Annotated in this window: 206 protein-coding genes, 1 tRNA gene and 5 pseudogenes (1 of these 212 cut by a window edge); 130 read left to right on the forward strand and 82 right to left on the reverse strand. The window is 59.9% G+C overall.

Annotated features, from left to right (window positions below; genetic code table 11):
* From repA to serA, 8 genes are all read left to right on the forward strand, one after another.
* Positions 1–1197 carry a plasmid partitioning protein RepA gene (gene repA, locus PR017_RS23605; RefSeq protein WP_111221401.1) on the forward strand — a complete coding sequence of 399 codons (1197 nt, stop codon included), beginning with the start codon at positions 1–3 and terminating at the stop codon, positions 1195–1197.
* A gap of 75 nt (positions 1198–1272) precedes the next feature.
* On the forward strand, positions 1273–2250 hold the full coding sequence (repB, locus tag PR017_RS23610; protein WP_111221400.1) for a plasmid partitioning protein RepB: 978 nt from the start codon (positions 1273–1275) through the stop codon (positions 2248–2250).
* A 155-nt stretch (positions 2251–2405) separates the two neighbouring features.
* Positions 2406–3728, forward strand: coding sequence for a plasmid replication protein RepC (gene repC, locus PR017_RS23615; protein WP_111221399.1), 1323 nt, complete (start codon positions 2406–2408; stop codon positions 3726–3728).
* Positions 3729–4401: 673 nt separating this feature from the next.
* Positions 4402–7029: an MGH1-like glycoside hydrolase domain-containing protein gene (locus PR017_RS23620; RefSeq protein WP_111221398.1), complete on the forward strand. Its 2628-nt coding sequence runs from the start codon at positions 4402–4404 to the stop codon at positions 7027–7029.
* A gap of 224 nt (positions 7030–7253) precedes the next feature.
* The gene (locus tag PR017_RS23625; protein ID WP_111221397.1) at positions 7254–8102 is read left to right on the forward strand and encodes an outer membrane protein; all 849 of its coding nucleotides are present in this window, start codon (positions 7254–7256) and stop codon (positions 8100–8102) included.
* Positions 8103–8352: 250 nt separating this feature from the next.
* Entirely contained in the window at positions 8353–9138 is a 786-nt protein-coding gene (locus PR017_RS23630) for an outer membrane protein (protein ID WP_111221396.1), read from the forward strand.
* A 137-nt stretch (positions 9139–9275) separates the two neighbouring features.
* Complete coding sequence (locus tag PR017_RS23635) at positions 9276–10454, forward strand: phosphoserine transaminase (RefSeq protein WP_111221395.1); 1179 nt, start codon at positions 9276–9278, stop codon at positions 10452–10454.
* 83 nt (positions 10455–10537) lie between these two features.
* Entirely contained in the window at positions 10538–12133 is a 1596-nt protein-coding gene (gene serA / locus PR017_RS23640; protein ID WP_111221394.1) for a phosphoglycerate dehydrogenase, read from the forward strand.
* A 70-nt stretch (positions 12134–12203) separates the two neighbouring features.
* Here the strand turns inward: serA and PR017_RS23645 are convergent, their stop codons facing one another.
* On the reverse strand, positions 12204–13166 hold the full coding sequence (locus PR017_RS23645) for a glycosyltransferase (RefSeq protein WP_111221393.1): 963 nt from the start codon (positions 13164–13166) through the stop codon (positions 12204–12206).
* 261 nt (positions 13167–13427) lie between these two features.
* Between PR017_RS23645 and PR017_RS23650 the strand changes: the two genes are divergently transcribed.
* From PR017_RS23650 to PR017_RS23665, 4 genes are all read left to right on the forward strand, one after another.
* On the forward strand, positions 13428–14534 hold the full coding sequence (locus tag PR017_RS23650) for a mechanosensitive ion channel family protein (RefSeq protein ID WP_111221392.1): 1107 nt from the start codon (positions 13428–13430) through the stop codon (positions 14532–14534).
* Between the two features lie 355 nt (positions 14535–14889).
* Positions 14890–15198, forward strand: coding sequence for a hypothetical protein (locus PR017_RS23655; RefSeq protein WP_425070056.1), 309 nt, complete (start codon positions 14890–14892; stop codon positions 15196–15198).
* Positions 15199–15395: 197 nt separating this feature from the next.
* On the forward strand, positions 15396–16595 hold the full coding sequence (mnmA, locus tag PR017_RS23660; protein WP_111221574.1) for a tRNA 2-thiouridine(34) synthase MnmA: 1200 nt from the start codon (positions 15396–15398) through the stop codon (positions 16593–16595).
* Positions 16596–16744: 149 nt separating this feature from the next.
* Positions 16745–16821 (forward strand) — tRNA-Met (locus tag PR017_RS23665).
* On the opposite strand, the gene PR017_RS28625 is transcribed toward PR017_RS23665, so the two are convergent.
* A complete protein-coding gene (locus PR017_RS28625) occupies positions 16778–18115 on the reverse strand; it encodes a recombinase family protein (RefSeq protein WP_425070058.1) in 1338 nt (445 codons plus the stop codon). The genes PR017_RS23665 and PR017_RS28625 overlap by 44 nt on opposite strands.
* A 103-nt stretch (positions 18116–18218) precedes the next feature.
* Here PR017_RS28625 and PR017_RS23675 point away from each other — a divergent pair.
* Positions 18219–18997 (forward strand): IS5 family transposase gene (locus PR017_RS23675; protein WP_425070025.1). Its coding sequence is split into 2 segments (ribosomal slippage): positions 18219–18561 and positions 18561–18997, totalling 780 coding nucleotides; the frame shifts between segments, so codons are not numbered across the junction.
* A 209-nt stretch (positions 18998–19206) separates the two neighbouring features.
* Here PR017_RS23675 and PR017_RS23680 read toward each other — a convergent pair.
* Both PR017_RS23680 and PR017_RS23685 read right to left on the reverse strand, forming a co-directional pair.
* Positions 19207–19560: a hypothetical protein gene (locus PR017_RS23680; RefSeq protein ID WP_111221634.1), complete on the reverse strand. Its 354-nt coding sequence runs from the start codon at positions 19558–19560 to the stop codon at positions 19207–19209.
* A gap of 44 nt (positions 19561–19604) precedes the next feature.
* Positions 19605–20138: a hypothetical protein gene (locus tag PR017_RS23685; RefSeq protein ID WP_133255638.1), complete on the reverse strand. Its 534-nt coding sequence runs from the start codon at positions 20136–20138 to the stop codon at positions 19605–19607.
* A gap of 353 nt (positions 20139–20491) precedes the next feature.
* On the opposite strand from PR017_RS23685, the gene PR017_RS23690 reads away from it, so the two are divergent.
* On the forward strand, positions 20492–20962 hold the full coding sequence (locus PR017_RS23690; protein WP_111221632.1) for a terminase small subunit-like protein: 471 nt from the start codon (positions 20492–20494) through the stop codon (positions 20960–20962).
* 1 nt (position 20963) lies between these two features.
* On the opposite strand, the gene PR017_RS23695 is transcribed toward PR017_RS23690, so the two are convergent.
* Positions 20964–21299, reverse strand: a complete 336-nt coding sequence (locus PR017_RS23695) for a hypothetical protein (protein ID WP_240539090.1) — start codon at positions 21297–21299, stop codon at positions 20964–20966.
* 183 nt (positions 21300–21482) lie between these two features.
* On the opposite strand from PR017_RS23695, the gene PR017_RS23700 reads away from it, so the two are divergent.
* The 13 genes from PR017_RS23700 (at position 21483) to PR017_RS23760 (ending at position 34325) form a co-directional block, all read left to right on the forward strand.
* Positions 21483–22427 carry a hypothetical protein gene (locus PR017_RS23700; RefSeq protein ID WP_240539089.1) on the forward strand — a complete coding sequence of 315 codons (945 nt, stop codon included), beginning with the start codon at positions 21483–21485 and terminating at the stop codon, positions 22425–22427.
* Positions 22427–23764: a portal protein gene (locus tag PR017_RS23705; protein WP_111221630.1), complete on the forward strand. Its 1338-nt coding sequence runs from the start codon at positions 22427–22429 to the stop codon at positions 23762–23764. The genes PR017_RS23700 and PR017_RS23705 overlap by 1 nt, the downstream gene beginning before the upstream one ends.
* The gene (locus tag PR017_RS23710) at positions 23695–24453 is read left to right on the forward strand and encodes a portal protein (RefSeq protein ID WP_481900267.1); all 759 of its coding nucleotides are present in this window, start codon (positions 23695–23697) and stop codon (positions 24451–24453) included. The genes PR017_RS23705 and PR017_RS23710 overlap by 70 nt, the downstream gene beginning before the upstream one ends.
* Positions 24454–24554: 101 nt before the next feature.
* Positions 24555–25376 (forward strand): hypothetical protein, encoded by an 822-nt coding sequence (locus PR017_RS23715; RefSeq protein WP_111221628.1) that lies wholly within the window; start codon positions 24555–24557, stop codon positions 25374–25376.
* A gap of 6 nt (positions 25377–25382) precedes the next feature.
* Positions 25383–26504: a phage capsid family protein gene (locus PR017_RS23720; RefSeq protein ID WP_111221627.1), complete on the forward strand. Its 1122-nt coding sequence runs from the start codon at positions 25383–25385 to the stop codon at positions 26502–26504.
* Positions 26505–26522: 18 nt separating this feature from the next.
* Positions 26523–26963, forward strand: coding sequence for a hypothetical protein (locus PR017_RS23725; RefSeq protein ID WP_111221626.1), 441 nt, complete (start codon positions 26523–26525; stop codon positions 26961–26963).
* A complete protein-coding gene (locus PR017_RS23730) occupies positions 26963–27280 on the forward strand; it encodes a hypothetical protein (RefSeq protein ID WP_111221625.1) in 318 nt (105 codons plus the stop codon). The genes PR017_RS23725 and PR017_RS23730 overlap by 1 nt, the downstream gene beginning before the upstream one ends.
* A gap of 18 nt (positions 27281–27298) precedes the next feature.
* Positions 27299–27640 carry a hypothetical protein gene (locus PR017_RS23735; RefSeq protein ID WP_111221624.1) on the forward strand — a complete coding sequence of 114 codons (342 nt, stop codon included), beginning with the start codon at positions 27299–27301 and terminating at the stop codon, positions 27638–27640.
* Positions 27640–29064, forward strand: coding sequence for a hypothetical protein (locus tag PR017_RS23740; protein ID WP_111221623.1), 1425 nt, complete (start codon positions 27640–27642; stop codon positions 29062–29064). The genes PR017_RS23735 and PR017_RS23740 overlap by 1 nt, the downstream gene beginning before the upstream one ends.
* 160 nt (positions 29065–29224) lie before the next feature.
* The gene (locus tag PR017_RS23745) at positions 29225–29914 is read left to right on the forward strand and encodes a hypothetical protein (protein WP_111221622.1); all 690 of its coding nucleotides are present in this window, start codon (positions 29225–29227) and stop codon (positions 29912–29914) included.
* The gene (locus tag PR017_RS23750) at positions 29914–30141 is read left to right on the forward strand and encodes a hypothetical protein (RefSeq protein ID WP_111221621.1); all 228 of its coding nucleotides are present in this window, start codon (positions 29914–29916) and stop codon (positions 30139–30141) included. Before PR017_RS23745 ends, PR017_RS23750 begins: the two co-directional genes overlap by 1 nt.
* 3 nt (positions 30142–30144) lie before the next feature.
* A complete protein-coding gene (locus PR017_RS23755) occupies positions 30145–32226 on the forward strand; it encodes a hypothetical protein (RefSeq protein WP_111221620.1) in 2082 nt (693 codons plus the stop codon).
* Complete coding sequence (locus tag PR017_RS23760; RefSeq protein ID WP_206423212.1) at positions 32226–34325, forward strand: hypothetical protein; 2100 nt, start codon at positions 32226–32228, stop codon at positions 34323–34325. The genes PR017_RS23755 and PR017_RS23760 overlap by 1 nt, the downstream gene beginning before the upstream one ends.
* Here the strand turns inward: PR017_RS23760 and PR017_RS23765 are convergent.
* A complete protein-coding gene (locus PR017_RS23765; protein WP_111221619.1) occupies positions 34293–34556 on the reverse strand; it encodes a hypothetical protein in 264 nt (87 codons plus the stop codon). The two genes, PR017_RS23760 and PR017_RS23765, sit on opposite strands and share 33 nt — an antisense overlap.
* Before the next feature lie 417 nt (positions 34557–34973).
* The gene (locus PR017_RS23770) at positions 34974–35237 is read right to left on the reverse strand and encodes a hypothetical protein (RefSeq protein WP_111221617.1); all 264 of its coding nucleotides are present in this window, start codon (positions 35235–35237) and stop codon (positions 34974–34976) included.
* A gap of 220 nt (positions 35238–35457) precedes the next feature.
* Between PR017_RS23770 and PR017_RS23775 the strand changes: the two genes are divergently transcribed.
* From PR017_RS23775 to PR017_RS23800, 6 genes are all read left to right on the forward strand, one after another.
* Positions 35458–36405, forward strand: coding sequence for a phage tail protein (locus PR017_RS23775; RefSeq protein WP_111221616.1), 948 nt, complete (start codon positions 35458–35460; stop codon positions 36403–36405).
* Between the two features lies 1 nt (position 36406).
* Positions 36407–36751 carry a hypothetical protein gene (locus PR017_RS23780; protein WP_111221615.1) on the forward strand — a complete coding sequence of 115 codons (345 nt, stop codon included), beginning with the start codon at positions 36407–36409 and terminating at the stop codon, positions 36749–36751.
* Complete coding sequence (locus PR017_RS23785; RefSeq protein ID WP_111221614.1) at positions 36748–37443, forward strand: gp53-like domain-containing protein; 696 nt, start codon at positions 36748–36750, stop codon at positions 37441–37443. Before PR017_RS23780 ends, PR017_RS23785 begins: the two co-directional genes overlap by 4 nt.
* Positions 37444–37546: 103 nt before the next feature.
* The gene (locus tag PR017_RS23790; RefSeq protein ID WP_111221613.1) at positions 37547–37924 is read left to right on the forward strand and encodes a hypothetical protein; all 378 of its coding nucleotides are present in this window, start codon (positions 37547–37549) and stop codon (positions 37922–37924) included.
* A gap of 29 nt (positions 37925–37953) precedes the next feature.
* Entirely contained in the window at positions 37954–38922 is a 969-nt protein-coding gene (locus PR017_RS23795; protein WP_111221612.1) for a peptidoglycan-binding protein, read from the forward strand.
* Positions 38922–39161: a hypothetical protein gene (locus tag PR017_RS23800; RefSeq protein ID WP_111221611.1), complete on the forward strand. Its 240-nt coding sequence runs from the start codon at positions 38922–38924 to the stop codon at positions 39159–39161. The genes PR017_RS23795 and PR017_RS23800 overlap by 1 nt, the downstream gene beginning before the upstream one ends.
* A 502-nt stretch (positions 39162–39663) precedes the next feature.
* Here the strand turns inward: PR017_RS23800 and PR017_RS23805 are convergent.
* Complete coding sequence (locus PR017_RS23805; protein ID WP_111221609.1) at positions 39664–39897, reverse strand: hypothetical protein; 234 nt, start codon at positions 39895–39897, stop codon at positions 39664–39666.
* A 238-nt stretch (positions 39898–40135) separates the two neighbouring features.
* Here PR017_RS23805 and PR017_RS23810 point away from each other — a divergent pair, with 238 nt between their 5' ends.
* Positions 40136–40606: a hypothetical protein gene (locus PR017_RS23810; protein ID WP_111221608.1), complete on the forward strand. Its 471-nt coding sequence runs from the start codon at positions 40136–40138 to the stop codon at positions 40604–40606.
* The gene (locus PR017_RS23815) at positions 40587–40883 is read left to right on the forward strand and encodes a hypothetical protein (protein WP_111221607.1); all 297 of its coding nucleotides are present in this window, start codon (positions 40587–40589) and stop codon (positions 40881–40883) included. Before PR017_RS23810 ends, PR017_RS23815 begins: the two co-directional genes overlap by 20 nt.
* A 66-nt stretch (positions 40884–40949) precedes the next feature.
* Here PR017_RS23815 and PR017_RS23820 read toward each other — a convergent pair whose 3' ends face one another.
* Positions 40950–41744 carry a YdcF family protein gene (locus PR017_RS23820; protein ID WP_111221606.1) on the reverse strand — a complete coding sequence of 265 codons (795 nt, stop codon included), beginning with the start codon at positions 41742–41744 and terminating at the stop codon, positions 40950–40952.
* A gap of 275 nt (positions 41745–42019) precedes the next feature.
* Between PR017_RS23820 and PR017_RS23825 the strand changes: the two genes are divergently transcribed.
* Together PR017_RS23825 and PR017_RS23830 are read left to right on the forward strand one after the other, a co-directional pair.
* Positions 42020–42385 carry a hypothetical protein gene (locus PR017_RS23825; protein WP_111221605.1) on the forward strand — a complete coding sequence of 122 codons (366 nt, stop codon included), beginning with the start codon at positions 42020–42022 and terminating at the stop codon, positions 42383–42385.
* Between the two features lie 64 nt (positions 42386–42449).
* A protein-coding gene (locus tag PR017_RS23830; RefSeq protein WP_425070025.1) for an IS5 family transposase occupies positions 42450–43228 on the forward strand; the annotation gives its coding sequence in 2 pieces (ribosomal slippage) (positions 42450–42792 and positions 42792–43228; 780 coding nt in all).
* Between the two features lie 188 nt (positions 43229–43416).
* On the opposite strand, the gene PR017_RS23835 is transcribed toward PR017_RS23830, so the two are convergent.
* The 5 genes and pseudogenes from PR017_RS23835 to PR017_RS23855 form a co-directional block, all read right to left on the reverse strand.
* The gene (locus tag PR017_RS23835) at positions 43417–43656 is read right to left on the reverse strand and encodes a DUF6894 family protein (protein WP_111217232.1); all 240 of its coding nucleotides are present in this window, start codon (positions 43654–43656) and stop codon (positions 43417–43419) included.
* Positions 43657–44251: 595 nt separating this feature from the next.
* Positions 44252–44527 carry an AlpA family phage regulatory protein gene (locus PR017_RS23840; RefSeq protein ID WP_206423118.1) on the reverse strand — a complete coding sequence of 92 codons (276 nt, stop codon included), beginning with the start codon at positions 44525–44527 and terminating at the stop codon, positions 44252–44254.
* Positions 44528–44530: 3 nt separating this feature from the next.
* A pseudogene (locus PR017_RS23845) lies at positions 44531–44740 on the reverse strand (helix-turn-helix transcriptional regulator); the annotation flags it as partial.
* Between the two features lie 11 nt (positions 44741–44751).
* Positions 44752–44895 (reverse strand): hypothetical protein, encoded by a 144-nt coding sequence (locus PR017_RS23850; protein ID WP_154677455.1) that lies wholly within the window; start codon positions 44893–44895, stop codon positions 44752–44754.
* 278 nt (positions 44896–45173) lie between these two features.
* On the reverse strand, positions 45174–45401 hold the full coding sequence (locus PR017_RS23855) for a hypothetical protein (protein WP_111217230.1): 228 nt from the start codon (positions 45399–45401) through the stop codon (positions 45174–45176).
* Positions 45402–45740: 339 nt separating this feature from the next.
* Here PR017_RS23855 and PR017_RS23860 point away from each other — a divergent pair, with 339 nt between their 5' ends.
* On the forward strand, positions 45741–46871 hold the full coding sequence (locus tag PR017_RS23860) for a polysaccharide biosynthesis/export family protein (protein WP_111217228.1): 1131 nt from the start codon (positions 45741–45743) through the stop codon (positions 46869–46871).
* Positions 46872–46899: 28 nt separating this feature from the next.
* Here PR017_RS23860 and PR017_RS23865 read toward each other — a convergent pair whose 3' ends face one another.
* From PR017_RS23865 to tssA, 14 genes are all read right to left on the reverse strand, one after another.
* A complete protein-coding gene (locus PR017_RS23865) occupies positions 46900–47820 on the reverse strand; it encodes a serine/threonine-protein kinase (protein ID WP_111217226.1) in 921 nt (306 codons plus the stop codon).
* A complete protein-coding gene (tagF, locus tag PR017_RS23870; RefSeq protein WP_111217224.1) occupies positions 47813–49207 on the reverse strand; it encodes a type VI secretion system-associated protein TagF in 1395 nt (464 codons plus the stop codon). The genes PR017_RS23865 and tagF overlap by 8 nt, the downstream gene beginning before the upstream one ends.
* A gap of 10 nt (positions 49208–49217) precedes the next feature.
* Positions 49218–52700, reverse strand: coding sequence for a type VI secretion system membrane subunit TssM (tssM, locus tag PR017_RS23875; protein ID WP_111217222.1), 3483 nt, complete (start codon positions 52698–52700; stop codon positions 49218–49220).
* On the reverse strand, positions 52700–54229 hold the full coding sequence (gene tssL / locus PR017_RS23880) for a type VI secretion system protein TssL, long form (protein ID WP_111217220.1): 1530 nt from the start codon (positions 54227–54229) through the stop codon (positions 52700–52702). The genes tssM and tssL overlap by 1 nt, the downstream gene beginning before the upstream one ends.
* Complete coding sequence (gene tssK, locus PR017_RS23885; protein ID WP_111217218.1) at positions 54226–55566, reverse strand: type VI secretion system baseplate subunit TssK; 1341 nt, start codon at positions 55564–55566, stop codon at positions 54226–54228. Before tssK ends, tssL begins: the two co-directional genes overlap by 4 nt.
* Positions 55556–56809 (reverse strand): FHA domain-containing protein, encoded by a 1254-nt coding sequence (locus PR017_RS23890; RefSeq protein ID WP_111217216.1) that lies wholly within the window; start codon positions 56807–56809, stop codon positions 55556–55558. Before PR017_RS23890 ends, tssK begins: the two co-directional genes overlap by 11 nt.
* Positions 56799–57866: a type VI secretion system baseplate subunit TssG gene (tssG, locus tag PR017_RS23895; RefSeq protein ID WP_111217214.1), complete on the reverse strand. Its 1068-nt coding sequence runs from the start codon at positions 57864–57866 to the stop codon at positions 56799–56801. Before tssG ends, PR017_RS23890 begins: the two co-directional genes overlap by 11 nt.
* 18 nt (positions 57867–57884) lie before the next feature.
* Entirely contained in the window at positions 57885–59666 is a 1782-nt protein-coding gene (tssF, locus tag PR017_RS23900) for a type VI secretion system baseplate subunit TssF (protein WP_111217212.1), read from the reverse strand.
* On the reverse strand, positions 59659–60168 hold the full coding sequence (gene tssE, locus PR017_RS23905; protein WP_111217210.1) for a type VI secretion system baseplate subunit TssE: 510 nt from the start codon (positions 60166–60168) through the stop codon (positions 59659–59661). Before tssE ends, tssF begins: the two co-directional genes overlap by 8 nt.
* Entirely contained in the window at positions 60161–61000 is an 840-nt protein-coding gene (locus PR017_RS23910) for a type VI secretion system accessory protein TagJ (protein WP_111217208.1), read from the reverse strand. The genes tssE and PR017_RS23910 overlap by 8 nt, the downstream gene beginning before the upstream one ends.
* A complete protein-coding gene (tssC, locus tag PR017_RS23915; protein ID WP_111217206.1) occupies positions 60997–62382 on the reverse strand; it encodes a type VI secretion system contractile sheath large subunit in 1386 nt (461 codons plus the stop codon). The genes PR017_RS23910 and tssC (PR017_RS23915) overlap by 4 nt, the downstream gene beginning before the upstream one ends.
* A 129-nt stretch (positions 62383–62511) precedes the next feature.
* Positions 62512–63993, reverse strand: coding sequence for a type VI secretion system contractile sheath large subunit (gene tssC, locus PR017_RS23920; protein WP_111217204.1), 1482 nt, complete (start codon positions 63991–63993; stop codon positions 62512–62514).
* Positions 63994–64108: 115 nt separating this feature from the next.
* The gene (gene tssB, locus PR017_RS23925) at positions 64109–64633 is read right to left on the reverse strand and encodes a type VI secretion system contractile sheath small subunit (RefSeq protein ID WP_111217202.1); all 525 of its coding nucleotides are present in this window, start codon (positions 64631–64633) and stop codon (positions 64109–64111) included.
* Positions 64634–64719: 86 nt separating this feature from the next.
* Positions 64720–65787: a type VI secretion system protein TssA gene (gene tssA, locus PR017_RS23930; protein WP_111217200.1), complete on the reverse strand. Its 1068-nt coding sequence runs from the start codon at positions 65785–65787 to the stop codon at positions 64720–64722.
* Between the two features lie 251 nt (positions 65788–66038).
* Here tssA and tssH point away from each other — a divergent pair, with 251 nt between their 5' ends.
* From tssH to PR017_RS24075, 29 genes and pseudogenes are all read left to right on the forward strand, one after another.
* Positions 66039–68816 carry a type VI secretion system ATPase TssH gene (tssH, locus tag PR017_RS23935; RefSeq protein ID WP_111217198.1) on the forward strand — a complete coding sequence of 926 codons (2778 nt, stop codon included), beginning with the start codon at positions 66039–66041 and terminating at the stop codon, positions 68814–68816.
* A gap of 39 nt (positions 68817–68855) precedes the next feature.
* The gene (locus PR017_RS23940; RefSeq protein WP_111217196.1) at positions 68856–69332 is read left to right on the forward strand and encodes an Hcp family type VI secretion system effector; all 477 of its coding nucleotides are present in this window, start codon (positions 68856–68858) and stop codon (positions 69330–69332) included.
* Positions 69333–69406: 74 nt separating this feature from the next.
* Positions 69407–70000, forward strand: coding sequence for a hypothetical protein (locus PR017_RS23945; RefSeq protein ID WP_111217194.1), 594 nt, complete (start codon positions 69407–69409; stop codon positions 69998–70000).
* A 103-nt stretch (positions 70001–70103) separates the two neighbouring features.
* Positions 70104–70985 (forward strand): RNase A-like domain-containing protein, encoded by an 882-nt coding sequence (locus PR017_RS23950; protein ID WP_111217192.1) that lies wholly within the window; start codon positions 70104–70106, stop codon positions 70983–70985.
* Between the two features lie 18 nt (positions 70986–71003).
* A complete protein-coding gene (locus tag PR017_RS23955; protein ID WP_111217190.1) occupies positions 71004–71666 on the forward strand; it encodes a contact-dependent growth inhibition system immunity protein in 663 nt (220 codons plus the stop codon).
* Between the two features lie 17 nt (positions 71667–71683).
* A complete protein-coding gene (tssI, locus tag PR017_RS23960) occupies positions 71684–73849 on the forward strand; it encodes a type VI secretion system tip protein TssI/VgrG (protein ID WP_111217188.1) in 2166 nt (721 codons plus the stop codon).
* Positions 73850–73852: 3 nt separating this feature from the next.
* Positions 73853–74215, forward strand: coding sequence for a hypothetical protein (locus PR017_RS23965; RefSeq protein ID WP_111217186.1), 363 nt, complete (start codon positions 73853–73855; stop codon positions 74213–74215).
* Positions 74208–75596 carry an HNH/ENDO VII family nuclease gene (locus tag PR017_RS23970; RefSeq protein ID WP_111217184.1) on the forward strand — a complete coding sequence of 463 codons (1389 nt, stop codon included), beginning with the start codon at positions 74208–74210 and terminating at the stop codon, positions 75594–75596. Before PR017_RS23965 ends, PR017_RS23970 begins: the two co-directional genes overlap by 8 nt.
* 45 nt (positions 75597–75641) lie before the next feature.
* Positions 75642–76214, forward strand: a complete 573-nt coding sequence (locus tag PR017_RS23975; RefSeq protein WP_111217182.1) for an SMI1/KNR4 family protein — start codon at positions 75642–75644, stop codon at positions 76212–76214.
* A 159-nt stretch (positions 76215–76373) separates the two neighbouring features.
* Positions 76374–76850, forward strand: a complete 477-nt coding sequence (locus PR017_RS23980) for an SMI1/KNR4 family protein (RefSeq protein ID WP_111217180.1) — start codon at positions 76374–76376, stop codon at positions 76848–76850.
* A gap of 97 nt (positions 76851–76947) precedes the next feature.
* Entirely contained in the window at positions 76948–77196 is a 249-nt protein-coding gene (locus PR017_RS23985; protein WP_341798967.1) for a PAAR domain-containing protein, read from the forward strand.
* Positions 77197–77212: 16 nt separating this feature from the next.
* A pseudogene (tssI, locus tag PR017_RS23990) lies at positions 77213–79160 on the forward strand (type VI secretion system tip protein TssI/VgrG); the annotation flags it as partial.
* Positions 79161–79222: 62 nt separating this feature from the next.
* Positions 79223–80227: a DUF2169 family type VI secretion system accessory protein gene (locus tag PR017_RS23995; protein WP_240538874.1), complete on the forward strand. Its 1005-nt coding sequence runs from the start codon at positions 79223–79225 to the stop codon at positions 80225–80227.
* A gap of 177 nt (positions 80228–80404) precedes the next feature.
* Positions 80405–81175 (forward strand): DUF4150 domain-containing protein, encoded by a 771-nt coding sequence (locus PR017_RS28630; RefSeq protein ID WP_111217176.1) that lies wholly within the window; start codon positions 80405–80407, stop codon positions 81173–81175.
* Positions 81176–81447: 272 nt separating this feature from the next.
* A complete protein-coding gene (locus PR017_RS24005) occupies positions 81448–81867 on the forward strand; it encodes a polymorphic toxin type 15 domain-containing protein (RefSeq protein WP_111217174.1) in 420 nt (139 codons plus the stop codon).
* Between the two features lie 11 nt (positions 81868–81878).
* Positions 81879–82553, forward strand: a complete 675-nt coding sequence (locus PR017_RS24010; protein ID WP_161959291.1) for a GAD-like domain-containing protein — start codon at positions 81879–81881, stop codon at positions 82551–82553.
* A gap of 93 nt (positions 82554–82646) precedes the next feature.
* Positions 82647–82955: a GAD-like domain-containing protein gene (locus PR017_RS24015; protein ID WP_111217169.1), complete on the forward strand. Its 309-nt coding sequence runs from the start codon at positions 82647–82649 to the stop codon at positions 82953–82955.
* Positions 82952–83308, forward strand: coding sequence for a T6SS immunity protein Tdi1 domain-containing protein (locus tag PR017_RS24020; RefSeq protein WP_133255548.1), 357 nt, complete (start codon positions 82952–82954; stop codon positions 83306–83308). Before PR017_RS24015 ends, PR017_RS24020 begins: the two co-directional genes overlap by 4 nt.
* 256 nt (positions 83309–83564) lie before the next feature.
* Positions 83565–83687 carry a hypothetical protein gene (locus PR017_RS24025; RefSeq protein WP_275113007.1) on the forward strand — a complete coding sequence of 41 codons (123 nt, stop codon included), beginning with the start codon at positions 83565–83567 and terminating at the stop codon, positions 83685–83687.
* 314 nt (positions 83688–84001) lie between these two features.
* Positions 84002–84397, forward strand: a complete 396-nt coding sequence (locus PR017_RS24030) for a VRR-NUC domain-containing protein (RefSeq protein ID WP_133255547.1) — start codon at positions 84002–84004, stop codon at positions 84395–84397.
* Positions 84398–84408: 11 nt separating this feature from the next.
* Entirely contained in the window at positions 84409–85389 is a 981-nt protein-coding gene (locus tag PR017_RS24035; protein ID WP_161959290.1) for a type VI immunity family protein, read from the forward strand.
* A 609-nt stretch (positions 85390–85998) separates the two neighbouring features.
* Positions 85999–86193, forward strand: a pseudogene (locus PR017_RS24040) (transposase); the annotation flags it as partial.
* A gap of 184 nt (positions 86194–86377) precedes the next feature.
* Positions 86378–86596 carry a hypothetical protein gene (locus PR017_RS24045; RefSeq protein ID WP_133255545.1) on the forward strand — a complete coding sequence of 73 codons (219 nt, stop codon included), beginning with the start codon at positions 86378–86380 and terminating at the stop codon, positions 86594–86596.
* A gap of 223 nt (positions 86597–86819) precedes the next feature.
* Complete coding sequence (locus PR017_RS24050) at positions 86820–87557, forward strand: invasion associated locus B family protein (RefSeq protein ID WP_240538872.1); 738 nt, start codon at positions 86820–86822, stop codon at positions 87555–87557.
* A 22-nt stretch (positions 87558–87579) separates the two neighbouring features.
* Positions 87580–89352: a ShlB/FhaC/HecB family hemolysin secretion/activation protein gene (locus PR017_RS24055; protein WP_111217236.1), complete on the forward strand. Its 1773-nt coding sequence runs from the start codon at positions 87580–87582 to the stop codon at positions 89350–89352.
* Positions 89353–89369: 17 nt separating this feature from the next.
* Positions 89370–89960 (forward strand): hypothetical protein, encoded by a 591-nt coding sequence (locus PR017_RS24060; RefSeq protein ID WP_111217234.1) that lies wholly within the window; start codon positions 89370–89372, stop codon positions 89958–89960.
* 36 nt (positions 89961–89996) lie between these two features.
* A complete protein-coding gene (locus tag PR017_RS24065) occupies positions 89997–101072 on the forward strand; it encodes a hemagglutinin repeat-containing protein (protein WP_279619573.1) in 11076 nt (3691 codons plus the stop codon).
* Between the two features lie 4 nt (positions 101073–101076).
* Positions 101077–101520 carry a hypothetical protein gene (locus tag PR017_RS24070; protein ID WP_133255557.1) on the forward strand — a complete coding sequence of 148 codons (444 nt, stop codon included), beginning with the start codon at positions 101077–101079 and terminating at the stop codon, positions 101518–101520.
* Positions 101521–101740: 220 nt separating this feature from the next.
* Positions 101741–102930 (forward strand): IS3-like element ISAtu5 family transposase gene (locus PR017_RS24075; RefSeq protein ID WP_111218024.1). Its coding sequence is split into 2 segments (ribosomal slippage): positions 101741–101993 and positions 101993–102930, totalling 1191 coding nucleotides; the frame shifts between segments, so codons are not numbered across the junction.
* 116 nt (positions 102931–103046) lie between these two features.
* Here PR017_RS24075 and PR017_RS24080 read toward each other — a convergent pair.
* From PR017_RS24080 to PR017_RS24115, 8 genes are all read right to left on the reverse strand, one after another.
* Positions 103047–104084, reverse strand: coding sequence for an ABC transporter ATP-binding protein (locus PR017_RS24080; RefSeq protein ID WP_111218022.1), 1038 nt, complete (start codon positions 104082–104084; stop codon positions 103047–103049).
* The gene (locus PR017_RS24085) at positions 104081–104989 is read right to left on the reverse strand and encodes an ABC transporter permease (protein ID WP_161959298.1); all 909 of its coding nucleotides are present in this window, start codon (positions 104987–104989) and stop codon (positions 104081–104083) included. Before PR017_RS24085 ends, PR017_RS24080 begins: the two co-directional genes overlap by 4 nt.
* The gene (locus PR017_RS24090) at positions 104977–105894 is read right to left on the reverse strand and encodes an ABC transporter permease (protein ID WP_161959297.1); all 918 of its coding nucleotides are present in this window, start codon (positions 105892–105894) and stop codon (positions 104977–104979) included. Before PR017_RS24090 ends, PR017_RS24085 begins: the two co-directional genes overlap by 13 nt.
* A 5-nt stretch (positions 105895–105899) precedes the next feature.
* Positions 105900–107042, reverse strand: coding sequence for an extracellular solute-binding protein (locus tag PR017_RS24095; protein ID WP_111218016.1), 1143 nt, complete (start codon positions 107040–107042; stop codon positions 105900–105902).
* A 106-nt stretch (positions 107043–107148) separates the two neighbouring features.
* A complete protein-coding gene (gene phnX, locus PR017_RS24100; RefSeq protein WP_111218014.1) occupies positions 107149–107970 on the reverse strand; it encodes a phosphonoacetaldehyde hydrolase in 822 nt (273 codons plus the stop codon).
* Positions 107967–109118, reverse strand: coding sequence for a TIGR03364 family FAD-dependent oxidoreductase (locus PR017_RS24105; protein ID WP_111218012.1), 1152 nt, complete (start codon positions 109116–109118; stop codon positions 107967–107969). Before PR017_RS24105 ends, phnX begins: the two co-directional genes overlap by 4 nt.
* Positions 109119–109425: 307 nt before the next feature.
* Positions 109426–110352: a LysR family transcriptional regulator gene (locus tag PR017_RS24110; RefSeq protein ID WP_111218010.1), complete on the reverse strand. Its 927-nt coding sequence runs from the start codon at positions 110350–110352 to the stop codon at positions 109426–109428.
* Between the two features lie 328 nt (positions 110353–110680).
* Positions 110681–110866, reverse strand: a complete 186-nt coding sequence (locus tag PR017_RS24115) for a hypothetical protein (protein ID WP_206423127.1) — start codon at positions 110864–110866, stop codon at positions 110681–110683.
* Between the two features lie 362 nt (positions 110867–111228).
* On the opposite strand from PR017_RS24115, the gene PR017_RS24120 reads away from it, so the two are divergent.
* Entirely contained in the window at positions 111229–112059 is an 831-nt protein-coding gene (locus tag PR017_RS24120) for a GGDEF domain-containing protein (RefSeq protein ID WP_111218008.1), read from the forward strand.
* Between the two features lie 299 nt (positions 112060–112358).
* Complete coding sequence (locus PR017_RS24125) at positions 112359–112859, forward strand: type I phosphoribosyltransferase (protein WP_240538897.1); 501 nt, start codon at positions 112359–112361, stop codon at positions 112857–112859.
* Here the strand turns inward: PR017_RS24125 and PR017_RS24130 are convergent.
* The 3 genes from PR017_RS24130 to PR017_RS24140 all read right to left on the reverse strand — a co-directional run bounded on the left by PR017_RS24130 (position 112821) and on the right by PR017_RS24140 (position 115989).
* On the reverse strand, positions 112821–114029 hold the full coding sequence (locus tag PR017_RS24130; RefSeq protein ID WP_111218006.1) for an MFS transporter: 1209 nt from the start codon (positions 114027–114029) through the stop codon (positions 112821–112823). The genes PR017_RS24125 and PR017_RS24130 overlap by 39 nt on opposite strands.
* A gap of 59 nt (positions 114030–114088) precedes the next feature.
* Positions 114089–115075, reverse strand: a complete 987-nt coding sequence (locus PR017_RS24135) for an AraC family transcriptional regulator (protein ID WP_111218026.1) — start codon at positions 115073–115075, stop codon at positions 114089–114091.
* Between the two features lie 296 nt (positions 115076–115371).
* Positions 115372–115989, reverse strand: coding sequence for a TetR/AcrR family transcriptional regulator (locus PR017_RS24140; protein ID WP_111218004.1), 618 nt, complete (start codon positions 115987–115989; stop codon positions 115372–115374).
* A gap of 88 nt (positions 115990–116077) precedes the next feature.
* Here PR017_RS24140 and PR017_RS24145 point away from each other — a divergent pair, with 88 nt between their 5' ends.
* Complete coding sequence (locus PR017_RS24145; RefSeq protein ID WP_111218002.1) at positions 116078–116851, forward strand: SDR family oxidoreductase; 774 nt, start codon at positions 116078–116080, stop codon at positions 116849–116851.
* 408 nt (positions 116852–117259) lie between these two features.
* On the opposite strand, the gene PR017_RS24155 is transcribed toward PR017_RS24145, so the two are convergent.
* Complete coding sequence (locus tag PR017_RS24155) at positions 117260–117781, reverse strand: 2'-5' RNA ligase family protein (RefSeq protein ID WP_111218000.1); 522 nt, start codon at positions 117779–117781, stop codon at positions 117260–117262.
* Positions 117782–118141: 360 nt separating this feature from the next.
* Between PR017_RS24155 and PR017_RS24160 the strand changes: the two genes are divergently transcribed.
* A complete protein-coding gene (locus PR017_RS24160) occupies positions 118142–119059 on the forward strand; it encodes a DMT family transporter (RefSeq protein ID WP_111219115.1) in 918 nt (305 codons plus the stop codon).
* A gap of 320 nt (positions 119060–119379) precedes the next feature.
* Here PR017_RS24160 and PR017_RS24165 read toward each other — a convergent pair whose 3' ends face one another.
* Positions 119380–119682, reverse strand: a complete 303-nt coding sequence (locus tag PR017_RS24165) for a Ku family protein (RefSeq protein WP_133255674.1) — start codon at positions 119680–119682, stop codon at positions 119380–119382.
* Between the two features lie 140 nt (positions 119683–119822).
* On the opposite strand from PR017_RS24165, the gene PR017_RS24170 reads away from it, so the two are divergent.
* Both PR017_RS24170 and PR017_RS24175 read left to right on the forward strand, forming a co-directional pair.
* On the forward strand, positions 119823–120017 hold the full coding sequence (locus tag PR017_RS24170) for a DUF4142 domain-containing protein (protein ID WP_111223041.1): 195 nt from the start codon (positions 119823–119825) through the stop codon (positions 120015–120017).
* 345 nt (positions 120018–120362) lie between these two features.
* On the forward strand, positions 120363–120662 hold the full coding sequence (locus tag PR017_RS24175) for a hypothetical protein (protein ID WP_111223042.1): 300 nt from the start codon (positions 120363–120365) through the stop codon (positions 120660–120662).
* Between the two features lie 518 nt (positions 120663–121180).
* Here the strand turns inward: PR017_RS24175 and PR017_RS24185 are convergent.
* From PR017_RS24185 to PR017_RS24195, 3 genes are read right to left on the reverse strand one after another with little or no spacing between them, the layout of a single operon-like run.
* Positions 121181–122194: a sugar-binding protein gene (locus PR017_RS24185; RefSeq protein WP_111223043.1), complete on the reverse strand. Its 1014-nt coding sequence runs from the start codon at positions 122192–122194 to the stop codon at positions 121181–121183.
* A 36-nt stretch (positions 122195–122230) separates the two neighbouring features.
* Entirely contained in the window at positions 122231–123211 is a 981-nt protein-coding gene (locus PR017_RS24190) for an ABC transporter permease (protein WP_161959401.1), read from the reverse strand.
* Positions 123212–123255: 44 nt separating this feature from the next.
* Positions 123256–123999, reverse strand: coding sequence for an ATP-binding cassette domain-containing protein (locus PR017_RS24195; RefSeq protein WP_111223045.1), 744 nt, complete (start codon positions 123997–123999; stop codon positions 123256–123258).
* Positions 124000–124467: 468 nt separating this feature from the next.
* Between PR017_RS24195 and PR017_RS24200 the strand changes: the two genes are divergently transcribed.
* The 6 genes from PR017_RS24200 (at position 124468) to PR017_RS24225 (ending at position 129855) form a co-directional block, all read left to right on the forward strand.
* The gene (locus tag PR017_RS24200) at positions 124468–125490 is read left to right on the forward strand and encodes an ROK family protein (RefSeq protein ID WP_111223046.1); all 1023 of its coding nucleotides are present in this window, start codon (positions 124468–124470) and stop codon (positions 125488–125490) included.
* 71 nt (positions 125491–125561) lie between these two features.
* Positions 125562–126329: an SDR family NAD(P)-dependent oxidoreductase gene (locus tag PR017_RS24205; RefSeq protein WP_111223047.1), complete on the forward strand. Its 768-nt coding sequence runs from the start codon at positions 125562–125564 to the stop codon at positions 126327–126329.
* A gap of 352 nt (positions 126330–126681) precedes the next feature.
* Entirely contained in the window at positions 126682–127758 is a 1077-nt protein-coding gene (locus tag PR017_RS24210; RefSeq protein WP_111223048.1) for a Gfo/Idh/MocA family protein, read from the forward strand.
* Entirely contained in the window at positions 127758–128600 is an 843-nt protein-coding gene (locus PR017_RS24215) for a sugar phosphate isomerase/epimerase family protein (RefSeq protein ID WP_111223049.1), read from the forward strand. The genes PR017_RS24210 and PR017_RS24215 overlap by 1 nt, the downstream gene beginning before the upstream one ends.
* A complete protein-coding gene (locus PR017_RS24220; protein WP_111223050.1) occupies positions 128597–129415 on the forward strand; it encodes an alpha/beta fold hydrolase in 819 nt (272 codons plus the stop codon). Before PR017_RS24215 ends, PR017_RS24220 begins: the two co-directional genes overlap by 4 nt.
* 20 nt (positions 129416–129435) lie before the next feature.
* On the forward strand, positions 129436–129855 hold the full coding sequence (locus tag PR017_RS24225; RefSeq protein WP_111223051.1) for a GlcG/HbpS family heme-binding protein: 420 nt from the start codon (positions 129436–129438) through the stop codon (positions 129853–129855).
* A 168-nt stretch (positions 129856–130023) separates the two neighbouring features.
* Here PR017_RS24225 and PR017_RS24230 read toward each other — a convergent pair whose 3' ends face one another.
* The 9 genes from PR017_RS24230 to PR017_RS24270 form a co-directional block, all read right to left on the reverse strand.
* Positions 130024–131328: an ABC transporter substrate-binding protein gene (locus tag PR017_RS24230; protein ID WP_111223075.1), complete on the reverse strand. Its 1305-nt coding sequence runs from the start codon at positions 131326–131328 to the stop codon at positions 130024–130026.
* Between the two features lie 267 nt (positions 131329–131595).
* On the reverse strand, positions 131596–132540 hold the full coding sequence (locus PR017_RS24235) for an ABC transporter substrate-binding protein (protein ID WP_111223052.1): 945 nt from the start codon (positions 132538–132540) through the stop codon (positions 131596–131598).
* Positions 132541–132591: 51 nt separating this feature from the next.
* The gene (locus PR017_RS24240) at positions 132592–133590 is read right to left on the reverse strand and encodes an ABC transporter permease subunit (RefSeq protein WP_240539175.1); all 999 of its coding nucleotides are present in this window, start codon (positions 133588–133590) and stop codon (positions 132592–132594) included.
* 24 nt (positions 133591–133614) lie between these two features.
* Positions 133615–135162 (reverse strand): sugar ABC transporter ATP-binding protein, encoded by a 1548-nt coding sequence (locus PR017_RS24245; protein WP_111223054.1) that lies wholly within the window; start codon positions 135160–135162, stop codon positions 133615–133617.
* Between the two features lie 32 nt (positions 135163–135194).
* Complete coding sequence (locus PR017_RS24250) at positions 135195–135968, reverse strand: SDR family NAD(P)-dependent oxidoreductase (protein ID WP_111223055.1); 774 nt, start codon at positions 135966–135968, stop codon at positions 135195–135197.
* A gap of 60 nt (positions 135969–136028) precedes the next feature.
* Entirely contained in the window at positions 136029–137633 is a 1605-nt protein-coding gene (locus PR017_RS24255) for an FGGY-family carbohydrate kinase (protein ID WP_111223056.1), read from the reverse strand.
* Positions 137626–138615 (reverse strand): ROK family protein, encoded by a 990-nt coding sequence (locus tag PR017_RS24260; RefSeq protein WP_111223057.1) that lies wholly within the window; start codon positions 138613–138615, stop codon positions 137626–137628. The genes PR017_RS24255 and PR017_RS24260 overlap by 8 nt, the downstream gene beginning before the upstream one ends.
* 252 nt (positions 138616–138867) lie before the next feature.
* Positions 138868–140034, reverse strand: coding sequence for an ROK family transcriptional regulator (locus PR017_RS24265; protein WP_111223058.1), 1167 nt, complete (start codon positions 140032–140034; stop codon positions 138868–138870).
* A gap of 321 nt (positions 140035–140355) precedes the next feature.
* A complete protein-coding gene (locus PR017_RS24270) occupies positions 140356–140640 on the reverse strand; it encodes a hypothetical protein (RefSeq protein WP_133255675.1) in 285 nt (94 codons plus the stop codon).
* Between the two features lie 224 nt (positions 140641–140864).
* Here PR017_RS24270 and PR017_RS24275 point away from each other — a divergent pair, with 224 nt between their 5' ends.
* The 9 genes from PR017_RS24275 to PR017_RS24315 all read left to right on the forward strand — a co-directional run bounded on the left by PR017_RS24275 (position 140865) and on the right by PR017_RS24315 (position 148819).
* Positions 140865–141839, forward strand: a complete 975-nt coding sequence (locus PR017_RS24275) for a LysR family transcriptional regulator (protein WP_111223061.1) — start codon at positions 140865–140867, stop codon at positions 141837–141839.
* Positions 141836–143305: a flavin-containing monooxygenase gene (locus tag PR017_RS24280; protein ID WP_111223062.1), complete on the forward strand. Its 1470-nt coding sequence runs from the start codon at positions 141836–141838 to the stop codon at positions 143303–143305. Before PR017_RS24275 ends, PR017_RS24280 begins: the two co-directional genes overlap by 4 nt.
* Positions 143302–143784, forward strand: a complete 483-nt coding sequence (locus PR017_RS24285) for a CMD domain-containing protein (RefSeq protein ID WP_111223063.1) — start codon at positions 143302–143304, stop codon at positions 143782–143784. The genes PR017_RS24280 and PR017_RS24285 overlap by 4 nt, the downstream gene beginning before the upstream one ends.
* A complete protein-coding gene (locus PR017_RS24290) occupies positions 143781–144347 on the forward strand; it encodes a peroxidase-related enzyme (protein WP_111223064.1) in 567 nt (188 codons plus the stop codon). The genes PR017_RS24285 and PR017_RS24290 overlap by 4 nt, the downstream gene beginning before the upstream one ends.
* Positions 144348–144479: 132 nt before the next feature.
* Complete coding sequence (locus tag PR017_RS24295) at positions 144480–145217, forward strand: amino acid ABC transporter ATP-binding protein (RefSeq protein ID WP_111223065.1); 738 nt, start codon at positions 144480–144482, stop codon at positions 145215–145217.
* 19 nt (positions 145218–145236) lie between these two features.
* Complete coding sequence (locus PR017_RS24300) at positions 145237–146064, forward strand: transporter substrate-binding domain-containing protein (protein ID WP_111223066.1); 828 nt, start codon at positions 145237–145239, stop codon at positions 146062–146064.
* 71 nt (positions 146065–146135) lie between these two features.
* Complete coding sequence (locus PR017_RS24305; RefSeq protein WP_111223067.1) at positions 146136–146843, forward strand: amino acid ABC transporter permease; 708 nt, start codon at positions 146136–146138, stop codon at positions 146841–146843.
* 16 nt (positions 146844–146859) lie between these two features.
* The gene (locus tag PR017_RS24310; RefSeq protein WP_111223068.1) at positions 146860–147552 is read left to right on the forward strand and encodes an amino acid ABC transporter permease; all 693 of its coding nucleotides are present in this window, start codon (positions 146860–146862) and stop codon (positions 147550–147552) included.
* A gap of 190 nt (positions 147553–147742) precedes the next feature.
* Positions 147743–148819, forward strand: a complete 1077-nt coding sequence (locus tag PR017_RS24315; protein ID WP_111223069.1) for an NAD/NADP-dependent octopine/nopaline dehydrogenase family protein — start codon at positions 147743–147745, stop codon at positions 148817–148819.
* Positions 148820–148874: 55 nt separating this feature from the next.
* On the opposite strand, the gene PR017_RS24320 is transcribed toward PR017_RS24315, so the two are convergent.
* The 3 genes from PR017_RS24320 to PR017_RS24330 all read right to left on the reverse strand — a co-directional run bounded on the left by PR017_RS24320 (position 148875) and on the right by PR017_RS24330 (position 152096).
* Positions 148875–149654, reverse strand: coding sequence for a sulfite exporter TauE/SafE family protein (locus tag PR017_RS24320; RefSeq protein WP_111223070.1), 780 nt, complete (start codon positions 149652–149654; stop codon positions 148875–148877).
* Positions 149655–149725: 71 nt separating this feature from the next.
* Positions 149726–150604: an MBL fold metallo-hydrolase gene (locus PR017_RS24325; protein ID WP_111223071.1), complete on the reverse strand. Its 879-nt coding sequence runs from the start codon at positions 150602–150604 to the stop codon at positions 149726–149728.
* The gene (locus PR017_RS24330) at positions 150597–152096 is read right to left on the reverse strand and encodes an aminotransferase class V-fold PLP-dependent enzyme (RefSeq protein WP_111223072.1); all 1500 of its coding nucleotides are present in this window, start codon (positions 152094–152096) and stop codon (positions 150597–150599) included. Before PR017_RS24330 ends, PR017_RS24325 begins: the two co-directional genes overlap by 8 nt.
* A 97-nt stretch (positions 152097–152193) precedes the next feature.
* Between PR017_RS24330 and PR017_RS24335 the strand changes: the two genes are divergently transcribed.
* From PR017_RS24335 to PR017_RS24360, 6 genes are all read left to right on the forward strand, one after another.
* Complete coding sequence (locus PR017_RS24335; RefSeq protein WP_111223076.1) at positions 152194–152676, forward strand: Lrp/AsnC family transcriptional regulator; 483 nt, start codon at positions 152194–152196, stop codon at positions 152674–152676.
* 389 nt (positions 152677–153065) lie between these two features.
* Positions 153066–155351, forward strand: coding sequence for a heavy metal translocating P-type ATPase (locus PR017_RS24340; RefSeq protein WP_111223073.1), 2286 nt, complete (start codon positions 153066–153068; stop codon positions 155349–155351).
* A gap of 419 nt (positions 155352–155770) precedes the next feature.
* Positions 155771–157099, forward strand: coding sequence for a peptidoglycan L,D-endopeptidase MepK (locus PR017_RS24345; protein WP_240539176.1), 1329 nt, complete (start codon positions 155771–155773; stop codon positions 157097–157099).
* 326 nt (positions 157100–157425) lie between these two features.
* Positions 157426–158204 (forward strand): IS5 family transposase gene (locus PR017_RS24350; protein ID WP_425070025.1). Its coding sequence is split into 2 segments (ribosomal slippage): positions 157426–157768 and positions 157768–158204, totalling 780 coding nucleotides; the frame shifts between segments, so codons are not numbered across the junction.
* Positions 158205–158271: 67 nt separating this feature from the next.
* A complete protein-coding gene (locus PR017_RS24355) occupies positions 158272–159498 on the forward strand; it encodes an IS701 family transposase (RefSeq protein WP_111219125.1) in 1227 nt (408 codons plus the stop codon).
* 321 nt (positions 159499–159819) lie between these two features.
* Positions 159820–161007, forward strand: a complete 1188-nt coding sequence (locus PR017_RS24360) for a hypothetical protein (protein ID WP_111220957.1) — start codon at positions 159820–159822, stop codon at positions 161005–161007.
* A gap of 138 nt (positions 161008–161145) precedes the next feature.
* Here PR017_RS24360 and PR017_RS24365 read toward each other — a convergent pair.
* Positions 161146–161808: pseudogene (locus tag PR017_RS24365) on the reverse strand (GntR family transcriptional regulator).
* A gap of 270 nt (positions 161809–162078) precedes the next feature.
* Between PR017_RS24365 and PR017_RS24370 the strand changes: the two are divergent.
* The gene (locus tag PR017_RS24370; RefSeq protein WP_111220958.1) at positions 162079–163185 is read left to right on the forward strand and encodes a branched-chain amino acid ABC transporter substrate-binding protein; all 1107 of its coding nucleotides are present in this window, start codon (positions 162079–162081) and stop codon (positions 163183–163185) included.
* Positions 163186–163337: 152 nt separating this feature from the next.
* On the opposite strand, the gene PR017_RS24375 is transcribed toward PR017_RS24370, so the two are convergent.
* A complete protein-coding gene (locus PR017_RS24375; protein WP_111220959.1) occupies positions 163338–164201 on the reverse strand; it encodes a MurR/RpiR family transcriptional regulator in 864 nt (287 codons plus the stop codon).
* Between the two features lie 754 nt (positions 164202–164955).
* Here PR017_RS24375 and PR017_RS24380 point away from each other — a divergent pair.
* The 6 genes from PR017_RS24380 to PR017_RS24405 all read left to right on the forward strand — a co-directional run bounded on the left by PR017_RS24380 (position 164956) and on the right by PR017_RS24405 (position 172113).
* Entirely contained in the window at positions 164956–166437 is a 1482-nt protein-coding gene (locus PR017_RS24380; RefSeq protein WP_111220960.1) for a M81 family metallopeptidase, read from the forward strand.
* 64 nt (positions 166438–166501) lie between these two features.
* Positions 166502–168019 (forward strand): ABC transporter substrate-binding protein, encoded by a 1518-nt coding sequence (locus PR017_RS24385; protein WP_111220961.1) that lies wholly within the window; start codon positions 166502–166504, stop codon positions 168017–168019.
* 25 nt (positions 168020–168044) lie between these two features.
* Positions 168045–168986, forward strand: a complete 942-nt coding sequence (locus PR017_RS24390) for an ABC transporter permease (protein ID WP_111220974.1) — start codon at positions 168045–168047, stop codon at positions 168984–168986.
* Entirely contained in the window at positions 168983–169846 is an 864-nt protein-coding gene (locus PR017_RS24395; protein WP_111220962.1) for an ABC transporter permease, read from the forward strand. The genes PR017_RS24390 and PR017_RS24395 overlap by 4 nt, the downstream gene beginning before the upstream one ends.
* A gap of 2 nt (positions 169847–169848) precedes the next feature.
* Positions 169849–171651, forward strand: coding sequence for an ABC transporter ATP-binding protein (locus PR017_RS24400; RefSeq protein ID WP_111220963.1), 1803 nt, complete (start codon positions 169849–169851; stop codon positions 171649–171651).
* Positions 171652–171717: 66 nt separating this feature from the next.
* Positions 171718–172113: a RidA family protein gene (locus PR017_RS24405; RefSeq protein WP_111220964.1), complete on the forward strand. Its 396-nt coding sequence runs from the start codon at positions 171718–171720 to the stop codon at positions 172111–172113.
* Between the two features lie 220 nt (positions 172114–172333).
* On the opposite strand, the gene PR017_RS24410 is transcribed toward PR017_RS24405, so the two are convergent.
* The gene (locus tag PR017_RS24410; protein ID WP_111220965.1) at positions 172334–173080 is read right to left on the reverse strand and encodes a glucose 1-dehydrogenase; all 747 of its coding nucleotides are present in this window, start codon (positions 173078–173080) and stop codon (positions 172334–172336) included.
* Positions 173081–173187: 107 nt separating this feature from the next.
* Between PR017_RS24410 and PR017_RS24415 the strand changes: the two genes are divergently transcribed.
* Positions 173188–173517 carry an ArsR/SmtB family transcription factor gene (locus PR017_RS24415; RefSeq protein WP_111220966.1) on the forward strand — a complete coding sequence of 110 codons (330 nt, stop codon included), beginning with the start codon at positions 173188–173190 and terminating at the stop codon, positions 173515–173517.
* 140 nt (positions 173518–173657) lie between these two features.
* Here the strand turns inward: PR017_RS24415 and PR017_RS28655 are convergent, their stop codons facing one another.
* Positions 173658–173825 carry a hypothetical protein gene (locus tag PR017_RS28655; RefSeq protein ID WP_481900268.1) on the reverse strand — a complete coding sequence of 56 codons (168 nt, stop codon included), beginning with the start codon at positions 173823–173825 and terminating at the stop codon, positions 173658–173660.
* Between the two features lie 214 nt (positions 173826–174039).
* Here PR017_RS28655 and PR017_RS24425 point away from each other — a divergent pair, with 214 nt between their 5' ends.
* A complete protein-coding gene (locus tag PR017_RS24425) occupies positions 174040–174858 on the forward strand; it encodes an alpha/beta fold hydrolase (protein ID WP_111220967.1) in 819 nt (272 codons plus the stop codon).
* A gap of 486 nt (positions 174859–175344) precedes the next feature.
* Complete coding sequence (locus PR017_RS24430; protein WP_164498249.1) at positions 175345–175971, forward strand: LysE family translocator; 627 nt, start codon at positions 175345–175347, stop codon at positions 175969–175971.
* Positions 175972–176150: 179 nt separating this feature from the next.
* On the opposite strand, the gene PR017_RS24435 is transcribed toward PR017_RS24430, so the two are convergent.
* The gene (locus PR017_RS24435; RefSeq protein WP_341798968.1) at positions 176151–176864 is read right to left on the reverse strand and encodes a LysR substrate-binding domain-containing protein; all 714 of its coding nucleotides are present in this window, start codon (positions 176862–176864) and stop codon (positions 176151–176153) included.
* Positions 176865–176876: 12 nt separating this feature from the next.
* Positions 176877–177056: pseudogene (locus tag PR017_RS28380) on the reverse strand (helix-turn-helix domain-containing protein); the annotation flags it as partial.
* 98 nt (positions 177057–177154) lie between these two features.
* On the opposite strand from PR017_RS28380, the gene PR017_RS24440 reads away from it, so the two are divergent.
* Positions 177155–177985 carry an SDR family oxidoreductase gene (locus PR017_RS24440; protein ID WP_111220969.1) on the forward strand — a complete coding sequence of 277 codons (831 nt, stop codon included), beginning with the start codon at positions 177155–177157 and terminating at the stop codon, positions 177983–177985.
* A gap of 327 nt (positions 177986–178312) precedes the next feature.
* Here the strand turns inward: PR017_RS24440 and PR017_RS24445 are convergent, their stop codons facing one another.
* A complete protein-coding gene (locus PR017_RS24445) occupies positions 178313–179476 on the reverse strand; it encodes an MFS transporter (RefSeq protein ID WP_111220970.1) in 1164 nt (387 codons plus the stop codon).
* 128 nt (positions 179477–179604) lie between these two features.
* Between PR017_RS24445 and PR017_RS24450 the strand changes: the two genes are divergently transcribed.
* A complete protein-coding gene (locus PR017_RS24450; protein ID WP_111220971.1) occupies positions 179605–180378 on the forward strand; it encodes a DeoR/GlpR family DNA-binding transcription regulator in 774 nt (257 codons plus the stop codon).
* 231 nt (positions 180379–180609) lie between these two features.
* On the opposite strand, the gene PR017_RS24455 is transcribed toward PR017_RS24450, so the two are convergent.
* On the reverse strand, positions 180610–182544 hold the full coding sequence (locus PR017_RS24455) for a DUF4139 domain-containing protein (protein ID WP_161959341.1): 1935 nt from the start codon (positions 182542–182544) through the stop codon (positions 180610–180612).
* Between the two features lie 1015 nt (positions 182545–183559).
* On the opposite strand from PR017_RS24455, the gene PR017_RS24460 reads away from it, so the two are divergent.
* The 3 genes from PR017_RS24460 (at position 183560) to PR017_RS24470 (ending at position 187079) form a co-directional block, all read left to right on the forward strand.
* On the forward strand, positions 183560–184111 hold the full coding sequence (locus PR017_RS24460) for a hypothetical protein (RefSeq protein WP_111220973.1): 552 nt from the start codon (positions 183560–183562) through the stop codon (positions 184109–184111).
* A gap of 288 nt (positions 184112–184399) precedes the next feature.
* Positions 184400–185821: an ISNCY family transposase gene (locus PR017_RS24465; RefSeq protein WP_111218748.1), complete on the forward strand. Its 1422-nt coding sequence runs from the start codon at positions 184400–184402 to the stop codon at positions 185819–185821.
* A 247-nt stretch (positions 185822–186068) separates the two neighbouring features.
* Complete coding sequence (locus PR017_RS24470) at positions 186069–187079, forward strand: IS30 family transposase (protein WP_111215463.1); 1011 nt, start codon at positions 186069–186071, stop codon at positions 187077–187079.
* 177 nt (positions 187080–187256) lie between these two features.
* Here the strand turns inward: PR017_RS24470 and PR017_RS24475 are convergent, their stop codons facing one another.
* Positions 187257–189782, reverse strand: coding sequence for a methyl-accepting chemotaxis protein (locus PR017_RS24475; protein WP_111215461.1), 2526 nt, complete (start codon positions 189780–189782; stop codon positions 187257–187259).
* A gap of 312 nt (positions 189783–190094) precedes the next feature.
* Between PR017_RS24475 and PR017_RS24480 the strand changes: the two genes are divergently transcribed.
* Positions 190095–191129, forward strand: coding sequence for a LacI family DNA-binding transcriptional regulator (locus PR017_RS24480; protein WP_111215459.1), 1035 nt, complete (start codon positions 190095–190097; stop codon positions 191127–191129).
* A 15-nt stretch (positions 191130–191144) separates the two neighbouring features.
* Here the strand turns inward: PR017_RS24480 and PR017_RS24485 are convergent, their stop codons facing one another.
* Together PR017_RS24485 and PR017_RS24490 are read right to left on the reverse strand one after the other, a co-directional pair.
* Positions 191145–192098, reverse strand: coding sequence for an alpha/beta hydrolase (locus tag PR017_RS24485; RefSeq protein ID WP_111215458.1), 954 nt, complete (start codon positions 192096–192098; stop codon positions 191145–191147).
* 14 nt (positions 192099–192112) lie between these two features.
* Positions 192113–193261 carry a Gfo/Idh/MocA family protein gene (locus PR017_RS24490; protein WP_111215456.1) on the reverse strand — a complete coding sequence of 383 codons (1149 nt, stop codon included), beginning with the start codon at positions 193259–193261 and terminating at the stop codon, positions 192113–192115.
* Positions 193262–193435: 174 nt separating this feature from the next.
* Between PR017_RS24490 and PR017_RS24495 the strand changes: the two genes are divergently transcribed.
* From PR017_RS24495 to PR017_RS24545, 11 genes are read left to right on the forward strand one after another with little or no spacing between them, the layout of a single operon-like run.
* Positions 193436–194782, forward strand: coding sequence for an ABC transporter substrate-binding protein (locus PR017_RS24495; protein ID WP_111215454.1), 1347 nt, complete (start codon positions 193436–193438; stop codon positions 194780–194782).
* Between the two features lies 1 nt (position 194783).
* Positions 194784–195716: a carbohydrate ABC transporter permease gene (locus tag PR017_RS24500; protein WP_111215452.1), complete on the forward strand. Its 933-nt coding sequence runs from the start codon at positions 194784–194786 to the stop codon at positions 195714–195716.
* Entirely contained in the window at positions 195713–196549 is an 837-nt protein-coding gene (locus tag PR017_RS24505) for a carbohydrate ABC transporter permease (protein ID WP_111215451.1), read from the forward strand. Before PR017_RS24500 ends, PR017_RS24505 begins: the two co-directional genes overlap by 4 nt.
* A gap of 3 nt (positions 196550–196552) precedes the next feature.
* Positions 196553–197371, forward strand: a complete 819-nt coding sequence (locus PR017_RS24510) for a sugar phosphate isomerase/epimerase family protein (RefSeq protein WP_111215449.1) — start codon at positions 196553–196555, stop codon at positions 197369–197371.
* A gap of 12 nt (positions 197372–197383) precedes the next feature.
* The gene (locus PR017_RS24515) at positions 197384–198460 is read left to right on the forward strand and encodes a Gfo/Idh/MocA family protein (RefSeq protein WP_111215447.1); all 1077 of its coding nucleotides are present in this window, start codon (positions 197384–197386) and stop codon (positions 198458–198460) included.
* The gene (locus tag PR017_RS24520) at positions 198460–199281 is read left to right on the forward strand and encodes a sugar phosphate isomerase/epimerase family protein (RefSeq protein WP_111215445.1); all 822 of its coding nucleotides are present in this window, start codon (positions 198460–198462) and stop codon (positions 199279–199281) included. Before PR017_RS24515 ends, PR017_RS24520 begins: the two co-directional genes overlap by 1 nt.
* A complete protein-coding gene (locus tag PR017_RS24525; protein ID WP_111215444.1) occupies positions 199278–200108 on the forward strand; it encodes an alpha/beta fold hydrolase in 831 nt (276 codons plus the stop codon). Before PR017_RS24520 ends, PR017_RS24525 begins: the two co-directional genes overlap by 4 nt.
* Complete coding sequence (locus PR017_RS24530; protein ID WP_111215442.1) at positions 200105–200830, forward strand: ribulose-phosphate 3-epimerase; 726 nt, start codon at positions 200105–200107, stop codon at positions 200828–200830. Before PR017_RS24525 ends, PR017_RS24530 begins: the two co-directional genes overlap by 4 nt.
* Positions 200827–201864: an ROK family protein gene (locus PR017_RS24535; RefSeq protein WP_111215440.1), complete on the forward strand. Its 1038-nt coding sequence runs from the start codon at positions 200827–200829 to the stop codon at positions 201862–201864. Before PR017_RS24530 ends, PR017_RS24535 begins: the two co-directional genes overlap by 4 nt.
* Positions 201851–202936: an ABC transporter ATP-binding protein gene (locus tag PR017_RS24540; RefSeq protein ID WP_111215438.1), complete on the forward strand. Its 1086-nt coding sequence runs from the start codon at positions 201851–201853 to the stop codon at positions 202934–202936. The genes PR017_RS24535 and PR017_RS24540 overlap by 14 nt, the downstream gene beginning before the upstream one ends.
* Positions 202937–202989: 53 nt before the next feature.
* Entirely contained in the window at positions 202990–203409 is a 420-nt protein-coding gene (locus PR017_RS24545; RefSeq protein ID WP_111215437.1) for a GlcG/HbpS family heme-binding protein, read from the forward strand.
* A 445-nt stretch (positions 203410–203854) separates the two neighbouring features.
* On the opposite strand, the gene glcF is transcribed toward PR017_RS24545, so the two are convergent.
* Genes glcF through PR017_RS24560 form a run of 3 tightly spaced genes read right to left on the reverse strand, consistent with a single transcriptional unit; the run spans position 203855 to position 207862 of the window.
* Complete coding sequence (gene glcF, locus PR017_RS24550; protein WP_111215435.1) at positions 203855–205198, reverse strand: glycolate oxidase subunit GlcF; 1344 nt, start codon at positions 205196–205198, stop codon at positions 203855–203857.
* Positions 205199–205229: 31 nt separating this feature from the next.
* Positions 205230–206426, reverse strand: a complete 1197-nt coding sequence (locus PR017_RS24555) for an FAD-binding protein (RefSeq protein WP_111215434.1) — start codon at positions 206424–206426, stop codon at positions 205230–205232.
* Positions 206423–207862 carry an FAD-linked oxidase C-terminal domain-containing protein gene (locus PR017_RS24560; protein ID WP_111215466.1) on the reverse strand — a complete coding sequence of 480 codons (1440 nt, stop codon included), beginning with the start codon at positions 207860–207862 and terminating at the stop codon, positions 206423–206425. Before PR017_RS24560 ends, PR017_RS24555 begins: the two co-directional genes overlap by 4 nt.
* A 180-nt stretch (positions 207863–208042) precedes the next feature.
* Between PR017_RS24560 and PR017_RS24565 the strand changes: the two genes are divergently transcribed.
* A complete protein-coding gene (locus PR017_RS24565; RefSeq protein WP_111215432.1) occupies positions 208043–208939 on the forward strand; it encodes a LysR family transcriptional regulator in 897 nt (298 codons plus the stop codon).
* A 108-nt stretch (positions 208940–209047) separates the two neighbouring features.
* Positions 209048–211210: a malate synthase G gene (locus PR017_RS24570; RefSeq protein WP_111215430.1), complete on the forward strand. Its 2163-nt coding sequence runs from the start codon at positions 209048–209050 to the stop codon at positions 211208–211210.
* 373 nt (positions 211211–211583) lie between these two features.
* On the opposite strand, the gene PR017_RS24575 is transcribed toward PR017_RS24570, so the two are convergent.
* The 8 genes from PR017_RS24575 to PR017_RS24610 form a co-directional block, all read right to left on the reverse strand.
* A complete protein-coding gene (locus PR017_RS24575; protein WP_111215428.1) occupies positions 211584–212135 on the reverse strand; it encodes a GNAT family N-acetyltransferase in 552 nt (183 codons plus the stop codon).
* A 231-nt stretch (positions 212136–212366) separates the two neighbouring features.
* The gene (locus tag PR017_RS24580) at positions 212367–212897 is read right to left on the reverse strand and encodes a GNAT family N-acetyltransferase (protein ID WP_425070057.1); all 531 of its coding nucleotides are present in this window, start codon (positions 212895–212897) and stop codon (positions 212367–212369) included.
* 146 nt (positions 212898–213043) lie between these two features.
* Entirely contained in the window at positions 213044–214075 is a 1032-nt protein-coding gene (locus tag PR017_RS24585) for an ABC transporter substrate-binding protein (RefSeq protein ID WP_279619574.1), read from the reverse strand.
* A 49-nt stretch (positions 214076–214124) separates the two neighbouring features.
* Positions 214125–214895, reverse strand: coding sequence for an ABC transporter permease (locus tag PR017_RS24590; RefSeq protein ID WP_111221572.1), 771 nt, complete (start codon positions 214893–214895; stop codon positions 214125–214127).
* Complete coding sequence (locus PR017_RS24595) at positions 214892–215710, reverse strand: ABC transporter ATP-binding protein (RefSeq protein ID WP_111221571.1); 819 nt, start codon at positions 215708–215710, stop codon at positions 214892–214894. Before PR017_RS24595 ends, PR017_RS24590 begins: the two co-directional genes overlap by 4 nt.
* Before the next feature lie 185 nt (positions 215711–215895).
* The gene (locus PR017_RS24600) at positions 215896–216741 is read right to left on the reverse strand and encodes an ABC transporter permease (protein ID WP_111221570.1); all 846 of its coding nucleotides are present in this window, start codon (positions 216739–216741) and stop codon (positions 215896–215898) included.
* A gap of 1 nt (position 216742) precedes the next feature.
* A complete protein-coding gene (locus PR017_RS24605) occupies positions 216743–217690 on the reverse strand; it encodes an ABC transporter permease (protein ID WP_111221569.1) in 948 nt (315 codons plus the stop codon).
* A gap of 130 nt (positions 217691–217820) precedes the next feature.
* On the reverse strand, positions 217821–219350 hold the full coding sequence (locus PR017_RS24610; protein WP_279619569.1) for an ABC transporter substrate-binding protein: 1530 nt from the start codon (positions 219348–219350) through the stop codon (positions 217821–217823).
* Between the two features lie 335 nt (positions 219351–219685).
* Here PR017_RS24610 and PR017_RS24615 point away from each other — a divergent pair, with 335 nt between their 5' ends.
* Entirely contained in the window at positions 219686–220318 is a 633-nt protein-coding gene (locus PR017_RS24615) for a TetR/AcrR family transcriptional regulator (RefSeq protein ID WP_111221567.1), read from the forward strand.
* A gap of 24 nt (positions 220319–220342) precedes the next feature.
* On the opposite strand, the gene PR017_RS24620 is transcribed toward PR017_RS24615, so the two are convergent.
* On the reverse strand, positions 220343–220756 hold the full coding sequence (locus PR017_RS24620) for a universal stress protein (RefSeq protein ID WP_111221566.1): 414 nt from the start codon (positions 220754–220756) through the stop codon (positions 220343–220345).
* Positions 220757–220903: 147 nt separating this feature from the next.
* Positions 220904–221593: a FadR/GntR family transcriptional regulator gene (locus PR017_RS24625; protein WP_111221565.1), complete on the reverse strand. Its 690-nt coding sequence runs from the start codon at positions 221591–221593 to the stop codon at positions 220904–220906.
* Between the two features lie 173 nt (positions 221594–221766).
* On the opposite strand from PR017_RS24625, the gene PR017_RS24630 reads away from it, so the two are divergent.
* The 5 genes from PR017_RS24630 (at position 221767) to hydA (ending at position 226773) form a co-directional block, all read left to right on the forward strand.
* Positions 221767–222564 (forward strand): ABC transporter substrate-binding protein, encoded by a 798-nt coding sequence (locus PR017_RS24630; protein WP_111221564.1) that lies wholly within the window; start codon positions 221767–221769, stop codon positions 222562–222564.
* A gap of 68 nt (positions 222565–222632) precedes the next feature.
* Positions 222633–223307: an amino acid ABC transporter permease gene (locus PR017_RS24635; RefSeq protein WP_111221563.1), complete on the forward strand. Its 675-nt coding sequence runs from the start codon at positions 222633–222635 to the stop codon at positions 223305–223307.
* A complete protein-coding gene (locus tag PR017_RS24640) occupies positions 223304–224041 on the forward strand; it encodes an amino acid ABC transporter ATP-binding protein (RefSeq protein ID WP_111221562.1) in 738 nt (245 codons plus the stop codon). The genes PR017_RS24635 and PR017_RS24640 overlap by 4 nt, the downstream gene beginning before the upstream one ends.
* A gap of 30 nt (positions 224042–224071) precedes the next feature.
* Positions 224072–225334 carry a cysteine desulfurase-like protein gene (locus tag PR017_RS24645; RefSeq protein WP_111221561.1) on the forward strand — a complete coding sequence of 421 codons (1263 nt, stop codon included), beginning with the start codon at positions 224072–224074 and terminating at the stop codon, positions 225332–225334.
* Between the two features lie 29 nt (positions 225335–225363).
* Entirely contained in the window at positions 225364–226773 is a 1410-nt protein-coding gene (hydA, locus tag PR017_RS24650) for a dihydropyrimidinase (RefSeq protein WP_111221560.1), read from the forward strand.
* Between the two features lie 11 nt (positions 226774–226784).
* Here hydA and PR017_RS24655 read toward each other — a convergent pair whose 3' ends face one another.
* Positions 226785–228134: a sigma-54-dependent transcriptional regulator gene (locus PR017_RS24655; RefSeq protein WP_111221559.1), complete on the reverse strand. Its 1350-nt coding sequence runs from the start codon at positions 228132–228134 to the stop codon at positions 226785–226787.
* A complete protein-coding gene (locus PR017_RS24660) occupies positions 228131–229990 on the reverse strand; it encodes a sensor histidine kinase (RefSeq protein WP_240539083.1) in 1860 nt (619 codons plus the stop codon). The genes PR017_RS24655 and PR017_RS24660 overlap by 4 nt, the downstream gene beginning before the upstream one ends.
* Positions 229991–230222: 232 nt before the next feature.
* On the opposite strand from PR017_RS24660, the gene PR017_RS24665 reads away from it, so the two are divergent.
* Positions 230223–230686: the start of a dicarboxylate/amino acid:cation symporter gene (locus PR017_RS24665; RefSeq protein WP_111221604.1), read on the forward strand. The gene runs 865 nt beyond the window's last position; 464 of the gene's 1329 nt are visible here — the first part of the coding sequence; it begins with the start codon at positions 230223–230225; its stop codon lies beyond the right edge, outside the window.

The raw sequence follows: 230686 nt of genomic DNA on the forward strand, positions 1-230686 counted from the left end.
ATGAACGCTTTCACTCCGCTGCCGTCGTTTGAGTTCGACGACAAGATCCTGCTGCAGGGGGCAGAAATCTCGCGCAAGCTGGATCAGCTTCGCTTTGAGAAATTTCCGCCCAATGCCCGCAAGACGCTGCGCAAGTTTTCGATGGCGGAGGTGGCGCATTATCTCGGTGTGAGCCCCAACAATCTGAAGCGATTGCATCTGGAAGGCAAGGGCCCCGTCCCCGAAACCTCGTCAGGCGGGCGTCGCCTCTACACTGCGGAACAGATGTCGGAACTTCGCCTACTGCTGGATAAAACCGGAAAGGCCGAAGCCAAGAAGTACGTGCCGCATCGCAAGGCAGGCGACAAACTGCAAGTGGTGGCCGTCGTTAACTTCAAGGGCGGGTCGGGCAAGACGACGTCGGCCGCCCATCTGGCCCAGCACCTTGCCCTGACCGGGCATCGGGTACTCGCGATCGATCTCGACCCGCAGGCTTCACTCTCCGCACTTCACGGCTTTCAGCCCGAGTTGGACAAGAACCCCTCGCTCTATGACACGATCCGGTATGATGACGAGCGCAAGCCGATCAGCGACGTGATCCTGCGGACCAATTTCCCCGGCCTCGATATCATCCCGGCAAATCTGGAGCTACAGGAATACGAATACGATACGCCGCTGGCGATGCAGGTCGGCACCGAGGGGAAGCGTTTCTTCACGCGGCTTGGCAAGGGTCTGCTGGAAGTCGACGACAGGTACGATGTCGTGGTGATCGATTGCCCGCCTCAGCTCGGCTATCTGACTTTGACCGCTTTGACTGCTGCGACATCCGTTCTCATCACCGTCCACCCGCAAATGCTCGACCTGATGTCGATGAGCCAGTTCCTGCTGATGCTTGGCAACATCACCCGGACGATCAAGAAGGCGGGTGCGGATGTACGGATGGACTGGTTGCGCTATCTCATCACCCGGTATGAGCCTACGGATGTGCCGCAGGTGCAGATGCTGGGCTTCATGCAATCGATGCTCGCTGAGGAGATATTGCAAAGCCCTATGGTCAAGACTACTGCGATCTCGGATGCGGGTCTCACAAAGCAGACTTTATATGAAGTCGAGCGCTCGAACTTCACGCGTGGGACCTATGACCGTGCCATCGAATGCATGGATGCAGTCAATTTCGAGATACAGGGGTTGATTCATCGGGCATGGGGGCGGATGTAACAATGTTGACTGCCGTCAAAAGCGACGATTTTTCGATGTTATTCAAAGGTCTAGTGCAATTGGAGGGTAACATAGATGGCGCGTAAGAACCCCTTTGCCCATGTCATGGACGACCGAGTTTCGGATGAAACCCGGCCGGTGCTCGATTATACCATCAAGGGCGCTTCAAGGTCGATTTTGAACTCGATCGATGAGCTCGCCAGCCGTGCAGACAAATTGCTCGAGGGAGAAACGATTGTTGAGCTCGATCCTGATGTCGTCGATGGTTCCTTCATCAAGGATCGCCTCGAAGACGACGCCAAGGAATTCGAGGAGCTGGTGAACGGTATCAGGGAGAGGGGACAAGACAGTCCCATTCTGGTCCGGCCGCATCCCAAGGCTGTTGGTCGCTACATGGTGGTGTTCGGCCACCGGCGACTTAGGGCTGCCAAGACGCTGGGTCGTAAGGTTCGCGCTGTCGTCAAGGCGATGGAAGACCGGGAGCATGTTGTTGCGCAGGGACAGGAGAACTCTGCCCGCGCCAACCTCTCGTTCATAGAACGTGCTGTCTTTGCGGGCGAGCTGTCGCGTCTTCATTACGACAATGACAACCATATCATCATGACGGCGCTGTCGCTCGATCGTGCGACGCTCTCAAAGATGCTGGCGGTCACAAGCATTCCACCGGAGATACTGGAGGCCATCGGCGCTGCGAAGTCGATCGGCCGAGATCGCTGGTACGAGTTGAAGATACTCCTGGAGAAGCCATCCAGCCTGGACAAGGCGATGGCCTTCATTGGCAACCCAGAATTTGCGGAGGCGACCAGTGACGAGCGCTTTAACAGGCTCATGTCACACCTCAAGCAGAGCAAGCGGGTTGCAAGCAAAGTTCGGGAAAAATCATGGTCGCTGGCGGACAAAAGCGTCAGTGTCACAGCAAAGCACGACGGCAGGACATTCTCGCTGGCGCTGAAATCCAAGGATGCTGCGGCATTCGGAGAGTATCTGTCGGAAAATCTGGAACAGCTGTACCAGACGTTTTCCAGTCGTGACGCGAATAAAGCAGGAGACTGAACCGCAAAAGAAAAAGGCCCCCAAAACGTTGCCGCTGTGGAAGCCCTTCTCGAAGTTCTAGCAGACTGAGAATCGCATTTCCCGGAATCACTGTCAAGAGTCTTGGCGCCGTTTGGTGAGCAGATTTCTATTGCCTTATTGAAGGTGACAAGAAAATGCAGACAGGAAGTGTGACGACGCCCTTTGGGCGGCGGCCGATGACGCTTGGCATGCTGGCAAGCCAGTACAAGGCCAACGACATCGCGCCGGAACAATCGGTCGACAAGTGGAAGATCTTTCGCGCGCTGTGCGAAGCAAAGCCGCTGCTCGGTCTTTCCGACAGGGCGCTCGCGGTGCTGAACGCGCTGCTGAGCTTCTATCCGGGCACTGAGCTCAGTGCAAAGCACGGTCTCGTGGTCTTTCCGTCCAACGCCCAGCTCTCGATCCGTGCCCACGGCATCGCGCCGGCAACGCTGCGCCGCCATCTGGCAGCCCTGGTGGAGGCCGGATTGCTGGTGCGCAAGGACAGCCCGAACGGCAAGCGCTTTGCGCGTCGGGACGGAGAGGGGGAGGTCGACCAGGCCTATGGCTTCAATATCGCCCCGCTGATTGCCCGCGCTGATGAGATCCAGGCGCTGGCAGCGCAGGTCACCGTCGACCGCGCTCTGTTCAGGGCGATGCGCGAGCGCCTGTCGCTTTGCCGGCGTGACATTGCCAAACTGATCGAGACCGCTCTGGAAGAGGGCGTGCCGGGCGACTGGACGATGGTGCATGGCCATTTCCGCGATCTCGTGGCCCGGATCCCGCGCTCTCCCGACATCCATGACATCACCCCTACTGTCGAAGAAATGGAGATGCTGCGCGAGGAAGTGCTCAACCTGTTGGAAGTTCGCATAAATGTTCAAAATATGCACGCCAATGAGTCCCACGCTGAGCGCCACATACAGAATTCAAATCCCGACTCTAAATCTGATCTTGAACCAGCTTCGAACAAGAAGCAGGGCGAAACATCGGCAATCCAACCACAGTCGCCGGATATGCCGAGGGAACAAACCGCTGCAGCGGATGAGAGCAGCGAGCGCAAAAGCCTGATGGGTGGTCCTCTGGTGAAACCGGGGAGGTTGGCGATGGCCGGCGGAGATCAACCGGGCCTGAAGGCGTTTCCGCTCGGGCTTGTGCTGCAGGCCTGCCCGGAAATCCTGTCCTACGGCCCGGGTGGCAGTATCGGCAGCTGGCGCGACCTGATGGCGGCGGCCGTCGTCGTCCGCTCGATGCTGGGGGTCAGCCCCAGTGCCTACGAGGAGGCCTGCGCCATCATGGGACCCGAGAATGCCGCGACCGTCATGGCCTGCGTGCTGGAAAGGGCCGGCAGCATCACGTCGGCCGGCGGATATCTGCGCGACCTCACCCGCAGGACGGAGCGCGGCGAGTTCGCCATCGGACCAATGCTGATGTCGCTCGCAAGGGCCAACGCCGGCAGACGCGAGCGGACGGGATGAGTGGGAATGCAGCAGCGGAAGTTTTGGCACGTTTAAGTGCCGTTAAGAGCGAGAAAAACAGATGGACGTTATAGTTAATCATTGATAAATACCGGGATATTGTCTGTAAAATTAGCCTATCTGCTTGAAACAGCAACTAGGCGTGACATCCGGCGTGACAGGCCTTTTCTACTGCCGCTAAGGTGTGGAGAGCGTCTTGCTGGGGGCCCTATATTTGTTAATATGCAAACATTCTTACCAGACGTACATATAGAGTACCCCATGCATCAGCGCCGGCTTGAAAAATTCTACCACACCAATCCAAGGGGTCTTAAACCAGTTGCAGCCGAGCCGTCCTCGTCGGTATCCAGTGCAGCCTGTGAGGACCCTGGTCTTGCCGGTGGATCGAAAGCCCAACTCACTTGCGAGCAGAAACAGTGGCTGCCGGTCGCGCCAGGTGTTTCCTCTTAGCCAAACCACCGACCGGCTCGTTTATTAACTGCCCCGACCCTCAAATTTCTCCGCGGTAGATCCTCAGTGGCCCCTGAGCGCCTTCCTCGTGACAGGTGTTGAAGATCTGCTCACTCATTTATGCTCGCTTGACGTATCCGACAGAGGCCTTACGGATCTGATCCGGCCTTGATGCAAACCAACGACCGCCCGTGCGGCTCGTTTCCTGTGCGGTGTGTAAGTGATGACGACTGTCGATAGTGCGGTGCTGGCAACGGCTGAGGGGCAACGACTGCAGGAGATCAAGCGCGGTGTTGCCTGGCGGCGGTGGGGCCCTTATGTGTCCGAGCGTCAGTGGGGAACGGTTCGCGAGGACTACAGCGCCGATGGCGACGCCTGGAATTTCTTTCCGTTCGATCATGCCCGAAGCCGCGCCTACCGTTGGGGGGAGGACGGGCTTGCGGGCTTCTGCGACGAGAGCATGCGCTGGTGTCTGGGACTGGCCCTGTGGAACGGCAAGGACCCGATCCTCAAGGAGAGGCTGTTCGGGCTTGCCAACGCCGAAGGAAACCACGGCGAGGACGTCAAAGAAGTCTACCACTATGTCGACGCGACGCCGACCCATTCCTACCAGAAGATGATCTATCGCTATCCGCAGGCGGCTTTCCCCTACGGACAACTGCGCTCCGAGAACGCCAAACGAACGCGGCTCGATCCGGAGTTCGAAATTGCCGATACCGGGATCTTTGCCGAGGGTCGTTATTTCGACGTGAGCATCGAATACGCAAAGGCAGGTCCGGACGACATACTGATGCATATTGTCGTGGAAAATGCGTCGGATGAGGCCGCTGTGCTTCACCTGCTACCACAGCTCTGGGCGCGTAATACCTGGTCCTGGTCGGACGATCCAAGGCGTCCGCGGCTGGAGGCGCAGGCGAATGGCGACGTGCTTGCAACCCGGACAGCTAAGAAGACGTGGCGCCTCAGTGTCGATCAGCCCTCCGAGTTGTTGTTCTGCGAAAACGATACCAATGCACCGCTCCTTTTCGGCTCTGAGGCCAAAGGGCGTTTCAAGGATGGGATCAACGATTTCGTCGTCTCCGGCGTGCAGTCGTCCGTCGATCGCCAGGGCGGCAGCAAGGTCGCTGCACGACAGGTGTTCGAAGTGCCGGCAAAGGGAAGTGTCTCCATGCGCCTCCGCTGGCGGGAAGACGGGCTGGCATCCGAACCCTTCGGCGATTTTGACGCGATCATCGAACTCCGGCGGCAGGAGGCCGATGCCTTCTACGAAGCGGTGCAAAAGGATATTGCCCAGTCTTCTGCTCGGGCCGTCCACCGCCAGGCCATTGCCGGACTGTTGTGGTCGAAGCAGTTTTATTTTCTCGATGTTCCCTGCTGGCTCGACGGCGACCCCAATCTTCCAGCGCCGCCTGCGGAACGACGCAAGGCGCGCAATGCGGACTGGCGCCATCTCAACAACGCCGACATCATCCTGATGCCGGATGCCTGGGAATATCCCTGGTATGCCGCCTGGGATCTCGCCTTCCATTGCCTGCCCATGGCGCTGGTCGATCCGGATTTTGCCAAGCAGCAGCTGTTGTTGTTGACCCGCGACTGGTTCATGCATCCGTCCGGCCAGTTGCCGGCCTACGAGTGGAATTTCTCCGACGTCAATCCGCCGGTGCAGGCCTGGGCAGCCCTACAGGTCTATGAAATCGACCGCAAGCTGACCGGCATCGACGATATCTCGTTTCTTGAGCGCATCATGCACAAACTGATGCTCAATTTTACCTGGTGGGTAAACCGCAAGGATTCGGATGGCCGCAACCTCTTCCAAGGCGGTTTCCTCGGGCTCGACAACATCAGCCCGTTCAACCGCTCAGAGGCGCTGCCTGACAACATGGTGCTCGATCAGGCCGATGGCACCGCCTGGATGGCGATGTATGCGCTCAACCTGATGAAGATCGCCATCGAGCTGGCGTTGAGCGATCCTGTCTATGAGGACATGGCGAGCAAATACTTCGAGCATTTCCTGCTGATCGCCGGCGCCGTTGCTGATATCGGCGAAACCGGCGAGGGGCTCTGGAACGAGGATGACGGCTTCTTCTATGACATGCTGCGGCACACGGACGGATCGTCTGTCCCAATCCGCATCCAGTCGCTGGTCGGCCTCATTCCGATCTTCGCCGTCGAAGTGCTGGACAACGATATTTTCGACAAGCTTCCGTCCTTTGCTGCCCGCTCCCGCTGGCTGCTGCAGAACCGTCCGAAACTCGCATCGCTGGTCTCACGCTGGACAGAACACGGCGAGGGGGAGAGCCACCTTCTGTCGTTGCTACGCGGTCATCGCTTGAAGGGGCTGCTCAGGCACATGCTCAATGAACAGGAGTTCCTCTCCGATTTCGGAGTTCGATCCCTGTCGAAAATCTATGCGTCAAACCCTTACCGCTTCCAGGCCAAAGGCATTTCCATCGAGGTGCCGTATACGCCCGGGGAGGCGGAGAGCGGTCTCTTCGGTGGCAATTCGAATTGGAGGGGGCCGGTCTGGATGCCGGTCAATTTCCTGTTCATCGACGCGCTGCGTAAATTTCACAGCTATTTCGGGCCAGACTTCCTGGTGGAATGCCCAACCGGGTCAGGCGTCTTCATGAGCCTGGACGGGGTGGCCGACGAATTGACCAAGCGTCTTGCCCGATTGTTTGTACCCGAAGCGGAGGGCAGCGCTACACCCGCAGCCGACTCTATCCAAGGATATCAGTTGTTTTACGAATACTTCCATGGCGATACTGGCCGGGGGATGGGCGCTTCACACCAGACCGGGTGGACGGCGCTGATTGCCAACCTCATCTCCACAACCGGACAAGCCCGATGAAAATAGCCGACGAACGACTGTTCGTCGGTAAAGGCGAAAGGATATTTTCGATAATCGGAAAAGTTTTAAATTTTCCGGTGATAGACGTTCGTTTAACGCAGTCTGGTAGCCAGTCAACAGGGCTTTTAATCGGCCCTTAACCATTTAATTGCATGATCCGCTTCATGAACTCCGTTTTGGCATGCGCAAACACGCCAGCGGCTAGACAAATTTGGGAGCCGAACATGATGAAAAGCTTGATTGGGGCCATTGCCTTGGCCCTGGCTGCGACGACGGCATTCTCTGCCGATCTCTATCAGCCGGAACAGGCCCCACCGCCGGAAGTTGCCGTTGCGCAGTCAAGCGGCTGGTATCTGCGCGGCGATGTCGGCTACGCCTTCAGCAACCTGCGCGGAGCCAACTATTTCCAGGGCTCGAACAGCAACATGCAGGACTTCGATTCTGCCAAGCTCGATGACAGCTTCACGCTTGGCGGCGGTGTCGGCTACCAGATCAACGATTATCTGCGCACAGACGCGACAATCGACTACCTCTTCAAGTCGGACTTCAAAGGCTCGACCAAGGGCGATTGCGGCGGTTGCGGACCGGACTTCTCCGCCGTTGCGGCGACTTCGCGTGACAGTTCTTCCCTGACTGCCGTCAGCTTGCTTGCCAACGCCTATGTCGATATCGGCCACTACGGCGCCTTTACGCCTTACGTCGGCGGCGGTCTCGGCGGCACCTACATCAAGTGGGACAAGCTCCACAACACGTCTTGCTCGGATGCCGATTCGTCCTCTTGCGACGAAACCGTGACCCATAACGGCCGTGGCAGCTGGCGCTTCACCTACGCGCTGATGGCCGGTACCGCGATCGACCTGACCTGCAACCTAAAGGCCGACGTCGGCTATCGCTTCCGCCACATCGAAGGCGGCGACATGTTCGGCTTTGCCGAAAATGGTGGTCCCGGTTACGACAAGGGTCTGAACCTGCACGAAGCCCGCATCGGCGCCCGCTACAACTTCGGTGGCTGCGAGACGGCCAGCTACATGCCTCCGGCCGAAATCCCGGTCGCCCCGGCTGTCTACAAGTAAACAGCTCTCTTTACATTGAACGCAAAAGCCGCCCGGTCGCTCCGGGCGGCTTTTGCATTGTCGGCGCCGGCGACCATTCACCTGATACCAATCGGCAACAGGCCTGTCTTCGCGACGCCGGAGCAACGCCGGTTAAACGTTCATTAACCATGAATTCCCTATGGTTAATGAAATCAAAACGGTTGGCAGATTCGCCTTGGCGCGCGTCTGGCTGGAATGCGGGCCTTGTGCCCGGTGGGGAGTGCTTGCGATGATCCGCTTCGATGCTTTGGCAGCGGCCGTGGTGATGACTGTATCGGCGGCAGGCGCTGCGTTTGGCGGTGATATGCCCCCCGAGATCACAGTGCCCGAGGTCAGCGTCAAGGAAGCCCAAGGGTTTTACGGCCGTGTCGATCTCGGCTATGCGGTGCAAACAAGCCTACACGGTGCCCGGCTGCGCAGCGATGACGCCAGCAGCGTGCGTTTCGACAAGACCCGCTTTGGTGGCAACGATTTCTCCGGTGGCCTTGGCGTCGGCTATCAGTTCAACGATCTCGTTCGTGCCGATGTCACGGGCGACCTGTTCCGCGGCGATTTCAGCGGCAGGTTCTCGACGCCTTCACCATGTGCTGATGGGGCAGGGGGAACCGGATGTACCGGCAAGACTTCCGCATCCTTCAAAGCGGGCAGCCTGCTCGCCAATGCCTATGTCGATCTCGGAACGGTTGCCGGGTTCACCCCCTATGTCGGGGGAGGCGTCGGTGCAACCCGGGTAAGCTGGGGCGATGTCCGAACGACGAGCGCCTGCGTGGGCTGTGCCAGCGATGTCGCGAGCGCGCGGAGCTCCGGCGATGCCGACTGGCGCTTTACCTATGCATTGATGGCAGGTGTTGCCTATCAGCTCTCACCGAACGTCAAGCTCGATCTCGGCTACCGCTATAGTCACGTGGCCGGAGGCGACATGTTCGGATCTTCCGCCTCTAACTCGGCTGCTGGTGCCACTGGCGCGATGGCCCGTCAGGAAATCCGCGTCGGACTGCGCGTTACCACTTGGTAGATTTTTCAAGGTCGCAGCCGCGACAAAAGATCCTCTCGTCACGACACCCCGTCTTGACTTCCGCCGCGTCGCCCTTTACCCACAGCGGCGGGCCACCCTTCCCCAACGAAGGGCTTTCTATCTGAGAGGATAGCCTCATGACTGAGACCGCAAAGCCGGACATCCGTCCGCATAATACCCATTTTTCTTCTGGCCCATGCTCGAAGCGCCCCGGTTGGTCGCTCGATGCTCTTTCCGATGCGGCCCTTGGCCGTTCGCATCGCGCAAAGGTCGGAAAGACCAAGCTCAAGCAAGCCATAGACCTTACCCGTGAAATCCTGAATGTACCGGCCGATTATCGTATCGGCATCGTGCCCGCCTCCGACACCGGCGCCGTCGAAATGGCGATGTGGTCGCTGCTCGGCGAGCGCGGCGTCGATATGGTGGCCTGGGAAAGTTTTGGCGCCGGCTGGGTGACGGATGTCGTCAAGCAGCTGAAGCTGAAGGACGCGCGCAAGATCGAAGCCGACTACGGCGAGCTGCCGGACTTGTCGAGCATCGATTTCGACCGTGACGTCGTCTTTACCTGGAACGGCACCACCTCCGGCGTCCGCGTGCCGAACGCCGACTTCATTCCGGCTGACCGCAAGGGCCTGACGATCTGCGACGCCACTTCGGCAGCCTTCGCGCAGGACCTCGATTTTGCCAAGCTCGACGTGACCACCTTCTCCTGGCAGAAAGTTCTGGGCGGGGAGGGGGCCCATGGGGTTATCATCCTGTCGCCGCGTGCCGTCGAACGGCTGACGACGTACGTGCCTGCCTGGCCACTGCCGAAGATATTCCGCATGACTTCGGGCGGAAAGCTGATTGAAGGCATCTTCACCGGCGAGACGATCAACACGCCGTCGATGCTCTGCGTCGAGGATTACATCGATGCGCTGCTCTGGGCGAAATCTCTCGGGGGCCTGAAGGCGCTTATCGGCCGGGCCGATGCCAATGCCAAGGTCATTGCCGATTTCGTCGCTGCCAACGGCTGGATCGCCAATCTCGCGGTAAAGCCGGAAACAGCGTCCAACACATCCGTCTGCCTGCGTATTGTCGACACGGAAGTCTCGGCGCTCGATGAGGACGGCCAGGCTGCCTTCGCCAAGGGCCTTGTCGCGCTCCTCGAAAACGAAGCTGTGGCATTCGACGTCGGCCATTACCGCGACGCGCCGTCCGGTCTGCGCATCTGGGCCGGTGCGACGATCGAGACATCGGATATGCAGGCGCTGATGCCCTGGCTCGCCTGGGCTTTCCAGACGCAGAAGGCAACGCTTTCCAAGGCCGCCGCCTGACCGAGCGTTTCAGGCTCCGCCAAGAGGGCGGAGCCATAGCATTCCATTGACTTCATCGCTGAACCCATTTTCAGGAGGCCATCATGGCACCTCGCGTTCTCGTATCCGACGAATTGTCGGAAACTGCCGTCCAGATTTTCCGCGACCGTGGCGTCGACGTCGATTTCCAGCCACAACTCGGCAAGGACAAGGACAAGCTTGCCGAAATCATCGGCAATTATGACGGTCTCGCGATCCGCTCCGCGACCAAGGCGACGGAAAAGCTGATCGCTGCCGCCACCAACCTCAAGGTGATTGGCCGCGCCGGCATCGGCGTCGACAATGTCGATATCCCGGCAGCGTCCCGCCGCGGCATCATCGTCATGAACACGCCGTTCGGCAATTCGATCACGACTGCCGAACACGCCATTGCACTAATGTTCGCCGTTGCCCGCCAACTGCCGCAGGCCGACGCCTCGACGCAGGCCGGCAAGTGGGAAAAGTCGAAATTCATGGGTGTCGAAATCACCGGCAAGACGCTCGGCGTCATCGGTGCCGGAAACATCGGCTCCATAGTCATTTCGCGCGCCCTCGGGCTGAAGATGCACGTCATCGCCTACGATCCCTTCCTGTCCAAGGAGCGGGCCGAGGAAATGGGCGTCACCAAGGTCGAACTGGAGGAGCTTCTTGCCCAGGCTGACTTCATTACCCTGCATGTGCCGATGACCGACAAGACGCGCGGGATCCTCAACAAGGAAGCGCTTGCGAAGACGAAGCCCGGTGTTCGCATCATCAACTGCGCGCGCGGCGGGCTGGTCGATGAGGCAGCCCTTGCCGAAGCCATCAAGTCCGGCCATGTCGCCGGTGCGGCTTTCGACGTGTTCGAGGTCGAGCCTGCTAAGGAAAGCCCGCTGTTCGGTCTGCCGAACGTCGTCTGCACGCCGCATCTGGGCGCTGCAACGACCGAAGCGCAGGAAAATGTCGCCCTGCAGGTCGCCGAGCAGATGTCGGACTACCTGATGAAGGGTGCGGTTTCCAACGCCATCAACATGCCATCCATTACGGCCGAGGAAGCACCGCTGCTGAAGCCGTTCATCCGTCTTTCCGACGTGCTTGGCGCCTTCGTCGGCCAAGTGACGGACGAGCCGATCAAGGAAATCGAGATCCTCTACGACGGCGTCACGGCCAACATGAACACCAAGGCACTGACATCGGCATTGCTGGCCGGCCTGATCCGTACCCAGGTGTCCGACGTCAACATGGTCTCGGCGCCGATCATGATCAAGGAAAAGGGCATCGTGCTATCAGAGGTCAAGCGCGACAAGACCGGCGTCTATGACGGCTACATCAAGCTTACCGTCAAGACCGATGCCATGACGCGCTCTGTCGCGGGCACCGTGTTCTCGGATGGCAAGCCGCGCTTCATCCAGATCAAGAACATCAACCTGGACGCCGATGTCGGCCAGCACATGGTCTACATCACCAACACCGACGTTCCCGGCATGATCGGCTTCATCGGCACGACGCTCGGGCAGGCCGATGTCAACATCGCCAACTTCCAGCTCGGCCGCGACAGCCAGGGCGGCGATGCGATCGCGCTGCTCTACGTCGATGGTGCTATCAGCGACGATGTGCTGGCAAAGCTGACCGCCAACCCGGCGATCCGCCAGGCGCGGCCTCTGGTCTTCAACGTCGACTGATTTCAGGTGATGATAAACGCATACAGCCGGCGCGAGCGATCGCGCCGGCTGTATGCGTTTTTATCGGTATTCACAGAATGCGACCGACGGACAGGTATATGAGGCGCTTGATCTCTCGCCGGGCGCGGGTCGTCATGTCGAGGATGAGGGCGGTGAAGATGCTGAGAAAACCGAGCAGCACCATGCCGAGGCTGAGGATTGCCGTCGGCAGGCGCGGGACCAGGCCGGTCTCGAAATAGGTCATCAGGACGGGCACCATCAGCACGGTTGCAATGGTAAAGAAGAGGAGGCCGAACAGGCCGAAGAACATCAGCGGCCGCTCTTCCTTGATGAGTTTGACGATCATCAGCATTATACGGGCGCCGTCACGCACCGTGTTTAGCTTGCTGACCGAACCTTCGGGCCGTTCGCTGTAGGGCGTCGGCAATTCGGCGCAGGGCATGCGCAGTTCCAGCGCGTGTACCGCGAGTTCGGTCTCCGTCTCAAAGCCGCTGGACATGGCCGGAAACGATTTGACGAAACGGCGCGACAGGACCTTGTAGCCGGACAGCATGTCGGAAAATTGCGGCCCGAAGATCCAGCGGACGATCCCGGACAGGAGCCTGTTGCCGAACTGATGGCCGGGCCGATATGCGCCGCTGAGTGTCGAAACGCGCGAGCCGTTGACGAAATCCAGCTCGTCTGAAACCAGCGCGTCGATCAGCATCGGCGCAAACAGGGCCGAATAGGTGCCGTCACCATCGGCAAGCACATAGATGTCGGCGTCGATGTCTGCGAACATGCGGCGAATGACATTGCCCTTGCCCTGCCGCTTCTCCACCCGAACGACGGCGCCGGCAGCACGAGCGATGGCGCCGGTGCCGTCGGATGAATTGTTGTCGTAGACATAGACGGCGGCGCCCGGCAGCGACATCTGGAAATCGGCCACCACCTTGGCGATTGTCACGGCCTCGTTGTAGCAGGGAAGCAGCACGGCAATACGCTTCTTGCCGAAGGCCGCCGACGAGGGTTTGAATTCCGTGACTTCCAGCATTCGGCAGCTCCAGGACGCAGAGGCTTTCCGTGACAACACTTTGGGGGCAGCACGGGCCTACAGCCTAAAGGCGTGTCTTTAAGATTTGGTGCTGATGAGGCCGGTCGCTCCACTATTCGCCGACCGTCGAACGGGGATGGTTTACAAAATCTGAACGCGGCATCCTGACAGGTGAGAGCAACGGCGGGCTGCGGCCGAGCTCGGATTGCTAATTTTGCAGCGCACCCTTTTCTATGTCGCACTGCACACTATTTTCGGCGCATGAAGGAATTCCTCGCGAAAGTCGACGATCAATTGAACTGGCTGCCCGGCTGGGTCGTCGGCTTCGTGCTGATCATTGCGGCAATCCTGTTTGGCCTCGTGGTCCACAAGCTGCTTTTCAACATGCTCACGCGGCTGGTCGCCACCTGGGACCTATTCTGGCGGTCGCTGATCTCGCGCACGGAACGTCCGGCGCGTTTTGCCATCGTCGTCGCAGCACTGGCTTTTGCGGTCTCGGTCGCGCCGTTGACCGAGGTGCAGGCGTCTTTGCTGCGCCACGTCCTGCTCATCTGCTTCATCGCGCAGGTGGCCTGGATGAGCAAATCGGCCGTGCACATCTGGATGATCGTCTACCTCCGGCGCTTCAAGCTCGATGCGGAGGACAACCTGCTTGCCCGCAAGCATGTGACGCAATCGAAGATCATGCAGCGTATCGGCGATCTCATGATCGTCATCGTGGCGATCGCCGCAGCGCTGATGACATTCGAGCCGGTGCGCCAATACGGCGTCAGCCTGCTTGCCTCTGCCGGCGTTGCCGGTATCGTCCTGGGTCTCGCCCTGCAGCCGGTTCTCAAGAACCTGTTTGCCGGCATACAGCTTGCGATTACCCAGCCTATCCGCATCGACGACGCGCTGCTCGTGGAGGGCGAATGGGGCAATGTCGAGGAAATCACCTCGACCTATGTTGTGGTCAAGCTCTGGGACTGGCGCCGGATGATCCTGCCGCTCAGCTATTTCATGGAGAAACCGTTCCAGAACTGGACTCGCGAAAGCTCGTCGCTGATAGGCACCGTGATGATCTATCTCGACTACAGCGTGCCGGTGGCGGCCTTGCGCGCCAAGGTCGAGGCAATAGCGGCTGAATCCGCCCTATGGGACCGGCGGGTTGTCAATCTAGCCGTCACGGATTTTCGCGAAACCGTGCTGGAAGTTCGCATTCTCGTGTCCGCATCGAGCGCCGGCCGAACGTTCGACCTTCGGTGCGAGGTCCGTGAAAAACTGATCGAGTTCATTCAGTCGGAGTATCCAAAGGCACTGCCGCAGTTGCGCATGGACATGCGCGAACTGATGTCGTGCGAGACGAGCAAACCGGGCCCGGCGGCGTAAGCCCAGCAGCGCTCGCCGACGCACGCGGTCTCGCGACGCAGGGTCGATGCTTGCTGTAGATCCTGATGCGACGGTCTGCAAAAAAAGCTCCATCTCGGTAGCCTCCATCAACGCCGGTGATCGCGCCATCCGGGGCGGTGCTATGGCAAATCTGATTGAGGACATTGCGGTTTTGTCGCCCGGTGCCTCGATTCCGTCGTCTTTTCGGTGCCGTTCTTCGCATGTCTTTTTCGGTACTGGATGGTCCTACATGAGGTCAGTGTTGCGTCGGTTTGCATCCAGCATGCTTGTTCATCTCCTGGTGGTTTTCGCTGCAATGGGCAGTTGGGCCTTTTATGCCAATCGCAGGTATCCCATGCCGCAGCCCCTGTCGGCGGGGCTCGTGCAGGGAATGCTTTCGGCGCTGCTGATGGTGCTTCAGAAGTCGGCCATAGACGTGCTTGCAAGACGTTTCCCAGGCAGTGCGGCGCTCTGGGCTCCGCCGCTGATTACCGCTGCGTGTTCTGCCGTCGTCCTGATCGTGATTCATCGCCTCGGCGGCACGCCACGGATCGCCCAGACAATTACTCTGCCGCTCATCGTTTCCACCGGCTATGCGGCGACCTACAATTTTTCCATCGTTCGCCGCCGAGGCAGGCGCCTTGAGCACGACCGCGCGCTTTGATCTCCCGCGCCGTCAATAGGTCTGCTGCCTGCGGTTCCGTTCCGGGCCTTGCGTGCAAAGCCAATCCTTTCTATATCGTCTGGTAGAAACCGCAGGTTTCCGGAGCCGCTTTCGGTCCGGCAACCAATATGTCGCCGCTCTGCGGGCATGGCGCGGAATGTCATCAGAACGCGCGACAAGGGAACGGCAGGCAGACCGTGAATACACTCGATTTTGACAAGCGGCCGGAAGATACCCGCATCGTCGTTGCCATGTCCGGCGGCGTTGACAGCTCCGTGGTGGCCGGCATCCTGAAGCGCCAGGGCTACGACGTGCTCGGTATCACGCTGCAACTCTACGACCACGGGGCCGCGGTGCATCGCGCCGGTTCCTGCTGTGCCGGCCAGGATATCGACGACGCGCGCCGGGTTTGTGAGACGATCGGCATTCCTCACTACGTGCTCGACTACGAGCAGCGCTTCCGCGATACCGTGATCAATCCATTCATGGAAAGCTATGTGGCCGGTGAGACGCCGATCCCTTGCGTCTCCTGTAACCAGACCGTCAAGTTTGCCGATCTGCTGGCAACGGCAAGAGAACTCGGAGCCGACGCGCTGGCCACCGGCCATTACATCCGCTCGCGTCCGAACCCCTCTGCCGACAATCCCGGGCGCCGGGCGCTTTACCGGCCTGCCGATGCCGATCGCGACCAGAGCTATTTCCTGTTTGCTACGACCCAGGAGCAGATCGACTACCTGCGCTTTCCGCTCGGCGGTCTGCCGAAGGCCGACACCCGGGCTCTCGCCGAGGAGATGGGGCTTGTCGTTGCCAAGAAGGCTGACAGTCAGGACATCTGCTTCGTGCCGCAGGGCAAGTATTCCGACATCATCACCAAGCTGAAGCCGAACGCGGCGCTGGCCGGCGAGATCGTGCATCTCGACGGACGCGTGCTCGGCAGTCACGAAGGGATCCTGCACTACACGATCGGCCAGCGGCGCGGCATCGGCGTTGCCACCGGCGAACCGCTCTATGTGGTTTTCCTTGACGCCCGCTCGCGCCGCGTCATCGTTGGCCCGAGGGAGGCGCTGGAGACGCACCGCGTTCATCTGCGCGATGTCAACTGGCTCGGCGACGAGGCGCTGGAAGTGGCCGCTGCGGGCGAGGGGTTCGCATGCTACGCCAAGGTTCGCTCCACCCGCCAGCCGACGCCAGCCGTGCTGCATGTCAACGCGTCGGGCATCTATGTCGATCTCACGATCGGCGAGGCCGGCGTTGCCCCGGGACAGGCCTGCGCCCTCTATTCCGCACCCGGCGACAACGCCCGGGTCTACGGCGGCGGCTTTATCGAACGATCCGAACGGGAGCCCTCGGCCGAGGCGTCGCTCGCAGCGCTGCTGCGCCCCGCCGTCGCCGCCTGAGCCTTGCCAGCCGCCCGCAAGATTACCCGTCATTCGGCGCGTCGATTTTTGTCTCCGCCGCGCTTGACACTAAGGTGAAGGCGGTTTTATAAGCCGCTCAACCAAACAGACCTTTCGCCTCGAATTCCAGAGTGTCGCAAAGGTCTTGCGGCGGGGTAGCTCAGGTGGTTAGAGCAGCGGAATCATAATCCGCGTGTCGGGGGTTCGAGTCCCTCTCCCGCTACCATCCGTCCCCCCAGCAACTCCGCATCCCTTCCGATCAACGCCGCCAAGTGGCCGATTACTTCGGCTTCTACACCACCTGCAGGCGTGTCGTGAATGACCACGCTGTCGACAAGGGCTCTGAATGAGGCGATTGCGTCGGCATCAAGCCGGGGGTCCAGTTCGTCAAGCCGGCCGGCCAGATTTTCCAGCGCGGCTTGGTATTGCCTGTAGGCCTGCGGATGCAGCTCGATAACTGGTATCGAGGGCATCTCGGCAAGGTCAGCTTTCAACTCCGCGCGTTCGATCTGCAGCGGCTTGTTCTGTGCTTCGAAATCCTCGATCGACAGCAAGTCCGTGGTGTACAGATGGACCATCTTCGATAGCTGCGCTTCGAGGGATTGAAGCCGCCGCTCCTTCGCGGTCTTTTCCCGAATCCACTTCGCGTTTTCATCGCGCCGCTCCTCCCGGTAGACCCTGACATATTCCGCCAGCGCCTCAGGGTGCTGCAGCTGGGTGCGCAGTCCGGCGATCACCGCCTGCTCAATCCGATCAAGCCGGTATTTGCGGCGATTCGCGCAAACTCCACTTTCGATGGATCGCGAGCAACGGATCCTGATGGCATCGCCGTTCCGGTCATGCATCGACATGCCGCCGCCGCAATGTGAGCAGCGCAGCAGGCCTGACAGCAAACGCTTCGGCCGGCGAACAAACTCCCCATCTCTTGCTTTCTTCGCACGTCCGTCCACAGCGGCTTTGACCTGTTCGAAGACCTCTGGCGCGACGAGCGCCAAATGAGGGACGTCGACCGTCTTGATGTCAGCCTCGCCATTCGCGCGGCTCAAGCGCTTGCCCGTGTCGGGGTCACGGACCATTCTCACTCGGTTCCAAACCAGCTTGCCGGCGTAAAGCGGGTTGCGGACGATCCCGTTGCCTCGACTGGCGGAGCCGTTGATCGTGCTGGCGTTCCACGCGATGCCCCGAGGCGGGGCAATGCCGTCCGTGTTGAGCCGTCCGGCAATCTCCCGCGGCAGGCTTCCCGAAATCAATTCATCGAATATGCGACGAACCACCTCCGCTTCGCCCTCATGGATCTCCATGACGCCAGGCTGGCCCGGCACAGCGCGATAGCCGTAGGCACGCCCTCCGGCGTGGCGCCCGTCGTTGATGACGCCTGCCATGCCTCTACGGGTCTTATTCTTGAGGTCGGTCAGGAAGAGCGACGATACCAGCCCGCGTATCCCGACTTGGATATTGTCGGCCTTCCCGTCGTGGACGGAAATGATCTCCACCCCCGCAAACGTCAGGCGCTTGTGCATCCCGGCAAGATCCTCCTGGTCGCGGGACAGCCGGTCTAGGCAGTGTCCCCATAAACGGGGTTCATCTTATTGACGGTGTGTGATTCAATCTCCTTGAAAGGAGATTGCCATGCGCCGTCATGAATTGAGCGACGAAGAATGGGCTATCATTGCACCTCTTTTGCCGAACAATAGCCGTGGAATTGAACGTGTCGATGACCGCCGGGTGATCAACGGCATCCTGTGGCGTTTCAGGACTGGTTCGTCTTGGCGAGATGTGCCGGAGCGTTATGGCCCGCGCACGACGCTTTACAATCGGTTCTCCCGATGGCGCAAGGCGGGCGTCTGGGATCGTCTTCTGGACGCCGTTTCAAAGCGTTACGATGGAGACATCGTGATGATCGACAGTTCTTGTGTTCGCGTTCACCAGCATGGTGCCAACGCTAAAAAGGGGGATCTGCCGATCCTTGCATGGGACGTTCGCGCGGCGGCCTGACGACAAAGATCCACGCTCTTGTCGATGCAGATGGCAGACCGGTTCGGCTTGAACTCACCGCCGGCCAAGCCGCCGATGCACCGATGGCTGAAAAGCTGTTGAGCGACCTGCGGCCCGGCGCGACGATCCTCGCCGACAAGGCATATGACACCGACGCAATTCGTAACTTTGCCAAGCAACGCAAGTGCTGGGCGAATATCCCTGCAAAGGCCAATCGAAAGCAGACATTCAGCTTCAACCGCTGGGTCTACCGTCAGCGCAATCTCGTGGAACGGTTCTTCAACCGTATCAAGCAGATGCGAGGCCTCGCGACGCGATACGACCGGCGCGCTGATAATTACATGGCCGCCCTCAAGCTTGTCGCGACGAGGATATGGATCGCCTCAACTAATGAGTCCGTGGCCTAGTGCGGATTTTTCTGCCATCAGAATGAGTCACTGCGAATCTTTAGTTATTCAATTTCGGGTCTTGAAAATGTCAACATTATTTGTGATAAGTGCGCATCACTTCATTCGCGCGGAACAAAAATCTTAAGATCATGTTAACCGCGCAGATGTAAGAAAAAGAGGCGACCCAAGGGCCGCCTCTATCTGTCCACTAAGAAGGGGCGAACTTCTTAGACGAACGGCAGATGATCCGTAAGGATGCGAGACAAAATAGCAATAAGAGCCGGGACGAAGTAGGTAGCCACTACCTTAAATCGTGCCCGGCTTTTTGCTATCCCGTTTTGAACTACGATCGCTTCAAGATCAGCGCGGGTTTCTTCAAGGTAGTCGTCAGCTTCCTCATCCCGGCCTGCTCGTCGCAAATCGATAATCCATTGGTCTAGGGCTGAAAAATAATTCAGCGCTGAGTGCGGATCGGGAATTGCCTGTTTGATCAGTGCGTGGATGTTCTTCGGAACATTTGGTGTCATGGGTGGATCCTTTCCGATCGCGGGCGGCGCCCTGGTTGCAGTTTGGGTAATCATAGAAATCTCCTGGGTTGCTGATGGTGGTATTAGAATGTCGCCGATCACGCGGCGGCATAACTCTTCGCTTTGGCAAGGACTTTTGAGTTCAGAACGGCCATCCTGAATGCCTCGCGGCCAAGGCCATGAATGACGTAACGACGAGAGCGTTCACTTTCGTCAGTAACGACATCTTCTTGCACGAGCATCCCACGATCTATCAATCGCTCGATTGTTCTGTAGACCATGGTCAGATTCATAGCCTTGCCAGAAAAGCGGTCGGTAAGACGCAGTATGTCGTGATAGGTGAAAGCGCTGCCTCGCTTTTCCATGTAAAGTGCACAACCCAATGTCTGCACCTCATGGCGTGACAGGGGCTCAACAAAGACAGCGGCCGATGCACCTAGCGCAATCATTGCGGCATCGTGAGCATCGCCCGCTATAGTCGGCGACAAGAGATCCAGAAGCTCCAACATTGATCGCTCAATTGCGATCTCGCGCTCCCTTATTTGCTCGGCGGTCGGCGGTTGCGGAAGGTGATTTGCTGCAGTGAGCTCTGCAGCATCTCCCCTCGACTTCAAACGGAAATTCAAGGTCATGTGGTCCATCCTTTTGCACAACTGGTCTTACTTTCTTTGCTGCCAGCCACAACAAGGTTACCATTTTACGTTCGTAAAACAAGTGGTTTTTTACGAGTGTAAAATAAGGTGGAGTGCCGCCGTTTGTCGCGGTCATTTTCTTACGAGAAGCCAACCGCTGCAGTGCCGAAGAGGCGTTTCATGTTAATCCATATAGGATCCACTAAGCGACCAAGTCTCGGCTTGGCAAACATCTGGCGGTATAGTCACAAGGGACAAATCTTTACCGTCGGTGGCGGCGTAACGGAGCAGAGGTGGCATCTCTCACGGCCTTCCTCGCTAAGGGCGAATAAGCTGTGACAGCGAATAGCCCCGTGGGTCGGCCTACCATCTACAGTGAAAGCCTAGCTGATTTGATCTGTGAGCGCCTAGCTGATGGGGAAAGCCTCAAGGGCATTTGCGCTGACGAAGCTATGCCAGGCAAGTCCACGGTCTTTCGATGGCTTGCTGCTGACGAGCAGTTTCGGGACAGATACGCCCGCGCACGCGAGACGCAAGCCGACGCTTTGTTCGACGACATCCTGACGATTGCCGATGATGGGCAAAACGATTGGATGGAGAAGAAGAACGCCGACGAGGAAAATATCGGCTGGATGGAAAATGGCGAGGCGCTGCGCCGGTCGGCTCTCCGCATTGATGCACGCAAATGGATGGCCGGCAAGCTTCGCCCGAAGGTCTATGGCGACAAGCTCGATGTATCTGTCGACGGCAAGCTCAATTTCGTCATCGGCGCCAAGCCAGTGACCGAAGCAGATTGGCTCAAAGAGCATGGGTCAAAATCTTAGATTAGCCTGGGCGCCTCAGGCCGGGCCGCAGCAAGCGCTCGTTGATTGCCCGTTCCGTGAGGCGTTCTTCGGCGGCGCCCGCGGTGGCGGCAAGACTGACGGCGTCCTGGGCAAGTACGCGATCAAGGCATCGATGTACGGCTCGGCGTTCAACGCGCTGTTCTGCCGGCGCGAACTGCCAATGCTCGACGATGCCATCGAGCGCAGCAAGGAGATCTACGGCAAGATCGGCGCCGGGTGGAATGACCAGAAAAAGACGTGGACATTTCCAGGCGGCGGCCGGCTTCGTTTTCGCCCGCTCGAGCGGGTTCAGGACGCTGACAAGTATCAGGGCCAAAACGTTTCAGACGCCTGCGTCGAGGAAGCGGGCCTCTATCCGGACTCGAAGCCAATCGATCGTTTGTTCGCCATCCTGCGATCGGCGCGAGGCATTCCAACGCAACTGCTGTTGACGGGCAACCCAGGCGGCGCCGGACAGCATTGGATCAAAGCACGGTATATCGACCCGGCCCCGGGAGGCATGACGGTTCTCGAACGCCCGTTGCCTAACGGGAAAACCCATCGTTTCGTGTTTATCCCAAGCCGCATTCAGGACAATCAACTCCTGATGCAGAACGACCCGGATTACATCAACAACCTCTACCTGGTCGGCTCGGAACAGCTCGTCAAAGCCTGGTTGAACGGCGATTGGAACGCCGTCGAGGGGGCGTTCTTCGATTGCTGGAATAGCTCGAAACATGTCGTCAGACCGTTTGCGCTGCCGGCTGATTGGACGCGGTTCCGCTCAATGGACTGGGGATCGGCTCATCCGTTTTCTGTCGGTTGGTGGGCAATCGCCTCCGACGACTACCAAACCGAAACGGGCATCATTCCACGCGGATCGATCGTTCGTTACCGTGAATGGTATGGCTGCAAAGACGGCGAGGCAAACGTCGGGCTCAAGCTCACGGCCGAAGAGGTTGGTCGGGGCGTTGCAGAGCGTGAAGGCGCTGTTTTCGCCGAAAGCGGGCAGATGACGAAGGCCCCGACCGAAGACATCGAATATGGCGTTCTCGATCCTGCTGCTTTCTCTGAGGATGGCGGACCATCGATCCATGAACGCCTGTCGAAGGCAACCGATTACAAGGTTTGGTTTGGCCGTGCCGACAACAAGCGCGTTTCCATGAAGGGCGCAATGGGCGGCTGGGATCAGATGCGCTCTCGCCTCAAAGGCGACGGCGAACGGCCGGGCCTGTTCGTTTTCTCGACGTGCAAGGACTTCATCCGCACCGTTCCGCTGCTGCAACACGATCCGGACCGCCCCGAGGATCTCGATACCAAGGCCGAAGATCACATCGCCGATGAGGCGCGATACGGCTGCATGTCTCGTCCGTACCTTCCGGTCAAGGAAGTCAAGAAGCCTGTTGTTCAACGCGACTGGTTCGATGAGCCTGAAGAAGAAGAGACGAATTGGAGAGTAGCCTAGTGGACGATAAAGAATTCCATTGCTGGCTGGTCGACATGGTCGAGGAGGCACAGGACGCGAGCTACAAGTCCCGTCGGACGGCTGAGCGGGACATCGATTACTACAACGGCAAGCAGCTGACAGAAGAAGAGCTGAAGGCGCTGAAAAAGCGCGGGCAGCCACCGATCGCGTTCAACCTGATCCGCAACAAGATCGATTACCTGCAGGGCTTGGAGCGCCAGCAGCGCACCGTGCCACGGGCATTGCCGCGCACGCCGATGCATGAGCAGGACAGCGAGGCCGTTACGGACGCGCTGCGGTACGTCTGTGACGACCAGCGATATCAGGACATGAAGTCGCTGGTCTGGGCTGACATGCTCAAGGCGGGCTGGGGCGGTGTGGAGATCACCGTCGAGCAGCGTTTCGACAAGAAGTCGGCAATGGCGACCACAGCCATGACGCCGCCTGACTACGACGTGAAGATCAAGCGCTGTGCCTGGGACCGAATGTTCTGGGATCCCCACAGTGGCGAGGATGACTATACGGACGCCACCTATAAGGGGATGGTGATTTGGATGGATAGATCAGAAGCTGTTCGCCGGTATGGCGAGGCTGCTGCTTCTGTCTACGACGAAACGGTCTCGATCGCCACGACCGGCAGCACCTGGGACGACAAACCGAAGTTCGCATGGGTGAACTCAGCCAGGCGCCAGCGCATCCGCGTCAGCCAGATCTACTACATCGACGAGGAAAGCGGCGAGTGGAACTATGCCGAATTCACCAAGGGCGGCATTCTTCAGAATGGCGTTTCGCCGTGGTTGGATGAGGATGGCAAGCCAGAGGACCCATATGCGTGGCGCTCGTCATACACGGATCGCGATAACAACCGGTACGGTGCCGTTCGCGATCTGATCGACCCGCAGGATGAGATCAACAAGCGCCGGTCGAAGAAGTTGCATATCGATACTAGCCGGCAGACATACGGCAACCGGACGTTCGGCAAGGACGTGAAGGAGAATAAACGGCAGCTGCAGCGTCCTGACGGCCATGTCACGCTCGAGGGCGAGGCTCAGTTCGGCAAGGACTTCGGCATCATCCCAACCAACGATCAGTCCCAAGGCCACGCTGAGATGTATCAGCAGGCGGTGCAGATCTTCGAGGTCATGGGTCCAAACGCAGCGATGCAGGGCAAACAGGACGGCACGGCATCAGGCCGGGCAATCGCACTCAGCCAGCAGGGCGGCCAAACCCAGATGGGCTGCTCACGGACGCGCTGCGCCAGCTTGACATGGATTGCTATCGCAAAATCTGGAACCGGGTTCGTCAGTTCTGGACCGGTGAGCGCTGGATCCGAGTGACGGACGACCAGCGCAATCTGCGCTGGGTCGGGATGAACACCCAGCAGCAGATGCCCATGCAGCCGGCACAGCCGATGGGCCCGGCCGGCCAGCCGCAGGGCCAGCCGAACATGAAGGTGATGCAGTCGCATATCTCTGAGGTCGATATCGACATCATCCTCGATGAGGCGCCATCCGTCGGCGCGCTGATGGATGAGCAGTTCGCGTTGCTCATCGACCTGAAGAAAATGGATCGCAATAACGAGATCCCGTTCAAGGCGTTGATTGCAGCCGCACCGAACCTTCGCTCGAAAGCCGAACTCCTCAAGGCGATCGACGAGAAAGAAAAGCAGCCGCCAAATCCAATCCAGCTGCAAGGCGCACAAGCAGAGCTGCAGGAGAAGCAGGCGAACATCAAGGACAAGGACGCCAGCGCTACCCTCAAGATCGCGCAGGCGCAGCAGGCATTGGCCGCTGCTGGCGCAGAGGGGCAACCGCAGGCGACCGAACTCGTCAATCCGATCGAGATCGACAAGACCCTCGCGGATATCGACAACACCAGGGCGCACACCGCCAAGATATTGACCGAAGCCGAGAAGGCCAAGGTCGACACGCACATGAATGCGCTCAACACCATTCATCAGATAACGCAGCCGCCCGCACCCGCGCCGGCGTCTGCAGCCCCCGGTGCCGGGGTCAACGGGCAATAGGCGTCAGACCGTATTCTGACAGGTGGTGCCAACCTCAAAGGGCAATAGCCGGTGCCGGGCCTATGCGGGCAATCGTACTCCCCAACGAATGAGGAAATACCGTGGCTGAACAGTCTCTCGATGAAATCATGTCTTCACGCAACTCGTCGTCTGAAACTACCGCAGCCCCGGCTGTCGTGGAACAGGCACCTGCCGCTGCTCCAGCGGCAACCGGTACAGGCGATCGTGACGACAAAGGCCGCTTTGCCCCCAAAGCTCCAGGCCAGCCAGGCGCCGAACCATCGGCCGCGCCGGCCGGTCAGCAGTCAAACGGGCAAGTTCCAATTCAGGCCCTCGATGCCGAGCGCAATCGTCGCAAGGAAACCGAGGAACGCCATGAACGGGAACTGCGGGAACTGCGGGCTCAGCTTACGCGCATGCAGCCAGCTCAGGAAGCCGCTCCGCAGCCGAAGAAGCCGGAAATCTGGGAAGATCCCAACGGTTTCATCCAAAGCGAGCTGACACCAGTTCAGCAGCAGATCGCAGAAATGCGGGAAGAACTGTGGGAAAACAAGGCAGTCAGCAGGCATACCCCGGAAGTCGTCAGTGCGGCGAAGGAGGCGGCCGAAAAGCTGTTCGGAACACCCCAGGGAGCGGAACTCCATCGGCGCATCACAGCGTCAGGTAATCCGTTCGACAATCTGGTGGCATGGCACAAAGAGCAGACGATCTCATCGGAAACAGGCGGCGACCTCGAGGCGTACAAAAAGCGCGTCATTGAGGAATACCTAGCCGCCGGCAATCAGCCACAGCAGCTCCAACCATCCCCCACACCGGCTCCGGCCGCCTTACCAACGTCCTTCGCGGGCGCCCCATCTGCGGGGCCTCGCGGTGGACCGGAGTATGGCGGCCCGCGGCCTCTCTCGGAAATTATGAAGAGGTAACCTGCAATGGCAGAAACTCGCGTTACCGACGGCCTGTCTCCCACAATCTGGGACGATCAGTTCTCCGTCGAATTCTTCCAGCGTAATCCGTTCTCGGCCTACGCTGGCACCGGCTCCGACAACCCGATCGTGATGAAGGAAGACTTTGCCTCCAAGCAGGGCAACGGCATCACCATCGAATTCATCACTAACCTCGATCGCGGCTCGATCCGTGGACGCCAGCCTCTGCGCGGCCATGAAGACAAGCTCGGCGAGTTCGGCGACAAGGTCTCCTGGGACATGCGCAAGAAAGGCATTTCCCTTCACGAGCTCGACGTCGACCTTGCTGCAATCGATCTGCGCAAGGCGTCGAAGGGTGCGCTCAAGACCTGGGCTGACGAGGACGTCAAGTTTGAGGTGATCGACCGGCTGCAGGACGTCGGCCAGAACCTCGACGTCGCCTATGTCGACGCCACGGCAGCCGACAAGAACACTTGGCACACCAACAACAAGGATCGGGTGCTCTACGGCAACTCGCTCGGCAACTACACCGCCGGGAACCATGCCGCCTCGCTGGCAAACATCACGGCAGCGGGCGGCAAGTTTACCAAGGACAGCGTTTCGCTGATGAAGCGTGTTGCCCTTGCCGCCCGTCCGCGCATCACTCCGACCAGCATTCAGGACGACGAAAACCGTCGCTTCTTCGTCTGCTTCGTCGGCTCGCTGGAGATGCGCGATTTTGTCGCCTCGCTCAATGAGTCCGAACGCCAGCAGTCTGTTGCCCGTCGTTCGGAAGGGATGTTCCTCGGCGGCGACCGCGAATGGGATGGCGTCATCGTCCATGAGGTCGACGACATGCCGATCCTGGCCGGCCTTGGCAACACCGGCGTCAATGTCCAGCCGGCTATCCTGCTGGGCAATGAAGCGCTCGGCTGGGGTCTCAAGGCCCGCTATTCGTCCCGCGAGCAGAAGGACGATTACGACCAGGTCACCGGCCTCGGCATGATCGGCAAGTGGGGCATGAAGAAGCTCGGCTACACGATCGGCGACGCCGGCAAGACCGTGCTGCTCGCCGACGGCAGCTCCACCAACGTCTTCGGCAAACAGCGCGGCATCGTCAACGGCTTCTTTGCCGCCACCGGCGACTGATCAGGAAAGGATCTGAACATGCCCAATCCTATTTTCACCAACGCCATCAAGCACCCGGAAGACGCGGGTGTGGGCGTGTGGCGCCGTCGTATCCCGTTCGGCCAGGCCGGTTTCGGGACCAACGGCGTGCCGGTCGTCAACCTCGAGAAGGGCTGCATTGTGCTGCGGGCATACGTCCGCATTCCGACAGCCTTCAACGCTGGAACGACCAACGTTCTGACCCTTGGCACGGCTGCCGTCCCTGACAGCCTTGTGACGAGCGCCAACGCTGCCCCGGCGGCTACCGGCTTCAAGCAGGGCACTGGCGTGGATATCGGCACGGAACTGGCAAACGATACTCAGTTCTACGCCAAATTCACCCAGACCGGCACTCCGGCCACGGCCGGCGAGGCGGAGTTCATCGTCGAGTTCTGCAACCCGCGCAACTGGGCGCATTACGGGTCGAGGAGCCAGGGCTGATGGCAAAGGTCAGATACATCGACCATGACGGCGCCGCCGATGAGGTGAAAATCTTCGGCGTTGTCTTCAAGGATGGCGAGGTGACCGAAGTCAGCAATGACGTCGCGATCCGCCTGTTTGGTAACCGCTATTTCGAGGCTGCCGATAAAGAAACGGCGTCCGAGAACGATGACGTAACGCTCGAGGCCGTTCATCGCGGTCGCGGAACCTATGCCATCATCAGCGGCGACAAGGTCGTGAAAGACGGCCTGTCGAAGGAAGACAGCGAAGCGTTCAACGCCATGTCCGATGAGGACAAGGCCGAATACGTCAATTAACGACAGGAGCGTGGCAACATGAAAACCAGAAACGATTTGATTATTGCCACGCTCGAACTTCTTCAGGCGGACAGTGGCGCAGGGCAGGACCCGGCGCCCGAAGACGTCGTGGCGATCGAGAGCATCATCGATGGCAAGCTCGCCGAGCTGAACCGCCGGAACATCTATTGGGCCAATGATCCGAATGGATTCGATGATGAGGATATCGATCCGCTAGCCATCATCCTCGCCAATACCGCAGCGCCGAAGTACGGGCAGCCGCGTAATCCGCAATCGCTGATGGCAGCAGAGAACACGTTGCGCGAGATGCAGAATTCCGATCACCTCGGCGTCGATGTCAGGCCCTCGCAGTATTTCTGATGACAGACATCGTATTTCCGAACAGCACATCGCCTGGCGCGCGCGCCGGCGAGGGGTCCGGCCGGCTGATCAACTGCTATGCCGAACCGCTTGAAAGCGGGGCAAGAGCATCGTTCGCCCGCCGGCGCGTTCCCGGATTGACCCGCCTTACGATAAGCGCCTATCTGGGCTGCCGTGGATGTCACTACTACAACGGCGATCTGTTCATTGCCCAGGTAAACCGGCTCATTCGCGTCAACCAGGTTGGCAGCGCCTTCGTCGCTGTGGACCTCGGCCTGTTGCCTGGCAGCGGGCGCGTCACCTTCGCCCACAACAACAAGGCACCTGTTGCCGACATCGTATGCGTGACGGAAAATGGTGCGTTCATCGTGAAGCGGGACGCGTCGCCAGCTTCATTTACGGATCCCGATCTACCGCAGCCGGTGACGGTCACGTTTCTTGACGGATATTTCGTATTTGCGATCCGAGATGGCCGGTTTTTCACTTCCGGCATCAACGATATCACCATCAACGCCCTCGATTTCGGCAAGGCTGAAAGCCATTCTGGCGGCATATTGCAGGCAATGGCGTTCGGTGAGCAGCTCATGCTTATGGGGCCGTCGTCGATCGAGTTCTGGCAGAACGCAGGCAACGCAACAGGAACGCCTTTCTCGCGAGCATCGGTGCAATCAAGGGGATTGGCCGCAACCTTCGCCCTGGCCGGTACCGAATACGGTTTCTCAAGCCTGATCTTCATTGCTGACGACAACGGGGTTTACCGGCTCGACGGCGGATACACCCCCGTCAAGATTTCGAACCGGGATCTTGATCGCCTCGTTGCCGGCGTTGCCGACAAGACCCTTCTCGACGTGACGGTCTCGATAACAGAGGGCCACGCTTGGGCAACGGTCACCGGTCCCGACTTCTCGTGGACGTATGAGCTTGCATCAGGCTTCTGGCATGAGCGCGCCAGCTACCTCGACGATCACTGGCGCGGCGTTTGCTCCGCCCAGGCTTTCAGCGGCTGGGTGATCGGAGACCGGACGACTGGCGATATCTGGATGCTAGATGCCAACGCCATGACTGAAGGCAGCAATCCTGTCGTCATGCAGGCCATATCGCTGCCGGCGCTGAGTTTCCCGAACAGGGTTGCCATAAGCCGAACCGATTTCGATTTCATCGTCGGGCAAGGATTGGTGACCGGACTGGATCCCATCGAGGTCGATCCGGTCTGCCTTATTTCGTGGTCGGATGACGGCGGCGCGACCTACGGCACGCCCCTCAAGCGCAGCTTGGGACGCCTTGCCAAGTATCAGACCCGGATCACCGTCAACCGCGCCGGCATGGCGGGGCCGTATGGACGGGTTTGGAAGATCGAGATTGCCGATCCGATCTATGTCTCGGTGCTGGCAGGCGCAATGGATGGAGCTTTGAGGTCGAAATGAGCACTAATCTTGTTGCGCTTCCACCCTTACCGCCTCCGACCGCCCAGTTGGTCGACCCAACAACGGGCATGATCTCCCAGGCGTGGTTTCAGTACCTGAAGCGCGTCGACGACCACATTCGCGACATTGAACGGCGCCTGACCGCCGGAGGGCTATAAGCATGGGATTTCTTAGCAGTTTGACGGGCGGCGACATCGGCAAGGCATCGCTCAAAGCACTTAATCAAAACAAGAATTTGCTGACGGGCTTTCAGACGACCGGCAACAACATCATCAATACTGGCGAAGACAAGTCGGCGACGGCGATCAATGCCGGGATCGACGGTTATCAGCCGTGGGTCGATAGCGGCACTGCCGCAAACACCATGTACGACAACGCTATCGGCCTGAACGGTGCCGACGGCAACACGGCGGCCACCAGCGCGTTCCATACATCGCCGGGTTATGACTTCGCCGTTGATCAAGGAACGACTGCAGCGCTGCGCGGTGCGTCAGCGGCCGGCATGCTGAGTTCCGGCAATACTCTGACGGCGCTGACGGATTACGGGCAGGGCAAGGCCGATCAGGAATACGGCTCCTGGCTAGACCGGCTGAGCGGCGCTTCGTCTCAGGGTCTGACAGCAGCCGGCGGCCAGGCATCGGGTGATACCGCGCTGGCCGGGCTCTATCAGGGCACTGCAGACGACCGGCTCGGGCTCGAAAGCGGAGTGACACAGGGCCTCGAGGGCATCAACACCGATACAGCCCTAGTCAAAGAGCAGCAGACGGCGAACAAGGGCAGCTTCCTGAGCGGCCTGCTCGGTACTGGCCTCAGTCTCGGCACCAAGGCGCTGACAGGAGGGCTCTTCTGATGACTGTCGCTCTTCCTCAGGCAAACCTGTCGTGGCTCACTCAGCTGGGCTCTCTTGGCAAGCAACAGCAGGGCAACGGCTACTTCCCGCCCGCGCCGGCTGCAGCAGGCAATATCGCCGCCCCGACGCAAACCGGCAGCTTCCTTCAGAACATGCTCACTCGGCTGCCGGCCAATCAGGTCGCAACAAACCCGCTCTATCAGCCCAACATGCGGCTCGGAGGCTAACAGATGGCTATTGCAAGTCTCCGCGTCCCGATCTCCGCCCTTCCTTCGGCGGCCGGCAGTACCTCGTGGCTCGACGCGTTGAATACGTCAGTGGGCGGAGCCCTCGACAAGGCATCGCAGGACAAGGCGCTGGCGCGGCTTGGTGACGCAACCGTGACGGGGCAGTTGGCTCCGAATCAGGGGTTCCTTTCAAAGTTGTTCGGTGGTCAGCAGCAGGGCGCTGCGGCTCCTGCCGTGGCCCCGCAGGCTGCTGCAGTTCCGGCATCAGCTGCACAGCCTCAGATGGCTAAGGTTGCTCCAGTCAGCCTCCCTGCCGCCGCGCCCGATGACACGCCGCTTGGCGGGTATCTTTCGGATCCGACAAGACGCGCAACGCTGCCTGCTGGCATGCGAAACAACAACCCGGGCAATATCAAGTTCGTCGGTCAGAACGTTCCGGGCATCGTTGGCCCATCGCAGAACACCGACGAAGGCGACCCACAGGCTGTCTTTGCCACGCCAGAGGCTGGTATGGCCGCCATGCACTCACTGCTGCTGAAGAAATACAATGGCGGCAAGGTCACGGCAGATCAGATTATCGCAGGCAGTGGCGGATGGACACCTGGCAACCATGAGGCGGCCGCCAATGTTGCGCGCTACGCAGGCCTGTCTCCCAACCAGGATATCAATCTCAACGACCCAGCACAGGCTGCGAAATTTATGCGTGGTTTGATGATGCAGGAACACGGCAACTCGAGCCGCCTTTATCCGGACAGCATGATTTTATCGGCAGTCGGCGGCCAGTCGGCAGCACCATCCACCCAGACTGCATATGCTGCGCCTCCCTCTGGAAATGCCGCTGTGGACGCCATCAACGCCGTTGCCGCGCCGAGCGGATCCGTTGTGCCCTCGCAGGCCGGGCAGCGATCGGCGCTCGCGGCCCCGATCGACAGTCAGGTCACCACTGCATATCAGCAGCCCAACGCCCAGCCGCAGACGGCCCAGCCGCCGCTTGCCGACGGTAACGCACCAATGCCGAGCGCGCCTAGATCTGCCCCGCAGCAGGTCGCCCAGGCTGGCCCGCAGACACTTGCCGCCGGCGTGACACCCGTTGCCAAGGGCTCAATCAGCCCAACGCTCATCCAGCAGATGCTGAAAGACCCGCAGCTCAACAAGATCGCCCTTCAGCTCTGGCAGCAGAACGCGACCGGCAAGACTTCCGACAGTTGGGATTTCGTCAAGCTCGACGACGGCACCCTGGCGCGCGCCAACATGCAGACCGGCGAAGTCCAGAGCCTTGGCAATTTTCAGAGCTCGAAGAAGGAGCTTCTCAGCAACGGCAAGGGCGCGTTCTACGATAGCAATACTGGCCAATGGATCAGTCCACCTCCAGGCGCCGGCGGCGACGACAAGGAATTCTTCGGAACGACGGTCCCCTATTATGATGCGCAAGGCCAACTGCACTATCGGCAACTGGCCAAGGATGGGCGCAGCAAGGATATCGACTTCGGGCCCGGTGCGACTGCCGCGCCTCCGACACGCACGATCGACACGGGCACCGAACTCGTCACCGTCGGTCCCGGTGGACAGGAGATTTCGCGCGTTCCGAAGCAAAACCAGCAGGAAAACCGTGAAAAGGCTCTTGGCACCGAACTCGGCAAAGCCAGCGGCGATGCCGCAAACAACCTTCCGCAAGTCGAGGGTCAGGCCAATCAACTACTTTCAACCATCGACAGTTTGAGCAACGATCCATACCTCGGTCACATGGTCGGCCCGTGGGTGAGCCGCCTCCCGACGTTCTCGGCCGATGGAGCGCGCGTTCAGAGCAAGATGGATCAGATCGGTGGTCAGTCATTCCTGCAGGCCTTCATCTCGCTGAAAGGCGGAGGCCAGATCACCGAGGTCGAGGGCGATAAGGCCACAAAAGCGATTGCCCGTCTGAACACTGCCCAGAGCGAAACCGATTACCGTGCGGCATTGCAGGAGCTTCGCGACATTGTCACCAAGGGCGTTGAGCGGGCTCGGCAGAAAGCTGCCGGTGCCGGAGCCGCAGCGCCATCCGGTACCCAGACGAAAACCGGCATCTCGTGGAAGGTTGAAGAATAATGCCAGTTCTCAATATCGGCGGAAAGCGGGTCACGGTAGACGACAGCTTCCTGAAGCTCACGCCAGACCAGCAGAACGATACCGTCGACGAGATTGCAAAGACCATGGGCGCCGCGCCTCAGCCAAAGCTTGACCAGCCGACGGTCAAGGCAACGGTGGAAACGCCTCCCGATCCGCGCGATAGCGTCTTGGGCAAGGTGGATACGTTCGTTCGCGGCGCCGCGGATACGCTGTCGTTCGGTCTGGCGGACGAGGCTGCTGCCGCCGGTGATGCCGCTCTCAACCCTGTCTTCGGTAACGGTAATGCAGGCGAGAGCTTCTCCGATCGCTACAACGCCAATCTGGCGGCGCAGCGCGGTACCGACCAGGCAGACGCTACCAATCGGCCGGTTGCCCGTATTGCTGGTCAACTGGCCGGTGGTGTCACCGGTGGCGCTGGGCTCGCCAAAAGTGGACTGTCAATGACGGCAAACGCCGTCAACAACGGCTCAAAGCTTCTGCAGGTTGCCAAAGCATCCGCAGCAGAAGGCGCGTTGATGGGCGCTGGCCAAGGCTTCGGCAGCGGTGAGGGAGGATTTCTCGGGCGATTGGCCAACTCTGGAGAGAGTGCAGCTGTGGGCGCCGGCATGGGTGCCGTTGCTCCTTATGCTGTTGCGGGCACCGGTAGCTTCCTAAAATCCCTAGCAGCTCCGGTGATGTCGCGCCTTAATCCGACGCCAGCGGCAAACCGCGCGCTCGGCACCGCTTTGCAGCGATCTGGGAGAACGCCAGATGAAATCGCGGGGATGCTGCGGTCGGCAGCCGATGACGGACAGGGTGGATATGCCGTTGCCGACGCGCTTGGTCATACCGGTCAGCGAATGCTCTCGTCTGTAGCCAGAACGCCGAACGACGCTCGACAGGACGTTGTCACCCAGTTGCTGGATCGACAGATGGGGCAGGGCGATCGGTTGTCGAATGCGCTAGCGGAGGGCTTCGGTGCATCCGACACAGCAGCGCAGCGTGCAACTGCGTTGACCGATGTCAGAACTGCGGACGCTCGCCAGAACTACGGAGCTGCACGGCAATCCGCTGGTAGTGTCAACGTAACGCCTATCCTTGAGGAAATCGACCGTACGCTGACACCAGGTGTTAACGGGATCGTCAACCCACGCGACAACATCAATAACGACTCCATTGAGGGCGCCCTCTCACGCGTTCGTGGAATGATTGCCGACGGTCGTGGATCACAGGTCACGGATTTCAGCACGCTCTTCCGTGCCAAGCTCGATCTCGACGACATGATCCAGAAGGCGACCAATCAAGGGGCCGGCAACCGTGCCTTCGCTTTGACGCAGGTCAAAACGCGGCTCGATCGAGCGCTTGCCGATGCATCCCCTGAATACCGTAACGCCAACGATACGTTTGCGCGCCAGAGCGGCGTCATCGACTCGATCGCTGATGGCGCAACGGCCACAAGTGGTCGCGCTCGAGCTCCTGACAACATTGCTGACTTCAATTCCAGGACACCAGATCAACAGGACGCCTTCCGTGTAGGATATGGTGACCAGCTGATAGGTCGCGTCGAGGCGGCATCCGCTTCGCCAACGACAAACAAGACGAGAATGCTGAATACGCCGAAATACCAGCAGGAATTCCCAGCTATCGCTATTCCTGAGCAAGCCGATCAGCTCGGTCGACGGGTAGGCCGCGAGCAGCGGATGTTCGAAACCACCAACCAAGCCCTTGGCGGATCTCGAACGGCTGACAATCTCGCTGACATGGACGAGATGAAGAGCTTTGATCCGGCGATCCTATCGAACCTGTTCAAGGGAGACTTCAAAACTGCGGCGTTGCAAGCCGTGATGAGGACCTTGAATGAAGGAAAGGGCATGCCGCCATCGGTCATCGAGCGCGTCGGGCGCGGCCTTATGGAGACTGATCCGGAAGCCGCGAGACGCCTGCTTACCGTTGCCAGCAGCAAAACGATGAACGATACGGCAAAGCGTGGGATGGCAACGGTCATTCTAAACGGTCTGACCACTGCCGCGCCACCGCGCATCTTGGGTCAGGATGCGCGTCCGCCGTTAGAAATCACCGTCGGAGTTCCGCGGCGTTGATTTTGATTTCCACCATCCTGGGATCTTATTGCCGGTGATTTCGATCGCCCATGTCGCGATCATGCTGCCGGTGAATAAGCCAACGCAGACACTGTACCAGCTGAACTGACCACTTATGATCAGCCCGACCCATATGAATGCGCCTATCGCGAGCAGCAGCCACCACGAAACAGGCTTGAAAGCCTTCTTGGGTTCGTCAGGGTCGTGCTCGATGATGGGTCCGTTTGCCATGGCCAATACCTAAGCGAAAGCTCCGAAACATTCAATCCGCCTTCTAACGGGCCGAAATTGCAGCTAAGGATTCGATCCAACTAGGAAAACGTAGCTCGTTCGATCAGTGGCCAAACCAACTCGCTGGCACGAAGCGCAAGACGGCTAGAACGGTCGCAAAAATGAAGCCTACAACTGCGGTGCCGCCGGCAACCCAGGAAAGACGTATTCTAATCGTATCGATTTTTTTGCCTTGGGATTGTACGTCTTGAATGAGCCGATCAGTCTTAGCAGAAAGTTCCCCTAGGCTGTGCTTCATCTCCATTATGGCTTGGAGAGTGAAGTCGTGGCTGTAGCTGCCTTGCCGGGGTGTAGTAACGGCAAAGTCGACTGGGGTTGAGTCTCGATCATCGTCAGATGGTGTCGGTCTGCGAGCCATTAGGCACCCTCTGATTTAGTTTTGATCCAGTCCCAAATGCTTGTCGCAGCCCTTCCGAAATAGCTTTCCATCTTGAATACGACTGCTGAAGTCGTGCTACCATCTGAAATGCCAAGGTGATCGCAAACCTCCTTGGATGTCATTTTTGCGGATACAAGCCATTCTGTTGCATCAACACGAAGGTGATCTTCAGGAAATACTCGTTCAAGAGCTTCCTGAAGCTTGTCTTGGTGTGAAACTTTGAAGATGACAAAAATCGACATGATGCCTGCAATATTCCTGAATCGCCGTAGCCTCACACAGCTTGCGAGGCTCAACAGCTATATAGGTGCAAAGTCGCCAAGCTGTTAATGACTTTCTTCATGAAATAGGTCGATCACTTCCACATTCAAAAAATAAACGCTCGCCTGAGTCGAGCCCATTTCTCGAAATCATGAAACGCAGGCGGCCCTCGGAGGCCGCTTTTTCCATTGGGGGAACCGCATGGCCGGCTTCTGGAATAAATCGCAGTCTCAGATCCAAGACGTCAATGGAAAGCCGATGGTCGGTGCCCGGGCGTACTTCTACAAAGGCGGCACGACAACACCGATCTCGGTCTACGGCCCTTATGCCCTGGGCGCGGTCAACAAGTTGCCGAACCCAGTCGTCAGCGATGGAAACGGCTTCTTTCCCTCTGTCTTTTTCGACAGCGCCGACGAATTTTATCACGTTCGCATCACCACAGCCGGCGGCGTCATTATTCTTGATGCTGATGGCTTGCCCATCATTGGACCGTCGGGAGGCGCCGGCGGAGGTGGGGACAATCCTGTTAATCCGTATGCCGTCGCCACGACCGGCGACCTCAAGATGCGCTTCGGAACTGGCTTCATTCCAGGATGGGTGCAGCTCAACGCAAAAACCATCGGTTCGGCCATCTCCGGCGCCTCGGAACGAGCCAATGCCGACACGCAGCCGCTGTTCGAGTATCTTTGGAACAATGACCAGGATCTCGTCATCGTCGGCGGTCGCGGCTCGTATGCGGCCACCGATTGGGCGGCGAACAAGCAACTGACGCTTCCCGACGGGCGCGGCAGAACACTCATCGGCCTCGACACGATGGGCAACAGCCCGGCCGGGGCGATGGGTGGCGCAATTTTTCTTGGCTGGAACGGCGGCGAGGAGAAGCACACGCTGATCGTCAGCGAAATGCCGTCTCACAGCCACGGCGGCGTGACCGACGATGCCGGCAACAATACCCACGCCGTTAGTGGGACAGAAGCCGCAACGGGCTCAAATAACATCAGCTTTCGCGGCAATGGCGGTGAGCATTCGCAGAGCACCACGGCGGCCGGGCTCCATCGCCACGGCGTCTTCACCGAAAATGTCGGCGGTGGGTTGGCGCACAACAACGTCCAGCCATCCTTGGCCTGCACCATTTACATAAGGTTGTGACATGTACGTTGCCTCTCTCCAGCCTGTTTCCAACCGCGAAGACTGGTTCGAAACGATCGAGCTTATCGATGACGACACCAACGAGGTCATCGCCGATCTGAACGGCGTAACAGCCAAGGTCTACGTCAGCGACACCGGCCGGCGGTCTCGCGTCCTGTCCGGGACGACAGAAGACGGTCATATCGTGATTGATCCCCTGGGGGTCATCCAGTGGCATTTCACGGCCGATGAGATGAAAAACATCTGCGCTGGTACCTACGACATCGGCTTCACTGTCCAGCGCGACGGCATTGTTCAACAGGAACTGATCGGGACATTGCCGGTCGTTGATGGGATTTTAAGATGAGCAGAACCACGATCCGCATGCGCGTGTTGCCACGCTTCCCGGCCCGCATCTCCGGCACCAACGGCATTAAAAGCGTTCGGGCGGGCGCTGATCTGATCGTCAAGAACGATTTCAGCGACCTGATCCGCATCCCGGGCGTTGATAACCAGGCGAAGACATTTTTCCTGTCCTGGAATGCCGACCTCGATCTGTACTCGATCCTCTCGTTCACCGACCTCTTCTCTGCCATCCCGGGCGTGACTGGGTTCATGACAGCACCGGTGTACGATCCTCAAGGGCGTCGATCCGATGTATTTGCAGGCATCCCAGCGGGCGGTATCTCATCATTTGCAACAACCATTCTCGATGACGCGAACGGGGCTGCTGCCTGGGCAACGTTGGGCGCTTTGTCCTCCAAAGGCGTAAACGGCTACACAAAGGAGCCGGACGGCACAATTACCCAGTATGGCAAGGCTACCGGTGTCGGTAACGACTTTTCGGTTGTGCTGCCTGTTGTCTTCCCGAATGCTTTCCGGTCGGTAACTCTCACCCCGGAAGGGGTGACATTGACTGGAATACCCACGTCAGCGCTAGCTTTCGCCGCTGACATCGCCACGCTCGGGGCATTCAACGTACGGCCTCGTTTCATCACCAACGGCGGCACAGTAGGCGTTGCGACACAAAATGTGTTTTGGAAAGCGATAGGGTATTAAGCAATGAAACATGCAGTTTTTGACGCCGACGGTCTGCCGACCGCATTCTACTCACTCGACATAAACGGGGAGGATATCCCGGCAGATGCGATCGATATCTCGGATGAACAATGGCAGGAGTTCATCGACAACAACGGACATCGCAAGGCAGGACGGCGCCGTTGTCGAATATCAGCCGCCGCCACCGCCGCCGGCTATTCCGCTTCAAATTTCTGACCGGCAGTTTTTTCAGCAGCTTTCTATTGAGGGCCTTATCACCGAGGACGAGGCGCTTGATGCTGTTGGACCCGGGATCATCCCTTCTTCCATGTTGGCGCTGATCAACATGCTCCCCATGGAAAACCAGTTCGCCGCGAAGATGCTGATCCGCGGCGCGACCACGTTCGAGCGCCTGCATCCTGTTACCGTTCTGATCCAGCAGCTCTACGAGTGGAACGACGCCAAGCGAGACGAATTCTGGACGGCCGCCGCCGCTCTCTAAACTCAACCTTAAAATCCGGAGATACCCCAATGGGCGACATCGTCACCGCTCAACAAATTCGCGCGTCTGCACTCGGGACCGTGAATGAGAGCAACATGAATTCCGCACTGGTTTCTCTAAATCAGTATGGCGCGACGTTCGGCCTCGATAAACGGCATCGGGTCGCTCAATACATCGCGCAAATCATGCACGAGAGCGGCGACTTTCGATATGACCGCGAGTTGTGGGGTCCGACCCCGGCGCAAGCCCGCTACGATACCCGCACGGACCTCGGCAACACGCCGGCCGTCGACGGTGACGGCAAGAAGTTTCTTGGTCGGACAGGAATGCAGCTGACCGGCAAGGCGAACTACCTCGCCTATGAAGATTGGTGCAGGGCTCAAGGGCTCAACCCTCCGGACTTCATCGCCAATCCGGACCTGGTGAACACCGATCCGTGGGAGGGCCTCGCCGGTCTCTGGTATTGGGACACGCATGGTCTCAACCGCTACGCCGACCAGGGCGACATCGAGACCATCACCAAGCGGATCAACGGCGGTCTGAATGGCTTTGCCGACCGTCTCGCCCATTACACGCGGATCTCGCTTGTCCTTCTCGGCTACGCGCCGGATGCCGTTCGCCAGTTTCAGTCTGCCTGCGGCCTGTCGGCAGACGGTGATGTTGGTCCGAAGACGCGAGCGGCTTTGCATACGGCATTGCTGGCTCTGTCCGGAGCGTCGATCAAGGATGCCGGCATTCAGTCCGCGCCCGTCACCGATGACAAGGCCGTGGTCCCGGCCTCAATCGACAAGAAGGTGAAGGACAAGACCAACAATGCCGCAATCCTGTTTGCGGGCAGCGGTCTCGGCACGACCGTCATCACCAGTGCCGTTGGCGCCGGGTGGCAGACCGTCGTGGCGATCGGCGCCGTCTCCATCGTCGCCCTTGGTCTCCTAGTGCTTCTGCGGCGGCAGATCATCGCGGCGATCAAGGATATTCGTGGCGAGGTCGAGGCCTGATGCTGACCTGGTTGAAGATTGGTGTGGGCGCGCTGGCCGGCGCCTCCATTGCATTCACCTCCGGCTATTTCGTTGGTCGTTCTGCCGGCAAGCAATCCGTGCTGTCCAGCCTGCAGAGCGACCGCATCACAATCCTCAAGGATGGAAAAGAGATCGATGAAAAGGTTCTTGGTGCCGATGATACTGGTCTTTGCGATCTGCTCGGCGGGTGCGTCGTGCCAGACAGCACAGGTCACTGACCCATGCGACGTCCTGGTCGCGATCAATCCGAAGCCGGAAACCAATACCTACCTGGTTGCCAACGATCGTCCAGCCGCCATGGCGATAGCGAAGCATCGCGGCCGGTTTGACCTCTACAAATGCGCGGTGAGCAAGTGACGCAGTTCACGGCATAGTCATTTTATGCAACTCTGCGGAGAGTGTATGCTCTGCGAATGGATATCCTTTCAAGGTATCATCTGGCCCAACATGAAGAGGGCTCCTGGCATGTCATTGATGCCAGGACTGGCGGTCCGGCTGAAATTGAGGTCGATGGCAAGTTCTTCGTGTTCTGGAAGCTTCCGAAGGAAGAGGCTGAGCGCTGGTCAGTGTTCCTAAATCAGATCGCCACATTTCGTCAGCCAGCCCATTCTAAGTACCATGATGATCCGCGCCTATATACAGCGTTCAAAAGATCGACTGCGATAGCGGTGTCGCAAACCTAGTCGTTGATCAAAACCCGCTCTCAAATGTACAGTAGAATTATTTATCGCCAGTAACAGGCGGCTTCCCCGTGTCCGGCGAGTATTTCAGCTTGTCGCGAAGTTTTATCACTTCGTTGCTGCCTATGTAAGTGAATGGAGCTGACAATAAGATTGCTACCCAATCGCTGTCAGTCATGTAGACTATTGCTATCGCAAAAATCATATAGACAAGAAGCCAGGCGAAAACCTTTCTGGTGCGCTTCACCGCTTCTTTTTTATAGGAAGTGTTCATGTGCGCGTCTCGATATCATTGAGGGAAGCCTACGCCTCTGTCACAGCGGAGCGCTTAGAGGTATCAGCGCGCTATTCCAAAATTGCGCCGGCCGAGGCTGTATTCCAGAAGTCGTGATCGGCGCTCAAAGAGCATGCCGCAGACCACTACACAACGATATTTATAAGGTGTCGTAGTGAACCCCTCTCATTCTCGACGACCAACCGAAAGAAACAGCAATGCGATGTGAGAAACGTCCATGATGCTCGCCCATATCCGCGACAACTTCGCGGCGGCATTTTTCCCACGTCTGTCCGAATGGGCGGCTGCGGCCGGCGTGTTCTTGATCGGCCTGGTGCTTGCCGCCAATCCAGATCTGATGGCCACAACGAAGACGCAGGCCTATCAGCTAATGCTGATGATCGCCACGCAGCGGTCATGGGCCATCGGGCTTATGGTCTTCGGAGGCGCACGCCTGGTCGTTCTCCTGATCAACGGCGCATGGCGACGAAGTCCGCATCTCCGGGCAGCAATGGCTTTCTTTTCCTGCTTTCCCTACTCCCTCATCTTTCTGTCATTCCAGCCGACTTTTGGGATTTCCATGGTCCTGGCGTCGATCCCGCTGGGAATGGATATGATCAATGTGCTGCGTGCGGCTGGCGACGCCAGAACGATCGATACCAAAATGAATGCACAGAGGGCAGGAAGACGTGGACCAAGGCAACCTTAATGAATACCTGACCCTTGGCGGTGTCTTCTTTTCCGGCATCATCATGGGCCTCGTCGGATACCTCAAGAAGCGCCCGGAGCATGCAGAGGCGAACCCCGTTTTAGCCAGCGTTGGCCTTGAGCTTGGAAATCGCATGCAGATGGATGAGTTGATCAAATCAGTCGACCGCATTGGCGATATCCTCGAGGACAAGAAGCAGGTTGGCATCAAAGAAGGCCTGAAGGAAATCCTGGAGCGTATGGACGAAATGGAAAAGCAGCAAACGCGCCGCCGCTAGGCTCTTTTTGAAAGAGCCGGTTCGCCTTGTCGCGAGTGAGTTCGCACGATCGACAAGTGGCAATATCTAGTCTGGATGCGGGAACACAAACTGCGTTTTGCCCGTCAGCCGGTAGACGACCAGACCCATCCATTCGTGAACGGCGTTGTCGGCGATATCAAGTGCATCGGCAATATTGCCGGGGGGAAGGCCGAAGCCGCCGGTTCCGGTACGGTAGTCAACCGGATAGGGCGTCACGGGGAAGCCGACAGCCCTGAATGAGGCGATCGCTCTCGGCATGTTGTAGGCCGATGTCACAAGTATCCAATTGTCGGAGGGCTGCGGTTTTGCCAAAATCACGCTTTCCTCTGCATTTTCGAAGGTTGTGCGGGAGCGCCGATCAGTTTCGATTTTCTCTGACGATATTCCAACGTCAACAAGGACGCGCTGGGAAATGTCTGCCTCGGTTTGCATCTTGTCGACAACGAGATGCCCACCACCCCCTGAAAGTATAATGCGAGCAAGTGGATAGCGCCTTGCAAGCACAGCTGTTTGAAAGATCCGCTCGGCATTATTGTTGAGGGTGAGTGTGTTTCTATCCGCTGAGATATGCGTCTCTTCAGCTCCGCCAAGCATCACGATGCCGGTCACAGATCCGGGTAGTTCCGGCACCGGGAACCGATTTTCCAATGCCCTCAGCATATACGGACCAACAGGGGACCAGCCTGCGAGGCAAAGCACAACCGAGGAGGTGCCGAACAACCAACAGGCTGTGCGTTTCCATCGAAGAAAAAGCGCCACTACACCAAACAAGCCGAACACGCCTATGAAATTTGACGGAAGGCATACCGCCGCGATTAGCCCGTAAACTATGGAAGACATCGAGTGGCTACTTTCATCGAATAGTCGCCGTGAAGACGCCTTTTATTTACCTGGGAAGTCAACTCTTCCGAGCAATGAGGTGGCGCTCGATTATATCTATAACTCGTTAGAGCATTTTATCGTGCTTATCCATGTCGTGTTGCCATGCGTACCATTCATTATCACTTCGAGCGATCAGCTGAAACCGGTCGAGCTGCATCTGGACAGTTGGTCTAGAGCCCTTGCTGAAAGACACGCCAGGCGGTATCAGCCATGCATGGTTGGAGATCTATCTAATGAGGGCTATGGTTATCGCGACCGTCTTGGGCCTGCTTGCACCATGCGCTCACGCCGCTGATACGAAGGACGGTGTCAGCAACAAGGACCGATTGGATCTTGAGCAGTCGCTATGGGAAACCTACCACGAAGTGCTCGCCTGTCAGGCCAAAGCTCTCTTTTTCACAACAGCCGACATTGCAGCGTCAAAGCAATTCTTCCAAGGTAAAAGCGACCTTGTCGGGCTAGACCCGGCGGTTCGGGAAGGCATCCACGCCAAAGCTTCTGAAACGGTTAAAGGCATGACGATCAGCTCTAGATTTTGTGAGCACATTCGCAAGGGTCTGCACATCATTTGGCCGGATGCCCTAGCACCAGACAACTAGGCAGTGTCCCCATAAACGGGGTTCATCTTATTGACGGTGTGTGATTCAATCTCCTTGAAAGGAGATTGCCATGCGCCGTCATGAATTGAGCGACGAAGAATGGGCTATCATTGCACCTCTTTTGCCGAACAATAGCCGTGGAATTGAACGTGTCGATGACCGCCGGGTGATCAACGGCATCCTGTGGCGTTTCAGGACTGGTTCGTCTTGGCGAGATGTGCCGGAGCGTTATGGCCCGCGCACGACGCTTTACAATCGGTTCTCCCGATGGCGCAAGGCGGGCGTCTGGGATCGTCTTCTGGACGCCGTTTCAAAGCGTTACGATGGAGACATCGTGATGATCGACAGTTCTTGTGTTCGCGTTCACCAGCATGGTGCCAACGCTAAAAAGGGGGATCTGCCGATCCTTGCATGGGACGTTCGCGCGGCGGCCTGACGACAAAGATCCACGCTCTTGTCGATGCAGATGGCAGACCGGTTCGGCTTGAACTCACCGCCGGCCAAGCCGCCGATGCACCGATGGCTGAAAAGCTGTTGAGCGACCTGCGGCCCGGCGCGACGATCCTCGCCGACAAGGCATATGACACCGACGCAATTCGTAACTTTGCCAAGCAACGCAAGTGCTGGGCGAATATCCCTGCAAAGGCCAATCGAAAGCAGACATTCAGCTTCAACCGCTGGGTCTACCGTCAGCGCAATCTCGTGGAACGGTTCTTCAACCGTATCAAGCAGATGCGAGGCCTCGCGACGCGATACGACCGGCGCGCTGATAATTACATGGCCGCCCTCAAGCTTGTCGCGACGAGGATATGGATCGCCTCAACTAATGAGTCCGTGGCCTAGCTAACGTGGCAAAGTAAATACATGGTCTCACCGACATGCACTAGCGGCTAACACCGCTGGGCCGGAGTAGGCCAATCTCACCATCCTAGCGACTTGCATCACCAACTGCGAAACCGCCATCCCCAGCCCGGCCGCCGCAGCCAGGATGATGGCGCCACCAAGACCAAAGCTCCAATGTCTCTGAAGAATCACCAAGTCGTTCTGAGCACTGACCTGAACGTGACAATGTCGAGGATTTCGCCTTCGGGGTCAGTTATTTCAAACTGCTCAGTTTCTATGGTGCTTCCCAAAAGCACCTTCTCGGAAATAATCTCGCGGATGGCGACAACAGCTTCGTGTCTTGCGCGATCGATGTCTGGAAGGTCCACGCCATCCTCGTCGTCGATGAAGCCGCCAGGATAGCGAACATTGAAGTGATATTTAGCCATTGCCGCTCAACGCATAAGCGAGGTTTGGTGTTCCAACCCACAACTGCTCGTTATCCCATCGCCGCTGGCCGGCCAACGAAATGGATCCAATGTGCTTCCGGAGCGCGGCGATCAGTCACGCGTCAGACTTCTTGCGGATGATGCGCTGCACGGCGTAGTGGGACAGTCTGCTTGTAGATGTCGGGTAAGCTGGAAATGCTTCCCCAGCCTTTGCTGATGGAGCGGCATAACCCCAGATAACTGCCCTGTCGCCGGCGCCGATCGAGCCGGGCTGGGACGGGTGGCGGCGTTGAATGCAAGGGAAAATCTATGCAGATCTCGACCGTGTGGAGCGTGAACGGCTTCAGGCTAAGCCGCAGGGCTAGCTAAACTTACCAACGCTGAACGGAAAAGTTTTCCGCATAGCCCAATGGGCAAGAGCACTCTGCGGCGCAGTCGGGCTTGTGGCCCTTCCCAGTCGTATTTCATTTGACGTTTTCCGCATTCAGCCATCATGGCCGGGAATTGGCTTGTCCAAATTGAAACTTGCCCGAAGCTTACCAAGCTGCAGCCCGCAGAATTCTATCAAAGCTTGCCTGTTGGAACGACGCTTTTGTCATTTGCCGGACGCCGCCTGTTCAACCATCCACTTTTCCACGTCAGATGCGAACCATCGAACACACGCTTCGCTGAGCCGACGTGGTCTTGGGAAAATGCCTTGCTCCATCTTGCGGTAGATCGTTGAGGCAGCAAGTGAAGTAAGGGCCGTTACTTCCTTAAGTTTCAAAAACCGGTCCGCGGTCATAGTGCTGGCAATTGTCTTCCTCAACGGATTACCGGTCGCCTGTTCGACTGCTGACGGGACAATAGGCGGGGGATTTCGGCGGCCCATAATTTTATCGACTATCTTCTCCTCGTCTGCCGGCAAATCAGAAAACGCGGCGTCGATGGCAACGCGATCCCAGACGTCTCGTCCGTCGATCTTCTTCGGTTTGGGCATGCGCTTGTCGCAGACCATCTCATCGAACTTGGCCGCTCCAATTCCGACGTAGCGCGACGCCTCCTCACGCGAAAGCCCGCGAGGCGGGTAGGAATATGGATCGGATCACTTTGGCATCAATAAATCTCAAGATCAGTCTTTGAAGCAATGAATGCTCTCATTTCTTCAACAGCATCTGCTTCGACCGGCGAGACAGTAATCGAGCCGTCACGTTCAAGTCGGACAATAACGCCCTTTTCAACGGCGATGTCGGCAGCCATACGGATGGCCGCTTTCGTCCACCCGTGCCTTTCCGCTGAGGTCATACCCGGTCTTCATATCGTGCTTGAATTGATACTGGTTAAGTCGCTCGGCGACTACGTTTGAGAATTAGTGGGATTGCCTTTCCATCCAAGCTCACGAGCCATGGATTCCGCGGCCCTCTTGGCCGACGCCTGATTGAGGTGGCCAGCAACGGGATACTCTTTCCCGTCGTATCGAAAAGAGCCAAGTTTTTTGAGCTCATCCCAACTAAAATACATTTATCATTGCTCCCGTTTCAGTCTTCTTTGTTTACGAGCCAATCTCGACGCTCTTGTTCTTCCGTTCTCTGTGCCTTGCTCAAACCTCGCCAGATGACCGTATCGAACACGTGCTTCTGTGCAGGCGTTAGAATGCCAGTATCGCAATCGTTTGCAAGCAGTAGGGCAATGATACCGTAAGCAGGTGTGCCTTCCTCATAATTGTCCTGCAACTCGCTCAGCTGGTAGGAAAATTCCATTTCCATAATCTGACATCCTCGTTGAACGGTGCACGTCTCGCGATGAGAATGGGTGCCATAAACGTTCGACAGTCAACCGCTGCTGAAAATTTGGGATTGCGATTCCTGCCAACTACGCCGCAAATCTGCCCAGAGACACCTGGGGGGAGCGATTGAAACAGTCTCCCGCTACCAATTCATTAAATTTCAACACACCCTTGGGCTCTCCGGTACGAGCACTGGTTGCCGATAAGACACAGGGCTTGCCTCTGGAATGTCACATTTGTCGTTTTCGGACACAGTTGTCTTGCCCGCGCCGCCTGAATTGATAGTTATCAAACATACGATTCTATCAAAGGCGACGTCATGCGGAAGCTCGTACCCCTTTTCATGCTGCTGATCCTGTCCGCCTGTGCTTCGCCTTCGGATGGACCCGGGGCCGGGAGCTTCTATAACGCCAAAGATCCGCACACTAACCATCAGATCCCCGTGACCCGACTTGCGGATGCGCCGATGTCGCCGCCGATGACGGCGCCGCTGTCCTACGCATCCGGCGACCAAGGGCTGAGTGGCCTGCGTTCCGCCGGCTTCAGCGATACCAAGCTCCGCCGCGGCGATGTTATCGACATCACGATCCTCGATACCGGTGAGGACGGACTGTTCTCGTCGACCCAGAGCAAGACCCTCAACCTCGGGCGCTTTACCGTGGATTCGTCGGGCACCGTGACGCTTCCTTTCGTCGGCAGACAGCGTGTCGTCGATTCGTCGCCTGATGCCTTGAGGGCGCGAATTGTCAGCGGCTTGAAGGGATCGGCGGTCAATCCCCAGGCTGTTGTGACCGTGGTCGACAAGCCCAGCAGCGCCTTCACGGTCAATGGCGACGTGCGCGCCGCCGGACGCTTCCCGCTGACCGCGCGTAAGGAACGCGTGCTCGACGCCATCGCTCTTGCCGGCGGTGCTTCGGCTGCGCCGAGTTCGACCAGCGTCACCGTCATCCGCGGCAAGCAGCGCGGCACCGCACAGCTGCAGCGCGTGCTCGACGACGATCGCCAGAATATCTACCTGCTTCCAGAAGACCAGGTCGTTGTCGGCAAGGATGCACCGAGCTTCACGGCTTTCGGCGCGTTCAAGAGCGTCGGGGAATTCGAATTCGAACTCGGCAAGATGACATTGATGCAGGCCTTCAGCCGGGCCGGCGGATTGCTCGACGACCGCGCCGATGCCAGCAATTTCTATGTTGTCCGCAACCAGCAGGTCTACAGTTCGGCGGTCGGTACGAACGGTCTCGCGGGACCTGCCGTCACCACCAAGCCGGCAATCTACCGTGTCGATATGAAGGATGTTGCAAATCTGGCGCTGATGCAGCGCTTCCAGATCATCAATGGCGACATCCTTTACGCTACCAATTCCAAGACGGTGGATTTCGCCAAACTCTTCACGATCTACCAGAAGAGCGCGCCGACAGCGGCCGCACCTTTGCCCGGCGCCAGCAAGTGAGCCGGAGTAGCTCGTCGGGGCCGAACGCCTAGACCTGAAAGCCGCCCAGGACAGCCTGGGCGGCTTTCGCATTTTCGGGGCGGTCCGCGGGGTTTGATCGTGTGAGCTGGGCTGCGAATGCCCGAAGCGCCGATATCGAGATGTCCTCCGAAGCGCCGTCGCAACGCTCGAGCAGAAGCGAGAGCAGGCGCCCGGCCGCGTAGAGATCGCAACGGGCATCAAGCGGCTTGCCGGCGATCTGTTCGGGTGCCGCGAAATCCGGCTGGCCTGCGAAGGAGAGATCGAGCTCCGATTGGCGCGTGCCGACAGCCACGGCAACGCCAAAGTCGGCAAGTCGGATCCGGCCCGGGCGATCGCCGTCGAACAGCAGATTGGCGGGTGAGAGATCGCAGTGGACCCAGCCTGCTTCGTGGACGCCGTCGAGCGCCGAAAGCACTGACCTTGTGATGTCGAAGATCTCGGCTATCGCAATAGACCCCTCCCGAAGACGATCGGAGAGGCTTTGACTGCACCATTCGAAAACGAGTGCCGGGCGCCCGTCTTCGAGCCGTAGCAGCGCCTGCGTTGCGACGATGTGGGGGTGGCGGAGTGCCAGGCCGATCTCTGCCTCGTGTAGCAGCAGCCGGGCCGCGACCGGGTCGCCGGCATGGCAGTCTTTCAGCATCTTCACGGCATGATAGGTGCCGAGGTCGCGGTGACGGGCGCGGTGGACCACCGTCGACGTTCCCTCATGGATCTTGTCCTCAAGCTTGAAGGTGTTGGCGATATGAGCCGTCTGCCTGTCGGAAAGCCGTTCCTCGCCGCGATCCAGCGCACACCTGACCTGATCCAGTAGCCCCCTCCGCTCAGGCGCCGGTCGGGGCCGCGTACCGTCCGTGACAAGGCTTTGCCAAAGCGCTGCAAACCTCTGTTGCACCTCGTGAAAGCCGGATGGCGTATTATCAGCCATTGCTGGGGCCGACGTCGATGACGATCGCGCTGAAATTGTCGCGGCAGTCGGCGATCAACGCTTCCTGCCCCAGGACATCGGCAGCGGCGGCGAGTTCCGTCGAAATCAGTATTTCGGCGATGCTGCGCTCCGGCAGCGCGCGGCAAAGCGGGTTGCTGCAGAGAAGCAGGCGGTCGCCCTGATGGACTATGTAGGACACCACCTCCGGACTGAACTGGCCGGGGCGACCGAGATAACGGGAGAGGCCCCGCTTCAGTCCAACCTCGAGATGATCGCGGGTAAGGCAGCGCATCATCCCATCGCGAATGAGATAGCACCGCACGTCGCCGGCCCAGATCAACGCGATGCTTTGCTCGTGGATGACAAGAGCGGCGATTGCTGAGCCCGGCGGATCCCTCTCAAACGACATTTTTACCGCCTGGATCAGTCCGTGCGCGCGGCCGAGCTTGCCCTTGATGGCGCGCACGGCCTCGTCCATGGTTTCCTGAGGTACAAACTCATCAAGCGCCGCGATTGCGATCTTTGCAGCCTCTGCCGCCGTATTGCCGTCTCCGATCCCGTCCGCGAGGGCAAACAGGCCCCGTTCTGCCGCCGTCAGGTTGGCGTCCGCATTTAGCGAGAGACGTGTGCCCGGATGGGATACCTCGGTGTGGCTTAGCGCTAGCGAAGGCAGCGGTTTCGGTTTTGGCGCCGGCGGAGGCGCGGCAGGTTTCTGGGTGTTTGCCGGCTGCACCACTGCGACCGCCGGCTGGGGCGCGACGGGGGGAGGGGTTGCCGGTTGCTCGTCCACCAGCAGCCGCAGGAGGTCACCGGGCTGTGGAGCACCGGCCGTGCGAAAGCCAACGAGGCGCCGGTCGTCACCCCTCCGCCACCAGAGAGTGCCGCTTGCACGCGGGCCTGCCTCCGGTTCCAGGTCGCCGGGGTGGGGGCTTCTCAAGCGCTTCAAACCTGCCGTGAACTCCTTGATGTCGAAGTCCCGGCGGCTGGAACTCTCAGCAATTCCTTCTGCAGCGGTGAACCAGCTGTCGTCAAGGCAGATGCGGCGCGGGTCGCCGCTGAAGCCTGGAACAGAGGCGACCACGACGAGGGGAAACCTGCGGCCGACCCGGTCCAGGCTCGGCAGGATGACACCTGCAAGTGTTGCCGCTCCCCATGGGCCGCGCTCGACGACGAAGCGCCAGGTGGGCATCCTCCTGAACCGTGCCTCCCAGTCATCGGGGAAAACCTGCTGCAGGCGTTGCACGCCGGATTGCAGCCAGACTTGCAGCGCATCCTGCAGGCCGCGGGCAAGCCAGGTCGAGACGAAGTCGCCGTGGGACGGGACTTTGCCGAAGAAGCCGACCTTATCGGCTTCGGTGCTGGTCTGGCGCAGGGCACGGTCGTTCATGGCGATCCACTCAGAATTGTGCCGGGCAGGAAAACGCCGAAAGCGCTTCCAGCCGGAAGGGATTGAGGACCGAGCCGAACTGCACGTCGAATTCCGCGACCTGGCCGCTTTTGCTGAAGGATGCCCGGAAGAGATCGCTGCCCTGGTTGTCGATCTTGGCATCGTCGAAGAGGCGGAAAGGCGACCAGTCGCCGTTTTCCGTCAGCGCCTGCTCCCAGCCGCCGGGCTGGAAGGCGAGGCGGGAGACGCTGCTTGGCGATGTCGATGGCCAGGAAATCGATTTCGATTGTACGGGCCCGTGGAAATATACAACACGTTCTCCCTCGATCTCGAGCATCACTGCGTTGGCGCCCTCAGACAGCGAGACGGGCTTGATGTTGATCGCGACAGCCGGGTTCTCGCTTCCCGCCGGGAAAAAGGCGCGGTTGATCTTGTCGGCATTCTCGAACTGGGCGACTGCCTCGCTCGGGATGCTCTTCGCGCCGAACGTACCCTTCCAGCCCCAGGGGGTGGAACTGGTATCGACAAAGGCAGCCAGCTTTTCGCTGAAGAACGTCTTGAACAGGCCTTTCGGCCCGAACAGCCGGATGAAATCGCTCATCGCCACGTCTCGGGGCGATTGCCTGTCAAACGGGTATCTGCCGGCAATGACGCTGGAGCAGAAGCTAGCACCTTCTGCCGTCCAGGAGTCGCTGATCCGTGTGCGGGCGGATTTGACCGCCAGAGAGCCGACATCCGCCGCCAGTCCTGCCATCCAGGTATCGACCGGCGGTGGCAGGCGCCGTGCCTGCTGCAGGAGGTCCTGGTTGGCGTCGGTAAGCTGGCTGTCGACGTCGAATACCTTGGCGACTTCGGCCGTCGAGGTGGTAGCCCTGGACAACTGGTCATGGACTTTCTGCAGCAGCGGTTTTAGCTGGCCTATAGGCGATTTCGGGGCATCCTTGGCCTGGTCCGAGATCGGCGTCTGCCCGGCCGGCACTTCGAGCGCGGCACGCAGGCCACCGAAGGGATCCGGCGCATCGGCTGCTGCGGTCAGTGCATTCGTCGCACTAACCGGGTCTGCGTCACCGGTGGAGGCCACATCGGTGCCGGGGGCTCGAAGATCGGTGGTCGCAACGATGGATTTCGCCAAGCCCTCGACGGGGCTGGGTTCGCTTGCAAGGATCCGGGTCGTTTCCGCGGCGTCGCCGATCGTCTGGGAAGGCTTGACCCGCATGTCGCTCAGCAGCGCCGTCCAGCGCTGTTCGAAGCTGTTGAAATAAAGCTGGAGTGCTGCCTGCGCCGTCGTATCGATGGTGGTTCCGGCCGGATTGGCCTCACCGCGCACCCAGCTCTCGTCGAGCGCCTCTCGGGCTGCATCGGTGATGTCAGGCAGCACGACCGTGCGATAACCGGTCGTTGAGAAGATGCCCGGAATGCCATCCTGCAGCGGCGTCTTCGATGCACGTTCGAACGCCTGTTCGCCAAACGCGCCAAGCGCGCTTGCGGGGGTCCACGCCGGCAAATCGCGGGAGGAGCGCTCGTTTGCCAGAATATCGTAGGTTCGGCTCGCAAGGCTTTGCGGGCGGATGGTATCGCGCGCCTTGGCGATCAGGGTATCGTCCAGCTCGATAGGTGGCAGGACACCGTCCGCCATCGCCTTTGCATGGGCAATCAGCGCGTGGCGGGCTGTGGCACGCCCTTCGCCGGGGTAAAGGGCGGTGAACATGTCTTCGGCTTCGAGGCTCACAAAATCAGGCTCGATTTTTCCAAGGCCGCCGAGCATACCATAGAGCTTGAGGGCGTTGAAGGTCGCCGCCACGTCCGTGGTCTCCGTCATCTGCTTTTGCAATTGCACCAGCATGCGCGGCAGGAGAAGGGCGTTCAGCGCCCTCTGGTAGGCGTCGCGCTGCCGGGCCGCGACCTTGCCCTCCTGGTCGAGCCCGAAGCTGACGGGCCAAACGCGCGTTTTCGAGAAATCGGTGGTCACAGCTGCAAGGTTGTCGAAGGCCGGCAGAATACGGAGGAAATCGGCATCCGACACATCACGCACGCGCACGCCGCGAATGGACTGCTCGTAGGCATCGATACGGCGGTCGGCGCTGGCAATTGCCGCGGTATTCTGGAAGTAGGTTGCAGTCCAGCTGGTCAACACCACGGCGAGAACCAGAATGGCGGATGCGTAGGCCGCCCGGCGGAAGAACACCTGGCGACGCGACAACCGCTTGTCGCGGGATACGAGCGAGGCTTCCTCGAAGATGACGTCCTTGAAAAGCCGCGACAGGAAATAGCTGCGACGCGACTGGGAGGCTGCGGCGACAGAAGGGCCAGCCTGCGTGCCCGAGGCGAAATAGACGCCCCGCAACAAGGGGGGCTCGATGAGCTTGGAGCCGGAGCAAAGCTCGGCCATCACGTCGTGAAGGCGTTCCTTCAGTGCAGCGAGTTCGGCAGGAAAGCGGAAGATGCGGCCGCGCAGTTCGGGGTTGGGCTCCTGTTGCAGGCGCTCGATCAGCATCGAGCCGACCCGTTCCTGCAGCAATGTGAATTCCGCGAGATAAAGCTCGGGAAGGGTCTCGGCCTTGTAGCTCTCGTCGAGCCCGAACGTCGTCCCCCAGACCTGCTCGCGGTCCGACTTGTTGAGGCCGTCGAAGAATTCGACGAAGCCGGTCAGAAGGTCGGCCTTGGTCAGGACCAGATAGACCGGGACGCGCGCCTGCAGCTGCTCGTCGAGTTCTGAAAGGCGCTGGCGGATGACGCGGATTTCCTCGCGTTGTGCTTCTGCATCGCGGGTCAGGAGGTCGCCGATCGAAAGCGTCAGCAGGGCGCCGTTGATCGGCTGCGAGCGGCGGTATTTGCGAAGCAGCCCCAGGAAGCCTTCCCAGCCTGCCTTTGCAGTACCGTTAAGATCGTCCTGCGTGGTGTAGCGACCTGCCGTATCGATCAGGATCGCTTCGTCCGTGAACCACCAGTTGCAATTGCGGGTGCCGCCGATTCCCTGGACGGAGTTGCTGCCGAGCGCATCCCCAAGCGGAAATTTCAGACCGGAGTTTGAGAGTGCCGTCGTCTTGCCGGAGCCGGGAGCACCGAAAATCACGTACCAGGGAAGCTCATAGATATAGCCGAAGCGCTTCTTCGTGATCCTCCTCAGGAGCTGCAGTGCTTCCTTCAGCCGATTGTGGATCTCGCTGACTTCCGCGTTCTGGCTGGCAGCCGCTTCCGCTGCTGCATCCTGCTCAATGCCCTCTACAAGCTGCTTGTCGCGACGGCGGTCGCGGTAGGTCGAATAGCCGAGATAGATCAGCCAGGCGACAATGACGACGACGATGAGCGTGATCCGCGCGTTGGGCGTGGCCAATGGCTTGAAGTCGCCATAGGCGGCAAGCGAGCCGTAGAACCAGATGACGACGCAGACCGCCGCTACCCAGATGACGGTAATGAAACGCCGTCCGATGAGGCCGGCATAGGCTTCGACGTAGGAACGCAGCGTATAGAAAAGGCTCAGCGGATTGTTCATCAGTTTGCACCTGGCTTCGCAGGGGTCTCGGGCGTGACCTGTGGCTCGGCCTTGGCCGGCGGGACCTTGAGGCCGGCATCGGTCAACCTTTCCGATGGGTCGGTGAGCACGAGGATCTCGGTACGGCGGTTCATCTCGCGGCCTGCCGGCGTGGCATTGTCGGCAATCGGATCGCTATCGGCACGGCCCTCGGTCAGGATGGCACCCGGCCCGGTAAAGCTTGTGAGAATGTCACCCACGGCCTTTGCGCGCGCTTCCGAAAGATGCCAGTTCGATGGGAACTGGATCGTGCGGATGGGGATATTGTCCGTATAGCCGATGACGACCGCGCGGAAATTTTCTTGCGCGAGAGCGCCGCCGATACGCTGGATCAAGCCCTGGAATTCGGGGCTCACCTCGGCGCTGCCGACCTCGAACAGGCCGGAGTTGTTGATACGGACGAGCAGCTTCCCATTGGAATCCGACAGGGTCACCAACTTCTTGTCGACCTCCGGCTGAAGGAAGGCGAGGAGATTGTCGAGCCGGCTTGGCGGCGGAGCGATCTTCGGCGTAGGCTCGGCCGGCGGTTGAGGCTTCGGCTCGACAACGGTTGCTTTTTGCTGCTCCGGCGGCGGTTGGGGCGCGCTGATGAGCAAGCTCGGTGCATCGCGCGGCGGGAGGCCGGCAAGCCGCTGGAAGGTCCCATCTGAAGCGCCGTTGAGCGAGAGTGTGAAGAACAGGTAGCCGAGCGCAAGAACGAGCGCCAGAAGCGAGAGCAAGGTCCAGAGGGCGACCGACGTGCGCAGCGGCTTGTGGCGCGCCGAAACGCCCTTCCAGTGCGGTGAAAGCTCGCGTTCAAAAATCCCGTACTGACCCAGCAGCGTCTTGTAGAGACTGTCGCGAATACGACCGAGTTCGAGGTTTCCGCGCGGCGATACCCGGGTACGGCCCTCGAAGGCAAGCGACAGGCTGAGGTAGATCAGCAGCAGCAGGTCCTTGTTGGCACCGGGACTTTGATGGAAGTGATCGAGAAGGTCGAACACCCGGTCGCCGCCCGTCACGTCCATGTGGAATGTGGAGACCAGCCCGGATCGTGCCCATCCGGCGCGCACGCCCCAGGGCTTGCTGAGGATGACGTCGTCGACGGTGGCGCAGATCACGTAATGCGCGGCGCGGGCTCGCTCCTGGCTGATGCGCGCGCCCGCCAGATCCCGCTCATAGCGGCCGACCGCCTCGACCGCGACCCGCCGCAGCTGTTCGATGTCCGGCTGCTCTTCGTTGTAGCGCAGCATGTGCGCAAGGTTCAGCAACGGGGCTGCGGATCGTACCAGTGTCGGCACCTCCTCGCCGCCGAAGCGGAAGTCGCGCACCATCGTCTCGACGGACCAGCCGCCGGGCGTGCCGGCTCCCGCCGGTGTATGGCCGGCGTCCAGCACATCGTCGAGCATCTCCGCCATTTTCTGTGCGGATTGGTTCTTCCTGACACCCTCGTCGGTCACTTCGACGAGGGTCGGCTGGTCTTTCCAGCCGGGTGTGGGTTCGTTGCTCATTCTCTCAGGGCCCACAGTTCCATCTCGAGGCCCGGGAAATCGCCAGCAAGATGCATGGCGATGGCGCCGGAAGTCTCGAGTTGTTTCCAAAGCGGATTTTTGGTGTCGAGTTCGAAGTAGATCGTGCCGGACCGGTAGGGTAGCTGACGCGGCAGCACGGGCAGGGGGCGAACCGGAATGCCGGGCAAGGCGACGTTGACGAGTTCGGCGATCCGTTCGACAGGGCCGACCTTGATCTGCGCCGGCAGCTTGCGTCGCACGTCCTCTGCCGGCATTTCGGCACGCACCGCAAGCACGAAGCCCGCATCCTTCAGCAGCGACCGGTCGTTGATCGTGCCGACGCGCACCCCGTGACGGCGTTCGGCAAGCTCGATCAGGACAGCCGCCTGTTCGAGGACGGCTGACAGCGAGGCGCGCAGGTCGTCGAACACGGCTGCAAATGTTGCCTTGAGGTCGTCGTGCCGATAGGGAGGAAAGTCCGTCGCGCGCTTGCGGTCCGTTGTAAAGGTCGCGAGCTCACCGGCCAGCTGAATGCAGGTCTCGTAGAATTCCATCGGGTGCATCCGCGTTGCGTTGGCCGCGATATGCTTCAGCATGGGATCGGCGCGGTTGAGGATCTGCAGCAGGAAATAATCGCCGACTTCTGCTGTGCCGCGGATCGTGGGATCGCCGATACGCTCGGCGATTGCCTCGGCGCGGTGGCGAACGATGCCGAGCAGCTCCGTCATCAACTCGGTCAAGCGGGATTCGGCAGCACAGTTGAGGCTCGCGGCGATGAATTCAGGATCGAGGATGACGGCGCGGTCGGAGCGAACCTCGATCACCCGGGCAAGTCCGATCAGCTCGTAGCCGGCCAGTTCGTCGCCCGTCTGAAGATAGCGCAGACTCAATCGACCGACGTCGATCGGCGCCATGAAATCGGTCTCGACATTGGCGTCGGGCGCCTCGTAGTTGGAGGCGACTAGGCGAACGCTGTTCAATCTTGCGCCGCCGTTCAGCGCCACGTCGGCTTTTCCCGGCTGGCGGGCGGGGAGCGCCAGGTAGATGATGGCGTTCTTGGTCTCCTGGTCGAGATCGAGCGCGGACGGCAGGTCGGCATCGATCGGGGCCTCGAAGGGCGTGCCGTCGGGCAGGATGCCGCGCAGGTTCGACAGCGCGAACTGGCCGATTGCCAGTGCGCTGCGGTCGATGCCGATCTCGGCGACGCCCCAGGGGTAGGGGGTCAAGCCACGGGTCGTGGTGCGCACCAGCCTTTCCGTCCAGCGATCCGCCTGCTGGAAATGCTGCACGCGAAGGAACATGCCTTCGCTCCAGGCTACCCGGTTCTCATTTCTCATCGTCGCGTCGTCCCTCTTCTCCTTCAGGCGGGGCAATGCCGCCGAGGTCTTGTACCTTGAAGCCTGTCGTCGGCGCTTCGCCTGTCATTGCCGCGCGAAAGATGTCGCGGACTGAAAGCGTGCTCCCGTCTTTTTCGAATTGCATCCGGTAAGCTCGCCAGTAGTCACGGCTGCGCGTCCAGGGAAGCTTACGGCCGCTCGCATCGACGCGGGCTTCGAGGATGCGAGGCTCCATCAACCGGCTTGCCTCTCGCATCAGCTTCTCGAGGGCATCGGTCAGCCGACGCTGGCGTATCAGCAAGGCCTCGGCGCGGCTGGCGACGAAATCTTCACGGCTTTGACCAGATCGATCTGGCGCAGGCTCGATGCCCGGCTGGTCGATGTCGAACACTTGATAGGCGCCATCAAGGGTCTCTTCCATGCGCGTCAGCAGCGCTTCCATAGTGTCGACCAGAGCATTGGTGCTACCGGCAGGAAGTTGTGTGAACTCAGCGGACCCTGGTTCTTGTGCTGCTTCAGGCGGGATGAAGTCTTCCGCGCCTGCGTCCTCCGTGGCAGCCATCGGGCGTACCCGGGCGATCGGTACTGAGACGCGTGTTGCCGACCCATGTTCGATGTGATCCCCGAAGTCCGAAGACCCATCGATATGCCAGTCGTCGGGCAACAATTTAGTGGCCGATTCCAGTTGAGGCGGGCCGTCCCAGCCAATCTCGACGTTTCGCGAAGAAGGGGCACCTTGCCTGCCGCGCGTCCCGCCGGTCGGCACGTCGGTTGCGCGCATCGACCATGCGTCTCCCTCCCGCTCGCCGAGAATGCCGCTTGCGCTTCCGCCGCCTGACGAAATATCCGCAAGGATGGCGGAGATCGTGAGTGGCTCGTCGCTGAGCGCGATACCCGCGTCGGGATCTTCCACATCGTGGGCGCGCTCGCCAGATATCGAGACGGCAAAGGCAAGACCGCCAAGTTCGAGCCGCGAACGGTCGCCGAGCCGAGCCGTTTCGCCCTCGTGGACAGTAACGCCATTCACGCGCGAGCCGTTGGCGCTTTTGTCGAGCAAAACAAATCCGTCGCGATCCCGCTCGATGATGCAGTGGAGCTTGGAGACCGACCTTTGGTCTTCCGGCAGCTGCCAGTCGCAATCGGCCGACCGCCCCAGCGTCCGACGGCCCCGCTCTAAATACCATTTCGCCGGGGCGCCCGAGGATGAAGCGTTGCCGCCGATCTGCTTGAGTTCAAGCCGCATGCACACCTCCCTGGGTAATGACAGGCTGGCGCTCGACGATGATCGCGTCGCCGCTGTCCGTTACTGCCGGCTCGTGGCGTGCCCAGGTGTTCCAGCCCAGCCGTGGCCCGGCCGTCGGTGACGCTCCTTCGGCCTGGCCGAGTTGGCAAAACGGAACTTCTTCTTTCCTGAGGACAACCTGGATGTCGAAGTCGAGGGCGGCTCCGACATAGAGGCGAGCCAGCGCAAACAACTCGTTGATGTTTTTTTCGCCGGGTGTCAGCGACAGATAGTCGGCATAGCCGAGCGGCCCGATGACGATGCGAAAACCGCCGCTGAAATCGCGAATTGCGGCGCCGGCGGTGGCGTTGACGCCAAGCTGGACGCCCTGCGGACTGCCCATCTGGCTGCGTTCTGCCTGTGGCACGGTTAGCCAGCGTCCGCGGAAGAGTTCGACTTCGATCGGCAGGCCGGTGAATTCTTCCAGCATGGCGCGCAGGCTTGCGGCGTTACGGTTGCGGGATGCAAAGAAGCCGGAGAACCGCAGCAGAATATCCTCCTCGACACCGCTGACGTCGATCAGACGTTTTGTGCGGAAGCCTGACAACGCGAGTAGCGACGTGACGAATGCGTTGCCGTTCCTATCGCCTCCCCAGCGCAGGCGCCGGGCTATTCGATACTTCTCGCAGGCATCGGCGAACAGTTCCGCCATGCGGCTGCTGAAGACATCGAAGAAGCTCGCCAGGGCCCGCGAGCGGTTGCGCTCCTGGCGAAGGATCTGCTCGTCGTAAGTCGATGGCATGGATCCAAGCGGACCCGTGAGGCTGGCAAGAGCGCTGCGAACCGAGACCCGCCCGCCCTTTCGTTTGAAACCGCTGACGGGCAGCGGTGCGGTCGAGACCCCTGTATGCGCAACGATGTCCAGATCGCCTCCGGCCGCTGCCTGGGCGATACGCAAGGCGGTGACCGGCTCAAAGCGACCGGGATCGCGTTCCAGCAGATCGACGACCGCAGCCGACGGAGCCCCGGTGGGGATCACGGCAATGTCGTCAGGCTTGCGGGCGGTCGATGCATCCATGGTTGGCGTCAGATCCTCTTAGAGCAGTGGCCGCTCGGCGGCACGTGGCGGCCAGCTGGCGATCGGTTGGGACTGGCCTTTCATCGAGATGGTTAGCCGGGTGAAACTGTTGACCGACGTGTAGAGACTAAAGAAGCGGTCGAGCACCGCGCCGAACAGGAAGGCCGACGGGCGATCGATAGCAGCCGGGTCGAATTCCAGCGCGATATCGGTGCCGGGCACCATGCCACCGCTTCCGAGCCGCGCTGTCGAATGGTCGGCGCGGATGCGGATCAGCGCATCGACGAGCTGTTTCGTTTCCGGGCTGTCGCGAAAAGCATAGAGCGAGAGGATGTCCTTCAAAGCCGCTCCCTCGTTGTCGAAGAGCGACAGGTGGTTGAGCAGCAGATGGGATATGAGCCGCCAGTTCCGGCCGTCCTGATCGTTCATCCTGACCGATGGGGTCGGAGGGATCAGCGCTTCCACACCGGCCACGGCTTCATGACCGGAGGCGAGTTGCAGGAAAGGATGACCGCCGCCGAAGGGCAATTGTTCCGGCAGATCGCGATTGATGCACAAGGCATCGATGCTCGCCACGGCATCCATCCTGCCGGCCGCGTGACGGTCGCGATTGACGAAGCCGATATCCATGTCGCTGGTGCCGTCGTCCTCGTCGAACCGGCGATAGGATTGCCAGTAGGCAGCGCTGTTGCCCAGCCTTTGCGAACGGCCGAAGAATGGTTGGCAAAAATCTTCCTCACCACGCGATCCTGTCAGAAGTACCCTGTCGATTGCGTAGATTTCGCGTGTCTTCTGGCGGCGGGCATCCGGCAGGAGGCGATATTCGGTCCGCGTGCCATCGACTGCAATCGGCTCGCAGGTCTGCCGGAAAAGGTTGACGGCGGGTGCGGCATGCGGGGCGAAGTCACGGACCGACAACGCACGCTCGAGCTTCGCGTCGGTTTCCTTGAGGTAGATGAAGATTTCGAGCGGCCCGCCTCTCCAGGCTCCCAGTCCTTCGATATCGATGAACAGGAACTTTCGCGGCAGGGCGAAAAACTCCGTTAGCAACCGGTAGCCGATGAAACTTGGGGCGGGGTAAGGCAGCATCGCCTGCTGCGGCTCGAAGCCGACCGGCTTGAGGTTGCGTGCCGGCAGGAAGATCGGCGATGGATCGTCCGCGTGTTTTGCCAGCGCTATCCCGAGCGTGTTGTTGCAGAGCAGTTCGTAGATGCCGACCGCCTGCTGCCAGGGCGAGGCGATATGGAGGCGAAGACGTTCGAGGCCGAGTTCGCACATCGGCTTGCGCGGGTCAAGGGAGCGCAGCGAAAGCCTGATGCAGCCGGCGGCCCCGGCATAGGGCGAAAGCGGCGCGTTGATCGGCTGGCCGGTCAGCCCGGCGTCGTAAATCTCCACCGGCGCCATTTCGACATCCTGGGTGGTCCGAAAACGGCAGGCCTCGCCGCCCACCGGTTCGGCAAGGATTTCCGTGTGGCGCGGCACCGTCTGTATGGAGGCTAGGGTTTCGCTCGGTGTGAAGCGGACGATGCTCATCGAGGGAAGCGGGGCGAGATAGTGCGGGTAAAGCGTTTCGAGCAGCCCGTCGCTGAGTTCCGGAAATTCGTCATCGAGCTTCTGGCGGACGCGGGCAGCGGAGTAGGCAAAGCTCTGGATCAATCGTTCGACATGCGGGTCGTCGGCGACATCGCCGGTCATCCGCAGGCGACCGGCGATCTTCGGAAAAGCTTCTGCAAAGCGCGCGGCCCGCCGGCGCAGTGCCAGCAATTCATCATTGTAGCGGTGCAGGAACCCCTCAGCCATTGGCCGCCTCCACCAGGAAGCGCTGGGTCGAAGGATCGATGGTCGACTCGAAGCTGATCGGCGGCATGCCCTCGTGCAAGCGAAACGTCGCCTGTATTCTCATCCGCAAAGCCCGCTCGGTCATGGTCCGGCTCTTGAGGATCGTCACGCGAACATCCGAAAGGCGGGTCTCGAACATGGAGATGCGGCGCTCGACCATCTGCGCAAGTTTCAACTTGGCCTCGTCGGTGGCGAGATTGGCCGAGACCATGCCATCGATACCGTAGCTGACCAGCGCATCCTTGAGCTCCGAAAGGGATGCGGGCGGTGCCTCGGGGCAGCGGCGCGTGTTGAGCAGCGCCTCGAGATCACGGCGGATGGACTCGCGCATTGTACGGATCTGCTCGACGGTGCTTGCCGGCGGATCGAACAGGCGATCGGGTTCTTCGTCGATCAACCGGTCGAGGATCGATCGGGAAAGCACACGGTCACGCGGTCGATAACGCTCCAGCGGATCAGCCATTTGCGGTCTGCTTTCCAGATTTGCGGTTGTTGGAGGGGTGCGGCTGCTCCAGGCTCTGCATGTCGTGGAAGGAGACCAAGTCGTCGCCGGCGAGGAAGCAGCGCTGGCCGCGCCCGGTGGTAATCCCGGTCGGCTCTTCCACCCATTGCGTCTCCCGGCCGAGCCGCAGCTTGTCGTCGCTGCCGCTGCCGGGATAGATCGCCGGGATGAGGACGGATGCGACGGCGCCGTCGGTGAGCGACAGTTCGGCGCTGCGGAAGGCAAGGTCGCGGGGCCTCGCAATCGGCTCGACGGCAATAGCGGCGATCTTGGAAAAGTCGACCCACAGATAGCCGCCGCCGGACATGATGACTTCCAGCGCATGGGGCATGCGGTCGTCGAGATCGCGGAAGTCCGACACCGGCTTGCCGTTCCAGGTCATTGCCCGCTCGCCGCGTTGTTCTTCCAGAACTGCGAGGGTCTTTTGCGTATCTTCACGGTCGCCCGTCCGGTTGGCGATGCCGATGCGCAGCGCGAGCTTGTCGAGGTCGCTCGGACCGCCGGGGAATTCTGGGACGGCACCCGTTGCAAACCACGCGTCACGTGCTGCCATGCCGCGCAGCATGTTTCGCAGCAGGGCGAACCCCATTGTCGCCTCCGGTGCAAAGGTCGCAGCCAGGCCGCACTGGTTGTCGGCCCGCTCGTAGTCGCCGGCGAGGATCAGCAAGTCGATATAGAGATGGCGAGCGTCCTGGTCGGACGGCTTGGCCTTGATATGGGCCTTTGCCGCTTGCAGCGCCTCGTCGAGAGCGTCCCTACCTAGCGCCTCTGAAATGCTTTCGGACAAGGTCATGCGGACATCCTTTCAGGGGCTGCCGCACGCGAATTCGCGGCCGCCGTGTTTGCCGTTTCTGCGATGAGGTGGAAGCTGGTGGAAACGTCGTCGAGCTGGAAATGTGGCTGAAGACGGACGGTACAGGAGAAGGTTCCGGGCTTTCCCGGGACTTCATGCACGGTGATGCCGGCAGAGCGAAGCGGGAAGCGCGTCCTGAGGGATAGGTCGGCGTCATCGTTGCCGAGCGTATAGCCCGTCAGCCAGTCCTCGAGCTTACGCTGGATCAAAATCGCGTCGGACAGCAGGCCGATCTCGTCGCGCATGATCACCTTCAGATAATGGGCGAAACGCGATGCGCAGAGCACGTATTGCAGCATCGCAGCAAGCTGCGCGTTCTGGGAGGCATGTTCGTTGGCATAGTGTGGCGGCGCGTGCATCGACTGGTTGGAGTTGAAGATTGCCGAAGCCGACAGATAGGTGGTGCCCACCGGGATAAGGCCGAGCTCGCAGAACTGCTGTTCCTGGACGCTGGTCAGCCTTGTTTCAACCGGCGGCTGGGCCGAGAGGCCGTTGCTTTCGGTGCCGAAATCGTAAGGCGCCAATTCTGCCCCGCTTAACAGGCCGCCGTCGACGGCATCCTGCGTGACGCCGCGGATATCGGCAAACCAGCCTGCCTCGATGAAATTGCGGATCACCACGGTGGCGAAGGCAAAGGCGGCGTTGCCCCAGAGAAGCGAACTGCCATCTGCCGCGATGCTTTCGCGGAACGGAAAACCGTCGTCACGCCTGCGGGCGAAGGGCTCATGCGCGGGACGCATCAGGACACGAGGCGCGACAAGGCCCAGGAAACGCGAGTCGTCGCGAGCCCGAAGGCTGTTCCAGCGTAACCGCGCCGGTTGACTGGCCAGCCACGAAAAATCCTGCACGCGGTTGAGTTCGGCGAACTCCTCGATCCCCAGCGCTTGTGGGGAGGCTCCGGCGACGAAGGGGCAGAATGCCGCTGCTGCCGTCATGCCCAATTGCGTCAGAGCACTGACGGCGTCGGCCCCCTCGGGCTCGGTCGGCGAGAAATGGTAGTCGCCGACAAGCATGCCGAACGGCTCGCCTCCTGGCATGCCGAATTCACGATTGTAAACCAGTTCGAACAGGTGGCTCTGGTCGAAATCGGAGGCTCTCTCCATGCTGCGCGCCAGCTCCAGCCAGCTGAAACTGAGGATCTTGATCTTGACGTCGCCGCTGTGGCCGGATTCGCGCACGAGCATGGCGAGCCCACGCCAGCGCGCTTCCATGGCCTGGAAGTCGGGATGGTGCAGGATTTCGTTCACCTGGCGGTTCAGAGCCTCGTCGATCAGTGCGATCAACTGGTCCGCCCGGCGCCTCCACTCTGTGCGAGAACCCATTGTCATCCTGGTGTCAGATCCAAAGCAGTTTCGGATAAGTGCCCCGCGGCAGCCGGTCCCGAACCCTGCGTGAAATTCTAAAGCGAGTTCGGGGCGCACACGCGGCGGGGCGCCGCGTGTGCTGCCGCATCAGGACTTGGACGGAATGCGCGCGACCATTCTGAGCGAGGTCGTCAGTTCCTCCATCTGCAACCATGGCCGCATCCAGGCGACGGCATTGTAAGCGCCCGGCTTGCCGGGAATTTCCTGGACGGTGACCTTGGCGTCGCGCAACGGGTATTTCGCGCGGGACTCTTCACCGGCTTCGTCATTGGCGTTGACGTAGTTGGAAATCCAACGGTTCAGCCAGGCCTCGCAATCCTTGGCCTCCATGAACGAGCCGATCTTGTCTCGTCCCATGACCTTCAGGTAATGGGCAAAGCGAGACGTGGCCATCATGTAGGGCAGGCGGGCCGAAACGGCTGCGTTCGCTGTCGCTTCCGGGCGGTCGTAGAGCTTTGGCTTGTGCGTCGTCTGCGCACCGAAGAACACGGCATAGTCGGTGTTCTTGTAGTGGCAGAGCGGCAGGAAGCCGAGCTTGCCGAGTTCCGCATCGCGGCGGTCAGTAATTCCGACTTCCGTCGGGCATTTGAGATCGAGGTCGCCGTCGTCGCTGGCAAACACATGCATCGGCAGACCTTCAACCTTGCCGCCATTTTCCGCACCACGAATGGCGGTGCACCAGCCGCTCTTGGCAAAGGCTTCCGTCAACCGCGTGCCCATCACATAGGCAGCGTTCATCCAGCAGTAGTTCTCGTGCGGTAGTTCGCCATTCTTGGAGCCGCCGGTTTCGTCGTAGTTGAACTCGTCGATCCTGCTGGTTTGCGGTCCATAGGGCATGCGCGCCAGGACGCGTGGCATGGCCAGCGTGACGAAACGGCTGTCCTCGCTATCGCGCATCCCCCGCCATTTGGCGTATTCGACAGTTTCGAAGATTTTCTCGAGATCGCGTGGCTTAGCAAGTTCGCGGAAGTCGTCGAACCCGAACATACGCGGGCTGGCCGCCGAGATGAACGGCGCGAACGCTGCCGCCGCGATGGACGAGATGCCCTGCAGGAGCTGTACGTCGTCGAATGAATTGTCGAACTCGTAATCGCCGATCAGGGCGCCCATCGGCTCGCCGCCGGGTGTGCCGAACTCGTCTTCGTAGACCGATTTGAACAGCCGTGACTGATCGAACTCGACCGCCTTGGCCAGATCCTTGCTGACTTCACGCTTCGAAGCGTTCAGCACGCGGATCTTCAGGTTGACGCTGGTCTCGCTGTTCTTGACGAGATACTGCAGCCCGCGCCATGTGCCTTCCAGCTTGACGAATTCGGGCGCCTGCATGATCGCAGCCAGCTGGGCCGAAATTGTCTTGTCGAGTTCAGCGATGGCGTTGTTCAGCGTGATCGTCAGATTACGGTCATAGGTGACTGTGCCGGCAAGGGCCTGGTCCGTCAGGGTACGCAACAGATCCTGGGCGCGATCCGGCTCTGTCTGGCGGGTGGCCGCAACGACCTTGGCGAGCAGATCGCCATCGGCGACAGCATCGGCCTGCTGCGGGGTCTGCAATTGCGTTTCAGTGCTCATTGGTCAAATCCTTCCTACCGGGACAGCGGCTCAGATCGTCTCATTCTGGAGCGCAGTGCTGTTCGAACAAAATGGTGGAGACGGCAGCTCACCGGACGGTGTGTGCTGCCAGCACTCATTTGGCTGGGTTCGTTGCTTCACTCACCTTGTCGCGACCAAGCTGGGCAACGAGTTCGGACAGGTCGGCTTTGTTCTGCAGGATGTCTTCGAGCAGCCGTTCCAGCTCTTCGGAGCGGTCCGCCTTGCTCATCAGGTCGCGCAATTCGTTGCGGGCGTCGAGCAGGGCTTTCAGTGCAGGCACCTGGTTGACGATAGAGCCCGGATCGAAATCGTCCATGCTTTCGAATTTCAGCGAAACCGGAAGCTCGGTGCCGTCATTCTTCAGCGTGTTTTCGACGGATAGCGTTAGGCCGGGCGTCATGCGACGCATCACGTCGTCAAAATTGTCACGGTCGATCTGGACGAATTTCCGTTCGCCAAAGGGCTTCAACGGCTGCGTCGGTGTTCCGGAAAAGTCGCCGAGCACGCCGACGACGAACGGCAACTCCTTGACCACCATCGCGCCTTCGGTTTCGACTTCGTATTTGATATGGACACGGGGCTTGCGGACCCTTTCCAGTTTTTCATGCACGCTTGCCATCGGTGTTCTCCTTCCTGCCATCGGCAGATCACGATTTCAGTCTTTTGCAGATTGCTGTCGGGCAAGGCCCGTCGTCAGTTGCGCCTTCAACCTCCAGATTTGTCGGTCGAGGGGTTTATGCCGGCCGCGGTCAAAACCGCGTAGCGGGTGTTCTGTTCAGGGAGAAGTTCGGCGAGGAGTTCGGAGAAATCCATCCGTCCCCGGCGCACAAGCGTCTCTATCGAAAGAGCAATCGGCGAATGCGGCTCGGTTCGGCGAAAGTAACGGGCGACCACAGCCAATATCTCGAACGCCTGCTCGCGAGAGCGGATCGTATCTGCCGTCAGCGGTCGCGCTGCCGCCGGGTCGGCCTGAGGTTGTTCGGAAACGGATACCTGCATCTCGGGACCGTTTGCCGTTGCCGGAGGTTCCGGATCGGCTGCCTCGATACCTGCAAGAACCCGGATTGCGGCCGCCACTTCCTGCAATGCATTGCGGGTATTCGAGCTTGGCGGAGCCTGGTTTCCACACTTCTGATCCAGGATTTCAACGAGCCTATCATAGGCCTGGATGCAATCGGTAACCGACGCCAAATGGTTTTTCATGGCTGCGACACCGGCCTCGGTCGCGGCCTGCTCTAGCTCTTCGCGGCGATGCGACTGTCCATTTCGCTGTCCGAGCTGGAAGTCCCAAAGTGAGAATTGGCCGAATTTTCCGTCTGCAACCAGCGACGTCAGGCGGATGGCCTGGATTATCGTGCCTTCTCCGCCGATGCCATTAAGTCCAGCGAGCGGCGCAAAGCGTTCCTCGAAGTCGTCGTCGCCGATAGAATGAAGAGTATCGAAGTAGTTGTCCAAAAGCGACGCAGTGGCAACGTAGACATCCCGTAATCCTTCGAAGCCTCTTATCCTTAATTGAGCTTCAGCAAGCCACGCTAATACTTCGATGTCCTTGGTCTTTGAAGAAAGAAGTTGCAATCCAAGATTGTTGACATCCTGCCACGCCGGGGCCACTCCAATAGTCTCACCCGGATCTATTGCACGCTCTGCAGTTCTCGCTGACGTTCTTGCATCCTTAATACTATAGTATATCCCGCGCAATGTAGCGCTGTCGCGCACGTTTTCTCCGCACGGACTGTATTGATCAATGGGATCTGCAATCTGAAGCACATTCACGCGCAAGATACTCCTGAGATCGACGGGGATATGCTTAATAAATTAGAAACAGGCAACTTCTTGTCATAATTGGCGCCGCATTTTTCTTTGTCAACCTCCGTAAGACCACGACACATTTGTGACAATTTTAGGAATTGACAAATTTCAAGATAGAGGTTTTTTTGATCTGGACAAGGCTGGGTTGCCGCCCTAGTTGTCGTTTTGCATTTCGAAAGACCACAGAACTTCCTCAAAAAGGCAGGGCCTGCTGGATGTCGAATATCGATATCAGTCGTCTGATCAGAACTCTCGATCAGAACTTACGTGTCGGTCTTGAGACAGGTGCGTCGCTTGCGGCGCGTCACCAACACCCGGTCGTGGAAGTCTCGCATTGGCTTCGTGCGCTGTTAGACTTGCCGGAATACTCCGCCATACTTGAAGAGCTAAACATCTCGAGCGAGAGTTTGCGCAGCGAACTCGATACCGCCGTTGCCGACATGGCACGCGAGGAGCAAGCTTCTCTGGCGCTCTCCCAAAACCTTCTCGCTCTGGCGCGCGAAGCTTGGCTGACAGCATCCCTGCAATACGGACGGAGCAAAGTCGTCTTTCTCGACCTGCTGGCTGCTCTGAGCACCGATTCCGGATTGCGGGTTGTCGCGCGCGGCATCGCGCCGTCGCTGCGCCGTCTCGACAGGGCCAAGCTAGACCTGCTGCTGGAAAATGCAGCAAACTCTCCGCAGGATAATTCCAACCCGACACCAACACCTTCGCCCGTTTCGACCGCCGAAAACGAGTTTCTGCGCCTCTACACCCGCGACATGACCTCAGATGCCCGCGACGGCAGGATTGATCCGGTTATCGGTCGGGACAGCGAGTTGCGTCAGGTCGTCGATATCCTGATGCGCAGGCGGCAAAACAATCCCATCCTCGTCGGCGAGGCGGGTGTCGGCAAGACAGCAGTTGCCGAGGCCTTCGCGCTCGAAATCGTCGCCGGCAATGTGCCCGAGCGACTGAAGGACGTTAAACTACTGTTGCTGGACCTCAGCCTGCTGCAGGCAGGCGCGGGCGTTAAAGGCGAGTTCGAGCGGCGCTTGCATGGGGTTGTCGACGCTGTCAAGTCCTCGACCTCTCCGATCATCCTGTTTATCGACGAGGCCCATGGCCTTATCGGAGCCGGTGGTCAGGCGGGGCAGGGGGATGCTGCAAATATCCTGAAGCCGGCCCTGGCGCGCGGCGAACTCCGGACGATAGCAGCGACGACGTGGAGCGAATACAAGCGGTTCATCGAAAAAGATGCTGCCTTGACCCGTCGTTTCCAGATGGTCCAGGTTCTCGAGCCGGATGAGCAGACCGCGATCCGCATGCTGCGTGGCGTCGCTGAAAACCTAAAAAAACACCATCAGGTCCGCATTCGAGACGAGGCAATCGTCGCCGCCGTGCAGCTTTCGGCGCGCTATATGCCATCCCGGCAACTGCCGGACAAGGCAATCAGCCTGATCGACACCGCCGCCGCCGCAGTTGCCCTTTCGAGGCAGACCGTACCGGAGGCGATGCGGCAGCTCACCAGCGAGCGTGATCTCCTGGCGCAGGAAGCAGCCTGGTTGCGCAATGAGCCCCAGACCCCGGAAACGGCAGCGCGGATTGCCGAGATAGAGGCGACGGCGGTCGCCATTGCCTCCGAAATCGAAACCGTCCAGGCCAAGCTCGACGAAGAGATACGCCTGGCGCGCGAGGCGGACAGGCTCGAGTCCCTCTTCAGTGAGGACGGCAGTGTCGCGGAGATGAGCGCCGGCGAGGCCTCGGCCGTGGCAGACAACATCGCGTCCTTCCCGACCCAACCGATGAGTGCGGAGGGCGCCAGAGCCGCCTTGGTGGCGGCGGAGCAAACTCTTTCGGGTGTCGCCGGCGAAAAGCCACTCGTGCCCCGGGTGGTCAACAGGGATGTCGTAGCTGCCGTGGTGGCACGTTGGACAGGGATACCGGTCGGCAAGCTTCTGTCGGATCAGGTCGGGACGGTCAAATCGCTCGATGCAAAACTCAAGGAGCGGGTTCTTGGGCAGGATGCGGCGATTGACCGGATTGCGGCTGCCATGCGCGCCGCCCGTGCCGGTCTTTCCGACCCTCGTCGTCCGCCGGCAGTCTTCCTGCTGGTGGGGATGTCCGGTACCGGTAAGACCGAGACCGCGCTTTCGCTTGCCGACATGCTCTATGGCGGACCGCAGCATCTGACGACGATCAACATGTCGGAATTCAAGGAGGAGCACAAGATTTCCATGCTTCTCGGCTCGCCTCCCGGCTATGTCGGCTACGGCGAGGGCGGGGTTCTGACAGAGGCGGTACGGCGGCGTCCCTATGGCGTGCTCCTGCTCGACGAAATCGACAAGGCACACCAGGGCGTCCAGGAAATCTTCTACCAGGTGTTCGACAAGGGTGTGTTGCGCGACGGCGAAGGTCGCGACATCGACTTCAAGAACACCACCATTTTCATGACCGCCAATACTGGGTCGGAATTACTGGCGACACTCGCGACAGACCCCGACACAATGCCGGAAGGCGAGGCGCTCGAGGCGTTGCTTCTGCCTGAGCTACAAAAGCATTTCAAGCCGGCCTTCCTTGGCCGCACCACCATCCTGCCTTTCATGCCGCTCCAGGCAGAGACGCTTGCCGGGATTGTGGACATCCAGATCGAGCGCATCCGGCAGCGGATAGGCTCGGCTTACGGGACATCGGTGTCGCTTTCCAAGGAGGCGCGTGAAAGTCTGGTGGGCAGGGCCAAGGCGAGCGAGATGGGGGCACGGGCTATCGAGATCATGATTGCCCGCGACCTCATGCCCGTCCTGTCGACCTTCTTCCTGGATGCGGTATCGGAAGGTCGCAAGGTCGCTACCATCGCCATCGAGTACAGCGCACACGGCTTCGGCATCACTGCCGGCGACGCGGGCGCCCAACCGCAATTCGTCCCGCCGGGGGAAAACCGGGAGGCGGATATCAATCCCCGAAATGCCAAGCGCGCTCGGGGAACAGCACGACGAGAGGCAAAGACGCCTTAGACGCAACGAGGCAATAATCCGATCACAGGAGAGTTATGCATGCCGATTTATCTGCAGATCGATGGTATTCAGGGTGATGCAACGCATGAGCAGCATCGCAAATGGATGGATATCGAAGCCATCCACTGGAATGTTTCCCGCAACATGAACACCTCTGCGGGTTCCGCAGCCAACCGCGAAGCGTCCGAGCCGACGATTTCGGAAGTTATCCTGACCAAGGTCAGCGACTCCTCGTCGACCAAGCTGTTCCAGGAAGCTTGCTCCGGCCGCACCGGTAAGCGGACAGTGATCCATCTCGTCACGACCGGTAACCCCGGCGAGACCTATATCGAATATAACCTCACCAACACCCTGATCGCCAGCTATTCGATCGATTCCAACGGTGACCGGCCGATCGAAACGATTAAGCTCAACTTCACCAAGATGGAAGTGAAGTACACGCCGTTCGACGAGAACCAGTCGCCGCAGTCGCCGATGATCGCTTCCTACGATCTCGCCACCACCAAGGCGGCTTAACGACCTCAACGATAGCGGGCGCCGGATCGATCCGGCGCCCCTGACCCATGCACTTTGCTTTGAGGAGATTGCGGATGGGCAATCCTGACATCGATAAGGTCGCGTTGACGGACTACAATTTGATCGTCGAGGAGGTTTTCGACGAGAGCATCTTCGGCATGGTGGCACCGAACAAGAAGATCGGCGGCATCAAGCTCGTCGGGACCAGCCACCTGCAAGTCGTCCGGCGGGTCTTCACGATCACCGCTGGCGAAGACGTCTACTTCAAGGGACGGAGAATCCAGGGATCGCCCGGCGCTAGCGAATGGCTTTCGGAATTCATAAAGCCCGGAAAACAGATCACCACCCGGCCGAATGGAAAGGTCGGTGTGCTCAATCGCTATGTCGGCAAGAAGAGCATTTTCACCGCAAAGGCCCTCGAGCACTACAAGAAATCGCTGACGCTGCCCTTCATGCGCATACTCGGCGAAGATCCCGCGCCCACCCGACTGCTCTACGGCAACCCTGCGGTGACCTTCCTGGAAAAGAAGGACGAAAATCCGATCGCTGCAGCCTACTTCAACACGCGAACCAACAGGCTCGATCTGCTTCACTATTTCGAACGGCACACGCTGGTCGACAATTTCGTGCGGCATTTCTCGCAAGGCTCGCTTGCGGCAACCGGCTGAGGATCGACAAAATGGCAAAGATCGCTCCCGAGAGAGGGCAGACTTTCAGCACCCTGCCTCTGCCGGGAGCGCTCTTTGAGCATGTCGTTGGAAGGGGCAGGCCATGACAGCGTTGGCGAATGCGCGTGTGGCGCCCGGTTCCGCCGACGAGCCCCAGGACGGTCTGAGGCTCGCTTTGTCACCGACCCAGCTGGCAGCGGTGCTGGAGAACGAGACGCTGGAGCCGCAGGGCACCATCGGCAACCGCATCATCGGCGGCCTGCGGTTGCTGGGTTGCGGCACGGAATTGCTGGGGGCCACCGCGCTTCTGGCGGCGCCCGAACCGACCATGGTCACAAAGGCGGGCGGCCTGGCTCTCGGGGCTCACGGCCTTGATCAGTGTGTCACCGGGGGCCGTCAAATCTGGAGCGGGCGCAATCTGAGCTCGCTTTCCGAGCAGGGCGTCACGTCGCTGGCGAAAAGCCTCGGCGCCAGCCCGGAGACAGCCGCGAACGTTTCGCTTGCTGTTGAAATTCTGGTGCCGCTCGCAGGGTCGGCGATAGCGGGTGCCGTTCGCGTCGGCGCGGTCCGTGCCGGACGGATCTCGCTGATGCGCCAGGAGGCAGAGGATGGCGTATCCGTCGGCGGCCATACCGTCGCCCGACATGTCGGCTGGACAGACCAGGAGCTGCTCGAGCGGATGAGCGAGATGGCGAGCCGCGGGCGGGCCCCGAAATCCATCTCCACCTACAGCGACCTCGTTACCGCCGAACGCGCCGTGACGCGCACGCTGCAGACCAACCGGGCGCGGATCATTGCCTGGTCCAAAAATGCAGGAACGGGAAACGTCCTCAAGCTTGAAATGGATTTCGGGCGAAACGTCGGACGGGGAATTTTGAAATCGACGCAGAAAATTCAGCCGATGACCCGGGTGCAAGTGCGGTTGATGCGCGAGACCTATGCCGGCCGACCCTATTTCGTCCTCACCTCCTTTCCCATCCCATGATGCAGGAGAAAGAGCCGAATGAGCGCTGAACGGACTTTTCCAGCACTGGCTGACATGATGGGCAGCTGCTTCCACCAGGACATGGATCTCGAGGCCGAGACCGTACCGGAAGCTGTGGCGCTTTACGCGCGCGGTCTGTCTGCCGATGCGGGGAAGGCGCTCCAGGCGGAGATCGATAGCTTCCGGCAGCAGCATCCAGCCGATCTCGACGAGGCATTCCTGCAAGCTTTCGGCGACGATCTCGACCCGAGCGATGCGGGGTTCGGCACGGAGGAGTTCCTCCGGATGGTGGATGCTGTCGTTGAGGACCCCGCCGCGCTCCGCCAGTTTCTGGAGGCTGACCTACGGCCCGAATTCCCGCAGCTGCGCCGGCTGGCGCGGGCGTGCCTCGACTTACCCGCTCTCAGTGCCGAAGCTCGCAGGCTGGGATTGGCTGGCGCGGACAGCGTGCCCCATGCCCTGTCGATCCATCTGGGCGCTCTGCCGGCAACCGAAAGGCCGGCGCTGCTCCTCGAACTCCAGGAGTTCGAGGACCTCTACGGCGACCGTGCCACCGAGGTTTTCGGCAAGCGCTGGTTCGATCTCGAGACCGGACTGTTCGGCAGCTTTCGCCACTTCCGGCAGGCTGTCGAGCGGATCTCGGCCAACCCTGCAGATTTTAGCGGCTTCACGGTCGCATGAACGAGAGACGTTAGCCCATGGACGACATGTCATCAGCCGCCGATTTCATCCAGGCAAACCGTATCCTGAAGATCGTATCGCCGCTCGGCGAAGACCAGCTTCTGCCTGAGCGCGCGGTTATCCACGAAGGCATATCGGCGCTGTTCGAGATCCGTATATCGGCGCGCTCGAAGAAGGAGCAGGTCAAGCCGGAGGATCTGATCGGCCGACTGATGGATGTTTCCGTGGAGGTCGAGCAGGGGGACGGGGAGGAGGGCAGTGCGGTGCGCCGGCCTTTCAACGGCCTTGTTACCGAACTCAACGAGGGGCCGCCGATCACCCGCGGCCTGCGTGCCTATTCGATCGTACTTCGGCCGCAGATGTGGCTTCTGTCGCAACGCTCCGACTGCCGCATCTGGATGGACAAGACGTCGGTCGACATCGTCGACACGCTGTTTTCCGAGCACGGCATTCCCGCCCCCGATACCTCAGGGATTGTTTCTCCGCCACCACCCCAGCATTATTCGGTTCAGTGGAACGAGACCGATCTGGCTTATCTTACAAGGCGTTTCGAGGAGGACGGGCTGTTCTACTGGTTCTCCCACGAGGACGGCAAGCACCGGCTGCATGTGGCCGACAGCGCCTCCGGATGGCTTGGCCCGTCACCGTCGGCGAGGGGCGAGACGAAGGTACGCCTCGCCCAGGGCTCGTCGGATCGCAACCACATCAACGACTGGGCACGCCGCTTCTCCTATGTGCCGGGCCAGCGCGCCGGGGCCGACTGGAATTTCGAGACGCCGCGCATGGTGCCGGGCACGATGACGCCGTCGCTGGTGCAGATGCCGGATGCGATCAAGCGCGAGCTTTACGAATACCCGGCCCGCATCTCCTCGGTGGCCGAGGCAGAGCGCGCCGAGAAGCTGCGGATGCAGGCCTCGGAGGCCGACCACGACCGGGTCTTCGGCGCCTCGACCTCGCGCATCCTCGAAGCCGGCCGCCGGTTTACCCCTTACGAAGTCGCCCATCCCGACCATGGCTACGAGGAACACGTGATCGTCCGGGCGGTCTACGAGGTCGTCGACCGTTCCTACGAGACCAATACCAACGAGCCCGAATATACTAACCGCTTCGAGGCAATCCCGTCACGCGTACCGATGACGCCGCACCGCGAGACCAAGCGGCCACGCATCGAGGGCGCCCAGGTGGCGATCGTGGCGGGTCCAGAGGGCGAGGAGATCCATCCCGACCAGTACGGCCGCATCAAGGTGTGGTTCCCTTGGGATCGCCGGGCAAAGAAGGACGGCTCGGACACCACATGGGTGCGCGTCGCCCAATCCTGGGCCGGCTCCACCTGGGGCGGCCAGATCATCCCGCGCATCGGCATGGAAGTCATGGTGGCTTTCGTGGATGGCGATCCGGATCGTCCGCTGGTGACGGGGGTGGTGCCCAATCCGGCGAATGGGGTGCCCTATACCCTCCCGGCCAATAAAACGAAGAGCACATTCAGGACGAACACGCACAAAGGCATCGGTTTTAACGAGCTTTCCTTCGAGGACGAAAATGGCCGCGAGGAAGTTTACATGCATGCCCAGCGGGATCACCGCATTCACGTGGAAAATTCGCGTTCGAAACGGATCGACAACAATCAGGCGGAATCGATCGGCCACAACAAGACGATCGAGGTTGGAAACAACCATCACGAAGTGATTGGCGGCAACATGACGCTGATGGTCGGGCCCAACATCCTGCAAAAGGGAGTGACGGCGGCCATGGGCGTGCTGCGCAGCAATATTGGCGACCTGCTGACGAGCAAGCTCGGAGCCTTTACCGACAAACTGGGTATTCTGGCAGACGCCACAATGGGCGAAGGCAACCTCGTTATCGGCGTTGCCAAAAATAAGGCCGAAACTGTTATGGTCTCTTCGACCGAGATTGTCGGCGCTGCAAAGTCGATGACGATCGGCGGCGGACTGCAGACAACGGTCGGCGGGATCCGCAACGACTCGACCGCGATCGGCCACTACCAGGAAGTGGGCATGGCCAAGTCCACGGTCGTGGGCAAGACCTATGAGATTGTGGTGGGCAAGACCAGCGTCAGGATGGAGGCGGACGGCACGATCCACGTCAAGGGCGAAAACGTGACGATCGAAGCGGCTCAGGAACTTGTCCTGAAAGCTTCGAAAGTCGATATCCGCAGGAATTGACGGATGACCCTGGTAACGTCCGGCGGCTGGATACCCGAGGCAAATGAAAGGCGCAGCGTTCGGGACGAGGTTCGCAGCCGCTTTCAGGCACATGTCGGCATCAAGCCATTCAGTTCAATGACGGAATTGTCTTTCAGTCCGGAACATCAGGCTTCCGTTATTCAGGAACTGATAGCTAAGGCCAATCCACAGAATTCTGCCGATATCGCCACTGCTATCGGGGCATTGAGCACGGCGCTTGGCTTCGTCGGTCTTGGGACTGGCGGGCTGATGGCGGCAATTGGAACGGCGTCGCTCAACTTCGACCAACTGGTTCCGCAGGAGCTCCAGAAGTGGCATTTCCGGGAGGAAGAGGCCGATGGGTAGCGCTACAGCGGCGGCATATCCGGATACCCGGCCGCAGGGCTACCATCCACATCCGGACACCGACCTTCAGAAATACACCTACGACCGGCTCCTTCAATATTGGAGCATGGTCTATACGCTCGGTCTGCTGGGCGGCGTCCTTGGAACAGCGAATGAGCAGACGGCTGCCCGCGACGCAATCCTTGCTGCGATGGAGGGCGCAGTCAAGGAGGCGATGGGTCTTGTCGAAGCTGCCGGCGTCGCGCTCGACGATTATACCCCACCTGGTGTGGGCGCCGCGAATCTCGCCATGCAACGCAGCGAATATTGGGCTGCGCAAAAGGTAGGCACCTTTTTCGGTTACGATCCGGGCTTCAAGGATGATATCGAAAATCTCGACCGCAGCATACGGGACAGCGTCGCCGTCGACGTGAATCAGACATCGCAAGTTATCAAGGGTGGCAAGGCGACGGTCGAATGGCTCGGCAAGCGAACAGGGCTTTACGACTACAAGGCGGACACAACGAACGAGGACAAGGCCATTGCGGCCACGCAGGCGACCGTGGATGCACGCCATGCACAGGTCACTGCTGCGCTTTCCAAAGTGTGGAATGCGCTGAAAGAGACTGCGCTCGCACGTTACAAGCAATTCCTCTCTGATTGGGAAAAGGGCGGCCCGAGTTACGCTTTCGGGACGCTCGGCATCGACGGTGCCTTCCTCGCGCTGGAACTTGCTATTTCGGCAGCGGCCGGTGCTTTGACGGCCGGCGCAGGCGCTGTCGCCTTCAGGGTAGCCGTCTCGATCGGCGAGAAGGTTGGCAGCGTGGCTCGCAAGATCGTCGTCACGCTGAAGCGCGCCGCGGGCAATGTCGGCAAAACTGCACGTATCGAGCTTTCCGAGGCCAAGGTCGTGGAGCACGCGAAGGCGCACAAAGGCTTCGGCGACGATCACGCGGGGCTGCCGAGGTCGACCCATGACAATGTCAAGGATCCAGGTGGGCCGACCCCCCGGCTCTGGAAGAAAAAGGAGATCGGCGGGCGGACAGTTTACCAGCGGGATGATTTGATCGATCCTAATCTTGTCGATGCAAAGGGACGCACCAATTATCAGCGTATGAAGGCTGGCCTAGCGCCATATGGTTCGGATGGAAGTCAAATTGAATTGCACCATATGCTTCAGCAAGAGACCCTGCGAGAGACAGGCCAAAAGGGCCCGTTGGCGGAGGTTCAAAGCACATTCCATAGTGACAACTACAATACAATTCACATCTACCCGAAAGGCGACGCCGACTATATAAGCTGGAGAAAGCTGCATCCGCAGGACGAGATAGACTATAACAATTACCGGTCGAGATACTGGCGCGCCAGAGCCAAGGATTTCGGTAACGGACCGCCTCCGTGATTGCAACCGCAGGTTATTTTGGGAAACTGTGAATAGGAGTAGATAATGAGCGCCGCGATGTATGATGATGCAATCCGTAGCCTTCGAGAAAACGGGATCGACGTTCTCGGAACGAAAAGCGCTACAGAGGAGGACGTGAAGCGGATCGAGGCCCGCCTCGGCGTCATCCTGCCGGTATCATATAAGAAAATGCTGTCCGAGTATGGCGCACTCGAATTTGACACGGTCGAGATTTATGGGTGGCTATCGCAAGGTATAGACGCGAAATTCGTCACCAATGTCGTGTATGCTACCGAAAGAGAGCGTGCCAACGGTCGGATCAGCGAGACGATGATTCCTTTTCTAACGGCGGGTTATGGCCCCTTCTATGTGATGGAGTGCGCTGAAATAAACGCGGACGGCGAGGCGCCGGTCTACGAGGTCTCAACCGGCGGGCACATACACGGTAAAGACAGACTCGCGGACAGCTTTGGCGAGTTTCTGCGCAACGAGGTGCGCCGCACTGTGGAAGCGCGCGCCCAAGGCGGCCCGGAATTCGATGACGATACCAAAGACTCACCGCCATCGCGGAAATTTGTCAGCGACTATTGGAAGGATCGGGCAAAGGACTTCGAGTAGTTTGCGCACAGCCGCTAGCTTGGACGGACCGGGCGAATGTCTCGTTAAGAAGGGCAGCATGGCAGCCCGACGGTGGAGCCCGGGCCCAATCAAAAGGAGCGGTGTGGCTGCAGGTTTGTCATAGCAATTCGAGTGTGCCGGCTGTCTCGGAGAACCAAAATGAGCCTTGCCAACTATAGATTCGCTATCGAGAAACTGCGCAACAACGGAGTAAAGATCGACTACTTGATGCCTGCATCCGACGCTTTGATCGGAGCGCTCGAGCAGCGATTAGGCGCGGATCTTCCCGTTTCCTATAAGGCGATGCTTTCAGAATTTGGGATTCTGGGGTTTGGAGGCAATGAATTCTATGGCCTTGGTCGAACTGGTCTAGACGGAAAAAATGCGCCGAGCGTCGTTTTCACCACCGAGCGATCGCGTAAGGACGGCGAAATATCCGATACGATGATCAGGATAAAGGCATCGGGTTATGGTCCCTATTTCGTTATTGATTGCGCTCAAGTGACTTCGCCGGGCGAAGCGGCAATCTTCGAACTTGATGAACGAGGAATGAGCCACGGTTCCGAACTCGTGGCTGATAGCTTTGGAACGTTCTTACTCGAGCATGTGAACGAACATTTGACCTACAGAACTTAGTCAGGCGGCGCCGAGCGTTCACAACTGCGATTTAATGGAGGCGTGAGATACATCAATGGCTAATGTCTCGCTCAAAGGTCACAACCATGTCTGCCCGATGGTGGAGCCGGGGCCTAACCCGCATGTTGGCGGACCCATTTCCGAAACTCAATCGCTTGTTACCGTCGGAGGCGTTCCGGTTGCAGTAGTCGGAGATCGGTGCATTTGCATGGCCGGGCCCTCGGACACGATCTCCGTCGGCTCACCGCTCGTCTATATCGAAGGCAAGGCCCTTGCCCGTATCGGCGATCCGACAGTCCATGGCGGGCGCATCGTCGAAGGGCTCGACTGGTTTACGTCGGAGTGAAGACTGAATGTTTTCTGAGCAGCCAATAATTTGTTTGATTGACGCGTCTGTCGAGGTCTAGCGGGGGACGGCGAGGAGGGGAGTACCGTCAGGCGTCCATTCAACGGCCTCGTCACCGAGCGCAACGAGGGCCCGCCGATCACGCCTCGCCTATCTCACCCGCCGTTTCGAAGAGGACGGGCTATTTTACTGGTTCTCCCACGAGGATGGCAAGCACCGGCTGCATGTGGCCGACAGCGCTAGCGGCTGGCTCGGCCCGTCACCGTCGGCCCAGGGGCGAGACGAAGGTGCGCCTCGCTCAGGGCTCGTCGGATCGCAACCACATCAACGATTGGGCACGCCGCTTCTCCTATGTGTCGGGCCAGCGGGCCGGCTCCGACTGGAATTTCGAGACGCCGCGCATGGTCCCGGGCACGATGACGCCGTCGCTGGTGCAGATGCCGGATGCGATCAAGCGCGAGCTTTACGAATATCCGGCCCGCATCTCCTCGGTGGCTGAGGCAGAGCGCGCCGAGGAGCTGCGGATGCAGGCCTCGGAGGCCGACCACGACCGGGTGTTTGGCGCCTCGACCTCGCGCATCCTCGAAGCCGGCCGCCGGTTTACTCCTTACGAAGTCGCCCATCCCGACCATGGCTACGAGGAACACGTGATCGTCCGGACGGTCTACGAGGTCGTCGACCGCTCCTACGAGACCAACACCAACGAGCCCGAATATACCAACCGCTTCGAGGCGATCCCGTCACGCGTGCCGATGACGCCGCACCGCGAGACGAAGCGGCCACGCATCGAGGGCGCGCAGGTGGCGATCGTGGCGGGTCCTGAGGGCGAGGAGATCCACCCGGACCAATACGGCCGCATCAAGGTGTGGTTCCCCTGGGATCGCCGGGCAAAAAAGGACGGCTCGGACACCACATGGGTGCGCGTCGCCCAATCCTGGGCCGGCTCCACCTGGGGCGGCCAGATCATCCCGCGCATAGGCATGGAGGTTATGGTCGCCTTCGTGGATGGTGATCCGGATCGTCCGCTGGTGACGGGGGTGGTGCCCAATCCGGCGAATGGGGTGCCGTATGATTTGCCGGCGAACAAGACGCGCACGGTGATGCGCTCCAACACGCACAAGGGCACCGGCTTCAACGAGCTGTCGTTCGAGGACGAGGCGGGCAGGGAGAACATGTTCTTCCACGCCCAGAAGGACCAGACGACACGGGTGCTGAACGATCGCACCAAGCGGGTCGACCGCCACGAGGTGGCCTCTGTGGGCGGCAACCGCGCGGTCGAAGTCTCCGGTAGCCAGAAACACGAGATCGGCGGTTCGGTGAATACGGTGGTCGGCGGCACCGGGCCGATGGCTTTGCTGGCGATGGCCGGCGTCCAGGCGCTGTCCGGGCAGACAGCAGGCCTGCTCTCCCAGGCAGCCCAGATCGCTGGCGGCGGCGGCCCGGGCGTTGCCTCCTTCGCTACGACGCTCGCCTCCTCGGCATTGGGTTTCCTCGGAGCCGGAGGTCTCGGCAGCCGCGAAGGCGTCGTCTCCGGCCCGAGCCCTCGCGCCGACGCCGGCACGGCACTCGCTGGCAGCGGCACCGGCGTCGGCGACGCTGCCTCCAGCCTCTTCCCGATGCCCGGCATCATGAACACCATCGTCGGCGCCTTCCAATCCACCAGCGTCGGCGTCGCCAAGGCCGAACAGATCGGCGTAAGCAAGGTGGTGAATGTCGGGCAAACCTCGCTCGAAAGCGTCGGCAAGTTCAAGAAGGTCATTGTCGGAGAGGAGTTTGTCGTCGAATGCGGTGCATCTAAGTTCATCATGCGCAAGGACGGCACGGTGATTATCCTGGGCACGCATTTCAATTTCACCGCGTCCGGCCCGACGCAGATCAACGGTTCCGTCGTGGACCTCAACAAGCCTGGCGGTGGTTTTTCGGAGGCTTCACCCACATCGGCTGATTCCGCTGCTAAGGGATGATCGCTGATGTCGGTTGAAAACCATACACCTTTCCCAGCACTCGCTTTCGCCAGTATAATCTGGTGGGCGACCTCTTGGGCGTGGTGGTGGCGCGAGGAACCTTTAAACTGGCGAGCGGCGGCCCGCTCGTTGTCGACGACAACCAGCGCCCGCTTGTCATGTCCGATACCTATGACGGCGATCCGCACAAGGCGTCACAGATGGCCTGTACGGACCTGGCGCCTTACAAGCCTGGGACGGACGTGACCTTCATCGGTGCGGCCTTTGCGCCCGGTGAGCAAGCCGCTTCGTCTTGGACCTGCGGCATCAAGGTAGGCCCTGTCGGACGGCGGTTGCGTATTCACGGACCCCGCGTATGGCGCGCACGGACCCGCAAGACTTGGCGCGGTCTTTTCGATCGCGACAAGGAAGACATGCTCGATGGCTGGGATATGACCGAAGGCACCCCAGTAGACCATGTCCCGATAGACTGGCGCTTGGCATTCGGCGGGCGGATCGAGGGCGGTGAAGTATGCGAGCGCAACCCTATCGGGATCGGCCTCGTCGATGAGGCGCGCTTCCGCAAACGGCCAGAATGGCCAGCGCCGCAAATAGAAGATGCCGACCAACCGATCCGCGACGTCAAGGACCGCCTCCCACCGGCCGGTTTGGGACCCGTTTCTCCCTTTTGGACGGATCGCGTTTCCCGAGCCGGCACGTATGACGATGTCTGGCTGAAGGAGCGGCATCCGCTCTTGCCGACGGATTTCGACTTTTCCTTCTGGCAGGCCGCCCCGAAAGGCCTCGTCAGCGAGACCTATCTCAACGGCGACGAAGAGTTCGAGCTCGATCAACTACTGCCTGGACGGGCGATATTGCGTGGCCGCCTGCCGGACATTCGATTGCAGGTCGAGATCGATCAAGGAGACGGGCCATTGCGCGGCCCGATGGCCCTCGATGGCGTCCATTTCGACATGCGCCCGGGCGTCGGCCGAGTCTTCCTCACGTGGCGCATCGGCTTTCCCTGGCCGGCGCGCGTGGGTCTCCCGTGCCTAAGTTTCGTCGACGTGAGGGAGGGTGTTGCCTGATGGCAGACGACAAGCCCGTGCCAGAACCTCCAGAGCCAGAACCATTGGATTACATACGGATCGACCCAAATGCCGATTCAGCGACCCAAATCCTAAAACAACACAGGAAAAACGCCAACACACCACCCCGCCCACAGCCGCCAATCCCCTCCGCCAGAGCTCATACCGAGCGACAGTATGGCGCTCGCCATTTGTCTGTCCCCAGATGTTTGTAAATCACCGGAAAGCCCGGTTCCATATATGTCCTGGGGAAGGGCGTCCGACAGTTTGAACTACTCTCCCGATGTCCGCTCGAACGGGTTATTCATCAAGCGCCAAGACTCCAAATTTTCTTGCTGTTACGGTGATGAGCCAGGCGTCGGCCTCGGATGCAAGTCACAAACCGTAGGCGACGTTGTTGAGCCGGTAACCTCCTCGGGAATAGTTCGTGCAAACGGCATTTGGGTGCAACGGCACAGCGATCGCTGCACCTTGAATAGTGGCAATACCGAAGGCGAATATGTCAATGTAAAATCGACGGATTTTCAGGCTCCGCCAAGTTCGACGGATCATCAGGATAGGGCTTGGTATTCGGGCCTCAAGAAGGGTGCTGCCGATTTCTGGGACGGCGTAACGACCACATCTGACACAGCCAAGACAGGCCAAGGTGTAGTTTCCCGCGCGTGGGACTACACGGCCGACCCGAGCCTTATACAAAAAGACGCCACGTCTGCATGGAACGCTTTGCCAACCCCGCAGGAAGCATGGGAGGGCACTAAGAATTTCGTAGTTGGCGCCGGCACGGGGGCAGCGCATGTAGCGCAGCAGGTGTGGGACGACCCGGGCGGCAGCGCTTCGAAGTCCGCCAACTGGGTAAAGGGCGAGGCATCGTCCGCCGTGTCCGGAACCAAGGCGATGTATGCCAAGGTGGCTTGCCGAAGGTGGCAGGCGCCGCGGTTGGGGTCGTAGGGGAAGTCTTCAATCCGCTTAAAAAAGTGAAGATGGCAAAAGGGGCCGGCGAACTGCTTGAGGGGGCATCAGATATCACCAAGGCCGAGCACCGTTTGAAGGAGCAAAAAAAGCAGAAGATGAGGCGAAAAAAGCCAGGGAGCTAAAGAGGACGGAAGAAGACGGGGATAAGGGTGCCAGAAGTACACGGGAGGTTCCACTTAAGGAGGTAGAATGTTTCGAAGTTCCAGAACGGCTAAAAGGCAAATTAAAAGAATACAAACGCCAACTCGATGAGCAGATGGAATATCAATAAAAATATGTCTGCTGACGATATGGGTTACGCGCATTGGGTGATGGAAAAAGCAGGTGGTACTAACCCGCTGCGACAACCATATCTGCAGCAGAAGCATCGCAACCTCTACAAGCAGTATCTACGCTCACAGGGAAAAACAGAGGCCGATATTGCAAACGCTGTCGAAGGCAAAGCTGCGACCCACTTCCTCGACATGGTAGCTGGTGGCGACCCTGCAAAGTTTTCTGTGGATCCAAGCGGCAATCCGATCCTGGGCGATACCGAAATTAACTCATACATTGGAAATCAATGGACCCAAAAAGGGAGAGCGGCTTCGCTACGGCAGGAAGCGGAACAGATGCGAAAAACAGGTCTCGCCGGAGAACGTATGCACGTCAACCTGAAGCCTTGCGACTAAGGAGCAAAAGAATGCATGAAAATTTCAAGTATTTCTTGAACAATTATAAGCCGATCTCTTTTGGGCAAAAGCCGAGCTCGGGTACAATCGAGCGCCTCTCCAATTTGTATCCTGCGTCCCTTATCGAATTTATATCAGAATATGGGTTTGCATCATTTCATGGTGGTCTTTTCCAACTATGCGATCCGGACGAACTTAGGCCGATCTTAGCAATGGCTTTCAAGGCAGATCCTGATTTCCATCACGAGGAATGCCATGTTGTGGGATATACGGCATTTGGCACACTTCGTTGTTGGTCAAAGCAGTATTTTGATTTTGATATTGAGTTGCCGTTGGGGGCAATTTATTGTCCACCGCTAACAGTACCCGGATGGCAACAAAACGCTTCAGCCGATCATGTTGCGAGCGGCATAATACCGGATAAGGATGCTGCCGAGTTCTACGACACCAACGGAGAACCGATGTTTGATCGCTGTGCCGATCTCTATGGGGCGCCTGAGATCGGAGAATGTTTCGGTTTTGTCCCTGCGCTTGCGATCTCGGGTGCATTCGGGCCTCGCCAGCAGGTAGGAAATATCAGACGTTTGTCAGCCGTAGAACACTTTATGATTTTGGCCCAACTGGAAGATTTCCAGCTAATGCGAATAACTGCGACAGATGTGGTTCCTGTCCGCTCCATCGGTTAAATATTCTCAGTCACTCTCTACCCGCCGTTCACAACTTTTGTTCCGCCTGTGGTTTGAAGCACGTGCGTAAGATCAATTTCCGGAGTCTTTGCTATGAATTTATCGAATGACATCCGGGAATATATCGAGGACTTTGGCGCTCCAGACCCGCATTTTCCGTTCTCAGGGGAAGAGAAACACCAGTTGCAGGGAAGGTTTCCTACAGATCTGATTTTGTTTATGGAGAAGTATGGTCGCGCTATATTGCAAGAGGGACAAATACAACTTTGTCATCCGAACGATTTTCAAGGCGTGTTAGCGCTGATTTCGGCGGAGATGCCGAGTTTTCTCATCAACATTGCCACGCGTACTCCTACAGCGCGTTCGGCGAACTATTTTGTTGGCACCGGGACTATGGTTTGACAATCATTGATATTCTGGATGGAGAAATAACGTGTCGGTCACTGACTAAAAATCTGAAGATGGATGCAAATATCGAGCGGACTTTCATCACGCCTTTCGGGACAGATGCGGATTTTTATGATCTCAATAATAAGCCGCTGTTCCAACGCGCGCTCAAAAAGCTAGGTCGTGTTGATGTAGGGGAGTGCTATGGTTTTGTGCCTGCACTGGCGCTTGGCGGATCTCCCGATATTGCCAAGTTAAAGCTTCTCAAGGCTCCTGAGCATTTCGCCATTGTAGTTCAAACGGTGGATTTCATGCTTGTGGACGTTGAGAGCTATGGCGTTTCGAAAATGATACGGAAGATAGGGTAGGGAATTTCTCGTTAACAACCCGCACGGCGGCTACCTACGAGTTCGCATCATTCGGGAGTGGTCGCGCATCTAGCGCGGACAGGTGACTATGGTCGTCAAGCCACCGGGATCAGTTCAGTCTGAACGCTTACGATGTTACTTATAATGTGCCTGATCCCAAAACGGGTGCTATTAAATATATAAAAAAGCACCGTCTGCGAAATGCCGCTGGTCAGAAATTCAACAGGGTCCCTTTCAAAGGCATTGAGTGAATTAGATGTCTGAAAACATTGAATACATGGGTGCAATCGCAAAGGGTATATTTGGCTCTGACGATCTGCGTAAAGCCGACTGGAACCAGGTCTCCATCGTGTTTGAGGTTGATGCGGCAAGGGTCTGACCGTCCTGAAAGCAGGAGCGACGGCGCAGGTCACAACGAAGGTCGGGGTCTGTATTGGGTCGACGACCGCAAGGTAGAAGATGCGCGTGATGTTGAGCTTCGACCCGCAACTATCGATGAAATTTCATCTCGGGTTCTATGTAAAGACAATAGCTGGAGCATTGCTGATGCTCGTGAGTGTATGTACAGGGCGTTACTATTTCCCAAACAGCCGAACGCAATATTAGTCTCGAAGCGGCGACGATCGATCTGAACTGAGGGGGCGCCATGTGGGAGATCGACAACCGTACGCCATTTGCGGCGCTAGCGCTCCCATGACGCGCATGGGCGTGCCGGGATCACGGCTGGATGTGATAAAGATGGCGGGAGGCCAGCCTGTCGAATTCATTGAGATGAAGTTTGCGGGAGATCGGTGGCGTTCGGGCCAGCAGAGCCGATACCAAGCGATCTCCCGAGCTCGCGGGAAAAAACTTCAGGAAATCATTGTCGAACGAGACTGCCAGTGCACCGGCGATAAAGAGAAACAAACCCAACCCGTTACCGCACCACAGGAAGAGCGTCTGACTACCGGTCAGAAGATTGGCCTCGGCGTTGGCGGCGCACTGGCGGCGATCGGTATTGTTGCCTGTGCCGTCGCAGAGCCATGTGGGGCTGCGGCACTCGGTGTTCTCGGCACCGGCGGTGCAGCGGCCTTGGCAACAGCGCCTTGAGAGATGAAACGATGAATGAGAAACATTTGACACCCGCTCATGCAAAAGAACTCGATGAAGTCGCGCTGCTCAACAACGGCTTCGTTGTCGCAAGAGTGGGATTTGCTTTCGAACTCTACCTTTCGAATGGTCAGGCCGTAGAGACGCGTCTGGCGCTCTGCAGAATCCTGCGGGAATACCATGCCTTGTTCGCCGGTCAGCTTTCGCACTATCTCAAGGTCGACGCGAACCGGCTGACTAAAATCGATGGTGACGCCTATCTGGATTATTATGAAGAAAAGGCCAAGACGCTGTCGCCAGATGAGCCGATGGACGCGATGGTGTTCGGCTATCCTGGCCAGAAGGTTGTCGACGAACCCCAGGCCTTAACCGCTTCCTTCACAGCCAGTGCACCGGAGCCTCTGTTCCCCCACGGAAACTCGAGCATATGCGTCTACTTTCCATGCTCCTTCATCGTTGAAAAAGGGTACGAATATTTTCGGGATCTCGTTGGCCGCTGGTGCTCTATGGTCGATGCGGTTCACGGCAGTGCCGGCTTTAGTGTTTTGTTCGAGCATGGCGCCTTTTCCGGGAGCTCTGGAGGCGTGGCCACCATTCCCGCGCTGAAACGATTTCCCGGCCTGGATTTTTCTGACCCCAACATATTTCAGGTGGAGGCTGCGCGGAGCGATGGTCTTTTCATCAAATCGATCAACTGGCTTACCATTCTGTGCGATCAAATCGTCGAAGGACTTGGCGGGAAGCAGGCACTGGAAACGGAACTGGGAAGCTCATGCCCGGTTTTCGACTTCAAGGGCGGTGTGATAGTTCAGGCTGGCGATGAGCCACAGTTGGGCGATAACAATCGTGGCATCGTCCTCGACGACTATCGTCACGTTTCAAGAGCGCTGAAACCGGTTCGGTTCGAAGAGTACAAGCTCGCGTTGATTGTCCTGCCAGAGCCATATGACGATCTGGAAGAGACGTTGAGCTGGATTAGACGGTTCGATTAATCGCACTTCCTCTGCCCGACGTATGAGAAAGTCCCGACAAGCCGGTACCCTCCTCGAATGTGGCCTATTCGCGCGATCTTGCCAAAGGCACTGTCCGTGTTCTCCCACAGCGGAGAGATAGACGGGGTTGACGGTGCCCAAATCCGTAAACATGACGAGGATGGGAGTGCCGCGCTCACGGCTGATGTGATGAAGATGGCAGGAGACCAGCCTGTCGAATTCACTAAGACGAAGGTTGCGGGAGCTCGGTGGCGTTCAGGCCAGCAGAGCCGATGTCAAGCCATCTCCCGAGCAACGAGAAAAGCTTCAGGAAATCATTGTCAAACGATACTGCCAGTGCACCGGCGATGAACAGAGCCAAACCCAGCCCGTTACCGCACCATAGGAATAGGTGCTGACTACCGGTCAGAAGATCAGCCTCGGCGTTGGCGGTGCTCTGGCGTCTATCGGTATTGTTGCCTGTGCCGTCGCAGACCCATGTGGGGCTGCCTCACTCGGTGTTTTTGGCACCGGCGGCGCGGCGGCCATGGCAACAGGGTCATGAGAGATGCATCGATGAAAGAGAAACATTTGATACCCGCTCATTCAAAAGAGCTCGATGAAGTCGAGCTGCTCAACAACGAGTATGATGCTTGTGTGCGCCAACGGAGCAGTCTGACGCTCTGGTTAACGTCGGAGGCTATTCATGGTTGGGCAGCGCCACGACGCAAGACTAAAGCTGGCCAGCCGCGTTATTCCTAAGTGCTTGAGACCGCACTGACCTTGGACCTCGTTTCCGACTTACTCCTGCGTCAAACTGAGGGATTTCCGACATGGTGGTCCACGGCACGGCACGAGATGTTCGTACCGGCGGCTTTACCGTCACCCTTTCGGCGGCAACCGGTGGAGCGCTCATCGCCGGCTCAACCTGAGACGCCGCCATGAATGGCCGCGTATGTTGCCTCGAAGGGCGTGAACTTGAATCCGATCATCATCCCATAGGGCCAAAATGAAAAAGTCTGCAGCGTATATGGTCAACGACACCATTCTTCTGCAAGCAATGTCACTGACCGACAGCGGGCTTTGGATTGCCTACGGAGTAGTCTTCTCAATCCGTGTTGACGATCCCGTCAAGCTCACCGACGGAATCCGTAGGTCTCTCGCGAATGATAAGGAATATTCCACAATTGCACCAATGGCAGGCTGGCTCTATTTTGCTGGAAATTAACGATATCTCTGTCGCTTCCTCCTCCGCGACGGTGCCGCCGATGCTGCGCGGTCGGAATATCCGTCAATTTCAGGAGGTCGATGATGTAGATATACCACGTCTTTTCGGAAAACGGATGCAATTGGGTAACCACCCTAAAGACAGGCTCTGCCCTTGTCGTTTTTAGTCTGTTATATCCCCGCTTGGGCCGATGATCGGCTGCATATTCCTAAAAAATGTTTTCATGAAATTTGATGATCTTTCGATTGGGCAGGTCGATCGGGTCATTCCTAAAGCATTTTTCCTGGGGGATTGCATGACGTTCAAGGCTTTGAGTAAAGTATTTTCGGTGAAGACGTTGGCATCCGTGATGCTTGTTTCCAGTGCTCTTTACGGGCATTCCGGCCTCGCGCAGGAACAGCCAGCCGCTCCAATCAATGCGCCCAGCCAAAAGAATGCCGATCCTGTTGCGCAGCCACAACCGGCACCACAGGCGCGCGTGCAAAAATTCGATGACTGGTATTATCGCTGCGTCGACAGCAAAGCTAACGACGGCTCTGTGATCTCGAACTGTGAAGTCGCGCAGATCGCGACCGTCAAGCAGGCCGACAAGGACGTCAACATTCTGACCCTTGCAATTGCCAGGGTGCCTGCAGCGTCGGCGGCGGCCCAGAAGGGCGCAAAGCCTGCAGCAGGCGATGTCGTGCTGACCACTCTGGTCCCTCTGAACATGTATCTGCCGGCGGGCCTCAGCATCGATGCAGGAGACAAGCCCATCGTTCAGCTTGCCTATCGCAACTGCACCGAAGCTGGATGCTGGGCACAGCAGAAGATGGACGCGAAGATGATCGCAGCCCTTGCCAAGGCAGCGGATGGGGTTGGTCACGTGCAAATGATGAGTGGACAGAAGGTCAATATCAAATTCTCACTGAAGGGCCTTTCGGCAGCGTTGGATGCGCTGCAGAAGTCTGCTGCTAACTGAAGCCGGGTTTAACATGCCCGTCATGACAGTCTGGTGTTCGGCCAACACCGCAAGCGGCCGCCTTTCAATCGCAGGCTCGCTGGTTGCGCAAACTCTCACTGCCATACTGGTAGTGGTTGCTTCTGCGTCGATCGCAGACGCGCAATCGCCCAACGACGATTTTGCGCGCCGCCAGACGCAGCAGGCCGAACAGCAGCGGCTTGAGACGCTGGGCCGGATGACCCCCAAACCCTCGCAAGCAGGATCAGGTCTTCCAGCAACAGCTGGTGGAGAGAGAAACGGGTCGTGCTTTGCCATCCGTGATGTCTTGGTCGATGGCGTCAAACAGCTTTCGGTATCTGACATCGCAAAGATCTTGGCGCCTTATCGCAAAAACTGCATCGGTGCCGGCCAGATCAATACCCTGCTGCGGGACGTGACCCACCTCTATCTCGACAAAGGCTATGTTGCCGCGCGTGTCTACGTGCCGGCCCAGGACATCGCCGGCACGAAGGTTCTGAAACTTGTAGCGGTCGAGGGGCAATTGTCTGACATCTACGTTGATGGCAAGCCGGCCCCTCGGTCCGGCACGGTAGCCACCGCCTTTCCAGGGATGAAAGGACAGGTCGCCAACCTGCGCGATATCGAGCAGGGCCTCGACCAGATCAACCGTCTCTCGTCTAACAACGCCAAGACAGCGATGCTGCCGGGGAAGGGCGATGGCACCTCAATTCTCAATGTCGAGAACAAGCCTGATCATCCCTGGCATCTATCGGTTGGCAACAGCAATCTTGGCCAGGAACAGACCGGCTATTCGAAGACCTCGACGTCTGTCGGATACGACGATCTATTCGGCCTCAACGATCAATGGAGCTTCTCTTACGACCGTACCGGCCCCGACTATCCGTGGCACGGCGATGGCCAAGGCCGAAGCAACAGTTACAGCGCCAACACAAGCGTTCCCTATGGTTATTGGACACTGTCGTTGAACGGTTCACTGTATGACTATGACAGCAGCGTTCCGGGCAACTTCGGGCCGCTGCAAACTGCAGGCAACAGCAAGCAGGCGGGTATGAGTGCGGACCGCGTGATCTTTCGCGACAAGGACTCGATCACCACCCTTAATAGCGGTCTGACTTACAAGGAAACCAACAACTTCCTGCTCGGAAACCGCATCGAGGTCGGCAGCCGCAGATATTCGGACGCAGACCTCGGCATCTCTCATTCCCGCCGGATGCTGGGCGGTCTTTGGGTTTTCGACGTCACCTACAGCCAGGGGCTCGACCTGTTCGACGCTGTTTCGCCTGGAGACCCCGGGGCAGGCGACGCCGATCCCCGGTTCTCCAAGTTCACGGGCACGATCACCATGATGCGACCGCTTGAAGTGGCCGCACAGCATCTAGAACTCAATTCGATTGTCACGGCACAGTATTCACCCGACAATCTGTTCGGTGCAGAGCAGATGTCGCTGGGCGGCTATTCGTCGGTGCGTGGAACACGCGAAACCATGCTCTACGGTAACAACGGATTTTTCGTTCGCAACGATCTCGCCTGGCGCACGCAGCCCTTCGCTGGCAAAGCCAACCTTTCCAAAGCTTTTGGTGAGCTCAGGCCCTATGTCGGCCTCGACTACGGCAGGATCGCCTCGCAGGCGTCCCACCGCATTGAGGGCGGCGACATGTTTGGCTGGACCGTCGGCGCCAAGCTCGTCGGCGGGCATGTCGATCTCGATATCGGCTATTCGGACATTTTGGGCGGCACGATCGACCGCGGCGACGGCGGTCTTCTGTTCGTCAGTACAACTCTAAAATGGTAAATCAGAAGGTGAGTACGGTGAAGAACAATTTGAAACTATTGCATCGCGTGGCGACGAAGGCTCTGTTTGCCGTTGCTGTTGTGGGTTCCGTCATGGCGGCAGGATGCACCACGCAGGATCCACGGCTGACGGCAGCGCTCGGTACAGCCAGCATCGCCGATGTCCGAATAGAAGCAGCACCCGATGTGAGAATGGGATCGCCACTCTTGAACGGCGACACACGGGAATCGCAGGTCGCGCTTGTATCGCGCGTGCTGCAGGAACGGCTTGCAAAGGATCTGAAGGGCTATCCAGGCGGTAGAATTCCCGCAAGGCTGATTGTCACCCTTCACGACCTCGATGTGGCGTCGGCTCCCGGCAGAATTATTGCAGGCAACAATAGCTTCATCGAGGGAACCGTCCGGCTGGAAGATATACGCAGCGGGAAGCTGATTGCGCAGGCACAGGACATACGCGCCAATGACATGACGGTCCGCGGAGATGGACTGGCTCTTATTCCCGCGATGATGATCAATGCGGCCGTCACGCCCAATCAAACGGCCGTTGCAACCCAATTGGCCGAAACGTTCATGAAGCAGGTAAAGGCGTGGCTTACGCCACGAAAGTAGCCGCCAGGGGTATGTGACGCTTAGCAGGACACGGCGATGACAGACACGTCAGCATCTTTTTCAAATTTCGGAAATGGCGGATTGAACGTCAATCGTGCGGCCAAATTCGTCCGTGCGGCAACCGCAATTCTGTTGAGCGGCCTGCTTACCTTGCAGCCGATACTTGCGAACGCACAGTCGGTTTCGGCGGCGGGCTCGGCTCCTTCAGCCAACCAGCCCGGGGTCGGCGCGGCGCCGAATGGCGTACCCCTCGTCGATATTGTGACTCCGAACAGCGCCGGACTGTCGCACAACAAGTACGACAACTTCAACGTCGGCACGCCGGGGCTGATCCTCAACAACTTCAGTGGCGAGGTCGGCATGTCGAACCTCGGCGGGGTGACGCCGGGCAATGCAAACTTGAAGAATTCAGGGCCTGCCTCCGTTATCCTCAACGAGGTAACCAGTGGAAATCGCTCTGCGCTCGAAGGTCCGACCGAAGTTTTTGGTGGCAGAGCCGATGTGATCATCGCCAATCCCAACGGCATCACCTGTAATGGCTGCGGTTTCTTCAATACGCCGCGTGCGACCTTGACCACGGGGACGCCTGATATCGGGTCCGACGGTCGCCTGGCGGGCTTCGGCGTTACTCGCGGCGATGTCACCTTCGAAGGGGCAGGGGCAAATCTTGCGGCCTCCCCAGGTGCCGTCGACCTGTTCGACGTCGTCTCGCGCCAGATCCATGTCAATGCGCCGCTTTATGGCAAGACAATCAGGCTGACGGGCGGTGCCAGCAAATACGACTATGCCACCGGCGAGGCGACGTCGCTAACCGCGACCTCCGGCACGCCGGAATATGCGATCGATGGCTCGGCACTGGGCGCAATGCAGGCCGACCGCATCAAGATCGTCGTCACCGAGAAGGGTGCCGGCGTCAAGATGAGCGGTGACATGGCCGCCAATGCCGGCGAACTCACCCTGTCGGCCGACGGCAAGATCTCGATCGGCAATGCATCGGCACGGGATGGCGTCACCCTCACCTCAAAGAGACAAGTCACAGCCGCTAGGGTGACGACAAAGCAGAAGGTCAAAGTCCAGGCCGATGCGGGGATCACCTTGCAATCGGTCGCCGCTGACAGCGATATCGAATTGTTAAACGGAGCCGGCCTGCTGAGTGTGGTCGGTGACGTCAACAGCGGCACGACCGTGGTGATGAGTGCCATTGGTGGCATAACCGCTGGCAGCGTCACCGCTGGCAATGGTGCAGCGACGCTTAACGCTACATCCGGCGATATCGCGATCGCCGGCGCTGCCATCAGCACTGGCGGTCTTACTCTGACGGCCAGCCACGGCGCGATCTCGGCCGCTTCGCTGCAAAGCAACCAGAACATCGCGCTAAACGCCGGGCTCGAGATTGCTGTTGCAGGCAATGTGCTCGCTGAGGCCGGCATCAGCGCCAGCGGCCGCTCGCTATCTGCTGGCCTGATCGTCTCCGGCATCGATATCGCGGCAACCAGCGCTGATCCCAACGGTCATGTGGTTCTTGGGAATGCAGGTGACCTCAGCCTGACTGCCGTCAATGGCAGTATCACTACCGGCAACCTGCTGTCGGCTGGAAGCCTCGGCATTAGCGCGACGGGCAATGTCACCGCGGGAAGCATCCAATCGGCGAAGAGCCTGACGATCTCTGCAGCGTCGTTTTCGGCAACCGGCATGACCTCGCATGGTGCGCTTGCAGTCACCGCATCGAGCGGCGGTGTTGACGTCAGCGGGCAGGTTTTTGCGGCGAGCAACGTTCTGATCTCCGGCTCCGCTATTCAAGCGAGTGCGATTGTTTCGGGCGTCGACTTTGCCGCCACGAGCGCGAACGGTGGCAGCCTCGTTGTCGGCTCAGCCGGCACGCTCGATTTGTCGGCCGACGCTGGTATCATCACAGTCGACACATTGCTATCGGCCGGCGATCTCACTGCAAAGGCTGCGCTGCTGCAGTCTACCGACATCAGCAGCCATGGAAACGTCGAGGTAGATGGCGGCGTTGGCGTCACCGGACAATTGCTCTCCGCAGGTCCCGTCACCATCAACGGCAATGCAAACGGCGTAAGCGCCGGTCTCCTTGCCTCCGGCGTCGATTTCGCCGCCACCAAGGCGGCCGGTGGCAATATCGTGGTGGCAAGCAGCGCTGATCTGACCATCAGTAACAGCGCCGGCGCGATCAACGCAGGCACGGTGCTTTCAGCGGGCGTCATCACTGCTGTCGGCCAAACGATCACAGCCGATACGGTTACAGGGCATGGGGACGTCTCGCTGGTCGGCATTCCGAACACCTTGGCAGGCAGCGGTGGGGTGAAGATCGCAGGCCAGGTGCTTGGCGGTGGCAACGTCAGCATTGCCGGCTCCGCCATCGCAGCAGATGCCATCGTCTCTGGCGTCGATATTGCCGCCACCGATGCGGCGGGCGGCAAAGTCGTTCTTGGTGCATCAACAGCTGGAACCGGCAATCTGACATTGACGGCCAACGGCGCGCTTAGCGCTGGAGCGCTTTTGTCTTCAGGTGTCTTGAGCGCCAATGCAGCAACCATCGCGGCCGGCAGTATCTCGGCGCATGGCGACATGACGATTGCCGGTGTGATCAATGTCACGGATCAGATCCTCGGTGGCCGCAATGTTCTGATCAGCGGCCAGAGCCTTGCCGCGCAAGCGCTTGTTGCGGGCATCAACTTCGACGCTAGCGATGCCGCCGGCGGCAATATCGTGCTTGGGCAGACGGGTGACCTGAACGTGTCCGTCAGTGGAGCGGTCGCTGCGCCCACAGTGCAGGCGGCGGGCACTATCGATGTCACGGCTGCCTCCGTATCGGCCGGGACAATCACCGGTCATAAGGATATCACCCTGGCTGGTGCATCACGTGGCGTGACTATTGCCAATCAGGTGCTGGGCGGCAGTGACATCTCCGTCTCTGGGTCGAGCATTCAAGCCGGCACCATCGTTTCCGGCGTCGATTTTTCAGCCACCAATGCTGCCGGCGGCGCCATTATGCTGGCACCGTCCGGCGCGACCAATCTGACGGCCTCAGGCGACATTGCAGCGGGAACAGTGGCGGCCGCCGGGGATATAACGGCCGCGGCGGTGAACCTTAAGGCCGACAGCATCACCGGCCACGGCAATGTTGGCATTGCCGGCAGTGTTGATGTCAGCAACCAGATCATTGCCAGTGGAAATCTCACGCTGAATGGCGGTCACATCAAGGCGCCGACATTGATCTCCGGTATCGATTTTGCTGCTACCAATGCTGCGGGCGGGACTATCGTACTTGGAACCGTTGGTGAGATGAACCTCACGGCCACCGCCAGCATCGACGCGCAGAGCATGCTTTCAGCGGCCGCAATCAATGCCAGTGGCGGAACGATCACCGCCGATGCCATGACCGGGCATGGCGACATCACGCTTGCCGGGAGCAGCAGTGTCAAGATCACCGGCCAACTCATTGCTGCCGGCGACGTCCTGTTGTCGGGCTCGACGGTCCAGATCAATCAGGCCATCAGCGGTGTGGATTTCACCAGATCGGCGCAATCATCAAACGGCGCCATAGCGCTTGGAGAAGCCGGCGATCTCAATATCAAGGCGGCAAGCGCTACCGCCGGCACGCTGATCGTCGCAGGAGGGCTCGATATTGCGGCAAGCGCCTTCACGAGCGGCAATATCACAGGCCACAGTGCGGTCTTGATCGGCTCGTCCGCAAGTCCCGGTACGGTCGCGATCAACGGTCAACTTCTCGGCGCCGGCAATGTCTCGATCACAGGATCTGCGGTCAATGGCAACGTCATTGCAGCCGGCGTCGATTTTGCAGCGACAGATCGGTCGGGAGCAGGCAGCGTCATCCTTGGTCAGACTGGTGCGTTGAGGCTCACCGCCACGGCGGGAGACATTTCTTTCAACAGCCTTCTCGCTGCGGGTACCATCACGGCAAATGCCGCCAACACTGTCAGCGCCAATGTCGTTTCCCATGGCGATTTGGCGATCACTGCCGACAATGGGATCACCCTCACTGGCCAATCGCTTGCCAGCCGCAACGCCGATCTGTCTGCCCGATCGATGACGATCGACACGCTGATCTCAGGCGTCGACTTTGCCGCTACCAAGGCTGCGACCGGGGGCAGCCTCATGTTACAGCGCAGCGGCGCCATGACACTATCGGCCTCGAACGGCAGCATCATTGCCAACTCTCTCGTTTCAGGTGGCAATCTCGCAGCCACGGCGATGCAGAATATCCGTTACAACAGCCTGCAGAGCCTCGGCAGTGCCACTCTAACCGCGCAAGGCACCATCGCCTATACCAACACGACCCGGGTTGGAGGCAATCTGACGCTCAATACCGCGGCTGTCGATCTCTCCGGCAGCAGGGGTAGCCAGATGTCGGTCGGTGGCACGTTGATTGTCAACGGCGCTTCGGCCAATCTGTCCGGCAGCAATCTCGTCTTCGGCGGTCTGTCGCTCAATCTGTCGGGCAGCGCCGATCTGTCCAACGCTGAAGTCAGGACAGTCACCAATGCCGGCGGTTCCGGCGACATCGCCATCGCCGCGGCTGGTTTGACCAGCAACGCCAACACATCGCTGCTTGCCGCCCATGATCTCACCCTCAGCCTGCCGTCGCTGGCGAATGCCGGGCAATTGGCCGCTGGTAACAACCTGACTTTCAACGTTGGCGGTGACTTCAGCAATTCTGCGAGCGGGCTCGTCTTTGCCAACGGAAATGCCAACTTCTTCATCGGCGGTGTTCTGACCAACGACGCGGGCGCCATCTTTGCCAGCCATAACTTTGCCATTCAGGGCACTGCGCCCGGTCAGCGCAATGGCGCGACGATCAACGTCTCGGGCCTTCTCCAGGCCGGCGGCGACATGTCGATCCTGACGTCCAACCTCACCAACAAGCGGTCTACGACGCCCACATGGGTCACAGGTCAGCTCGTCTCGTCGGGTGGCGTCGTTGGCACCTTCGTCCTCAATCCCGATGTTGCCGGCAAGCCCTTCGCCTATCTTGAAACGGTCGACGAGAATACCTTCCAGCTCTATCCCGGTATCGATCCTCCTTCATGGCAGGACTATCAGCCACAACTCTGGTCGCAGGCGACCCTTGCCGATGGCACGAGCTACCATGCCTGGACATGGATCTCCGGAAACGGACCGACCGAGGTGCGGCCGATCTATAACTGGATCAAGGATCGCGTACCGAAGGACGCCAATGGCAACCCGGTGCTCGATCCCAACAATCCGTCAAAGTACTTCATCGTCGACAACGTCGTGCGTGGTGGCTCGGATACCAGCACGACCTATACCTGGGACCCGACTGCCAAGATCAGCCAGTCTGTTTACGAGGACAGGTTCACGAGTGCGCTTACTCCCGAAGCGGTGATCCGGTCAGGCGGCAATCTGACGGTTGACGCCACGAACCTTACGAACTCCTACAGCCGGATTGAAGCCGGCGGCAACGCGAGCTTCAGCGGATCGACGCTCACCAACGAAGGTGTTGCCCTCAACCGCACCACGACACTCACCTGCACCGCTCAAAGCGCCTGCACGGCATTCAATGCCGACGGGACCGCGGATCCGTCGCGTGACATCGCCAATGGCACCTCGATCGCGTCAGGCACTGAAACAATCGGTGGGGCTGCCGGCATCATCAAGGCCGCCGGCTCTCTCGCCATCAATTATGCGACGATCAACAACACATCGGCTGCCGGCTCTATTGCCGGCCAGAGCGCGGTAAACGCGCCCGTCACGCAGAGCAATCCACTCTCCGCCTTGAACGGCATGACGGCTGGCGGCGCTCTGTTCAATGTCAATGCGGCTCTTGCTGGTGTCAGTGCCAACGGCGGCGCAGTTCTTGGCAGTGGCCCGTCCCTGGATGGCGGCATCACCGCGAGCGGCGCTGCCGCCGTCAACGCCCATAGCCTCATTGGCAAACTGACCACAGCAATCGGCAATAGCGGCAATCTTGTTCAGATACTTCAGGCAAACGGGACCGAGCTTGCAGCGCTCTCCAAGCCTCAATCCGGCGGCGTCGGTATGACTGTGCCGGGGCAGGTGTTCCTGTTCGAGACGCGTGCAGCCTTCCTCGACGTGTCGACGTTCTACGGCTCTGGCTACTTCATAAACCGGATTGGTTACACGCCCGATACCAAGGTACCTTTCCTCGGAGACGCTTACTTCGACAATCAGATCGTCGACGAACAGATGCGCCAACTGGTCGGCGATGGCCTTGGTGCCGGATCGTTCATCCCAGGCAATGGCGCCATCGATCAGATGAAGACGCTGCTCGACAACGGCGTTGCTTACATGCAGGCCCACGGGCTTGCCCTCGGACAGGCGCTGACGCCCGAGCAGGCGGCATCTCTCACTCAGTCCATGGTTATCTACCAGGCTCAGACGATCGATGGTGCGCAGGTCCTGGTTCCCGTCGTCTATCTTTCGGCCGAGGACCGCGCGAAGGTCAATGGATCAGGTGCGACCATTGCCGGCAACACGGTCAAGATAGATGGCGGATCCGTCAACAATTCTGGCGCAATTGCTGCCGCCGACGGCCTGACCATCAACGCTACCGAAATCAAATCCAACGGCGGCATCTTCTATGCCGGCGGCAACGTGAACCTGACCGCCTCGAACGGCATCACGCTCGCGGCCCAGACAATGACCATCGGTGGCCAGAGCCTGGTCAACACCAATGTCGGTGTCTCGGCCGGCGGCAACATTCGTCTCGCTGCCAACAACAGCGATCTCAATCTCAATGGCGCCAGCGTCAAGGCTGGCGGATCGGCCCAGCTCTCCGGCAACAATGTCAACCTCGCTGCCGTCAAGGTCGACAACAGCGGCCAACAGAATGCCACAGGTGCACGGGTCACCGCTGGCAGCAATCTTGCCATTGCCGCTAACAACGATGTCAATGTCATCGGCTCCTCTGCCAAATCGGGTGGCGATCTCAATATCAAAGCCACGAATGGCGCCGTCAACGTCGTCTCGACCGATGTCGCGCGCAAGACGAACGATGGCTACACCAAGACCTCCGGGACCGATCAGCAGGCATCTCAGCTCACGGCCGGAGGCAATCTGTCTGTCAATGGCAACAACGGCGTCCTGATTTCTGGCTCTGACCTGTCGGCCAAGGGTGATGTCGGTCTGCGCTCGAACGGCGACATCAATGTCACCACCGCGCAGAGCCAGTCGGCCTCGACATTCGGTAAAGGCGCGTCATCGTCGATCACCAACAACGGTTCCACCATTACTGCCGGTGGTGACCTCGTCGCCAAGTCCAACAACGACATCAACGTCATCGGCTCGACGATGGCGGCCGACGGCATGCTCGGGCTGCAGGCGAAAAACAACGTCACCATCGCCGAGGCAACCGATGGCTATACGCTCGATGTCAAAAGTTCCACTAAGAAGAGCGGTTTCCTCGGATCCACCAAGGAGAATGCCTCCGGCCATCTGGAGACCACCACCGCGGCGGGCTCAACCCTTTCCGGCAAGGATAGCGTCACGATCATCTCCGGCGGCGATACGACGGTCTCGGCATCCAAGGTAACGGCCGGTGACGCCACCCAATCCTCCGATCTCAACATCCAGACGGGCGGCAACCTCATCGTCGCCTCGGCCAAGGACACCGAGACCGAGAATGACAGTGCCAAGCGCAAGGGTTTCCTGCGCAGCGGCAGCTCAAACTATCAGGGCTATAACGAGACGACGGTCGGCTCTGAGCTTTCCGCCTCCGGCGATGTCAATCTCGACGCCGGCAAGGCGGCCGTCATCGTCGGCTCGAAGGTCAATGCCGATGGGTCGCTGAGTGTGTCCGGCGAAAGCGTCAGCATCATCGGGGCTGAGGAGAGCCATCAGTCCGACAGCCAGCGCAAGGACTCCGGCCTCTTCGTCGGTTCAGGCGGCGGCTTCATCTCGCTTTATGGCAAGAACGAAAAGCAGGGCGCGCAGTCTTCGACCGACAATGTCGGTTCCAAGCTTTCGGCCGGCCAGGACGTCAACCTGACGGCGCGCGCCACCGATCTCAACATCATGGGTTCGCAGGTCAACGCCGACCGTGACATCAACCTGTCGGCTGTTCGCGACGTCAATGTCACGCCGGGGGCTGAAAGTGCGGCGCAATCCGAAGAGCAGAAGAATTCCGGCTTCGGTCTCGCCTTCTCCTCCGGCAATGGCGGTTTCTCGCTCGGCATCGGCGCCCAGTCGACCAAGGACAGCACGGCCCAGCAATCCGACACCAATGCCATGTCGGCGCTGTCAGCAGGTCGCGATCTCAACATCTCGGCCGGCAACAACGTCAACCTGCAGGCGACCAGCGCGTCCGCCGAGCGTGACGTCAATCTCTTTGCCGGCAACGACATCAATCTGCTCTCTGCCAACGATGTCACCAATTATGAGGAGATGCACGAGAAGACCTTTGACGGGGTGACGCTCTCCGTGTCGAGCAAGGTCAGCCAGGCTGCCCAAAGCATCATGAACTCGGCCGAGCGCCTGTCGGACAGCGGCGGCGTCAATGCGGTGACGAACACGGCCATCGCCGGCCTTGGCTTCTATCAGGCCTACAAGGATCTGACCGGTGTCTACGATGGTCTCACCACAACCGATCCCCTTGCCGTCAAGGGTCTTGCCTTCAGCATTGGCGTGAATGCCGGCGTTAGTCATCAGGAAAGCAAATCTTCCTCGACGACATCGACACCTGTGGTCACCGACATCCGTGCCGGTCGCTCCATCACCATGGAGGCCGAGAACGGCTCCATCACCAGCGATGGTGCGCAGATTTATGCTGGTTATGACAAATATGGCCTGCCGAACGTTTCCGGCGATCCCTTGAATGGCGATATCTTCCTGTCGGCCACCAACGGCGACATCAACCTCAACGCTGCGACCGGAACATCCGATACCAGCAGCTCCAACACATCCACGAGCGTTGGCGTCGGTGTCGACTTCGGCTGCAACACGGGCGGTGGTGCCTGCAGTGTAAATGCCGGTGTCAATGGCGCTTACGGTAAGGGCGGTTCGCAGACCTCAGGCACCACCCACACCAACACCCACATCAACGGTACTGGCGACGTCACAATCGTCACCAACGATCTGACGCTGAAGGGTGCGACGATCACCGGAAATTCGGTGACGGCGGACGTCAAGAACCTGACGATCGAAAGCCAGGTGGATACGCAGAAGGCCTCGGCTGACCAGCTCAACGTGTCAGCCCAGATCGGCATCGGCAGTGCCAATGTCTCCGGCGTCACTCAGAAGGGCAAGGGCGATGCAGTTGTCGTCACCGAGCAGTCCGGCATTCATGCCGGGGCAGGCGGCCTCGACATCGATGTCAGCGGCCACACCTCGCTCATCGGCGGCTTGATCACCAGCGAGGCGACGGCTGACAAGAACCACTTCGAGACCGGCACGCTTACCGTTGCCGATATCGACACCCATTCGACCTGGAAGGCCGACACCTATGGCGGCTCCATCGGTACCGGCGGACTATCGCTGGCACCGCCGGTCAAGGCCGGCGAGAACGAGACCGGCAAGGCGCTCTCTGCCATCGGCGGCAACATCCCGATCACCATCACCGATCCTGCCCACCAGACCCAGGATATCGGCACGATCCGCCGGGACACCGCCAACACCAATACCTCGCTGCCAGGCTTGCCGGACCTCGAGCACATCCTACGCGATCAATACAAGACGCAGGCCGATTTGCAGGAAGCCCAGAAGACTATGGCCGGGCTGGTCGGGGATATCGCGTCCGATCTCTACGGCAAGGCGACGACAGAGGCCGAACGCGATCTCTGGAAGGAAGGCGGCCAGGGACGGGCACTGTTGCAGGCCATCGGCGGCGGCATTCTCGGCGGTGTCAACGGCTGGGAAGGCGCGATCAAGGGTGCTCTGGGTGCTGGAGCTTCGTCGCTGATGGCGCCGGCCATCGCCAGCCTCGTCAAAGGCATGCTGAAGGACAGCAGCCTCTCGGCGCAAGACCAACTGACACTTGCCACGCTGATCGGCTCAAGCCTCAGCGCCGGTGTCGGCGGTGCTGTCGGCGGCGGAGAGGGGGCCGCCTATGGCGCGGCGAACTATCAGTACAATTATCTCAATCATGCTGACAATGAGGCTCTAGAAGCAGCAAAGAAAGCGTGTGGTGGCGGCAAGGGAGATGCAGGGGCTTGTAAGGAACAGGCAAGGCTGGAGGCAACAGACAAGCAACAACAAGATGCTATGAACGCCTGCCGGCAAAGCGGATATCAGGCTGACGGTTGCGGCGCGGTTTTTGCGAGCGTTGTCACGGCTCTGTTCAGTTATGGTGGCACGGCGTCTTGGCTCTTGCCCGCTGATCAATATCAGGAAGCCATCAATGACTTGAGGGTTAGTGGGGGTCTCACGCAAATCCTGAAGATTATGGCACCAGAGGGGTTCGCCAACCTTCCTCCGGATAAGCAAGACGAAGCGGGGAAGCTGATCACGCTGCTTACAGGCGATCCTTCGGGTATTGCTGTTGTCCCCTCCATTATTGCTGCTGCAAGTAAGGGGGATCCTTTAGCGCTCGTACAGCTTATTACGTTCATTACAAAATTTAAAGGAAGCGGACTTGGCCATATTCCGGAGAGCGCCGTAAGCGACAGCAATAAAATTGACAACAGTTTTCTGGACAGTACTACGGCCTCTGGTGACAGCGTATATCAGAATGCCATAAGCACAGCGATCGGAGATGACATTGCAACAAAGCGGAACTTCTATAGTGCGATAGATACAGGAAATGGCCATAACGTAATCGTACACGGAGGACTAAACTACGACGAGCTCGGGGGGGTGCCGTTCGTCAACGGTAGGGAAACAAATCCGGCTCAAATTGCAGAAGCGGTCAGAAGTAATTCGGCTTACGTCGAGGGAACTCAAGTCTGTTTCGCTTCTTGCTGGAGTGGAACAAGCGGCACAGCACAGCAGTTGGCAAGTGAATTGAACGCGCCAGTGTTCGCACCAAGCAGACCTGTCGCTTGGGATTCAGTCAGCAATAATTGGATTTTCGACACAGACGTATTCGGCATAAATGCCGTGCCCCATCCGGAGATAAAGCCGACCTGGCAGATGTTTTATCCGAGCAGAAAGTGATTTTATGGAAAATTTAAAACGCTTATTTTTATATAAGGAAAGACAAAACTCGCCCGAGTCATTGGCGGCTCCGAGTATTGAAGACAATATGAATGCAATGTCCGTCAGGCTTGCTAAAGAAGTTGCTGATTACCTAAAGCAGGGATTGATTCTCATCGAATTTGTCAGCCCCACGCTCGACCCATACAGTCAGCACGATATGGTGAGAAACGTTGTCTTTTCTGATGGCGTATATTTTTGGGACGGAGTGATACTACATTGGGTTGAGAAGTACCGAGTACGAATGCCGGAGGAATTCATGAGACATTTTTATTCTGCTACGAGTCATCCGATTCCTGTTAATGATTCAGACATACCGAAGTTGCTTGCGGCCTTTAAAACTGCTGATCCGCTTATGGCCCTTGCGCCTGAGAAAGACCGTTCACGGCATAGTAAACTTAAAGGATAATAGGCCGACAAAAGACGCCATCCGCAGAAATCTCTCATGCTCGAGCCTTTCCGCCCACAGCCTCATCGCCGGCGTGCGCAGTTCGTGATAATGGTTCGAAGGATATCGTGGCGCGGGATGTGGAATAGGTTGGCGATCGGGTCATGGGTGTAGATGTTGACCTGCCACTGCGAATTTCCTCCAGAATTGATTAGAGTCCGGCCCATTAGAGGACGGACGAATGAAGAAGCAGAGATTTACGGAAGAGCAGATCATCGGTGTGCTGCGTGAGCAGGAGGCTGGCGCAAAGGCGGCCGACCTTTGCCGCAAGCACGGAATTTCAGAAGCGACGTTTTACAACTGGAAGGCCAAATACGGCGGCATGGAAGTGTCCGAGGCGAAGCGTTTGAAGGCGCTCGAAGATGAGAATGCGAAGCTGAAGAAGTTGCTGGCCGAGCAGATGCTGGACGTTGCCGCACTCCGCGAGCTTCTTTCAAAAAAATGGTAGGGCCCGCCGCCAAGCGTGACGCGGTCACGCATCTGAAGGCCGTTATGGGGCTTTCAGAACGGCGGGCCTGCCAGATTATATCCGCCGACCGCAAGATGATCCGCTACCGATCCTGCCGACCGCCGGAAGTCGAGCTGCGATTGAGGCTGCGCGATCTGGCCAATGAGCGCCGGCGTTTCGGATACCGACGGCTGTTCATTCTGCTTCGGCGCGATGGAGAGCCGTCTGGCGTCAATCGCATCTATCGACTGTATCGGGAGGAAGGTCTTTCCGTTCGCAAGCGGAAAGCCAGGCGGCGCGCTGTCGGCACCCGTGCGCCGATCCTCGTCGAAGCAAAGGCAAATGCCCGCTGGTCGCTGGATTTCGTCCACGATCAGTTCGCCTGCGGCAGACGTTTCCGCGTGCTCAACATTGTCGCCGACGTTACACGCGAATGCCTGGCGGCAATCCCGGACACCTCGATCTCCGGCCGCCGTGTGGCTCGTGAACTGACGGCACTGATACAACGGCGGGGGAAACCGGGAATGATTGTTTCGGACAACGGCACAGAACTCACCTCGAACGCCATCCTCGCCTGGTCGAAAGATCACAAGGTTGACTGGCACTACATCGCACCAGGAAAGCCAATGCAAAACGGCTATGTCGAGAGCTTCAACGGCCGCATGCGTGACGAGCTGCTGAATGAAAGCCTGTTCTTTGGTCTCGACCATGCCCGCAGCGCTATTGCTGAATGGGCGGACGACTACAACCATTTTCGGCCGCACTCATCGGTCGGATACCAGACCCCGGCAGCCTATGCCGGAACCATCGCCGCAACCGGCTCCAACGCTACGCAATATGGAAGCTTCGCGTTTCCGCCGGTTGCTGACACCGCGCCATTTGGCGTATCAAAAACCGCCGAGGCTCTAATCGCTGCCGGATGAAAGTTCAGTGGCAGGTCACCGGGCGAATTGATAGTTTCGGCATACCCAAGATAAGCGGTCTTCAGTGATCTCAAGAAAGGCAGCCTTTTAGGAAGTTCTCTCGGAGCGGTCGTGGCTCAGGCTGCAAATACATGCGCATCGGCCGGATCTATCGCCACATGGACCTGGCTTCCGACCTGAACATCTGCGCAGCTTCGGCTCGGCCAATCAACGCGCAGGCGTACCGGGCCCTCTTCGAGATCAAGCTGCAAATAGAAGCGCGTTGTCTGCCCCTGGAACATCCGCGCGTCAACACGCGCCGGATGGCCTTGACCGGGCTCCACCATGAGCACGTCCTCCGAACGCACGAAAACCTGCGCCCTGTCGCCAATGGCCCCGACCGGAAGTAGAAGCGCCTTGCCCATCTGGACCGCACCGTTGCGCACCGCCAGATCAAACCGGTTTCTATTGCCGATGAAACCGGCACTAAAATCGGTCGCCGGCGCATTGTAGAGGTCGGCAGGCGTCGCAACCTGTTCGGCTCGACCGCTGCGCATGACGACGACACGATCGGCGACGGCCAGGGCTTCGGACTGGTCGTGGGTAACGAGTATGGCGGTGGTTCGGATGCTCTGCTGGATGCGGCGGATTTCGTCGCGCAGGTAATCCCGCACGACGGCATCAAGCGCCGATAGGGGCTCGTCGAGCAGGAGAACCGCAGGATCGGGTGCGAGCGCCCTGGCAAGCGCGGTTCGCTGCTGCTGGCCGCCGGACAGCATGTTCGGATGGTGATCGGCGCGTTCGTCGAGCCCGACAAGCGCGAGAAGTTCGTCGACACGAGCTGCGATCTTGGCCTGAGCCATTCCCCGCACCTTAAGCGGGAAAGCGATATTGTCGCGCACGGTCATGTTTGGAAACAGCGCGTAGGCCTGGAAAACCATGCCGATCGGTCGAGCCTGGGTTGGCAGTTGTGTCACGTCCTCGCCACCAAACAGAATACGGCCTTCGTCCGGCTGTGCCAGGCCTGCAATACAACGCAGCAGGGTGGTCTTGCCGCATCCGGAACTGCCCAGAAGCGCGATCATCTCGCCGCTTTCTACCTGAAGACTGATATCGTCCAGGGCAATCTTGCCGCCATAGCGTTTGGAGATGCGGTCGATGGTAATCGTGCTCATTTTCCAGCCTTTCCCGGCATGGGGGTGCCGACGGTCGAGGCGCGCCCGAGGTTGAGCGCGACCACACCGATCGATAGCGCCAGTGTGATGAAGAAGGTGATGATAGTCATTACGGCCAGCATGTTGAAGTCGGCATCCGTGCTCTTCAGGAGGTTGAGCGTGTAAAGTGGCACGGTTTCGAAGCGGCTGCCGACCAGCACCTGCACGATGGCGATTTCGTTGAAGCTGATGCCGAAGGCTAGGATGGCCCCGCTGGCGATGCCGGGGCCGATATTGGGAAGGATAACGCGGCGGATCGTCGTCCAGAGGTCGGCGCCGCAGGTCCGGGACGCCTCGGTGAGCGCCAGAACGTTGGCAGCGGCCATCGACCCGTCGATGGCCCAGTACACGAAGGAAAAAGCCACCGCGACATGGGCTCCCACGACAAGCCCGACCGTCCCCTGCAGGAATGGTGCGTTATCGCCGGTTGCCTTCAGCAAGCCGAAAGCGATGACGAGGAGCGGCACCGCGAACGGAATGGCGGCTAGAAGTTCCAGGACCGGTCGGATCGCGGGATTGCGGACCCTCTGCCAGTAGACAGCGGGGGCCACTAGCAGCACGTCGAGAAGAGCAACAAGCACGGCCAGCCATACGGAACGCCAGAGAACGGACAGAAACCGCATGTCGACGAAAGCGTCTCTCCAGTGGGCGAGCGTATATCCGTCCGGCAGAATGCTCGTCGACCAACGGGTGGCCACGCCATAGAGAAAGACGGCCAGCATCGGCACCATGATATAGGCGATCGTCAGTACCAGCAGCAGAAAAGCAGCAACCGGGAACCGCCGTGTCCGCGCCAGCAGACCGGCAACGGCGACCGTCGGCGTGGCATGCGGCGACTGTGTGGTTTGGAGGCTCAACTCAGCCATCGCGTCCCTCGTCGAACGATAATGCGGTAAAGGGTGAGGCTGAATGCCGCGAGAAGCATCAGTATGACGGCTAGAACCGGCATGCGCTGCGACCCGAACAGCGAACCCAGCATTGACTGGCTCATCTCGACGGTGACGAGACGAAAAGCCGTGGGCGATGTACCGAGAAGCGCGACCGGCACCCCGTACATGCCGACAGACCAGGTGAAAATCAGAAGCCAGCAGGCCAGCAGGAACGGCCGCAACACCGGCCATCCGATCCTGCTCCAGAACTGCAGACGGGAGGCCGAGCAGGCTTGTGCCGCCTCCCACCATTCATCGCGCAGAAGGCTCATCGCCGGCAGGCACAGAAGGACGAACAGAGGCACGTTGCTATATTCGTAGGCTATGACCAGCCCCCAGAACGTGTTGGGTGCGGGCGGTTGCACGGGCAGGCCCAGCGCCTGAAGCGACAGTGTCACCATGCCGTAGGTCCCGAGCGCCGCCACGAAGGCAAAGCCGAGGCCGATGCCGCTGAAATTGGTGGCAACGTTGAGGATGCCGAGATGGATCGCCCGGTTCAGCCGGGTCATGCGCGACACGATCCAGGCAAGCGGCGCGCCGACGAGAAGCGCGATCGTCGCGACGGTGAAGCCGAGCATCAGGCTGTTGATCATCGCGGCGCGCATCGTCTTGGCAGAAAAGACGCTTATCCAGTTGGCGAGCGTGAAGCCACCTCCCGTCGCGTCCGCGAAACTCTGACGCAGCATGACCACGCAAGGCACGAACAGCATAAATGTCGCAACGATGATGATCGGCAGGGCCAGCGACCAATCGACGAACCAGCGCTTGACGATGTGCCATCGCGAGGCCCTTGTGGGGCCTCGCGATGCGGCGGTGGAAACGGACCTGCCGATATCGGTCATCGGGATCAGCCTTCCGCGACCTGTTCCTGCCAAACGGCGGCGATCTTTTCGACGGATACCTTCGACCAATCAGGAATGATCTTGACGCCGGCGTAGTCGGCATCCGGCAGCCATCCGGCCATTGCTTCCTTAGGAAGTTTCAAATCGCCGAGCACCCAGCGGATCGGACGGGCGCCGAACTTGGCAAAGGCGATCTGCGCTTCGTCGGACAGCACGAAATCGAGAAGCAGCTTGCCTGCGTTCATCTTGGCCGTGTTGTAGCGGTTGATCATCAGCGCCGACGGTGCGTAGATCGATACGGATGGGATGACGACTTCGGCCTTGACGCCCTTTGCGCGCACGGTCTCGGCGGCGGCGATGCAGTTGAAATCGTATTTCAGCTGGATCGGCAGTTCGCCGCGTTCCAGCGTCTGTGCGTTCGAAGCGGCAGATGAGAACTGCGGCAGCAACTTCTTGGCGAATTCCACACCCTTTTCGATGTCGACTTCGCTGCCGCCGTTGGCATACGCCCATGCGATGAACATGGCGACATCGGTGCCGCTGGAGCCGCCGGCGTTGATCGCATTGATCTTGCCTTTGTATTCAGGCTTCAGCAGATCATCCCAGGTCTTCGGCACGTTCTTGATGACGTCGGTGTTGACGACCATGGCCGGCACGCCCGTGTAGGTCGCGACCCATCCGCCATTGGCGCCCTTAAGGCCGACCGGGAGCTTGGCTGCGCGCGGCGGCATATAGTCGGGCACCACCTTGCGGGCTTCGGCAACCGGTCCGAAGAGAATGCCGATATCGGCGGAGATCGCGACTGGATTGTTCTTTTCAGCGTCGAACTTGGTGATCTCCTCGAGCGAGCTCATGTCGGTATCCACATGAGTCAGCGAGAAGCCGTTGGCTTCGGCCATCTTCTTCAGGACTTCGCCGTAGTTCGCCCAGTTGTCGGGCATGCCATAGCTGTCGAACTGAGCGGCTTCGATCTTTGCCTTGGCGAGATCGACCGGAGCGGACCAGTCGGCATCGGCGGCCGCGCGTGCAGCGTTTGCGCCGAACAGCGGTAGGCCGAAGCTTGCGCCGGCGGCAAGGACCGTCGCGCCGGTCAGGAAGTCGCGGCGGTGCAGTGCCGGCGTCAAAAGGGATTTCAGAAAACGAGTCATGGTCAAGGTTTCTCCTGGGCGTTGAAAAGGCCGCACCCTTGGGTCGGTGTTGGCCCGATGATTAAGGTCTTGCAGGTCAAGTCACGGCCTCAGCCGGATCACTCCGTCATATGGATGTTGTGCTTACCGGCCGCTCGCCGCGGGCAAGTCGCGCTTCGATGTCCGTGATGACCGGCATGAGATCGGCGACGGTATCGATCACGTAGTCGGCACCGTGCGACGTCAGCGTTTGCGTTGCTTTTTCGCGCAGGGCATCGACGTCGGTCTTCGTCATCGCTGCCAGTTCGGCGACCGTGACGCCGGCTTCGTTGCCGCTGAGGGCGACGCCGACCGTCCAGCATCCCGCTGCCACGCCCTCGTCGATACCGACACCGGTATCGTCGATCTTGACGACGGCCGAGGCCGGCCAGACATTGAGGTCGAGGAAGCAGCGATACATATTCATCGGCGTAGGCCGGCCCTCGGGCAGGTCGCCCGCGCAGACGAGATTGTCGGTCTCATAGCCCTGCGCCTTTGCCAGCGGCAAAAGCCGCTCCATGATCGAGCGCGTATAGCCGGTGGTCGAGCCGATCTTCAGGCCCATGTCGCGCAATCGGGCCGCAATCTGTTGAGCGCCCGGAACGAGATCGGCAAATTTGTGGACGACCGCTTCGTTCATCGGCACGAAGACGTCGTAGATGCGGTCGATGTCGGCCTTCGTCGGCTCCGTGCCGTGCTTTTCCGCCCAGACTTGCCGGATGCGCGGCTGATCGAGCATAGCGGCAATATGATCCCACTTCGGCCGGCCCATCGGCTCCCTGGCCTCCGCGACGCTGACCTCGATGTCGAATTTCGCAAAAGCCTCGACGAAGACGCCCATGGGCGCCCGCGATCCGAAGTCGATGACCGTACCGGCCCAATCGAACACTGCAGCCTTGAGGTGGGTCATGCAGGAACTCCCTGCGTTGAATGCGCTCCGTAGAGGTCCGCGATGACCTCCTCGCCAAGCGCGAATGCCGTGGATGCGCCGGTGCCGCCCGTCACAATGACCAGGCGAACGTTCGGTTGAGGAGCGTCGACCAGCACTGTCCTGTCTGCTGCGTGCGCATAGGAGCCGGTCCAGCGCTCGATGACCTTTCGGCCCGGCATGTCGAAGACGCGGTCGAATTCGTCTAGCATCAGGTCATCGAAGCGCGCACTGCTGAAGGGCGCCGGGGCGTTGCCGTAGACATGGGTGTCGCCGACGACGAGGGAGCCGTCAGCCGACTGGACGGCAATGAGGTGGATACCGGCCGCGCGCTTCTCGGCATCTTCGAGATCCAGGCGGGCACCCAGGGCATGGGCTTCGGGCAGGGCGGAGAAGCCTTCGTAGCGCGCGAAGCTGAGATCTGACATGACCGCCGCACCGAGCGTTTCGGGCTTGGCAGGCGCTAGACGAAGCATCTGCAGGGTGCAGACATCGAGCTCGTAGGACGCGATCCGCTCGGGATAGAGCCCGGAGTAATCATCGCCTGGACAGACCACAACGGCATCTGCGCGGACCATGCCGCGACTTGTCTCGACGCCGTGGTCGGTCACCGCCCGGGCCGCCGCTCCCCAAAGGAAATCGACGCCATACGCATTCTCGAGATGGGCTGCGACCTTGGCAACGGCCTCGCGGGATTCGACGCGCAGCTCATGCGGGCTGTGGAGGATTGCCTCGATACCATCCAGACGCAGCGACGGCACCATATCCAACGCCTCGGCTTTGCCGATCAGGCGGCAATCCTTGCCCATGGGCGTTGTCAGAAAAGCCTCGAGTACAGCAGCTGCCTCTGCGCGCCGTGCCGGCATGACAAGGCCCTCATGATGCACCGCGATGCCGGCGTGCACGACGAGATCTTTCCAGATGTCGCGGCTTCGCATCGCCCGCGCCCAGTGAGCGCCGGCCTGCTGCCCGGTAACCGTGACGAAGCCGAAATTGCGAATGGATGCACCCACGGCCGCCGGATTACGTTCTATCACAACAACTTTTCGGCCCTGTGCGGCAGCAGCCAAGGCTGCCCCAAGTCCCACAATTCCAGCGCCGACAACGGCAACGTCATACGAAGAAGGCACACACGGCTCCTTGAAAATCTCATTCGACCCGTCATCGAAAGCGCACCGCCGACGCGGTTGCGCAATGACCGCGCACCGCAACGCGCGCGATCTTGAAAAAAGGCCGCAAGCTGGCTAAATCTGATATTCGCTCGCCAGAAGCGGGGTGGAGCGCTCTTCCGGGCGTCCAACCCCGCTCTGATCTGGCAGTGTACCCACGCTAGCCAGATTATGTGACAGTTTTAATAATGAGCAATATATATAGATATAACCTATAATTATATCACTGCCGTTGGTGCCTATTGAAGCGCGGCGACCACGCAGGCATTCATAGTTCTGGGCGTGCGCGCTCCTGCCCACGGGGTGTTGCGCCGGATGCGACGAAACGATGCTGGGCGGCAATCCTGAGAAAGGCGGCGATTGCCAGGTGATCCGTGCAACTCGGCAGCGCGATGATGTAGTGGCCGATATTGGCCGCGGCGTCGGACAGGAGGGCGATGTCGATATACTCGTCCTGTGACACCTCCCCTTCGATCGCGACGGCGAGACCCATGCCTGCTGCTGCCGCCGCATAGGCGACGTCAAGCGTTGCCACCTCGACCACGGGCTTTAGGATAACGCCATGTTGGGTCGCCAGCGCTTCTACCTTCATTCGGGTACCGGACGCACGGTTCCACAAGATCATGTCCTGCCTGTGCAGATCGGAAACGGCAATCGTGCCGGTTGAGAGCAGCGGATGGCCCTTTTTCCCATAGATGACGATGCCACACCGGCGGAGTTCCAGATTTTCAAAGCGCGGATCGGGGCCTGCTTGCGAGACCGACGCAACGTCCAGCTCGCCTTTGAAGACCGCAGCGGCAAGTTCCAGCGATGGTCCGCCACGCGTACTCAGTCGCATCTTTGGAAAAGCCTGCACGAAGTTGGCCAGTGCCGGCATGATCAGCCTGTGGGCGCTGAAGCCGATCGACAACTGTCCACCGACCAGGCGACCGCTGTCACCAAGGGCCCGATCGACCTCATCGACGCAATTTAGCGCAACTCGGATCTTCGCAAGAAGTGCCTCCCCATCTGCAGTGACCCGTATCGCGTGACCTTCACGGATGAAAATACGTGAGCTGCAGAGATCCTGAAAAGCCTGAACTTGCGTTGAAACTGTGGGCTGACTGACACCCACCGCCGCAGCAGCGCGTGAAAAACTTCCGGTGCGAGCCAACGCATCGACGGCTCGCATCTGAGCCAATGTGACAGACGCCATCTCAAAGAACCCCTCAATATCGGCAAATGCCCGCGGCGTTTCCGGTGCTCTTGGGGCGGGAACCTAAAGGTTATCCATTATGACGATGTCGCTTACGTACCAGCACTTAGATCTTTTCTTCAAGCGACTTATGCAATTTAACACAGTCCAAGGCGACCTCCACCAGTTGCGTTGGCGTCGTTTTTAGTTAAACGCTAAGAATTATTGAATGCTAATATTGTATGCTCCGTTCTCAATTTCGTTTGCGCAAGATGCGCGGTACCGTTCACGAATGGGGTCGAGGCTGGCGTGCAGACGCAACCTCGACCCTGTACCATAAAGCTATGTATCAGGCGGCCACCGACCACTGCTCGGGCTTGTCCCGCACAAACATCCGGTCGAGATTTAAAAAACAAACCATGTCTGCGCCCTGGACGATGATGCCATCGGAATAGGCACCAATATCAGTGGCAGGAGGCACTGGCTGTAGAAGGTCGGCGGGTATCGTGCCGAACACCAGACGTGAAGGTTGCACTCAAGATTGCACAGTCGATCTGCGCTGCCGTTGGGACCCTAAGTATTTTGCATAACGCATGGGAGTTTACGTTGGTCATCGCGAGTGTCGGTGCTTCGTCGGCTCATGCGGAGTTTCAGTCGAGCTTCTGAGTTTGGTTGCTGAGGCGACACCTCGACACCGCGAAATCATCGGGACGAAACAAGGTCTGCGTAGAACCTCGACTGAATGACTGACTAAGCGGCTCTTTGTTGAAGGCCCGGGAGCTATGTCGTTCGTTTTGACAAATCGTTCACGATTAAGCTTCAGAGATTTCCAACACCTTTGCGCTAAGGTTGAACGCGGACTTTTTGCAATTCGGTTAAATCAGAGGACTGAAGATCATGACCGCGCGATCGGTTATCGACCAGCACATAAAGCAAGCCTGCGAGACCAACAAGTTCGAGAATAAACGCCAGGTGTTTCGTTTCGCTCTCCAGATGGCAGCGGCTGTCACCATCGTAGCGGATATATTGAACCTCGCAGCGCACGTCTCGCTGAACGTCTTGGGGCTACTGCCCTATGCATTGGTGCCCGCGGCGGTCGTCGGGCTGGTCATTTCGACCGTGGTCGCTTCCGTCCTGACCTTCTCGGTTATCTATGTCATCGGCTTGGCCATCCATCGCCTGACGATTTCTCGTTCGATGTTCGAGCGACTGAGTAGAACGGACATGCTTTCCGGATTGTTGAACCGGAGGGCGTTTGTCGACGAGGTTTCAAAAGCACCTCAAGACGCCTCGCTGGTCCTATTCGATATAGACCAATTCAAGCTCATCAATGACAGTTACGGACATGATGTTGGCGATCGAGCCATCTGCATGGTGTCAAAGCAACTCGCAACCGCCCTGAGCGATAAGCATATCGTGGCGAGAATCGGTGGAGAAGAGTTCGCGGCTTTGATCGTTGAACTCACCCCAACCGAACGTCTTGCACTCGTCGAACGCTGTCGACAGCTGATCGAGGCGTCAAATGTGGGCGACGACGTTGCGCAATTGCGGGTAACGGTTTCCGCCGGTATCGCGGAACGGGGCTCCCACGAGACGTTTCAATCGCTATTCCTAGCTACCGACCGCGCGCTTTACTTCGCGAAAGTATCGGGCAGGAACAGGGTCATACATTCCAATCAGGTCCAGGAATTGATGGATAAGCCAGGCGAACGTCTCAACGGCAGCTGAAGCAGCTATCGATCGGCTCGGAATGTTGACCCCTTATCGGCGTCCAATATTCACCCCCTGTAGACGATCAGCGCTTGGCCTGCTCGGCGCTGGCCGGGGTTGCAGAGGGTAGGCCAAGTGCGGGTGATGTGTATCTTCGGCTTTAGCTTTGAGAGCGGTTCTTGAAGCGCCAGGACTCGTTTCCGGTTTCCACGATTTCGCAGTGATAGCCGGCTGGCCTATCGATCTGTCGATCGTGGCGATCAAGCCGGACTTTGCCACTTCCCTAATGATGGTGATCGATCTCGGCGCTAAATTCGGTGAGTATATCGGACAGGCGCTGGCGACCGCACTCAAGCCGCTCGAGCCAGACATCGTCGCAGCGGCGACGCTCTCCTGTTGCCATCGACGTCATCCGTGCCCTCGGCATCGACGCCTATGTTATTCTCCAGAAGTCGCCGGAACTCCATCTGGCGAACGCTCCGGAACAGCGGATTTCATCAATCACCTCCAATGGCGAGCAGCATCTTCTCCTCGACCGTGCCGCCGTTTCGCTGTCAAAGGGCAAGCGCGTCGTGGTCGTCAACGACGTAATGGTGTCCGGCTCCAGCATGAAAGGGCTCGCTGGACCTCGTACGCAAGACGGGCGCGGAGGTGGTCGGCATCGGGGTGAGCCTGAAGGAGGCGGCCGACTGCAGGCCGACGACCCCCTTGTCCACAGTCTTCCTAGAAATTGGCGGTCGCTTCTGGTTGCCTCACTTACCGCGCAGCAGTTGCGTAGATCAGCTCCGGGGCTGCAGCAAGGCCAGCACGACCGTTGATGCGGCTAGGATGGCTGTAAGTGTCAAGGGTCCCGTAGCGCCATATGTGTCGACGATATAGCCTCCAACGACCGCGCCAATCGTGATTGCCACCTGGAATGAGGTCACCATCAGGCTGCCCGCTGCCTCCAGCGCGTCGGGCGCGGCGCGGGACAGATTGGTTGGCAGCACCACCGGCGCCATGCCGAAGGCGAAGCCCCACAGCGCGGCGAAGCCGAAGGCAACGCCGATGTGCACGCCCCAAATTACCAAAGCAAGCGCCGCAAACGCCATTAAGCCAGCGGTGACTGCCAGAGCAATGCGGATATTGGCGTCGGCCATGCGACCACCGGCGATGTTGCCGATCACAGCGGCGATGCCAAATCCGAGCAGCGCCAGCGCAATCGGACCGGTTGTTAGAAGCGTAATCTTTTCAAGGAAGGGGCGCACATAGACCGACCCAGCGAAGTGCCCTGTCATGAGCAAGAGGATAGCAAGCATGCCAATCTGAATGCCACGCCGCCGTGTAAGCCGGAAGACGTCGGCAAGGCTGTTGCTTGTACTTGCAGGCAGGGCCGGCAGACTGAGCCACTGCAGCAACATGGCAAGTGCGGCCAGCCCCGCTGTCATGGCCATGGCGGCGCGCCAACCCAACCAGTCGCTGATCAATGCACCCATGGACGGTGCGGCGATGGTGGCGAGTGAGACGCCAAGCGTGACGATAGCCATGCCCCGGCCTGTTGCATCGGCGCCAACAAGTCTTGCTACGACGGCAACTGAAAGCGCCCAGAAAGCGCTCAGCGCGACGCCCAGCCCGGCTCGACCTAACAACAATAGCCAAAAATCGGAGGCAGTCGCCGTAAGAATGTTGGAGCCGACCGCTAAGGCGCTCAGACTGACCAGGACAGTCTTGCGGTTCAGTCGGCCAATCAGAACATTGCTCAATATAGCCGTCACGGCGCCGACAGAGGCGGTGGCAGTAACGACCTGTCCGGCCATTCCCTCGGTGACACCAAGATCGCGCGCCATTGGTGTCAGCATGCCTGCCGGCATGAACTCCGCAGATACCAGAGCAAAGCTGGCGGCCGCCATCGAAAGGACCGCGAACCAGGTGGCCGAGCTCCACGTGGCTGGCGGAGCGGTATCGGAGTCTTTTATTGTGCTTTCAAGCTGGAATGTTGTGTCCGTCATCGAGATGTCTCCAAGAGTTGGAGATCTTAATAAACGAGTCTTCTCGGATGCGATGTGCCTCAAAATCCGAAATCCATGTCTGTTCGTCCGGAAATTGTGCGGCGCACAACGCCCGGCGAGACCTTGGTGATACGCTTGAATGCACGCGCGAAGGACGCCTCAGACTCGTAGCCCAACCTCGTGGCGACGTCGGCAACCGAAATGCCGGTTTGGCCCAACAACTCCCGGGCAAGCTGCATACGCAGACGGGCGAGATAGTGTGCCGCGCCTTCGCCCAAAACAGCGCTGAATCGCTCCGCGAAAATCGAACGCGATTGACCTGCCACGACAGCAAGCCTTTCCAGGGTCCAGTTGTGGCCGGGATCTCTGTGCATGGCTGCCAGGGCGCGGCCGATATTGGGGTCGCGGATGGCCGCGAGCCAACCGATTGTCGAGGCGCGGTTGCAATTGACCCAGCAGCGGATCAGCCGCGCTGTCAGCAGGTCCGCCATTCGTGACAAGATAGTGGCGCTACCCATCTGTGGATGTGTTGCCTCTTCCGTCATCGCCGCCAGTAGAGGGCCAACGATCGGGTCATTGCCGGCCACGTCACAGCCCTTGATAATGGGCGGCATCAAAGTAATCAGGGGATCTAGAGCACAAGCGCCCAAGGCCATCGAGCCACAGAAAAGGGTGCTTGTTTCGCCTGTACCTTCTCGCACCACTTCGCAAACGTTGCTCCCCAACATGGTGACCTGACATCCGTTGAGAGAGTCATCGACAACGTCTGGCGCACTGGCAAGTCGATGGGCGATGCCCTGCGGTAGCAGCACCAGATCGCCATCGCGCAATTCCTGCCAGCCTTGGGCTGCCGTATGGATCCAGCAAGGACCTTGGCTGACAAAGTGAAAACGAAGCAGTTGTTTTTGTGGAAAGGCGATGCTCCATGGGTGCCGGAGCTCGCAGCGGCTATAGCTAACCCCACTCAATCGGAAGTCTTGCAGGACTTCGCTTAGTGCATCCACTGGAATGTGTGGCGAAGACGGTTGGGACGAACGGTTAGGCATTTGTGCTTTATAGAAGCCAAACGTCCGGAAGGCAACCGGCGAAAGAGGTCCGTCGACTCCCCATTCCAATCTCTTTCAGCGCCAAGGTAGGGCTGAACGCACGGCTTCTGAGAACACAGTGTGCCATGCCTCAAGTCCCAAACCGCTTTCGTTTAAGCAAATCTTTGTAAGATGAAAGCTAACTGCCGCACGTTGCACTTTATCCCATTAATGCGCTGGCGCTCGAACCGCCGTTAAGGTTTCGCGACGCTTCCGGTCAGCACGAGCAGCTCGTGTGTCCTCGGACCGAACTCCTGTTAGGTGCTACGCTTCCCAGGCCAGGCCGTGAGTGCGAGATCGATCAGCCGCTTCAGCCGCGCATTGCAGGCACCATCGCAGGCCTGTGCGGACATGCCTTGGATAATCGCACCATAGAAGCGCGCGAGCGTATCGGTATCGGTTTGCGCCGGCAATTCGCCTTCCTCGACGGCACGGTCAAAGCGGGCTTTGAGGCTCTGCATCGACGTCTCGCGCAATGCCGCCGTCATCCGCGCGACGGAGGCATTCTCTTCCGCATGCTGCAGGACGGCCGTCGAGACCATGCAACCTCGCGGTTTGTCCGGCTGGGTGTCACCGTCCGCGATATCATAAAGGAAGAGAGTCAGGGCTTCGTGGACGGGGAGCTTGGATGCTAAGATTTCCAACCGTCGGCTGGTTTCTCGGGCAATGCTGAAGTCGAGCGCCTGACGGTACAATTCCTCTTTTGAGCCGAACATTGAATAGAGGGTTGGCGGATTGATCCGCATAGCCTTCGTGAGGTCGGCGGTGGAGGTTCCTTCGTAGCCGCGCTCCCAAAACAAGCGTGCCGCGATGTCGAGCCCGACGTCGCGATCGAGGACGCGTGGTCTGCCTCGTTTACGGACTGGATTCGTCATTAAAATAGCGGTCCCTATTAAATTGTTGACAGGCGGCTTTCCACTCTTATTGTAGAGATCACTATTTAATTTAGCAACGGAGTGTTTCATGTCCCAAAGACTAGCAGACAAGATAGCCCTCATCACCGGAAGTTCGCGTGGCATCGGCCGCGCGGTTGCTCTTGCGTTTGCGAAGGAGGGCGCGGCGCTAATTGGCGTGCACTATACCGCCAACGCGGATGCGGCCACAGCCACCTTGAAGGACATCGAGGCGCTTGGCATCAAGGCCGTCGCTGTAAAGGCCGATCTTAGACAGGGCAAGGACGCGGCCGACAGCCTCTGGGCGCAGTTCAGCGAAGCCGCGCGTGCTGAGACGGGTTCCTCCGCTCTCGACATTTTGGTGAACAATGCCGGCATCGCGCCCGCAATGCCGTTGAAGCAGACGAGCGAGGCTGACTTCGACGAGGTGATGACGATCAACTACAAGGCGCCGTTCTTCCTGATACAGGCTGTGGCGGACCACATCAGTGACAACGGCCGCATCATCAATGTCTCTACCGGGTTTACGCGGATCGCCGCGCCGACCCATCCCGCCTATGCGGCGTCCAAGGGCGCGCTGGAGACATTGACACTGGCGCTGGCACCAGAATTTGCCGCTCGCGGGATTACGGTCAATGCCGTGCTGCCGGGTGTGACGGAGACGGATATGAACGCCGAGTGGCTGGCATCGCCGGACGCTCGCGCCGGCGCCGAAGCGCTCTCGGTCTTCTCACGTGTCGGACAGGCGGAGGACGTCGCCGACGTCATCGCCTTCCTTGCATCGAACGATGCGCGCTGGATGACGGGCCAGATGATTGATGCGACGGGTGGCGCTCGGATCTGATCGATCCCGACGCCCGCTGTGTTGCAGCCATTCACCGGCGGCAGAAGATGAAGATTTGACGGGGAGGGGGTTGAGATCCAGTTCCCGTCAGTCCACCAGACTGTCAAAGTGAACACGGCAGGTCGGAGGACGGAGTGGGAGCGTCACCCCGATGGGCTTCCTTGTCAGTCAGTTCCTCTTCTGCAACAGTAGAAAACTCGCTCTCAGCGTCGCGCCAATGTTTGTCATGTTGGCCGTCTGGTCGGCCTTCCGCTTCCATTTTTGCGATACGCATTCTTGCGAAGCAATTCGTCGCGATCGGTATCCAAAATATGCTCCTACAGGAATTGGCCGCATCTTTCCACTCCGGAGAAATGCCGATCTGGTCAAGACGTTTCAGACGAACCGTTTGGAATTCTCGACAACCACTTATTCACTAGCTTCGGCAAAGAGGACGGAGGCCTCATGCTTCCATGGGCCGCCAAGATACTGCCATACGTCTAGTCCTGTGATCTTGATCGAATGGGGGTGAAAGGACTCCCCCAGCTCCTTGCAGAGAGCGTCGGCGGACGCCCGTGTAGCTTTGTTCTGAATGGTGATGTGCGGTTGCCATTTCTGCATGTCCTGCGAATTCAGCCATGGCGCGAAGGCCGATTTCAGACTGCTGCGTGTCGATTGGAGTTCCCGACTATCGATCGCGAAGGCCACACCCGCGCCCAGATGACGAAGGCCAGTGACGTCGGCGGAAATGGCGGAGGCATCTCGTAACGCACGGCCGAGGTGTAGTAGTACTTCCTCGAGATGCTCTCCCGGCAGATGGTGGAACATCGTTAGATGAGCGCGAAGAAAATTGCGATCCGAAGGGAAATGCCGTCTTCGCAGAACGTCGAATGGCTCGAGATCTTCGTCGGCTATCCGCGCGGTCAGGATGAGTGGTTTTCGTGTTTTCAAATCGATGCTTCCCGGCAGAAACGAAGATTGTTACCTAGCCTAGCCGCCCCCAGCGTGGCCGTTGTCGATAATGCAACACTGACCCCGCGTGGTTGGCCTTACGGGCATTTGCCGCTGGATGTAGTGCCATTCCCCTCGTCGTCAATGTGTCCAGCAAAGGCTGGCGGTTCTCAAACCGATAATCGTGTGGCGTTGGGCTTCCTTTGCCGAACTGAATCCGGGATCCAAACCCTTCTTCTGTCGCCTTGCCGAGGTCGCCAGATGGGCTGGCGCGGCTACCTTATTTGATGGTAGTGGCGCACGCAGCCGATAGTGTTGCGTGATCTGATGGTGACCGACGGCTCTTTGGGAGGAATTCGTATGAAGCCTGCAGCAACCGCCGGGAATCTCGGCAATGCCGTGATGCTCGGCGTGGTCCTGATGCTTTTCGGCGACCTTCTCTTTGCCGTAAACGACGCCGTCGGAAAGTGGCTTCTTGCGAGCTTTGCTTTGGGCCAGGTACTCGTGATGAGGTCGCTGGGCTCATTCATCGTCCTGATACCGATGATAGCACGGCAGGGGCCGAGCGCGTTGCTGGATGTTCGACAACCAGGCCTGCTCCTCGGCCGAGCCGTCATGGCCACTGCGGATGTCTCCCTGTTCTACGCGGCGGTGGCCTATCTGCCACTTGCCGACGTGATCACCTTCTATATGGCGGCACCGATCTATGTCGCTGCTCTGTCGCATTTCCTTCTCGGCGAGAGGATCGGATGGAGGCGTTGGCTTGCTGTCGGGGTCGGGTTTGCCGGTGTGGTGATCGCTCTGAGGCCGTCGACCGCGATGTTGTCCCTGCCTTCTTTATTTGCCGTCGCCGGGAGCGTCGGTTTCGCTCTGACGATTATATCGAGCCGCTATCTTCGATCGACACGCGACACCGTTCTTGTCACCTCGCAAACGCTGGTGGTCATGGTCGTGGGCATAATCCTGTCGGTCAGCGACTGGCGGGAGGCGGGGCTTGATATTTGGATCGCAATGCTTTTCCTCGGTATTGTCGGTACGTGCGCCCATCTTCTGCTGACGCGTGCACTGAAGCTCGCGCCGGCCTCGCTGCTCGCCCCGCTGCAATATACACTCTTGCTGTGGGCGGTCGTGTTCGGGTTTGTGTTCTTCGGCGACGTTCCTGACGCCCAACTTCTCGCTGGCGCGGCGATCATCGTCTTTGCCGGCCTGTTTATCTTCCACCGAAAAAACCTCAAAGGCGAGGACATTCGGCAAGCCATTCCTTTGGACGGACGCTGAGGCAACGCGGTCCGCCAGGAACTTCAGATGCAGATGGACAAGCTCCAGCTTGAAACATGGATGGCCTCTGTTCCTATTGTTCATGGGGCGCTCGCCGGACGCCGAAGCCTCCACCTCAAAGACTGAACGTCTTACCACCGACTGACATCCGCATCCGGCACCCAAATGCGGCCATCTCCGGACTGCTTCTGGCTCGCGAGGTTTTCTTCGGCAATGTTTGGGAACATATCAATCAGGTGCTCGGTCTCTGCCACCGAAGCAACCTTTCCCCTGTCAAAGCTTCTGGCGTCACCACAACGGTCTCGTCACAGCGCCGGCGGTCACGGAGAAATGACCGTTCTCCCCAACGGGCATAAGTCACATGATCGGTCTCCTCGCGCACAGGCGCGCTTTCCAGATCCGTTCGCCTCGATGCGCCGGCGCAGCGTGTCCACGATGTTGATGACATGGCTTGCCGGCTGAATTGGGGGAGAGGCTGCCGGCTTGCCCTTCTTCACAAGCTTCAATGCCGCCCTTTTATCGGCAATCATGGCGAGCAGGCCCTCCTGGGCCGGATCCTCGACCATCGCCGGCGACCAGTCCTTTTTCCGTTGTGTGATGAGCCGCTGCACGAGCGGCATCATTTCCGGCTCGGCCTCGCCATCAATGCTTTCGCAGTAGTTGTCCTCAGGCCGGACCTTATCGCCATATCGCTAGGTCAAGAGCACGGTGCCGTCGCACGTGGTGCAAGGATGATCAATACCACCTCCCGTGGACCGCCTGAATGGCATCGACCGACCAGGAATTCGAGCCGCTCTACATCGATATGCAGACGTCGGCGCACATGGAAGCCGTTACGCTGTTTGCCACCTATGCCAAGGGTGGGGACGATGCGGCAGTGAAAGCTTTCGCCAAGAAGACGCTACCGAAGCTCGAGATGCACAAGATGCATGTTCTCGGGCTCGTCGCGGCACACTGATCCGACGCGACCGGCCGGGCATATCCTCTGGTCTGCCCGGCCATCTCCCTTGGTACTCAAAGGAGATGGCCGGTGGCGGACGACATGTGCTCGTGGGCAGCGGTCGACGACGACAAGGTCGAGGCAGCCACGTTGCACAACGACGACATGCGAAATAATCGTTGACGGAGACGCTGTTTCCGCTTCCAGTGCTGTTTCGACGTAGCGCTCTCCTTGCTATTGAAGCTGATAGGCCGTGTGGTGTGGGCCAAGCAGGGATCAGCGCACGGCTGTCCCAGAATGCCGTAAAATTCCAGTGAACGTCATCCGCTTGTCTGCCGTTGGGTCTCACCCTATGGTCCAACAATGATAACCGATCCGCTACACGATCCCTTCTGGCACGCACTGGAGCGATTTGCAGAAGGCTATGCGCAAGGCCTGTTCGAGGGTCGAAAATGGGGGGTAACCGTCAACCGCTCCGCCGATCGCAAACGCGTCTGGTTCTATGCCGAGGACCTGGCCGGATCCGACATCGTCAGCTTCAATCTCTATCGTCTGAATGACGCAAGACTGGCACTGAAGCCGTGCGAGATGTCTTCGCAGAAGGTCGTCGCTTTCGTGCTGGGATTTGTCACGGGACCGTCGGCATCGACGGCTGCACTCTAGGGGCGGCTCGAGCCCTATAACTGCCCTTCGACCGAAAGCGACCTGTTCAGTTGCCGGTTGCGACCCACTAGTCGGCATAGGGTGTGTTCTTGGCGAGCTTGCGATTATAATCCGGTGCGTTACCCTCCCACCAGACAGGCCCTCGCTCCCCAAAGGCAGTTTTGGCCTCATCGACCAGGCTGCGCGCGGCGACCGTCGCCCCCTTTTCCCCTTTGCATCCCGAACGGCCCGACTTGCCGCCATCAGTTCGACGCGTCTCGTCTCCTCCAGACCGGGATTGCTTTTGCGCCAGAGCCTGCCCAGCACCACGAAATGGTGCTTACCTTTTCTATTTTCTGCGGGTGGGTAGTTCGTATCTCTTCAAGCGCGAAAAGGTATTTTCGGCCCACGAATGACGTCATGTATCGATAAGACAAACTCAGTGGGTTGATTCTACGATGCGTGAACGAATGTGATTTGCCCTATTTAAAAGCGCTATCGCGATAACGCGACAGCGCTTTCGTAGCAAATTAGCACCTCTATTGGGCGACCTTGCCGCAAGTCGTTAGGGCATTATCAGGGGTGCAGGTCTCCATTCCCGTCTGAATGTAGGGATCAATCTTTTTGCCCTTGCTCAGGGCATCCAGGGACATGATGGTCTGGTATCCCATGTCATACGGACGCTGGCCAATGTTGTAGTGGCTTAGTCCGGCGGCGAGCAGCGGGAGTTGGGGGCCGAAATTGTCGCCGAAGACGACTACAAGATCTTTCTTGTCCAGACGTGCCTTCAATGGCTCCATCGCCTGCTTATAGGCCTGCGGTGCATACTGTGCCCAGCCGCCAACGGCGACGAAAGCACTCAAATCGGGATCGTTGGTCATGATGTCGCGCACCTGTTGGGCAGCGAGCGCGATGTCGTCATTGTTGTAAACCGGGCAACCGGTGGCTTCGGTCCAGCCATTTTGGCCCGAAAGCTTGTCGACCGGCTTGTCCTTGGCGGCGCCAGCCAAGGTGTCGCGAATGCCCTGGATGCGAGCCTTGAGGTTTTCCGAGGCCGGAGCTCCGGACTGGATACAGACCGTGCCGCCGCTTCTCTTGTTCTCTAGCACTTTCTTCGCCAGTTCGATGCCAAACTGGTAGTTGTCGGTGCCGATATAGGTGGCGCGCAATTTGGCGTCTTCCGGCAGGACGTCGGTATCGAAGGTAACGACGGGAATGCCCTTGTCATTGGCCATTTTCAGGATACGTGCCATTGCCTTCGGGTTGCCGGCCGAAATGCCGAGACCATCGACGCCGCGCGTGATCATGTCCTGCGCCAGCTGCACTTCCTTGGCTTCGTCGTATTCGGTCGGTCCGATATAGGTGCACTTGACGTCGCCGAGCTTCTTGGCCGCGGCCTGGCAGCCGGCATCAATCGGCGGGCTGAAGGCGTTGTTTAGGACCTTGAAGACCAGCGCGAATTCCCGTTCCGCAGCGCTTGCCCCTGTTGCTCCCAGGCAAGCAGCCACGCATGTAAGCAAAGCCGTGTATTTCAGAGTGTGAGACAGCGACATTGTTTTCTCCTCCTCAATTCGCTGTTGACGTCCGCCCTAGCGACGCAGGGAGCGGATTCTTTCCAGGAGCACGGCCGCCAGGATAAAGCCCCCGACGAATGTGCCCTGCCAGAATGGATTGACGCCTGCGATCAGCAGCGCGTTGCGGATCACCTCGACAAGAATTGCGCCGATGCCGGCACCGATGGCCGTGCCGAAACCGCCGGTGAGCGAGGCGCCGCCGATGACCGTTGAGGCAATGACCTGCAGCTCATAACCGGTGCCAATAGCATTGGTGACCGCGCCCAGCCATCCGACTAGAAATATGCCGCTCACGGCCGCCATTAGGCCGCTGAACGCATAGGCCGATACCTTGATGAAATTGACGGGGATGCCGGCAAGTCGCGCAGCACTTTCGTTGCCCCCGATCGCGAAAATATAGCGGCCCCACCGCGTCATCTTCAGCAGGAAATGCAGGATGACCATGCCAACGATTAACGCGTAGACTACATTTGGAAGCCCAAAGGTATAGCCGCCGCCCAGCGCAATGATGGCGTCCGTGGCATCGCCGAATTCATAGAAAACCTGGTTGTTGGTGACGACCAGCGCTATGCTTCGGCCAATCGACAAAGTCGCCAGGGTGACGATGAACGGCGGCAGCTTGACGTAGGTGATGATCGAGCCATTAACCGCCCCGCACAAGGCGCCGAGCGCCAGCGTGCCGGCGATGCCGACGCTGAGCGGCATGCCTGCATTGAGGAGGATGCCCAAGGTCACCGAGCACAGCCCGAGGATCGAGCCGACGGAAATGTCGATCCCGCCGCTGATCAGCACGGGCGTCATGCCGAGGGCCATGATGCCGATGAAACAGGCATTCTGCAGGACGTTCAACAGGTTTCCTGTTGTCGCAAATTTCGCGGATATCAGCGACACCGCGAGGCCGAGGACGAAGATTGCCAGCGCGATCCACATCTCCTGGGTCAGCATCATCCGGTGCAGGAGCGAGCGATCATTTTCCTTGAGAAGATCGATATTCATGTCGGGGACTGGGGATTGTGCCATTCGAGTGTTCCGATCTGCTGCTATGCCGTGTGGATTGCGCCGGTAATCAGGCCGGTGATTTCTTCCGGACTGGTCTGGCTGATCGCCTTGTCAGCAACCTTTCGGCCGCGTCGCATGACAACGATGCGGTCGCAGACCTCGAACACATCAGGCATTCGGTGACTGATGAGAATGACGGAAAGTCCCTGGTCCTTCATGCGGCGGATCAGCGCCAGCACTTCTGCGACCTGGCGAACACTGATGGCGGCGGTCGGCTCGTCCATGAGGACGATCTTAGATTTGGCGAGCCGCGTCCGGGCGATGGCAACGGCCTGGCGCTGCCCGCCGGACATCCGGTCGACAAGATCGGCGGGGCGGGTCTCGGATTTGAGCTCCTGGAACAGCTCGTTTGCGCGCTTGTTCATCGCGCGATGGTCGAGAATTTTGAATGGACCAACCCGGCGCATAACTTCGCGGCCGAGGAATACATTGGCCGAGGCTGTCAGGTTGTTGCATAGCGCCAGGTCTTGGTAGACCACTTCGATGCCATGGCGTCGGGCATCGGCTGGCCCCGAGAAGTGGACATGCGCGCCTTCAAGGGTGTACTTGCCTGACGTAGGCTGAAAATTTCCGGCGATGGTCTTGACAAGCGTAGATTTTCCCGCGCCGTTATCGCCCATCAGGCCAAGCACTTCGCCATGGTTGATATCGATAGATACTCCATCCAGCGCTCTGATCGCGCCGAACTGCATGACAATATTCTCAAGTACCGCGAGCTGCGTCATCCAACCTCCTCCCCAAGTTTGGATCTATTTCATAGAAAGGAACAGCAGTCCCGATCTGCTGTCAACTGTCAGTTGGTGGTCTGTTAGATCTTATTCGAAGCAAATACTTAGCGCCAAAAATGTTCTCGAAAAGACCGACGTGCCTTTCGCTGCGCAACTCCGTTTCACGGAAGTTGAAAGATCATATCCTGTAAACGCACGCCAACCTTATTCTTGTCAGCAAGCTCCATTTAGCAAAGATGCTACCAAATTTTGCACTTGGCAATGGGTTTGTTTTCGTCCTATACAAATATGATGGACGAGGCTGTTTATATTTGGGTCAGTCATCTATGCCGCTCGAATCGCGCAGGTCTGAACGGTGACTTTGACGGTTACAAGTGTTGCTTCATCGCCAAATCGTGCTGACCGCTGATCTGGATTAGCCGATCGACTTGATTCCGACTTCGTTTCAGTTTTGAGCAGTCTCCAATGAGTGTCATCAGCAAACCGGCTGCGAATTTAAAAAGCTATAGCGCCAGAAACAGGGCGGGCCGGTCTTCAATGAACGCCGTCCCCCTATCGGTCCCCAGCGACGGTTTGACGATCCTTGTCGTCGACATCGATGGCACGAATGCCGAGTTCGGTTTTGTGCAGAATGGCAAGCCGCTGCCATGCCGCCAATTGTTTTCAGTGGACATTCTTCGCGCCGGTGATCCGATCGGAGCTCGCGCGGCTATGGTCAAAGAGGTTGTCGCGCAATCCGGCCTATCGCCTCATGTCATCGTCAACACGGTTCCCGGTTTGATCGACACCGATCTCGACCATGTCTTGTATGCCGGCAACATCCTGGTACTAAACGGACGAGCGCTTTTCAGGCATTGGAGCCGGCTTTCGGGCTATTGTGTCCCGCTCGACCGGTATGCAATTCTGATGCTCACTGGTGAGGTATTCGCCGGGATCGCTCAAGAGGCCTCACGGGTTCTCGGCATTTTCTTCGGGACTGGCCTCGACGCAGCTTATCTTGATAGGGGCGTTGCATTTCGAGGCGGCGGCTGGGCGCTTGAGCTCGGCAACATGCGGGTGCGCGGCGAAGGTTGCACTATCGAAGTCGTGCGCACGGACTGCCTCGAAACTTATGCCTCCGGCCGGGCGCTTGCGGACCTTGCGACTCGCTATGGCGAGACCGCTGAGAGCGTATTCTGGGCGGCTGGCAAGGCGGCACTGCAGGATGAACCGGTGCAGTTCGTCCGCGATCAGGCCTATGGTGTCGCCGCTGCGGTAGTGATGCTGTCGCCAACCACCATCGTCCTTTGCGGTGGCGTGCTGAACATCGACGGGTATCCGCGCGATAATCTCTCCCAACTGATTGAGGCGCACGCTCCAATTTCTGAAACCGGTTGTTCAATGGATCTTCGTTGGGCAGACCATGGCTGGTCCAACGTTTTGGACGGAGCGCCACATGTCGTCGCTGACCGCTGGCTGATCTCACCGTCAGAAATCGCCAGGGTCTAATAGACCTGAATTTTACCTTTTAACCCGGGCGCAATCGCACCCGATTTCGAGAGCAGACGAGAGGAGAAACTATGGAAAAGAGCAATCAGAGACTGGATGGCCGCGTCGCAGTGGTCACGGGCGGCGCCAGCGGAATTGGCGCGGGATGCGTCGCCGCTCTGGCCGAAGCTGGCGCGCAGGTCGTCATCCTCGACGCCAATGAAGCGGGATTTGCAGAGGCGCGCAAGGGCGCTCCTGAAGGCACCGTCTTCGAAAAGCTCGAGGTTACCGACCCTGCGGCCGTCGACGCGATGGCTGAAACCCTGTTTGCTCGTTTCGGCCGTATCGACATACTCGTCAATTGTGCCGGGATCGGACGTCGGTCGGCTGCGGAAGACATTACCCCGGAAGAATGGCGCCTAGTGCTCGACGTCAATCTGAATGGGACGTTTTGGTGCGCCCAGGCTTTCGGAAAGCGGATGATGGCCGACGGCAAGGGTGGCAGCATCGTTAGCATCGGCTCAATCTCCGGCAACGTGGTTGTCCGCCCGCAGCACAATGCTCACTACAACGTCTCCAAGGCGGCGGTCCATCACCTCACCAAGACCCTCGCCACCGAGTGGGCGACACGGGGCGTCCGAGTGAACGCCATTGCGCCCGGCTTCGTCGAAACGGCGATGACGGCCTATGCGATGCAGCAGGACACCGAGATGACAAATGTCTGGCTGACGAACACGCCGCTCAATCGCGTCGCCCAGGTCAGTGAAATCGCCAATATTGTGGTCTTCCTGAATTCGGATGCGGCAAGCTTCATGACCGGCTCGATTGTCGTCGCCGACGGCGGCTACACGAGCTGGTAAACCGGTCCTTCGTTCGGACCTATGGTGATGGCGGGGAGACTCGCCATTTCTGTAGAACTGCTGAGCGGGCTTACGGCAGGCGGGCGCTGGAAAATTGGGCGCGTTATTCCCCAAGGCCGCGCCTCCCAGTGTCGCCGAAATGGGGTGAACTTGAGCAAAATGATTGACAGCAGCCTTCCCATGTGTTTGTTTTCGACGCAAACAAATTATGCTTCTGGATGGTTACGGGCATCGCCGCACCGAACTTTCCGAACGTAAATTGGCGTGTCCAGCCTGGAGGACACGCCCGCGAGGGAGGAGCGCCGGTGCGATCGTCACAGGATAGAATTCATCTCATAGGACAGGACTGATTATGCCAATCAAGCAAGACAGGCGCCTCAGGGTTGGCGTGCTCGGCGCCGGTCAAATCGCGCAGTCGGCGCATTTCGAGAGCTGCACCAAGGCCGCCAACGCCGATCTTTACGCAATCTGCGATGTCGCTGACGATCTTCGCGAACGCATGGCGATTACCCATGGCGCCGAAAAGACGTTCAACGACTACGATCGGATGCTTGCGGATCCGGATGTCGAGGCCGTTATCATCGCGACGGCCGACGCGTTCCATGTACCAGCCTCGATCCGCGCGCTGGAAGCCGGAAAGCATGTGCTTTGCGAAAAGCCCGTTGGCATCACCGTCGAGGAATGCATCCAGCTGCAGGCGGCCGTGGAAAAATCCGGAAGGGTTTTTCAGGTCGGCCACATGAAGCGTTTCGACGCCGGCCTGCAGGCGGCAAAGTCGTTCATCGACACTGAGATGGGCGACGTCGTCGCGCTAAAAGCCTGGTATTGCGACAGCACCCATCGCTATCCGATGACGGATGCCGTCCAGCCGCTGATTGTCTCCAGCGCCAATGCCCGCAAGCCTTCAGCCAATCCTAAGGCGGATCTGCGCCGCTATTACATGCTCGCGCACGGATGCCATCTGATCGACACGGCACGCTATTTCGCCGGCGACATCATTTCCGTCCATGCCCGTCTGTCGGAACGGGCAGGGATCTGGTGCTGGTTCATCGATGTCGAGTTCGCCTCGGGCACGCTCGGCCATCTCGATCTGACGGTCCAGGTACGGATGGATTGGCACGAAGGCTTCCAGATTTACGGCAAGAACGGCAGCATTCTCGGCAAGACCTATAACCCTTGGTACTACAAGTCGAGCGAGGTCGATATCTTCCGTGAGGCCGATGCCTCATCGCACCGTGTGCTTGGCGCCGATGGTCATTTCTACCGCCGCCAGCTCGAATCCTTTGCGCGCGTCATTTTGGACAAGGTGCCGATGGAGGGGGCTGATATCGCCGATGGGCTTGCCTCCGTGCAGGCGATGGTGGCCATTGCCCGCTCGGTGGAAAGCGGCAAGCCAGTCGCGCTGGCGGATGTCACGGGAGGCGTTTGATGCAGATCGGAATTTTCGCCAAGACCTTTGAAGGAACCGACCCGGCGACCGTGCTGTCTGCGGTGGCCGCCGCCGGCTATTCGGCGACGCAATACAACCTTGCCTGCTCCGGTCTTGCTTCGATGCCCGATGCGATCGGCGCTAAGGTGGCGAAGGCGGCGGCATCGGCCGCTGCCCAGGCGAAGGTCAAGCTGGTGGCAGTTTCCGGCACCTACAACATGATCCATCCGGATGTCGCAACGCGCGAGCTCGGCCATCGCCGGCTGGAGGTGCTTGCCGCCTCCTGCGCCGATCTCGGCACGGATCTGGTCACGCTCTGCACAGGAACCCGTGATCCGAACGACCAATGGCACCAACACCCCGACAACGACACGCCGGAAGCCTGGCGCGACCTGCTGAAGGCAATGGAAACGGCGATTGCCATCGCCGACCGTTACAATGTCGATCTGGGCATCGAACCGGAACTCGCCAATGTCGTCAATTCCGCCGCCAAGGCACGACAGCTGATCGATGAGCTGAAAAGCCCGCGGCTGAAGATCGTGCTCGATCCGGCCAACCTCTTCGAGCGTGCCTCGCTTGACGCGCAGAGAGCCACAGTATCGGCCGCCATCGATCTGCTCGCAGATCGCATCGCCATGGCCCACGCTAAGGACCGTACTGCATCCGGTGAATTCGCAACCGCTGGCACGGGTGTGCTAGACTATGGCCACTACCTTGCGGCACTGCGATCCGCGGGGTTTGCAGGCAGCCTCGTCACCCATGGGCTGAAGGCAAGCGAAGCCGGGCAAGTGGCGTCGTTCCTCAAAACCTCATTGACGGATCGGGCCGGGAAAGGGGCATGACGGTATCAACGTTTCTGCGCGACCAATGCCTGCTGTCCGTCGATGATGCCGGCGGAGCAGGACTGCCGATAATCTTTCAGCATGGCCTGTGCGGCGATGCAGGTCAGACGACCGAAGCCTTTCCGGCCGATACGGCATTCCGCCGCGTCACCATAGAGATGCGTGGCCACGGACGTTCCGCAGCAGGCGATCCGTCGAAATTTTCGATTGCTACCTTCACGGACGACGTCGCATCCTTCATTGCCGAAAAGCATCTCAAGCCAGTGGTGGTTGGCGGTATTTCCATGGGAGCGACCATCGCCCTGCGGCTCGCGGTCAAATATCCGCAATTGGTCAAAGGCCTGATCATCGCCCGTCCGGCATGGATCATCGATAATGCGCCGGAGAATATGATGCCGAATGCGGAAGTAGGTGCGCTGCTTGCCAGACTGCCGCCAGACGAAGCGCGGCAACAGTTCATGGCAGGCGATACCGCCAACCTGCTGAAGCGCGATGCGCAGGCCAATCTGGATTCCCTGATTGGCTTTTTCGCGCGCGCGCCGATTGATATCACTGCGGCATTGCTGACGGCGATATCGGCAGACGGCCCGGGAGTAAGTGAGGATGCCGTGCGGGATCTGGCGATCCCAACGCTCGTGGTCGGCCATGAACAGGATCTTGTGCATCCCATCGCCTATGCCCAAGCCCTGGCCGGCATGATAGCCGGATCGAACTATGTTGAGATCACGCCGAAGGCGGCCGATAAGCTCAGATATGTTTCGGAATTCAGAGCCGCAATTCAAGACTTTCTCAACGCCCATTTCCGACAGGGCTGATCCCAGCAAGGATAATAACCATGACAAATTTCCGCGAAACCGTGGCCCTCACGCATGCCGGCGCCATCAACGCCTTGAATGCCGCCGTTAGCCATGCTGAGGCGATCACGGTGCCGCAGTGCATTTTCATCGTCGACGTCAGCGGCGAAACGATCCTCAGCGCCCGGATGGATGGCGCCAAATATCTGAGCATGCACACGGCCCGTTCCAAGGCGCGCACGGCCGCGTCGATCAATGGCCCGACCGGGGCGATGGCGCCTGAATTCGGTGTAGCGGCCGGCATCGCATCGCAGGGCGGTGTGACGCATCTGCCCGGCGGTCTGCCGATCCGGTTCGATGGTAAGCTGGCTGGCGCCATCGGCGTCGGTTCCGGCTCGGGTGACCAGGATTTCGAAGTGGCACGGGCCGCTCTCAAGGCGATCGGCGCCGATCCGGTTTGATCGCCGATCCGTCTGAACGAATTCGGCAGCTTGAAAAGCAGGCGCTGAGGGTGGCCGCGGCAGATGCCAGGTTTATCTTCAACGCCTGCTTTTTCGTTTGTGTGAAAAAATCCTCCCCGATCATTCGCGATCGGGAAGGTGGGAAGAAACGATCAAGCAGCGGTGCTGCTATTGGTGATAGCCGGCCTTGACCATGGCGCGATCGGTGATGGTCTGGGCCTTCGCCAGGGCCGCATCGACGGTGATGTCGCCGGTGAGGGCAGACGAGAAAATCTGCCCGACGGCCGTTCCGATGCCCTGGTATTCCGGCAGGATGACATATTGCCAGAACGGATACTGGGTTTGTGGCTTGTTCTCCCCGGCCGAAAGCATCGCGTCCAGGGTCATCTTGGCAAAAGGCGCCGCCTTCAGATATTCCGGATTGTTGTAGAGCGATTGGCGTGTGCCTGGAGGAACGTTTGCCCAGCCCTCCTTTTGCGCAACCATCTCGATGTAATGCTTGCTCGTCGCCCAGGAGATGAATTTTTCAGCCGATGCGACCTTCTGCGAGCCAGCGGGAATGGCCAGGTTCCAGGCCCACAGCCAATTGCCACGGCTGCCGGAGCCGGCATGATCCGGAGACACGACGAAGCTGGTCTTGTCGGCCACAGTCGATTGTTTTGGGTCCGAGATGAACGATGCGGCGACGGACGCGTCGACCCACATGCCGCATTTTCCCTGCTGGAAAAGCGCCAGTGTTTCGTTAAAGCCGTTGGAAGACACGCCAGCCGGCCCTGCGTCCTTCATCAGCGTGACGTAGAAATCCAGCGTATCGTGCCAGATCTTCTGGTCGAACTGCGGCTTCCATTTTTCGTCGAACCATTTTGCTCCGAAGGAATTGGCAATCGTCGTGACGGTCGCCATGTTCTCGCCCCAGCCGGCCTTACCGCGCAGGCAGATGCCATTAATTCCCTTGGCACGATCGGTGATCTTGCGAGCAGCGTCGGCAACGAAATCCCAATCCGGCTTGTCAGGCATTTTCAGCCCGGCCTTTTCGAACAGATCCTTGCGATACATCAGCAACGACGACTCGGCATAGAAGGGCGCGGCGTAAAGCTTGCCATCCTGTGATACGGCGTTCCTGATGGCCGGAATGAGGTCGTTGGTGTCGTAGTCGGCGCCCAGCTTGTCGAGCGGCACCAGCCAGCCCTGTTTCGCCCACAACGGGACTTCATAGGTGCCGATGGTCAGAATGTCATACTGTCCGCCCTTGGTGGCGATATCGACTGTCACTTTCTGGCGAAGGACATTTTCCTCAAGCGTCACCCAGTTCAATTTGATGTCCGGGTTGGCTTTGGTGAAGTCATCCGTCATCTTCTGCATTCTGACCATATCGCCGTTGTTTACAGTGGCGATGGTCAGCGTTTCGGCAGATGCCGCAGATGAACAAAGGACCGCCAACAGCACTAGTGTGGCCTTTAACGCGAATTTCATTGCTTCCTCCTCCATTATTGTCCGCCTCAGCGGTCTTCTCGCCGGCCCGAGCCATTGACTAGCGTATGGCCGTTGCCCAGGGAGCAGCCGTCTTCGCTGACAGCCTGTCGATGCCTCATCGGCGATCGACCACAGTGCCGTCCTGCAAATCAGTCTGCCGTGAGGGCGAGACCTGGCTCAGCCGCCGATCGATCCTATTAGATTGTGCTGCTCCTGCCGGGAGAGATCCGCGCAACATCGTGCTGCGCGGATCGCAAGGCCATGGCTTTAGCGCGCCGATGTCCATCCCTTGTAATCGGCGATGTTGTCGGCGGTGATCAGCTTCGGATCGAGCAGCACCTTGGTTTCCGCAGGCTTCTTGCCTTGGAAGATTGCGAGCGCGAGGTCGAAGGACTGCGCTGCCATTGCATAGGGGTCCTGCGATGCGGTTGCCTTGATCAGCGTGTTGCCACCCTTCAGAAGCTTTTCAACATCCGGGGCGCCGTCCACCGAGGTGATGATGAATTCGTTTCTCTTCATCTGCTTGGCGGCAAGATCGCCACCAATGGCGGCAGGATCGTTAGCGGCAAACACGCCGTCAATGTGATCCTGGGCCGTCAGGATGCTTTGCATAACCTTTAGACCACCGTCACGGCTGCCTTGGGTATTTTGGTCGGCAACGACCTTCATATCCGGGTGTTTGGCGAGCACGCTTTTGCAACCGTTGATGCGATCAACCACGGCAGAGACCTGGACGGCATTGAGAAATACGATGTTACCCTTGCCGCCGAGCTTATCGGCCAGATATTCGCAAGCGTTCTCGCCGGCCTTGACGTTGTCGGTCGACACGCTGACATCGGCATTGCTCGCCGTCGTGTCGAAGGCAGCCACGACCATGCCGCCGGCCTTGGCCTTTTGCACGGCAGGCACGCTGGCCTTTGGATCGACTGGCACGATCATCATGATATCGGTGCCGGCGCCGATAAAGCTGTCAATCTGCGAGAGCTGCTTGTTGAGGTCGTAGTCCGCGTCGACGGCGGTGATCTTGACGTCAGGATTTGCTTTTTTCGCCGCTGCCGTGATGCCGGCGACCGCAGCCACGTAGAAAGGGTTGCCAAGGCTGCCGACCGAAATGCCGACGCTTTTTAAGACCTTGGCATCCTCAGCGAATACGCTTGTCGTCAGCAATGCCATGGTGGCAACCGAAACAGCCAGTACAGATTTCAATTTCATGTCTCTCTCCTCTCAATGGGCAAATTGCCCCACACACCCGCCCCAAACTCCTCAGGTGCGGATACCTCCCTTGGCCCGGTAACGATCGAGTGCAACCGCGCCGATGATGACCAGACCCTTGATGATGTATTGCCAGATGTCCGATACCCCGACGAGAATGAGGCCGTTGGACAGCACGGCGATGATCAGCGCGCCGACCAGCGTGCCCCAGACGGAGCCAACGCCGCCGACAAAGCTTGTGCCGCCAAGAATGACGGCGGCAATCGCGTCCAACTCATAGGCCTGGCCGAGTTGCAGTCCGTTCGCGGCGTAAAGCCGGGCCGCCGACATGGCGCCACCGAGACCGGCCAGCAGGCCGGAGGTTCCGTAGACGAACAGAAGTACCTTCCAAAGCTTGATACCGGTCAGTCGTGCCGCTTCAGGATTTCCACCGACGGCGTAGATCCACGTGCCCAACACCGTGCGCGTCAAGATGATCCAGGACAGCAGGATGACGACAAAGGCGATGATCACCAGCCATGGGATGCCGAATACGCCACCGTTGCCGATGAAGGCGAAAGGCAGGTCGCTGTTGAACACGGTGGTGTCACCGCCAACAAGGCGGGCGACGCCGCGAAACGCCGTCAGGGTTCCGAGCGTGACGATAAACGGTGGCAGCTTGGCTGCCGAGATCAAGATGCCGTTGAACAGGCCGCATGCGAGGCCGGCGACGAGTGCCGCGGGTATGCCAAGCATGCCCATGTCCGGCAGCAGGCTGGCAATCAGCGCAAACATCGCCGACATGGCAAGGATCGAGCCGACCGAAAGGTCGATGCCGCCGGTCAGAATGACGAAGGTCATGCCGGCAGCCAGCACCGTGTTGATCGATGCCTGCTGCATGACGATCGACAGGTTGCTGACCGACAGGAACCGGCCCGTGAGCAAGTGAAAGCCGACGGCAAGAATGATGAGGATCGGCAGCATGCCGAGCGCCTGCAGCCCCGTGCGCAGGTTCAGGTTCTTCTTTGCGACCGCAGACTTTGTCGTCTGGGAATCTACGGTATCGGTCATTTTTCTATCCTCCATGGACATTCTTCACGCCGCGACCGCAGGTGCGGTTCCCGTCGAAAAGGCCATGATTTCCTGTTGGCTGATGGTGCCGTCCGCTGCAGGGCGAACCTCGCCGCTGATACGCCCCTGGTTCATGACCAGCACGCGGTCGGAGACGCCGATGATTTCCGGAAGCTCGCTCGAGATGAGCAGGATGGCTACGCCGTTCTGCGCCAGCGCGTCGATGAGACGGTAGATTTCCGATTTGGCGCCGACATCGACGCCGCGCGTCGGTTCGTCGAGAATGACGATCTTCGGCTTGGCCTCCATGAGGCGTGCAAGCAGCACCTTCTGCTGATTGCCACCGGACAGCGAACCGACCGTAACGCCATCATGAGCGGCGCGAATGCCGAATTCCGAGAATGCCTTTTTCGACCGTTCCGAGGCGGTCCGGAAGTTTAGGAAGCCCAGCCGATGGGCATCGCGCCCGATGACGGAGACGTTGACGTTTTCCCGGATGCTCATGTCGAGGAACAGGCCGAGACCCTTGCGATCCTCCGTCAGATAGGCAATCCCGGCTGCGATCCCGTCGCTTGGGCTGTTGATGCTGGCAGCCGCTCCGTCGACGCTGACTTCGCCCTGTCTGAACGGATCGGCGCCATAGATCAGTCGTGCAAGCTCGGTCCGGCCGGAGCCGACGAGACCGGAAAGTCCGACCACTTCTCCTTCCCGGATGTCCAGCGAGCAATCGCGAACCTTGTGCCCGTCGGACAGGCTGCGGACGGCAAGCACGATGCGCGCGGCGCTTTTGTCGACGACATGGGTCTTCTTGTAGAATGTCGAGACATCGCGGCCGACCATCATCGATACCAGCGTCTCGGGCGACAGTTGCGCCCGGTCGAGGGTGCCGACCGGCTTCGCATCCCGCAAGACCGTGACGCGATCGGACAACGCATAAATCTCTTCCATGCGATGGCTAATGTAGATGACGGCAATCCCTTGCCTCTTAAGATCGCGAATGACCTCAAACAGACGGTCAGTCTCGCGGCTCGTCAGCGACGTCGTCGGCTCGTCCATGACGAGGATGCGTGGGTCGAACGACAGTGCCCGGGCAATTTCCACCATCTGCCGCTCGCCGATCGAAAGCGACTCGACAAGTGTTTCCGGCGAAAATTGCAGGCCCAGCCGCTCTAGAACGGCGGCGCATCTGCTTCTCTGCTCGCCGCGGCGGACAAAGCCGTAGCTGGCGCGCTCCGCACCCAGATAGATATTTTGGGCGATCGTCAGGTTCGGAGCCAGCGACAGCTCCTGATAGATGACGGCAATGCCGGCTTCCTTGGAGGCGCGCGGGCTGCCGGGCGCCACCAGCTTGCTGGCAACACTGACGGTTCCGCCTTCATCCGGCACATAAGCGCCCGACAGGATCTTCATGAGCGTCGACTTGCCTGCGCCGTTCTCGCCCATCAAGGCGTGTACTTCGCCGCGATGGACGGTCAGGGAGACGCCCGATAGGGCTTTGATGCTGCCGAATGTTTTCGAGATGCCGCGCATCTCAAGGATAGGAACGTCCGCGCCTTTCGGGTCGAAAGTCATTGTTTCTCCTCCGATTCTACCAGCCGTAACGATCACCAGATGGTGTATCCGGCATCGATGGTGAGGATCGTGCCGGTCATGCCGCTTGAGGCCGGTGACGCCAGGAACAGGTTGGCCGAGGCAACCTCTTCCGGCTCGATCAGGCGATCCATGGGTGTGCCGGCCATCCAGGGGCCTGAGTTTTTCGGGTCGAGGAAGGAAATGTTCGACATGGCGGTGTTGACGTAGCCCGGTGCTACGCAGTTGACGCGCACGTTGCGTGTTGCCCATTCGCCGGCCAGCGATTTCGTCAGATGATGGAGGCCGGCTTTCGAGGCGTTATAATGGGCCTGCCGCTGCGGCTTGTTGGAAATCATGCCCGACATCGAGCCGACGGTGACGATCGATCCCTTACCGCGTTCCAGCATTGGCTTGCCAAAGGCGCGGCACGTCCAGAAGGTGCCGTTGAGATTGACATCGATTACCCGGGTCCAGCTGGCATCCGACATGTCTTCTGCTGCCGTGTCGGGCCAGGCGATGCCGGCATTGGCGATGAGAATGTCAACGGGACCGACGTCGCGATTTATGCGCTCGCTGGCTTCGGTGCAGGCATCCGACTGGGTGATGTCGAGCACCACGTAACGAGCATCGTATCCGCCGCTCTTCAGCTTTTCAACGGCTTGCTGCAGGGCCGCTTCGTCCTGGCCGGATATCACCACGCGCGCGCCGGCTTCGGCCAGCGCTTCGGCGGTCGAAAGTCCGATGCCTCTTCCGCCGCCAGTCACGAAAGCGATGCTTCCATCGACGCGTGTTCTGTTCATGTACATGGTCATCTCCCTTGATTGCTAAAGTGCGTTCGTTGCGAAAGCCGGCACCAGCCGGTCTTATCAGGACGGCGGACCGTCGGCGGTTGAAGGGCTCATCGCTTTCGTGGACAGGACCGACAGATCACTGAGTACGTGCATTGCCGAACGGGCGCTTTCGGAGCCGCTCATGCCCTTGTAGACCTGATAAAGCGTGTCGTAGACGCGGGCATGGGCCAGATCGGGCGCGTATTGCCGGTGGCTGCGGGCGCCGAAGCGGGCGGCACCTTCGTCATAGCTGGCGACAAGCCCGGATGCCACGGCGCCATGGATTGCCGCGCCGACAGCGGTCGGGTTGGCGATGTCGGGAACATGGATCGGCCGGTTGATGACATCGGACATGATCTGCACTAGCAGCGGATTGTTCTGCGCCAGCCCACTGGTCATAAGGACGCGCTCGACGGCAACGCTGCCGGCTTCGAACAGCTCGATGATCGATCGGGCGCCGAAGCACAGGGACTCCATCAAAGCGCGGTACAGACCGACCGACGAGGTGTCCATCGACAGGCCCATGATCATGCCACTCAGCCGTGAATCGGCCAGAGGCACCCGATTGCCATTCCACCAGTCTAGTGCCACCAGGCGGTTTTCCCCCGGGACAAGGGCGGCCGCCTCAAGATTGTAAAGATGGAAGCTCTCGTCCGTGTTGCTGCCACGCGGAAAATTTCTGACAAACCAGGACAGCGTGTCGCCAAAACTCGCTTGGCCCGATTCATAGCACCAGAGATCGCGCATCGAACCGTCATAGGCTACGCCTTCGATGCCAGCCGGAAGTGGCTGAAAATCGCGGCTGAGCAGCAGATAGGCGGCCGATGTGCCAAGTGCGCCCACCAGGCAGCCTGTCTCGACGGCGCCGACCGCGGGCAGCACGACATGCGAATCGATCACCGAGACGGCAATCGCCGCCTTGCCGAGAATGCCCGTCTGCGCACGCCATTCCGTCGTCAGTTCGCCGGCGGCAGAGCCGACACGGTGGGGCGGGGCAAGGCGCCTGCCGAGATCAGGCAGGATATCGGGATAACCTTCGGCCGCCGAATATTGTGCCTTGTAGGCGGCAAAGCCTAGGCTTCTCGCCTCGACGCCGGACAATTGCCACACAAGCCAGTCGCCGGATTCGATGAATTTCGCCGTTTCGCTCCAGATTTTCGGCGCTTCCGCGGCGATCTGGGCGGCCTTGGCCAAAAGCCATTCGCCCGAGACTTTGCCGCCAAAATTTTCGAGATACGATCCGCCCTCGGCGTTGATCGCATTGGCATAGCCTTGTGCGGCACTGTGCTTCCACAGCTTGACATAGGCGTGCGGTTCGGCCGGAAATCTCTGTGAGAGTGGCTTGCCTTGCGCCGTGACCGGCATGGGTGAGCTTGCGGTAAAGCCGAGCCCGATACCATCAATGTCACGCCCGTTTCCAAGCGTCGTCAGGATGTCGAGCGCAGCTTCCACGTAGTCGGCTGCATTTTGCAGCGCCCAGCCGCGCTGCAGAGGCGTGCCGTCCGGCAAGCGGAGCGTCATGATGCCATGACGATAGGGATGGGTATGACTGGCCAGTTGCTGTCCGCTGCCGACGCCGATCAACACACCGCGGGCGGATTCGGAGCCGTAGTCCAGGCCAATGAGATAGCGTTCAGCCATGGGTCTTGCCCCCCGCGAATGGCGTTGGTGAGGTCATGGCGAGCGCGGCATCGGCGGGCGCATGGCGCTGCAGATGGGCGTTCACGGCGAGCGGCGCGCCATTCAGCACGCCGCGCCAGCCGAGAGCCGCCCAGCGCAGATCGAGTGTCTGGCCCGTCTGCCCGAAAGGGCCCTTTCTTTCGACGAGCGCTTTGATGCGCTCCTTCGGGAAGTCCGACATTTCGCACACGCCGCCGCCGAGGATCAGGATGTCGGGGGAAAACAGCACCGTAGCAATGCCGATCGCCGTGGTGATGTGGTCGATGAACGCCTCGATGGCGAAGTTCAATGCACTGTTGCCATCAACGGCAGACAGGGCGAAGACATCATTGATCGGCGCGCCATGTTCGTCGGCGATAGCCTGCAGTGCACGGCCGGAAACATAAGTCTCGAGGCTGTCGGTGCGCAGACCCTCTAACATGCGTCCTTCGGACCCGAATGGAATATGCCCGATTTCGAGCGCCCAGCCAGCGCCGCGAAACGGTTTGCCATTCTGGATGAACGCCGCTCCTACGCCGGTGCCGAGGTAAATGCCGAGAACCGCGGTGCTGCCAATGCCAACGCCTGCGACAGTCTCGCCCATCAGCGCAAGTACGGAATCTCTCTCAAGATAGACCGGAAATCCGAGCTCCGATGACAATTCCGATGCCAGCCGGCGACCATTCAGGGACTGAACATTTCCCGCGAAAAGTACCTTGTCCTCGTCGGCATCGAGAAAGCCTGGAACGGTGGTGACAAGCACGTCCGGCCGAATGCCGGTCTCGACGATGACATCGCCGACCATCGCGGCAAGCCGCAGGATCGGATCACCGTCCTGGAGCAGCCGCGTCGAGAAAAGCCGGTGGTAGTCCTGTGCGGCTCCGGCAATATTGAAGCCGAATTTGACATTCGTGCCGCCAATATCGGCAACCAGTATTTTTGAAACGCCGATTTGTGGCATCATCGGCCGGCTCCAGTCTGATAATGCGTGAACATAAAGGTTGTAGAGCCGAAATCGCCCGGTGGGCGTTCGCCGGCTCGCCGGGTGCTCCGCGGCGTCGCATCGCGATGCCAGCGCGCAGAAAGGAGAGGAAGTCTTGCCCTGCCTGGTGGCCGACAGCTGTCAGTGCCAAGTTGTTGTTCGACATAACTCAACTTCGCCTCCTCGCGATTAAGTATTTGTATAAGACAAATACTAATTGTGTCAATTGTGATTTTACGCCGGCGCGAGGCTGCCCTCGTCGATGGATGGCAGGTCGAACAGGGTCTCCCTTATGACCGCAGCGGCACCGACCGCTGCATCATCGCCCTGGGTTGCTGCGACCCGTATCGAAGGCGGGGCGAGGCCATAGATCAGCATGTCGGAGAGCTTTTCACGCACCCGCTTTTCGACGCATGGAAAAAGCTGGGACAGCGGGCCGCCGAGAACGATGCTTCTGGGGTCGAGAAGATGCACGGCGTTGGCGAGGCCGACAGCAAGTGCTTGCGACCAGTTCTCCAGCAAATGCGCAACGTCCTGATCCTGGTACCGCCGGCGCGCGGCCGCCGCAGCCTCGGCGATGGTGATGCCCGGCGCAAAGATCGCTTCGAAATGGTTGGCGCCCGCCAGCATTTCGAAGGAGGCCGTTTCCGTGCCGGAACTGACAATAATGTGGCCGATCTCACCGGCATAGCCATGGGCGCCGCCCACCACGCGCCCGTGCCTGACCATCGCCCCACCAATGCCTTCCGACAGAAGGATGAGGAGCATGTCTTCCGTCTCTGGGCCGGGCGAAAGCGCGCATTCTGCAGCGGCCAACGCCGACGCGTCATTCTGGATGCGAAGAATCCAAGGGTCCGGCACGCTCGATTTTATCTTGTCGCCGAGCGCGAAGCCGCGCCAACCGAGCAATGGGGCATTGACGATGACACCGTTCCTGTCGACCAGGCCCGGTATTGCGATCCCAAGCCCGGCGATTTTATCCGAGGAAAAATTCCCGTCCTCGATCAGCGATTGAATGAGTTTCAATATGCTTTCACTCACGCCGTCCGGATTGCGATAGTCGCCTGTCAACATCGTAAGGCGCGCGACGATCTCGAAGGCCAGGTTGACCACCACTGCCGAGATGCTGCGCATTCCCACCTCAACGCCGATGGCATAGGAACCGACCGGATTGAGCATGACATTGACGCCCGGTCGTCCGACCCGCGTTTCCGCGGCACTTTCGGGCGCCTCGACAACGAGACCGCTATCGAGCAGTTCGACCATGGCGTTGCCGACGGTCGCCCGCGTCAAATGCAATTCGCGTGCGATATCGGCGCGTGACAGCGCGCCGCCGCCGCGCAGAAGACGGAGGGTGCGCATGGCGTTGATGTGGCGCAGCAAGTGGGTTGTCGTGGCCAAAACTATCTCCTAAAAATTTATTCTGTACGCTCTCGCCAAGTCGCGTGCCGGCCCGCTTTACCCTTGCAATCCGCGGGTGCGAAGGTCCTGGCCTTCATCACCGAAAATGTCCATATAGGAGATATCGAACGTGTGGTGGTGCGCGATTGTCGCTGCTCCCACAGCGGATTCCTGCCTGCGGAGCCTGGGCTGCTGATCAGTCGGGTGACGGTGGCCGGTGTCACGGACAGGTGGCGGGCTATGTCGGCCCGGATGGCTTTACCCTGCATCCGCAACAATGTCGGGATCTTCAAATTATCGACGTATCTGGCGAGCGTTTGTTCAGCCATGTGTTCCGCTTGAAATTCCAACGACGACGATGTCCCGCTCGCTTTTAGCACGCTGGGTCGCGGGGTCAGCAATATGTTTCCGCAGATGGTCGCCATTGTCGACACCCTTCTTGACACTATGTTGACGCGCTTCGGCGGGCTCGACGCTTTGCACGCCAATGTCGGCATGCATGTCGGCGGTACGCGCTACTTGGTACGGCATGCGAAAATGCCCCGTCAGTTTTTCCGGTTTCACACCCGAATTTAGAAGCGTGTTTCTCCCTGTGCGGGCTGCCAACGACTATTCCCTTCATCCAGCTATCAGCGATCCACGGTCTATCCGTCAACCTGCGATATCCTTGGACGTAAGTAGTTTACCAAGGCAGCACAGCTGTGCCTTTTAGAAACTGCCCATTAAATAAACAATATATTGCAGCGCACAAATAATCGCCAACACCGCTTGACAGATGTTATCTTTGAATGAATGAATGCTATTCATACAAATTTCGCATGTAGGCGCTTATGGAAACTCGGGACCTTCAGACATTTCTTGCGGTTGCCGCCAGCGGCAGCATCACGAAGGCTGCCGAGGTGCTCGGGAGATCCCAACCCTCTGTCACCCGCACCATCCAGGACCTTGAAGCCGAACTCGGCTTCGAGCTGCTACACCGCATCGGTCGACGTGTTCAGCTCTCCGAGGAGGGCATCGCCTTTGAGGAAGAGGCACGGCGACTGCTGATGTCGTTCACGGAACTCGCCGCGCGGGCAAAGATGATTGCCGGCGGCAAGGGTCGGATCCTGCAGATCGCGACGACGGCCGCCATCGGCACCGGATTGATTCCCAAGGCCATGGCGCAACTGAAGGACGTCGAAGTCCCGCACGAGACGCATGTCGGCCAGTTTCTCGCCTCGACCGTCGCGCAGGAAGTGCGGAGCGGCCGGGCGGACATCGGTTTCAGCAGCCTGCCGCTCGATATTCCCGGCCTGGATGTCCTCCGCCTCTATTCGGCCCCGACTGTCGTTGCCCTTCGCGAAGACGACCCGCTCGCGGGCCTCGATGTCGTGCCGTTGGCGGCCCTTGCCGGTCGGCGGATTGCGACGATGCTCAATCCGCTGCGATTTCAACGCAATATCGCGCGGGCGCTCGCGTCCCAGGGCATCGAGACCGGCCCGGTCATCCGCACGAACAATTCCTATGGGGCGTTGCAGTTCGTCCGCCAGATAGAGGGTGTGATCGCCATCATCGATCCGGTGACGTCCTATGGCGTCAGCGAACCCGGCACTGTCGTCCGGCCGATCAATCTCGAGGTGCCTTTCTATTGGGGCGTTCTATCCGTCGAAAAGATCCCCCTACGCCCAGCCGCGCGCGCGCTGATGGACGCGGTCGAGGCGGTGGCAAAACGCTCGATCGTCGGGTTCACCAAGCTCGATCCGGCCCTGGCCGGCCAACTCGTGACCGGCCAGCCGTCGGGCACAGATCAGGGAACTGATTTATGACGCATATGCCCACCAACCCCCTGTCGATCGGTCTTGCGGCGCTGGAAGCACAGCTTGCGCAGGATCTCGACTATCTCGAATTGCCGGCAAAGCCCTGGGTTCCTCAGACGGTGCATGACGGTCGATCCGTGCGCGATGTCGTCGTCATCGGCGCCGGCATGTGCGGCCTCGCCGCCACGGCAAAGCTGGTGCTGACGGGAATGACCAATGTGGTCGCTTACGATGCCGCACCGGAAGGACTGGAGGGACCCTGGGTCACGTTCGCTCGCATGCAGACGCTCCGTTCGCCGAAGAGCCTGCACGGACCGGCACTCGGCCTGCCGCAACTGACCTTTCGGGCCTGGTTTACTGCGCAGTGGGGACGGGACGCATGGCAGTCGCTCGATAAGATCCCGAAAGGCCAGTGGATGGACTATCTGGTCTGGTACCGAAAAATACTCGATCTCCCGGTCCGCAACGGCGTGCGGATGACCGGCATTTGCTCCGTCGACGGTCTCATCGCAGTCGACATCGAGGGCTCTGAAACCGGGCGGGTTCTGACCCGTCATCTGGTTCTGGCAACCGGTCGTTCCGGATTGGGTGGGTTCGCTGTCCCAGATTTCCTCAAGGGGATCGACCAAGCTTACTGGGCTCACTCGGCAGACGAAATCGATTTCGCCGGATTGAGGGGCAAGCGCGTCGCCGTGATCGGGGCCGGTGCCTCCTCAATGGACAATGCGGCGACGGCGCTGGAGGCCGGAGCCGGACAAGTGGACCTCCTGATCCGCCGCAAGGAAATGCCCCGCGTCAACAAGATGACCGGCATCGGCAGCCAGGGCGTCGTTCACGGCATGCACCAGCTTCCCGATGCCTGGAAGTGGAAGTTCGTCGAATACACCGCCCAGACACAGACCCCGCCGCCGCGCTCCTCGACGCTGCGGGTTTCCGGCCACGAGAATGCGCGGTTCTTCCTCGATTGCGGCATCGTCTCGGTCGGCCAGGACAGGGACGGCTTGTTGATCGAGACGACGCAGGGACCGATGCGCTACGATTTCCTGATCGCCGCCACGGGCTTCACCAACGACTTCAACGGCCGTCCGGAGTTCGCGCAGATTGCTCCCTATATCCGGAGTTGGTCCGATGGCCGGCAGACGGCGGACATGGGACCCTCGCGACGCGGCATGTCAGAGGCGCCGGATCTCGGTCCGTCCTTCGAATTCCGCGAGAAGGTTGCCGGCTCCTGCCCGATGCTTTCCCATATCCACTGCTTCAACGACGCCGCGATGCTCACCCATGGCAAGGTATCCGGCGACATCCCGGCTGTCAGTGCCGGCGCCGACAGGCTTGCTCGCGGCATCGCTGCATCGCTGTTTGCCGAAGATGTCGAAGCGCACTTTGCCAATCTCGTTGCCTACGACATCCCCGAGCTTCAGGGCGACGAATGGGTGGATTCAACCCCGATGCTTAATAAGGAGACCGTGCTGTGATCGATGCGATGGACAAGGCCGCAGGCCTATCCCCGGACGACGCCATTTTCAACGCCCGCCGCTTCCGGCCGGAGTTCGTTCAGGGCGCAGAACTCTGCCGCCTGTCCGTACTGACGCCTGAGCATGGCCTCGGTCTGTCGACTGTGTTGCGCATCGCGCTGGCCCGAAGGATCGCTGCATCGAACGCGGACAAGGTTCTGGTCGCGGATTACGAAGCCCAGCTGGCGGCGCTTCAGCCGGGCGAGGACCTGCTGGCTCTGGCGAACGGGGCGACCGATCTCGGCGAACCGCTGGCCACCATTGCCCGCCATGTCGATCTGATCACGCTGTCTCCGATCAAGGCGCAGGCGAGCGACATCACCCGGCTTGTCGAGGCCGGGTTCGATAACCCGCAGATCGTCGCGCTCTCCGAGCTCATTGCCTTCGTAAACTTCCAGACGCGGGTCGCCACCGGCCTGAGATTGATGAGGGCCGCATGATTTCCTCGGTGAAATTGAAGCCGCTGACCTGGCATCCGCACATCGCGCCCGTCGAGCTTTCAGAAGCGACGCCGGAACAGCTCAAGGCCATGAAGGTCACCCCATCGGCCAAGAAGGTTTCGGAATATGTGCGCACCCTCGTCCACGACCCCGAGAGCTATGTCGCCCGCACCGTGCTTTTCAACGCGATCATGTATGTCGAAGGCGGTCTCGCGCGTCCTGACCGCGAACTGGGTGCGCTCGGTGCGTCGCTGGTCAACGGCTGCACGTTTTGCGCCGTAACGCATGCCCGGCGTCATGCGGAACTCACAAACAGCGACGACGTGGTCAGTGCCCTCTATCTCGACAAGGCGGACACGCTCGGCCCGCGCGATGCGGCGATCTACAGCTTTGCCCGTCGCCTGTCCGTGACACCATCCGAGGCGACTGCCGAGGACATCGCGGCGCTGCGAGCCGCGGGCATGGACGACGTCGAGATCATCGACCTCATCCATGCGATCTCGATCTTCGGCTGGGCAAACCGGCTGATGCATGTCCTCGGCCATGCCGAGATCGGGAAATAGCACGGCTGGAAATTGTGCCGGCTTCGGTGGCCCTGGCAGGCGCGATCGAACCGCCGGGCTCATGAAAACAGAAGGGGTCTGAAATGCGCATGAAATCGAAGACGCAAATTGTCACGCCCGGAAGGATCAGAAATGCTTGAAATCAAAGATCTAAAGCTGTCCTACGGATCTTCGCAGATCCTCAACGGCGTCAATCTCTCCGTCAAGCGCGGCGATGTCGCGTCGATCATCGGACCGAGTGGCACCGGCAAGACGACGCTGCTGAAGTGCATCAACTACCTGGCCAAGCCGGCATCCGGGACGATCACGTTCGACAATATCCACATGGACTACCAGCGCGCCGACAAGAACGCGGTACAGGCGATACGGCTTCGCACCGCCATGGTTTTCCAGCAGTTCAACGTCTTCAAGAACATGACCGTACTCGAAAATGTCATGGACCCGCTCGTCGTGGTGCAGGGCAAGTCCAAGGACGAAGCACGGCAGGTGGCCATGGAAGAGATCGACCGCGTTGGTCTTTCCACGCGCAAGGATCACTATCCGTCGCAGCTCTCAGGCGGCCAGTTGCAGCGCACGGGCATTGCACGCGCGCTCGCGGTCAAGCCGGACATGATGCTCTTCGACGAGCCCACCTCGTCGCTCGATCCGGAGCTTGTTGGAGAAGTCCTCAAGGTGATCAAGGACGTTGCCTCGTCTGGGATCACGTCGCTGCTGGTCACCCACGAGATGCAGTTTGCGAAGAACATCTCGAACCGCATCCTCTTCATGGACAAAGGCGTCGTCGCTGCCGATGGCAGCCCTTCCGAAATCTTCGACCAGCCCTCCAACCCCCGCCTCGCGCAATTCCTCAATTCTGAACTCGTGCATTAACCCAAAGGGAAACCAAGAAATGTCTGCATTCCATTCGACCTTTCGCCGTCAGTTCAGCCTTGCCGTCGCCGGCGGTATCGCGATCGCCCTTGCGACCGCAGGCGCCAGCCATGCCGACGCCGTCCGCACCATCAAGATCGCCACCTCCGCAGAATCCAAGCCGCTGGCTTGGGGCGCGCTCGGCGAACAGCCCCAGGGTTACGAACCCGATCTCCTCAGGGCGATCAACGCAAAGCTGCCGCAGTACAAGTTCGAAATGGAGGGCGTCGCCGATATCGCCCAGGAAACCGGTCTTGCGACCGGCAAGTACGACATGGCCGTTGGCGGCTACTACAAGTCGGACGCCCGCGTGAAACAGTTCTTCATCCCGGAAAATCCAGAGGGCGCCAGCCTGATGAAGATCTACAGCAAAAAAGACAGCGGCATCAAGGATATGAAGGGCCTGGTCGGGAAGTCGCTCGTGCCAGTCACGGCTGGCGGCGGCACCTACAAGTTTATCATGGGCTGGCAGGAGCAGAACCCGGGCTACAAGATCAACGTCACCCCCTCCAACGCCGGCGTTCCCTATCCGAACCGCCTGAACGAAATCCAGCAGGGCAAGTACGACGCGATGGTCCTGCCATCGAACCTGGGCGAACAGACCGTCATCGAGCAGCAGAAGCTGGACGTCGTGGCAAGCGAGCCGGTCTACATCAACAACACCTTCGTGCTCATTCACAAGTCGGATGAAAACAAGGTGTTGTCCGACGACGTGAACAAGGTCCTGAAAGAGCTGAAGGACGACGGCACGGTTGCCAAGCTCTCGCAGAAGTGGTTCGGCGAAAACATCTCCACCTACATGAAGTGATCAAAGTTCAGCCTTCACGAACCGCTGCATCCGCAGCGGTTCAAGGTTGAACCTTTAAGGGAGTGTTCCAAGTGGATCTTTCTGCAATGATTCCCGAGCTGCTGTCGGCGATGCCGCTGACACTCGCGATCATGTTCGTGGCCATGATCGCCGGTTTCTGTCTCGCTCTCATTGCGACGACGTTCCGCGTTCGCAGAGTGCCGGTGATCAGCCAGCTGGCCGATCTCTACGTCTCCTATGCCCGAAGCGTGCCGGTCGTCTTGCAGCTGTTCGTGGCGTTCTACGGGCTTCCCCTTTTGGGCGCGGTATTCGGCGTTCCGGACTTTCTCTCGGCAACGGCTGCGGCGATGATCGGGCTCAGCTTCTACCACGGGGGCTATCTCTCGGAGGTGATGCGGCCTGCCTATCTCGCGGTCGAACGCGGCCAGCACGATGCGGCCGATAGCCTCGGTTACACATTCCGCCAGAAGATCATGCGCGTCGTCGGTCCGCAGGCGATCCACATCGCGCTGCCGGGCTACGGCAACTCCATCATCTACTTGATCCACAACGTCGCGCTCGTCATGTACATCGGTGCCGCCGACGTGATGGCGACGGCGCATCTGATCATGGAACGGGATTACAACCAGTATCAGTTCCAGACCTACCTCGTGCTGGCGGTCATCTATTCCGTGATGTGCCTGGTAACCTGGCTCATCGTTCGCGCCTTCGAGCTGCGGTCGTCCAAGTACGCGTCAAAGACAGCCACGATCAAAACCGTCGCCCTGGCAAGCGTCTGACAGAGAGGACCGGCACATGTTTGAATCTGAAGTCCTGATCCCGGACCTATGGGAAATCCTCGGCGCCGTGCCTGTGACGGTGGGAATGGCGGTCCTGGTCTTCGTCTTTTCGACGATCATCGGCAGCATTTTCGCGTTGATCGAATACAGGCGCATCCCCGTCCTGAGGGAACTCGTGATTGGCTACAAGGTCATCTTCAAGGGTGTCCCGATGGTCGTCGTGATCTTCCTGTTCTACTACAGCCTTCCCTACATCATCCAATATCTTGCCTCGCTGGTGGGACTGAAGATGAACGGCTTCGGCACCCCGAACTGGGTCATCCTCGTCGTTGCGCTGATCGCCTGCGTCTCGGCGTTCCAGGCAGAGGTCGTCAAAGGCGCGCTGAACTCGTTCGATACCGGGCAGGCCGACGCAGCCCATTCGCTGGGATACACCGGTACCCAGTTGTTCCGCCGTATTCTGTTTCCGCAGATCGTCGTTGCGGCCATCCCGGACCTTGCCAACTCGGTGATGGTGATCATGAAGGCCTTGTCGCTCGGTTTCGCAATCGAAGTGGTCGACATCTTCGCGCAATCGCAACTGACCGCTGCCTTGAACTTCTACTACCTCGAGGCCTTCCTTATTGCCGTCGTGATCTACATGCTGATCGCCTACATCGTCACGCAGATTGCCGACAGGACCGAGAAAGCCTTCCGGCTCAGGACCTGACGTCTGCCACGCGGCAGACGGTTCCGGCGACAGAAATCCTTAGAGCAGCTCGGGCATTGGGATCCGTAAAACTCCGATGCCCGATGCGTCCGCAGTGACGGTCAAATTTGCGCAACGCCCGCCGCTGCCGAGGATCGCAACCACATCCCATTTCCGGCCAACACGACTGACATTACGAGGAATATTTTCCATGCGTATCGCAATTCTCGGAGCCGGCTCAATCGCGTTCGGTGTCGCTGCCTTCCTGGCGAAGGAGGGACACCAGCCGGTTCTGTGGTCGCCTTCGGGCAAAAGCACGCAGGGCCTCGCCGAGGGGAAGGCACTCGTTGCCACGGGCTCATTCGAGTTTTCCGGCGCGGTCGCCGTTGCCGACGATTGTGGCAGCGCACTTGCGGAGGCCGACGCGGTACTCATCGCGATGCCGACCAACGGTCATCGCGCGGCGATGGACGCGGCAGCACCTTACCTTCGCAGTGGGCAACCGGTCATCATCAGCTCCCACAGCTCATTCGGAGCTCTGTATCTGTCAAAGATCCTCGCCGATCGTCGCATCGTGCTGCCGATCATCGTCTGGGGAACGACTGTGTTGACGGCGCGCCGGCTGAGCGACCACGAGGTGCAGATCAATACGGTGCGCCAAAAGGTCGACATCGCGACTGTACCGCAATCCGCCGGCAGCGTGGGCATGGAACTCTGCAGCCAGCTTTTCGGTGAACGGTTCGTCGAACGGGACGGGCTGCTGGCGATCGCGCTCAGCAATCTCAATCCGCAAAACCATCTTGGCATCGCACTCATGAACCTGACGCGCATGGAGAAGGGGGAGAGCTGGGGGCAGGGCGAACATGTCACGCCGCTAGTCGGACGCTTCATCGAAGCGCTCGATACCGAACGGCTGGCGATTGCTGAGAGCTTCGGGCTTTCCGTCAGGACAGTGCGCGAGCATTTCTCGCTGTCGTTTCACGTTCCGATGGGAACTGTCTCGGACATGAACCAGCAGATGCACCTGGAAGGGCGCGGTGGCGTGGGGCCGAAGAGCGCGGATAGCCGCTACGTGCTGGAAGACGTACCGTTCGGCTTGCTGCAAACGGTGCTGCTCGGCCAGTTGAGCGCCCGGCCTGCCGTTTTGCATGAAGCCGGCGTCAATATTTTCTCGGCCGCCTACGGCCTGGATCTGGCGGGCACCAACGATCTTCTGCCGGATCTAGCCCTGGAGAATATGTCGCCCGCGGATCTGAACGCGCTTTGCAGAGAGGGCTTTGTCGCCTGAGGGTCGATCGGCCAGTACAGCCGCATGAATTCCTGGGGCAAAGGCTGCGCCGATCTCAGCTTGCCAACGCGCGCCAGGCCATACCCAGGCCGAATATCAGGATCACGCCGGCGAACAGCCCGTTCAATGTCGATTGATAGGGCTTCAGCCGATGCACCAGGCTGCAGCCGAGAACCGAGCCGAAGGCCCCGCCGGCAACGAAGACCGTCGCCAGCGGCCAGTCGACGAGCCCCGAGAAGGAATAGATCGCAGCGGTCGTTGATCCAAACGTCACGATGGCGACAAGGGACGTCGATACCGCATTGATCGTCGAAATGCCGGCGGAAAAAACCAGCCCGGGCACGATCAGAAATCCGCCCCCGATGCCGAAAAATCCGGAGACCATTCCGGTTCCCGCGCCGACCGCAAGCACTTTGGGAGCCCTGCTGCTGTCGAACGCACTGACGTCGTCGCTCACCAGTCTGATGCGCCGCATCATCAGGATGGCAACGACGATCATCAGTCCCGAGAACCAGACAAGCAGATGGTCGCCATCGAGCGTCTTGCCAAAGGTGGCGCCGACCACTGCGCCGAACACGCCTGGCACACAATAGAAGAGCGCATAACGCCAGATGACGGTGCCGCGGCGCGCATGCATCACGAGGCTGATCAGCGCATTGGCCGCCACGGCCACGGCGCTCGTGGCGATGGCGACGTGGGCGTTGGCCAATCCGACGGCATTAACGAGGAGCGGCACCGCGAGGATCGAGCCTCCACCGCCGAGCAGTCCCAGGGTAAAGCCGACCAGCGCCCCACACAGGGTCCCGATGCCATATTGATAGAGATCCAGCGACATATCTGTCGGTCCAACGCGCGACGGAGACAATTTTGCAGCTTGCCGAAACCTGTGCCCGGCAAGACCTTCGCTCAGGACCAGACAGCGGCCTGGAAAGCCCCGATTGGCAATTTGAGATAACGCATCCCGGTCTCTTCCGGCTCGGGAAGTTGGCCGCCGTTGATGTTGACCTGCAGCGCATGCAGGATCAGCTTCGGCATCGGCAATATCCGGTCCCGCTTCTCGCGAATGGCGACAAACTTCGCCTCGGTCGGTGACTGCCTGAGGTGGATATTTTCGGCCCTCTGCCGTTCGACCGAGCTCTCCCAAAGGGGCTTTCGCCCGCCGGGCTGGTAGTCATGCCCAACAAACAGCCGCGTATCGTCAGGCAGCGCCAGGATGTCCTGGATGCTGGACCACAAGGAACGGGCACTGCCGCCCGGGAAGTCCGCGCGGGCCGTGCCGCTGTCGGGCATGAACATCGTGTCGTGGACAAAGGCCGCATCGCCGGCGAAATAAGTAATCGAAGCCAAGGTGTGCCCCGGCGAATACATGACGCTGACGTCGATATCGCCGATGGAAAACCTGTCTCCGGCGGCAAACAGCCGATCCCACTGACTGCCGTCGACGCGCAGATCCGGCCAATTGTAGATCTGCGACCAGATCTTCTGGACGTCGGTGACATGGGCGCCGATGGCCATAGGTGCGCCGGTCTTCTCCTTGAGATACGCGGCGGCCGAAAAATGATCGGCATGCGGATGGGTGTCGAGGATCCACCGAAGATCCAGCGTCTGGTCGCGGATATAGTTCAGCAATGCATCGGCGTTTTGGGTAGCGGTCGAGCCCGATTTCTCGTCGAAATCGAGGACGGGATCGATGATCGCGCAGGCCTTGGTCCGCGGGTCGCTCACCACGTACTGGATCGAATAGGTGCGCGGATCGAAGAAGGCTGCGACGTCGGGCCTATGCATGGACCATTTCCTGCCGCGCCACGGTCAGCGGTGTGAAAATGGCGCGCGCGGGATCGAATTTATACTGGGCCTCGTAGGTGACGGCGTCCCGTGCCAGCTGGGCGACGGAGGCGAGAATGAAGGCTATTTTCTCGTCCGACAGCAGCACACTGAGATTGAGCCGCGTGAAGCCGGGCTTCTCGATTTCGCGGCCGTCGAGGATCGCCTGCCGCATCCGCTCCGACGCCTCGGCGTCGATGGCAAGCAGCCGGTGCACGTAGGGGCCGGCACAGGCGCATCCGCCACGGGCCTGGATGCCGAAACGGTCGCTGAGCATCCGGGTGACCAATTGCTGGTGGACATAGCCGCCCTTGCCGTCGCGGATCCGAAACGAAAAGATCGGCAGCCGGGCCATCTCGGTCGAGCCGAGCAGCTCGATCTCCGGCACATCCTGCCAGGCAGCAAAGGCCCGCTCCGTGAATGCGTCGTTCATCCGTTGCATTTCGTCCGCCCCGATGGCCTCCTTGACGAGGAAAGCGAGGGCAGCGCGGATATCACCGATGACGTTCGGGGTGCCGGCCTCCTCGCGCGCTTCCAGGCTGTCGCTGTAGTCATGGCCGGTCGGCGAAACGAACTTGACGGTGCCGCCGCCCGGCCACGAAGGCTTCCGGGTGGTGACGGCGTCGTACCGCACGATCAGCACGCCGGATGCGCCGGGGCCGCCGAGGAATTTGTGCGGTGACACAACGATCGCATCGATGTCTGCACCTTGCTCGGGCGTCATCGAAATCGGCAGGTAAGGTCCGGCGCCGGCGTAGTCCCAGACGACCCTGGCGCCCGCAGCCTTGGCAACTCTGGTAATCGCCGCGATATCGGTCTGGATGCCGGTGACGTTCGAGGCGGCAGAGAATGTGCAGACGATCAGGTCTGCCGTGATGCCCGCGAGCGCTTCCTGCAGCAGGATGGGATCCGGCCCGCCATCGGGGCCTTCGGCGATCTCTATGACCTCCGCTCCGCTCTCGCGCCAAGGCAGGATGTTCGAATGGTGCTCGTAGGGGCCGATGACAATGCAGACGCGTTGACCGGAGGCGACAGCTGCGGTGACACCCAGGAGATTGACCAGCCGGTTGAGGCCCGCCGTTGCGCCGGATCCGGCAAAGATCACCGCGTGATCCGTGGTCGCTTCACAGCACGCTGCTATCACCGACCGAGCCTCGCGGCGCAGCCGGGTCATCATGCCCCCGCAATAGGACGCTTCTGTGTGGCTGTTCGCGTAGTAGGGCAGGACCTCTTCCAGGATGAAGTCCTCGACCTGCCTGAGGGCGCGTCCCGAGGCGACGTAATCGGCATAGACAAGTGCCTTCTGGCCGAACGGACCGTCCACTTTCGCCTTCGCGCCAATCAGGCCGTCTCTCAATGCGGCAATCGGCTCCCGCACATCAAGGCTGGCTTTGAACTTGCCGAGAACGGTGACGAGCTCTTTCGAAGTGCGGCGTTCGGTTCGATCGCGCATTGTCTGGTCTCCAGATAGGAATTGACAACAATACTAATGCGTATCAAGGTTGAAAACCTCACCATTCTTACGAAAAATCCCCCACGATATGGGTCGTATGATCGAAAAAGAGCTGAAAATCGATGACATTGATCTACGAATGCTGACATGTCTCCAGCGCAACGCTGCGCTTGCTCAGCGTGATTTGGCCGAGCAGGTAGGGCTGTCGCAGAATGCCTGCTGGCGACGTCTCCAAAGGCTGCAGGCATCAGGCGTGCTGGGAGGATCGCGCAGCGAGATCAATCTCGAGTTGCTGGGCTTCGACCTGACGGCAATCGTCATGATCCGCACCCGCCACCATTCCAAGGAATGGTCGGAGGATTTTCGCAACCATGTCAGCCGGCTCGCCGAGGTTATCGATTTCTATCGGATCGGCGGAGATTGGGACTACCTGATCAAGGTGGTGACGCGCGGCATATCCGGCTACGACGCTTTCTACCAGAAACTGATCACGAACTTCGACCTCGCGACGGTCACTGGCTACTTTGCGATGGAGGCCATCATCCGAAACCGGGCTGTGGACCTCGGCCGCATAAAGTAGCCACAGCGGGCCTCCGCTTGCGGACGGCCAAACGAACCGGGCGCATCCACCCAGACTGGTGGAGCATGACTGCAGGCGCCGCATGGTCCGGCGGACAATAGCACGACGACTTCTCGGTGATGGAGAGCAGGACGTGCGCATCGCCCTGGCGAGCCCGCGTCAACGAATATTGCTCTTTTCATGGATTTTCCGCTTGCCGCTCTAGTCGCTAGAGGTTGTACCGTCGGCTTCTGACCCATGAAAGTTGCCTGGATTGTCTCATCCCCAGGTACGGCCACGGCCAGAGTTCCGGGCGCGTCGAGCGATCAGCGGCGCCCCGTTGCAGATTGAATTCAAGTCCGACAGGCGAGAGTCCGGCTTGCGTCTACAATACCCAGGAGGGCCGCGCCATGAGCGAAACTACACAGACCCGCTACCGCGTCGAAGGCATGGATTGTGCGAGCTGCGCCACGAAGATTGATACCGCCGTACGCCGCATGCCCGGCGTGGACGACGTGTCGGTCTCGGTGACGGCCGGCACCATGACGGTCAGCCACAGCGCGGAGAGCGATCTTGCGGCGATCGCCAAGAAGGTCACCGGCCTTGGCTACGGCGTCGCTCCCCTCGGAGCGAAGGTTCCTGCATCCAGCCATGACCACGCCGCACATGAGGACGATCACGCCGGCCCCGATCATTCTGACCATGATCATGACCACGCGGAACACGATCACCACGCCGGCCATGCCCATGCCCACCATGATCATTCCGGTCACGACCACGCCGCCAAGCCAGCGGCCGATCTTCATGGACACGACCATGGACCATCGTCCGGCCCCTGGTACGCCAGCAAAAAAGGACAGCTGGTCATCTTCTCGGGCGCCGCCCTGGTGGCTGCCTATGCAGTGAGCCTGCTCCTCCCGCAACAGAACGATTACCTCTTCATCGCAGCCATGCTGGTCGGCCTGGTGCCCATCGGGCGTCGCGCCATCATGGCGGCGCTGGCCGGCATCCCGTTCTCGATCGAGATGCTGATGACGATTGCCGCTATCGGCGCCGTTATCATCAACGCAGGCCAGGAAGCAGCCATGGTCGTGTTCCTGTTCCTGGTCGGTGAATTGCTGGAAGGCGTCGCCGCCGGCAAGGCACGCGACAGCATCAAGTCGCTGACGACATTGGTCCCCAAGACGGCGCTGCTGGAGCAGGGCAGCGAAACGAAGGAAGTGCCGGCCGAGTCCCTGAAGGTCGGCGCTGTCATCGTCATCCGACCCGGCGACCGGATCGCCGCAGACGGCGAGATCATCGAGGGCAGCAGCGCCATTGATGAAGCCTCGGTCACCGGCGAAAGCAACCCCGTGCGCAAGACCGTGTCTGCCAAGGTGTTCGCCGGCACGATCAACGGCGAGGCCGTTCTCAAGGTTCGCGTGACAGCCGCGGCATCCGACAACACGATCGCGCGGATCGTCAAGCTCGTCGAGGAAGCACAGGAAAGCAAGGCGCCGACCGAGCGTTTCATCGACCGGTTCTCACGTTACTACACCCCGGGCGTCGTCGTCGTGGCGGCGCTGGTGGCGGTCCTGCCGCCGCTGGTGGTCGGCGCGAGTTGGTCGGAGTGGGTCTACAAGGCGCTGGCCATCCTTTTGATCGGCTGCCCTTGTGCGCTGGTCATTTCCACGCCGGCCGCAATTGCGGCGGCCCTCTCCGCCGGTGCCAGGCGTGGCCTGCTGCTGAAGGGCGGCGCCGTCCTCGAAAGCCTCGGCAAGGTCACCACGGCGGCTTTCGACAAGACGGGCACGCTGACCGAAGGCAAGCCGAAGGTCACCGACATCATCGGATTCGGGCGAACGGAAGCGCAGGTGCTGTCCCGGGCGGCGGCCCTGGAGCGTGGCTCCAGTCACCCCCTGGCGCTCTCCATTCTCGCGCGGGCCAAGGCGGATGGCGTGCCCGTGCCACCCGCAGCAGACTCCATCGCCTTGCCAGGCAAGGGTGTTTCCGGACGCGTCGGCGGCGAAGACCTCCTGCTGCTGTCGCCATCGGCAGCCCGCGAACGCAAGGCTCTGACACCCGAGCAGGAAAGCCAGATCGATACCCTCAACGGCGACGGCAAAAGTGTCTCGATCCTTGTGGTGAACGATGACGTGGCCGGGCTGATCGCCATGCGGGACGAGCCCCGCACCGACGCCCGTGCCGGCATCGAGGCGCTGAAGGCCGCCGGCATCCGCTCGGTCATGCTGACCGGCGACAATGCCAAAGCGGCGGCCGCCATCGGCAGGACGCTGGGCATGGAGACCCATGCGGAACTCTTGCCGCAGGACAAGCAGCGGATCGTGCGGGAACTCCAGGCAAAGAAGGAGATCGTCGCCAAGATCGGCGACGGCATCAACGATGCGCCGGCGCTGGCGGCCGCCGATGTCGGCATCGCCATGGGCGGCGGCACGGACGTCGCACTCGAAACTGCCGATGCGGCCGTGCTGCACGGTCGCGTCACCGACGTTGCCAACATGGTCCTGCTGTCGCGGGCAACGATGAGCAACATCCACCAGAACATCACCATGGCGCTCGCGCTGAAGGCGGTGTTCCTGGTGACGACGGTGGTTGGTATTACGGGCCTATGGCCGGCCATTCTGGCCGATACCGGCGCGACGGTCCTCGTAACCGCCAACGCCATGCGACTGCTGGCCTGGAAGGCCAAGGCCTGACGGGGGCATCACGCAATAATGCTGATTTTGACGAAGCCGACCAGGGCGCGGCCACCGGCGGGTAGCTGGCAGGTCACGATCGGCCCCGTCATAGTCGATGCCGAGCTCTTGCCACACCGGAAATGCGACCATCGCTCCCACCGGCAGATCGAAGTCGCGCGACGCAAGGCAAAACACAATGGTACGGGCGACATTAACCATCAATCTCGGCCAGCACAGAGAACCGTGCCGGCATGATTTTGGCGCAAGTCCATCGTAACGTCGGCGCGTCCATGTCGGGCGCGTCGGCATCTTCGATCAATGTTAGGGGTTTCTTTACCATAAATGCCTCACGATCATGCCCGCACCTGTTTCTGTGTCGCATGAAAGGTTGAGTATCCTTGTCTCACTGTCAGTCAGTCGCGTCGTCGTTGTTCAGCTTGCCTCGCAGAGCAGGCAAGACATTTCTGACATCGGTGTTGATCGGCGTGGCGCTGTTGGGATCAGCCTCTGCCTCCTTCGCGGCAACCCAGACGCTGAAGCTCTATTTCGTCCATACCGGAGAAAAGGCGTCGATCACGTTCAAGCGCAACGGGATATACGATCCGAGGGGCCTGGCACAGGTCAACCGCTTCCTGCGGGACTGGCGCAAGAACGAGCCCGCCAAAATGGATCCCGAGTTGCTGGATCTCATCTGGGAAGTCCACAAGCGCAGCGGCTCGAGGGACTACATTCACATTGTCTCCGGTTATCGCTCTCCGGACACCAACAATATGCTCAGGAGTCGCTCGGCCAATACCGGGGTCGCCAAGCGCAGCCAGCACACGCTGGGCAAGGCAATGGATTTCTATATCCCCGGTGTGAACCTGTCGACGCTGCGTGCAATCGGCATGCAGATGCAGATCGGTGGCGTCGGCTTTTACCCGACCTCCGGCTCGCCCTTCGTCCACATGGACGTCGGCAATGTCAGGGCGTGGCCGCGCATGTCCCGTCAGGAGTTGGCAAAGATTTTCCCCGATGGAAGAACCCTGCATCGTCCAGCCGATGGCCGTCCTTTGCCGGGATACAATCAGGCGCTGGCCGCCGCCCGGCAGAAGTCCGGCACAGGCGTCGCCAATCCTGGCGCGGATGACGACAGCGATGTCGTTTCGCCCGGTTCGGACAATAGCCTTTTGACAGCCATGCTTCCCGTTCCAAAAACCAGGCCGTTGGCCGACGCCGGGCGGAAGCCCGCCATAGGCGTCGCCGATCCGACCGCAGACGAAGACGGCGATGTCGTTTCGACCGGTTCAGGCGACAGCCTTCTGACGGCCATGCTTCCAGTTCCGAAGACCAGGGCGCAGGCGATGTTCGACAACCAGCTCGGCCGCGGAAATCCTCTTGATGACGATTTGGCCCTGCAAATGGTCCCGCTTCCCACGCTCCGCCCCCCGCAAATCAAAGTCGCCGCGGTCGAAGTCGGGAACCGTGGTCGGCCCACGGCTGAGGCTGAAAAATCCGTCCCGCGCGTCCCCCGTGTTTTCTTCACCGAGCCGCTGACATCGATCGCCTCTCTTCCCATGCACGGCGCCGTAGCGCGTTCCGCCCAGAGGTTCAGAGGCCACGGCGCGTTCGCAACCCAAAGCATCCGGCCGTCGGCGCAGGCAACGACAGCGAGTTTGGCGACCTTTGAGCGGCGCCCCCAGGAAGAGGCAGCCATCACTGGCACGATAGCCCCCCGCACCGGATCAGCAGAATTCGATGCCGGACGCTTCTCGTCTGAAGGTTGAACCGGGTAAGCAGGCATGCTTGTTTCGTTCAGCTCCTGTGCAGCAATGGTTGACGGACCCGCGATTGCGCATTTGCGTGTGACGACAGTGAGCAGCAATCGCCGGGTCGCAACACGTCTCCGCAGCCGTCTCGCAGGCGCTCCGCCCTTGCAGCTTCTACCACTGTCACGTACAGCCGGCGACACATGCCGAGCGCCGTGGCTGGTCGAATCCCGGAGTCATGGCGCCCGCAGTGACGTCGAGGTTTGGTGTCATGACCTAGGCAGTGTCCCCATAAACGGGGTTCATCTTATTGACGGTGTGTGATTCAATCTCCTTGAAAGGAGATTGCCATGCGCCGTCATGAATTGAGCGACGAAGAATGGGCTATCATTGCACCTCTTTTGCCGAACAATAGCCGTGGAATTGAACGTGTCGATGACCGCCGGGTGATCAACGGCATCCTGTGGCGTTTCAGGACTGGTTCGTCTTGGCGAGATGTGCCGGAGCGTTATGGCCCGCGCACGACGCTTTACAATCGGTTCTCCCGATGGCGCAAGGCGGGCGTCTGGGATCGTCTTCTGGACGCCGTTTCAAAGCGTTACGATGGAGACATCGTGATGATCGACAGTTCTTGTGTTCGCGTTCACCAGCATGGTGCCAACGCTAAAAAGGGGGATCTGCCGATCCTTGCATGGGACGTTCGCGCGGCGGCCTGACGACAAAGATCCACGCTCTTGTCGATGCAGATGGCAGACCGGTTCGGCTTGAACTCACCGCCGGCCAAGCCGCCGATGCACCGATGGCTGAAAAGCTGTTGAGCGACCTGCGGCCCGGCGCGACGATCCTCGCCGACAAGGCATATGACACCGACGCAATTCGTAACTTTGCCAAGCAACGCAAGTGCTGGGCGAATATCCCTGCAAAGGCCAATCGAAAGCAGACATTCAGCTTCAACCGCTGGGTCTACCGTCAGCGCAATCTCGTGGAACGGTTCTTCAACCGTATCAAGCAGATGCGAGGCCTCGCGACGCGATACGACCGGCGCGCTGATAATTACATGGCCGCCCTCAAGCTTGTCGCGACGAGGATATGGATCGCCTCAACTAATGAGTCCGTGGCCTAGCACTACTTTGGCAGATTCGGGCAAGCCTGGTTTGAGATGATTTGCGCTCTCACTTTTGGGGCGCGATATGGCGGATTGGGATATAGAGCTTTCAGCATTTTTGCAGCCGTTTCTGGAGAAGCTTGGACACAAGAAACGGCGACAGATGTGTCCACTTTATGTGTCGGGGCTTATCGGTCCCGGAGACCGCAAGAGTATTGAGCCGATGGCGGAACGGTTCGCTCCAGGCCAGTACGACCGTCTCCACCATTTCATTTCCGACGGCCTTTGGGATGCTGTTCCTCTTGAGGCCGAGCTCGCGCTGCAGGCGGACAGGATCGTTGGCGCATCCGATGCGTTTCTGGTGATTGATGACACCGGCCTGCCGAAGAAGGGGGATCATTCCGTCGGAGTAGCGCCGCAATACGCCTCGATGCTGGGCAAGAGAGCAAATTGCCAGACGCTGGTGTCAGTGACGCTTGCGCGAGACGAGGTGCCGGTCCCGGTTGGCCTGCGTCTGTTCCTGCCGGATAGCTGGATCGGTGATCAGGAGCGCATGGCGAAGGCTGGGGTCCCAGACGACATGCGGACCTCTCGCACGAAGCCGGAGATTGCTCTTGCCGAGATCGATCGGTTGATCGTGACCGGTGTCCGGTTTGGCACAGTGCTGGCTGACGCAGGTTACGGCCTGTCGGCTGCGTTCCGAAAGGGCTTAAGTGAACGTGGCCTCACTTGGGCGGTCGGTATCCCCAAGCATCAGAAGGTTTATCCCGATGATGTTGGATTGATCTTTTCCGTCTCCGGTCATGGCCGTCCTCGCAAACATTCGATCCCCGACACCCTTTCGGTTGCCGCCGAAACGATGTTGGCATCTGCAAGCTGGAAGAAGGTCAGTTGGCGCCGCGGCACAAAAGGTCGCCTGACCGCACGGTTTGCAGCATTGCGCATCCGGATCGCCGATGGCACGCCGCAGCGCATCTATGACAAGGGACAGCAGCACATGCCGGGCGAAGCGGCCTGGCTAGTTGGCGAATGGCGATCAAACGACGAGCGCAAATACTACCTGTCCAATTTGCCGGTCGATGCGACATTGAAAGTGCTGGCGGCCGCGATCAAGGCGAGATGGGTCTGCGAACAGGCGCATCAGCAGATGAAAGAGGAGCTCGGTCTCGATCACTTCGAGGGCCGATCGTGGCAAGGCCTACATCGGCACGCTCTGATGACGATGATCGCTTATGCTTTTCTCCAGCACCAGAGATTGCAAACTGCAAAGCGGGAAAAAAAAGAAGCGACGAGTTCGCTGTGGGCCGCCTGAACCGACCTTGCCAGCCGTCCGTCGAGCCGTGATCAATGCGCTTACTATACCGCCAGCACAGATCCGATGTCCGCACTGTCAACAACACTTTCATAGCAAAAATTCAATTCTGCCAAAGTAGTGCTAGAGCGACTGGATCAGCCGGAGGCGCGGCGGTATTTTACGGAAAGCGGCATCATGATACCGCATCGCCTGCATTCCAGCAGCCACGCCGAGCCTGCCTGAACCGGGTCGCAAAGCCGATCGACAGCTGACACAAGCACACGACCCAGCGGCGCCGGATTGCTGCAAGGGTTATCCATAGAACCGAGAGGCGGAACCATGCATCTTTCCATGTGGACCTATCCCTGGGACCTCCAGGACCAGGGCCTTGCGCAAGCCAGCGCCGAGCTACGGGAGCGCGCCGGTCTCAATACCATCAGTCTGGCCACCTCCTATCATGCCGGACGGTTCCTCCAGCCCCGCAGCCCGCATCAGAAAGCCTATTTCCCCGAGGACGGAACGGTCTACTACCGCCCTAAGGAAGCCATCTGGGCAGGCAAGGAGATCAGGCCGATGATGGCACAGAACGTCAGCGAGCGCGGCGACATGCTGGCCGCGCTTACGGAGGCGCGCGATACGGGCGGCATGAAGGTCTCCTGCTGGACCGTCTGCCTGCACAACACCCGCCTCGGAATGCTGCATCCGGCGCATGTCACGCGCAACGCGTTCGGCAATGCCAACTATTTCAGTCTCTGCCCTTCGAGCCCGGCGGCGCGCGACTACGTCGTCACCATGGTAGGCGAAATCACCCACGGCTACCGGCCAGACATGCTCGAGCTCGAAAGTCCGAGTTTCATGGGCTTTGCCCATGGGTACCATCACGAGAAGGACGGCGTCGGCCTGCTGCCGGAGGACGACTTCCTGCTCTCGATCTGCTTTTGCGCCCATTGCATGGCCCGCGCGGCAAAGACCGGCGTTGCCGCTGAGGGCGCGCGGGACACGGCGAAGCGGTTTATCGCCGAGATGTGCGAGCGGGAGGTGCCGGAGGCCCAGATCCCCGGCTTCCCGGCGGAAGGCATCGATGCCTTCCGTGCCTGGTCGGACCTTCACGCGTATCTCTGCTGGCGCACGGAGCCCGTGACGAGCCTCGTGGCCGAGATCCGCGCCGCAGCCGATCCCGCAACGCGGATCGTCCTGATCGACACAAAGGACGCCTGGCTCGGCGGCGTCGACCTCGCCGCAATCGGCAAGGTCTGCGACGGGGCGATCCTTTGCTGTTACTACATGGAGCCTGAGGCCGTGTCCGCCGTGATGAGCGCCAGTCGCGCCGCGCTGGGCCCGGACAAATATCTGGGTGTCGGGCTTCGCGTTTTCTATCCCGAATTTACCTCGGCCGAGGCCCTTGCGGTTAGCGCCAGTGCGGCGGTCAGTGCCGGCGCGGACGGCGTCAATTTCTACAATTACGGTCTCATCCCGGCCCGCCGGCTCGACTGGGTTCGCAAGGCCGTCCATGGGTTGGCCAGCTGAGGGGACGGGCTTTAACAAAGCGCCGCGACGATCCGTCCGCACGATAGTCCATGCGGGCGAGCGGGAGGAATTTGCCTTCATTGCGACCGGCTTGCAGGCTGAAAGCAAGGCCTTTTCGAAGGCCCATGACCGCTCGCCTTAGGGTTTACCGGACAGCCGGCCATAAGCGCCCATGATGAAGCGCTCTGCCTGGTTCAGATATATTTCCATGCTGGCGGCAGCCTGTGCGGGTTTTTCCTCTTCAAATTCGGTCAGGATCTTGAGGTTCTGATCGACGAAGGGCGCGTGCAGCGACTCGGGGTCGCGCAACAGGCCGAACACCAGGCGCAGTTCCAGCGATACTTCGCAGAAGAATGCCAAAAGACGAGGGCTGTCGGCCAGATCGACCACCGCAGCGTGAAAGGCGATATCAGCGCTGCCGACACCCAGCCAGTCGCCCTCCGAGCGGCAGCGGCGGGCGGCCTCTACGGCGGCGCGCATTTTTCTCGCGCTCGGATGGCTCGGGTGGGCCTGGGCAAGCGCCGGACATTCGATGATGCGGCGGACCCGGTATATGTCGATGATCGTAGACATGCTGGGCGTTGTCACGAACACGCCGCGATTGGCCTCGTGGCGCAGCAGTCCCTCTTTCGTCTAAATGCGAAACACCTCGCGCAGCGTGTTGCGCGATACCTGCATCTCCCCGCTCAGCGCCAGTTCGGACAGGTGACTGCCGGGCGTCAGGCGTCCGGAGATCACCTGCTCGCGCATCCGGCCCGCGACCGCCTCGGCCAGGGTCCGACTGGCTGCTTGGCTGGATATCGGCCCCGACGTTTGCTCGTCTGGTAAGGCGGATGTCCCGTCTGCTGCTTCGCTGATAACCTTCATCTCGTCTCGTCTAGTCGCTGAATGTATGCCATTCATTCGAATGGGTACCTTCTTGCGCAAATCCGACCGGAACCCTAGAACGCGCATGGACGTTTCGAAGCCAAAAATGGCCGCAACGACCGTTCACCGGACGATGGCTCCGACGCTCGACGCTTCAGCGCCAGGGCCTTCGAACTCGGCAATCATATTCCCAAGGAGAGAGTAATGGGTTTCAAGACTTTGACAGGAGCGACTTTCGCCGCTTCAATTGCATTTGCGCCTTTGGCCCATGCAGACGTGACAATCGGGCTGATCGCGCCCCTGACCGGCCCGGTCGCCGCCTATGGCGATCAGGTGAAGAACGGTGTTGAAACCGCTATCGAAGAGATCAACAAGACCGGCGGCATCCTGGGCCAGAAAGTCGTGCTGAAAACCGCTGACGATGCGGGCGAACCCAAGCAGGGTGTTTCCGGCGCCAACCAGCTCGTCGGCCAGGATATCCATTTCGTCGTGGGTCCGGTCACTTCGGGCGTTGCCATCCCTGCCTCCGACGTCTTCTCGGAAAACGGCGTCCTGATGGTCACGCCGACCGCAACGGCACCCGACCTGACAAAGCGCGGCCTGACGAACGTCCTGCGCACCTGCGGACGCGACGACCAGCAAGCTGAAGTCGCGGCGCGCTACGTCCTCAAAAACTTCAGCGGCAAACGGATCGCCATCATCAACGACAAGGGCGCCTATGGCAAAGGCTTGGCGGATGCCTTCAAGGCGACCCTGAATGCGGCCGGCACCAAGGAAGTCCTCGATGATGCCATCAATCCGGGCGATAAGGATTTCTCGGCTCTGACCACGCGGCTCAAGTCGGAAAAGATCGACGTGATCTATTTCGGCGGATACCATCCCGAAGGCGGCCTGCTTGTGCGGCAGCTGGCCGATCTCTCGGTAAAGGCAACGGTGATCGGCGGCGACGGCCTTTCCAACACGGAATTCTGGAAGATCGGCACCGAGGCTGCTGCCGGCACGATCTTCACGAATGCGGCAGACGCAACCAAAAGCCCCGATTCGAAGGCCGCGTCCGATGCGCTCAAAGCCAAGAACATTCCTGCCGAGGCCTTCACACTGAACGCCTATTCCGCCGTTCAGGTCTTGAAGGCAGGCATTGAGAAGGCCGGCAGTGCCGAGGACGTCGATGCGGTGTCGAAGGCCATCAAGTCCGGTCAGCCTATCACAACAGCAATCGGCAATCTGACCTACGGCGAGACAGGCGACCTCACATCGCAAAGCTTCTCCCTTTACAAGTGGGAAGGCGGCAAGATTGTCGCTGCGGAATAAACAAGCGTTGCCGATCGGGCCCCTGCTGGCCCGATCGGCCCTCTGAACATGATGTTCGACGGCGCGGCGCCGCGAGAGAGCGTCGGATAACTGGATCCGTTCTGGTCGGGCTGGTCCGGCGTGCCGTCAACGGTCAGACTAGCCTGCCGCTTTCAATCGCCCAAAAGCTGGCGGTCGTCGCCGTCGCGATTGCGGACCAGTTGTTCCTTGATCGCGCGCAGCGATTTCAGGGCCGTGGTCCGGTCGGCATAGGCGACCATGTTTGCGAGGATGTCGATCGCTGCCAGGTAGGCATAGCGGGTAGAGGTGGGACGAAAAATGTTCTTGCCCTCCGGCATCTCGATCGCAATCACCACGTCGGCCGCAGCAGCGACCGGCGAACCGCTCTGGGTCATCGCGATGGTCGGGATCGAGCGCTCCCGCAAAAGCTCCAGGCTACGAACAAGCTCCATGTCGCGACCGGTGAATGAAGAGCCGAAAACGACGGTGCCCGGCTGTACCGAGGCGGACATCATCTGGTTCATGCCATGGTCGTTGGACGAATGGATGCGGCAGCCGAGACGAAACAGGCGGTTGTGCAATTCGTTGACGATCATCGCTGAATTGCCGCTGGCGCCGAAGGCCTGGATGAACTCGGCTGCCCGCAACAGTTGAGCCGCCTTCTCTATAGCGGAAAGGTCAAGCTGGCGATGAAGCTCGAACAATGCATTCTGGGCCTTCGAGACGATATCGTGGGCAACCTCTTCAGCGGTCGCCGTCGGTGCATCAGGCTTCAGGTATCGCAAGCCGACATAGGCCATCTTCGCGAGTTGCACCTTGAAGTCGGAATAGCCTTGGCAGCCCAGCCGTCGGCAAAAGCGCGTCACGGTCGGCGGTGACACGCCCGCGCGTGCCGCGAGTTCGATGATCGAGAAATTGACGACCGCATCCACATTTTCCAGCGAAAATTGCGCCAGCTTGGCGTCCAGGCCCGAGAGTTTTCCATTTTCATCGGAAAGGGCATGAAACAGGTCCATTCGGTGTCTTCCTCGAAACAGCACGGGAGAATGAGAGGCAGCGGTGAAAATGAATTTCATCGTCTCGGATTTTTCATAGCACGATGTCGGCATGCATCAATGGATCTCGTGGGTCTGGCGACGATAAAGCAGGTCGCGTATCGCGGATCGTTGCGCCTGTGTATCCCCAGCTGTCTACTGCAGCGGCATTGTCCGTAGCCGAAACCAGGCTTTCGGGCTGTCAGTGCTAGGTAGGTTGGCGATGCGCCCTTCGCCAATCTCCCCATGGAGCTCCGACCTGAGCCCAGCAGAGGCTCAATGATGAAAATCATGTCCTTTGCGCTGATGGCTTTTTTCATGACGCTCGGTCCGCGCCGTCTGCCACAGACTGCGACGAATGGAAGAACCTATTGATTCAAAACGTGCCGAAGCTCTCGGGACAACCTAGGCGTTTTCCCGTCGGAAGCTCCGCGTGAAAAAATAACCTCCAATTTCGACGAGATAGAAAATAAATTACACAAATTGACGTCACAGCGGATAATCGATTGACTTCAAGCGGCTTGGACGCATAATTAAGAAAATAAATTACACCGAAACGGTGAGCGGGAACTTTAGGAAAAACGGGAAATCGGACTTCGGGAACACTTCGACAGTTGCCGACCTGACTGGTCGCTCACGGCGGGCCGACAGGCGGAAACCAGACACACAGACAACATAACGCCGGTACCTGCCCATTGCTGTGGCTGGGAGGCCGGCGTGTATTTGGGCGACAGACATGCGCATCTTTACCGCCTCGCTGGCGACTGAAACGAACACCTTCTCTCCCGTACCAACGGATATGAACGCCTTCAAGGCGGCATTTTATGCCGGGCCGGGCGAGCACCCGGACACGCCGACGCTCTGCTCCTCCGTCGTCCCGATCCTGCGCCGCCGCGGCAAGCAGGAAGGCTTTACCGTCATCAAGGGCACGTCCTGCTGGGCGGAACCGGCCGGTCTCATCCAGCGCCAGACCTACGAGACCCTGCGCGACCAGATCCTTGCCGAGCTAAAAGCTGCCCTGCCGGTCGATGGGGTGGTGCTCGGCCTGCATGGCGCCATGGTCGCTCAGGGCTATGACGATCCGGAGGGCGATTTCCTCTCGCGGGTTCGCGACATGGTCGGCCCGGATGTCTTGATCGCTGCAGAATTCGACCCGCACAGCCATCTGACGGCGCTTCGCGTCTCTAATCTCGATCTCATGGCGGCCTTCCTGGAGTTCCCCCATACGGATTTCGAACAGCGTGGCGAACATGTGGTCGAGTTGGCTCTCCAGGCCCTGCGTGGAAAAATCAAGCCGGTCATATCCACCTTCGACTGTCGGATGATTACCCTGTTCCCGACCAGCCGCGAGCCGATGCGCTCCTTCGTAGATCGGATGCAGGCGATGGAAGGCAAGGAAGGCATCCTGTCGGCGTCCGTCATCCACGGCTTCATGGCCGGCGATGTGCCCGATATGGGAACCCGCATCGTCGTCGTCACCGATAACGACAGACAGAAGGGCGACGAACTGGCGGCTGCCCTCGGCCGCGAGCTCTACGGCCTTCGCCGCGAGACCGCGATGCCGATGGTCGATACCGAGGCTGGCCTCGACGCGGCAGTCGCTATCCGCGCTGCCCATCCTGGAAAGCCGGTCACCATCGCCGACGTCTGGGACAATCCCGGCGGCGGCGTCGCCGGTGACGCCACCCATGTCCTGCGCCGGATGATGGAACGCGGCATGGACAATTTCGCCGTCGCAACGATCTGGGACCCCATCGCCGTCACCTTTTGCCATGCCGCGGGCGAGGGCGCCGAGCTTTCCCTGCGCGTCGGCGGCAAGTCCGGTCCCGAGGGCGGAGAGCCGCTCGACCTCAGCGTCACCGTGCAGAAAGTCTTCGACGCCGGCTCGCAGAGTTTCCGCAATTCGCGCGTGACGCTCGGCAGGGCTGCGGTCGTCAGGCCGGTCGGCTCGAATATAGACATCATCCTGATCACCAGCCGCACCCAGACCTACGAGCCGGACATCTTCTCAAACCAGGGCATCGATTTCACTGGCAAGTCATGGCTGCTTATCAAATCCACAAACCACTTCTTTGCCGGCTTCCAGCCAGTCTCGTCCGAAATCGTCTATGTCGCCGCGCCGACTTCCTATCCGACCGACCCTGCAACGACGCCCTATCGCAAGGCCAGTCTGGAACTCTGGCCGCGCATTGCCGATCCGCTGGGGCTGGATACCTGAATTCTCGACCGGACGGGAAACCGGCCGAAAGACTTGGCGAACCGAAAACAACAAGGGGATGACTATGAGAAAGAGTGCATTTGTTCTGATGACTTTGGCCGCCCTTGCCGGCACGAGCAGTCTCGCATTGGCTGCGGCAAGCGACGGCATCCTGACGGTCGCGACGATCGGCGAGCCGCCGACGCTCGACGTCATGCAGACGCCGACCGATATCGTGCTGACCATCGACCAGCATATTTTCGAGACGCTCTCTACCTACGACGCGCAATGGAAGTCCGTTCCGCTGCTCGCCGCCGCCATGCCGACGATTTCCGAAGACGGCCTGACCTACAGGATCCCGTTGCGCGAAGGCGTGAAGTTTCATGACGGCAGCGATTTCGATGCCAAGGACGTGACCGCCTCCCTCAAGCGCTGGATGGCGATCAATTCCAAGGGCAAGCAGGTTGCCGCCATCGTCGAAAGCCTGAGCGAAGAAGGCGACCACGCCGTCATCATCAAGCTGAAGTCGCGCTATGCGCCGCTGCTCGCCACGCTGTCCCAGGCTTCGGTCATCATGCCATCGGAAAAGGTCAAGGACACGCTCACCGACTTCGTCGGCACCGGCCCTTACGAGCTGAAGGAGCGCAAGCCCGACCAGTACACGCAGCTCGTCCGTTTCGACGGCTACAAGTCGCCCGAAGGCACGCCCAACAACTATGCCGGCAAGCGCGAGGCGATCGCCAAGGAGATCCGTTTCGTTCCGGTGCCGGATGCCAACACCCGCGTCGAGGGCCTGATTTCCGGGCAGTTCGACTATGCGGATTCGCTGCCTGTCAGCGCCTATGAGCGCGTCGAAAAGAGCGGCAATGCCAAGCCCGTGATCTTCAAGGATGCCGGTTGGGCCTCGATGAACATGAACATGAAGCAGGGTCTCCTGGTCAAGAAGCAACTACGTCAGGCGGTGCAGGCCGCACTCAACGCCAACGACATGATGCTCGCCGCCTTCTCCGATGAGCGCTTCTTCAGCGTCGACGGCTCGATCTTTCCGAAAGGCTCCTTCTGGCACACCGAAGCCGGCGTCGTTCGCTACGGCGAAGGCGATCCGGATGTCGCCGGCAAGCTTCTCAAGGAGGCCGGCTACGACGGCACGCCACTGCGCCTGCTGACCAGCCGCCAGTACGAATTCCACTACAAGATCGGTGAAGTCGCCAAGGCCTATCTCGAAGCCGCCGGCTTCAAGGTCGACCTGCAGGTTGTCGACTGGGCAACGCTGACCACCCGCCGCGCCGATCCGAAGGAATGGGACATCTTCATCACCCACTCCAATTTCCCGGGAGATCCGACGACGATCAACACCATCACCGACAGCTATCCCGGCTGGTACGTTTCCGACGAGAAGACCAAGGCCGTTGCAGCCTACATGGATGCCACGACCGACGACGCCAAGAAGGAGGCCTGGGACGGTATCCAGACGGTCATCTACGATGACGCCTCGCTCTACAAGGTCGGCAACTTCAATGCCGTTTCCGGTCTCTCCAACAGTGTGTCCGGATATGAGCCGACCTACTGGCCGCATTTCTGGAACGTCACTCCGAAGAAGTAAGGGGTAGGGACCGGCCATGGCCAAGATCGCACGGGCACTTTTAACACGGTTGGGGGGCATGGCCATTGTGCTCGCCCTCGTCGTAACGGTAGTGTTCATCATCGTTCGCGTCACGCCCGGCGATCCGGCCGCCGTCATGCTGGGGTCGGATGCGACCCCGGCTGATATCGCCCAGTTGCGCGCCAAGATGGGCCTCGATGCGCCGATGATCGTCCAGTACGGACAGTTCGTGCTGGGCATCCTGCATGGCGACCTCGGCCAGTCGATCTTCCTGAACCAGCCGGTGACGACGGCACTCGCCTCGCGCGCCGAGCCGACATTCTTCCTCACGCTATTCTCGATCCTGATCGCGGTCGGCATTGCCTTGCCGGTCGGCATCCTGTCGGCAGTCAAGCGCGGCACGATCTTCGACCAGATCGTCGTCACGCTGACGATGATTGCGGCCAGCGTACCAAGCTTTTGGCTCGGCCTGATGCTCATCCAGATCTTCGCCGTCGGCCAAGGCTGGTTTCCAGCCTCTGGCTATGGCGGCCCAGAGACACCCTTCCTCGAACGGCTGCACCATCTCGTATTGCCGGCTGTGGCACTCGGCATCGTCAATTCGGCGTTGATCACCCGCTTCACCCGCGCCGCCATGCTCGATGTCCTCGGTGAGGATTATGTTCGCACCGCCCGTGCCAAGGGTGCCGGCGCCGGCCGCGTCGTCCTCAAGCACGCGTTGAAGAACGCGATGATCCCGATCATCACCGTCATTGGACTGTCGATCGCCATGCTGGTTGCTGGGGCCGTCGTCACGGAAACCGTCTTCGGCCTGCCCGGCGTCGGCAATCTCGTCGTCTCGGCTGTCCTGCGTCGCGACTATCCAGTCATTCAGGGCGCGCTGCTCACGGTCGCCGCCATTTACGTCATCATCAACTTCATCGTCGACATGCTCTATATTCTCGTTGATCCCCGGGTGCGCCTATGAACACCATGGCGTCCGTCTCCATGCCCCTGTCCGCCGGCCTGCGCCGCCTGCTCGGCAACCGCGCCATGCTTTTCGGCGCGATCATCCTTGTGGTCGTGGTCCTAGCAGCACTGCTCGCCCCTTGGATCGCGCCCTATGCGCCGAACAAGCTGTCGATCGTCAACAAGCTGAAGCCGCCGTCGATGATGCATTTCTTCGGCACCGACGAATTCGGCCGCGACATCTTTTCCCGCGCCATCTTTGCGGGTCGCATTTCACTGCTGGTCAGCCTCGGCGTCGTCGCCATCTCGACCGTGCTCGGGGTACTCCTCGGCGTTACCGCCGGTTTCTTCCGCGGGCTCGATGCGCCGATTTCGCGACTTCTGGATGCGATGATGTCCTTCCCGGATATCCTGCTGGCAATCGCGCTCGTCGCAGCGCTCGGGCCATCGCTCACCACGGTCATCCTGGCGCTCGGCATCACCTATGCGCCACGCCTTGCTCGCATCATCCGCGGCTCCACGCTGGTTGTTCGCGAATTGCCCTATATCGAGGCTGCCGTCGCCATGGGGCTGCCGACTTGGCAAATCCTTGTCCGCCACGTGCTGCTCAATCTGGCCTCGCCCATCCTGGTGCAGTCGACCTTCGTCTTTGCCTCCGCCATGCTGGCCGAGGCAAGCCTATCCTTCCTCGGCGTCGGCGTTTCCACCGACATGCCGACCTGGGGCACGATGCTGGCGTCGGGGCGCGAATATATGAACAACGCCCCGTGGCTGATGGTTTTTCCGGGCCTCGCCATCGTCTTCTCCGTTCTCTCCCTGCAATTGCTCGGCGACGGCCTGCGCGATCTCGTCGATCCGCGTCTCGCCAAAGAAAGCTGATCATGACCGCAGCCCCCACAAACAGGCCGGTTCTCGTCATCGATAACCTGACCACCTCGTTCAAGACGGCGGAAGGCTGGAAGGCCGTCATCCGCAATATCAGCCTGCATGTCGATGCCGGCGAGACGGTCGCGATCGTCGGGGAAAGCGGCTCGGGCAAGAGCGTCACCGCGCTGTCGACGATGCGGCTGCTACCGCCCGGCCGGTCGCGCACAGAAGGCCGTATCCTGCTCGATGGAGCGGACCTTCTGGCTGCAAGCGAAGCCGAGATGCGCAAGGTGCGTGGCGGATCCATCGGCATGATCTTCCAGGAGCCGATGACGTCGCTCAACCCGGTCTTCACCATCGGCAACCAGATTGCAGAAGCGCTTATCCTGCATCGCGGCCTGTCGTGGGCAGAGGCCGAAGCCGAGACCGTGCGGCTGATGGAACGCGTACGGATCCCGGCAGCAAAGGCACGCCTTCACGAATATCCTCACAAGTTCTCCGGCGGCATGCGCCAGCGGGTGATGATCGCCATGGCCCTTGCCTGTCGACCGAAGCTCTTGATCGCCGACGAACCGACCACCGCGCTCGACGTGACGATCCAGGCCGAAATCCTCCATCTGCTGCGCGACTTGCAGCAGGAGGAAAACATGGGCGTGCTGTTCATCACCCATGACATGGGCGTCGTGGCGGAAATTGCCGACCGGACCGTTGTGATGTTCCGAGGCGACATGATCGAGACCGGTTCGACAGTGCAGATCTTTGCCGCGCCAAAGGCGATCTACACCAAATCGCTGCTCGCCTCGATCCCGCGTCTCGGCACCATGGGTGCCGCAGTGGCACCAAAGCGGTTTCCGGAGGTGGATGCAACGACCGGCGTAGCCGTAGATGGCCGGCAGATGTCTGCCGTCGCTACGAGCGTCGCGCCGATCCTCAAGGTCGATCGTCTCTCCGTCCGCTTCGACCTGCCGACCGGTCGCGTTCACGCGGTCGAAGACGTGTCCTTCGATCTTCGTCCTGGCGAAACGCTATCGCTCGTCGGCGAATCCGGCTGCGGCAAGTCGACGACCGGCCGCGCCATCATCCGCCTTATCAATCCGTCGGCCGGCTCGATCGTCATCGACGGCCAGGATGTGACGAAAGCCGGCACACGCGAACTGCGAACCATGCGTCGTACCTCGCAGATGATCTTTCAGGACCCTTTTGCCTCGCTCAATCCGCGCCTCACCGTCGGATCGGCAATTGCCGAACCGATCCTCGCCCATGGCCTGATGGGCCGGCGGGATGCGAAAGCGCGGGTCGAAGAACTGCTGGAGCAGGTGGGACTGTCGGCCGCGATGGCGGACAGGCACCCGCATGAATTTTCCGGCGGCCAGCGGCAGCGGATCTCTATTGCCCGGGCCCTGGCGCTCGATCCGAAATTCATCGTTGCCGACGAAGCTGTCTCCGCACTCGACGTTTCAGTGAAGGCGCAGGTCTCCAACCTGCTGCTCGACCTGCAGGAGAAGCGTGGCCTTGCTTATCTCTTCATCAGTCACGATATGGCGGTGGTGGAGCGGATGAGCCACCGTGTCGCGGTGATGTTCCTCGGTGAAATCGTCGAAATCGGCCCGCGTGCGGCCATATTTGACAACCCGCAGCATGCCTATACGCGCCGCCTGATCTCTGCGGTGCCTATCCCCGATCCGGCGCGTCGCGGCCAGACCGCACCGCCTCTGACCGAAGAGATCAAAAGCCCGATCCGTCCCTTCGACTATGTTGCACCGAAGCGTATTTATCGGGAAGTTTCGCCCGGCCATTTCGTCCAGGAAGTGGCCTGACACCATACCTGAAAAGCGCAGCGGCTCTGCGGCCGCACGTGCAAAACCAAACTGAAAGACACCTTCATGACGAGCAAGAAACTCATCCGTTACGATATTGCCGACGCACAGGCCGGCGGCCAGCGCCGTCCCTTCGCCAAGGCCGTTCGCGCCGGCGACTACGTCTATGTCTCGGGCCAGGTGCCGACCGTTGATGGCGAGGTTATCGTCGGCAATATCGTTGCCCAGACGGAGCAGGTGATCGCCAATCTGAAATCGGCGCTGGCGCTGGCCGACTGCGCGCTCGAGCATGTGGTCAAGGTCAACGTCTGGCTCGACGATGCCCGTGACTTCTCCAGCTTCAATGCTGTGTTCCAGAAGCACTTCATTGATCACCCGCCGGCTCGCTCCACTGTCCAGTCGCCGATGATGGTCGACGTCAAGGTCGAGATGGACGTCATTGCCTACAAGCCGCTGGATTGAGACGATCCGGCCGGTTTCGCCATCCTCAAGCGCTACGCAAGGCGCTCGAGGCTGTCCCTCCGTTCGATCCCAGTGAATCAAAACCGAGGAAATTTCGCAAAGTAATTTAATAGGTCCGCGGATAGCGTGAATTCAAAATGCAGTTAGATCTGCGCCGTTCAGGGCCAACGCGGATGCGGTGGCCCTGAACGGAGTTTAACTAACTACTTGGCTCCGCCGATTAGCGGAAGCCTCCGCTGGCGGTCAGGTGCTCGCCGGTCAGCCAACCGGATTCGTCGGAGGCGAGAAAGACCGCAACGGTCGCTATATCGTTCGGCTGGCCAATGCGACCAAGGGGAGTCTTGCTAACTGCGTCCCGCTCGAAATCCGAACCAACGAACCCGGCAGTATGGGTCCCTTCGGTCTCCACGATGCCGGGTAGGATCGCATTCACCCTGATCTTGCGGCCACCCAATTCGTTGGCGAGGACGCTTGTGATGGCATCGACCGCGCCCTTTGTCCCTGTGTAGACCGAGGAGGTTGGAGGAGCCAGGCTCGTCACCGCCGACGAGATATTGATCACGCTGCCGCCATTTGCGAAGTGTCTGACAGCCTCTTTCGTCGTAAGCAAAACGCCAAGAACGTTCACATCGAACATATGGCGATAGCTCTCCTCGGTGACATCTTCGATCGCGCCGAACGCGTAAACGCCGGAATTGTTGACCAGCACGTCAAGCTTTCCGAATTCCCTAATTGCGGCGTCGATCAATCCCTTTGCCTGCTCTGCCTTTGAAACGTCACCTTGCACCGCGATGGCGTCGCCACCTGCCGAAGTGATCGCTTTCACAACTGCATCTGCTCCAGCTTGACTTGACGAATAATTCACCACGACCTTAGCGCCCTCAGCGGCAAAGGCCTTGGCAATCGCGGCGCCGATGCCTTTGGAGGCGCCTGTCACGACAGCTACTTTTCCTGCGAGTTTAGACATTATGGTTTCTCCTAGAAAACGGGTGCCGCCAGAACTGGTTTGTTTTCCCGTAGTTCAGGACTTCGGAACTGTTGATCTGTATTTCAAGTGCCCCTATATAAAATGATATGAGACCACTCTTTCATCCCGCGATTATAGACGTGAAGCCCGAGGCGATTTTGTATGCTCTCTCAGATCCAGAGAGAGCGGCAATCTTCGCGCAAATCGCGGGCGCTGGCTTCTGTGGCACATGCGCTGCGGTCTCAAACCTGGGCGGGCGAGTAATCCCAAAATCGTCACTGTCGCAGCATTTCAAGGTTTTGAGGGAAGCTGGCCTCATACGGTGCGAACGACATGGCGTGGAAATGAGCAATCATTCGCGTTGCTCCGAGGTGGAAGAGCGCTTTCCGGGGCTCATCGTCGCGATTTTGACCGCTTATGAGAGGGATGCAAAGTAGAGAGGCGGTTCTGCTGGGGCCACAGTAATTGGCCTGTAGCTGATCTTTTCAACTTGCGCGTGCCCACTTCTGCCGCAATCGAGATGTGCCCTCTTACAGGCGAACGCGTAAGTAGATCCTCGTGCACAGTGAAGAGTTAGTCATTTGCGCGGGAATGCGTGGCGGGAAGGTCTTCGGTCCGGGGAGGGGATGCTCCCAGAACAAGACCGGGATCGCTTTCCCTGCATAGCTTCTACGATCGTGTCGCTCTGGGCTACTTTACAACGCACGTCATTTGCACCGTGGAAAATCAACATCGGCTTGGTCACGCTGTTAACTTTATGGATCGGCGAGCGCTCCGCCAACAACGCACGTCCTTCCTCTGTTCTCGGATCACCGTTATTGGCCGCCCTCGGCCCGCGCTCAGCACCAGTTCTACCGACAACGACTTGATTGAAAGTGCGCAAATTGGCGTTAGCGGCTGGAGCCTCGGAACATGTGAAGCTCCCAAAGGTTTAACGGCTTCAATTGAAGGAGTTCTAAATGGCATTCGTCAAAGCAAAAGATGGCACGCAATTGCATGTCAAAGATATGGGCCAGGGGCGTCCGGTTCTTCTCATCCATGGCTGGCCGCTGACAGGCGACATGTTTGAGTACCAAACGCTGGCACTTCTGGAAGCCGGATACCGGGTCATAACCTATGACCGGCGTGGTTTCGGCCAGTCGGGTCATCCCGCCGACGGCTATAATTACGATGTCTTCGCCGACGATTTGGCGAGTGTCCTGGAAGAACTCGACCTGCAGCAGGTCGCGCTGGTCGGGTTCTCGATGGGTGGCGGCGAGATCGCCCGCTATCTTAGCCGCCACGGGGCATCACGCGTTGCAAAGACTGTCTTGGTCTCTTCTGTCGCCCCGTATCTCCTGAAGGACGAGAGCAATCCGGATGGCGTGGACGCAAGCGTATTTGAGGATATGAAAGCGCAGATCCGCAAGGACCGCTTCGCGTTCCTGCAGGCCTTCGCAAAAACCTTTTACGGGGTCGGCTTGCTGACCAATCCGGTCAGCGAAGGCGTGCTCGATTGGTCGTTTACACTCGCCATCATGGCGAGCCCCAAAGCCACGATCGAGTGCATCGACGCGTTTGGGAGAACGGATTTCCGTGCCGATCTGCCAGCGTTTACGATGCCGACGTTGGTCATTCACGGGACGGGCGACAAGACGGTCCCCATCGATCCGTCGGGCCGCGCTGCGGCAGCCGGTATTACCGGGGCGACGCTAATTGAGTACGACGGAGAGCCTCACGGCCTGTTCGCAACGGTACCCGAGCGGCTTAACAGGGATCTGCTCGAGTTCCTGGCTTAACTGTCGGAAGTGATTGATATGGCAATGCGAAAGGCGGGCTGGTCCCGCCTTTCGGGTTTTTCGCGAAAATATTGTAGTCAGCAACCTTCGCACCCCCAAAAGAAAGCTTCCCTGAGTTGCGTCCGCACCGACCTTTCCTGCAGTTGACGGCGTAGACAGAGGCACCTGGGATCAGCGATGCGATAGTGCTAGGATCCAAACTGAGCGACGCCCTGGCATTGCCGTCATCCAAGCCATGGGTCCATGTTGCACGCTTCCTCTGTAAAACTGCAGCGCGGTTGTGGAAGCGGCCATGCAACAACAGTATCTGACGGGCTGTTACGGGCCGCGTAAGCCCGCCCGAAGTCGCAGAACCGTCCCATGGGACCTCAAATAACTCTCCAGACTCCAGTGAGACCAAACTGACCTGATGCAGCGACGTCCCGCTTGCATTACATTTGGCCGTATGACCTTGCTCTTGAGGGCCAATTTTCGCGGAGCGAAATCATGATCACATTGTCAACCTATCTGACCTACGTCGCAGTTGTTTTCGGGCTATTCCTGATACCCGGGCCGGCCGTATTTCTCGTGCTGGCTAGATCCGTCAGTGGCGGGAGAAGGGTGGGCATCGCAACAGGCTTGGGTGTAGCCTTTGGCGATCTCGTTCACACCCTCATGGCAACTTTGGGCCTCTCGGCGATCTTGATGACCTCGGCACTGGCCTTTGAGATCGTGAAGTATGCGGGTGTTGCCTATTTGGTCTATCTAGGCATTCGTTCGATCTTGGAAAAGCAGGCAAGCCTTGAACTTACCCGAGCTAGCAAGATCACGTCCTATCAAGCGTTTCGCCAGGCTATCGTTGCGGAGATCTTGAACCCGAAAACTGCCCTGTTTTTTTTGGCATTTCTACCTCAGTTTATCACATCCGAACACGGAGCAGTTGTTTCCCAGTTTGCGATCCTCGGCTTAACGTTCGCTGTTATGAGCGCTCTGTATACGTCGATCTTGGCCGTTGCGGCTGGCAGCGTATCGGGATGGATTAGCGGTCATCGACAGATCGGCAAGTGGCAAGGTAAAATCATTGGTTCGATTTATCTCGCCCTTGGCGCACGGCTCGCCGTCCAGCATCGATAGCGAAGCTTGGGGAAAACAGTTTGCGCGCCGTGCCCTCCGTTCCAGGGCAGGATTTCTACCGAAGGCACTATCCTGAGGGGTGTTGTCGTGTCTCTAAAAAGCCAAGCGCCCTGACGTGGTCACCAGCCGCTTGGCAACGCCCATGAGCCATCACGTCGACACCAGATCGGGACAGCGAACTATCTGTTCACCTCCCGTTGCGCTTCCCTTACAATGCCGATGAACGCTCGCAGAGCCGAGGGAACGTGCCTGTAGCCTGGATAGTAAAGAACGTTCCCTGGGATTTTTGGGCTCCAGGCAGCCAGCAAGATCACCAGATCGCGAGCGTCAAGCTGTTGCTGGGCCAAATATTTGGGGACGAAGGCGATTCCCAGACCTCTAGCGGCACAATCGATCATCAGCGCATTGTCGTCCAGAGTGAGTGCGCCGGGAGGATCGATCGAAAGCTCTTCGCCATTTAGGCTGAATTCCCATCGGTATCGCGCGCCACTCGGCAATCGCTGTCGAATGCAGGTATGGGACATCAGATCGTCCGGTGTCGCCGGGGCTCCATGTTCTGCAAGATAGGCCGGCGAGGCAACCGCTACGAAACGTGCGTGTTTGTTCAGGGGGACTGCGATCATGTCCTGCGGCACGGCCTCCGCCAGCCTGACACCTGCATCGAAACCTTGAGCCACAATATCAACCAGACGCCCTTCCGAAACAAGGTCAAGCGTGACGGCGGGATATCGAGCGATGAATGCCGGAACCACATTTCTCAGCAGCCACTGTGCGGCACCCTTGTTGGCATTGATCCGCAAATTGCCGCGCGGGGCACCACGAACATCGGCAATTCCATCAAGCGCCTTCTCCAGATCGCGAAGCACTGGTGCCAGGCTATCGAGCAACTGCAATCCAGCATCTGTGGGCGAAACGCTGCGCGTCGTCCGGTTCAACAGCCTGACACCCAGCTTGGCTTCCAGATTGATCAGGGTGTGGCTGAGCGATGAGCGAGAGACGCCTATTTCATCGGCCGCCCTCTTGAAGCTGCGATGCATCGCTACCATCCGAAACGCTTCGAGGTCAGTCAGGGTAGGTCGTTCCATTGGTGAATTTTCCACACGAGCTTGTCCGATTTTGTCGGTCTTATATCACCATTGAGGTCGCTCCACATAGCAAGGGTTATCAACAGGAGTAAAAACTCATGAGAAAGACCTGGTTTATTACCGGAGCATCATCCGGCCTTGGGCGCGAAATGACCGAGCAGGTTCTCGCACGTGGCGATGCCGCCGTTGCGACCGTTCGGCGGGAGGGATCTCTCGCGCCGCTCAAGGAGCTCTATGGCGAGCGACTCACCGTGACCAATCTGGACCTGACGAATCCGCCAAGCATTCGATCTGCGATCACAGATGCCTTTGATCGTGCGGGGCGCATCGACGTTGTCGTCAGCAATGCCGGCTATGGCCTGTTTGGAGCTGCCGAAGAACTTACGGATGCGCAGATCGACAGGCAGATCGCTACCAATCTCGTAGGCTCGATCCATCTCATACGCGCGGCGCTGCCAAGGCTCCGACAGCAGGGTGGCGGGCGTATCGTTCAGGTTTCGTCGGAAGGCGGCCAAATCGCCTATTCGAATTTCAGTCTCTACCATGCGACAAAATGGGGGATCGAAGGCTTTGTCGAATCCGTGGCTCAGGAAGTCGCACCCTTCGGGATCGATTTCATCATTGCCGAGCCGGGCCCGACGGTCACCAACTTCGGCGCTGGCCTCGACCAAGCTGAGCCCATGGGCGTCTATGATGCCACACCTGCCGGTGACATCAGGCGGGCCATCGCCAGCGGCAACTTCTTACTGAAGGGCGACGCGAAACGCACCGTAGCAGCGATCATCGCCGCCGCTGACATGGACAAGCCGGCACTGCGGCTTGCGCTGGGAAGCACGGCCTACGAGTCCATTTCCAAAGCGCTTGGCCAGAGACTTGGTGCCCTTGAAAGCCAAAGGGATATTGCCTTTTCCGCTGACCGCCTTGACTAGCGACCTATCTCGCTATGCATCCATTCGCCTTTGTCTTGAAGACAAAGGCGGATCCCCATTGCGTCGTTCAACTGAAGTGAAATAGCGAGTGCTCATCGCTCGCTGACATGGAGGCAAGCCAGCATACGACCAAGCCCAGTTTGATTGGCACATACGCGTGCTGGGCATGCTTCGTATTGGAGGGCATAAACTATTTTAGGGACCTGTCTGGTCTGCCGCCCGCCTAACGGCCTTCGTCTCCCATGCGTTAACGTACAGAACTTCTTCGAGCATCGGATCGAGCAATTCGGTCAACGTTTTGATCGGTCGAATTGCTCGAAAAGGCTTTTACCGCCGCGTGCTCAGAGGCCAGCTGAGCGCAACGAACGCCATCCCAGCAGCAACCAGGACGAATGCTGCGTTCAAACTCCAATGCTGTGCAACGAACCCGATGGCGGCGGGCCCCACAAGCATTCCGGAATAACCGATCGTTGTGATCGCCGCGATCGCGTGGCTCGGCGGCATGAGGGCTTGCCGCCCCGCAGCTGTAAACAGCACCGGCACAATATTGGAAGCTCCCAGCCCCACCAGCAAAAAGCCGGCAAAGGCCAGCGGTTGATTGGGAGCGATGACCGCAAGCAGGAAGCCCAAGGCGGAGATCAGGCCACCGCCGACCACAACCTTCATGCCGCCAAGCGCTTTGACGATCCAGTCGCCTGATAGGCGACCTGCCGTCATTGCAAGGGCGAACATCGTATAACCAAACCCGGCATGAGCCGGATCGACCAGATGAGCGCCGATGAGGAAGATTGCGCTCCAGTCCAGGATCGCGCCCTCGGCAAGAAAGGCCAGAAAGCACAACAAGCCAATGAAGGCTACAATACCGCGTGGCAGGGTGAATAGCGGAGTGTGTCCGACTTCGCGATTGCCATAAGGCAAGAGACCTGAAAACGATAGGACAAGCAGGACGACTAACAGCGCGCTGAACATCAAGGTCGCTATCGATGGTGCAACGCCCGCTCCGAGCAGAAGGCTCATACCACCGGCGCCCAAGATGCCGCCCACGCTGAACAAGCCGTGAAAGCCAGACATCATGTTACGTTTACTGTCTTTTTCGACCATGACGGCTTGGATATTGATAGCGACGTCCACGGCACCCACACTCGCCCCAAACAACGCCAGTGAGATCGCCAAGCCGCCGATGGTGTCGACAACAGCTAGCAATGGCAGCACGAGGGCGAGCACAAGCGTGCTCGTCACGATGACGGCCCTGCAACCGAAGCGACTTGCAAGGATCCCGACCAACGGCATCGAGACAATGGAGCCAAGCCCGAGGCAGAGCAGTACCATGCCAAGAGCACCGTCATCAGCTCCAACGCGTAGCTTGGCAAGCGGGACCAAGGGCGCCCAAGCCGCCATGGCCGAACCCGCAATGAGGAAGCCGGCACGGGTAGCCCACTGCTCCCGTGCTCCAGCCAGGGGACGCTCGTTCATGATTTGGGAATGGGACATTTGAGGTACCTCGAGATAATCAGCGCGGGATCGGACATGGAAATGGGGGCGGAGCGCTGCGCACTCTTGTCAGAACGCGCAAGAATGTGCAAGAACGTGTATCAACATCAATTGAGGGGAGTTGCTGGATGCTAACGGAGGAAAGGCTTGACCGCATTCGAGAGCAACTAACCGCCAGCGGAAAAGTCTTGGCCAGCGAACTTGCAATGCAGTTTGAAGTTTCCGAGGACACGGTGCGCAGGGATTTGAGAGAGCTAGCCAAGCTCGGATTTTGCCGGCGGGTCTATGGTGGGGCTTTGCTGCCCGCACCCGATCTCGGCACCCTGGCTAACCGGAGAGCCATACAACAGGATCGAAAATCTAGGCTGGCGCTGGCTGCAGCGGCGCTGGTCGAAGATGGCCAGACGATTTTCATCGACGCAGGATCAACAAATCTGGCTATCGCCAGCGCTCTGTCCCTAAGCCAGAGGCTGACTATTGTCACCAACGCTCCCGTGATCGCCACGGCGCTGTCCGAGCGACCGAACTATACCATCATCGTCTTGGGCGGCATATATGATCAGGGCAAGGGCGCTTGCCTCGGACCACAAGCGGTGCGGGAAGCCAGCCAGGTGTTTGCCGATCTGTTTATTGTCGGCGCGTGTGGCGTCGACAGCACCGTCGGCATCACGGCACTGGATGCCGGGGAGGCCGAGCTCAAGCGAACCATGGTCGGACAGAGCAGTATGTTGCTTGTCGCCGCCACTGCGGAAAAACTCGGTACAGTGGCGCCGTTCAAGGTCGCAGACGCATCAATGATCGATTACTTGATCGTGGAAAATGATGATTTCGATAAAGCAGGTTTTGCGCAGGCTGAGGTCCAGGTGCATGTGACACCAACCGTTGTGCGCGGGGTGGTATGAGTTGTAAAGACCGAGCGCTATTTCTGACGTCGGCAGGGATCAGGCGGGCATCTGATGCCGCCAGTGCGTTCCGAAATGCAACGCCTGTTGACATTGTGGAACAGCTTGCTGAGCAGATCGCGGTTAGATCTCGCGCCCAAAGCTGATCTGGCCACCGAGCCGCAAGCTATTCAAAAGATGGTTCCTATTTTCTCGCTTAAATGGACCCGAACGGATGTACCCCGTGCATTTTCAAAATGATCTGACAATGGCCGCAACCTTCGCGTTTGCGGTTTCGATGATTTTTCGTTGTTCGGCCCGAGCCAGCTCGATCTTCTCCAACTTGTCCTCCGCACCGTTCAGCAGCTTCTCGAACCTTGTCTTGGTGTCGCCGCTGCCAACCGATTGTAGATTGGACCTGGCCCGCTGCTGATCCGCCTCACCACGCGCAAACTGCTGGTCCAGGTCCTCAAGCGTCTGCCTCGCCGCATCCTGAACAGTCTTCGCCTTCACCAGGTCAGCGAGTTTTGCCCGCATTGCCGGATCAGTGGCTGAGTCCTGCCACTGGATCAATTCATTCGATCCAGCATCCGCCAAGGCAAAGCTCTCCTGGTTGACGATTGACAGCGTGGACGTCACGACCTTGGTCTCTCCGGCCTTCACAACTGTCTTGATGCGGTCCTTGGTCGGCGTGCCATCTATCATGTCGTCCGCCTTGAAGGTCCAGCCCGGTCGCTTCATCTCCTCGATCAACACGGTTCTTGGTGCGTCACTGGCACCCACGATGCTGTAGACCGTGTCCTCGCGTGTGATCGAAGTCGTGCTGATCATGCCATCGACAACCTTGATCTGCGTGATTGTACTTCCTGACCGGGGTTCCGAGGTGATGGAAACCTTCTGGTCGAGCGCGAAGCTGACCGCCTGCTTCTGCCCGGTCGGCAGTCCTATGGTCTGGGCGTCACCGACGTACCCCTGCTTGACGTCATAGACGGTGATGATCCCCGGTGGCAGGCTGACGCGGCTGTCATTGTCGATCATCGCGGCGGCCGTCGGGTGCTCGCTCCCCGCTTCAGGACGGAACAGCGACACCATCTCGGCCTTCACGCCCTGGTCCAGGATCGGTACGGACAGCGTGTCGCCGTTCTTGACGTCGTAGGTTCCAGAAAGTGCGAAGGTCGAGGTAACAGAGCCCTCCTCCGCCAAGACCGGGTCGGCCGGTCCCGCCATTGAAGCGTCGCTGCTCTTTTCCATCATCGGCGCTGGTGGCGGGGCTGCCATGGCCATCGCTGGCATAGTTCTTCGGGGCAATGGTTTCGCCGCAATGACCTCGCCCACGGCGATGGACGTGGTGTCGACGGTTACCTCAAGCCGCTGCTTCCAGAACAGCTGATGTAGTCGCTGCCTCAACGTGACCGGCCTGCCGGATGACAGGGTGATGCCGACGTGGTGCCAGTCTTCGCCCGAGGCATTTTCGAAGATGGCCCAAGCCTGCAAGCGAACGGTGCCATCCTGGCCGGTGACCAGCCTGTAGGACATTTTCCAGATCGGAGCGGGCACCACGTAGGAAATGTCGACATCGCGACCTTCGGGCCCGTCCAACTTGATGCTGATGGTCCGAGCACCATCGATGCTTGCCTTCGAGATGACGCTCACGGCGCTTTTGAGCTTGTCCCTGATGGCGGGATCGACAATCGTGATCTGGGTTCCCGGAAGAGGAACCATCGAGATCGCGCCGTCATCGCGCAGGAATGAGAGCTGCCAGCTCAGTGGAGTCTGGGCATTGCCCGGGATTTCAGTCACGCCGAGCACAACGCCCTGCTGCTCACCGGCCTGGATGCGGCTGCCTTTGATCGAATTCAACAGTGCTGGCAGGGACGTCAGATCGGATAGCTTGAACGGCAGCGTTTTGAAGATCTCATCGACCGGAGTAGGGCCAGCCAGTGACAAGCTCTTGACGTTACCTTTGTCGTCGCGAATGACGATGCTCTTGAGGATATCATCAACCTGGCCCAGCGGCACGTCGATGTTGATCTCGGCATTCTGACCGACGGTGGCAGAACGGACGATTTCTGCCAAGCCGCCGGATGACAGGGTGACAAACTTGATCGGGCCATTGGACCCGGCAAACGCTGTCGATGCCGCAAGGGACAGGAAAAGCACTGAAAAAGCCGCGTTCGAAACAGACATGAATTCTCCCCACAAATTCATGGCAAGCGTCCTTTGGCAATCCACGGGCGCACTTGCAGTTTACTTCAACCCGCAAGTTCACGGTAATTGAAGCAAATTTGGGGTGGGTAGCTGAACTTCGGCGGATGATTCACATGCTGAGGCACCTTATGCGATCTGACCATCGACCACTTGTCTATAAACTTCCTGCACGGCTCCAAAGGCTTGGCTCACCAATGTCCTTATTCGCATCGCTGACCTGCCGCTTCTAGCCTCCTGAGACCGCTGCCATAGGAACGGAAGCGCCGTCACCAGGCAGAAGACTCGCCTCATCAGCGGCACCCCGAACCCACATCCTTTCATATTCGCTCAGATCAACATCGCTCGCGTGCGTCTCGCCCGAGTGACTGCCCGGATGCTTGCAACCTTTCCATCATCCAAGCTTTTGATTCACTGCGGAGTGGGCATCGGTGCGAGCAGATGGCGAAAATGAGAAATGTTTTGCTTGATCACTTTCACAATGGCAAATTGATAGACGAACATTGTAGGCGGTGTCTCGGCACATTCTCTTTAGGCGAATTCTCCTCCATCTTGCTCGCGCACGCCCTCACGCGGCGATTGCTCTCAAAGCTGTTTCGAAGAGACTAAGATGGAAGCGACAGGCGTTCTGGCGGCCGGGGAAACTACAGCCGCCATGGCCTACATTGGGGGTCGAAGAGCGTATCACCACGCCAGATAAAATTGATCCTGCTAGTATGTATGTTAGCGATAGGCATCCCTGTGGGAGGATGGGTGTCAGGGTCATGGTTCGCAACCACGATTTCAGTGGAGTTCGCTTTCGTTGGCGCTTGTGTGGGATCGCTGACGATCCAAAGGATGGATCCCGCTAAATACGACGGAACGATAGCCCAGGCCACGGCCTATGCAACTTGCCTGAAGAAAAATGGCGCAATCCAGCAAGGGGAGTGGGGCTATGGATGAGAACCGGAATTGGCGCTTGGAGCCGAGGTTTGGCCTCGGTGAATTGAGGTTTGGAATGTCGAGATCGCAGGTCGATCGCTTCACATCGATCTACGGAGCATCCAAGGGTGGGGCCGCCGACCGGATTCCGGACGACATCCTGCACGACACCCTGGCCGAACTCGGGGAAGGGCTGACCGAGGAGGAGAAGCAGGAAATTCTCGGGGCCTATCAGGAGAGCGGGCCGAGTTCCGCGGCCGAAACGGAAGTGCGTGGTGACAAGGACAGGCTTGTTCTCACCTATCAATCCGATCATTTGGTGGAAATACTGGCGGACAGGAGCACCCGGCTTTTGAAATTCGACGACAAGCCGGTGTTCGAGGGCAGTCCTATTGACGTTGTAAGGCATATCGCAACTATTCTCGGAGAGTCGCCCGTCATCCTCAAAGAGGAGGTGGCCTTCCCATCCAACTTCGTCTTCCTGTTCGAATTCTTGCGGGAAGCAGTCGGCAACCCGGGTGGAGTAGCCTATGTCGAGGGCCGCGAGGTTGACCGATCGATCATATGGCGTTCCGGGCCGCGCGAAGGAGGCGTCGATCTCTCGCTTTACAAGCCGGTCAAGCTCTGACTGAACGTCGTAGAGATAAAGATTGTGTCGAAGCAGCCCGTTGCAAGCCGTTCTTACAGGCCCTAGTGACAAAGATGGCATCCATATCTCGGTTACGGCAATGCAAAGCCACTATGTTCCATAATAATGATTACGCATTTTCGGGCTGTAGCGGCTATTTAGTAATGCGACAGTTGGGCCAGTTAGAGATGCGACAGTCTCGCCTTTCGATGCACTGGTCAACATCAACGTTGGGAGCAAGGATGACGACGTCCAGCCTGGTGGAGACCAGGAGCGAACGGAGTCGTCATGTCCTGTTTGATCACCATGTCACAGAAAGAATTGCATCGCCTCGAAGTCATCCAGAAGATCCGGGATCATCGCTTGAGTGTCGTTCAGGCGGCCGAACTGCTTGATCTCTGTCGCAGCCAGGTCCACAGGCTGCTGCAGGCTTATGACAGTGCCGGTTCGGCCGGCCTCGTGTCGAAGAAGCGATCACGACCCAGCAATCGCCGCCACAGCGAAGATTTTCGCAATGCGGCGCTGGATCTGATCCGGGAACGCTATCTGGATTTCGGTCCGACGCTGGCGCGTGAGAAGCTGATCGAGCTTCATCAGATCTCGGTGGCCAAGGAGACGCTGCGCCAATGGATGACCGAGGCTGGTATCTGGACCTCGCGCCGAGCCCGCAAGAAGCGCGTGTTCCAACCGCGCGGCCGGCGCGACTGTTTTGGTGAACTCGTCCAGATTGACGGCTCGCATCACTGGTGGTTCGAAAGCCGCGGCCCCAAATGCGCCCTGCTCGTCTACATTGATGACGCCACCGGCAAACTGTTGCATCTGCGCTTTGCCGGATCGGAGAACACATTCGACTACCTGCATGCGACGAAGGCCTATCTGCAGCAATGGGGCAAACCGCTGGCTTTCTACAGCGACAAGCATGGTGTCTTTCGGGCGACCCATGCGTCGGAGAAAGACCGGACGAGCGGCCTGACGCAGTTTGGACGCGCGCTTTATGAGCTGAACATCGACATCATCTGCGCCAACACCCCGCAAGCCAAGGGCCGGGTTGAACGCGCCAACCAGACGCTGCAGGATCGGCTGGTGAAGGAGTTACGGCTACACGGCATCGATACGATCGCGGCGGCCAATGCCTATGCGCCGGAATTTATCGCCGACTTCAATGGTCGTTTCGGCAAGTCACCACGCAATCCGAAGGACATGCACCGGTCGCTGGCCGATCATGAGAACCTTGATGGCGCTATGTGCCGGAAGGAAGTCCGCACGTTGTCGCAAGCTTTGACGCTGCGCTACGACAAGGTGTTGTTCATTCTCGATCCGACTGACCTCTCCAGGCCACTTTCGGGAAAGAAGGTTGTTGTCTGCGATTATCCCGACGGTCGCCTCGAGATCATGCACGAGAGCTTTGCCCTGCCCTACAGAACGTTCGACAAGCTGCGGTCGGTCCATCGGCCGGACGTCGTTGAGAACAAGCGTCTGGACGACATGCTGTCTGTTGTCGCCGAGATGCAGGCCGGGCGCGAACTGCACCGTAGCAAGAGCGGTCCCCGCCGCACCGGCCAGACGGATCACATGTTCGGCATTCGCGACGGCAGCCAGGGCAATGGCTATCAGAAGCGCGGTCGCAAGCCGAGGACAGATTACATGAACGACCCGGCGGTGATTGCAAAGCGGCAGAAGGCGCTGGCGCGGATGGAGGCTGCCGAATGAACAGAAGCGCACATCGTCTCAAAGCTAAAGCCGAAACGGTGTTCTCCACCGCCCCCGCTCCGCCCTTGCAACCCGGACCAGCCGGGCGGATCGGGGGCTGACCCGCAGAGCCAGTGTCGCATTTCTAAATGGCTGACACCGTCGCGTCTCTAACCAGCTTTGACACGGGCTGTAGCGGGGGTGGGTTCAAGGATGAAGTGCGACTTGCAATAGATAACAATGGCTTATCGCTTGCGAGGAATGAGACATGGAACGCACCTATTCGCAGATCGACCTGGATGAGCGGCGCAAGATCGCGCGCTGTAAGACTGCAGGCATCAGCGCCACAGTGATCGCCGAGAAACTCGGTCGCCATCGGTCGACCATTTTCCGGGAACTGCGACGCAATGCTTTTGAAGATTCCGCTATGGAAGACCTCAACGGCTACTACTGCGTCACGGCCCATGAGATGGCGCGCGACCGGCGTGCAAAGCTGCGCAAGCTTGCCCGCTTCTCCGAGCTGCGCCAGGCAGTCATCGAACAGATCATGCATGGATGGTCGCCGCAGCAGGTTGCCGGCCGGCTACAGGTCGAAGGGCAGAAAAACTGCGTCAGCCATGAGACGATCTACAAATTCGCATATTCATCCGACGGCCAGGCGATCAAGCTTTGGCGACATCTGCCTGAGCATCGGGCCAGACGCCGCCCGAGACACGCCAGGCGCTGCCATGGCCGTCGCTTCGGCCCGGAGGTCAACATTCTCAACCGTCCGGAAGCGGTGGCAGAACGCAAGCAATTCGGCCATTGGGAGTGCGATCTCATCCAGTTTCGACAGAAGTTCGGCAAAGCCAACGTGACGTCACTGGTCGAACGCGTCAGTCGGTTTGCCGTCCTCTTGCGCAACAATGACCGTCAGTCGAAGCCGATCATGGACAAGCTGATTGGCGTGCTGCAATCCCTACCCCATCTCGCCCGCCGCTCGATTACCTTCGACCGCGGCACAGAGTTTACCGATTGGCCGTATTTGCAGGCAGGGATCGGAACGCAGACCTGGTTTTGCGATCCGCAATCGCCCTGGCAAAAAGGCACTGTCGAAAACACCAATCGCCGGGCCCGCAAATGGTTGTCGAGAGAGGTCAATCCGCTGTCAATCACCGAGGGCGATCTGGTGGAAATCTGCAACAGGCTAAACTCAACGCCGCGTAAATGCCTCGGCTACAAAACCCCCGCAGAAGTCTTTCGCCAGAAAGTTCTCGCCCAGATCAGGCGAGCGGGATAGCTTGGGACGTCCGCAAGTCGCGGTTCACCGTGAACTCACAATTACAATAGTTTAGATTTTGGAAGATCTTCTACTCCTCCTGACGCCAGCCTGGCTTCAGATCAGTCATCGAATCTGAATAGCTTAAACTCACTCAGGCGATGATGGGCTGCGCAACAGTCCATCATCGTGTGCTCGTCAGGCGGCGCGACTGGCGGGTTTGGTGAAGCTGGCGTTCTTTTCCAGGCTGAAGCGGCCGATGAGTTCGGTCAAGGCGTGGGTTTCGTCGGAGAGTTGGCGTGTCGCGGCGCTCGTTTCCTCGACCATGGCGGCATTCTGCTGGGTCATGCGGTCGATTTCGTTGACGGACGAGGTGACCGACCGCAGGGACTGCGCCTGCTCCTGGGCGGAAGAGGCGATCCGCTCGACGTGACCGAAGATATCGACGATTTCGCCCGAGATTCCGATAAGGGCGCCGCCGGTTTCCTCGACATATTGCGAGCCGATGGCGACTTCGTTGACCGAGGTATTGATAAGCTGGGCGATCTCCTTGGCGGCCTTCGCCGAGCGTTGCGCGAGTTCGCGGACTTCCTGGGCGACGACGGCAAATCCCTTGCCGGCCTCGCCTGCCCTTGCGGCCTCGACGCCGGCATTGAGGGCCAGCAGGTTTGTCTGGAACGCGATGCCGTCGATGACAGTGACGATGTTCGAGATCCTGTCAGAGGATTCCTTGATCCGTGCCATAGCCGAGACGGCATTCTGCACGACCATGGCCGAGTTTTCCGCGCGCTGCTTGGTGTTCTGCACCAGTTTCAGCGCAAGGCCGGAGCGATCCGAAGAGGTGTCGACGGTGGCTGCGATCTGTTCGACTGCGGCGGCGGCCTCCTCCAGCGATGCGGCCTGCTTTTCGGTGCGCATTGCCAGATCGTTGACGGCTTCGCCCATCTGCCGACCATTGTCATAGATCATCTCGGCTGTGCCGCGGATATCGACCAGCGTTGCCCTGAGGCCTTCGATGGACTGGTTGAAATCGTCGCGAAGCCCGTCAAGGTGGGGGGCAAACGGCACTTCGATCGCAAAATCGAGTTCGCCCTTGGAGAGCCTCTTCAGGGCCAGTCCGAGAGCCTCGATTGCTCCGTCGACCTGGACGCGCGCCTCGCGGCGCTCGCGGTCGTTTCTGACGCGCTCTGCCTCGGAGAGCTCTCGCGCGCTCTGCGCCTCCTTTTCCATGACAAGGCGGGATGTCGCATTGTCCTTGAAGACCATCAGCGCGCGCGCCATGTCACCGATCTCGTCAGGCCGACCCTCGCCGGCAATGGCGGTGTCGAGCTTGCCTTCGGCGAGCTTGCGCATCGCTATGGTGATCTGGGCAATCGGTCCCTTCAGCGTCATCACCAGGGCTGCGCCTGCCAGCATGGCGACGAGGACGCCGATGCTCATGGCGCCGATGGAGATCGTGTTGGCCTGCTGGCGTTCGACACCGGCATTTGCCTTCTGGCTTTCCGCAAACTGCGTCAGCAGGTTCCAGGTACTGTCGATCAGCTTTGCAGCGGCTGCGAATTGCGCCTGCTTTTCCTGGGAGTTGGCAGCGATGTCGGCAGCCTTGGAGGCAAGCGTGTCGAGCACCGGCTTGACCTTGGTCGGCAGCACGGAAAGGACCGGATCGTCGCTCACCAGTGCGGCAAGGGCTGCAACCTCGTTGGCGTACATGTAGAGCGACTGCTGGACCTTCTTGACGCTCTCTTCGTCGGGCTTGGAAACGAGCTCGGCGAAGACGACGCGGATTTCATTGTTGATGTTGACGATGCCGCGCAGCTTGTTGCCGACGGCTTCGGCCATGGAGATTTCCTTGTCGGATGTGGCAAGATCAAGCACCGAACGGCGCATCAGTGCGTCACTGGTCGTCTTCAGTTTCGCGGTCGGCGCCTGGAGGGCGAGGAGTGCCTGGTCGGCGAGCGCTGCTGCTGCGTCCGGGCTCGTGGCCTTGCCTTGCTGATCGAGAACAGCGACAGATGCCTGGATGTCGCTTGCAACACTCTTCTGGTCATCCGGCAGCGCGTCGGCAAGCAGCGAGACTGCAGTGACCAGGTCCGGCCCGAGCTTCTTCAACACCGCGATCTTGGCATCGGGAAGCGATGCTTCGGAATAGGCTTTTTCGAGGTCGGCAATCATCGAGGCTGCGGTTCCAAGCGTGACCGAAGTCTTCAAGCCGGCCTTGTTGGTGTTGTCCTTCTTCTTTGCCGCTGCCATCAGCATGAAGGAGCGTTTGCCGATCTGACCTTGCAGATCGAGCAGGGCTGCCGAGTTCGCGACGATGTCATCCCAAATCTTCTGCTGGTTGAGCTGAAGCTGCCAGATTGCCTCGATCTTGTCGGGAATCGCTGCCGATTCTGAAAGAGACTGGTCCAGCAGGGCGACATCCGTTCCCGCGCGCAAGCCTTCGGTGGTCTGTTGCAGGAGGCCGAGCTGGTCGCGAGCCTGCGCCGCAGCACCGTCATGCGTTTGCTGCGAAGGCTGCATCAGGAAGGTGCTCATGCTGGCGAACACATGCTTGAAGCCGCTGAGCGACTGCAGGACGCTGTTCGAGACCTCCATCCTGCCTTCCAGCAACCGCGAGGCATAATAGCCCGTCAGTCCGACCGCGCCGATACACAGAATAAACGGTGTCACGAGTACCAGAACTTTTGTCTGGATCCGCACCCGCGACATCATCTTGTCCATCATATTCTTCATTTTCCGACCCGTCCCCGTCTCATTGTCGGTCAAGGTGCCACGAGTTTATAAAATTGCGGTTAAGCATAACTGGAAACCTGCGGTCGTATTCCCGTTTTACTTGCGCCGCGCTCAAGCGAAATCGTTCGACGTTGCTTCAGCCGGAAGGCCTTTAGCCGTACGTCATTTTAAAAGTTGTCACCGGCGATCTTTTCGGCGGGCTGGGACGGTTGTGCGAATTTCCGGTCAGCGGTTGCACTTCGTTGATTAACAACGCATAATTCCACCTCTGCACATTCTGGCAGACAGGAACGTCGCATATCGATGAAAAAGCTGACGCACCGGACGATGGAGGATTTTGCGAAATCCAGCGGGATATCGCGTCCGACCCTGTCCAAGTTCTTCGACGATCCGACCAGCGTGAAGCCAGCCACCCGTGCTCTGATCGAGGCGGCGTTGCGGTCTTCGGACTACCAGCCCAATCTCTATGCGCGCAACCTCAACCGCAAGCGCACCCGCAACATCGGCATTCTCGTGCCGGCCCTTGGCGATCCCTTCTATGCCGAGATGGTCAACCGGCTGGAACTTCGCCTGCGCACCAGCGGCTACTGGCCGATCGTGATTTCATCGCATGGTTTGCCGGATTTGGAGGCAGAGGCCGTCAAAACGATGCTGTCGCTGAAGGTGGCCGGGGCGCTGGTGGCACCACTCGGATTCAAGTCCGATCCGCGCGTCTTCGAGAAACTCGGCCAGAACCTGGCGATGGTCTATTTCGACACCTTCATCGAGGGCAGCACGCCGTTTGTCGGCAACAACAACAGCCAGAGCGTCGCGACGATCGTCGACTATCTCTGCCGGTCCGGTGATGCGCCGGCCTATCTCGACATTCCGCATATCAATCACAATTCGCCGGAAAGGCTGGCAAGTTACGTTGCTACCGTTGAGGCGGCCGGGTTCGAGCCGCAGGTGATCAAGACCAGCGCGGACTATACCTGGGATTTCGAGCGGATCGGCTATGAACAGATGGACGATATGCTGCGCAGGAAGTCGCTGCCGAGTAAGACCATCCTCTGCGCCAACGACCGCCTGGCCTTTGGCGTGATGGCGGCAGCCTTTGCCAACAACCAGAAGGTCGGACGTCGAAAGGGCGCCCATCTGAGGATCGCCGCCCATGACGACCATCCCCTCAGTCGCTATGCATCGCCGCCGCTGACGACAATGGCGCAGGATTTCGCGGCAATGACGGCCAACAGCGTCGACACATTGCTCGCCCTTCTCGGCGAAGGAGAGACGACGACGGGCGCTATCGTCCATGCCATGCGCTCGGACGGCACCCTTGTGATGCGCCAGTCCGCCTGACCCACGGTCCACTTGCTATGGAGTTGATGTCCCGAAGCTGTTCCACGCAATCACCGCCTCGTCGATGGCCGCGCGTGCTTCCGGGATGTACTTGCCCATGGAGGCGAAGCCGTGGATCTGCGTCGGCCAATGGCGCAGGACCACGTGCACGCCGTCCTCCTTGAGACGCTCTGCATAGGCGACGCCTTCGTCGGCGAGGATGTCGTTGCCGGCGATGGCTATAAATGCTGTGGCGGCACCCGATAGGCTCTCTGCCCTAAGCGGCGAGACACGCCAATCGCCGATATCGTCCGGCGTGCGAATATAGTGATCGCGAAACCAGCGCATGGTCGAGGCCGACAAGCCGAAGCCCTTTGCATAGCGCCGGTAGCTGTCTGCGGTCGGGGCAGCGTCCGTGTTCGGATAGAGCAGCAGTTGCGCTATCAATGGCGGCTGGCCGGACTCCCGGGACATCAGTGCCACGACCGCCGCAAGGTTGCCGCCGGCGCTGTCTCCGGCCACGGCGATTTTTCCTCGGTCGATGCCGAGCGTATCGGCCTCTCCGGTCATAAATGCCAGCGCCGCGAGGCAATCCTCAAGCCCGGCGGGGAACTTGTGTTCCGGCGCCAGGCGGTAGTCGGGGCAGACGACCGTGCAGGCCGCGCTATCGGCAAACCACCTGCAGATCTCGTCGTGGGACTCGAGGCTGCCGATCACCCATCCGCCGCCGTGAAGATACAGCAGCCCGCGCCCGCCGCTCTCCGGTGCACCGAGGCCGCGATATATCCGGATGTCGATAGGGCCATTCGGTCCCGTGATCGTGCGGTTTTCAATAGAGGCGACAGGCTGCAAATCGCCTTTTAATGCGGGCGCTCCCGCGTTGTAATCTTTACGGGCCTGTTCCGGCGTGCCGTCCTCGAAAGGCCTCGATCTTGCGGCCGTTGCGAGATCGAGCACCCGCTGGGCTCCGGCATCGATGCTTCCGGTCATCGTCCCCTCTCCTGTCATGCGAGCAAGCTGCGCGCTTCATCCTCGCCGAGCAATGGCGGCTGCTGGAAAGTGCCGTCGATTGTGATCGATTGCTGGCTCTCGCCGGATGCAAGGATGGCTTCCATAATGTCGAGAACATGCAACGCGAGATCGCCGGACGCTCGCGGCGCCCTGCCTTCCTCGAGCGCCCGGACGAGGTCGGCGACGCCAAGCATCCGGTAATTTGCCCGGTCCGGTGCGGCATATGGCCAGTTTCTGGCGCCGTAGAGCTCCCCGTCGCTGTCGAAATCCCGCCACTCGGCGCCGCGCTCGGACAGCGACACAGTACCGCCGAATGTGTCGGGATCCGGCAGGCGCAGCGAACCTTCCGTGCCGTGCAACTCGATCGGATGATTAGAGTGGCGGAAGACATCCCAGGAGGCACCGAAATTCACCGACGCGCCGGATTTGAATTCCAGAAGCGAGAGGACATTGGTCGGCGTGCCAACGGTGAAGGTGGTGTTCTGGAACGGGCCTTCAGCGGTGATCAGTCGCTCCTCCTGACCCTTGGTGGCCATCGCCATGACGCGCACCACAGGGCCCAGCAGGTTGACCATCATTGTCAGGTAATAGGGTCCCATGTCGAAAACGGGGCCGCCGCCTGGCTGGTAGTAGAACTGCGGATTGGGATGCCAGTGCTCCATGCCGCGGCCCATCATGAAGGCGGTGCCGCTGACGGGACGGCCGATGGCTCCTTCCTCCATCAGGCGCCGCGCCCGCCGGCCGGCCGCACCGAGAAACGTGTCGGGTGCCGATCCGAGCAGAAGTCCACGTTGCCGTGCCTCTGCCACCAGAGTGCGCCCGTCCGCTGCCGATGTGGTCAGCGGCTTTTCGGTGAAGACGTGCTTGCCGGCCGAAAGCGCTGACATCGTCACATCGAAATGCACTGCCGGGATCGTGAGATTGAGGACAAGATCGATTTCCGGGTCGGCCAGCAGCTGGTCGACGGTGAGCGCACGGATATTATATTCGCCGGCCCGCAAGGCTGCCATATCGGGCGAGATATCCGCGCAGGCTTTCAACTCGACACCGGCAAACAGGGCGGCGTTGCGCAAATAGGTCATCGAAATATTGCCGCAGCCTACTACGCCAAGGCCTGTTTTCGTCTTTTTACCGTCCGTCATAAAACTAGCTCCTCCCACGATTTCCACCGGCTGCGAGCGGCTTTCATGCGCAACCCAGCAGCTGGCAAACGGATTTAAAGCATTTTATTTGTTGACGCGCGACAAATTTTTCTCGATCATACGGCAATACTGGCGCGGAGTTTTGGAGGTCGCCGGTCTTCCTGGGAGGGAAACATGTCTGATTTCAAAAAGGAGCCGTTGGGCTCCGCTTCGACTTTCAATTCGGTGATGATCGATCGTCGCCGGCTTCTGCTGGGTGCGGCGGGTGCTGCCGTCGGCGCTGCTGCTCTGGGTGTAACGTCTAGCTTTGGCATGCGCTCGGCGCGGGCGGCCGACAGGACAGAGATTAGCTTTGCGTCCGCCAGCTTCTTCGGCAAGGAAGGCCTCGGCGATCTCGTCAAGGCGTTCAACGAGTCGCAGGACCGCATCATGGTGAAGTTCATAGAACTGCCGCCACCGAGTTCGTCGACCGAAGTCTATCAGGGGCTGATCCAGCAACTGGCCCGCCGCAACGGGACGCCCGACGTTTTCACGCAGGACGTCGTCTGGATCGCAGGTTTTGCCGCCGCAGGCTGGGCGCTGCCCCTCGACGAGTATTTCCCCAAGGAAAAGCGCACCGACTATTTCCCCGGCACGGTGGCTGCCTGCACTTATAATGAGAAGCTGACGGCGCTGCCATGGTTCGTCGATTCTGGCATGTTCTATTATCGCAAGGACCTCGTCGAAAAGCACGGCGGCAAGGTTCCGGAAACCTGGGACGAGATGGCAACGATGGCGGCCGCCGCCCAAAAGGCCGGCGATGCCAAGTTCGGCTACCTCTGGCAGGGCAAGCAGGCCGAAGTGCTGATCTGCGATGCCGTCGAGATCATCACCTCGAATGGTGGCTCCATACTGGCGCCGGACGGGAAATCCTCCGTGGTCGGAGACAAGGCGGCGATCGAGGCCATCCAGTTTCTCCACGACACCATCAACAAGACCAAGATCAGCCCGCAAAATGTGCTTTCCTGGGATGAAGAGCCGTCGCGCCAGCCCTTCACGTCCGGCGAAGCGATGTTCATGCGCAACTGGTCCTATGTCTATCCGATTGCCCAGGATCCGAAGGCCTCGCAGGTTGTCGACAAGGTGGCGGTTGCGCCCCTGCCGCATTTTGCCGGCGGCAAGAGCGCGGCCTGCCTCGGCGGCTACCAGCTGGGTGTCAACGCCAACTCCAAGAAGCGCGAAGCCGCGATCGAGTTCCTGACCTGGATGTCGTCGCCGGCAACCCAGACACGGCTGGCACTGAATTTCGGTCTGGCGCCTTCGCGTCCGGCGATCTTCGAGGATGCCAAGCTCAAGGCCGAGCAGCCCTTCATGGCGAGCCTGCAAAGCGTCTTCACCGGCGCCACACCACGGCCGATCACGCCACAATATGCCAAGGTCACGCTGGCGCTGCAGTCGAGCATCTCCAAGGCCCTGGTCAGCGGCGACGTGAAGACCGAGCTCGAAGCTGCCGCTGCGCAAATCAACAAGATCGTCGCCTGACATGGCGGTTTCCACCACAGTCCCGGCAACGGGGCAGTCTCGCAAAGCAAGGAGGGCGCTGCCACGCGCCCTCTGGCCATGGCTCCTGCTGTTGCCGGCTTTCCTGTCGCTTGCATCTGTGTCCTTCTATCCGATCGTCAACGGCCTCTATCTGTCGCTGACGAACCGCTCGCTGATTACCCAGGACAATGATTTCGTCGGCTTTGCCAACTACGTGCAACTTTACAACGATCCGGCGTTCTGGAATGCCTGGCGCCACACGATGTGGTTTACCGTCGCATCCACCGTGCTGGAGACGCTGATCGGCCTCGGCATGGCCCTCATTCTCTGTGAGACCTTCGGGGGACGGGGGATTATCCGGGCGGCCATGCTCGTGCCTTGGGCAATGCCGACCGTGGTCACCTCGAAGATGTTCGGATGGCTGTTCGACGGCCAGCACGGCATCATTAATTTCATTCTCCTGCATCTCGGGCTGATCGACCAGAACGTCAACTGGTACGGATCGCCGAACACCGCCCTCCTCACCATCATCCTTGCCGACGTCTGGAAGACCACGCCGTTCATGGCGCTGCTGCTTCTGACCGGATTGCAGACCGTTCCGAAGTCGCTGATCGAAGCCGCACGGATGGACGGCGCCAAGGCCTGGGTGATCTTCTGGAACATCCGCTTGCCGCTGCTGCTGCCGACGCTGCTGATCGCCGGACTGTTCCGTGCGTTGGACGCCTTCCGCATCTTCGACCTCGTCTACGTGCTGACGGGCGGCGGCCCGGCCGATTCCACCGAAACGCTGTCGACGCTGTCCTACAAGATCCTCTTTTCAACCCTGCAGTTCGGCTACGGCTCGGCAGTCTCCACGGCGATGTTCCTGACTGAAGGCGTGATCGCGGTGGTGTTCTGCCTGTTCCTCGTCCGGCAGATAAGGAAGACGACATGACCCAGGGCCGCTCCGTTCTCCAGAGTACGGTGATCTATGCCGGTGCGCTGTTTATCCTGGTATGGTCAGCCGGGCCTTTCCTCTGGCAGTTCTCGACCTCGCTGCAGCTCGACAAGGCGCTGACCGAGGGAACGCCATCGCTCATTCCGCATCCCTTCACGCTGGAGCACTACTATAATGCCTTCGTCGAAAAGGGCCTGCATCACTATGTTCTGAACTCGCTGATCGTCTCGCTGTCGACCACGGCGCTCTGCCTGATCGTCGGTTCGCTGTCAGCCTTTGCGCTGTCGCGGCTCGATGTGAAGGGCCGGTTCGGCATCCTGATGGTGATCCTGTCGGTGTCGATGTTCCCGCAGATCGCGCTCGTCGGCCCGCTTTATCTGCTGGCCTCGGATCTCGGTCTCCTCGACACCCATACCGCTCTGATCATCACCTATCTTGCGCTGGGTCTGCCGTTGGTGACCTGGGTGCTGTTTGGCTATTTCGAAACCCTGCCGCGCGAAATCGACGAGGCGGCGCGGATGGATGGCGTCGGCGTCGTCGGCCTACTCTGGCACATCATCCTGCCGATGTCGCTGCCGAGCCTTGTGACGACAGGGCTGCTGGCCTTCATCACCGCCTGGAACGAGTTCCTGTTCGCGCTTGCCTTCACCTCCGATCCCGACAGCCAGACCATTCCCGTCGGCATCGCCAACTTCACGAACCAGTACTACGTGCCCTGGGGAGATATTGCGGCTGCGTCCGCTGTCGTCACCGTGCCGCTCATCATACTCGTGCTGGTCTTCCAGCGACACATCATCGAAGGCCTGACGCAAGGCGGAATCAAGGAATAGACAATGACCACGGATTTCAAGGTCGGCTGCCAGACGTTTACATGGGAGATGCTCGGCGCCGGCTGGACCGGGACCGCGGATGACCTCATGGCAGCAATTGCCGCTGGTGGTTATTCCGGCATCGAAATCACCGATACGATGATCGGCCCCTATGCTGACAAACCAGCCGATTTCAAAAAGGCGCTGGCGAGCCACGGGTTGCAACTGGTGTCCTTCGCCTTCGGCTCGCAGACCGGGTTCACGGTTGCCGACCACATTGACGCCGATCTGGTCGTCGCGCAGCGCTGGGTCGATTTCGCATCCCATTTCGAGGGCGCACTGGTGTCGATCGGCTCTGCCACGGTCGTATCGGACGGCCCCCGCGCGGAGAAATTCAAGGTCGCCGCCGAGTTCTACAATCGGGCTGCGGCCCTCGGCCAGGCATCGGGCGTCACGGTGGCGGTGCATCCGAGTTCGCACCATAACACCCTGCTGTTCGACCGGGCCGATTATGACACGATCTTCGGGCTGCTCGATCCCGCGCTGGTCGGCTGGATCCCGGATACCGGGCACATCCTGCGCGGCCACGACGACATCCTCGACACGCTTCAAACCTACCAGGCCCGCATCCGCTACCTCCACCTCAAGGATGTCGATGCCAACGACCAGTGGGCGATGCTCGGCGAGGGCGTGCTCGACACGCCAGCCGTGCTCGACATCGTCGGCAAGGCGCCGAACTTCAACGGATGGCTGGTGCTCGAGGAAGAATCCGAGACGGCAGGGCGCGATCCCGCTGCTGCCGTGAAACTCAATCGCCAGACAATGCGCGGCTATGGTGCATAAGGAAGAAATGCGATGATCGAGAAAGAACAGCGTCGATTGCGGGTGGGCGTTCTCGGCTGCGGGCCGATTGCGCAATTTGCCCATCTCGAATCCTGTGTGAAGGCGCGCAATGCCGATCTCTACGCAATCTGCGATGCAGCACCGGATCTCCTGGCGCGCATGGGTGCGACCTACGAGCCGCAAAAGATGTACGGCGACTACGACGCCATGCTGGCCGATCCAGAGCTCGAAGCCGTGATCGTCGCCACCTCCGATGCCTACCATGTGCCGATGTCGATCAAGGCGCTCCATGCCGGCAAGCATGTTCTTTGCGAGAAGCCGATCGGCGTTTCCGTCGAGGAAGGCCAACAGCTGGCCGATGCGGTGGAGCGCTCGGGCAAGATCCTGCAGGTCGGCCACATGAAGCGCTTCGATCCGGCTCTGGAAGCGGCGCGCGACTTCGTGCGCGACGATATCGGCCAGATCTTTGCGCTCAAGGCCTGGTACTGCGATTCCACGCACCGCTACACCAACACTGACGCCGTCCAGCCGCTGCCGGTAACCAGCAAGCTGGCACGCAAGCCTGGCGGCAATCCCAAGGCCGATCTCCGGCAGTATTTCATGCTGGCGCACGGCTCGCATCTGGTCGATACGGCGCGCTTTTTCTGCGGCGAGCTGGTCGCGGTCCGGGCCCGCCTGCTGGAGCGCGCCGGTGCTTATTGCTGGTTCGTCGAAACCGAATTCGCCAATGGCGCGCTCGGCCACCTCGATCTGACCGTTGCCGTCAGGATGGACTGGCACGAGGGCTTCCAGCTCTATGGCGAGCACGGGTCCGTTCTCGCCAAGACCTTCAATCCCTGGTATTTCCGCGCCAGCGAGGTCGATATCTTCCACGAGAAGGACGCGACCACCCGCAGGCCTCTGGGCGCCGATGGGCATTTCTTCCGCCGCCAGCTGGAGGGTCTCGCCGATACGGTCCTGACGGGCGCTCCGATGCGCGGCGCCAATGTCGATGACGGCATTGCCTCGATCCGCGCCATGGTCGCCATCGCCCGTTCGGTTGAAACCAGCGAACGCGTCGAAATCGCATCCGTGACGGGATCGGTCTGATGCAGGTCGGTATCTTCGCCAAGACCTTTCCGGGGACAGATCCGCTTGCCGTCCTGTCGGCGGTAGCCAGCAACGGCTATTCCGCGACGCAGTTCAATCTTGCCTGCTGCGGCCTGCCATCGATGCCGGACGCCGTGCCGGAGAGCACTGTCACCGCCATCCGCACGGCTGCCGAGACGAGTGGCGTCTCGCTTGTGGCGCTGTCCGGGACCTATAACATGGCCCATCCGGACCCTGCCGTCAGACAGGCCGGGCTGCGGCAGCTCGAGGTCGTGATCAGAGCTGCGGCGGCGCTTGCCATTCCGTTGGTCACGCTCTGCACAGGCAGCCGCAACCCTGTCGATCAGTGGGCGCACCACCCGGACAACGCCGACCCTTCTGCCTGGGGCGACATGGCTCTGGAGATGGCCAAGGCGTTGGCGCTGGCCGAAGGCTACGGCGTCATGCTCGGCATCGAGCCCGAGCAGGCGAACATCGTGACATCGGCCGAAGACGCCATGCGCCTGATCGCCGAGATGGGATCGCGCAAGCTGCGCATTGTCCTCGACCCCGCCAATCTCTTCGAGGCGGCCACGCCTGACGAGGCGCGATCCATCGTGGCGCGAGCGGTCGATACGGCTGCCGGACACGTCGCCATGGCGCACGCCAAGGACCGCCATGCGGATGGCAGCTTTGCCACTGCCGGCAAGGGCGTCGTGGATTTCGGCGATTTCCTCGTCCGCCTTAAAGCCTCCGGCTTCGATGGCCCTGTCGTTACCCATGGGCTCTCGGCCGATGAGGCCTCCGGAGTTGCAGCCTTCCTGAAGGGAATGGTCGGATGAGCGAGCAAGTCTATCTTACCCGCGACGATGCCGAGCTTGCTGTCTTCGACTTTGGCAGCGGCCTGCCGGTGCTCTTCCAGCACGGGCTGGGAGGCAGTGACGCGCAGGTGGCGCAGGCCTTTCCCGATGGCGATGGCTTCAGGCGAATGACTGTGGAATGTCGCGGCCATGGCAGCTCGTCGCTCGGTAGCCGGCGGCCATTTTCCATCGCCATGTTTGCCGAGGATGTTCTCGCGGCTGCCGATCGGTGCGGCATCGAGCGCCTCGCCGTCGGCGGTATTTCCATGGGCGCCGCCATCGCCCTCCATCTGGCCCATTTCCACAAGGACCGCATCGCAGCTCTGGTGTTGGTGCGGCCGGCCTGGACCTTCGATGCCGCGCCCGAAAACATGGCGCCGATCCGCACTGTCGGCAAACTGATCCTTGCTCACCCGATCGAGCAAGCCCGCGACCTTTTTGTCGCCTCCGAGACGGGGGCTGAACTTGAACGGGACGCGCCGGACAATTTTGCATCCTTGCTCGGCTATTTCGATCGACCTGACGCTGCTGCCTTCGCAAAGGTACTCGTCGATATCGCGAGCGACGGACCGGACGTGACCAAGGCCTCGGCCGCTGCGCTCGCCGTTCCGACGCTCGTCATAGGCAACCGGCAAGATGCCATCCATCCGCTGTCATCAGCCGAAACGCTTGCGGCCACCATTCCGGGCGCTGCCTTCGTCGAGGTGGCGGCCAAGGCTGCCGACAAGGCCCGTCATTTCGCAGAGACCCAAAGCGCCATCTCGCAATTCCTCTCCTCTGAAACCCTCCGGAGCCGTTTCGCATCATGATCACGAAGACCCTCTCTGGCCCTGCGGCAATCGCAGCCCTCCCCCGCGACCGATTGCTCGGCGAATTCTCCCTCTGGTCGGCCGACCTCGCAAACATGGAATCCGATCTCAAACGGATCGAGGATCATGTCGACCTGCATCATATCGACGTTGCGGATGCGCGCTTCACTCCCGGTTTCCTGTTCTTTCCCGATTTCGTGGCCCGCATTGCCAAGTCCACCGCAAAGCCCATCCACGTTCACCTGATGGTCGAAGCCGAGATCGTCGAGGAGCAGACCCGTCAGTTCATCGAGGCCGGTGCCGATCTCATCAGCGTCCATGCGGAAAACGGCGAGGCCGGTCTTCGGGCGTTGGCGATCGCCAAGGAAATGGGCGCAGCCGGCGGTGTTGTCCTGCGGCTGGAGACGCCGGTGGAAGCGGTCAAGCCGTTCCTGCCGCATATTGCCTTCGTGACGTTACTCGGAACGTCGATCGGCGTGAAAGGCCAGAGCCTGTCGGAAAAGGCGTGTGACCGGCTGATCGAGGCCCGCTCGCTCATCCGCGCTGCCGGCCGTGAAGGCGAAATCGTCCTTGCGGCGGATGGCGGCATTCGTGAACAGACCGTGCCGCTTCTGCGCGCTGATGGCGCCGAGACAGTCGTCCTGGGGTCGCTGGCCTTTGGAGACAAGGATCTGGCCGCCCGGATGAAATGGCTGCATGCCCTGGAAAGCCACGCCCAGTGACAGACGCCGCCCTCGCATTCGACCTCGGTGGAACGGAGCTGCGGGCCGCGATGGTGAACCGCGCGGGCGACCTGCTGTCATTCCTGTCGGTGCCAACGCTGGCAGCGGACGGGCCGCGTGCCGTCATCGGACAGATGCAGGCGCTAGCCGCCGAGATAAGGGGGCAAACGCCAAACATCGAACCGGTCGGCATCGGCGTCGGTGCTCCCGGGCCGCTCGATCCCGTTTCAGGCATCGTCATTGCGCCGCCGACCCTCACCGGTTGGCATGACGTGCCGCTCGCAGACATCCTGCTGGAGCACTTCAAGCTGCCGGTCTGGCTCGAGAACGACGCCAACGCTGCCGCTCTCGGCGAGTGGCGATACGGCGCCGGCAGAGGTGCGGCCTCGATGGTCTTTGCCACCGTTTCGACCGGTATCGGTGGCGGCGTCATCGCCGATGGCCGCATCCTGCACGGGCGACGGGGGCTTGCGGCTGAAATCGGCCATATGACGATCACCAACGAGGGAGAGCGCTGCTTTTGCGGCGCGATCGGCTGCTTCGAAGCCTTGGCCTCGGGCACCGCGCTCGGCCGAAGGGCAACCACCGGTACGCGGCCTTTCGACGGTTCGATGATGCGGGCGCTGTCGGCCGATGGCGATGTCACCGGCCGGCATGTCGTCGATGCGGCACGCCGGGGTGATCGGCAGGCGCTGGAGATGCTGGCGGTCGAAGCTCGCTGGCTCGGCATCGGTCTCACCAATCTGCTGCACCTCTATTCGCCGGACATCATCGTCGTCGGCGGTGGCATCTCCCACGGCTTCGATATGCTGCATGGTGAGATCAAGGCCACGGTCGCCGAGCGTGCCATGTCCGCCTATCGCGACGTTCCCATCGTTGCAGCACAGCTCGGGCGTCACGCCGGGCTCATCGGGGCGGCGAGCCTGGTCCTGCACAGCGACGACAGGGATACCGCCGCGCTTGCGGCCCACCCGAACAATTCAGGCGGGGACGATCCCGCCAGCACAATGGAGGCCCGTCATGGCCAATCTTAAACTGCGCGACGCCCGCAAGGCCTATGGTGCGGTCGAAGTCATCAAGGGCATCGACCTCGACGTCGTGGACCGCGAATTCGTGGTCTTCGTCGGGCCGTCGGGCTGTGGCAAGTCCACCCTGCTGCGGATGATCGCCGGCCTCGAGAATATCACCGGCGGCGATCTGATGATCGATGGCGTCCGGGCAAATGACATCGATCCGTCCGAGCGCGGGCTGGCCATGGTGTTCCAGTCCTATGCGCTCTACCCGCACATGACCGTGGCGGAGAACATGGGCTTTGCCCTACGGATCGCCGGCATCCCCGTCCCCGAGCGCGACGCCAAGGTCAATGCGGCAGCCAAGGTCCTGGAGCTGTCGCATCTGCTCGACCGGCGGCCCAAGGATCTGTCCGGCGGCCAGCGCCAGCGCGTCGCCATCGGCCGAGCCATCGTCCGCAATCCGAAGATCTTCCTGTTCGACGAGCCGCTGTCCAATCTCGACGCTGCCCTGCGCGTCAACATGCGTCTCGAACTCATGCGCCTGCACCAGACGCTGGAAGCGACGATGATCTACGTCACCCATGACCAGATCGAAGCGATGACCATGGCAGACAAGATCGTCGTGCTGAACGCAGGCCGCATCGAGCAGGTGGGATCGCCGCTCGATCTCTACAATCACCCGGCGAATATCTTCGTTGCCGGCTTCATCGGCTCGCCGAAGATGAACCTGCTGCGGGTGCGCGTCGATGCCATTGGTCCGGCCGGCGTGACGGTGGTTGCTGCGGAAGGTGTTGCGATACCCGTCGCCGTCGCCCCGGGCGAGGTCAAGGTCGGCGATGAAATCACGCTCGGGATCCGGCCGGAGCATATCCGCATCGGCGAGGGCGGTCAGTTCCACGGCAAGGCTGTCCTTGCCGAACGGCTCGGTGGATTGACGGTCTTTCACGTCGATATTACCCCTGAGGTATCGCTTGTGGTACAGACCGATGGCGCTGATAAAACTAGCCTCCATGTCCCGATCACGCTCGGGATAGAGCCGCACAACTGCCACCTGTTCGACACGGCCGGGAAGGCTCTCGCCAAGTTGAACTGACAAGGACCGTCCACGATGCGATCGGTCATCCCTTTGAAATCGAGGTAAAAGAAATGACATTCATACGCGAAACCCTGACGCTCAGCCATGCCGGCGCGTTGCAGGCCGTATCGGCCGCCGTCGACAAGGCCGTCGCGATGGGCGTGCCCCAGTGCGTCCACATCGTCGATGCCAGCGGCGAGACGATCGCCAGCCTGCGCATGGACGGCGCCAAATACCTCAGCATGCACACGGCCCGCGCCAAGGCCCGCACCGCAGCGTCGATCAACGCGCCGACGGGCGGCATGGCCTTTGAATTCGGGGCCGCCGCCGGCATTGCCTCCCAGGGCGGCGTCACCCACCTGCCCGGTGGCCTGCCGATCCGTTTCGCCGGCAAGCTCGCTGGCGCCATCGGCATCGGCTCCGGCAGCGGCGACCAGGATTTCGAAGTCGCCCGCGCCGCGCTTGCCGCCATTGGCGCAGATCCGGTCTGAGGATTTTCTGGCGTTAGCAGCTGAAGGCCTGCTAACGCAGAAAGCCGTCACGCGGTGGACGACCGAAGGCACGGAGCTTGCGACATGATTGTTTTCGATTCGCGCCGGATGGCGTTCGTAGCCATCTCGGCATTATTTCTAGTAAGTTGGGGTATCGCCGCTGCTGACGAGGTCAAAGTAGTTCCACGACCGCCGGAGCAAGGTGCCGCGAGCACGTCCGCCGCTGCGTCGCGGGATCAGTCGGCGCACATCGGTATCAGGTGCGGTGTCTCCGGACGAAATGGCAAGGACGGGAAAGCCGGCAAAGGTACCGCTGCTGGCAAGGGCGGAAGAGGCGGGGTGGCACCTTGCGCAAACTGAGTTTATCTTTGCCGACAGGCGAATGATCGCTCTCAGGCCCTGGCATAGCTTCTCCTCGGATGATGCAGAGGGAAATTACCGTAAGCTATTGAGCCGACGGAGCTTTAGCGTTATCTCCCAGTCCAGCCAAACCCTGCAGCTTTTGCGGGACGTCGCCGCCATAGGCCCAGTCCAGGAGTTCTATCGTGTGCAGGATCGGGGTTGCGGTGCCGGTGGCGATCTGGGTGATGCAGCCGATGTTGCCGGTGGCGATGATATCGGCGCGGGTGGCTTCGAGATTGCGCACCTTGCGTTCTTTGAGCTGGCCGGAAATGACGGGTTGCATGATATTGTAGGTGCCGGCCGAGCCGCAGCAGAGATGACCTTCGGCGGGATCCTTCACGGTAAAGCCAGCAGCTTTCAGCAGCAGCTTCGGCGCGGTGGTGATCTTCTGGCCATGCTGCATCGAGCAGGCGGAATGATAGGCGACGGCGATGCCCTTTGGCTGCTGTCGCGGCAGGTCCAGCCCTGACAGATATTCAGTGATGTCCTTGGCCAGCGCCGAGACCCGGGCGGCCTTTTCTGCATAGGCTGGATCGAGCCGCAGCATATGGCCGTAGTCCTTGATGGTCGTGCCGCAGCCGGAAGTGGTGATGATGATGGCATCAAGGCCACCCCGGTCAATTTCGCCGTTCCAGACGTCGATATTGGCGCGTGCCTGCACCAGCGCCTGATGCTCGCGGCCCATGTGGTGGACAAGCGAGCCGCAGCATACCTCGCCGGCCGGCACCACGACCTCGACGCCGAGCCGTGTCAGCAGCCGGATCGTCGCCGCGTTGATCGCCGGATCGAGCACCGGTTGCGCACATCCCGTCAGGATCGCCACGCGACCGCGCTTTTCGGCCTTTGGGGCATGGGTGCCGGGCTTTGCGAATGGCGAGGACGGCGGGATGGCGCGGGGTGCGAGGTCGAGCATCGCTGCAAAAGGCAGCAGCGCCGGTACGCTCCGAAGCAGGGAGGCAAGCGGCCGGCCCAGCCTGGCGAGACCGAGCGCCAGCCGGAAGCGGCGGGGGTAAGGCAGGACCGATGCCAGCAGGTTGCGGATCATCCGGTCCATCAGCGGCCGCTTGTAGGTTTCCTCGATATGGGCGCGGGCGTGGTCAATGAGATGGGTGTAATCGACGCCGGACGGACAGGTGGTGACGCAAGCGAGGCACGACAGGCAGCGGTCGATGTGGGTCACCACTTCGGCGTCGGCAGCCCGGCCGTTTTCCAGCATGTCCTTGATCAGGTAGATCCTGCCGCGCGGGCTATCGAGCTCGTTGCCGAGTGTCACATAGGTCGGACAGGTGGCGGTGCAGAAGCCGCAATGGACGCATTTTCGCAGGATCTGCTCCGAAAAGGCAACGCTCGGATCGGTCAGCTGTTCGGCGGTGAAATTGGTCTGCATCGGATCTTTCGCTGATGGGGAACGTCACCGCTCATCCCATCTTCCCTGGATTGAATATGCCTGCCGGATCGAATTTCTGTTTGATACGCGCCGCGAGAAGCGCCACCGCTGGCTGTTGCGGTTCGAAGGCGTCGTTCTGCGCGCGGGCCTCCACCGTTGCGCGCAGCAATGTCGCGTGACCGCCGCCGGCATTGGCGATGTGACCGCGCAGCACTGCGTCATCCGGCTCGGCTTCCATCCGCAGCCAGACCAGGCCGCCCTGCCAGTCGTAGAAGGCATCGACTCCGGCCTCCTGCCTGAGGGCCGCGACCAGCAGATGCCCGGCGCTGGGGGCAACGGAGACACGCCAGACCGGCCGCATCGTGCCGTCGGCAAAGGGCAGCACATCGCGTATCGCGCGCCACAGGGCTTTGCTATCAGCATCCTGCAACTGGCTGACGGGGCCGAAGCCTGCCATGGCGCGACTGAGTTTCTCCATCCGCACGTCAACGGATGCGGCGAGGCCTTCGATGCGCAATACCATGGCGGAATGCGTTGACCAGGCGGCGGGCGCGAATGTCGAGGCGACCGTGACCGGCAGGTGTGCGGCACCCGATACCTCGACCGACAGCGCCATGGCGGCGGCCATCGCCTTGCTCGCTGCTTCATCCGTGAGGTCGGAAACAATCAGCGTCTGCTCCGTCTTGGGGCTCGGCGGTACGCGAAAAGTGACCTCGGTCAGAAGGCCAAGCGTGCCGTGCGACCCCGCCATCAGTTTCGGAAGGTCCAGCCCGGTGACATTCTTCATCACCCGCCCGCCCGCCTTGACGATCTCGCCGCGGCCGTTGATGAAACGCACGCCAAGCAGGCTGTCGCGGGCGGCCCCTGCGAGGATGCGACGCGGGCCGGACGCATTGGCGGCAAAGATGCCGCCGATGGTCGGAACCCCGGTAGTTGCCATCAGGGGGGAATGGTTCATTGGCTCAAAGGCCATCATCTGGTGGCTGGCAGACAGCGCCGCCTCGATCTCCTCGACCGGCGTGCCGGCACGCGCCGTCATCACCATCTCGCCGGGATTATAGGCGACGATGCCAGCCATGCCGCGCGACGTCAGGACGGAATGGCTGGGAAATGCATTGCCGAAACCGGCGCGACTGTTGCCGCCGACGATCGCCAGTGCATGGCCTTGCGAGGCGTGGTCGCGGATGATCGTGGCGGCTTCCTCTTCCGTGCTCGGGGTCAGCGTCATCGGGCAGCGCGTCCATCGAGGGGGAAGACTTTGGACGGGTTGAGAAGCCAGCCCTCGTCGAAGGCGCTGCGGGCTGCCATCATCTGGGCGAGGTCGACCTCTGCATACTGATGCCGCATGAGATCGCGTTTCTCGATGCCGACCCCATGCTCGCCCGTCAGACAGCCGCCTGCATCGATGCAGAGCCTCAGGATGTCCATCCCGGCCGCCTCGGCGTCGGCGGATTCCTTCGGGTCGTTGGCATTGAACAGGATCAGGGGATGCATGTTGCCATCGCCGGCATGGAAGACATTGGCGACCCGCAGGCCGTAGCGCGCAACGATCTCGCCGGTCTTCTGCAGCACGTGGGACAACTGGCTGAGTGGCACTGTGCCGTCCATGCAGATATAGTCGGCAATGCGGCCCGTGGCGCCGAAAGCCGATTTGCGGCCCTTCCATATCAACGCCGCTTCGGTGGCCGACTGGCATTCCCGGACCGTCTTCACCTGATGCCGGCCGGCGATCTCGACGATGCTCTTCAGCATCAGATCCATCTCGGCCTCCGATCCCTCGACCTCGACGATCAGCAGCGCTCCTACATCGAGCGGATAGCCGGCATGGGCGAAGGCTTCGCAGATCTCGATGGCCTGCTTGTCCATGAATTCCATGGCAACGGGGATGATGCCTGACGCGATGACCTCGGAAACGCAGGCCCCGGCATGTTCCGACGTGTCGAAGCCGAACAGCACGGGCCGCGCACCCTCGGGCTTGGCAATCAGCCGCACCGTCGCCTCGGTGACGATGCCGAGCTGGCCTTCAGAGCCGCAGACGAGGCCGAGGAGATCGTAGCCGGACGCATCGAGCGCCTTGCCGCCGAGCGTGATGACGGTGCCATCGACGAGCACCATGGTGACGCCGAGCAGGTTGTTGGTCGTCACGCCGTATTTCAGACAGTGCGCGCCGCCGGAATTCATGGCGATATTGCCGCCGATGGTGCAGGCGAGTTGTGAGCTCGGGTCCGGGGCATAGAAGAAGCCGTCGCCGGAGACGCGTTCGGAAATGCTGAGATTGGTGACGCCGGCCTGAACGGTGGCGGTGCGGTTGGCAAAATCGATATCGAGGATGGCGTTCATCTTGGACAGGCCGATGACGACGGCGTCTTCCTGCGGAATGGCCCCGCCGGAGAGAGACGTGCCCGCGCCGCGCGGCACGACCGGGATACCGTTTCGGTGGCAGTAGCCGAGCACGGCGGCCACATCGTCGGTCGTGCGCGGCAAAGCCACGGCCAGCGGCATGCGCCTGTAGGAAACGAAGGCGTCCGTCTCGAACGGCATGAGTTCGCGCGGCTCGTGGATGAGGCACTCCGGCGGCAGGAGACCGACGAGGTCGGCAACGATCTCCGCGCGTCGGGCCAGTACATCCGGCCGCAGCGTCAGGAACTCGATCGCATCAGTCATGGCGCCCTCCTCAGCGACACCCAGAAGCGTCATGTCTAGCATATCCGGCATTCTTGCCAAGCGGTGAATAGTGCAAAGGACTTTTGCAAAGCTGGAACAAATGTCCTATCGAAGAAGCCCTCGCACGCCCGGAAATTCCGGCTCGTCGGGGCACGAACAGGATAGGACGGGGATCTCCGAATGATCAATCTCCATGACCTTCAGATCTTCATCGCAGTCGTCTCGAGCGGCAGCATGTCCGATGCCGGGCGCGCACATGGGCTTTCGCCGGCAGTAGTGTCGAAACGCATCAAACGGCTGGAAGACCAGCTTGGAACGCGGCTGCTGCAGCGGACAACGCGGCAGCTGTCGCTGACGGAGATAGGCCAGGGCTTCTACGACCGGGGGCTCGCGATCCTTGCGGGGCTGGAGGATGCCGAGTCCTACATCGCCGGTCGTTCTGCGGAAACACAGGGCACCCTCAAGATTTCGGCGCCGACCTCCTTCGGCCGCATGCATGTCGCGCCGAACCTGAAGGCCTTCATGGCCCGACACCCCAATCTGGCGATCAACCTCGTCCTGACCGACGAGATGACGGATATCGTCGGTGGCGGTTTCGATGTTGCCATCCGCATCGCGGAGCTGATCGATTCCAGCCTCGTAGCACGCCGGCTGGCACCGGTGCGGCGAGTGCTGTGCGCCTCGCCGGCCTACATCGCCGAACACGGCGCGCCATCCAATATCGACGATCTCGACCGCCATACCTGCATTCCCGCCCATAACAACGATGCCTGGCGGCTCGAGGGGCCGAGCGGGCATGTGACGCTGAGGCCCGAGGGCATGCTCAATACCAACTCCAGCGAGGTGATCCGCGAGGCGGTGATCGCCGGCCTGGGCATTGCCCTGCGCTCGACATGGGATATCGGTCCGGAGCTGAAGCAGGGCAGGCTTGTGCAGGTCCTGCCGCAATTCGAGGGATCGCAGAATGTCGCCCTCTCCGCTGTCTATCCCAGCCGCCAGCACCTACCGTCCAAGGTTCGCCTGTTCATCGACTTTCTGGCCGACCTCTATGGCCCAGTCCCCTACTGGGAGCTTTAGCCGGGCGTTATTTCTCAGACGGCATAAATGTTATTCACTATCGCCGAATTGACTAGGTGAGTTCGTCGCCGCTAACTACGCGCCATGTGAATTTCAGGAGCGAGCGACATGAAGCGGATTGACAAGAACGGACTGCAGATCGACGCGGCGCTGCACGATTTCCTGGTCGACGAGGCATTGCCCGGTTCCGGCGTTGCGGCCGAGGCTTTCTTTGCCGGCCTGTCGGCCATCGTCCATGATCTCGCCCCGAAGAACCGGGCACTGCTTGCCCGCCGCGACGAGCTGCAGCTTCAGATCGACGAGTGGTATCGCAAGAACGGCGCGCCCTCCGATATGGAGGACTACCAGGCCTTCCTGCGCGAGATCGGCTATCTGCTGCCGGAAGGTCCGAATTTCAGCGTTTCCACCGACCACGTCGACGCGGAGATCGCAACCATCGCGGGGCCGCAGCTGGTCGTGCCGGTCATGAACGCACGCTATGCGCTGAATGCTGCCAACGCCCGCTGGGGCTCTCTCTACGATGCTCTCTACGGCACCGATGCCATTCCGGAGAGCGACGGGGCCGACAAGGGCAAGGGCTACAATCCAACGCGCGGTGCCAAGGTGATCGCCTGGGTCCGTGACTTCCTCGATGCGGCCGTGCCGCTCTCCGGTGCCAGCTGGAAAAACGTCACGGGGTTCGCAGTCGTCGACGGAAAGCTCGACGTTACAGAGGCCAGTGGAAAGCCGGTTGGGCTGACTAGCGCTGCGCAGTTTGCCGGCTATCTCGGCGACAGCGCCGCGCCGACCCATATGCTTTTGAAGAACAACGGCATCCATATCGAGATAGTCATCGATGCGACGACGGCGATCGGCAAGAGCGACGCCGGCCACATCTCCGATGTCCGGCTGGAATCGGCGATCACCGCGATCATGGATTGCGAGGATTCCATTGCCGCCGTCGACGCGGAGGACAAGACGGCTGTCTATCGCAACTGGCTGGGGCTGATGAAGGGCGATCTCACGGAAGAGGTGGAAAAGGGCGGCAAGACCTTCACGCGGCGCCTCAACCCGGATGTCCCCTACACGGCGCCGGATGGCACCAGCGTCCTCGTGCACGCCCGCTCGCTGATGCTGATCCGCAACGTCGGCCACCTCATGACCAATCCGGCCATTCTCGACCGCGACGGGCACGAGGTGCCGGAGGGCATCATGGATGCCGCCATCACGGCGCTGATCGCCCTTCACGACATCGGCCCCAACGGACGGCACCAGAATTCGCGCGAAGATTCCATGTACATCGTCAAGCCGAAGATGCACGGGCCGGAAGAAGTGGCCTTCGCTGCCGAGATCTTCTCGCGCGTTGAGGACATGCTCGGCATGCCACGCAACACCATCAAGATGGGCATCATGGACGAGGAGCGCCGCACCACCATCAATCTGAAGGAGTGCATCCGGGCGGCCCGCGAGCGCGTGGTGTTCATCAACACAGGCTTCCTCGACCGCACCGGCGATGAGATCCACACCTCGATGGAAGCAGGTCCGATGATCCGCAAGGGCGATATGAAGCAGGCCGCCTGGATCGCCGCCTACGAGAACTGGAATGTCGATATCGGCCTTGCCTGCGGCTTGTCCGGCCATGCGCAGATCGGCAAAGGCATGTGGGCCATGCCGGACCTGATGGCGGCGATGCTGGAGCAGAAGATCGCCCATCCCAAGGCCGGCGCCAACACCGCCTGGGTGCCATCTCCGACAGCCGCCACGCTGCATGCCACGCATTACCATCGCGTCAATGTCGCAACCGTCCAGCAAGGACTGAAGGACCGCGCCCGCGCCAAGCTGTCCGATATTCTTTCCGTTCCGGTCGCCGTCAGGCCGAACTGGACACCGGAGGAAATCCAGCACGAACTCGACAACAATGCTCAAGGCATCCTCGGCTATGTCGTGCGCTGGGTCGACCAGGGCATCGGCTGCTCGAAGGTGCCCGACATCAACAATGTCGGCCTGATGGAAGATCGCGCGACGCTGCGCATCTCCGCCCAGCACATGACCAACTGGCTGCACCACAAGGTGGTGAGCGAGAGCCAGATCATTGAGACCATGCGGCGGATGGCTGAAGTCGTCGATCGTCAGAATGCAGGCGATCCGCTCTACCAGCCGATGGCAAAGGACTACGATGCCTCCATCGCGTTCCAGGCGGCGCTTGAACTGGTGCTCGAAGGCCGCACTCAGCCGAACGGCTACACCGAGCCTGTCCTGCACCGCCGGCGGATCGCGCTGAAGGCCGCCTGACCCCGCAACTGTAGCCGTCGAGATCCTGTTTGTTGCCAGAGTGGGGCGCTGGGTTCCATCTCCACTTTGGCATTCATGTCAGGCTTGGCTGCTCCATTGCCACATCGGTTCGGATGATCAGTGGCCTTCGAGCATCCGGTGGCAGATAGAGCGGCGACAGGCATTCGAGGTGTGTAACCAGCCGACGCCGCCCGTGTCGATGCTGATGCCATTTCGCAACTGTCCGAAACCGCGGCAGTCCGCAATGCATCCGGCGAAAGGTAGTCCGCCACCAGATATCGAACTACGCATCGATCGACCGTATATCGAGGCCACACTCGATATGGCGTGCTTGCATCGTAGTTCACGTGGCCTCACTAAAATTTCGCCAATTTCATGAGGTTTTGCACCGGCCACCCGCTATTCGAGCCATGAGATAAGAATCGACATATTCCCCGTCGCGGAATGCATTCTGTCGGAGAGTGCCTTCGCGGACGAAACCGAACTTTTCGTACAGATGGATCGCCGGGCCGTTGTCTACGAACACATCGAGTTCGATGCGTCGGATATCATGCCATCTGTCAGCCGTTTCGATCAAAGTATTCAGGAGAGTGGTGCCAACCCCCTTGCCTGTGAAATCGTCGTGCACGCCGATTGCTAGCGTTGCCACATGATACTGACGCCCGGATTTTCGGTGTAGACCGGCATTGCCGACGATATTGCCACGCCACTCAGCACAAATGAAAATGTCCGTGGGGGATATACTTTCGATGTATTTTCGTGTCTTTTCAACACTGTGAAACGGCTGGCGCAAGGTGCCAAACCTGAAGCCTGGCAGGTTGAGAATTTCAGTGATACCTTGGGCATCCCGCAGATCCGTTGCACGAATGACGATATCGGTGATATCAAATTCAGGGGCACTCGCTGGATCTCGTTCGATTGACATTGCGACTCTCCAAATTGAAAACACAGTGAAAAGCTTTTGTCGTTGTGTTGATTTCGCCTAAGCCGGATGGTGCTGCTAGACATCGCTGCCCAGAAATTCCCTGGCGGTCAGCATCTGAAGCTTTGGAGGTGGTCTGTATTAGGCGCTGTAACCTCTCACGTTGGTATGTGGTCACACCCGGAACTCCGCAGATTTTTTTAGCCATAGCGTTGCTTCACGCGCGGTGGCCTGTCAGCCACGTTCTGCCGGATCTTTATCGCCAAGTGCGCGCAGCATTTGAACTTCGCTGATGTGCCTGCCATCCTCGACGAGCCCGCCTGGCAGCTTGCACAATTGCGAAAAATGCTGCCTGCGGTAGAATTCTATGGCGGACGTATTCTCGGCGCTGACGCATAGCTCCAACTGCAAAATCCCCTCAGATTTTGCGAACGAGCTGACGTGTTGCAACAGACCTGAAGCAGTACCCATTCTACGGTAGTCGTCGCGGACATATGCCATGACCACCACTGCTCTGTGCCTGAGTTTCGCGGGGTGCTTTCTAATAAGGCCCATCAGCCCTATTGGATCGCATCCGGAAAACGCACCGAAAACCGGATCGGCCAGCCTCCTGTTCCATTCCTCGTCCGGGAGGTCTTGCCAATCCTGAAGAACACTCGCGTAAGACGAAGGCGTAGATCTCAAGGCCTCCAGCCATATCTGCTTAAAGAGATTGCCTTCGCCCGCAACGATTCGTCGGTACGATATATTTTCAGGTGACATCATATCCTCTCCATACTCGATGATTGTCGCGACGGAGTTGCCGCGCTCCACTCAAATTGCTCACTTGCCGTCCAGTTTTTGCCGTGGCCAACAAATGCTGCGGCTTTGGATTTAAGGTCGTCTTCCCTGCATATGCGCCTCCGGGCCGGTCAAGTCTTCGCCGCTTTGGCGAATGTCGGATCGAAGGTCTTGCTGAAGGGGACATCGGCATTGGCGAGTCCCGGATCGAGCGTCTTCAGCACGCCCATCATCGACTCGTAGCCTTCCTTGGTGACCAGTCCATCCAGCGAGTACATCTCCTTCGAGTTCTTGAAGGCCTGCATGTACAGATCGCGGTTACCCAGCTGGTATTCCGTTGGCACCACGCTGGCCACATCCTCGGGGCTGGCCTGCCCAATCCATTTCAATGCCTTCATGAACGCGTTGACGGTGCGCTGCGTCGTCACCGGATTGGCAATGGCGAAGTCCTTCTTGAGGTAGACAGTCGCAGCCGGGTTGGGGCCGCCGAACAGGGACCGCGTGCCGGCCTCCGTGCGGGTGTCGAGGAGAATGGCGATGTCGTTGTCGTATTGCAGCTGCGCGATGACAGGGTCGACATGCGATATGGCATCGATCTGACCGCTCTTGAAGGCTGCAAGTGCGGCGGCACCGCCGCCGATCCCGATCAGCGAGGCATCGTCGGCCTTCAATCCGCTCTTCAGCATTGCGTACTGGAACATCAGCGCTGTCGAGGAGCCGGGCGCGGTAATGCCGACCTTGCGCCCCTTCATGTCAGCCATCGACTTGATCTCGCCGGCGAGATCCTTGCGCACGGCAATGACGATACCGGGGAAGCGGCCGAGATTGCAGATCCCGACGATATCCTGTCCCTTGTTCTGCATGCGGATCGTGTGCTCGTAGGCACCGGCGACGATATCGAGCGAACCGCCGACGAGGCCCTCGAGAGACTTCGAGCCGCCCGCAAAATCGTTGATCGTAACGTTCAGGCCCTCTTCCTTGAAGAAGCCTTTGCGTTCCGCGATTGTCAGCGGCAGGTAGTATAACAGCGGCTTGCCGCCTACCCCTATCGCCACGTCGGTCTTTTCAGGCTTTGCGTCCTGCGCCATCGCCGACGTGATGCCGTTGAGGGATGCGCCGAATATCGCACCCGTCGTTCCGATTAGAAAAGTCCTGCGTTTCATGTCTGCTCCTTGGTTTCAGTTTCGGTACAGGGTTAACTGGGCAAGTCATTCATTCGCCACGCCAGGCCAGAAGTCGGCGTTCGACGACAGTCACCAGACCGTCGACAATCAAGACGAACGTCATCAGCACGAACATGCCGGCAAAGACGCCGGTCACGTCGAACACCCCCTCGGCCTGTTGGATCAGATATCCAAGACCGGCGGATGAACCGAGATATTCGCCGACCACCGCGCCAACCACTGCGAAGCCCACCGAGGTATGCAGGCTGGAGAACATCCACGACAGGGCGGAGGGCAGGTAGACGTGGCGAAGCAAGTGTCGTTCGTTCATGCCGAGCATGCGTGCATTGGCGAGGATCGGCTGGCTCACTTCCTTGACGCCCTGATAGACGTTGAAAAACACGATGAAGAACACCAGCGTGAAACCAAGCGCGACCTTGGACCAGATGCCGAGCCCGAACCACAATGCGAAGATCGGCGCCAGCACGACGCGGGGCAAGGCGTTTGCCGCCTTGACATAGGGATCGAAGACCGCAGCGAGCATCGGTTGCCGGGCAAACCAGAAGCCCAGAAAAACACCGCCGAAAGAGCCGAGCAGGAAGGCAAGCGTGGCCTCCGATAGCGTTATCCAGAGATGGTACCAGATCGAGCCGCTCACAAACCAGTCAACGATGCGCAACAAAACTTTCCACGGATCCGCAAAGAAAAACGCCATCGTTTTCGGGTTTCCGAACAGCGTTGTGGTGGTTGCCACGTGCCAGATCGCCAGGATGACGGCAGCGACCAGCACCTGCAGGGAGAAGAGAAGCATGCGGTTCATCGGGCAGCCCCGCTTGTCTGCCGGTAAGCGGTCATCACCTCGTCGCGCAGCGCCTCCCAGATCTCGCGGTGGAGTTCGTTGAACGTCGCGTCGTGGCGGATGTCGGCAATGTCGCGCGGGCGGGCGAGCGGCACCCTGAAATCACCGATAATGTGCGACCGGGGGCCGGCCGACATGATCAACACCCTGTCGGCAAGGGCAATCGCCTCATCCAGATCGTGGGTGACAAACAGGACAGCCTTGCGATCCTCCGACCACAGTTTCAGCAGCAGATCTCCCATGATCTGGCGCGTCTGGGCATCGAGCGGACCGAAGGGCTCGTCCATCAGCAGGATCTTCGGGTTGCGGATCAAGACCTGGGCAAGGCCGGTGCGCTTGCGCTGGCCGCCGGAGAGCGTTGCTGGAAAGCGGTCGGCAAAAGCACCAAGCCCAACGCGCTCCAGCCATTGGAGCGCCGTCCGCCGGGCGTCGATCGAGGGCTTACCTGCAACCTCCAGGCCGATCGCGACGTTTTCGAGAACAGTCTTCCACGGCATCAGGGCGTCTTGCTGGAAGAGATAGCCTGCTTCGCGGTTCAAGCCCTTCAATGGTTTTCCTAAGATCTCCACCGATCCCGAGGCGGGCGCGAGAAGACCGGCAACGGCGTTGAGAAGCGTGGACTTGCCGCATCCCGTCGGCCCAACGATGGCCAGGAATTCATGCTCGTCGATATCGATATTCGTCGGGGCGACGGCTTCGTATTGCTTCTTCCCGACGTGGCCGAATGAAATCGCCACATTCTTCAGACTGACCGCTCTTGAGGAGGCTGACGTCATGCCGTGCGTTCCTCTCTCGACTGCCCCTTACCGTCCCAGGAACTTGATGCGCCTATTTGCTTCACAAAATCAAAGCCCCGTTCTGCCGTCAATCTCCTCGGCGGACTATAGCCGAGACATTATTGGCAAATTATGTCAGCTCTATCCCGTGGTAGCGAGGCAGAAGAAAGGCGCTTTCTCGTGCATCAGCGGCTTGCGTTGCGTGGATCGAGCAGGTCGCGCAGGCCGTCGCCGAGCATGTTGAAGCCGAATACGGATAGGGCGATGGCAAGGCCGGGCAGGATCGCAAGCCAGGGGGCCAGCGCCAGATAGGTCTGCGCATCGGCCAGCATGCGCCCCCACGTCGGGGCCGGCGGGGAAAGTCCCAGCCCCAGGAAACTGAGCCCTGCCTCGGTCAGGATCGCAAGCCCCAGCTGGATGGTTGCCTGGACGATGATCTGGCTGGCGATATTCGGCAGCACGTGCCGAACGGAGATGGCAAGGCGGGTATTGCCGAGCGCGCGGGCGGCGAGAACGTAGTCCCGGCTCCAGGCCTGCAGGGCGCTTGCCATGCTGACGCGGGCAAAGACCGGGATCATGAAGGTGGCGATCGCCAGGATCGCCGTCAGACGACCGGGCCCGAGAAAAGCCCCGAGCAGCATTGCAGACAGGATCGGCGGCAGGGCGAAAACTACATCGCACATCCGCATCGTCACGGCTTCGAAGGCGCCACGCAGGGCCGCCGCCGTGATGCCGATGGCAGAGCCGAGCGTGCCGCCGATGGCGACCGAGACGATGGCGATCGACAGGGAATTCCAGCATCCGACCATCAGCATCGACAGCACGTCGCGTCCGAACTGGTCGGTGCCGAGCAGGCCGTAGGCGAGCGGCGGCTGCAGCTTGTGGGCGATCTGCATTTTAGCCGGTGACGCCGGCGTCCAGGCAAGCGACAGCAGCGCCACCGCAATCTGCAGCACAACAAGGGTGGCGCCGGCAACGAGCGCTTTTCGCCGGCGGTAGGCGCCGATGTCGGGGAAAAAGTCGGCCACCATCTCAGCCTCCTTTTCGCAGGCGAGGATCGATCGCCAGATAGGAGAGGTCGATGAGGAAGTTCATGACGATCACGAGCGTTGCAAAGAACAGCACGACATCTTGGAGGACGATGACGTCTCGTTGCGACAGAGCCTGAAGCGCCAGCCTTCCGAGGCCCGGAAGATTGAAGACGTTTTCGACGAGAACCGCACCCGCCACCAGGAAGGTGAACTGCAACCCGAGCACCGTCAGGATGGGGATCAGCGCGTTCGGTACGGACTGTCGCCAAAGCACGGCTCTGTCGGAGAGGCCCTTTGCCCTTGCCGTGCGGGTGAAATCCTCGTGCGTGGTCTCGATCACAGCTGCTCTGGTCACGCGGGTTAGCACCCCCGCCTGCGGCAGCGCCAGGGCAACGGCCGGCATCAGCAGTGCCTTGACGGCAGGCCAGAAGCCGCCGCTCCAGCCGGGAAAGCCGCCCGAAGGCATAAGCCCCAGCGTGGACGAAAACAGCATGATCAGCAACAGCGCCACCCAGAAGGCAGGTACGGCGATGCTGACCTCGGCTATGACAGAGGCGACCCAGTCGAACAGCCCACCCCGGCGCGATGCAGCGAGCGCGCCGAGCGGAATGGCGATGGCCATGGAGATGAGGACTGCACCAAGCGCCAGCGGCAGCGTGACGGCCAGCCGTTCGACGATGAGGCTGGCGACGGGGACAGAGTAGGTGGACGACTGGCCAAGATCCCCCGTTGCAACGCCGGCCAGCCAATGGCCGTAGCGCAGCGGCAGAGGCTGATCGAGGCCAAGCTGGTGGCGCAGCGAGGCAAGGGTTTCCGGCGAGGCAGAGGTGCCGAGCATGATCGAGGCCTGGTCGCCCGGCATGAGATCGACCACCGTGAAGAGCAGCAGCGAGACAATCATCAGGGTCGCGAGGAGGCCGGCAAGGCGCCGCGCAATGAGTGCGATCAAGCGGTCGCTCCCGGCCGGCGTGAGCGGGCGAGCAACGGTGTGCCACCTGGCCCCGATACGCTCGGCGAGGAGGATGGCAATACCATCGCCTTTTCAGGCGTCCTGATGCCGGTTTTGGCCACGCCTGCTCTCACTCTTCCCAGAAGACATTGGTGAGAACGTTCGACGGGACAGGCTCGTTTTCCCATAGCCCCTTCAATTTCCGGTTCCAGACGCCGAGCTTCGGCATGACGAAGAGAAAGAGCGCCGGCACATCGTCTGCGAGAGTAGTCTGGGCCTTGCCATAAATCTCGGCCTGTTCGGCCGGATCGGTGGTTTCCTGCACTTTCTTCATCAAGGCGTCGAAGGCCGGATTGCGATAGTTGAAGTAGTAGGGATCGCGCGAATAGATGTCGATGTCCATCGGCTCCGCATGGGCGACGATGGTCATCTGGTAGTTTCGGTCCTGCATGACATCCTGCACCCACTTGGCCGGAAATTCGGTGGTCTCGATGGTGACAGTCACGCCGATGTCCGCCAGCATCGCCTGGATGATCTCCGCACTGCGCGAGGCGTAGGCCATCTGCGGCGACTTGATGGTGAAGGAAAAGCCCTGCCGATAGCCGGCATCGGCGAGAAGCGCCCTCGCCTTCTGCGGATCGTAGGGCCACCTGGCGGTCAGGTCGACATAGCCCGGATCGTTCGGCGTGTAGTGACTGCCGATAGGCGTGCCGAGGCCGGACCAGGCGCCGTCGACAACCGTCTTGCGGTCGATCGCCATCATCAGCGCCTGCCGGACGCGCTTGTCGTCGAAGGGCTTCTGGCGGTTGTTCATACCGGCCACGACCTTGAGTTCGGTGTTGCCGATCCTGGTCACAAGCGCCTCGTCGCCCGCAAAGGATGCCATCAGCTCCGGTGCTGCAAATTCCGGAATGGCATCCACCCCGCCGGACTTCAGCGCCGCAGCCTGGGCCTGCGGATCGGCGATGAACCGGAACGTCACCTTGTCCAACCTGACAGACACCGCCTTGTTCCAGTAGTTGTCGTTCCTTTCGAGCTCGACCTTGTCGCCCTTCGCCCAGCTGACGAACCTGAACGGGCCGGTGCCGATCGGTCGGGTCCTGTCATCGGCGGCCGAATTGGGCGCCACCATCACGGCAGCCGGCCAGCCGAGCCAGGAGATCAGGCTGCCCGTCGGTGCCGACAGATGCAGCACAAGGGTTTGCGGGTCCGGCGTGTCGATGGAGGCGATGGTGGTGAAAAACCGCTTTTGCGGATTGACCGAGCTGCTGCCACGGGCGCGATCCAGGGTGAATTTGGCGGTTGTCGAATCAAATGGCTGGCCGTCGTGGAATTTGACGCCGGATTGTAGATGGAACGTATAGGTCAGGCCGTCCGGCGAGATCTCCCAGCTTTTGGCCAACTGCGGCTGCACCTTGCCGGCCTCGTCTATCGCGACCAGTCCCTCGAATATGTTCTGCCAGCTGACCTGGCCGATGGCGACGGGAGCGGCGATGGTCGGGTCGAGACCCGAAGGCTCGATCGTCATGCCGAGATCGAGCGAGCTTTTTGCCGCCTCTGCAGGCGCAAGACCGAAAATCAGAAGGCTGGTGGAAACTGCCCCCCAGATCGCCAGACGTCGAGCCGGTCGGATCAACGATGAGCGCGAGACCGTCGTCAAATGCGCTCCTGCACACGCGTTGCGCCTTTCTCTCGTCCAATTCCTCATGGAGATTCTTCCCTGACGGCGATATGCGGAAAGCTACAGCGGAATTTGCGGGTCGATGCAAGTCCGCTGACACACGGGAGGTCGCGCACTACCATCCTTGACGCATCCTCTTCCATGCTGCACCGCGAAAGGATGTGACTTGCAACGCCCGCCGCGATGGTATATCGAACTGTACGGTTCGGTTCGATATTTCACTGTGTGACTTTTGTAAGTCATTGCATTTGCAGGCTTGTTCGGCCCCGTCGGCGTGACGGCGTTCACGCCATCAAGATTTAAGCGGTACAGATATGTCTGTCACTGAAAATGAAGCGGTTCACCGTTTGCCTCGCGGCCGACCCCGCCTGGACCCCGATCTCCGCAAGACAAGTATCGTCGAGACCGCTCTCAGGGTTTTCATCGAGGTGGGTTTCGTGGACGCGACGATGGAAATGATCGCTGCACGTTGCGCCATCTCCAAGGCTACCCTTTACAGTGCGTTTTCGAGCAAGCGGGACCTTTTCACATCGGTGGTCGAGGTTGCCGTCCGCCTGGAAATTCCGGATGAAATCGAAGGTGGCTCGGTTGCCAAGACCCTCGAGACGATCCTTCTGCCACCGTCCGACGGTCATGAGTCGGAGCTGGACGACCGGGATGCCATCCTCCGGATCGTTTATACCCAGGGACAGGACCATCCCGAGCTCTGGGAGATCTATCGGTGCACGACTAGCAAGGAGTCCGAGCGGCTGACGGCCTGGCTGCTGCAGCAGCAGGCGCAAGGACGGCTGATCATCGACGATGCAACGATGATCGCCCAGATGCTCATGAACGTCGCCCTGGGCTATCCGCCAAACCGGTCCGAGGCCGTGGTCGGTCCCCTGACGCGGGTGCCGTACCTCAGGGAGTTCGTGACGATATTCTGCCGCGGGATTTCCGTCTCCTGACTGCAATTGACTCAGGTCGTCGTTTCAGTGGCGATCGACAAGCACCGAGCAACTTGCCCCGCGCGTGACGCGGTCGACGATCGACCCGAACAGGGCATCCGTGATGTCCTGCACATGAGTACCGACGATGACGAGGTCGGCATTGCGCTCACGGGCCGCATCGAGGATCGTCGGGGCAACGCGGCCGGCCTTGATCATGTAGGTGGCTTCAATGTTGAGGCGCGAGCAGAGGGATTTCAGCTTTTCCTCCACGTCGCTCATCCAGTCCATATCGGCGCTCGATGGCGCGGATTGGGGTGTGTAATGCGGAACTGATTCCACGACGTGCAGCGCGATGATCTCGCCGTCACTATCGAGCAGCGCGGATGCGCGACGCAACATGTGTTCCGCCTTCTCTCGCGGGCCTAGTCCTATGGCGCAAATTATCCTGGAATACATGCTGTCTATACCACCGAGAGAGAGTTGATCCGTCCAAGATTACTTGGACCTTTCACCCTCGGCTTGGCTTTGACAAAGATCAACCGGAATAACAGTTTTGGTCGTTCTATTGGATAGTCGGCACCATAAGCCTGGTCATGTGGCGTTTCAGGGAAATAGACCGGCGCAGCGCGCGGTGTTGCGGACATGGGTTTCCATGGCGAGCCTGGCGCGTTCGACATCGTTGGATTTCAGCGCCGCGATGATGGCGCGATGCTCGGCCACCGATGCCAGCATGCGCGAGGGTTCGGTGATCGGGATCGGCTGTCGCTGCGTTTCGGTCAGTTGCTCGCGGACCGTCTGGTAGAGTGCCCGCAGCATGGCATTGCTGCAGCCCGACGCAATGATGCCATGGAACTCGAGATCGGCTTCGACATTCGTCAGCAGATCCTCGCTGGCCCAGCACTCCTCCATGGTCTTCGTTGCGTCCTCCATTGCCTGCAACTGGCCTCCCGTCAGCCGTCCGGCCGCAAGCGCCGCAATGTTGCCTTCGAGCATGATGCGCGTCTGGAAGACGTCGAATACCGAATAGCTGTCGGCGTAGCGCCACGGTGCCATGGCGTTGGTTGCCGACGGGCGGTTGCCGGCCACGAAGGTGCCCCTGCCCGCCTCGGTCTTGAGCAGGCCCAGCGTTTCAAGCGTCAGCAGCGCCTCGCGCAGCGACGCCCGGCTTATGCCGAGTCGAACGGAAAACTCCCGCTGCGAGGGGATCTTCTGCCCCGCCTTCAACTCCCCGGCCTTGATCATATCCTGGATAAGCCGGGCGGCCGATTGTGGAACAAGTGTTCTGGTGAGCATTCAACGTCTTCTTTGTGCCGGCGCGGCCGATGCTGTCGTGCCACTAATGTCGTCAACTCTATTTTACTTTATTGCCGTCTTGCAAATGCCAGGCCGCCATGCTTGATTGGTCGAACTGGTCTGACCAGTTCGACCACATAAAACTGATGGGTAAAATAAATCAAGGGGAACCCATGCGCACTCCGTCATTTCTGAAGACTACCGTTCTGACCGCTATCCTGGCCTTTGCCGGATCTTCGATCTCTTTCGCAGCCGATCTCTCGGTCGGTGCCAACATCGGCAACGTGCCCTGGGAGTTCCAGGACGATACCGGCAAGACAGTGGGCTTCGAAGTCGACCTCGTTACTGAAGTCGCAAAGCGCCTCGGCAAGTCCGTCGAGTTCGTCAACATCCCGTTCAACGGGCTTTTCTCAGCGGTGCAATCCGGCCGTATTAACATGGCCGTTTCGTCGATCACCATCACGCCCAAGCGCCTCGAATCCGTCACCTTCGCTCAACCCTACTACGATAGCGACCAGTCGCTGACGGTGACGGCAGCCAGCGGCATTGCCGATCTTGCCGGGATGAAGGGCAAGGTCGTGGGTGTCGACACCGGCTCCACCGGCGACATGTGGGCGACCGAGAATACCGGCAAATACGGGCTCGGCGAAATCCGCCGCTTCGAAGGCTTGCAGCCTGCGATGCTCGATCTCGTTGCCGGCCGCATCGACGGCTACATCAGCGACATCCCGGCGCTGCAGTATTACGTCAAGGACAAGCCGAACCTGAAAGTTGTCGAGCGTATTCCGACCGGCGAGAAGTATTCGATCATGTTCAATAAGGGCGATGCGCTTGCCAAGCAGGTCAATGACGTCATCACCACGCTGAAGGGCGAAGGCTATATCGCCAAGCTGCACCAGACTTGGTTCGGCGCAAAGGCCGAAGACACCACCTCGACGGTCAAGGTCATGGATATGCCGGCCGCCAAGTAACCGGCTAGCCCGACGGGGATGGCGGCTGATGTCGCCATCCTTTTCCCGACGATCTGACCGGCGGTTTCATGGATATTTTCACGACATTCTTCAACGTTCCTGTCCTCATCAGGGCGTTTCCACTTCTGATATCGGGGCTCTGGGTGACGCTCGAGATCGGTATCACCAGCATTATCGCCGGCCTTGTCGGCGGCATGCTCCTGGCGCTGCTTCGCCTCTACGCGCCGGCACCGGTGCGGGCGATCGCCAAGATCTACACGGATTTCTTCCGGTCCATCCCGCTGCTCGTTTTGTTGATCATCGTCTACTATGCCCTGCCCTTCGTCGGCATCCGCTTTTCGCCGTTCTTCTCGGCCGTGGCAGCCCTGACGCTGGTGTCGATTGCCTATACTGCGGAGATTTTTAGGGCCGGCATCGAGGCTATCCCCCGTGGCCAGTTCGAGGCTTCTGAGGCACTGGGTCTTTCCTATCGGCCGATGATGATCGACGTCATCCTGCCGCAGGCGATCAAGATCGTCATTCCGCCGCTGACCAACAACTGCATCAACGTCATAAAGGACACGGCGCTCGCCTCCGTCGTCGCCATGCCGGATCTGTTGAAGCAGGCGACACAGGCACAGGCGCTGATGGCTAACCCCTCGCCGTTGATCGGCGCTGCCATCATCTATGTCGCCTTCCTCTGGCCGCTGGTGACCATCGTTGCCCGGCTTGAGAAACGCTTCAATGTCGGGAGGCGCTCATGAGGCCGATCATCACTATCCAGCGCCTCAAGAAGTCATACGGCGATTTCGAGGTGCTGCACGGCATCGATCTCGAGATTGGCGAAGGCGAGGTGGTCTGCGTCATCGGGCCATCCGGCTCCGGCAAGTCGACCCTGATCCGCTGCATCAACCATCTCGAGGCATTCTCGCCGGAGAGCACAATCCATGTCGACGGCATCAAGGTCGAGCGCGGCAAGGCGCTGGCGCAGGTCCGCGCCGAAGTCGGCATGGTGTTCCAGTCGTTCAACCTCTTTCCGCACCTGACCGTCCTGAAAAACGTCATGCTGGCGCCGATGCGGGTGCGCGGCACGACAACTGCAGATGCGGCCCGCAAGGCGCGCGAGTTGCTGACCCGCGTGGGCATCTCCGAGCAGTCCGACAAATATCCGGAGCAGCTTTCCGGCGGCCAGCAGCAGCGCGTCGCCATTGCCCGGGCGCTGGCCATGGAGCCGAGGGTCCTGCTGTTCGACGAGCCCACCTCCTCGCTCGATCCGGAGATGGTCGGCGAGGTGCTCGACGTCATGCGCAAGCTTGCCGGCACCGGCGTGACGATGATCGTCGTCACCCACGAGATGGGCTTTGCCCGCCAGGTGGCCGACAGGGTGATCTTCATGGATGGCGGGCGAATCATCGAGGCCGGCACGCCGGCGGAGATATTCGACGCGCCGCAACAGGAGCGCACCAAAAGCTTCCTGCGCGCCGTTCTCAATCATTGAAAAACAAAATATTCCGGGAGAGATCACCTCATGCAACGCCCCCTCGACATCGATTTTGCCAGAAGCCAGTTTCCAGGGCTCGGCAACGGATGGACATTTTTCGACAACGCCGGTGGTTCGCAAATCCTGAAGCCGGCGGTCGATCGCATGACCAGCTTCCTCTATGACAAGAACGTCCAGATCGGCGGCAGCTACGACGTCTCGCTGCAGGCGGCAAAGGCGCTTGCGGACGGGCGGATGGCGGCAATGCAGTTGGTCAATGCGTCGCGTCCCGAGGAAATCGTCTTCGGCGGCTCGACGACTGTCCTGCTGCAGAACCTGGCGAAGGGCATGCGCAGCCAACTGAAGCCGGGCGACGAGATCATCGTCACGATCTCCGACCACGAATCGAACATAGGCCCCTGGGAAGGCCTGACGGATGCCGGCATCGTCCTCAAGTTCTGGCCGCTTGATACCGAGACCTACGTGCTCGACATGGCCGATCTCGCGCCGTTGATGACGGAGCGGACGAAGCTCGTCTGCGTCACCCATGTCTCGAACATTCTCGGATCGATCAATCCAATCGCCGAGATTGCCGCTTTCGTCCATGCACGTGGCGCCCGTATCTGCGTCGACGCCGTCGCCTACGCGCCGCACCGCGCCATCGACGTGCAGGCATGGGATGTCGATTATTACGTCTTCAGCCTCTACAAGACCTACGGCCCACACTACGCGATGATGTACGGCAAATACGATCATCTGCTCGAGCTGGATCCGCTCTATCATTTCTTCTACGGGCGGGACAAAGTGCCCGGCAAGCTCGAGCCCGGCAATGCCAACTACGAGCTCGCTTATTCGCTGACCGGCATCGTCGATTATCTGGCCGAACTCGGTGAACGCGCCGGCGCAAGCGGCGGTCTGCGTGAAAAGATCGTCACGGCCTTCGACGTCATCGCGAAGCAGGAAAACGCGCTGGCGGACCGGCTGCTCGGCTACCTCGGCAGCCGCAACGACTGCCACATATTCGGCGAACGCGACAATGCGCGCGGAAGCCGCATACCGACCATCAGCTTTGCCTTCGAGGGGCGCAATTCCGAAAGCATCTGCAAGGCCATGGATGCCCACAAGATCGCCATCCGCTTCGGAGATTTCCACGCGCGACGGCTTGGCGATCACATCGGCTTGCCGCAATATCATGGGGCTGTGCGCGTCTCCATGGTCCACTACAACACGCTGGAGGAAGTCGACCGGTTGATTGCGTCGCTTGACGCGATCCTTGGCAGCGACGTCGGCATGCTCAGCGCGACAGCCTGAAGAAGAGCCCGAAAGAGAGAGAGTGCAGCATGCGGTTCGATACGATCATCAGGAACGGAACTGTCGTCACCGATAGCGAAACGTTCGAATGCGACGTCGGCATTATCGATGGCCGGATCGCAGCGCTCGAAACTGGTCTCGCTGATGCCGCCGAGATTATCGACGCGACAGGGCTCTACGTCATGCCGGGAGGCATCGACAGCCACGTCCATCTCGCCCAGCCTTCCGGCGACGGTATCGTCATGGCCGACGATTTCGCCAGCGGCACGTTATCGGCGGCCTTTGGCGGCAACACGACGGTGCTGCCTTTCTGCATGCAGGAGAAGGGCACGAGCCTGCGCGAGGGCCTGAAGGTCTATCATGCCAAGGCGGATGGGGAGTGCTACGTCGATGTCGCCTTTCATCTCGTCGTCACCGACCCGACCGCGGCCGTCCTCGGCCAGGAGCTTCCGGCGCTGGTCAATGACGGCTACACCTCGATCAAGGTGTTTATGACGTATGAAAGCCTGCGGCTTCGCGATGACCAGATCCTCGATACGCTCGACGCCGCAAGACGGTCCGGTGCTGTCGTCATGGTCCATTGCGAGAACGAAGACGCCATCCAGTTTCTGATCGGTAAGCACGAGGCACAAGGCGAGCTAGCGCCGAAATACCACGCCTCCAGCCGGCCGATAGCCGCCGAGCGGGAAGCCACCCATCGCGCCCTGTCGCTGGCCGAAATCGTCGAGACGCCGATTGTCATCGTGCATGTCTCCAACCGACAGGCGATGGAAGAGATCCAGCGGGCGCGCTCACGCGGCGTCAACGTCGCCGGCGAGACCTGCCCGCAATATCTGCTGCTGACCGCTGACGATCTCGATGCGGCCGAGCTGGAAGGCGCCAAGTTCGTCTGCTCGCCGCCGCCGCGCGATGCGGAAAGCCAGATCGCCTGCTGGGAGGGCCTGCAGAACGGTACCTTCGAGCTGTTCTCCTCAGATCATTGCCCTTTCCGCTACGACGACGACCAAGGCAAGCTCAATGAGAAGGGAAAGCACAATTTCCGCTGGATACCGAACGGCATTCCGGGTGTCGAGACGCGGTTGCCGATCCTGTTCTCCGAGGGTGTCGGCAAGGGGCGGATCGATCTCAACCGCTTTGTCGCGCTGTCGTCGACGAACCATGCCAAGCAATACGGTCTTTACCCGCAGAAGGGCACCATCGCCATCCGCTCGGATGCCGATATCGCTCTCTGGGATCCCCTGCGGTCCGTGACCATCAGCAACGATATCCTGCATCACGGCGCCGACTATACGCCCTATGAGGGCCTCGAGGTCACCGGCTGGCCGGTGCGCGTCATTCTCAGGGGCAAGACCATCGTCAACGGCGATAGTCTGGAAGGCACCAAGCAGATGGGCCGCTACCTCCAGCGTCCGGGTGGTCTCAGCGCCGAGCGTGCCTGAGGCGCCATCCCCTACTTCACATAGTCTCCGCGCGTAATACCGTGCCTTTGCAGCTTGTCGTAAAACGTCTTGCGGGGGATGCCGAGTGCTTCGATCGTCAGCCGTATGTCGCCGTCGTGTTCCCGGAGAGTGCTTCGGATCAGATCGGCTTCGTATTGCTCCATCCGCGCAGGCAGCGATAGGATCGGGCTGGATCCGTCATTGGCTCCCGGCGGCGCAAGGCCGGTGTCGGCGAGGCCGAGGACGAAGCGCTCAGCGAAATGCGCCAGTTCGCGGACGTTGCCCGGCCATTCGTGCGCCTGGAGATAGCGGTGCACATCCGGCGGCACGGCCGGTGGCTGCTTGTTGAACCGGACGGCGGCACGATCGACGAAATGGCCGAAAAGCAGCGGGATGTCGGCGCGCCGGTCGCGCAGCGGCGGAATGGAGATTGTCACCACGTTGAGCCGATAGAACAGATCCTCGCGAAAGCCTTGCCGCTGACCAGGATCGCTAAGGTCGATCTTGGCGGCCGCGACGACACGAAGATCGACCGGCCGGATGTCGTTGGTGCCGAGCGGTGTGACTTCGCGCATCTCCAGCACCCGCAGCATCTTGACCTGCGCCGACTGCGGCATGCTCTCGATCTCGTCCAGAAACAGCGTGCCCTCGCCGGAGTGTTCGATGCGGCCGATGCGCTTCTTCTGGGCGCCGGTGAAAGCGCCGGCTTCGTGGCCGAACAGCTCGCTCTCGATCACGCTTTCCGGCAGCGCGCCGCAATTGAGTGCGACGAAATTGCCCTTCGAGCGGCGGCTCCAGCGATGCAGCAGGCTGGCCACGACTTCCTTGCCGCTACCCGTCTCGCCTGTCACGAGCACGTCGACATCGGTATCGGCAATCTGGCGCAGTGTGCGCCGTAGCCGCTCCATCGCCGGTGTCTGGCCGATCAGTGGCAGGCCGTCCTGCGCCTGGTCGGTTGCTTCGCGCAGCCTCCTGTTGTCGAGAACGAGCCGCCGTTTCTCGACGGCCCGCCGCACGCTCTGCACCAGCCTGTCCGTTGCGAAGGGTTTCGGGATGAAGTCATAGACGCCGTCCTTGATGGCCTGCACCGCCATCGGGATATCGCCGTGGCCGGTCATCAGGATCACCGGCAGGTCGTCGTCCTGTTGCTGGACGCGGTCAAAAAGCTCCAGCCCGTCCATGCCAGGCATTCGGATATCCGAGACGACGACGCTGACGGCAGCGATGTCGAGGGCCTCGACAGCATCGCGTGGCCGAGAAAATGCGCTGACGGAAAAGCCGGCAAGTTCAAGTGTCTGGGCCGTTGCCCGCAGCAGGTCGGCATCGTCGTCGACGAGCAGGATGAGCGGCGCTTCGTTCATGAGGGTGCCTTTGGCAGATGGAGGACGAAGCGCGTGCCGGTCTCGCCGCTGTCGACATCGATGCGACCGCCGAAATCGGCCGCGATGTCCTTGGAGATGACGAGGCCAAGACCAAGGCCGCCGGGCTTCGAGGTGTTGAACGGGGTAAACAGCGAATCGAGAATTTCCGGCGCGATGCCCGGCCCGTTGTCGGCGATGCTGATGGCGATTTCGTGTGGCGTCTCGCAGACCGATACCGCAACCCGCGCGTCGTTGCGCCCCTCGAGCGCTTCCAGCGCATTCTGGAAGAGATTGATCAGCACCTGCTCCAGCCGGACGCGGGTGCCCATGACCATCATGCCCCGGGGCGGCAGGTCTATCGCCAGCGCCTCGATTTGCCCGGCAAAGCGACTGCGGAGCAGCACCACGGCGCCTTCGATGATGCCGCGGACATCGACCGGCACAGGCGACGTCCGGCCTTTGCGGGCAAAGGCTTTCAGTTCCTCCGTGATCGTGCCGATCCGCTCGGTCAGCGAGGCGATCAGGCTGAGGTTTTCCCTGGCAGGCCCGGGTTGATGGCGTTCCAGAAAGATCTGGGCGTTGTCGGCATAGGCACGGATGGTGGCAACCGGCTGGTTGATTTCATGGGCGACGCCGGCCGCCACCTGGCCGAGGATCGCCAGCCGGTTCGCCTGGACGAGTTCCTGCTGAACCACCTGCAGCTTGGCCTCCGTCGTCCGGTGGCCGGAAATCTCTGCCTCGAGACGGTCTCGCGCGCGGCTGAGATCGTCGGTGCGCTCGAGCACCCGGCGCTCCAGTTCCTCGCGGGCTACACGCCCGACGGCAAGCTCCATCGCGGAGACATGCCGGCGACGCAACAGGAAGGCGGCAAGCGCCAGAACCGGCAGGACTATCGCAAGCGCGATGAAGCGATCCTCGCGGATATTGGTCGCGATCGCAGCGTCCGTCGGCACGAGATAGTTCAGCGTCCACGGCGTCGAGGGCACCGCCGCTTTCAGGCGCAGATATTCTCCGGCGTTGGTGCCGGGCAGCACAGCGCGGACAATCGATGCATCCGCATCGCGCGCCACCGGCGCGGTGATCGGCAGGGGGGTGAGCGTCGCGTCGCCAAACTGCAGGCTTCGGCGGATGGCCGACAGGCGGTCGCTCGCCAGCGGTGCATCCGTCATGAAACGCCAGGACGGGATGCTGGTCACAAGGACGATGCCCCGGTCGTCAGTGACATAGGCAGGGCGCGCGGTCTCGCGCCAGTCGGCTTCCAGCTGATCGAACTCCATCTTGACGACGACCACGCCGATGGGTGACCGAGGGTCTCCGACGCGGCGGGAGATATAGAGGCCGGGCCGATTGCTGGTGTTGCCGAGGGCGAAATGTTCGGCCGTTCCGTCGACAATGGCGCGGCGAAAATAGTCGCGGAAAGAGTAATCCTTGCCGACGAATGTCAGCTGGTCCTGCCAGTTGCTGGAGGCAATCGCGATCCCGTTTCTGTCGATGACATAGAGCACGGAGGCCTTGGTGCCGGAGACCAGGCTTTCCAGTTTGCGATCCAGTAGCCGCACGGGCTGGTCGTCTGCGGTAGCAAGGGCGTCGCGCACCTGCAGGTCGTCGGCCAGCAGCAACGGCAGGGCGCGTGGCCGCTCGAGGACCGCCCGCAGCAAGGCGATTTTCAGATTGGCATCGGTCCGCCCCTGGTCTGCCAGCGCATGTACTGCAACCGACCGTCCGTAGATGCCGGCCGTATAAAGCACGACAGTCAGGACCAGCGCGCTGGTGGCAGCAAAGGCGAGCCATATGCGGCGGTGGCGCTGAGCAAGGTCCAGAGGTGTCTGGTTGTGAGGTTGGGGGCGATGAAACATGCTGCATCTGTGCATAATCCCAGCCAGACCTCAACGGCTTTGTGCGGATTTCCGCACTACAAGCGCCGAATTGGTCGAACGGCTTTCACTAAACTCCATTTTACGCAAACACTTATGACATCTGCGGAGATTGGCATGGATGTTGCAAGTCATGCAGCTTGCAGTCGGAGGGCTGCTTGTCATTTGCAGCCCGGAGGGCCGAGAGATCGGTTTGGGCGAAGAGGAGGATCTTGTGATAATTCCTGACGCTGGTAGCCCGACCAAGGGCAAACTTCCCTTTTATCGACAGATGTACGTGCAGGTTCTGACGGCCATTGCCGCCGGTATTCTGCTCGGACATTTCTATCCCCAGGTTGGCGCTTCCATGCAGCCGCTTGGAGATGCCTTCATCAAGCTGGTGCGTATGGTCATCGCTCCCGTGATCTTCCTGACAGTGACGACCGGTATCGCCGGCATGTCGGACCTGAAGAAGTTCGGTCGCGTCGTCGGCAAGGCGCTGCTCTACTTCCTGATCTTCTCGACGCTTGCTCTCGTCGTCGGCCTCGTGGTGTCGAATGTCCTGCAGCCCGGCGCGGGCATGCATATCAATGCAGCCACTCTCGACACCAAGGCGGTCAACACCTATGCCGCCCAGGCGCACGATGCGACGATCATCGGCTTCCTGATGAACATTATCCCCGACACAATCGTCGGCGC

It is taken from the genome of Rhizobium tumorigenes, assembly GCF_003240565.2.
Taxonomy (GTDB): Bacteria; Pseudomonadota; Alphaproteobacteria; order Rhizobiales; family Rhizobiaceae; genus Rhizobium; species Rhizobium tumorigenes.

Coding starts and splice junctions, on each gene's coding strand:
- tssI (WP_111217188.1), top strand. CDS start 71,684: ATGGACGACATGTCATCAGCCGCCGATTTCATCCAGGCAAACCGTATC.
- PR017_RS24440 (WP_111220969.1), top strand. CDS start 177,155: ATGAGAAAGACCTGGTTTATTACCGGAGCATCATCCGGCCTTGGGCGC.
- PR017_RS24465 (WP_111218748.1), top strand. CDS start 184,400: ATGTCCTGTTTGATCACCATGTCACAGAAAGAATTGCATCGCCTCGAA.
- PR017_RS23765 (WP_111221619.1), bottom strand. CDS start 34,556: ATGGCAAACGGACCCATCATCGAGCACGACCCTGACGAACCCAAGAAG.
- PR017_RS24525 (WP_111215444.1), top strand. CDS start 199,278: ATGAGCGAGCAAGTCTATCTTACCCGCGACGATGCCGAGCTTGCTGTC.
- PR017_RS23965 (WP_111217186.1), top strand. CDS start 73,853: ATGACCCTGGTAACGTCCGGCGGCTGGATACCCGAGGCAAATGAAAGG.
- repB (WP_111221400.1), top strand. CDS start 1,273: ATGGCGCGTAAGAACCCCTTTGCCCATGTCATGGACGACCGAGTTTCG.
- PR017_RS24515 (WP_111215447.1), top strand. CDS start 197,384: ATGATCGAGAAAGAACAGCGTCGATTGCGGGTGGGCGTTCTCGGCTGC.
- PR017_RS23620 (WP_111221398.1), top strand. CDS start 4,402: ATGACGACTGTCGATAGTGCGGTGCTGGCAACGGCTGAGGGGCAACGA.
- PR017_RS24095 (WP_111218016.1), bottom strand. CDS start 107,042: ATGACTCGTTTTCTGAAATCCCTTTTGACGCCGGCACTGCACCGCCGC.
- PR017_RS24300 (WP_111223066.1), top strand. CDS start 145,237: ATGTCTGCATTCCATTCGACCTTTCGCCGTCAGTTCAGCCTTGCCGTC.
- tssC (WP_111217204.1), bottom strand. CDS start 63,993: ATGAGCACTGAAACGCAATTGCAGACCCCGCAGCAGGCCGATGCTGTC.
- PR017_RS23775 (WP_111221616.1), top strand. CDS start 35,458: ATGGCCGGCTTCTGGAATAAATCGCAGTCTCAGATCCAAGACGTCAAT.
- PR017_RS23970 (WP_111217184.1), top strand. CDS start 74,208: ATGGGTAGCGCTACAGCGGCGGCATATCCGGATACCCGGCCGCAGGGC.
- PR017_RS24145 (WP_111218002.1), top strand. CDS start 116,078: ATGTCCCAAAGACTAGCAGACAAGATAGCCCTCATCACCGGAAGTTCG.
- PR017_RS23890 (WP_111217216.1), bottom strand. CDS start 56,809: ATGCGGCTTGAACTCAAGCAGATCGGCGGCAACGCTTCATCCTCGGGC.
- PR017_RS24220 (WP_111223050.1), top strand. CDS start 128,597: ATGACGGTATCAACGTTTCTGCGCGACCAATGCCTGCTGTCCGTCGAT.
- PR017_RS23780 (WP_111221615.1), top strand. CDS start 36,407: ATGTACGTTGCCTCTCTCCAGCCTGTTTCCAACCGCGAAGACTGGTTC.
- PR017_RS23855 (WP_111217230.1), bottom strand. CDS start 45,401: ATGGAAATGGAATTTTCCTACCAGCTGAGCGAGTTGCAGGACAATTAT.
- PR017_RS23860 (WP_111217228.1), top strand. CDS start 45,741: ATGCGGAAGCTCGTACCCCTTTTCATGCTGCTGATCCTGTCCGCCTGT.
- PR017_RS24190 (WP_161959401.1), bottom strand. CDS start 123,211: ATGAATATCGATCTTCTCAAGGAAAATGATCGCTCGCTCCTGCACCGG.
- PR017_RS23810 (WP_111221608.1), top strand. CDS start 40,136: ATGATGCTCGCCCATATCCGCGACAACTTCGCGGCGGCATTTTTCCCA.
- PR017_RS23680 (WP_111221634.1), bottom strand. CDS start 19,560: ATGATTACCCAAACTGCAACCAGGGCGCCGCCCGCGATCGGAAAGGAT.
- PR017_RS24130 (WP_111218006.1), bottom strand. CDS start 114,029: ATGACGGACACAACATTCCAGCTTGAAAGCACAATAAAAGACTCCGAT.
- tssC (WP_111217206.1), bottom strand. CDS start 62,382: ATGGGTTCTCGCACAGAGTGGAGGCGCCGGGCGGACCAGTTGATCGCA.
- tssM (WP_111217222.1), bottom strand. CDS start 52,700: ATGAACAATCCGCTGAGCCTTTTCTATACGCTGCGTTCCTACGTCGAA.
- tssB (WP_111217202.1), bottom strand. CDS start 64,633: ATGGCAAGCGTGCATGAAAAACTGGAAAGGGTCCGCAAGCCCCGTGTC.
- PR017_RS24445 (WP_111220970.1), bottom strand. CDS start 179,476: ATGTCCCATTCCCAAATCATGAACGAGCGTCCCCTGGCTGGAGCACGG.
- PR017_RS24475 (WP_111215461.1), bottom strand. CDS start 189,782: ATGATGGACAAGATGATGTCGCGGGTGCGGATCCAGACAAAAGTTCTG.
- PR017_RS23790 (WP_111221613.1), top strand. CDS start 37,547: ATGAACAATGGCAGGAGTTCATCGACAACAACGGACATCGCAAGGCAG.
- PR017_RS24280 (WP_111223062.1), top strand. CDS start 141,836: ATGACGCATATGCCCACCAACCCCCTGTCGATCGGTCTTGCGGCGCTG.
- tssF (WP_111217212.1), bottom strand. CDS start 59,666: ATGGCTGAGGGGTTCCTGCACCGCTACAATGATGAATTGCTGGCACTG.
- PR017_RS23635 (WP_111221395.1), top strand. CDS start 9,276: ATGACTGAGACCGCAAAGCCGGACATCCGTCCGCATAATACCCATTTT.
- PR017_RS23745 (WP_111221622.1), top strand. CDS start 29,225: ATGGGATTTCTTAGCAGTTTGACGGGCGGCGACATCGGCAAGGCATCG.
- PR017_RS24495 (WP_111215454.1), top strand. CDS start 193,436: ATGTCTGATTTCAAAAAGGAGCCGTTGGGCTCCGCTTCGACTTTCAAT.
- PR017_RS24625 (WP_111221565.1), bottom strand. CDS start 221,593: ATGCTCACCAGAACACTTGTTCCACAATCGGCCGCCCGGCTTATCCAG.
- PR017_RS23785 (WP_111221614.1), top strand. CDS start 36,748: ATGAGCAGAACCACGATCCGCATGCGCGTGTTGCCACGCTTCCCGGCC.
- PR017_RS23985 (WP_341798967.1), top strand. CDS start 76,948: ATGGTGGAGCCGGGGCCTAACCCGCATGTTGGCGGACCCATTTCCGAA.
- PR017_RS24395 (WP_111220962.1), top strand. CDS start 168,983: ATGAACACCATGGCGTCCGTCTCCATGCCCCTGTCCGCCGGCCTGCGC.
- PR017_RS23750 (WP_111221621.1), top strand. CDS start 29,914: ATGACTGTCGCTCTTCCTCAGGCAAACCTGTCGTGGCTCACTCAGCTG.
- PR017_RS24330 (WP_111223072.1), bottom strand. CDS start 152,096: ATGCGCGATCGAACCGAACGCCGCACTTCGAAAGAGCTCGTCACCGTT.
- PR017_RS24065 (WP_279619573.1), top strand. CDS start 89,997: ATGACAGACACGTCAGCATCTTTTTCAAATTTCGGAAATGGCGGATTG.
- PR017_RS24480 (WP_111215459.1), top strand. CDS start 190,095: ATGAAAAAGCTGACGCACCGGACGATGGAGGATTTTGCGAAATCCAGC.
- PR017_RS23655 (WP_425070056.1), top strand. CDS start 14,890: ATGCCGCAGCCCCTGTCGGCGGGGCTCGTGCAGGGAATGCTTTCGGCG.
- PR017_RS24385 (WP_111220961.1), top strand. CDS start 166,502: ATGAGAAAGAGTGCATTTGTTCTGATGACTTTGGCCGCCCTTGCCGGC.
- PR017_RS23755 (WP_111221620.1), top strand. CDS start 30,145: ATGGCTATTGCAAGTCTCCGCGTCCCGATCTCCGCCCTTCCTTCGGCG.
- PR017_RS23700 (WP_240539089.1), top strand. CDS start 21,483: ATGACGGTTCTCGAACGCCCGTTGCCTAACGGGAAAACCCATCGTTTC.
- PR017_RS24595 (WP_111221571.1), bottom strand. CDS start 215,710: ATGACGTCAGCCTCCTCAAGAGCGGTCAGTCTGAAGAATGTGGCGATT.
- PR017_RS24620 (WP_111221566.1), bottom strand. CDS start 220,756: ATGTATTCCAGGATAATTTGCGCCATAGGACTAGGCCCGCGAGAGAAG.
- PR017_RS24225 (WP_111223051.1), top strand. CDS start 129,436: ATGACAAATTTCCGCGAAACCGTGGCCCTCACGCATGCCGGCGCCATC.
- PR017_RS24585 (WP_279619574.1), bottom strand. CDS start 214,075: ATGAAACGCAGGACTTTTCTAATCGGAACGACGGGTGCGATATTCGGC.
- PR017_RS24175 (WP_111223042.1), top strand. CDS start 120,363: ATGATAACCGATCCGCTACACGATCCCTTCTGGCACGCACTGGAGCGA.
- PR017_RS24360 (WP_111220957.1), top strand. CDS start 159,820: ATGCATCTTTCCATGTGGACCTATCCCTGGGACCTCCAGGACCAGGGC.
- serA (WP_111221394.1), top strand. CDS start 10,538: ATGGCACCTCGCGTTCTCGTATCCGACGAATTGTCGGAAACTGCCGTC.
- PR017_RS23710 (WP_481900267.1), top strand. CDS start 23,695: ATGGATTGCTATCGCAAAATCTGGAACCGGGTTCGTCAGTTCTGGACC.
- PR017_RS24545 (WP_111215437.1), top strand. CDS start 202,990: ATGACATTCATACGCGAAACCCTGACGCTCAGCCATGCCGGCGCGTTG.
- PR017_RS23730 (WP_111221625.1), top strand. CDS start 26,963: ATGGCAAAGGTCAGATACATCGACCATGACGGCGCCGCCGATGAGGTG.
- tssG (WP_111217214.1), bottom strand. CDS start 57,866: ATGGATGCATCGACCGCCCGCAAGCCTGACGACATTGCCGTGATCCCC.
- PR017_RS24030 (WP_133255547.1), top strand. CDS start 84,002: ATGACGCGCATGGGCGTGCCGGGATCACGGCTGGATGTGATAAAGATG.
- PR017_RS24490 (WP_111215456.1), bottom strand. CDS start 193,261: ATGACGGACGGTAAAAAGACGAAAACAGGCCTTGGCGTAGTAGGCTGC.
- PR017_RS24335 (WP_111223076.1), top strand. CDS start 152,194: ATGATCGAAAAAGAGCTGAAAATCGATGACATTGATCTACGAATGCTG.
- PR017_RS24415 (WP_111220966.1), top strand. CDS start 173,188: ATGAGACCACTCTTTCATCCCGCGATTATAGACGTGAAGCCCGAGGCG.
- PR017_RS24630 (WP_111221564.1), top strand. CDS start 221,767: ATGCGCACTCCGTCATTTCTGAAGACTACCGTTCTGACCGCTATCCTG.
- hydA (WP_111221560.1), top strand. CDS start 225,364: ATGCGGTTCGATACGATCATCAGGAACGGAACTGTCGTCACCGATAGC.
- PR017_RS24275 (WP_111223061.1), top strand. CDS start 140,865: ATGGAAACTCGGGACCTTCAGACATTTCTTGCGGTTGCCGCCAGCGGC.
- PR017_RS23910 (WP_111217208.1), bottom strand. CDS start 61,000: ATGACCTTGTCCGAAAGCATTTCAGAGGCGCTAGGTAGGGACGCTCTC.
- PR017_RS23770 (WP_111221617.1), bottom strand. CDS start 35,237: ATGTCGATTTTTGTCATCTTCAAAGTTTCACACCAAGACAAGCTTCAG.
- PR017_RS23760 (WP_206423212.1), top strand. CDS start 32,226: ATGCCAGTTCTCAATATCGGCGGAAAGCGGGTCACGGTAGACGACAGC.
- PR017_RS24600 (WP_111221570.1), bottom strand. CDS start 216,741: ATGGTGGCCGACTTTTTCCCCGACATCGGCGCCTACCGCCGGCGAAAA.
- PR017_RS24215 (WP_111223049.1), top strand. CDS start 127,758: ATGCAGATCGGAATTTTCGCCAAGACCTTTGAAGGAACCGACCCGGCG.
- PR017_RS24505 (WP_111215451.1), top strand. CDS start 195,713: ATGACCCAGGGCCGCTCCGTTCTCCAGAGTACGGTGATCTATGCCGGT.
- PR017_RS24185 (WP_111223043.1), bottom strand. CDS start 122,194: ATGTCGCTGTCTCACACTCTGAAATACACGGCTTTGCTTACATGCGTG.
- PR017_RS24240 (WP_240539175.1), bottom strand. CDS start 133,590: ATGACCGATACCGTAGATTCCCAGACGACAAAGTCTGCGGTCGCAAAG.
- tssK (WP_111217218.1), bottom strand. CDS start 55,566: ATGAGAAATGAGAACCGGGTAGCCTGGAGCGAAGGCATGTTCCTTCGC.
- PR017_RS23645 (WP_111221393.1), bottom strand. CDS start 13,166: ATGCTGGAAGTCACGGAATTCAAACCCTCGTCGGCGGCCTTCGGCAAG.
- PR017_RS23850 (WP_154677455.1), bottom strand. CDS start 44,895: ATGGCTGCCGACATCGCCGTTGAAAAGGGCGTTATTGTCCGACTTGAA.
- PR017_RS23980 (WP_111217180.1), top strand. CDS start 76,374: ATGAGCCTTGCCAACTATAGATTCGCTATCGAGAAACTGCGCAACAAC.
- PR017_RS24430 (WP_164498249.1), top strand. CDS start 175,345: ATGATCACATTGTCAACCTATCTGACCTACGTCGCAGTTGTTTTCGGG.
- PR017_RS24110 (WP_111218010.1), bottom strand. CDS start 110,352: ATGGCGTCTGTCACATTGGCTCAGATGCGAGCCGTCGATGCGTTGGCT.
- PR017_RS24485 (WP_111215458.1), bottom strand. CDS start 192,098: ATGACCGGAAGCATCGATGCCGGAGCCCAGCGGGTGCTCGATCTCGCA.
- PR017_RS24260 (WP_111223057.1), bottom strand. CDS start 138,615: ATGATGCCACAAATCGGCGTTTCAAAAATACTGGTTGCCGATATTGGC.
- PR017_RS23720 (WP_111221627.1), top strand. CDS start 25,383: ATGGCAGAAACTCGCGTTACCGACGGCCTGTCTCCCACAATCTGGGAC.
- PR017_RS24005 (WP_111217174.1), top strand. CDS start 81,448: ATGAGCAGATGGAATATCAATAAAAATATGTCTGCTGACGATATGGGT.
- PR017_RS24070 (WP_133255557.1), top strand. CDS start 101,077: ATGGAAAATTTAAAACGCTTATTTTTATATAAGGAAAGACAAAACTCG.
- PR017_RS24645 (WP_111221561.1), top strand. CDS start 224,072: ATGCAACGCCCCCTCGACATCGATTTTGCCAGAAGCCAGTTTCCAGGG.
- PR017_RS24570 (WP_111215430.1), top strand. CDS start 209,048: ATGAAGCGGATTGACAAGAACGGACTGCAGATCGACGCGGCGCTGCAC.
- glcF (WP_111215435.1), bottom strand. CDS start 205,198: ATGCAGACCAATTTCACCGCCGAACAGCTGACCGATCCGAGCGTTGCC.
- PR017_RS24590 (WP_111221572.1), bottom strand. CDS start 214,895: ATGAACCGCATGCTTCTCTTCTCCCTGCAGGTGCTGGTCGCTGCCGTC.
- PR017_RS24035 (WP_161959290.1), top strand. CDS start 84,409: ATGAATGAGAAACATTTGACACCCGCTCATGCAAAAGAACTCGATGAA.
- PR017_RS23840 (WP_206423118.1), bottom strand. CDS start 44,527: ATGGGCCGCCGAAATCCCCCGCCTATTGTCCCGTCAGCAGTCGAACAG.
- tssE (WP_111217210.1), bottom strand. CDS start 60,168: ATGGCTGATCCGCTGGAGCGTTATCGACCGCGTGACCGTGTGCTTTCC.
- PR017_RS24530 (WP_111215442.1), top strand. CDS start 200,105: ATGATCACGAAGACCCTCTCTGGCCCTGCGGCAATCGCAGCCCTCCCC.
- PR017_RS24010 (WP_161959291.1), top strand. CDS start 81,879: ATGCATGAAAATTTCAAGTATTTCTTGAACAATTATAAGCCGATCTCT.
- PR017_RS24080 (WP_111218022.1), bottom strand. CDS start 104,084: ATGAGCACGATTACCATCGACCGCATCTCCAAACGCTATGGCGGCAAG.
- PR017_RS24160 (WP_111219115.1), top strand. CDS start 118,142: ATGAAGCCTGCAGCAACCGCCGGGAATCTCGGCAATGCCGTGATGCTC.
- PR017_RS23800 (WP_111221611.1), top strand. CDS start 38,922: ATGCTGACCTGGTTGAAGATTGGTGTGGGCGCGCTGGCCGGCGCCTCC.
- PR017_RS23630 (WP_111221396.1), top strand. CDS start 8,353: ATGATCCGCTTCGATGCTTTGGCAGCGGCCGTGGTGATGACTGTATCG.
- PR017_RS23975 (WP_111217182.1), top strand. CDS start 75,642: ATGAGCGCCGCGATGTATGATGATGCAATCCGTAGCCTTCGAGAAAAC.
- PR017_RS23795 (WP_111221612.1), top strand. CDS start 37,954: ATGGGCGACATCGTCACCGCTCAACAAATTCGCGCGTCTGCACTCGGG.
- PR017_RS24210 (WP_111223048.1), top strand. CDS start 126,682: ATGCCAATCAAGCAAGACAGGCGCCTCAGGGTTGGCGTGCTCGGCGCC.
- PR017_RS24555 (WP_111215434.1), bottom strand. CDS start 206,426: ATGACGCTGACCCCGAGCACGGAAGAGGAAGCCGCCACGATCATCCGC.
- PR017_RS24640 (WP_111221562.1), top strand. CDS start 223,304: ATGAGGCCGATCATCACTATCCAGCGCCTCAAGAAGTCATACGGCGAT.
- PR017_RS24450 (WP_111220971.1), top strand. CDS start 179,605: ATGCTAACGGAGGAAAGGCTTGACCGCATTCGAGAGCAACTAACCGCC.
- PR017_RS24470 (WP_111215463.1), top strand. CDS start 186,069: ATGGAACGCACCTATTCGCAGATCGACCTGGATGAGCGGCGCAAGATC.
- PR017_RS24205 (WP_111223047.1), top strand. CDS start 125,562: ATGGAAAAGAGCAATCAGAGACTGGATGGCCGCGTCGCAGTGGTCACG.
- PR017_RS24560 (WP_111215466.1), bottom strand. CDS start 207,862: ATGACTGATGCGATCGAGTTCCTGACGCTGCGGCCGGATGTACTGGCC.
- PR017_RS24400 (WP_111220963.1), top strand. CDS start 169,849: ATGACCGCAGCCCCCACAAACAGGCCGGTTCTCGTCATCGATAACCTG.
- PR017_RS24050 (WP_240538872.1), top strand. CDS start 86,820: ATGAAATTTGATGATCTTTCGATTGGGCAGGTCGATCGGGTCATTCCT.
- PR017_RS24245 (WP_111223054.1), bottom strand. CDS start 135,162: ATGACTTTCGACCCGAAAGGCGCGGACGTTCCTATCCTTGAGATGCGC.
- PR017_RS23835 (WP_111217232.1), bottom strand. CDS start 43,656: ATGGCTAAATATCACTTCAATGTTCGCTATCCTGGCGGCTTCATCGAC.
- PR017_RS23740 (WP_111221623.1), top strand. CDS start 27,640: ATGACAGACATCGTATTTCCGAACAGCACATCGCCTGGCGCGCGCGCC.
- PR017_RS24540 (WP_111215438.1), top strand. CDS start 201,851: ATGGCCAATCTTAAACTGCGCGACGCCCGCAAGGCCTATGGTGCGGTC.
- phnX (WP_111218014.1), bottom strand. CDS start 107,970: ATGACCCACCTCAAGGCTGCAGTGTTCGATTGGGCCGGTACGGTCATC.
- PR017_RS24635 (WP_111221563.1), top strand. CDS start 222,633: ATGGATATTTTCACGACATTCTTCAACGTTCCTGTCCTCATCAGGGCG.
- PR017_RS24660 (WP_240539083.1), bottom strand. CDS start 229,990: ATGTTTCATCGCCCCCAACCTCACAACCAGACACCTCTGGACCTTGCT.
- PR017_RS24045 (WP_133255545.1), top strand. CDS start 86,378: ATGAAAAAGTCTGCAGCGTATATGGTCAACGACACCATTCTTCTGCAA.
- PR017_RS24290 (WP_111223064.1), top strand. CDS start 143,781: ATGATTTCCTCGGTGAAATTGAAGCCGCTGACCTGGCATCCGCACATC.
- PR017_RS24425 (WP_111220967.1), top strand. CDS start 174,040: ATGGCATTCGTCAAAGCAAAAGATGGCACGCAATTGCATGTCAAAGAT.
- PR017_RS24405 (WP_111220964.1), top strand. CDS start 171,718: ATGACGAGCAAGAAACTCATCCGTTACGATATTGCCGACGCACAGGCC.
- PR017_RS24520 (WP_111215445.1), top strand. CDS start 198,460: ATGCAGGTCGGTATCTTCGCCAAGACCTTTCCGGGGACAGATCCGCTT.
- PR017_RS24230 (WP_111223075.1), bottom strand. CDS start 131,328: ATGAAATTCGCGTTAAAGGCCACACTAGTGCTGTTGGCGGTCCTTTGT.
- PR017_RS24250 (WP_111223055.1), bottom strand. CDS start 135,968: ATGTACATGAACAGAACACGCGTCGATGGAAGCATCGCTTTCGTGACT.
- PR017_RS24235 (WP_111223052.1), bottom strand. CDS start 132,540: ATGAAATTGAAATCTGTACTGGCTGTTTCGGTTGCCACCATGGCATTG.
- PR017_RS24410 (WP_111220965.1), bottom strand. CDS start 173,080: ATGTCTAAACTCGCAGGAAAAGTAGCTGTCGTGACAGGCGCCTCCAAA.
- PR017_RS24655 (WP_111221559.1), bottom strand. CDS start 228,134: ATGAACGAAGCGCCGCTCATCCTGCTCGTCGACGACGATGCCGACCTG.
- PR017_RS24195 (WP_111223045.1), bottom strand. CDS start 123,999: ATGACGCAGCTCGCGGTACTTGAGAATATTGTCATGCAGTTCGGCGCG.
- PR017_RS24565 (WP_111215432.1), top strand. CDS start 208,043: ATGATCAATCTCCATGACCTTCAGATCTTCATCGCAGTCGTCTCGAGC.
- PR017_RS24120 (WP_111218008.1), top strand. CDS start 111,229: ATGACCGCGCGATCGGTTATCGACCAGCACATAAAGCAAGCCTGCGAG.
- PR017_RS24140 (WP_111218004.1), bottom strand. CDS start 115,989: ATGACGAATCCAGTCCGTAAACGAGGCAGACCACGCGTCCTCGATCGC.
- PR017_RS23825 (WP_111221605.1), top strand. CDS start 42,020: ATGAGGGCTATGGTTATCGCGACCGTCTTGGGCCTGCTTGCACCATGC.
- PR017_RS24015 (WP_111217169.1), top strand. CDS start 82,647: ATGAATTTATCGAATGACATCCGGGAATATATCGAGGACTTTGGCGCT.
- PR017_RS23940 (WP_111217196.1), top strand. CDS start 68,856: ATGCCGATTTATCTGCAGATCGATGGTATTCAGGGTGATGCAACGCAT.
- PR017_RS24340 (WP_111223073.1), top strand. CDS start 153,066: ATGAGCGAAACTACACAGACCCGCTACCGCGTCGAAGGCATGGATTGT.
- PR017_RS24200 (WP_111223046.1), top strand. CDS start 124,468: ATGAGTGTCATCAGCAAACCGGCTGCGAATTTAAAAAGCTATAGCGCC.
- PR017_RS24325 (WP_111223071.1), bottom strand. CDS start 150,604: ATGCATAGGCCCGACGTCGCAGCCTTCTTCGATCCGCGCACCTATTCG.
- PR017_RS24500 (WP_111215452.1), top strand. CDS start 194,784: ATGGCGGTTTCCACCACAGTCCCGGCAACGGGGCAGTCTCGCAAAGCA.
- tssL (WP_111217220.1), bottom strand. CDS start 54,229: ATGAGCAACGAACCCACACCCGGCTGGAAAGACCAGCCGACCCTCGTC.
- PR017_RS23625 (WP_111221397.1), top strand. CDS start 7,254: ATGATGAAAAGCTTGATTGGGGCCATTGCCTTGGCCCTGGCTGCGACG.
- PR017_RS24025 (WP_275113007.1), top strand. CDS start 83,565: ATGTCTGAAAACATTGAATACATGGGTGCAATCGCAAAGGGTATATTT.
- tagF (WP_111217224.1), bottom strand. CDS start 49,207: ATGAACGACCGTGCCCTGCGCCAGACCAGCACCGAAGCCGATAAGGTC.
- PR017_RS24460 (WP_111220973.1), top strand. CDS start 183,560: ATGTCGAGATCGCAGGTCGATCGCTTCACATCGATCTACGGAGCATCC.
- repC (WP_111221399.1), top strand. CDS start 2,406: ATGCAGACAGGAAGTGTGACGACGCCCTTTGGGCGGCGGCCGATGACG.
- PR017_RS24575 (WP_111215428.1), bottom strand. CDS start 212,135: ATGTCAATCGAACGAGATCCAGCGAGTGCCCCTGAATTTGATATCACC.
- PR017_RS24355 (WP_111219125.1), top strand. CDS start 158,272: ATGGCGGATTGGGATATAGAGCTTTCAGCATTTTTGCAGCCGTTTCTG.
- PR017_RS24370 (WP_111220958.1), top strand. CDS start 162,079: ATGGGTTTCAAGACTTTGACAGGAGCGACTTTCGCCGCTTCAATTGCA.
- PR017_RS23945 (WP_111217194.1), top strand. CDS start 69,407: ATGGGCAATCCTGACATCGATAAGGTCGCGTTGACGGACTACAATTTG.
- PR017_RS28630 (WP_111217176.1), top strand. CDS start 80,405: ATGGCGCTCGCCATTTGTCTGTCCCCAGATGTTTGTAAATCACCGGAA.
- PR017_RS24085 (WP_161959298.1), bottom strand. CDS start 104,989: ATGGCTGAGTTGAGCCTCCAAACCACACAGTCGCCGCATGCCACGCCG.
- PR017_RS24580 (WP_425070057.1), bottom strand. CDS start 212,897: ATGATGTCACCTGAAAATATATCGTACCGACGAATCGTTGCGGGCGAA.
- PR017_RS24090 (WP_161959297.1), bottom strand. CDS start 105,894: ATGACCGATATCGGCAGGTCCGTTTCCACCGCCGCATCGCGAGGCCCC.
- PR017_RS23955 (WP_111217190.1), top strand. CDS start 71,004: ATGAGCGCTGAACGGACTTTTCCAGCACTGGCTGACATGATGGGCAGC.
- PR017_RS24315 (WP_111223069.1), top strand. CDS start 147,743: ATGCGTATCGCAATTCTCGGAGCCGGCTCAATCGCGTTCGGTGTCGCT.
- tssH (WP_111217198.1), top strand. CDS start 66,039: ATGTCGAATATCGATATCAGTCGTCTGATCAGAACTCTCGATCAGAAC.
- PR017_RS23805 (WP_111221609.1), bottom strand. CDS start 39,897: ATGAACACTTCCTATAAAAAAGAAGCGGTGAAGCGCACCAGAAAGGTT.
- PR017_RS23725 (WP_111221626.1), top strand. CDS start 26,523: ATGCCCAATCCTATTTTCACCAACGCCATCAAGCACCCGGAAGACGCG.
- PR017_RS24510 (WP_111215449.1), top strand. CDS start 196,553: ATGACCACGGATTTCAAGGTCGGCTGCCAGACGTTTACATGGGAGATG.
- PR017_RS23685 (WP_133255638.1), bottom strand. CDS start 20,138: ATGACCTTGAATTTCCGTTTGAAGTCGAGGGGAGATGCTGCAGAGCTC.
- repA (WP_111221401.1), top strand. CDS start 1: ATGAACGCTTTCACTCCGCTGCCGTCGTTTGAGTTCGACGACAAGATC.
- PR017_RS24375 (WP_111220959.1), bottom strand. CDS start 164,201: ATGGACCTGTTTCATGCCCTTTCCGATGAAAATGGAAAACTCTCGGGC.
- PR017_RS24455 (WP_161959341.1), bottom strand. CDS start 182,544: ATGTCTGTTTCGAACGCGGCTTTTTCAGTGCTTTTCCTGTCCCTTGCG.
- PR017_RS24170 (WP_111223041.1), top strand. CDS start 119,823: ATGGCATCGACCGACCAGGAATTCGAGCCGCTCTACATCGATATGCAG.
- PR017_RS24380 (WP_111220960.1), top strand. CDS start 164,956: ATGCGCATCTTTACCGCCTCGCTGGCGACTGAAACGAACACCTTCTCT.
- PR017_RS24135 (WP_111218026.1), bottom strand. CDS start 115,075: ATGCCTAACCGTTCGTCCCAACCGTCTTCGCCACACATTCCAGTGGAT.
- PR017_RS24255 (WP_111223056.1), bottom strand. CDS start 137,633: ATGGCTGAACGCTATCTCATTGGCCTGGACTACGGCTCCGAATCCGCC.
- PR017_RS23820 (WP_111221606.1), bottom strand. CDS start 41,744: ATGTCTTCCATAGTTTACGGGCTAATCGCGGCGGTATGCCTTCCGTCA.
- PR017_RS23735 (WP_111221624.1), top strand. CDS start 27,299: ATGAAAACCAGAAACGATTTGATTATTGCCACGCTCGAACTTCTTCAG.
- PR017_RS24320 (WP_111223070.1), bottom strand. CDS start 149,654: ATGTCGCTGGATCTCTATCAATATGGCATCGGGACCCTGTGTGGGGCG.
- PR017_RS23865 (WP_111217226.1), bottom strand. CDS start 47,820: ATGGCTGATAATACGCCATCCGGCTTTCACGAGGTGCAACAGAGGTTT.
- PR017_RS24055 (WP_111217236.1), top strand. CDS start 87,580: ATGACAGTCTGGTGTTCGGCCAACACCGCAAGCGGCCGCCTTTCAATC.
- PR017_RS23650 (WP_111221392.1), top strand. CDS start 13,428: ATGAAGGAATTCCTCGCGAAAGTCGACGATCAATTGAACTGGCTGCCC.
- PR017_RS24295 (WP_111223065.1), top strand. CDS start 144,480: ATGCTTGAAATCAAAGATCTAAAGCTGTCCTACGGATCTTCGCAGATC.
- PR017_RS24310 (WP_111223068.1), top strand. CDS start 146,860: ATGTTTGAATCTGAAGTCCTGATCCCGGACCTATGGGAAATCCTCGGC.
- PR017_RS24165 (WP_133255674.1), bottom strand. CDS start 119,682: ATGATGCCGCTCGTGCAGCGGCTCATCACACAACGGAAAAAGGACTGG.
- PR017_RS23950 (WP_111217192.1), top strand. CDS start 70,104: ATGACAGCGTTGGCGAATGCGCGTGTGGCGCCCGGTTCCGCCGACGAG.
- PR017_RS28625 (WP_425070058.1), bottom strand. CDS start 18,115: ATGCACAAGCGCCTGACGTTTGCGGGGGTGGAGATCATTTCCGTCCAC.
- PR017_RS24615 (WP_111221567.1), top strand. CDS start 219,686: ATGTCTGTCACTGAAAATGAAGCGGTTCACCGTTTGCCTCGCGGCCGA.